Raw genomic sequence first — 201,937 nt, forward strand, 5'->3', positions numbered from 1 at the left:
GGCAGAGCCGAGGCCTGTACCGAGCGTAAGGCATAGGAGACGTTCCGATGGGAACCGGATGGAGGCCCCAAGGCCGAACATGAAGGCATCATTGCCGAAGCGTATATCGGCGGCGGTCAGACGATTCATCGTGACACCCGGAAAGGATGACTTGAGTCTCTGAAATTCGAAACGGAGCAGATCCCGTACCGATTGCTTGAACAGAGCGTCATATTTGCCGATGCCTTGAAGAAGCGCAATGCCTTTTGCGTAATCGAAGGGCCCCGGAAAAGCAAAGCCGATCCGGATTGAATCATGATAATCCAACGGTCGGAAGGCCGAGGCGTAATAGTTGATCAGATCATGACAGGCTTGAGCGAAGCTGGCAATCGTATCCGCCGCGGCTCCTTGCGATTCCGAAGGCCGGGTTATGAACGAGCCGGGGATTGGCAGCCCTTTCACGATGAGCGCTCCCTTTAAGGTGGTGCCCCCGGCATCGAGCGCGATGGTGATGGGGGCCGGGGAGGGCACGCCTCCAAGATTCGCCCCTTCATTCCGCAGCATGGAAACTCTCCGTTCCGGATGTCCGGGAAGGCGGAAGCAGTGGATGATTCCACTCGGGATTGACCCTTGCTGTAATCAATGCGCATGGGGACCCGGACAGATTCTCCAGACGGTATTCGCCTAAACATGCCGGAACAATGTAAGATTCCGCATAACCCCATTCAACGGCCGCACCCTCGTCCGCTGCCGGTACAAGGCGGACACGTTCGCCTTCCACGAGATTGTACATGACGAATTCTCCTTGGGTGTCCGCTTTCCACGATTCCTGCAGATTCAGCCTGCTGACCTGGAACAGAAGATCTTCCCGTTGACCCAGCAGCTCCTCCGAGCTGCCCCCTTGACGGCTTACGACGGTTGGCCGAGCGATAAGCCAGCTTTCTACCGCAGGTGTATTCATGGCGTCATTGATATTGTGGCGCGCATGCTCAGGGTTCATCGGGCGCGGTTTGCCATCCGCGTCCAGCCGCAGATAGTCGTAGATCTTGAATGTGAACCACCAGGTGGTCGAGGAGATTTCCAGCACCAGATTATCCCTGCCGGAGCAGTGGACCGTGCCCGGTGGAATGAGGTAGAGATCCCCTGTTTGCGAGGCGTACTCGTTAACGTAGTCAGAGAGCTCAAGCGGCTCTTCCCGAAGCTGGGCGTCTTCCACTGCTGCAAGCAGCCGTTCGCCGCTTATTCCTTCCTTCAGGCCGAGATACACCTTAGCTCCCGGGGCATTGTGCATGATGTAATACGATTCTTGCTGCGTCATATGCTCATTGAACTGCGACTCTGCATATTCCTGCAGCGGATGCACCTGAAGCGACAGCTCGCCGCCCTGCATTGTATCCAGATAATCAAACCGGATCGGGAAGTAGTCGCCGAATAGCTGGACATTACGCGCTCCCATAATCTCTTGAGACGCTGCCTCCATGAGTAATGTGAACGGAACCTCGAAGATGGTATCCTGCACGCGCAGCAGAAGCGTGTTCTCGGGAGCGATAGGCTCAAAGCTCCAGGCGCAGTTTGGCCATTCTTCGGGAAGACCGCATAATTCCTTAAGATATTGACCGCCCCAAATTCCCGGGGCAAAAAACGGCTTGACCCGAAACGGCTGCTGACTTGCTTTGTGCAGTACGTCTGCCAAGGCGGCAGCCGGCAGCCACACCGGCTCTTCCGGACGATTGAAGTCCATGTAATACGCTTGGTTGTCAGAGTGTTGGGCATGGGTATGATGGGCTAACCAGTTGAGACGGTAAGTCTCCCAGACGGGCCATTCGAGAAATAAACAATTTTTGTAAGTCTCAACCTTGTCGAAGGAGATGCCCAAGCCGAAGCTGCCCATATGCTGGGCATGGCGCCGCTGCTGGTTTTCGCGGGAGTAATCGGCGTAGAAACGAAGGTCGGGGGTCCGGCCCTGAAGCAGCGAAGCGCCCGGTCCGTGCAGTACGTATATGCCGCGCATCGCGTCAAATTCAAGCGCATTTTTATTCAAGGCTAGCCGTGAATCCTGTTGAAAATATTGGATGGGGCGGACATCGGTTGCTTTATAGCCGAATGCCCGGTTATCTGTCAGATAAGGAGCCATCTCGGCCCGGAGCTCGGCTTCGGGCTTGACATAATCGGACGTGGAATCGCATGCGAAGGCGATGCCTTCTTGCTCACAGGCTTGCTGAAGCTTAGCCAGCAGTTTATCGAAATCGGCGCCGTGTGTTCCGTCAAGCGTAATGAAGATACTGCGTTTTTCCTGTCCTTCATGCTGGAATTTTTGTTTATAGGTCGACAGGATAAACGAGCACCATGCGTCGATCCCATTCTTCATAAATGGGGGTACGTTGCCAAAGTCCAAGTGGTTGATCGGTTGTGATTGAAAGGTCGTTGCAGGTTTCATGGATAAGTGGATCCTCCCTTCCGGATTGTCTGTTACGACTTCATTGTAGGAGGCGGGGGAGGATCCGTCTTTATAAAAAGAGGAAGTGTTTTTGTACGATCAGGACATCGACGTCTCTAGTCGCTAAAGCTCGGAATCGTAACGACCTTCCGAAAACTGGGAACGTCGGAAGCGGGCCGGGGTTACGCCAAGCTTGGACGTAAACACTCGGGTGAAGTAGTGCACGGACTCGAATCCGCAGGAGACGGCAATTTCTTTGATCTGCCGGTCTGTATTCAGAAGCAGGTCTTTAGCTTGCTGCACGCGCTGCTCCTGCACATAATGAACAAAGGATTGATGTCCGTATTTACGGAACAGCCGGGTCAAATGACGGGTCGTAACGTGAAGATGGCCAGCTACCCGCTCCAGCGAGAGCGGCTCGCCCAGATTATCCTGGATAAACAATTCGGCCTGATGAAACATCGAAGCTCCTTCTTCGCGTGCTCCAAGATCGGAAGGTTCTTGGTAGAAACCGGGACCGTGGGCAGCCAGAATCGATAATATGAGTGAAGCAGCCAAGCAGTTCAGCATATGAGGCGGGTGCTGCTTGCCGCCAGAGCCCGACTGAAACATCGATAGCAGCGATAGCCACAAAAGACCGGACGCTTGCCTGGCATCTTCCTGAAGCACCGGAATGCCTTGGGTGGCTAACCTTCGGAAAGCAGCCGTATGGAGATCGCTGTTTGCTGATTCATCCAGTTCAAAGGCAACATAACATAAGGCCAAGCCCTCCCTGCTCTTAATTTGGTGCTGGATGCCCGGCCTTGAGAGAAACAGGGTGCCTGGATGAAGATGGAACTCTGTCTCGTTTTCGATATACGAGCCGCAGCCTGTCAATACGTAACAAGCTTCAAAAAAAGAATGCTTATGCTCCGTATTGTCGTAGTGGCGCGGCATAAATCCCCAGTAGTGGATCCGGACGCTCAGTTCCTGCTGTTCAATGGAGTTCAGGGTTCGGTTTAATATGGAATTGGCCCGTTTGAATAACGGGATGAAAGTTTCGTCATCGATTTGCATGGGAGATGGTGCTCCTTCTCGGAATTGGCAAATATCTCTGCCAAGAATATAGGGCAAAATGGGACCTCTAATCACTCTCTATTTTATATCACAGATAGGTTTTATTGAAAAAAATAAGTAAGTGTTGTCATGCATAGACAGCTACACAAGTTCTTCATAAGTAGTTGCTATGCTATGAACATTCAATATAAGAGAGGAGTTCATTATATGTCAGCTACTAAACGATTGAGGCCGCTTTTTCTGGTTGCGTTAGCATCCCTTATCCTCATACTGGGTGCCTGCGGAAATACGAAAAGCGCAGATCCGGATAGCAAGGAAAGCACGGAGGCCACCGGGAACATGGATGACATGGATCATGGCAGCATGAATCATTCCGGCTCGGACGAGGTTCCGGATGGGTTGAAGTCGGCAGAGAATCCAACCTATGCGGTCCAGACCCAAGCGATCATGGACTCCGATCACATGCCCGGGATGAAGGGGGCAAAAGCAACAATTGTCGGGGCGTACGATACGACGGTGTACACGATATCGTATACGCCGACGAGCGGCGGACCCGAAGTAAAGGATCATAAATGGGTGATTCATGAGGAGCTGAAGGATGCCGGGAAGGAGCCCTTGGAACCAGGAACGGAAGCTGTCGTGAATGCGGATCATATGGAGGGCATGAAGGGAGCCACTGCCGTTATCGATTCCGCCGAACAAACGACGGTCTATATGGTGGACTTCACGACGACAACCGGCGAAGAAGTCAAGAATCATAAGTGGGTGACGGAAAGCGAGCTGGCCCCCGTCCAATAGAAGTTTTATGAGAAAAAGAAAACAATCGTTCTCTTTATCATGAGAGCGATTGTTTTTTATGCATATGGCCGTACGGCTCAGCTTTCTTTGATCTGCTTCAGAGCGTCCGTCACTTCCGGATATCGAAACTGGAAGCCGTGACGCAGTGCCTTAGCCGGAAGGATACGCTGACCCTTTAGTAGAATGAGCGACATTTCGCCCAGGATGGCTTGGAGCATGAAAGCTGGCAGGGGGAGCCAGTGCGGACGCTGATAGGCCTTGGCGATGCTCCTGCCGAATTCATCGTTCGTGACCGGATGCGGGGAAGCCGCATTCACGGCTCCGGATATGCCCTCGTGCCGAATGCAATAATCGATCAAATCCACGATATCGTCGATATGTATCCAGGAGAGCCATTGCTTGCCGCTGCCGATCTTGCCGCCAACGCCTAGTTTATAGGGCAGCAGCATTTTGGGAAGGGCTCCGCCTCTACCGCCCAGAACAACGCTGATGCGCAGCTTGATTAACCGGTCAACCGGGATGCGGTCGGCCGCCTGCTCCCATTGCTGCACAACCTCGGATGGGAAGTCCATAATCGTGGCAGGGCTTTCCTCATCAAAGGCTTCATACTCGGATGTGCCGTAAATGGCCATCGCCGAAGCTTGAATGACGACCGGAGGTTTAAACTCCAGGCGGCCCATTAGCTCGGCTACGGAGGAGACGGTTCGTTGTCTTGACTGAAGGATTCTCTGCTTGCCTTCCTGCGTCCAGCGCTGACTCAGGGAAGAGCCTGCAAGGTTAACGAGGGCATCCAGACCCTCAAACCGCTCGGGATGGGACTTCATCTCATCCCAGGTCAGATAGAATATAGGCCTGTTCGGTTGGGGATTGTCCGGCTTCGATCTTGTGACGATGGTAACGTCATGCCCGTCGCGCTGCCAACGCGAGCACAATGCCTGGCCAATGAAACCGGTGCCTCCGCAAATGGCTATTCTCATGGTTGAACCTCCTTGTAAAAGTTATCATCAACTCTGACAAAACAAAGCAAAGAATCGTTGCCCCTCATCCATTGAAATGAGCGGAGAAGGATGCTAGAATGCGTTTCTTACCTAATGCTAAATCCAATATTATACAATCCATTATACTGGAAATGCGGTATGATACCATTAGATGATATTTCTTTAGTTTGTTCATGATTCGAAACGGTAAGGGGTGCGGGATGGGACTTATTGAGAAATTTCAAACCTTGATTATTATGGGCGCGGTGGCGATTGGGCTGGCAGTGGGACAGCTGCCGTTCGCCGCAGATTATTCGGAATATGGGATTGTTCCTTTTTTGCTGCTGATGTTATATGGATTATTTTTGACGATACCGCTGCAGCAGCTGCGAGAGGCGTTCAAAAACATCAAGTTTCTGGGGGCGAGCACGCTCATTAATTTTATATGGACGCCGCTGCTTGCCTGGGGGCTCGGTGCTGTCTTTCTGTCGGACCACCCGGCGCTTTGGATCGGATTCATCATGCTGATGGTGACCCCCTGTACCGACTGGTACTTGGTGTTTACCTCGATTGCCAAGGGAAACGTACCCTTGGGAGCTTCGGTGCTCCCTATAAACCTGATCCTACAGGTGCTGCTGCTTCCGCTGTATTTGCTCTTGTTCTCCGGCACAATCGAAACGATTTCGATGGCAACGCTGCTCGAAAGCGTGCTGCTTGTGCTCGTCGTTCCGTTCACTCTTGCGCATCTCACCCGTTTCTTGCTGAGAACTAGGAAAGAGGTGCTGGAGTACAAGGTTATGCCGTTCTTCGGCAGGGTACAGATTGTCTTTCTGAGTCTTGCCATTGTCGCGATGTTTGCGTCTCAAGGGTCATACTTATTGAATAACATGGACATGATGTATGTTCTCATTGTTCCGATCTTGATTTATTTCATGATGAATTATATGATGGGCAGCGCGGTGGGCAGCATGCTGCGTTTCACCTATGAGGATTCGGTCAGCCTCCATTTAACGATCATTGCCCGGAACTCCCCTGTAGCCCTCGCAATCGCCGTGACGGCTTTTCCGGAACAGCCCGTGATTGCCCTTGCCTTGGTCATCGGACCGCTGATCGAACTGCCTGTGCTTGCCGCTGTATCCCAGCTGCTGTTAGTAACAAGAAGAATGAAACAGAGGTCGGTTACCTGACGGTGCTCAGAGCCGCACGATCAACGTTGCGCCCCGGCTCGCAGTGTCAGGATAAGCTGCAGGGCTTGGAATGGGAGAAGAACCGGAAAAAACAGTTTGTTGCACCCTCATGCTGGAGTCAGGGGGTGAGCAAACTGTTTTTTTGTGCACATGCAATCGGTATCGATTCGTCACGCAAACGCCTGCGTTACGATCCCGACGGCCTGGTCCAGTTCCGATTTTGTGATGATGAGCGGAGGGGCGAAGCGGATAATGGACTCATGGGTTTCTTTGCAGAGCAAGCCGAGATCCTTTAATTTCTCGCAGTAGGTTCGGGCGGGGACTTTAAGTTCCATGCCGATAAATAGGCCTCTGCCGCGCACTTCCTTGATATCCGGATGCCGGATGGATCGAAGCTGCTGAAGGAAATATTCGCCGAGCTCCTTGGAGTTGCCTTCCAGCCTTTCATCCAGGAATACATCCATGGAGGCAATGGCCACCGCGCAGCCGAGGGGATTCCCGCCGAAGGTAGAGCCGTGGGACCCCGGCTCGAATACACCGAGGATATCGGCGTCCGCCGCCACGGCAGAGACGGGAAAGACGCCGCCGCCCAGCGCTTTTCCGAGGATGTACATATCCGGCACGACATCCTCCCAGTCGCAGGCAAATCGTTTCCCCGTCCTGCCGAAGCCGGTCTGGATTTCGTCCGCGAGCAGAAGGATACGATGCTGCTTGCACAGCTCCATTGCGCCGCTCAGGTATCCGTCAGGAGGGATGACGATACCGGATTCTCCCTGGATCGGCTCTACAAGAAAGGCGGCCGTATTCGGTGAGATGGCCTGCTTCAGCGCTTCCAGGTCTCCATAGGGGATGACTTTGAAGCCCGGCGTGAACGGGCCGAAGCCTTCCCGATATGCGCTGGATGAGGAGAAGGAGGTGATGGTGATCGTGCGTCCGTGGAAATTGCCTTCGCAGACGATAATTTCGGCCTGATTGGCCGGTATGCCTTTCTTCCGGTAAGCATAGCGGCGTGCTGCCTTGAGCGCCGTTTCAACTGCCTCGGCCCCCGTATTCATGGGAAGGATCATATCTTTGCGGGTGATAGCAGACAGCTTCTCGTAAAACTCGCCCAATTGGTCATGATGGAATGCGCGCGAGGTCAGAGTCACCTTATCTGCTTGTTCCTTTAAAGCCCCGATAATTCGGGGATGACAATGACCTGCGTTCAGCGCCGAATAGGCGCTTAACATGTCGATATACCGCTTGCCGTCCGAATCCGTCACATGGATGCCTGCCGCTTCGGCAATGACGATGGGGAGGGGATGGTAGTTTCTCGCACCGTACTTTTCGGCTTTCTCGATGTGCGGGTTTGAAGGGGCCATAGTGTTACCTCCTTGGGAGTCTAAAGAAACCTAACCGGCGGATGCCAGTGTATACCGCGCCAAAAAGGCCTCTCGTCAAGCATGAGGACGCGTCACAAGATGCTTTCGCCCAGCATGGAGCCGATTAAGCCGACAAGCAGCCGGGACGTTGTCTGTCCGCGGTCCAGCAGCGGGTTGTTCTCCACGAATTCGGCCGAGGTCAGAATGCCGGATTCCGACAGCATCTCCATGGCCAGATGCGCTTCCCGATAACTGAGTCCGCCTTGAACCGGCGTTCCCGTTCCGGGCGCGATTTTCGGATCGACACTATCGATATCGAAGGAGAGGTGTACGCCATCCGTTCCCGTTGACGCTATGCGGATGGCTTCCTTCATGACGCGGAACATGCCCATGCGGTCGATGTCCTGCATCGTGAAGCAGGTGATGCCTTCCCGGCGGATGAAATCCCGTTCGCCCTGGTCGAGGGAGCGCGCGCCAATGAGCACCACATGTTCGGGATTGATCGTTGATTTTGCGCCGCCGATCGATGTTAGCCGCGCATCGCCTCTTCCCAAGCTGACAGCCAGCGACATGCCGTGGATATTGCCGCTTGGGGTAGTATCGGGTGTATTGAGATCGGAGTGGGCATCGATCCAGATGACGCCCAGGCTTCGGTAGTGCCGGGTAAGCCCGGCCAGCGTGCCGATTGCAATGCTATGGTCACCGCCAAGGACAAGCGGGAAGACACCCGATTCTGCCAGGGCGGAAACATGAGCGGCGAGATGCTCGTTAATCGTTATGACTTCTTGCAGATGTTTTAATAGAGGATGGTGCGTTCCATCCTTGTGTTCGGGGAATCCAGCAAGCTCATCAACCTGATAGGATATTCCGAGGGCGTCAAGCTTGCGCTTCAGGCCGGCTCCGAAAATCGCGTTCGGTCCCTGGCTTGCGCCGCGGCGGGTAGCACCCCGGTCAAACGGCACCGGGACGATGGTTACGGTGGACGGAAGATTGTTCATCATAGGCTCACCTCCACTTTGTATCAGTGTATTCAGGAGTCGGCTGTGTGACTTGGGCAAACCCCTATACAAGCTGATCAATATGGAAGGTTTTGGATCAAAGTTAAAAACACCCTTGATGCATGATTCATGGAATGACCGCAGAGGGCCCCATGATACAGCATGAAGGGTGTGAAATGGTGCAATTCGATTTATGATTCAGCGCATGCTTACGCGGCATGCTCGGACGTTTATTTTACCGTCTTATTATAAGTCTCAATCTTGGAGCTAATTTCCTGAGCGGCTTTGTCCAGTGCTTCCTGCGCCGTTTTTTGACCATTCAGCACTTCCTCGATGGCCGTTTCCGTCAGTTGGCGAGCTTCTGGGAACACACCCATGACCGCGCCTTGCGTTGCCAGGTTGGCCGTCGTTTGGTGCAGTTGGTCCACGGCCGTTTGGAATTGCGGATATTTCTCCAGGTTTTCTTTTACGAGGGTCTCTTCGTAAGCTTTGGTCGTTACCGGGAAATAACCGGTGTTGACATGCCAGTAGGCTTGCGTTTGCGGCTCGGCCAAATATTTCATGAATTCCCAGGCTGCCTGCTGCTCTTCTTCCGATTTGTTGTTCATCAGCCACAGGCTTGCACCGCCGATAATCACGCCGCCGTCGCCGCCATCAGCCGGTTTAGGCAGGAAAGCCGTGCCGACTTCGAATTTGCCTTCAGCTGCGCTGACGATACCGCGGAGCGAAGCCGTCGAGTCCAGCGTCATGGCGATTTGACCCGCTGCAAATGCTTTTTTGGTATCGTCCGTTTTACGACCCAGGTTCAGCAGGACCTTATCGTCCAGCATTTGCTTCCACCATTCCAGCGTCTTCACGGCAGCGGCGTTGTTGACTTGCGAAGCGGTTGCCGGGGACGTGCGTCCGTTGCCGTTGTTCAGCAGTTCAACACCTTGGTTCGCGAGGAATTGCTCCATGAACCAGCCGTAGATCGCGAAGGATGCACCGGTTTGGCCGTCTTTCGTTAGCGTCTTGGCCGCTTCCGCTACCTCTTCGTAGGTTTTTGGAGGATTTTCCGGATCCAGTCCCGCCGCTTTAAAGGCATCTTTGTTGTAGTAAAGGATTGGGTTGGAGGAGTTAAATGGCATCGAGTACAATTTGTTATCGAATGTATAATAATTTTTAATATTCGGTTCCAAGGAGGAAATGTCGTATGTTTCAGCATCCATGAAGTCCTGAACCGGACGGATCGCCTTGGTATCCATCATGAAACGACTGCCGATCTCATACACCTGAATCATGGTCGGGCCGCTGTTCGATCCCAAGGAGGCCTTCAGCTTGTTCAAGCTTTCATCGTACGTGCCTTGAAACACACCCTCTACCTGAATATCCTCGTGGGCGGCATTAAAATCGGAAATCAGCTTGTCCGCAACGGTCCCGAGCTCACCGCTCATGGAATGCCACCATACGACCTTAACGGGCTCTTTGGCCGGTTCGCTGCCAGCGGCAACGGTCGTTTCTCCGGCGGCTGGCGTATTGCTGCAAGCGGCGCTGAGCAGCATGAAGCAGGAAAGCAGGAGCAGCGCGAAGGACCTTTTACCAAAACGTTTCATGATCGGTTAATCTCTCCCTTTTGAAAATATAGTATGGTTTTGATCTATCAGAAATTGCGCGGCCCGTTTCTTACCAGATAACCGGCACGCAAGGCTGATCCATTAAAGCCCTGGCATATGGGCCAGTTAGCCCTTCAACGCACCTGCCGTGATGCCGCGGACTAGCGGCTTCAAACCGAGTGCAAGCAGCAGCAGGGAAGGCAGCAGCAAGAGGAGCACGCCGGAGAGTATCAGATTCCATGAGTTCATCTCTTCGAACTGCAGCATCCCGATCCCGATCTGGACGGTTCGCATCTCGACACGGTTGGTGGTTAAGAGCGGCCACAGGTACATGTTCCAATTGTTCAGGAACGAGTACACGCCCAGTGTGGCGATTCCAGGTACGGATAGCGGCACCACCATGCTCAGAAATATTCGAACATGGCCGCAGCCGTCCACGCGGGCCGCTTCAAACAGCTCCTTCGGCAGCTGCAGGAAGGCTTGTCTGAGCAGGAAGGTTCCGAAGGCCGTTGCCAGGAATGGAACGATGAGCCCTTGGTAGGTATCCAGCCAGTTCAGGCTTTTGACCGTCAAATAGTTCGGAATCATGATCACTTCCCACGGGATCATCATGGTAGCGAGAAAGAGGCTGAACAATAGCGTTTTACCCGGGAACCGCAGGAAAGCGAAGGCGTATGCTGCCAGACTTGCGGTCACGATCTGACCTGCCATGATGGCAATGGAGACGACAAGGCTGTTCCCGATAAAGGTAAGGACAGGGATCGTATCGACCACCTTGGCGAAATTGGACAGATTGATGGCTTCCGGAAGCAGAGGCGGCGGATAAACAGCCGATTCAGCCTCGCTCATCAGCGATGTCGAGAAGGTGTACAGGAGCGGAAAGGCAACGGCCAGCGAACAGAGAAGCAGCGCGATGTAGAGGAAGCTTTTGGGCATGAGACGCATGTTCATTGGTAGTGCACCTTCTTTTCGACAAATTTAAATTGAAAGACGGTCAGCAGCAGAATGATCGCAAACAGGATGAGTGCTTGCGCACTGCCGATGCCGAAACGGAAATTGACGAAGGCATCCTGATAAATGTTGAATACGATGACGTTGGTGCTGTTCATCGGACCGCCCTTGGTCAGGATGTTGATCTGTCCGAATGCTTGGAAGGCGCCGATGACCGACACAACGGACGTGAAGAATAACGTAGGGGAGATCAGCGGCATTGTAATCCGGAAGAAGGTTCTCAGCGGACCGGAGCCGTCGATCTTGGTGCTGTCGTAGATATCCTCGGATACGCCCTGCATGCCGCTCAGCATGAGGATGTAATTAAATCCAAGATTCATCCAGACGGTCATGAGCGCGACGGAGATCATGGCCCATTTCGGATCGGTCAGCCATTGAATGGGCTGGTTGCCGAGCAGCGACAGAAAGTAATTCAGCACGCCCAATGTTGGATGATACAGAATCATCCAGATCATCGAGCCGGTGCCGACGGATACGGCCATCGGCAACGAGAATATGAAGCGGAATATTTTCATTCCCTTCAGTTTGTTGTGCGTCAGGGCAGCCAAGAGAATTGCAGCCGCCATCCCGGTCGGGACCGTCAGCACGATAAACAGCAGCGTGTTGCTGAAGCTTGTATAAAACATCTCGGAGGCTAGTATTTCCTTGAAATTATCGAACCCTACAAATTCGGCTACCCGGCCTTGGGGATCGGTCAGGAACAAGCTCAGATAAACCGATTTTAGCAGCGGGTAGAACAGGAACAGACCGAAAATGAGCAGCGAAGGTGCCAGACATGCATAAGCAAGCACGATTTCCCTGCGCCTCGTTTTCTTGATGGAGATCGTTTTTGCCGCTGTTGTAGGCTCAGCTTCGCTGACCGGCGGCGTCAGAGAGTGACCCGGGGAAGGAAGCGTCAAATCTTTTTCCATAATCATGTTTACCTCACTTTCCTGCTTGACCTTACAGGTATTGAGTATAGGAGTCGGATGTAAAATTCAGTAATGGATTTTGTAAGATTACCGTAATTTATTGCCGGACATTGTAGTTACTGAAGGAGAGTTCGTCAGCGCACGGTACAAAAATATTCCAATCCTTAAAAGCTTGCAGGTTGAGAAGGGATGTGATATCTTATAGCTGTAACCGGTTACACATGAATGAGGTGATGACGGTAATGGCAACGATCAAGGATGTGGCAAATCGGGCCGGCGTGTCCGTGGCCACGGTTTCACGGGTTTTAAATGGAAACGGTTACGTGCATGAGGACACCAGGTCCAAGGTAGAACAAAGCATTCACGAGCTGAATTATACGCCGAATGAAGTAGCACGTTCTTTATATAAAAGAAAATCCAAATTGATTGGACTTTTGCTCCCGGATATTATGAATCCATATTTCCCGCAGCTTGCTCGCGGAGTTGAGGATGAGATGCAGGAGAATGATTATCGGCTGATATTCGGGAACAGCGACGAGAGCAAGAAGAAAGAAATGGAGTACATCCAGACCTTTGTCCAAAATAATGTGGTTGGTGTCATATCATCGACCAATGATCCGGATGCCGACATGTATACAGAGCTGAACATTCCCGTTGTGTTTCTGGACCGCACCTCATCGGACCGCCCTTCCGTGTACGCGGATGGCCGGCAGGGAGGAAGAATAGCGGCCCAGGAAATCGTGCGGCGAGGGAGTAAAGCTGTAACGGTCATTCAAGGTCCTGCGGATGTACGGCCTGCTCAGGAGCGTTTTGAAGGAGCCGTCGAGGTTCTGGAGCAGCAGGCGGCTGCGTATCAAGTGCTGAAGACGACATCGTTTTCTTTAACCGATGCCGAAGAATTCGCCCAGAAAGTGTTCAGCGAGTTTCCGGACACGGACGGCGTAATCGCCAGTAACGATATTATGGCATCGGCCGTGGTAAAGGAAGCGCATCGGCTGGGGAAAAGGGTGCCGGAAGACGTACAAATTATCGGATTTGACGATATTTTGCTGAGCAGGCTGCTGGCCCCGTCGCTGTCCACGATTCATCAGCCGGCGTATGAGATGGGCCGGGAAGCGGCCAGATTGCTTATCGGGCTTATCGAAGGGCAGCGCATCGAGAAAAGCAATATCGAATTTTCGGTAGAATTCATAGAGCGGCAGACAACGAGAAAGGTGGAATCGTAATGGCAAAAATCGTGGTAATTGGAAGCGCATCGATGGACTTGGTGGTCACCTCCACCAAGCGTCCCGGCGCGGGAGAGACGGTGCTTGGCGACAGCTTTAAGACGGTACCCGGAGGGAAGGGAGCCAACCAGGCCGTCGCGGCGGCGAGACTGGGCGCAGAGGTGACGATGATTGGCTGTGTAGGCGATGACTCCTTCGGCGAAACGATTTTGAGCAATTTGAAGTCGAATGGTGTTATTACGGACCATGTGGAACCGGTTACAGGTATGGAAAGCGGCACGGCGCACATCATTTTGGCAGAGGGAGACAACAGCATCGTGGTGGTGAAGGCTGCCAACGATCGGATCACTCCGGATTACGTGGAGCAGGCAGCAGGAGTGATCAAGGCAGCGGATATCGTGTTGATTCAGCAGGAGATTCCGGAAGAAACGGTGATCCATGTCAGTGAGCTATGCGCGAATTATCAGGTGCCATTGATGCTGAACCCGGCTCCTGCTCGCCCGGTGCCGAGCGTCGTTATTGAACGGGCGGCATACATTACGCCAAATGAGCACGAAGCAGCAATCTTATTCGGAGATGAGCCATTAGGCGACGTGCTACGCCGTTATCCGAACAAACTGATCGTGACGGAAGGCAAGAGGGGAGTTCGCTATTTTGACGGCATGCAAGAGGTCGTGGTTCCCGGCTACAAGGTTGAAGCCGTGGATACGACCGGAGCCGGCGATACATTCAACGGCGCTTTTGCTGTGGCTCTGTCCGAAGGCATGAGCATTGCGGACAGCCTGAGATTTGCGAACCGCGCAGCTTCCTTGTCGGTCATGAAGTTCGGAGCGCAGGGCGGTATGCCGTCTCGCCTCGAAGTGGAAGGGAGTCTTTGATCATGAAGAAGAACGGCATGCTGAACAGTCACATCGCGAAAGTGCTGGCAGATCTGGGACACACCGATACCATCGTTGTTGGCGACGTGGGTCTTCCGATTCCTCCCGGCGTGCCCAAGATTGACTTGGCATTAACGCTGGGAACGCCGAGCTTTACCGAGGTGGTGGAGGCGATCGCCGACGATATGGTGATTGAAAAAATCGTGATTGCTGAAGAAATGAAGCTTGATAATAAGGAAACACTGCATTATATACAGGAGAACTTTCAGGATTGCGAGATCGAGGCTTGCTCGCACGAGCAGTTCAAAGCACGGACGCAAAACGCCAAGGCGGTTATCCGTACAGGTGAAGCCAAGCCCTATGCGAACTGCATTTTGCAGGCCGGTGTTCATTTCGGTTAAAAAGGAGGAAGCACCATGAACATTGAGATGACGAATATCCATAAATCCTTTGGCACGAACCGGGTGCTGGCAGGCGTAGACTTTGATCTCCGGGAAGGAGAGGTTCACGCCCTGATGGGAGAGAACGGCGCGGGTAAATCGACGCTGATGAATATATTAACCGGTCTTCACAGCCGGGATGAAGGCAAGATTGTCATCGACGGCAAGGAAACCTATTTTGCTAATCCGAAGGAAGCGGAAGAGAGAGGCGTTGCCTTCATCCATCAGGAGCTTAACATCTGGCCGGAGATGACGGTTCTGGATAACTTGTTTATCGGCAAGGAGATGACATCCGGCCTCGGTTTCCTCAATATGAAACAAATGAAGGCGCTTGCGAAGGAACAGTTCGATAAATTAGCGGTGACGATACCATTGACGCAGGAGGCGGGAGAATGCTCCGTCGGCCAGCAGCAGATGATAGAGATCGCCAAAGCACTCATGACCAAAGCGAAAGTCATTATTATGGACGAACCAACGGCGGCGCTGACCGAAAGGGAAATAGAGAAGCTGTTTGATGTCATCCGTTCATTGAAAAACCAAGGCGTATCCATCGTCTACATCTCCCACCGGATGGAGGAGATCTTTACGATCTGCGACCGGATTACGGTCATGCGGGATGGTAAATCCGTTGATACCAAAGCCATTCCGGACACGGATTTTGATGAAGTTGTCAAAAAGATGGTCGGCCGGGAGCTGACCGAGCGATATCCAGCACGGCATCCATCTCCGGGTGAGCCGGTGCTGGAAGTGAAAAATATTACCGGCAAGGGCCGGTTCGAGAATGTGAGTTTCTCGGTTCGTGCCGGCGAGATCGTAGGCGTGTCCGGTCTGATGGGCGCGGGACGAACCGAGATGATGCGAGCGATATTCGGATTGGACCCGCTGGATAGCGGCGAAATCTGGGTACGCGGAAAGAAAGTTTCGATCAAGAAGCCGGATGATGCCGTGAAACACGGCATTGGATTCATAACAGAGGACCGCAAGGATGAAGGGTTGGTCCTGGATTTCTCGGTCCGTGAAAATATGGCGCTGCCCAATCTGTTCAGCTTCTCTTCCAGAGGGTTCATCTCCGGGAAGAAGGAGCAGGATTTCGTGGACACGTTGACGAAGCGGCTGCAGATCAAGACCCATTCATCCGAGACGCAGGCACGCAATCTGTCGGGCGGTAACCAGCAGAAGGTCGTTATCGCCAAGTGGATTGGCATTGGGCCGAGCGTGCTCATCCTGGACGAGCCGACACGCGGCGTGGACGTAGGAGCGAAGCGCGAAATTTACCAGCTGATGAATGAGCTGACCGAACGCGGCGTGGCGATTCTGATGGTGTCGTCGGAGCTGCCGGAGGTGCTCGGAATGAGCGATCGGATTCTTGTTGTTCACGAAGGCAGAATTTCCGGTGAATTGGATCGCGAACAAGCCACGCAGGAACACATCATGACTCTAGCTACAGGAGGTCAGTAATATGACAACTATTAACGATGCCAAGGCGGAAAAAGGGTTTAAGGTCTCAGGTTTGACGCAAAAGCTCGGTCCGCTGCTCGGACTGATCATTCTTATCGTTATCGTATCCGTCCTGAATCCAAGCTTCTTGGAACCGCTTAACATTCTGAACCTGCTGCGTCAGGTATCGATTAATGCATTGATTGCATTCGGTATGACGTTTGTTATCCTGACAGGCGGCATTGACCTGTCGGTCGGTTCGATTCTCGCGCTCTCCAGCGCATTTGTCGCCAATATGATGGTGGCCGGCTTTGACCCGATCCTATCGATTATCATCGGCGTTGCGCTTGGCGGTGTCATGGGGATGATCAATGGTCTCATGATTACCAAGGGGAAAATGGCGCCGTTTATCGCCACCCTGGCCACCATGACGATATTCCGAGGACTTACACTTGTCTATACGAACGGTAACCCGATTACGGGGCTCGGCGACAGCCTTGCATTTCAATTGTTCGGCCGCGGTTACCTGCTTGGTATTCCGGTACCTGCCATTACGATGATCATCACGTTTGCCGTGCTGTGGGTCATCCTGCATAAAACGTCGTTTGGCCGCAAAACGTATGCCATCGGCGGTAACGAAAAAGCATCGCTTGTATCCGGTATTAAAGTACCGCGCGTGAAGATCATGATCTATTCCCTGGCAGGGATGCTGTCCGCGCTTGCTGGCGCGATTCTGACCTCACGTTTGAATTCCGCTCAGCCGACAGCAGGGACGTCTTATGAATTGGATGCCATCGCAGCCGTTGTACTTGGCGGTACAAGCCTGACCGGCGGTCGCGGTCGGATCGTCGGTACGTTAATCGGTGTGCTGATCATTGGCATACTGAATAACGGACTCAACCTGCTCGGCGTGAACTCTTTCTATCAGATGGTTGTCAAAGGCGTCGTGATCGCGATTGCCGTTCTGCTCGACCGCAAGAAATCGGCTTAAGGGGGAGAATGAACGATGAAAAAAACAACTTTGCTGCTCGTATCGCTTATGCTGATCTTCATAACAGGCTGTTCTCTGGAGCCGCCGGAATGGGCGAAGCCCAAGGCTGGCGGAGATGTCACAGACATTAAAATCGGCCTTTCCATCTCGACCTTGAATAACCCGTTCTTTGTCTCCTTGAAGGATGGCGTCGTCGCCGAAGCGGCGAAGCAGGGAATGGAGGTCGTTGTTGTTGACGCACAGAACGACTCGGCCAAGCAGAGCAATGACGTCGACGACCTGATTCAGCAGGGCGTGAACGCACTTCTGATTAACCCAACGGATTCGTCTGCAATCTCAACCGTGGTGCAAACGGCGAATAGCTTGGGCATTCCGGTCATTACACTCGACCGCTCGGCGGATCAGGGTGAGGTCGCTGCGCTGGTTGCATCCGATAACGTCAAAGGCGGTCAGATGGCAGCCGAGTATATCGTGGAACAACTGGGCAAAGATACGAAGGTCATTGAGCTCGAAGGCGTTCCGGGTGCTTCCGCGACCCGCGAACGCGGCAAGGGCTTCCATGATATCGCAGATGAGCAGCTGAACGTGGTCGCGAAGCAGGCAGCGGATTTTGACCGGACAAAGGGTCTTACCGTGACGGAAAATCTGCTGCAGGGCAATCCGGACGCCAAAGCGATATTTGCCCACAATGACGAGATGGCCCTGGGCGCAATCGAAGCGATCCAAAGCTCGGGCAAAGACATCATGGTCATCGGCTTTGACGGTAATGACGATGCGCTGAAGTCCATCGAAGCCGGCAATCTGACGGCAACGGTAGCCCAGCAGCCCGAATTGATCGGACAGCTCGCCGTTGGCGCAGCCAAGGACGTGCTGCAGGGTAAAGAGGTGGAAGCGAATATCGCAGCACCACTGAAGCTGGTAGTGAAGGAATAACTCGCGAAAATCAAGAAGCGTTACCCTGCGATAGAAGCAGGGTAACGCTTTTTTTCGAAACATATTTTGATCATTTCTTCCGGGCTGCGAAGTAACTCACAGCCTTGCGATAACGTCGGGAATACAATATCGTTAAAAGAGGACAGTTATTTCGCATATTATATTATAATGGATGTGTATGCGTTTACTGCTTAGATGTGATAAAGGAGCTATGTAACTATGACGATGGAGAAAAGAAAAAGAAAACATGCGATCGTGATCGTAGGTTATGGCGGAATGGGCAGCTACCACGCCAAGCTGATTAAGGACAATGCATATCTCGAGGTTACGGGAACCTTCGATATTTTGAAAGATCGCCGGGAAGTATCCCAGCAAGACGGGTATCCTGCCTATGAGAGTTATGAGCAGGTACTAAACGATGCTGCGGTTGACGTGGTGCTCATTGCTACACCTAATGACGTGCACAAGGAATTGGCACTGCAGGCGTTTAAAGCCGGCAAGCATGTCATCTGCGAGAAGCCGGTAACATTGTCCGTCAGTGACTTCAAAGAGATGGTGTCTGCGGCCGATGCTGCCGGCCGGGTGCTGATGGTTCACCAGAACCGCCGCTGGGACGAGGATTTCCTGACCATTAAGCAAATGTACAACGAGAAGACGATTGGCGATTTGTTCCGTATCGAATCCAGGGTACACGGGGCGAACGGCATTCCGGGCGACTGGCGCCATCTGGAAGCGCACGGCGGCGGCATGCTGCTGGACTGGGGCGTGCATCTTCTTGACCAGGTCCTGTTCATGGTGGACAGCCGGATTACGAGCCTGAGCAGCCGCTTAAGCTTTATATTGGGCGATGAGGTGGATGACGGCTTTGAGTCGGTCATTGAATTCGAGAACGGCGTATCGGTTCTGATTGAAGTGGGAACGACGAATTTCATTACGCTGCCACGCTGGTATGTCAAAGGAACCGAGGGAACCGGCATTATTGAGGATTGGTCGTTAAACGGAAGAGTGGTTACCCGGAACCAGGATGCCGTGAAAGTGGAGCCGAAGCCGATTCAAGCCGGGGTAGGCTTGACCAAAACGATGGCGCCTCCTTCCGAAGAAGCTACCATTACCGGAGCTCTGCCGGAGCCATACCGTCAATCCAGCAGCTTCTTCGATAACTTTGCGGCCGTGATCCAAGGCGAGGCTGAACCGATTGTGAAGAACGAGGAAGTGCTGCGCGTTCTGAACCTGATCGAGGCGGTGTTTGAATCGGCCAGAACGGGCGAAACGCTGAAGGATTTCGATTTTTACCCTGCGTAATCTATACAGATTAGCACTCATTCTTATTATAGAAAGTACCGCGGCTGCCAAGCAAATGAGGCTTGAGGCTGCGGTACTTTTTATTGTGGTTGCTGACATCCCATGCTCGATGCCTAAGTCGAAAGTGTAATGTTATTTCGCATGATCGATCTTTCCGCTGCTCCCGGCTTGCAGCTCCCGCCTGTAGTCGCTTGGCGACCAGCCTGTATCCTGCTTGAACAGCTTTGAGAAATAGGAATAGTTGGCGTATCCCACCTTAGCCGCAATCTGGTACACCGACAATGGTGTCGTCTCCAGCAGATGCTTGGCGGCCTTGATGCGGGACTGAATAATGTAAGTACCTAAAGAGACGCCCGTCTCTTTCTTGAACACGCGGGCCAAATAATCCGGGTTGAGGTAGACGATTTCCGCCAGGCTCGTTCGCGTCAGCTCATCTCCGTAATGGCAATGAATATAATGCTTAATCTCCTCCACCACGGTATGCGAATGGTCGGCGTAGGCATGATATTCTGCTGCCGTGCTGACGAGATACTCCGTATATTTCTCCATATCTTCAATCGAGTTCAATGATTGCAGGAACAGCTGGTCATTGGTTTTGCCGGTATACAGCTTATGTGCCTGGATCTCTTTGCTCTTCAGGTAGGAATACACCAGCTGCACGATATCCAAGCTGAATAAACGCAGCACCGAGGTGTTGTAGACGCCATTCCTGGCTAGGTTTTGCAAGTATTTGCGGGTTTCAACCAGAAACCCAGCTGGATCGTTCCCGCTGAGAAGCGCTTCCCAGTCCTGCAGCGGAGGTGGGATGTACGCGACTTCTTGCAGGGAATGGTGTTCCAGAAAAATAATCTGATTCCGCTTTTTGATCATATCCTCATTCATTTGCAGCAGAGCCCGAACGGACTTGTTGATTTCCTCCAACGCCACCGAAATCGATACGCTGCATGAAGCATCGCTCCGGAGGAATTGATTGGCTTTTTCAATGAACGACGTGCAGATGTTTTCCATGACGCGGGAATCAGGAGGATGATTCCATCTCAGCATGACCATCCAATTGTAATCTTTATATTCCATAGCGGCTTCAACCGTGAAGAGCGGGTCCTGGAACAATTCGGACAGCACGTTGAGAAACGCATAGTCAAACAGGTCTTTGTCTTCTTTACCTAAACTTTGATCATGCGGAAAAATGGTGATGAGCACAGGAAGAAATAGATCCGACATCTCATAGGACAGGTTCTGTTCCGCAATATATCCTGCGATGGCGGTCCGGTCTCTAGAAGCTTTCCTTTCTTTTATCAGCTTGCTCCAAAAATGCTCCTGGAGCTTTTTTTGATTTTTTTTCCACAGCTGACCGTCCTGTATCGCTTCCTGATCGCTTTGCTGTTCCTTTGCTTTATAGGCGGCTTTGGAAATGATGAGGCTTAGCTTATCGAATTCGATCGGCTTCAGAAAATAGTCAAAGCTTTGCAGCTCAATAGCTTTCTGCGCATAGTTGAAATCAGCGTAATTCGTCAGAAATATCGTCTGAATGCTGTATTGTTCCTCGCGAATCCAGGCGAGAAGCTCGAGTCCGCTGCCTTGCGGCATTTCGATATCGCAGATGAGGATCTGAACCGAATGCTGCTGCAGTATATCCCTTGCCTGCGCAACGCTGTAAGCGGTATGGACCTGTTCGATCGAAAGTGCCTTCCAATCGATTTTCTTCTCCAGCGCGGCTACGACAAAATAATCATCATCCACTAGCAATACGTTCATTGAATTTCTCCTCTCCGTTCCTGCAGTGGTTGTGGAAGCGTTAATGTGACGCAAGCGCCGCCCTCCTCCGGGTTCGAAAATTCCACATGCGCCCGGCGATGATAGAGCAGCTCCAGCCGCTGAAGGGTGTTCATGATCCCGATGTGCTTTCCTTCGCTTTGATCAAGCGGTTTGCCCGCGGCCAATTTTTCCAATACTTCTGCGGGAAACCCGGGTCCGGTATCGGAGATCCGGATGACCATAGAAGGTTTATCACCCTCCATCCGTAGGCTGACGGACAATCGGATTTGCAGTTCATGATCTCGGGATACGGCGTATTTCACCGCGTTTTCGATAAAGGTCTGGAGTACGAGGGGTGGTATCGTAAGACGGGTAAGCTCCTCTTCAAAATCAATCCGATAAGAAAAGGCATCGCGGTAGCGGTGCTTCTGAATCTCCAGGTAAATCCGGACATGCTCGATTTCGTCTTGCAGCCGTACGACATTATCACCGCTCTGAAAGATGTAACGAAAGTATTTGGACGTGGACAGCGACATATATTCGATTTCCTTAAACATCTGCATTTGCGCCATGCTGTAGATGTTCGTCAGGCAGTTCAGGAAAAAATGCGGGTTGATCTGCAGCTTCATATAATCGAGCTGGATTCTATGTTTCTCCAGCTCCTGCTCGTAGATATCAATTTTAAACTTCTTGATCTGCTCGATCAGGTGTTTGAATTGGGAGTTGACCTGCTCAAGCTCGATAATCTCGCTGCTCATGAAATCCAGATTCTCGCTGTCCTCGTGGATGCGCCTTACATTTTCCGAGAAATTCTGAATCGGCTTTAACACCTTCTTCTTGAAATACAGCATAACCACGCTGAGCGTGCACGTCAGAACAACAAATAGCAGCATAATGAGAAGCTGGGCGATCATGATCGTTTCAAATATGCCGAATTGGATGACCAGCTGCACGTTGAAGGAGGCGTTCGAGAATCCCTCCGTAACCGTAGTCCGCGGCTGTGACAGGCTCAGCAGGGATGTCTTGGCTCCTTGAAGACTGTTGGCATCCATCACGCCTGTACCCGGGCTCGTAAGGGTTGCCCCCTGAGCATTTACAAGAGAAACGTACCCGTCCTCGCCCAAATCCAGTTCCTGGAGCGGCCGGACCAGGTCGTCGGCGGAGATGAGGCAGATCAGATACCGGTTGTGGTAAGGGACGATGTTGATGATGTAATGGGTGTCCTGAACAAGGATCGGGTTCCAGTTGGAGTAGAACGTTTCGTATACGTTTTTGGAATCCGTGAGGGATACGATCTGTTCCTTGAGTTCCAGGAACTCTGTATATGACAGGGACATAGGTCCATAGTTCTGGAAGAAGTCCTGTTCCTTTAAATAGAAGAAGAAGTTGTATTCCTGGCCGTAGTTTTTTTGAAGCTCGTTAAACTGTTTATGCACTTTTTCGCTCGATTTAATATAATCCACGTAATCAGTGCCGGGGGTATCCATCTTCTCAACGCTCTCATCATTTGCGAGCGTCCAGCCCATATAGTGATTGATGTAGGAGAAGTCATGATTGATCTGCCGGATGTACAGATTCGCCGTATCCTGCAAATATCGGGTGGATTGCTGCTTCACGATGAAGATGGAGGCGAAGCTGATCACCAGATCCACTACAAGGGCAAAGATTGAGATAAAGAGCATGATTTTCACATAGTGACGGATGGGATAAGGCTTGTTATTCAGTGCTTTAACCATACGGATGCCGTGATTCCTTTCATTTCGCCTGTACATGAAAGCGTTTTAATAGTGGTACTGATCATTATAAATGGAAAAGACAAAAAAAACAGGAGTGAACGTTAGCGCATTTTCCATAAAGTCCGGATACCACATCGTAAAGTCCGGATAATAGCATGCTTTGCATAGGGGACTCGAGGATTCCTTCAAGTGGAATAAGGCGAAGGTCCGAATAGGACATCATGAGGTCCAAATAACGATTCGGGATCGAAGTATATTGAAATTGCTTACGCGACATACCGGGTTCACGACGACGAGTACAGAAAGGGGAATCGATTTGAAAGCAGGCCAACTGAATAGAACAACACACCCAACCCTCGGGCGGATCAGAAAGAATTGGGGCCTGTATTTGCTGCTGCTGCCTGCGGTAGTGCTGGTTTTGTTGTTTTCTTACGTACCGATGTACGGGATCTTGATCGCATTCAAGGATTACAGTCCCGCTCTCGGGATTATGGACAGTCCATGGGCGGGTCTAAAGTATTTTGAGAAGTTTTTTAACTCTTATCAATTCTCGACAACCATTACCAATACGCTGGTCATCAGCTTATACAGCGTGGCGACATTCCCGATTCCGATCATGCTTGCCTTGATGGTCAATCAAATGCGCCAGAATTGGTTCAAGCGCTTCTTCCAGACCGTAACCTATATGCCGCATTTTATATCCACGGTCGTGATGGTGGGACTCATGCTGATTCTGTTCTCGCCAGGCTCGGGATTGATCGGGAATATCTTCCGGCTCTTCGGCGCCGAAGCGCCGAACCTGATGGGATCAGCCGGCTTATTCAGCAGCGTGTATGTATGGTCGGATGTGTGGCAGCATACGGGCTGGGACAGCATTATCTATATCGCGGCATTGTCTGCGGTGAGCCCCAGCTTGTACGAAGCGGCTACAATGGACGGGGCAAGCAGGTGGCAAAAAATCCGGTTTATCGATATCCCGATGCTGATGCCTACGGTCGTGACCTTGCTTATACTGCGGATCGGCAGCTTGCTTGGCGTCGGCTTCGAGAAGGTTTACCTTATGCAAAACAGTCTCAATATTACCTCCAGCGAGGTCATCTCCACCTATGTGTACAAAATCGGGATGCTGAGCAGCCAATACAGCTTCTCGTCGGCGATCAATCTGTTTAATACGGTCATTAATTTTGTTCTGTTGATTCTGGTTAACCAGATTTCGAAAAAATACAGCGAAAACAGTTTGTGGTAACACACAAGAGAGGAAGGGTTCTATGGGCGTTGTGGAAATAAGAGAGAAGACAGCGCCAAGGCAGAGGAATACCCGATCTTCCGACAGGGTGCTGGAGATCGGCCTGTATGTATTCGCTGTCTTGATGCTGATCGTGTTGATTTACCCGCTGTACTTCATCATCATTGCTTCGTTCAGCGAGCCGGCCGCGGTTGCGAATGGACAGGTATGGCTGTGGCCCAAGGATTTTACGCTGGCAGGCTATCAAGAATTGCTGAAGCACTCTAATATATGGATTGGGTACCGAAATACGATTGTGTATACGATTGTAGGTACCGCTATCGGCTTGGTGGTTAACATATCTGCAGCTTACGCGCTCTCGCGAAAAGACCTCGTAGGCCGCAAGTATATATCGCTGCTCTTTATTTTTACGATGTTTTTTAATGGCGGTTTGATTCCGACCTTTATGACGATCCGCGATTTTCAGCTGTACGATACGTTTCTTGTCATGGTGCTGCCGTTTTCGGTTGCCGCCTTTAACATCATTGTGGCGCGGACTTTTTTCCAGAGCAGCATTCCGGAGGATTTATGGGAGGCGGCCCAGCTGGATGGCTGCGGAAATCTGAGATATTTCGTGACCATCGTGATTCCGCTCTCGAAAGCGGTCATCTCGGTCATTGCCTTGTGGACGGCCGTGGGTCATTGGAACTCCTATTTCAATGCCCTGATCTATTTAAAAGATACGAACCTGTACCCGCTGCAGCTCATTCTGCGAAATATTCTGGTCACCAACCAGATGCAGTCCGCCATGGGTACCGGAGAAGCCGCTGCCATTGCGCTGCGACTCGCTAATATTATGCGTTACGCGGTCATTATCGTCGCAACGGTGCCGATCATGTGCATCTACCCGTTTGTACAAAAGTATTTCAATCAGGGGGTGATGATCGGAGCCGTGAAGTCGTAACGCCGGATGGATCTATTAAAAATAATAATTGGGGGAATGGTTGAATGGGAACAAACAATGCAAAGAGGAGACATCGCTTCAAACTGGCTGGCGTCATCATCCTGGCCGCAATTCTGCTGTTGAACCTGGCGGGCTGCAGCGGCGGCAAGAAGGAGGAAGCCAAGCCGGATGCCGAAGCCGCGTTTAACAAAGAAGGTCTTCCGATTGTCAATGAGCCGATAACGCTGGACGTGCTGACCGTTCGCTGGGGCAATATGGGGGATACGTTCCTCCAGAACCAGTGGCTCAAGGATTTGGAGAAGGAGACGAATGTCAAAATCAATTGGCAGATCATGTCCTCCAATGATTGGGGCGAGCAAAAATCGATCATGCTGGCGAGCGGTACGCTGCCGGATATCATTTTCGGCGATATCGTATTCAGCGATTCCGACATCGTGAACAATCTGTCTTATTTCCGCCCGCTGGACGACTATATCGATCAATACATGCCAAACCTGAAAGCGGCACTGGAAGAAACACCCGAAATGAAGAAGATGAGCACATTCCCGGATGGTAAAATCTACTCTTTGCCGGCGCGGCTGCCGTCAAGGCCGAAAGCATCGATCCAGCCGATTATCAACAAAACATGGCTGGACCAGCTCGGCCTTGATATTCCGGACAACACAGACGAGCTGTACGAGGTGTTTAAGGCGTTTAAAGAACAGGATCCGAACGGCAACGGCAAGGCCGACGAAATTCCGGTCAGCGGATCGGGGAACATCAGCATCGATCTGTTGAACCCGTTCGGCATCACGGACATCAACGGAAACAGCATGATGGTCATCGATAACGAGCCCGTGTTCTACCCGGTGACGGAGAATTATAAAGAAGCGATCAAGTGGGCGCATAAGCTGTACGCCGAGGGCCTCATAGACCAAGAGATCTTTACGCAGGACAGCACCATGTCCACGGCGAAGCATCAGAACCCGGATGCGGCGCTGATCGGCTTCTCCAACCAGTGGGTGCCGGACGCGGTGTTCGGGAAGTGGAAGGATCAATATATTGCAATTCCGTCCATCGCCGGACCTGACGGAAAAAGGTATCAGGGCGGCGAGCCGCAGGGCATGAGCCTCCGCAGAAACGAATTCCTCATTACCACGTCGAACAAGTACCCGGAAATTTCGGCTCGTTGGGCGGACCAGTTCTACACCAATGAAGCGAGCATCCAAAATTTCTGGGGAGCCATCGGCACGGTGATCCAGAAGAACGACGACGGAACGTTTACGCTGATGAGTCCGCCGGAGGGAACGAGTGCGGATGCCTGGTATTGGGAGCAATCCGTAAGGGATTTTGGACCGAAGTACGTAAGCCCGAGCTTCGAGAAAAACATCATTCTGGATGAGACCACGGGCGACGGCTTGAAGCTGGTCATCGACAAGTTGGGCAGCGATTACGTAACGACGCCGTTCCCGAACGTCATGTACAGCGCCGAAGAATTCCAGGAGCTGCCTACGCTGACAACGGATATCGATGGTTATGTCGGTACGACCCGCGCGAAGTGGATATCCGAAGGCAATATCGATGCGGAATGGGATGCGTACGTCAAGAAGCTCAACGATATGGGTCTTGAGCGGCTGGTACAAATCCGCAAGGAAGCCTATCAGCGGTATATCAGTGTCAAATAGGGATTGACGGCAATCGTCATGAGCTGCCCCGCAGATTGATATGCTGCGGGGCAGTAACGTTTCGAACGATGACGAAACTGTGATTTATTTTATACGATCAGCTTCAACGGAGAAGGCGGAATTGTTTTGGAGAAGCGAAGCGGTCCCCCGAAAGCTTTCCAACGGAAAGCTCGCATCGAAAGCATATACTATCCCCGGATTTCAACATTATTCATTTCATTCTGAAAAAATCTGGGGGCAACAGGGATCGTAAGTATGATCCGCATTCGAAGTGATGAATAAACTTGATTGAAACGAAATGGAAGGAGCACAGGAGGCAACCACGCGAAACATAAGTCACGGTGTGGAATGAATATCGGCATGAGAGACATAATGAACTGGTAGCCAGCATATATCCGAACGGCATATTCAATACCAGTGAGAGATAAGATATATACAAGGAGTGTATCGATGATGAATCAATTTCGAATCGGCTTAATTGGATTGGGCGGGATGGCGCAGGAGCACATCCGCTGGATGAATGCAGAGAATGTCTATCAGTTCGTGGCTGTGAGCGACGTCAATGGAGAAGCGGTGGCCCGAGTAGGCGATCAGCTGGGAATTGAGGATGGCAAGCGATATCCAGACTTTAAGGATTTAATTGAAGATCCGGACGTCGATGCCGTCATTTCGGTTACGCCTAACAACGTGCACGCGGATATTATTAGAGCGTGCTTGCAAGCGGGCAAACCTTTTTTGGCGGAAAAACCATTTACGCGTGTGTTCGAAGAGGCAATCCCCTTGCTGGAGCTATACGAGAAACAGCCGGTTCCGGCCATGATCGGCTTTACGTACCGTTACACGCCGGCTTTTCGTTATGCAAGGGAACTTGTCCGAACGGGCAAACTCGGGTCGATCCGTCACTTCTCCATTCAGTATTTGCAAGGGTTTGGCGTGCCGAGCCAGCAGGTTCCCTACATGTGGAGATATAACAAAGCTGTCACGGGAACGGGGACGCTCGGAGATCTGGGATCGCATATGATCGATATGGCCCGATTTCTGTTTGGTGAATTTGAAGAAATTACAGCCCAGCTGCATACCATCATTCCGGAACGCAGGGACCCGGTAACGGGAGCGATGGCCAGGATCGAAGTCGATGATTTTGCCAGCTTCCAGGCACGGATGACAGATGGCATGATGGGCGTGTTCCAGACGTCGCGAAATGCCTTCGGTTCAGGCAATCAGCATGAAGTATCCATTTACGGCGACCACGGCACGGTCCACGCCAGCACATTGGATCCGGAACGGGTGGTATGGATTCGCGAAGAAGAGCCCGGGCAGCTCGCCAGAACGACAATGGAAGTGCCGCAGCATTGCAAAGTCAAGCAGTATGCCGATTTTGCCGGGTTATTACGGGGAACGCCTGCGGACGGGATTCCCGGGTTTATGGACGGGTACCGGAATCAAGAGGTGCTGGATGCGGTCGTTAGGGCAAATGAGACCAAAGCGGTGGTAGAGCTTCGGAATCATGGCCAACGGATCCAGAGCAAGTTATAACGTCTTGCCCATCCAGATATACAGCGCCATCAAAGTGAACAGAAAGAGGCAAAAGTTAACGCTTACAAATAACCCGCGAAATAACGCGGAGCGGTGGAATTGAAATGGAGTTTTAAGCTCCCCCGTCCCTTCGATCAGGAATAGGATCAGTACTGTATGAATGATCGTATGGCCTATGACTTCCTTGTAACCGAATACAAGGCTTGTCATAATAAAAATGCCAGATACCAGGAGGGCGGTGAATCGGCTCATGATGCCCACGATAAATGCCCACGCCAACCCAATTTCGATAAAAGCGGTGATCAGGACGAAGTTCTCAATGGTAAAACCGAAGGTAGGAAGCCCGTAGTTGCCCATTACGGAGCAAGCAAGTTCGGGAATGGTCAGTTTTTCCATGGCAAGCCAAGCGAGGGACATGCCCGTGCATATATACATGACCGGGGCAGCCGTTCTTTTTATTGGAGTGCCGCTCACAAACAGATAGTACACAATACCGAGATAAATCAAATAATCGATGGAATGAAAAATACCGTAGGTTAATGAAGCTTGCAGATAGAGCAAGAATAGGATAGCACCACTCGCCGGCAATGTGCGCTTATAAAGCAAGCAGGCTGCGGCGGCGGAGAGACCGAGGATAATCCACATGGAATTGGTTCTGAACTCGGGCGCCAGGTACGAGCCGCTCAGAAGCTGCAGCACCAAGCCGATGGCCAGCCCAATGCGCAGAATGACTTCGGTATGGGGCCTTAGCCTGTGCAGCCATCGATGAACTTTCATGATCGGCCGCATCTTCCCCAACGGATCGTGGAAGACGCATGTGAGCAATAAGATCAATAATGTAAACGCTAACCAAAACAGGAATGTCAGTGTAACGATGCGGGGAAAAGGCAGGGGGACCCATTCAAAGTTATCCGTAAACCATTTGACATGAATATAGATGTTGCTAATCTTGGAGAAATGCATTACCATTCAATCAGTTCCTCCCTTAACCAACTCTAGTCACCTATCCAAGATAATACAATATTAGATAAAAAAGTATATTATTGGATGAATATATCCCCCATTTTGAAAATATTATCCCTTAAGAGCGTTCATAGGCAGCGTTTGACTTTATTGTCATAGCGTCACCAAACCAGCCGATCCATCCGGATCGGCTGGTTTTTATGTCTCGTGTTAGGAGTTCTTTTTACTGATGAATGCGGCTTAAAGACAGACTCAACCCGGCTACGGAAGCTGCGTTCCGGCAGCATAACGTTCAATGGTTTCATAAGGCAGATGATCGGTAATCAGGCGACCGTAATGCGCGATCCGTATGATGCCGTCCTCGTCCAACACAAACTCTGCTGGAATCCGATTGAAATTTGAACCTTCTTCCGGCGTAAGCTTGAAACCTGCCGCTTCTGCTTCATTCGTGAACTGATGCACATTCGGTTGAGCTAAGGTGGCTTGTGTCTTGGCTACCGAGGTCTCGACCCCATAGAGAGTGTAAAGCTCCGCATTCGGATCGGCAATAAGAGGAAACGGAGCATTTTGCTGACCGACATGCTGCTGAAGTGCTGCGCCCGGTGATTCAAAAACGCAAATGACATCCAGATGCTGCTGCTGCCACTGAGGATATCGCTGAATAAACTGGTGCACCCTCAGATTGCATAGGGCACAGGCAGCGTTGCGGAAAAAAGCGAGAAGTAATTTACGTCCGCGATAAGCTTCCAGTGAAATCATGTTTCCATTTTGATCTACGCTTAGGAATAATGGAGCATATTCTCCGGGTTGAAGCATGTTGTTCATTTTGGCTTTCCTCCTGGGTTAACGGTATATAGGCGTGAGGCCTATTACCAATGTAGCAGGGAGGACTCCATTGCTCTGTGACTAGGTCACATAGCAGTTTCTGTTAGACAGGCCCGGTTTATTATTTTCACCCAGCCTCTTCCTGTTTCCAGCCATCCTTTCTTTTGGAACTGGCCCAACGTACGGGAGACGACCTCTCTTACGGAGCCAATGTCATCGGCAAGCTCTTGGTGGGTTGTGCGCACCAGCGGATGTTCGTCCGAGCTGATGCGCAGCAGAGTCCTGGCAAGGCGCTGCTCCAGCGGTAATGTCTGTCTCTCCTGCAGCATGTTTGCCATCCGCAGTGTTCCATCAAGCAGCCCGCCAAAAATAGCGCTGCGGATGGGTTCATACACCTGCAGCCACCGGAGGAAGCTGTTTTTCAACACATACAAGACCTCGACCTTGGACTCGGCGATGAGAGTGCCCGGATAGTCCTGCCCGCTTAGCCCGCTAAGTACGAGTAGCGAACAGACTTCTCCGGCTGATAGTATGTTTAATACCGATTCGTTGCCATCTTCGTGGATGATCGTGATACGGGCCGATCCGCTGATGAGGAACATGCCATAGATCGCGGCATCCTCTCGTTGAAAGATTCTCGATTTGGCTTCAAAATGTTTGGTAAACGCATGAGCTTGAATCCATTCTTCTGGTGGTACGACTTTCAAATAAGGAAAGATGTCGGTTATCTGCTTATCATTCAATTCAGGCTTCATGATGGGTTTCCGCCTTTCGGTGATCATGCACGGACATGCGAAACTGCTATTCTATATAGTTAACATTTCGGCCTGACAAAGTTCAAGCGAATTTATCCAGACTTCATGCGGGAAGGACTCTTTTGGCGATGGTTTGCTATAATGATGTGAGCAAGCGGTATAAGTCAGGGAAAAGGGTGAGGAAATGAATGAAACAGAATACATAAGGGATACACCCATGAATATCAGCAAGAGGCAAGGAGCGGTACTCATGCTGCAGGGCACCGCTTCGGATGTAGGGAAAAGCATCGTAACAACAGCGCTATGCCGCATATTTCTGCAAGATGGTTATCGCACGGCTCCATACAAATCGCAAAATATGGCTCTTAATTCCTACGTGACCCTGGATGGCAAAGAGATCGGACGAGCACAGGGCGTACAGGCTGAAGCCTGCGGCATTGCCGCAACTACGGACATGAATCCGATCCTGATCAAGCCGATAAAGGACATGCATTCGCAAATCGTGATCCACGGCGTACCCCAAATGCAGATGAGTGCGATGGATTACCGGACTCTGTTCCTGCCGAAGGCTAAAGAGATTGTGCTGGATGCACTGGATCGACTGCGGGAAAGCTACGATATCGTTGTTATGGAGGGGGCGGGAAGTCCGGCGGAGATCAATCTTAAGGACCGGGACATTGTTAACATGAATTTGGCAGGATGGGCGGATTCACCGGTTATTCTGGTTGCGGATATCGATCGCGGAGGTGTGTTCGCTTCCATAGTAGGTACGCTTGAACTGCTTGAGGCCCATGAAGCGGCCAGGGTCAAAGGATTTATCATTAACAAATTCCGTGGAGATCTCGCGCTGCTTCAGCCGGGACTGGACTGGCTTGAAGAGCGGACAGGTATTCCCGTGCTGGGTGTACTCCCTTATATACAGGACATGCGGATCGAGGCCGAGGATTCGGTTGTGCTGGATGAGCTTCAGAATCAAAGACTGGACAAACGAGACCTCGATATTGTCGTGATCCGGTATCCGCGTATCTCGAACTTTACGGATGTTGATGCGCTGCGCATGGAACCGGATGTTGTCGTTCGCTTCGTCCAATCAGTGGATGAACTTGGAATGCCGGACGTCATTATTTTGCCTGGTACCAAGGATACGATCAGTGACCTCGGGTTCCTCCAGGATCGGGGGCTGGCCGATGCGATCTTGAGGCAGACGCAGCAGCGGGATGTGCAGTTGGTTGGCATCTGCGGAGGATATCAAATGCTGGGCGAACAGCTGTCGGATCCGCATGCGGTCGAAGGGAGCGTTCGGGAAGCGAAGGGGCTCGGCCTGCTGCCGATTCGGACTTCCTTTTTAAAGCATAAAAGGACCGTTCGGGTGAAAGGGAAGTTGTTACAGGAACATTCGCTGAGGTTCGTTGTCTCGGATACAGAGGCTGATTCGTCGATTACGGCCTATGAAATCCATATGGGCATGAGCGAATGGAGCGCCTTGTCTGACGGCTCAGGACACCGCCCGCTTTTTTCGATTCAAGCGGATGGCACAGATTCTTTAAAGACGAAAGAAGATATTCAACCGCATATTGAAGGGACAGCTACTTCGGATGGCCGCATATGGGGAAGTTATCTGCATGGCTTGTTTGACAACGATGTCTTTCGCAGATCCTGGCTGAATGGCATTCGGATGAAGAAGGGGCTGATTCCAATGATGGAAACGTTCAAAGCAGAAGAACGCAAATTCGCGGAATTTGACCGTGTAGCGGACGTCGTTCGTACTCATGTGGATATGAAAAAAATATATGAAATCATCGGCTATACCCATTGAATGATCAGGAATGCATCCGATCATTCGGGTAATAATGATGAAGAGGAAGATAACACCATGCAGGCGGCATGGTGTTATTTGCATGGAGCGAACAGAAAAAAGTTGATTAATTATAGGATAGGGGGGTATACTAAATATAAAGACGCATGATCATTTGTCTTGCAGTATATTCGATGATTGGAGTGATAGCCCATGTTGAATAGGAAGGGCACCATATTAACCTTAACGGGCATACTTGCTTTTGGATTGTTGACAGCATGCGATAACGCGAAGCTGGCCCCCGATGCGGGCGGCCATGGCGGGAATCATAAAAAGGAAAATGAAAGCCAGGAAACGAACGGGCATGGCAAACACGCTGGCGGGCATGAAACTGCCTCAGATCATTACAACGCTGCGTTTACATGGAATGAACCGGTAAGAGCAGGCGCCGAATCCGAGCTGACGATTCGAATTACGGATCAAGACGGTGGACCTGTCCAGGATTTTGATGTCAATCATGAGAAGCTCCTGCATCTGATTATCGTGAATCGCGATTTGTCTTTCTTCGAGCATATTCATCCGGATTACAAGGAGAATGGCGTCTTTACCGTGAACACGACATTCCCGACTGGCGGCGACTATAAATTGTTCGCAGATTTTGTGCCTAAGGGTGCTGGAGGGGCCACCCTTAGCGAATGGGTTCAGATTGAGGGAGAAGCAGGGAAATCTTCGGCGATTCAACCGGATTCAAGCCTAATCAAACAAGTAAACGGCAAGGAAATTGAACTGAGCCTAAGTAATACATTATCGAATGAAGAGGTTGTGCTCGCCTATCATATTCAGGATGCCAAGACAAAGCAAGGAATCAACAACCTGGAGCCTTACCTGGGCGCAGTGGGGCACGTGGTCATTCTGTCCGAAGACGCTGAGCAGTACATTCATGTACATCCTCTGGACGAAAGGAGCACAGGACCCAAAGCGGAATTCGCCACGACCTTCCCACACAGCGGTATCTACAAAATCTGGGGACAATTTCAGCATAAGGGTGAAGTGATGACCGTACCTTTTGTTGTTGAGATTAAATAATTTTCGCTTAAGGAGTGATCGATATGACAGAATCATTAAAAATCTATACCATACCCACTTGCAGCGACTGCCATCATGCCAAGCGTTACTTCAAGGAGCAGGAGGTACCGTATACGGAGTATGATTGCACGCAGAACCCGGAATATCCGGAAGAAGTACGACGTCTGACAGGAAAGCAGATTGTACCTACGATCGTTATTGGTGAGAAGGTATTTATCGGATTTGCCGATAACTTTCAGGAGATCAGGGAATTGATTAAATAATAAGGGCTCATGGAAATGGAAAAGAAGCATGGATCGCTCCCCGCGGGAGGATCCATGCTTCTTTTGCAGGTGAGGAGCCAAAAAGTATCGCATTAGACTAGTCAGTAAGCGTAATGTTACGTTGTATGCTAGCCCCATGCTGATAATCGCTCCCTTATGCCTATCAAGACGATGGGCGCTTACGGATCAGTTCAATCACGCTGGCGAAGTCGTCCCCTCCATGTCCATCCTCCACCCGGCGTTTCATCAGTTCAAAGATCGGAGTGAATGTCTCGGGACTGACGCCTTGTACCCTGCTTACCTCCCCGATGGTGTCGTGGGCGGCCTGCATCGCCAGGCTCGCATCCTTGGCGGAGTAATCACCGGAATCGATCTGCTTCGCCATCTCCGGCATGGTGGACATCATGGCTTGCAGAAAAGGCATCAGCAGCGTCGTCGTAAAGTCCACTGCCTTCACGCCTTCGGTGCCAACAAGCGCCACCGCATGGATAAAGCCTCCGAACATACCGTACATTCCGCTTAGCAGTGCCAGGTCATTCAGTGGGGCAAGCGCAGGATCGGAACCTAAATAGTGACTTGTACCTAAGCTGTCCAATACCTGTTTATAATTTTCGTACGCTGTCATCGAACCGCTGTAGAGGATAACGGCATGAGGCGTGGCGATCAGGGAAGGGACGGCCATGATGCCGCCATCCAGATATTCGGCGCCAAGGTTTCTCATCCATGCCCCCATCGTGCGGGCCTCTTCGGGAGTACCGGTTGTCAGATTTACGACAACCTTGCCGGAAAGCTTCTCCTTCATGGGTTCCAGAATATGGCGGGCTGCATCATAATCAAGTACACATATAATCAAGAGAGGACTGGCGGCGATGGCATCTGCGATTTCCGTAGCCCCGGAGGCACCTAAACCTACTAGCTCAGCGGCTTTTTCAGGTGTGCGGTTCCAGACTGTGGTGACATATCCGCTGTGCAAGAAGGTGCGGGCCAGCTTGGAGCCCATGGAGCCTAATCCGATCACGGTTACTGAAGGAAGGGTGGAGCTGTTCGCCTTCGCATCGTAATGATGGTTAACGTTTGATGATCTATCAAGATTTGCATTCATCGGTAAAACCCCTTTCTGGACTGGAATGATACCGATTCTAAAGTATGACACTAGTGACAATGTCAAGACAGATAATCATCATGAAATTTGGTGCTACACCTAATAAAACGTAAATAATCAGGTACTGTGCGGCCAGAATGTTCGTTTTCATCAATTTTTTAATGGTAATTCGCAGGTGTAAATAATCAGAAGCAGTGTTATTATATGGGTTGCGTCTTTTGGAAAAGATCGCTGCGGCAAACGTCGATATCCCATCGTAGATTTTTTGAAACGATTCGGAATATAACACGTATCAATACTCACTGCTTAGATGGAAGGGGTAGACACACAGTGGATAATGGGATGAACGTCATTTTGTTTGAAAAGAGGCCGGACGGTGAGCTGGTTCAGATTGAAGAACGGTCATGGACGATGAACATGGTCGCTGCACTGGAGCATGTGAATTATATCGTTGTTGGCGGCCGGGAATATGAAACGATTGAAGGCAGATTAAGTGTAGACACGGGTAAACTTGAGCTTCTGCTCGTTCCGATGCGGAACGATTAATCCTGTCCGAAAGGAGAAACCATCTTGAGTAATGAAAAAGACAAAAAAGATCAGCCAACATCCAAATGGCTGACGCCGGAAGGCAAACCGATTCGGGTCCTGTCGAGCTCGCTGGGCATCGCCTTGCTGGCGAACGCATTTCTGGTATCGGGCGCAGCAGCGAAAGACCTCGCTTCGGAAGCGGTTACCTCATCCGAAGAGCCGCAGCTGGTGTCCTGGTCAACAGAAGAAGTGAAGAAGTATTTTGACAAGAATGTCGATTGGAACATTCCGTTTCCCAGCGAGAAAGAATTCCAGGAAGAGCCGGTAGAAGGAGCCTCTGCAGGATCAGGTTCGGGCGGCGGAACAACGATCGTCAACAACTATGGCGGGTACAATTCCGGCTTCGGCTGGGATGATTTGCTGCTCTATCACATGCTGTTCAACAATGGTTCGTATTATTCATCCAGCGGATGGTACAACAATCATCGCGGTTATTATGCGAATAACGGCAAGCCATATAAACCCCGCACCTATTCAAGCGGTACGTTCCAGAACAAACCGGTGGTGAACTCCAACGTCCGTCCTAAGACCTCAACGTCATCTTCGGGTACGATTACGCGTCGCTCCACGTCGTCGAAGTCCGGCGGCATTGGCGGCAATTCCAGCGGGTTTAGTTCGTCGGGTTCGAAATCCAGCTCCAGATCCGGCGGTTTTGGAGGATGAGTCACGACAGCGTATTCACCGTATCGGGACAGCCTGACCCCAATCGGGAGGGACGCGTAGCGGAGCTCGCGGAGCTCGGCTTTACCTGGGCGGATTTGGAAGGGGAGGCTTACTGGATAGACCAGCTTGTCACCATCCGCCAAGAGACCTATCGTGAGCTGGAAGAAGCGGCCGCGGTATTATGGGCCATGCTGGACAAAACCGTCCGTTATATTCATCGCAATCATCATATATACAGTTTAATCGGCATTCCGCCCGTCCTGTGGGAGATGCTGGACGAATGTCCCCTGCCGGAAGAGGGATTGATCAGCCGGTATGCCAGGTTTGATTTTGCTATTGCCCATGACGGCAGCATCAAACTGCTGGAGCTGAATGCGGACACGCCGACAGGCTATGTTGAGGCTTCCATTGCAACGCCGTGGATGTGCGCTCAGGCCGGTATCTACTCTCCCAACGAACGGATGCAAGAGCTGGTCGCACAAGCGTGGGGAGTTGAGCGTCCGGATACAGCCGCCTGCATTGCTTATGGTGAGCATAAAGAGGACTCCGGGACGATCGAAGCATTGGTCCGGCACAGCGGGCTGGATATCCGGCTGGTGGATTGTCTTGATCTGTGGGTGGACGAAGGCATGCTGAAGGACGGGGATGGCCGGGAGATTCACCGGATGTTTGCCCTATATCCGAAGGAATGGATGTCCGTCGATGATGGCGGAGATGCGCTTGCCTATGCCATCGAGACGGGACGATTGCAGCTGTTCAACTCGCCGCACAGCATTCTGCTGCAATCCAAAGGACTGCTTGCCGCCATGTGGGGGATGTACGAGCTGGGCCTTTTGTTCGATGAGAAAGAACGTGAAGCCATCGTCAATTATATGCTGCCGACTTACAACAAACCGGTGTTCTCCGGCAATTTTGTATCAAAGTCGATGTTTGGCCGCGAGGGTGGTTCAGTTAAGCTGTACGACCAGGCCGGACAGCTCGAGGTAGAAGATCAGGACGGGTATGATACAAGTGTCATGTTTCCGACGGTCTATCAGCGGAGGGCAGACCTGGCCCGCGTCGAGACGGCGGAAGGCGAATTTCATTTACTGACAGGATTGTTCGTCCTTAACGGAATCCCTTGCGGTTTGCTGGGACGGGCGGGCGGTTTGATTACGGGTAATTCCAGCCATTTTATCGCAATGGGAGTGAAATAAATGCAGTTGAAACAAGAAAGAAGGCAGCATAACGGTGCTCCTAAGGGAAAGAGGAAACCCCCGGTTGTCCTGGCGGTAATGATCCTATCCCTCATGGTCCTGGCGCTGAGTGCATGCTCCGCCAATGGGTCGACGGTATTCCACACCGGATCGGAGGAAGTATCCTCAACCTCTGCTCGCGTGCCTTGGGACTACCGGATCATTGAAGGGACCGTTGGCGATTTGATTGGCGGCGATATGACCGTCCTGCCGGACAACGAGCTGCTGCCGAACGATAATAACTATGCTACCGGGGACAAAATTTGGACGCTTCAATTCATGGATGCGGAGCTTACGACGGATGCGAATCAGCGCAATGATATCCGATTATCGTCTTGGCAGACGATTAAGTCGTTTAAGGACAAAAAAACGGCGGAATCGGATTTAACCAACCTGAAAGTCACGGTCAAAACCGATGTAAAGCTGGTTGGGGTTTATAAAACAACGTATAAAAAGGACACCAGGCATTTTGCTGTCATCGAGCTGCCGACGGGCAATCGGATCAAGCAGCCGATCGATGAGAAGCGTTATGCCGCAATGGAAAAGAAGGACAGGGTTGATGTTGTATTGGAGGAAGTGCATGATTTCGCCGATTACGACTTGGCCTATGCAAAATTTCGGGGGTGGGCGGATTGACGGTCGTCATTAATATTGTTGTAAGTGTAATCTGCATTATCGTGCTTCAATTGTTGGGTATGTTGATTTTCAGCTGGATGACCCGGTTTAACGACATGGAAGAGCTGAAGAAGGGCAACGTCGCAGTTGGCCTTGCTTTTGGCGGCAAGTTTATGGCAACGGCCATTATTCTGGGCATATCCGCATATACGAATTCATCGATCTGGCATATGATGCTGTGGTTTGCCGTCGGGTATGTATGCTTGATCGTAGCCTATTGGGTATTCGAACTGGCTACGCCGGGTCTTCGAATTTCCGAGCACCTGCAGAAGGGGAACGTAGCGATCGGCATTCTGCTTGCTATGGTGTTCATCGGTACGGCTTTTGCGATCAGCAGCCTGATTATTTAGGACCAATTGCACCATTGAGGAGAGGAGCAGGTACGTGCACTTTTTTCTAAGATTATCTTTGAAAATGATGCGTCTGCGCAAAACAACGATCAGCGTCCTTGTGGTACTGTTTGTGGTACTATGCTCGACCCTGGCATTTCTGCTGGAGCCGGAAACGTTTCACCATTGGTTTAACGCCTTTTATTGGGTACTTACCACGATGGCAACCGTAGGTTATGGCGATTATTATGCAGTTACCGTACCAGGGAAGATATTAACGATATTTATCTATATCTTTGGTATTGGGCTGCTCAGTTTGGTGATCGGCAAGGTGATTGAATCGTTTGGAATCATGCAGCGGCAGAGAGGAGCGGGCAGGTTGAATTTTAAGGGTAGTGATCATGTCATCATTATCAATTGGAGCAAAAAGGCACAAGCCGCTATTGAAGAGATCCTGTTGTTTGCACCGGAATCAGATATTGTTCTCATTGATGAGCTCAACCGTCATCCAGTGGAGCATCTCGAACAGGTGCACTTTGTAAGCGGTGATCCTGCAGCTGACGAGGTGCTGATGAGAGCCAACATCCTGGAAGCCAAATCAGCTATTGTCTTTGCGGATGCCCGGATCGATGAATCGGCCCTGATCGACGGCAAGTCGCTCCTGATTGTTTCCAGCATTGAGCGGATAGCGCCGAACGTACATACCACGGTGGAGATTGTACAGGAGAAGCATGTTCAGAATTTCCGCCACAGTCATGTGAACGAATTTGTGCTTTCACATGATGCTGTGTCCCGATTGGCCGTACGCGCGGCGCTGCAGGAAGGAAACTCGGATGTGCTGATGCAGCTGCTTAGCCGCCAGCATGGCGACGATATTTACGAAGTGGAATTGAACCCTGAATGGAACACCTACAGGGATGCCTTTCAAGATCTGCTGCGGCAAGGAGCGACGCTTATTTCCGATCGCAACGATCTCAGCATTAATCGCAAGCTCGATGTGTCGATTCCGCGGGATGCCAGATTGTATGTGGTCTCGGACGAGGCGACCTATAAGCGGATTACCGGCAAGTTTTCCTGAAGTTGGGCCATCGATCCGATGCCCGTGGAACTACATTGGGCCTTCGGTTTTTGTACCGGTATCCAGATGTTAAACTATCGGTACAGATAGAAACACATCCAGCCCGAAAACGCCCCTGTTTATAACAGCGGGCGTTTTCGGGCGTTAAGATTCAAACCATCTCTCTCAGAATGCTCTCGCTGCTCTTCTCCAGCGTCATGGGAAACAGCTTCACTTTACCGGGGGATAAAGCTCGAACCTCTTCATATGCGGCAGCAGATGCATAGACCAGATCGGATTCCTCGATCCGCTGCAGTAGGTCCTCCCGATTATCCAGCCCAGCCAAGCTGGCGTGGACCGCCTCAATACCAGCCTCTTCCAAGCGGCTGGCCATCCACTGGGCACCTGCCTTACCCAAGCAGACAAAGCTGATACCACTTCCCGGTGTAAGCCGGGCAATCTCAAGCAGGACCGATGTTTCCACGCTGGCGCCAATGACTGTTACTTTTTTGTCATATTTGCTGCACAAAGCCTTTACTTCGGCATCGTGGTTTACTGTCGTGACGATGAGGTTTGAGTATTCCAGCGCCTCGAATAAGGCTTGCTTCTCCGTCAACAGATCCTCCAGAAATACCGTTTTCACTTCGGCACCCGTTATTTGCTCAATCGTTTTCTGATAAAAGGGAAAATCATGTTCCTTGCATTCGATGAACAAAATACGCTGTTTCGTGTTCAGGACAGGCTCCTGCTGCAGTGTATAGGCGAGGGATGCGGCAAAGAACTCGCTCGCCGGGATGTTAACGGAGCTTAGCTCTTCGGTCGTTCGCTCTACCAGCTCGTACATTAGCTTTCTGCGAGTTCTAAGCTCCTCTACCTGTGCGTTGTTCAATACCTGCGTTCCTTTGCCTTTATGCATCGAGACGATCCCCTCATCCTTCAACTGGTTGTAGACCAGATTTACGGTGTTGCGGTTCAGTCCCAGCAAATCCGCCAGCGCACCGGCCGGGGGCAGCATATCGAATGGTTCGATCTGTCCAATACCAATCAACCACTTTAACTGCTCTTTAACCTGGGTACTGACATTAAGGGTGGCGTGCGGGTCGACTCGAAGCATCAGTTTATGCTGCATAACGAACATCCTTTCCTAGTCAACTAGTAATTTAACTGTACACAATCATTCACGAATTATCAAGAAAGGTATTGACACGTAAGGAGTGATTCATTATTTTATATATAACCAAATAACTAGTTAAATATGAATGCAGGAGGATAAACAATGAAGGATCAGGCAGCAGCCTACGTACAGAAAATGAAAGGAGGGGCTAGAAGCCCATTGACCGTTCGTCCCATCAATATCGCCATTGGCTTTATCGGCGGCTCTGTTTCCATCGGATTGTTGGCTCTTCTGACGACACTCGCAGGGAGTGTTTGGATCATGGCCCCCTTTGGTGCGAGCTGCGTGCTTGCGTTTGCGGTTTGGGATGCACCGCTCTCACAGCCCAGGAATCTCATTGGAGGGCATCTGATTTCCACATTCACGGGACTTGTAACGCTTGAGGTTCTGGGGGATGGAATCTGGGCCATGGCCATCGGGGTGGGGGCGGCAATCAGCTTGATGGGGATTACCAAAACGACCCATCCTCCGGCTGGTGCAGACCCCTTGGTTGTGATTATGGCTGGCAGCGGCTGGTCATTCTTGTTTACCCCTGTACTTGCCGGGTCCGTCCTGATTGTGATTGTGGCTCTGCTTGTCAATAATGCGGTGAAGGAGCGAAGATATCCGACTTTTTGGTGGTGAAGGCAGTTTTTTCTTTGATAAATAAACGGTAATTATGGTAACTTCTTCAATTTTATATCGTCAATAACAGACTCGGATCTACAATGAACCGGGTCTGATTTATGTTGTTCTGTCGCAGATTTGAAATTTCCCAAACTAATTTATATACCACGATGCGGAGAAATCCAAACCGAAATCATAAAAAATAGGCGATACTTACCACTTGATCCCGGGTGCCAAATCTATAGAATATTACACAATCCCGGTACAGGACTCTATTCTCATTTTGTATAAAAGGTTAATATTGCCAAACCTTTACAGAATGCGGTTCTCAGCCGTTTTTTTATACGACTTTGGTATCAAATTTGTAATAACTATGGATAATGATGTAAAAATGACCGGAACTTTAGCAATTTTTTTGCGTTTAACCTTATGATTCACGAAAATTTTCTGAAAATCTTCGTCATCCCGCTGCTTTCCTCAAATGGAATGAAGTCGTGCAGTTCCAGCCTTATTCGGACAGCGATGCTGTTCACTGCACACAACTAACATCAGGCTGTTAAGTTGTCAAATGACAGGGGTGAAGAGGCAGCGGTAAGTTTTATCGGGGGAAAAATGTGGAAGAGGTTTGTTTTACTTCTTTTTGACTACTATCGATATCGGAAAAGTTGGTAAAGAAGGAATATGGTATCGGGAACGCATCGGCTATAGAATGACGAGTATGGCTCAGTCGTCATGTGTCGGTGCAGCAACAAACATGTCATAGAAAGGGCAGGTGAGCAACGAAGACGATGAGCAGGCGAAAATGGTGGGTGATCGCAGCACTTTTCACTATAGTGCTTCTCTGCGGTGCCGCTGTAATTCAAGGATATCTACGACCGTCATTAAAGACGTATGCGGATGCGGACGGCGTGAAAATGAAATTTAAAACAGAGGGAACCTCCTTTCTGGTATATGAGGATGACGAAGTTTGGAAAGAGGTTTTTGCCAAAGGCGTGAATCTGGGGGCAACCGTGCCCGGACATTATCCCGGTGAGCTCCCGGCCACGGAGGAGGATTACCTTCGCTGGTTTAAACAGATTGATGACATGGGAGCGAACGTCATCAGGGTCTACACCGTGCATAATCCGGTCTTCTACTCTGCACTTGTGAAATATAACCGGGATAGAGGCGATGACCCCTTGTACTTCATGCAGGGCATTTGGTCACCGGAGGAGCAGCTAATCGAGCGGAAGGATGCGTATGACGAAGAAATCGTCCAGACGTTCAAAGCGGAGATATCGAAGGCTGTTGCTGCTGTCTACGGCGATATCAATGTTGAGGCTAAGCATGGACAGTCGAGTGGCAAGTATAAGGTCAATGCAGGCAAGTACCTTATGGCCTGGCATGTGGGAACTGAATGGGACCCAACCATGGTCGATAACACCAACACGGTACATAAGGATGTTCCTCGGTATGAGGGGTCCTATTTCTCGGGGACGAAGGACGCAAGTCCTTTTGAGAATTGGCTGGCATCTTTATTGGACCATACGGCTGCCGAGGAGCAGAAGTACGGATGGCAGCATCCGATGACATTTACCAATTGGGTTACAACGGACGTGCTTGAGCATCCGGGGGAACCGCTGTTTGAAGAGGACTTGGTATCCGTCGATGCAAGGCATGTAGAACCGGTGAACTGGGATGCAGGTTATTTTGCCGCATACCATGTGTACCCGTACTACCCGGATTTTTTCCGGACGGACAAAACGCTACAGACCATTCCTGATGGTAATGGGGGTTACAACACGTACAAAGCCTACCTGCGAAAATTGAAGGCAGCTTTCGAAGATATGCCGATTATGGTCACCGAGTACGGCGTACCTTCATCCATCGGTATTTCACACCATGGTCCCGGCGGCAAGGATCAAGGGGGGCATGATGAAGCTGAGCAAGGCTTAGTCAACGTCTCGCTGACCCAGGATATTTACGACGAAGGTTATTCCGGGGCGATCCTGTTCATGTGGCAGGACGAATGGTTCAAGAAGACATGGAATACAATGCCTTTTGAAATACCGGCAGACCGCCGGGCATTCTGGTTGAATGTGCTGACAAATGAGAAGATGTTCGGCGTTCTCGCTATGCAGCCGGGCAAGGTAGAGCAGATCACGATCGACGGGGATCTCAGCGATTGGGATAAGGTTCCCGAAGGGGAAGTCAAGACCTGGTCCGGAACGGCACCGGGCGTCAAGAACATGAAGCTGACTCATGATGAAGCTTACCTGTATATCGGCATGGAACTGGAAGAAGCATTTGATCCCGAACGTTCCAAGCTTTTCATCGGAGCCGACACGATCCCCGGCGGCGACATCCCGAAGAAAGAACTGGCGGGACGAACGCTCAAAGGTGGAGCTTTGGAAACTTTGATTCAGTTAGGTCAAGAGGATGAGTCCCAGGTCACCATCGCACCATCATACGATTTCCACAGCCGATTGTACGGTAAAGAGGGATATTGGATGCTGCCAGGTGAGGAAGCGAAGGGGACCAAGGATGATCCTGTGGTGCCTGGAGGTTCGTTTCATGCCTGGAAGCTGGCCATCAGCCTGCTGATGAATCCGCCGGATACCCGCTTCTCCCATCCGTTTGTGGATGAGAAAGTAGGGATGCTGAAACGGGGGACCAGTGATCCGCAATCTCCGGATTTTAATTCTCTTACGGCCTGGCAGTATCAAGACAGGTTTGTTGAGATGAGGATCCCATGGATGCTGCTCGGATTCGGGGATCCGAGTTCGCTGCAGGTGCTGGATTACAGCCCGCTTCAAGACAAGCGTACATTCAGCACGATAACAACAGAAGGGATCCGGCTGGCTCCGTGGATCGCGGAACGATCTGAGAATAACGGGGATTCAGCATCAGGATCGGCAGCGTCCATCAACCTGGAGGAGATCGAACCCTATACTTGGGAGCTATGGGAAGCAACCAAGTACAGTGAACGATTAAAACAAAGCTATTATGATATGCAGGACATATTTACCCGTCTGCCCGAAACGGAGCGGAAACCAGATGCTAAATAAAAGGAGGAGCCATCGGATATGTTTTCAAATTTAGAAATGGCATACGTCTTCGTCTATGTATGTCTCGGCCTTATTGCAGCCGGCATTATCCTGTTGTTCCAAATGAAGATCAAGCACAATGCCTTACAAAGAGAAACGGAACGCTTAACAGAAAAACATCATGACTATTTTGTGTATGTCCAGAGTCATCTGCATGACGATACGAAGCTGGAGCTCCCGCCTGGCAAATTGACATCGGCTGAGCGCCGGGTCATTCAAGCCAAGTTTATAGAGTGGATCGAGCAATTCAAAGGGGACGCCAGAGACAAGCTCCTGCGCCTATGCCGGGATGCCGGATTTGTGGAAGAGGAGGTTCGAGCATTATCCAGCCTGCGGAAAGATCGCCGTATTGAAGCGGTCTACCGCCTTGGGGGGATGCGTGCGGAAGAGGCCGTGCCTCAGCTCCAGCATCTGATGAACCGTACCAAATACGGTCCGATGACCATCATCATAGCGCGGGCGATTGCCAAAAGCGCAGTTCAGTCACAGCAGATTCGAGAAATGTTGTCCAAGCTGCTGTCCTACGATAAAGCCATTCATCATATGGCTGCCGATATATTGCTTGAAACCCGGCTGGATTCGGCCGGCCTCATGCGGAAACTCTTGGATGATCCCGATCCTGGACTGGTCAAGGTGGCGCTAGTAGCCATGTGGGGGCAGGCTATTCCGGCTGTCGTGCCGGCACTCGATCGACTGGTCGGATCCGAAGAGAAGGATGTGCGTGCGGAGGCGGTTAAGCTGTATCTTGGCTCCTATCCGGCGCTGAAGGATGATACCATTGCGGAGCTCATGAATGATCATGAGTGGGAAGTGCGAGCAGCAGCGGCAAAAGCGCTGGGACGGCTGCATGCCGCAGGCAGCATTCCGATTCTGGCTTCCGCCTTGAAGGACGAGAATTGGCATGTGCGCAACAACAGCGCGGAGAGTCTTGCCATGTTGGGAGAACAAGGCTTCGAGACATTGTGTCAAGCGGCGCTGACAGGAGAAGGTCCGGCTAGGGAAACGGCCTTGTACCGGATCGAACGGATCATGTCCAACGAAGGCGAATACAAGCAAGTCGAGCAAATGGTGGCTTTTAACAAAAAGAAACTGGTGTACGATCGTTATTTCGGTGTTCAAACGAACAAACGGATCGGCACGGTTGCAGGAGTAGGAGGAGATTACACTGCTTAGAGATATCCTGCTCACTTACGGTATGGTGGCGATTTATTACGTCATGATCGTTAGCGCGCTTTATTTTGTAATTCTGATGTTTTCTTTCAGAAATATTAAAGATATTTTCAGACGTGCGACGTATTCCAAATACAATACGCTCTCGGGTTCGGAACTGGTTCCGTCAGTATCTTTGCTGGTTCCCGCCTATAACGAAGAGTTGACCATCGCGGAGAATGTCCGCTGTCTGATGACGCTGAACTATCCAACCTACGAGGTCATCGTCATCAATGACGGATCCTCCGACGAGACGCTGAAGGTGCTGATTGAGGAGTATGGTTTGACACTGCTCCCCAATCCGGAGATCCGCGGCAACATCAACACGAACAAGGTTCGGGGCATTTATTATAATCCGCAGTACCCGCAGCTTTACCTCATCGACAAAGAGAACGGCGGTAAGGCGGATTCATTGAACGCGGGCATTAACCTGTCCCGTTATCCGCTGATTTCTTCCATCGATGCGGATTCATTGCTGGAGAAGGATGCGCTGATCCGGATGGCCCGGATGTATATGGAGAATCCCGAGGAAACGGTGGCAATCGGCGGGGATGTTCGGATCGCCAATGGCTGCGTGATTGAGAACGGAGAGGTTAAGGACGTATCCTTGCCGCGCCGGATATGGCCGATGTTCCAATCGATCGAATACTTGAAAGCTTTCCTTGGAGGACGAATCGGGTGGAGCCATTTCAACGGACTCATCATCGTCTCGGGAGCCTTCGGCTTGTTCCGGAAAGATTATGTTATTGCGGTGGGCGGCTATCGGGGAGGTTACCCCGGCGAAGATATGAACATCATTATCAAGCTGCACCGCTATATGCTGGAAAATAAAATCAAATACCGCGTTTCCTTTTGCCCGGAAGCGGTGTGCTGGACGCAGGCGCCGGACAGCTACAACATTTTGTCCAATCAGCGCAAGCGCTGGGGACGGGGAAACTTGAAGAACATGATCGAGAACCGCGATATGGTGTTCAATCCGAAATATAAAGTCATGGGCATGCTGACGATGCCCTACAACGTTATTTTTGAAGCGTTAAACCCTTACTTCAGAATTACGGGCCTTCTGGCTCTGCTTGGATATGTATTGCTGGATATGACAAATTGGCATGTGCTGGTCGTGTTTGGACTCGTCAATTTTTTAAGTGGGTACCTGCTCAGCGTGGGAGCTCTCATCCTGGAGGAGATGGCCTTCCGCCGGTATACCAAATTGTCCGATCTGGTGAAGATGCTCCTCTTCTCGGCACTCAAATTCGTGGGTTACCACCAGTTAGGTGTGCTGTGGAGAGTACAGGGGCATATTCAATATCTGCAAAACAACAATTCATGGGGGACCATGACCCGGCAGAGCTGGAAAGATAAGAACGAGGCTGCCTGACTTCAAGGCCCGGTTCATATGTAACAGCATCAAAATATAAAGAGAGGTGGGACCTACAGTTATGTCTCAATCCGCAACATTGCAACGCGTGCAGGCCGTAGATTTTTACGGCCGCCTGGAGGAGGAAGTGAGAAACCATAGCCATGGAGCAGCATTGCTGTTTCTGTACTGTGCAGGCAATCCGTCCGAGACGGAGGCTGGGCTGGCAGAGGTTCAAAGCTTTGTGGACCAGCTGTCCGGCGTGAATGGTGAGGTACTGCAAGACACCCATACCGGTGTAATGGCCGTTACCTTGCCTGGATATTCGCTGGATGCCGCCCATTATCAGGCATTGCTCCTGAAGCAGCATCTGCAAGGCCGTTTGGAGCAAGCAGATCCGCGTATTACGCTTGCCGCGCTTACGGAAGTGCCATCAGCGCTGACGTTGAAGCAGATGGCGGAAGCGGCCAAGCTCAGCACCTCTTCGGATATTCATATATTTACGCAGGAGGAAGCAGACAGCGGTCAAAACCGCATTCTCATCGTGGATCAAGATGCCACGGTAAGGGAGTTTTTGCAGATCCGCTTGACCATGCAAGGTTATGAAACGCTTGAAGCCGTAGACGGTTTGGAGGCGCTGGATCTCATCCCGAAATGGGAGCCGGATCTTGTGCTGACCGAGCTCAACCTGCATGGAATCGACGGCCTGCCTTTCATCCATCATATCCAGCAGCTGGATATGAAGGAGCCGCCGAAAATTGTGGTATTAACCGAGAAAAGAGTGGAGCAAACGATCAGCCAATGTTTCCAAAACGGGGTGGATGATTATGTAACCAAACCGTTCTCGCCGGTGGAGCTGGATGCCCGCATCCGCCGCTGCCTTCATTAAACACATCGTTACTAACGCTTTTAGTTTGATGAGAATTGATGAATGATACGTGATTAGTTGAGCTGAGAGGTTCTTTAATCGCAAGGAGAGATTTCAACAAAACGAGGTCTGTCTTTTGGCGAATAGGCAAAAGAAATAGACGAATAGACTAAACATCCGATGGAGGTTGAATACTTGTGAATGAGGAATATGAAACTTTATTGAGTGCCATTGAGAATAAGAAAGCCGTTCTGGGTGTTGTGGGACTGGGCTATGTAGGGTTGCCGCTGGCTGTGGAAATGGTAAGACAGGGATTCACGGTCATCGGTATCGATCTGGATTCTGACAAAATTGACCGCATATACCGCGGCGAGTCCTATATTAGTGACATCTCGTCCGAAGAGCTTGCGGCATGCATGGAGACCGGGCGCTTTAAACCGACAACGGATTACAGCATGATTGCTGTGATCGACGCGGTCAGCATCTGCGTGCCGACGCCGCTCAGCGAGAATCAGGACCCGGATACTTCCTACATTACAATGGTAGTCGATCAGCTCAAACGCTTTATGAAACCTAATCTGTTAATTACGCTGGAGAGCACGACTTATCCGGGAACCACGGAGGAACTGATTCAGCAGCCGATTGAGAAGCTCGGTTATAAGGTTGGCCAAAACTTCTATCTGTGCTTCTCACCGGAACGGGTCGACCCATCGAACAGCCGGTTTAATACGCGAAATACGCCGAAGGTGATCGGAGGAACGACGGACGCCTGCCTAAAGCTGGGTGAAGCGTTATACAAGCAGTACGTGGAGACGGTGGTACCCGTCAGCAACCCGAAAGTGGCGGAAATGTCCAAGCTGCTGGAGAATACGTTCCGAAGCGTGAATATTGCCTTTGTCAACGAGATGGCCATGATGTGTGACCGCATGGGCATTGATGTATGGGAAGTGATCAATGCAGCGGCAACCAAGCCGTTTGGATTCATGCCATTCTATCCGGGACCGGGCATCGGCGGCCACTGCATTCCGCTGGATCCCATGTATCTGTCCTGGAAGGCCAAGGGCTTCCGCTTCTACAGCAAGTTTATTGAGCTGGCACAGTCCACCAACGATAATATGCCTTACTATGTGATCAACAAGACGGCTACGATTCTGAACGAATATGCCAAATCGATCAAGCGCTCGAATATCCTGCTATTAGGCATGGCATACAAGCCGGACATCAGTGATTTGCGTGAATCCCCTGGTCTTGAAGTGTATGAACAGTTCAAGGAAAATGGCGCCTATGTGGATTATTTCGATCCATATGCCCACAGCTTTGTGGATAAGCAAGGCGGGACGGTTCGCAGCGTGGAGTATGATCTGGCGAAATTCAGCCGTTACGATTGCATCGTCCTCATTACAAACCACAGCAATCTGGATTATCATTCGATCGCTTCGACCGGCGTGCCGATCTTAGATACACGAAATGCATTTAAAGCGTTCGCCGAGCCTCATATCTACAAGATCGGCCATTCTGTTCAGCATGTAGTTGAGCCGGATGAGGCTGTCTTGATCTGATGAAATGGACGAGAAGAATGAGGCCTATACATGCAAAGGCGAAGTGGATCATTCTGGTTGCCGGCATCTGTCTTTTGCTGCTGATCCTTTTTCTTCTCCCGTCAGGCAAGGTGAATCTGAACAAGGCTACATGGCTGTGGGATGCAAGTCTGATCCGAAGTGAAACGGAGGAGATTGTGGCCTTTAGCGGCAGGGAAGGCATTACAACGATCTTTTTGCAGATTCAAGAAGAGGTGACGGACGAAGAATACCGCCATTTTGTAGCTGCAGCACATCAGCAGGGAATCAGCGTCCATGCCTTGAACGGTCAGCCGGATTGGGCTTATGAGGAAGGCCGGCGAAAAGGGATGGAGCTGCTGGCCTGGCTGGAAGCGTACAATCGTACGGCTGCGCCGGAGGAGAAATTCGAGGGCGTGCAGTTCGATGTCGAGCCCTATGTGCTCCGAAGATGGGGCCGTGAACAGGCACAGGTGGTGGAAGAATGGAGCGCGAACATGGAGGTTTGGGTGCAGGAGGCAAAGCATCAGGGGCTAACGTTCAGTGCCGCCGTTCCTTTCTGGCTTGACTCGATACCTGGACCCCGCAGCGCGGATGCCGACTCGTTCAGCCGCTGGATGATTGAGAATACGGACGCGATTGCCGTTATGGCGTACCGGGACAGCGGGGAGCAGATGTATGAATTGTCCAAGGAAGAGCTGGAGCAGGCGGACGAACTCGGCAAGTCTGTCTGGATCGGTATGGAGCTTGGGGATACGGAGGAAGGCGAGCATCTCACCTTCTTTGCCAAGAGTGAACAGGAGATGGAGGATGAAGCTCTGCGTGCCGCCAAACTTGGCAGCGACCATAACTCCTTTGCGGGACTGGCCGTTCATCACTATCAGGCTTGGGTTCACAAACGAACCGCGATGGCTGGGGAAGAACCTTGATTTGCATGAGGTTCAATAGCGATTTTCAGGTTAAATGGTAACAATATGAACAACATGAATCATTCACTATTCAACATACCTTCGAAGGTCTTAAGAGACTTTCGGAGGTATTTTTTTTGTCTGACATGGGGCAAGGCCCCGGTTACATCGGAATTGTTTAGAAATTGTATAGAACTGAATTCTATAATGTGAATCATCGAGCGGCAGGGAGTAGAAGCATGTTTAGAAAAAAACATGGGCAACGGATTACATAAGCTGGACGACCGGGGTTCCTTATTGTAATTCAAAGTTATGAAAATGATGAAAATCCATGAATTTTTCCAAAATGTTATAGCATTTATGATAGGTTGGTGTTATATTCTATTGGTTTATTCAGGAAGGGCTTAAATAAAAACCCTGTTTGATATTTAAAAGGAGTATCCAGATGAAGAGAGATTCTAGTAATACCCGAATGTTATACATGCTTATGAGAATGACCGGACTGTTGTTAACCCTGGCGTTATTGGGTGGTTGCGGTCTTTTTGGAGGTAAGCAAGCTCCCGGCGATGAAGCGGGCGGTTCGACAGCGACTGTTCAAAAAGTGGAACGGTACACGGGGGAGAAGAGCAGGGAAATCCCGTTTGTTTACACAGCCAGGAAAGAACTGGCGCTTACCTTTAACGGCATGGGCGATAAAGCGACCATGATGGCACTGATCGATGAGCTCGATGCGTACGGAATCAAGGCGACCTTCTTTCTTCCGGGGATCCGAGTGGCGGAGGAACCGGACATTGCGGATGCCATTTTGTCCAGAGGTCATGAAATTGAGAACAATACGCTCAATCAGCTCGATATGAATCAGCTTGATTACGATCAGATCTATAAGGAAATCAAACTCGCGAACGATGTCATTGAGCGGGAAACGGGCGCCCAGCCCCGTTATGTGCGGACACGCTCGGGCGATTATCCGGAAGAAGTGCCGCTGGCAGCAGCACATCTTGGAATGAAGGCCGTTGTAAGTTATAACATTAATCCCAAGGATCGCAATATGCAGAGTGCAGAAGAGATTGGAGAGTATGTGACCAGGTACATCTCCAGAGGCGGTATTATTTCCATGAATACCGATGTCAATCCAGAAGTGATTTCTTCTATTAAATACATAGCCCAGGCCGTGGACGAGATCGGATATCAATTGGTTACGCTGGATGAACTGGTGCAGAATGCCGGCGTGCGTAAACCGCTCGAGTTAATTCCGGGATACGACGCTGCAAGAATGAATCCGGATTATGAACAGTCGAAATATGAACTGGTTTATAAAGTCAATACCAACAAAAAAGAAGTTGCCCTGACCTTTGATGATTTCGGAAGCGACAAAACGGTAACCCGTATCCTTGATATTTTGGAGGAGCATGATGTGAAGGCCACCTTTTTCCTGCGGGCCAAAGGAGTGGAAAGCAACCCGAATTTAGCGCGGGCGATGGTGGAAGGCGGACACGATGTGGCCAATCATTCCTACAGCCATCCCGTCGTTACATCGCTAACGCCGGAGGAGCTGCAGAAGGATGTCGTCAAGGCCCACCAGGTTATTACGGAGGCCATACAACAGCAGCCTGTCATGCTGTTTCGCCCGCCGACCGGCGTGGTAGATGACGAACGGGCCAAAGCGCTGGCGGCTGCCGGTTACCCCGCCATAGCAATGTACGATGTGACTACGCTGGATTGGGATATTTCCAACAGTGCCGACGATATTGTGAACGGCGTTATGACCAAGACACAAAAGGGAAGCGTCATTTTGCTCCATATGCTGGATGACATTCATACCGTTGAGGCCCTGCCAAGAGTACTGGAAGGGCTGAAGAATAAAGGATATACGTTTGTAAAAATGGCGGACATGATGCAGCTGCAGGACAAAGCCGCAATGGAGATGGAATAAGATGGAATTATATGTGAATATGTTGGACCGCGTGGATAAATTAGCGGTCGTCGGTCTTGGATATGTGGGCCTGCCGCTGGCGGTCGCATTCTCAAGAAAGCTGGATGTCATCGGCTTCGATCTGAGCGAGGCCAAGGTGCAGCAGTATCGCAGCGGATTCGATGCTACCGGTGAGATCGGGGATGCTTCGCTTACGAACTGCACGGCTGCCTTCACCTCGGATCCGGATAAACTTAAGGAAGCTCGCTGCTTTATTGTCGCCGTTCCGACACCCGTAAAAAGCGGAAATGTCCCGGACCTGAAATTCGTGCGCAATGCCAGCCGATTGGCCGGCCGCGCATTGACCCGGGGAGCGGTTGTTGTGTATGAGTCAACGGTTTATCCGGGCGTAACGGAGGAAGTTTGCATTCCGATTCTTGAAGAGGAGTCCGGCCTGCGCCTGGGCGAGGATTTCAAGGTGGGGTATTCCCCGGAACGAATCAATCCCGGAGACCAGGTACACCGACTCGAGACCATCGTAAAAATTGTATCCGGCAATGATCCGGAGGCGCTGGAGACGGTCGCCAGCCTATATGAGCTGATCATTGATGCGGGCGTCCACCGGGCGGAAAGCATCCGGGTGGCGGAAGCGGCCAAGGTCATCGAGAATGCCCAGCGCGATATCAATATCGCCTTCATGAACGAACTCTCTATGCTGTTCAACCAGATGGATATCGATACGAATGCCGTGCTGCGGGCAGCGGAAACAAAGTGGAATTTCCTCCCGTTCCGGCCGGGGCTCGTTGGCGGGCATTGCATCGGAATCGATCCTTATTATCTGACGTATAAGGCCGAGGATACGGGATATCATTCCAAAATTATTTTGGCCGGGCGGCATATCAATGACGGAATGGGGAAATACATCGCCCAGCATGTCATTAAACTCGCGGTTCGCCAAGGTATCGATCTGATGAGGGCGAAGGTGGCGGTAATGGGTCTGGCTTTTAAGGAAGACTGCCGGGATATCCGCAACTCCAAAGTCATCGATATTATCACGGAGCTGCAGGACTACGGAATCCAGCCGATGGTCGCGGACCCGCACGTGGATCCGCGTCAGGCATATGAGGAATATGGTATCGAGCTGTCGGACATGAGCGGATTGAAAGACATTCAGATTGCGGTTGTCGCCGTCGCTCACCGGGAGTTCAAGCAGCTTGGGATTGCCGAATTCAAGGACATGTTTAGCTCTGAAGGGGCGAAGCTTCTGATCGACGTGAAGGGAGCTTATCCAAAAACCGAATATGAAGCGAATGGCTTTCATTATTGGAGTTTGTAACGATGGGAGAAAGCAATGAGGATTATAAAAAGAAAGCAATCGAAGAGCACTAAAGAAGTTCTTGCGGTTCCGCGTACGGATAGACGCACTCTTTCCTATGTACCCGATCCGGAGCAGATTCGTTTGAACGCGGACCGGAGAGGCAACCGGGCCCAGCAGCCCGGGGATGATTTGTCCAGCTCTGACTATGTAAATAAACTGCGTATGCTCAGCTTGCGTTATGAAGCGGAATTTGAAGTATGGATCGTCCCCAAGGGGAAAAAGAAAAAAGCCAGGATTAAGGGACAGGCTGCCGACATTTCGGCCACGGGCCTGCTGCTCAAGCTGCCGGACGTCCCTTCAGGTCTTGAAGTGGGCGACACGGTGAAGGTCCGATTCCGGATCCCGCCGGGCGCCATGCCCGAGGGTTTCGAATCGGCTGTAAGGATGGAGGCATGCGTCGTTCGTCGGGTCACGAATTCGACGGAATCCGGTGAAGAACATAGGCTTGCCTTAGAATTTGCGAAGCCGCTAACGGAATATTTTCAGCGCAAACGGTGGGGCTATTCCGTGTATTCTGCCAGCGCGTTGATGTTCATGGCGGTGCTCTTCATCATGCTGATGCGGGCCGAGAGCATTATCTATTTCAAATACAACATGGTGCTGTATTTGTACAGCTTAATTGCAACCCTGTTTTTGCTAACTCGCTACCTGTTCGGGGCGTTGTATCGCGATGTGCCAATCAATCCGGATTATACACCCGGGGTTTCGATTATCATCCCCTGCTTCAATGAAGCGGATTGGATTAAACGTACGATTCTCAGCTGTATTAATCAGGATTATCCGGTAGATAAGCTGGAGGTCATCGTCGTGGATGACCGATCGACAGATCAATCGGTGCAGCAGATCAAGGATATGATTGAAGTGATTCACTCCGAGGCGAAGCGTTACGCTACCCGCGAACGCTTGTCCTATACGGTGCTGCCGGAGAATGCGGGCAAGCGGGTCGCCCTGGTCAAGGGCGTGGAGATGGCGAAGCATGATTTGGTGGTCTTCGTGGACTCCGACAGCTTTCTGGACCCGACGGCGATTCGCCACCTCGTTCAGCCTTTTCAGGACCCTAAGATGGGCGGCGTGGCCGGCCGGACGGACGTCGAGAACAAATATACCAATAACATGACGAAGCTGCAGACGGTCCGTTATTATATTGCTTTTCGGATCATGAAGGCGGCGGAGTCCTGGTTTGACAGCGTGACCTGCTTGTCGGGCCCGTTATCCTGCTATCGGAAAGAGCTGATCCTGCAGCATGCGGACGCCTGGCTGAACCAGAAGTTTCTGGGCAGACCCGCCACCTTCGGGGATGACCGGAGCATGACGAACTTTATATTGAAAACACATCGCACCGGTTACCAGGATTCGGCCATATGCTCGACGATTGTCCCTTCACAGATGAAGGTGTTCCTGAAGCAGCAGATGCGCTGGAAGCGCTCATGGCTGCGCGAGTCGCTCCGTGCCGGAAGCTTTATTTGGCGCAAAGAACCGTTTATGGCATTGTTTTTCTACATAGGCCTAATCGTGCCGATAGCCGCGCCTGTCGTGGTTGCCTATAACTTGATGTACGTGCCGATCGTTCACGGCATTTTCCCGGGGACCTTCCTGATGGGATTGCTGCTGATGGCGCTGCTGATGAGTCTTGCCCACCTGCTGTTCCGCAAGAGCAAGCTCTGGGTGTTCGGCTTCGTATTCTGCCTGTTCTATGAGTTTGTGCTGTTATGGCAGATGCCGGTGGCCTGGTTTACCTTCTGGAAGTCGACATGGGGGACTCGGGAAACTCCGCAGGATATTCAAGCGAGAGAGAAGAAGGAAGCCCGCAAGCGCAAAGGCAAAAAATTCGGATTACCGTTCTGATCGTGTCAAAGCGGTTGAAGTGAGGATGACAAATGGGTAAAAAACAAAATGCAGCCCTCAATGTTCAGCGAAAAAATCGCCGCAAAATCATCAAAGTTACGGCACAGGTCGTTGTATTGGCCGTAGTAGCCGTCCTGCTGGCGAATGCGATTTTCGATTTTCGCACCTATAAGGAGCCGGACAGAGCGGCCTGGCGTCAGGATCAAGGCTTTATTGCGCTATCCTATTTCGGGGTTGGCCGCACCGGGACATCCAAGCTCGTATCCAAGAGCCAACTGGATGCACAATTGAAGGCCTTATATGAACAGGGCTACACCACGATTTCGCAGCAAGATATTATCGATTATTATCGTCATGGCAAGAAGCTGCCGGATAAAGCGCTGTATCTGTCCTTTGAAGATGGACGGAATGACTCCGCGCTGTTTGCGCAGCCGCTGCTGGAGAAATACAACTATAAGGCCACCTTCCTGTCTTATGCGGGCAAAATGGGCAACAGTGAACGGAAATTTCTGCAGCCGAAGGATATGCTGAAGATGACCCGCACCGGTTATTGGGAGCTGGGGACCAACGGCAACCGGCTGACTTATATTAATATTTTTGATAGTGAAGGCCGTTATATCGGCGTTAAGGATGAGGGTGAACTGACCAGCAAATCCAACGTGGAGTATTACAACCACTATTTGATGGATTTCATTCGCGACGAGAACATGATACCGCTCGAGAACCGCGCGGAGATGGAAGAACGGATTCAAGCTGACTATGAGGCGATGAATAAAGTCTACACGGAATCGCTGGGTTACGTTCCAGGGACATATATGATCATGCACGCCAATGCGCTTGGCAGCGGCATGAATCAGCTTGTAGCCGATGCCAATACGGAGCAGATTGAGCAGTTGTTTGGGATGAATTTCAACCTGGAAGGTATGGCCTTCAACTCGCAGGATAGCGATCTTTATAATCTGACTCGGGTCCAGCCTGCTCCTTTCTGGTCCACCAATCACCTGTTGATGAAGCTGCACAAGGACCAAGGACAAGCTATGCAGTTTGTGCGGGGGGACAAGCAGCAGGCTGACAAGTGGGAGCTGCTCGGCGGAGCGTTTGAATTTGCGGATAACCGTTTTGTGGTCACATCGCCTCCGTCTCAGGCAGGGACGGTTTATTTAAAAGGTAGCGAAGAGACTGACGTAACCGTCTCGGCTAAAGCGCTCGGTAATGTGGTAGGACGGCAGTCCATCTATGTCCGTTACGACCGGACCAAGGGCTCTTACGTAAGACTCCTTCTGGAGAACAATAACGTGGTGGTAGAGCAGAAGCGAGCAGGTCAAGCGCCCGAGGAGCTGTTCACTTATTCCCTGCCGAAGGTCGAGTGGGGTGAAGAGGATCTGCAATTCGACAAAGCATCGGTATATACCAAGGAACAGACGCAGGCCGGAGATCGGGATGATGAGAATGAGTATCCGGTCAACATACTTGGCAACCGTTGGTTGGAGATTTCGGTGAAAGGCCATTCCGTGTCCGTGAGTGTCGATCAACAGTTAATTCTGGACCAACAGCCTGTGGATGTTTCGATTTGCGCGGGGGGCGTGGCGTTTGAATCGCAATATCACGAGCAGAATGAGAAGGATGATATTTACGACGCTATTTTTGAAGATGTCACCATAACATCGGAGTCTGCGGGCGGCGATCGGAAGCTGCTGTTTACGAACAAGCCGTCCGGACTGACCGGAGTCCTGACAGACGTACAGAGAAGCGTGAACCGGGCGGTTGACTGGGCTGTGGAGACCTTTTAAAATTCGGATGGCGTAGGACGTGAACAAGAATGAAGAATCGCAGGAGGAAATGGGCAGGAGCAGTGGTGCTGATGGCTTTGTGCGCTGCTGTCTCCTTCTGGTGGCTGCGCACCGAAGAGCAGGAGAAAGCACTGCAGGCTCAGATATCGCAAACGGGAGTAAAGCTGTCTGCCTGGATTACGGATTGGCAGTGGAGGACGGGCATAACCGATATGGAGCAGCTCGGCAGCGAGCTTGAAGAAATCCATTTTTTTGCAGCTTACTTCAATTATAAAGACGAACTCCATTTTACTTCGGATTTTCGGGAGGGGCTGCCTGAATTTCAGGAGATTTCCCGGAAAGGGGAGCAGCTTCGCCGGGTCCTGACCATCGTAAACGATCGCTTCGATACCGATGGGACGGCGGATCAGAAGGATCCTGAGCTCATCTCCCGGATCGTGGCTACTCCGGAAAGCCGCAGCCTGCATATCGGGCACATTCTGGCTGTAGTATCCCAGCATGGCTTTCGTGGCGTGGAGCTGGATTACGAAAAGGTACGCAAGGAAGATTGGGCGAATCTGTGCGCTCTGTACGAGGAGCTGTATGAACGTTTACAAGCGGAGGGTTTCTCTCTTCGAATCGTCCTGGAGCCGGGGATCTCCCAGACATCCTTGGAGTTGTTGCCGGCAGGCCCGGATTATGTCCTGATGGCCTATAACTTGTACGGAGGGCATAGCGGACCGGGGCCGAAGGCGGATCACGCCTTGATCAGGAAGCTGGCGGACAAACTGCGCGGGATTCCGGGAGACCATGCCATCGCACTGTCGGTTGGAGGGTTTGACTGGGCGGAGAACGGCAAGGTTGTCTCTTTAACGGAAAAGCGTGCGGTGGAGCTGGCGCATTCCATCTCGGAAGTGCCGAAGCGGGATTCGTCAAGCGGTGCCCTGTATTATGAATATACGGACGACCAAGACATCGGCCATACGGTATGGTATGCAGATGGAATGACCATCGCTGGCTGGATGGATACGGCGAGAGATGCGGGTGTTTCGAAGATTGCGATCTGGCGGCTTGGGGATATGGAAGAGGATACGTTGAAACAGCTGAAGGAATACCACCAGCAATCCCAACATAAGTGAATCTTATATGAAATAAGGACATCCCATGGCTCTAAGAAGCCGCTTGGGGTGTCCTTTTGCGTAAAATATGACTAAAGTTGTAATCAGGCAGTCTTTCTTCGCGGATATACGCTCCGAAAGGGGGCTGGATTAATGGATGAGTTTCGAGGCTCTCGCTTTACGGACAAGACCGCCGCTGGCCCGGTTGATCGGTTTCTTGAGCGCAATCCCGATCAACAGCGCAATTGCGGCAAAGATCAGCATGAACAGGACATCCCGGATGACAATATCCCATAGAATGCCGCCAACGGCTTCCCGCATCATGCTAATGGCGTAGGTGAACGGCAGATACGGATGCAATGCCTGGAAGAAGGGCGGCGTCATCTGGATCGGGAACGTTCCGCCCGCGCCTGCGAGCTGCAGCACGAGAAGTACGATGGCCATCGCTTTTCCGACATTGCCGAATACGGACACCAGCGTGTACACAATCAGCATGAAGATGGAGCTGATCAGCAGCGCAAACAGGATGAACCAGCCCGGATTCACCACATAGGTCCGCAGCAAATAGATATCACCCAGGGTGACGAATAGCGCTTGGAACAGGGCAATGGTGAGAAAGGTTAAATAGCGTCCGAAGTAAACCTCGATGCTGCGGAAGCTTCTCTCTTCATCATGAACCTCAACGGAGAGCAGGGAAACGAGCAGCAGGGCACCTACCCACAAGGATAAAGTCGTGAAGAAGGGAGACATGGCAGACCCGTAGTTCGGGATCGGATACAGGCGATTCTCTTCCAGCGTTACAGGCTCGGCAAAAAACTGGCTTTCGAGCTCGAAATTATTTTGAAGCAAATCGATAACCTCTTGGATATCTCCTTCAGCTTCCATCTCACGGAGCCGATTCGCCAGCTGCGTAATCCGAAGCTCGGCCTCCGGCAGACGGCTTTGGGCAAGCTGCACTTCTTCTCCGCCTACTTTGAGACCTTTCCGGGCGTCTTTGAGCAAATGCTGAATGTCGGGGACGCTGGCAAGCGCCTGGGTCAGCTCCTGCTGAACACGCTTGGCCGTGCCTGCGCCCTTGGTGAAGGCTTTGCTTATCGCTGGACCGATCTCCGTATCGTAGCGGCTTAACAGCGTGTTGGTCAGTCCCGTAATGTCATCGTTCAGCTTCTTCAGCTTATCGATGGAATCTGCTGGCGCTTCTTCTCCCCGTTCCACGGCTTGGGCTATCGTTTGGAGCACGGATTGAGCAGAGGTCCATCGTGCGGCAATATCCTCGAGCTTGGCCGCCCCGGAAGCTGCTGCCGGGGAGATGGAGCCCAGCTGCTTGAACAATTGACCCAGCCGGGCTGCTGCTTTCGCTGCAGTCTCTGCGCGTTCCTGCGCAGCGTTCAGGCGGCTGGCAAGCTCCTTCGGGTCAATGTCGGCTTGCCCTAGAGCGTCCAGCACTTGCGAGAGTGCTCCGGTGGTTGCAGCCAGTACCTCCAAGTCCTGACGCAGAGCAGGCTCCAGCGATTTCGAGGCACCGGCGGCCTGATTCGCGAACTCCGCCAGCGCACCGGCCATGGCCTTGCCGTCCGTGGCAATTCCTTCAAGGCGAGGCAGGGCGGCGTCGGCTTGCTGAACCAATCGGTTGGCCAGCTTAATATCCTCTGCGGCTGTGCCCACCGCTTCATTGAGCTCCGGAAAGCTTTTTTCGATCCGGAACAGAAGACTTCGTACTTTATTGATGGCCGGTAGCTGGTTCTCGATCTCAATCCCGAGTGTGTTGAAAATCTCGAAGATGGTGCCGTTGGCGGTTTTGATGAAATTTTTGCTGATTTCCTCCACAACACCGGATGCGCCCTGGGCCGTCACTTTGGGAGAAATGGCGTTGATTTTTTCGTTCGTATAATAGAGGATCTGAGCTTTGACAGGCTCATTGGTCAGCACGGTGCCGATCCGGGCAGAGAAGTTCTCCGGAATAATGATAGCGGCATAATCATCGCCGCGCCGTACACCCTTAATGGCGTTCTCGCTATCCTCCGTAAAACGCCATCCCAGCTTCTCATTGTGATGGAGGGACTCCACGATTTCTTTTCCCAGGTTAATGGGCTGATCGCGGAGGGTGGTGCCTTTATCCAGGTTGGCAACGGCAATGGAGACGCCGGAGGTCTGGCCGTAGGGATCCCATGAGGCCTCAATGTTAAACCAGGCATACAGAGAAGGAAGAATAGCGAGCCCGACGATGATGACGCCTGCAGCCCAATTACGGATGATTCTATGGATATCGGCAGAATATATGTGGAAGATATTCTTCATGGAGCGCTCCTGTCTTGTACGTAGTTGGTGCTAGTATGCCGCCAAATCCGTGCCAAGATACGAAACGAGCCGATCCTTTATCTCTTCCTTGAAGGAGCGCCATTCGCAGAGCAGACAGCCATCATATCCGCGGCATAAATACTGAACCTGCAGCCCTTCTTCGGCTGTACCGCTCTGGCTATGAATCCGGATGCCGCGCCTTCTCATTTGTTGTTGTAGGAACCAGGCATGATCCGAATATCCTTTTTTAATGAGCTGCAGATTTAAGATATAGAGCTCACCCATTTTCAGTTTAAGGGTCTTGAGAATCTGAATATCCCGCTCGAGAACAGACTGAATGAAGTGATGCAGCAGATAATCTCGGATCAGGGCTTCGTCTTCTAGCGAAGGCGGAGGAGGAGTGGAAGGTTTCATCATAAGAGACACATCCTCAAACATAAATAAATACAGGAACATATGTTCTATTATACACATGGTATGCCAACAATATACGGCGCGCAACCATTAATTTCTGGTAATTGTTATTTGCCTCCAGTGGATTCATGACGGCATATCGTTTACACTCCTCATAACTGCATTCATCAGGAGGCGATTCATTAATGATTCTTCATAAAGGCGAAATACTGTTCAGGCAAGGAGATAGCGGGGATCATCTATATCACATCCGGAGCGGATTGTTCAAGGTAACCCGTCTCCATCCGAATGGCAATATGGTGCTTTTCAATATTTTATATCCCGGTGAAACGGTGCCGCACCATTCCCTGATCAGCCCGAAGGAGACACATGGAACGGCGATCGCTCTGATCCAGAGCGAAGTGGAGGTCATATCGGCTGAAGCGTGGTACCGCCAGCTTGCGGAGGATCCGCAGAAACCGCTCGAGGTTGCCAGATTGCTGCAGGAAAAGGTGCGGTTCATGCAGATGAGGCTGGATCACTTGACGGTCGGAGGACCTGCGGAGCGGCTTGAGCTGCTGATCCAGTGGCTGGATGAGTATTCACAGGGAATACACTTGACCGAGTATCTGACGCAGGAAGAGATCGGACAGCTGATCGGCGTGAGGAGAGAAACGGTAAACCGGCTGCTGCGGGAACAGGGCAAGCATATCTAGTTCCGAATTTTGAGGACGGTATGAACGCCAGGGTACATAGTTTTATAAAATGCGCATGACCAGAACTGGCATATGGTTTTCTTCTTCGCTGAATAATAGTCGACAGCAAGCGTGTTCAATCTAAAAAGGGTGCCTATCTTTATGCAAGACAGGCACCCTTTGATTTTGTAGTACGGTTATTTTAATCTTCCAATGTACCAGCCGGGCCAAAAAATTCATAATGAATCCGGTCCGAAGGTACCTCCATCGATTTCAAATGACTGTTGATGGCACGCATGAACGGAACGGGGCCGCAGAAGTAGAAGTCGGCCTTGGTATCAACGGTTTTACGCAGGAAATCAAGATCAATATAGCCTGCTTGGTGACACTGATCCTCCGATTCCGGTTGTTCATAAATGACATAAGAGGTTAGCTGCGGATGCTTGGAGGCAAGCGCATCGATATGAGCTTTCATCGCATGCTGGCTGCCGCACTTGGCCGCATGGATAAAGGTTACGTTCCGGTCAGGCTGTTCCTGCAGCACGGTTTCGAGCATGGCCACCATCGGGGTTAAACCGACGCCGCCGCTGATCAAGACAAGCGGAAGATCGCTGTCCGTATCCAGCGTAAAGGAACCGGCCGGAGCCGTGACCTCTAAAACGGTTCCAACCTCGGCATGACGGTGCAGCCAAGTGGAGACGATGCCGGCAGGCTTTCCTTCCAGCTCATCCTCACGCTTGACCGTAATTTTATAGTAAGGCTGACCCGGTGCGGACGAGAGACTGTAATGACGATTATGATAATAGGTTTCACCTTCAGGTTTCACCCGGAGCGTGATGTATTGACCGGGTTGATAAGCGGATATCTCGCCGCCGTCCTGCGGTACCAGATAAAAGGAAGTGATGACGGAGCTTTCTTCCACCTTCCGGTCAATCACGAAATTGCGGTATCCGCTCCAGCCGCCGGTTTCGTTCGCGGCTTGTTGGTACATATCCGCTTCAATGCCAATGAAGACATCGGCAATAGCCCCGTAAGCTTCGGCCCAGGCCTCGATAATTTCGGGCGTTGCAGCGTCTCCCAGCACTTCCTTCATGGCGGCGAGCAGCGTTTCGCCAACGATCGGATAGTGCTCAGGCAAAATGTTTAATGCCCGGTGCTTGTGTCCGATCTGCTTAACAACCGGGACGATCGCTTCAAGACGGTCGATATGGGCTGCGGCGGCGTATACGGCATTGGCAAGAGCAAAGGGCTGTTTTCCTTCTCGTTGATTCGCATGGTTGAATATGTTAAGAAGCTCCGGATGATGATGAAATAATTTTTGGTAAAATGCAGTCGTGATTGCCGTTCCATGTGTTTCAAGAACAGGAACGGTCGATTTAACGACCTCAATCGTATGCTGGCTTAACATACAGACTCCCCCTGATTCATAAGTCGAATTCGTGTTCGATTTAAGTATAGACAAGGGAAGAAGGGGCGCTTGTGATTTAGGTCACATCGGATTTAGCGAATATGTGAACAGAACGACGATATTTTATGGAGGGAGTTCTTAAAGCGAGTTTTTTTACATATTTCATATATATATTCCAGTTCATTCTAGCCAGCTGTTTAGCTTGTATGCCAACTGTGTTATAATAATGTAAGCAGTCTAATTAAAACGAGAAAGGATCAGGATACCATGTGTCCCCGAAGGACGAATCCCCAAAGGACGATTTGGAAACGTTATGATCTCTCATACACATAGCTTCCTTCGTAGAGCGAAGTCGGACGTCAGAAGACAAGGACGGTCTCTTACGAAAGGATGGGAACTATGGTTCGAAGGATGAACTCCTCCAGGTTGCCTCTAGGTAGAGATTGGCCTATGTCTGACCAATCTACTACGACAAGAGGGATCCTGTATGAGGAAAAGACAAAACACAATTATCACCATGTCGGCGATGTTGTTCGGAACGTTTTTAATGGCTTTTACGTATTATCACATTAATTTTCACAATCATTTAACCGAAGGCGGCTTTGTCGGCCTTGCGCTGCTTGGCAAATATGCGCTTGATATTCCGCCCGCATTAAGTATGGTCCTCATGGACATACCGGTTCTGCTAGTTGCCTTATTCATCAAAGGTCGGAAGTTCATTATCAATACCGTTGTTGCGGCGAGCATGTTCACCTTGTTCTACGCATTGATCGAGCGGTATTCCACGCTTGTGATCGATCTGAATCATAATTTGCTGGCAGCCGCGCTGCTGTCCGGTTTATTGACGGGCTTTGGTGCCGGCATCGTGCTCCGTTTTGGCGGGGCGACAGGCGGTGACGACGTGATCTCCGTGCTGTTCAGCGAGTGGAGCGGGCTTAAGGTAGGGACGGTGTTTTTCCTGATGGATGCCGTAGTACTGCTATTATCGCTATTCTACATGCCATTGGTTGAAACCTTATATACTATATTAGCCGTATCGATTGCCGGACAAGTGATCACCATCACAGTGACGTACGGTACCGAGAAAACGGAAAAGAAACCGATTCGGAAGGCGGTCCGTGCCCCAAGCACTCCGGTTACTCCGAAGACAGCGCAGCATACCGTTAGCGGCCGTTCATAAGACGGTCCAACTAAGAGAAGCTCACCCGCATGCAGGGTGAGCTTCTTTCGTATGCTTATGCCCGAATTTTCACTTCACGTCCTTCGGATGATTCTCATCCCACTCCTGTGCCTTAGCGGTGGCGATTGCGATGGCACGACCTTCATCGTAATCTTCCTCCAGCAGGGCATTGGCAATTTCCACGGCTTTATTCCTCACCCGCGGCTCCAGATTTTTCATGGATGGCGGATAATCATGTTTGCTCCAAGGCATGTGCAATCCCTCCAGTTCTTCTGTAATTCGTATGTAATGTATATTACCCTGTGCAACCAAATTGAATAAGCGGGTTCGACCGTACATAAAAAGTGCATTGCCCTGAAGGGCAATGCACTAGGAAACTTGGATTTATTCAAACAGCTGCAAATACTCGCCGTAGCCTTCCTTTTGCATCTCTTCCTTCGGTACAAACCGCAGTGCCGCAGAATTGATGCAGTAGCGAAGCCCGTTCGGCCCAGGACCGTCGTCAAATACATGGCCGAGGTGCGAGTCGCCTTTTTTGCTTCTTACCTCGGTGCGGACCATCATATGGGTAAGATCCATTTTTTCCTTAATGTTGTATTCGCGAATCGGACGGGTGAAGCTCGGCCATCCGCAGCCGGCATCATATTTGTCCGTTGAGCTGAAGAGCGGCTCGCCGGATACGATGTCCACGTAAATGCCTTCCCCGTGATGGTCCCAGAACTCATTGTGGAACGGAGGCTCGGTTGCGTTATTCTGGGTCACTTCATATTGGATCGGTGTCAGGCGCTGTTTAAGCTCGGCCGGATCTACCGGATCCGACCAGTGCTGCTCAATGAAATCCTCGCGTCCTGAACCTTTGCGATAGCGTTTGTAATGGCTCGGGTTTTTCTTGTGATAATCCTGATGATATTCTTCAGCTTCATAGAAAGTGCTGGCGGGAATGATGGGCGTTACGATCGGTCCATCGAATCGTCCGCTGGCAGCTACGGCTTGCTTGGATTGCTCCGCAAGCTCACGCTGCTCCTCCGTGTGGTAAAAAATAGCAGTTCGGTAAGATGTGCCCCGGTCATGGAATTGTCCGCCTTCATCCGTAGGATCGATTTGCTGCCAGAAGAGCTCGAGCAGCTTTTCGTAAGGGAACACTTCCGGGTTATACGTGATTTGAACAGCCTCGTAATGACCTGTTGTATCAGAGCATACCTCTTCATAGGTCGGATATTCCTTATGGCCGCCCGTATAGCCGGAAACGACCTTCAGGATGCCCGGCAGCTCATCAAAAGGAGAGACCATACACCAGAAGCAGCCTCCTGCAAAGGTAGCCAATTCACTTGGGGTTGAACGATTATTCATCTATTATCCCTCCATCGTTATAACATATAAATGTAAGTCTTACTCTATATTATAATCATTTTGGTCAGGGAAACCAAAACCATGCTCCGTTTAAGCCGGTCTCCCTTTATACCACCGGATAGCGGCCAGACACAGAGCGGTAACCAGCATAAGTCCGCCCGCGATACCCGCAAAGAGGAGCGGATGATCGGAAAACCCGCTGCCCAGCCAGGCATACAGGAGAATCGCGGGGATTTTACCGATGGCTGAAGCGGTTGTGTACGTCCAGAATGGAATGGATGCGACGCCGGCATAAATATTGACGGCCATTTGCGGTATGATGGGCAGTAAGCGCGCGAGCAGGATCGACTGAAAGGGGCGTTTTTCTACCAGGGCTGTAAACCTGTGGATAGCCGCGTATTTGCCAAGCAGTCGCCTGCCGGGCTCCTGGTACAAGGACCGTACTGCCGCATACAGGATGACGGCCGCTATCGTTGTTCCGAACCACGAAATGGCTGCAGCCCAGAGTGTCCCATATGCATAACCGAGAATAGCGATGATAACTTTATAGGGCGCAACGGGAAATAAGGCAAGCAGGGCTGCCAGCAGGATCATCAGATAGAGCGGGGGATTTCCTCCCAGCCAGTCTATGATTTCATGTCTGTATGCAAATGCCAGTATCAGGGCTGTTGAATAAATCGCGGGTATGATCCATCTCTTCATGTACAATCCTCACTTTGCGAAAGTCAAAGTCAACCAGAATAGCACCATGATAGCAAAAAAACAGGAATGCTGCCCATATTTCGGATAGCCAAGCATTCGTTCTCGGTGGGAAAAATTGAATATACAAGCGATTTTTCATATGTTATAATATGTCCAACCGAATAGTTCCCAAAGGGGAGTAGCTTCATAAGAAAACCTTCTATCGTGGCCTTTCAAGGATGAGCAACCGCGATTCAAAGGTAGGTTTTCTTGCGATATAGAATTTCATGGGCTTCGTTGATAACTTATAAATTCTATATCGTAAGTAAAGTCGTCATTACGGGATGAACCATCCCCGGCTTTATTGGCAACGATTATGTTGTTTAGCGAGACCTTTGCCTGATTTATTATGAATGAGGTGGAGGTCTATTTTTGCGCCCAAAAAACGCTGTAGACCTTGTAATCTAAGGGAACAGCGTTTTTTTTGGTGGAGGACATCGGTAGGTGGAAACCTAAAGAAAATGCAGAAAGGATGGGAGAAGCATGGATATAATGTCGATGGATTTTTGGATGGCACTGCTATCGATTGTCCTCATTGACCTTGTGTTGGCAGGCGATAACGCGATTGTTATCGGGCTTGCCGCTCGTAATGTCCAGAAGGAGGACCAGAAGAAGGTCATCCTGTGGGGTACCGTCGGTGCGATTGTGATTCGTATCGTGGCCACACTCCTCGTTGTACAGCTCTTAATGATCCCCGGCTTGCGATTGATCGGTGGCTTTGCCCTGTTGTGGATTGCCTACAAGCTGATGGTGGATGAGAAGCAGCATGAAATTTCCGCTGGCAACCAAATGTGGGCGGCAATCCGTACGATTATTATCGCGGACGCGATGATGGGACTGGATAACGTGCTCGCTGTAGCTGGCGCTGCTGGCGAAAGCTTCATGCTGGTGATTATCGGACTTGCGATTTCGGTTCCAATTATGGTGTGGGGCAGTACCATTATCCTGAAGTGGACGGATCGCTTTCCTATTATCATCACGATCGGTGCTGCCGTGTTAGCCTGGACCGCATCGAAGATGATTGTGGAAGAGCCGATGATTCACAGCTGGTTCGCCAATGGCGTTCTGAAGTATGGTTTTGAAATTCTTGTTATTGCCATTATCATCAGTCTTGGAACTTGGATGAAGAAGAAGAATGACCAAAAAGCGAAGAGCAATCCGGTGCAGGTCAAGATGGTTGACTAGTTTAGACTTTGTCTGAGCGCAAGTAAACGGTATAATGTCTTCATGAACGAAGAGAGCTCCGAAGCCCTTTTCGCATGAGGAGGGGAACACATGGAATTTACGGAAAAATCCGTAGAAGAACGGATTGCGGAGTCGTACCGCCAGGACGAGGATATGATGATTCTCGTGTTTGCCCAGTGGTGTGTGAATCACGGACTTGACCCAGCCGAACTGTACCGTAAGGCATATCCGAATCAGCCGGACAATGAGCGGTTGGCGCGGGTGCTGGAATTAACGGTGCCCAAGGAAGAAGCTGGTGAAATACCGGATCAGACCCTGCTTGGCGTCCTGTCGTTATTCGGAAATGAAGACTTGGCTATCGTTGTAGCCGAGGCAGCGGCCACGCTAGACCGAGATAAGAAGTAATTTTGGAATCATGGAATATCTTACATGTGATTCAAGAAGAAGCGGGTCGATCAAGGAAAAACCTTGGTCGACCCGCTTTTTTACTGCACAAATGGCACGATCAGTTTGACGTTCGGCTGGCCATGCGGAATTGTTTGGGCGAAACGCCGAATCGGGAGCGGAAAACGCGGTGAAAATAAGTATAGTTGGCAAAGCCGGACGTTTCGGCGACATCCTCCAGCGAAAGAGGACTGAACACAATCCGTTCCTTGGCCATGCTCAGGCGAACGTCCATGGTGTACTGCATGATGGTGGTGCCAAACGCTTCTTTGAACAGATGGACTGCTCGAGAGACACTAATGCCGACATGGGCCGCGACATCTTCCAGCTTGAACATCGAGGAGGCATTCTCTTCAATGTAATTTTTCATGCGGTAGGCCAGATACGTCTTGGGTGTGGTCGATGGCTGCTCCGATAACAGGCGGTCCACTTCGAGGCACAGAATCCGCACCGTGTAATCCGAAATCTCCGGATAAGGATCCGATACACGACGCTGTTCCAGCAGAATTTGCCGAAACAGACTCAGGTAACGCTCTTCCAGTGGAACCCGGATTTTGGTTGGGCGTTTCTTGGAATTCCACCACGCGTCAGCCCAGGGACCCTTGAAAAAAATATGGTAATCTCCGCTTTCGATGGTTAACTCACCCAAAGCGTTATATTCGTCATCTATTCGGAGTTCATAGGGTTGTCCTGGCGAGAAGATCAACAGATCCCCTGCTTCAACGAGTGACAGCTCGTCATCGATTTTGGCGCGGCATTTGCCGTCGGTCTGCCATCGCATCAAGTAGGTGTCGAAACCGTCGGCCAGGGACATCTTGAAAGGTTTACGATGAAATGAGAAATCCGCTGCTACGACTTGGTTGGAAAGATTTGAATCCATTGCTAAAGTCCCCTTTGAAGAATAAGAAAATAATGACCAGATTGTTCATGTTTTAATCATATTCTTCATTTTAAACGAAAGCATAAAAGAATACCATGGTACTAGTCCGAGCACATTTTAAAGGCTCAAGGAGTGACAGCGATGAAAAAAATGAAAGCAGGTATAATTGGCTGCGGAACGATCAGCGGCGTATACTTCACGAACTTAAAGAGCAGCCCTTGGGTTGAAGTCGTGGCATGTGCTGATCTTATTCCGGACAACGCGAAGAAGAAGGCCGAAGAGTTCAACATCCCGAACGTGTACACCGTTGAAGAGATGCTTGCACAGACTGACATTGAGTTTATTATTAATCTGACCATTCCGGCCAGCCACGCCAATGTGGATATTGCCTCCCTGGAGGCAGGGAAGCATGTTTACAGTGAAAAGCCGCTGGCTATTACACTTGATGAAGCCCGCCGTGTGCTAAATATGGCAGATCAAAAAGGACTTCGCGTCGGCTGCGCACCCGATACGTTTTTGGGCTCCGGCGTACAGACGGCCAAAGCCGCGATTGAATCTGGGCTTATTGGCAGACCTGTTGCCGCAACGGCGTTTATGATGGGTTCAGGACCGGAAGCTTGGCATCCTAATCCTGAATTTTTTTACGCGTCGGGCGGAGGTCCAATGATGGATATGGGTCCCTATTATGTATCGGCCCTCGTAGAGCTGCTTGGTCCTGCAAGCCGGATCAGCGCATCCACCGGCATCCAGATTCCAGACCGCGCCATCGGTTCCGGCCCGCTCCAAGGAAAACCGATCACGGTGCAGACCCCAACGCATTTGGCAGGGACGCTGGATTTTGAGAACGGTGCCATTGCAACCATGATTACAAGTTTCGATATCTTTGGCGGATCGAACCTGCCCTGGATCGAAATCTATGGCACGCAGGGAAGCCTAAGTCTCGGGGATCCGAACTACTTTAACGGCGAAGTGAAGCTCCGGAAGCACGGCTCCGAGGAATGGGAGCTGCTTGCCCCCGCATTTGAATGCGGGAAGAACGAGCGGGGGCTGGGTATCAACGATATGATCCAATCGATTCATGAGCAGAAGGACCATCGCGCGAGTGCCCGTCTGGCATACCACGTGCTGGAGATTATGCAGTCGTTCCAGCAGTCTTCGCTGGAGGGCAGACATATCGTTCTGCAAAGCACATACCGCTACGGCAAACTTCCGGCGCCGCAGCAGGCAAACACAGCGGAATAGCGAACTGGCACCCCGGTTCATATTCTTGTACACTGGTTATGAACGACAGGCAAACCAGCTTCTATCGGATCTGACAGGATTGTGAGTTCTTGGAAATGGTCCGCATGAAAGCGTTGCACTAATATTTGAAAGAGCATCCAAAATGATCAAATGCCTATGGGGAGGAAATGGACATGTCGAAAACGTTGAAGATCGGAATTATCGGTTGCGGGGGAATCGCCAACGGCAAGCATATGCCGAGCTTGAAGAAGCAGGCGCAGGCGGAACTGGTAGCTTTTTGCGACATCGTAGAAGAGCGTGCGCAGAAGGCGGCTGCTGAGTACGGGGTTGAAGGCGCAAAAGTTTACACGGATTTCAGAGAATTGCTGCAAGACGGCAGCATCGATGTTATCCATGTATGTACGCCGAACGATTCGCACTCCGAGATTACGGTAGCATCCCTTGAAGCCGGCAAGCACGTGATGTGCGAAAAGCCTATGGCGAAGACCGTTTCCGAAGCCCAAGCCATGCTGGATGCCGCTAAGCGTACAGGGAAAAAACTTACCATTGGTTACAACAACCGTTTCCGTGATGATAGCATGTATCTGAAAGGCGTCTGTGAGGAAGGCGAGCTGGGCGAGATCTACTACGGTAAAGCGCTGGCTGTTCGCCGCCGCGCCGTTCCGACCTGGGGCGTATTCCTTGACGAAGAGAAGCAAGGCGGAGGTCCGTTGATCGATATCGGTACCCATGCACTGGATTTGACCTTGTGGCTGATGGACAACTACAAGCCGAAGAGCGTGCTGGGATCCACGTTCCATAAACTTGGTCAACGGGAGAATGCGGCGAATGCGTTCGGTCCTTGGGATCCGAAGGAGTTCAAGGTAGAGGATTCGGCATTCGGGTTCATTACGATGGAGAACGGTGCAACGATTATTCTGGAATCCAGCTGGGCCCTTAACGTCGTTGAGACTGGTGAAGCCAAAGCCGTGCTGGCGGGTACCGAGGGCGGAGCCGACATGAAGGACGGTCTGCGTATTAACGGCGAGAAAATGAGCAGATTGTATGAAACCAAAGTGGATTTGAATGCTGGCGGCGTAGCGTTCTATTCCGGTTCCAAGGAAAATGATGCGGACCGTGAAGCCAGAATGTGGCTGGAGGCCATTATTGAGGATAAGGACCCTGTGGTTAAGCCGGAGCAAGCGTTTGTTGTAACGCAAATTCTGGAAGCGATCTATGAATCGGCGAAGACAGGAAAAGCAGTTTATTTCGATAACTAAAACTTACAATCACTACTAATATTAAGGTAACCAGGAGGTATACAATGAAATTAGGCGTATTTATGGTATTGCTGAGCGGACGTAAATTGGAGGATGCTTTGGACTACGTGGCATCCAAGGGTCTTAAAGCGGTTGAGATCGGAACAGGCGGTTATCCGGGAAATGCGCATTGCAACCCGGTCGAACTGCTGGAGAATGAAACCGCGCTGAAAAACTTCAAAAATGCGGTGGAATCCCGTGGGTTGATGATTAGCGCACTGAGCTGCCACGGCAACCCGCTTCATCCGCAAAAAGCGATCGCAAAAGAGTTCCACGACACATACGTAAAAACGGTAGAACTTGCCGAGAAGCTTGAAGTGCCGGTTGTTAACACATTCTCCGGCTGCCCAGGCGACCATGAGGATGCCAAATACCCGAACTGGCCGGTTGCGCCTTGGCCTAACGACTACCAAGAGATTCTGACTTGGCAGTGGGACAACAAGGTCATTCCTTACTGGACCGAATGGGGTAAATTTGCTGCAGACCGCAATGTGAAGATTGGTTTGGAATTGCACGGCGGCTTCTCCGTTCATACGCCTGGCACGCTGCTCCGTTTACGTGAAGCCGCAGGCGAAGTGATCGGTGCCAACCTGGATCCGAGCCATATGTGGTGGCAAGGGATCGATCCTGTTCAAGCGATTCAAATTTTGGGCCGCGAAGGGGCAATTCACCACTTCCACGCGAAGGACACAAGCATTGACCCGATCAACGTGAACAAGCACGGTCTAACGGATATGCAGTCTTATGCCAACATGCTGGATCGCGCTTGGCAGTTCCGCAGCGTAGGCTATGGGCATGACGTGAAGGAATGGGCGGATATGATGAGTGCCCTGCGTCTGGTTGGATATGATTATGTCGTAAGCATTGAACATGAAGATGGATTGATGTCGATTGAAGAAGGCTTCTCCAAAGCGGTGCAAAACCTTCAGCAAGTGCTGATCGAAGAGCCGCTCGGAGAAATGTGGTGGGTCTAACAGCTTAGAGTAACAACCGAATAAGCAATTAGGGGGAACAGCAAGATGCTTAACGTAACCATTTGGAATGAATTCGTACACGAGAAAATCCATGACGAGGTTCGGAACGTTTATCCAGCCGGGATTCACACAGCTTTGGCGGAGGGTCTGCAAAATCCGGATTTCGTCATCAGAACGGCAACGCTCGATCAGCCGGAGCATGGATTGACGGACGATGTACTGGATTCAACCGATGTGCTGTTGTGGTGGGGGCATATGGCTCATGACCAGGTAAGTGATGAAATCGTAAGCAAGGTCGTAAAACGCGTGCAGGATGGTATGGGTCTGATCGTTCTTCATTCCGGACATTTTTCCAAGCCGTTCAAAGCTTTGATGGGCACGAGCTGCGATTTGAAGTGGCGCGAAGCAGGAGAACAGGAAATTATCTGGAGTGTAAATCCGACACATCCGATTGCGGCAGGAATTACAGGCCCGATCATCATCGAGCACGAGGAAATGTACGGCGAGTTCTTCGATATTCCAGCCCCAGACGAGCTGGTATTTGTCAGCAATTTCGAAGGCGGCGAAGTATTCCGCAGCGGTTGCACGTTCAAGCGTGGCCATGGAAACATTTTTTATTTCCGTCCGGGGCATGAGACCTATCCAACCTACTACAACCCCGAAGTGCTGAAAGTGATCACCAATGCGATTAACTGGGCTTATTCTACAGCAGGCAAGCAAACCTTCGGCAACAGTCAGCCGGTTCGCGCGCTTCCCGTTTTAGTCTAAGTTTACGAGCGTTTATTAAGAAGTCATGCGTTAACGAGTCGTTCAGGGGGAGCCCTTGAGCGGCTCGTTTTATCGTTGGCGGTGTATGTTCACCGAAATGTTTTTGCCGGCTAGGGATAGAATATACCTAAGTATGGGGTATTGTATGATATACAAGAAGGGGGGCTGTACACATGAATGAAGTACAAAGCGCACCTGTAGATCCCGCAATCATCGCCATATGCCAGGCCAAGCTTGTCCATCAACCCGTTGAGGGCTTCCTGCTGGGGAGAGGAGTCCGCTTCGCCAAGATTATGTTTATTGGGGAAGCACCCGGCGCCCATGAAGTTCTGGAAGGTTTACCTTTTGTAGGGCAGGCCGGGCAAGAGATGAATGCCTACCTGGAACGCCTGACCCTGACCCGGGAGCAAGTGTATATTACCAGTGCCATGAGAAGCAGGCCCTATAAGGAAAAGCTAATCGTGAGATCCACGGGCGAGAGCGTCATCAGCCGTTCTAATCGCACACCGACGAAGGCGGAGATATTGGCCCATGCACCTTTGCTTGATGAAGAAATCCGATGGGTTCGCCCGCACATTATCGCACCCATGGGAAATACGGCACTGCACCGGTTAATCGGAAGTCATGAAACGGTGACATCGCTGCATGGCAAACTGATGGAGGGCCCGGTCCAGCAAGCAGCAGACCCGGAGAATCCAAGTGCAGGCTATATGTTTTCGGTGGAAACCTATAAGATATTCCCTCTGTTCCATCCAGCGGCCGTACTGTATAATAGGAAATTGTCCACATTGATCGAGAATGATTTGGATATTTTGGCTCGTGTTTTATGGGATAAAAGCTGATTTTATGGGAAAAAGGGGCTAGGTGGTTTTCAGTTTCTCGGAAATGTGCTAAAATGAAACATACTTACAATTCGTAAGTTTTCTAGTTTTTTGATTAAGCTTATGAGTTTCTATAAACAAGGTGACTTCGTAAAGAGGTGAAGGGATATGGAAGTTACAAATGTTACGATGTGTCCCCGTTTTGAATCTGCATTTTCTTTTCTGGGCAAACGGTGGAACGGTTTGATTATTCAAACGTTGATGAGCGGGCCTAAGCGCTTTAAGGATATTTCGAATTTGATTCCGTCCATGAGCGATAAAATGCTCTCCGAGCGGATGAAGGATTTGGAATGTGAAGGGATACTGATTCGTCATGTCTATCCGGAAACACCGGTACGTATTGAATATGAACTGACTGAAAAAGGCAAAGCACTTCGTCCGGTGATGGAGCAAATTGCATCCTGGGCAGAACAATGGGTCGAAAGATGAGTCATCTTAAGACTCCCCTTGATGATTAAACCCTGGCATGAGACATCCTCATTTCAGGGTTTTTTTTCTAAACGGAAGTATGGTTCCTGTTTATTTACGGCAAGAATAGGTGGACATGCACCAAGCGGACGCAGCTGCTATATGATGTAAATAACGAGAGCGGCATATCAAGGAGGCGAGCCCATGACCAAGCGGACGTATATCTCCCGTTTCCATTATGGACAAGAGGACATCTCAGAACTTGAAAACGCTTCATTAAAAGTGCTTCATATTTTTGAGAAAACCAAGCGGATGCTGAGCCAGTATGTGCCGGACTCCCTGTGGTTAGCTGCTTCTGGAACAAGCCCGGAACCTGCAGAAAACGTTAACCAAAACGGTACCAGTGCTTCAGTCATGTTTCAGAAATGGGTCAAAGCCCCCGGCGGATGGAAGTTCATTGGTTATGAAACCGATCGATTTCATGCTACCGGGCAGAATATGGGACGAACAGGGAGATTTCTGCAGATGATCATCTGGTCACTCTATGAGAAAATCGTGATGATGCATCCCTTCCTTGGCAGCGAGCCGTTTTTTGACGGGGAAGAGCTGGATGTAATCGCGAATTACTTTGTGCCGACGTATATCAGCGCCGTACCGTTGGTGGAGCAGGGAAAAGCCTTTAAGACCATACATGCCGGCATCGTTCTGTATCAGGAGCATATTCAGGCGCCTGCCGTCACCATGCAATCGGATGGTGGCTTATTAGAGGGGAACTGGATGACCGGGGTGAATCTGGACGCGAAGGGGTTTGCGGGTATTCGCCCTTATTTAAAAGTGCCAAGCGGCGAACGAGCCTATATGGAAGCCGATATTATATAGAGAGTTTTCTCATCATAACCTTGTTCCGACGCGGACAGGGTTATTTGGCATTTTTGTTTAAAATTTTAACGATTTATGTGAAATATATCACAAAAAATAATGCCGTCAGACGATATAATTTATGTGAAAGGAACGGAATACCACGATCTAGATAAACGTGTTGGGGAGGAATCAAACTTATGTCCAATATAAAGAGAGAAAAGTTAGTTGTCATTGGCAACGGTATTGCCGGGATTAGCACGGTCGAGCAAATCATTAAATTGGGTGGGAATTTTGACATCACCGTCATTGGACAGGAGCCTCATCCGAATTATAACCGCATTATGCTGTCGTATGTGTTGGAAGGCAGCAAAACCTTGGATGACATTGTATTGAATGATTGGAAATGGTACGAGGATAACCATATCACTTTGCACACGGGTGTCACCGTAACAGCCATTGATGGAGAGCGCAAGGTCGTGACAGCTGACAACGGATTGACGGTGCCTTATGACAAAGTAATGATAGCAACGGGCTCGAAGCCTTTTATCTTACCCGTACCGGGTAGTGACAAAGAAGGCGTTATCGGTTTCCGAAACATTGCCGATTGCAACCAGATGCTTCAAGCCGCTAAGGCGTACAAGAAAGCGGCAGTCATCGGCGGGGGGCTTCTGGGTCTGGAAGCTGCCAAGGGATTGGTCAGCCTCGGCATGGAGGTGACGGTGGTTCATCTCATGCAGGATTTGATGGAGAGCCAGTTGGATTCAATGGCATCCGGCATGCTGAAAAGGGAGCTTGAACAGCAGGGTATCAACTTCTTACTAGGCAAACAAACAACTGAAATATTGGGAGATACCAGAGTCACGGGACTCCGGTTCAAGGATGGGGATGAGCTTGAAGCCGACCTTGTGGTCATGGCAGTGGGCATCAGAGCGAACACCGCGATCGCCCAAGCGAGCGGAATCGAAGTGAACCGGGGAATCGTAGTTAATGATTATCTTCAAACTTCCTGGCCGGATGTGTATGCGGTTGGCGAATGCTGCGAGCATCGGGGCGTTTGCTACGGCCTGGTTGCGCCGTTGTTCGAACAGGGACAGGTACTGGCGAAGCATCTGTGCGGCGTGGAAGGCCAGCCTTACGAGGGAAGCATTGTATCAACGAAGCTGAAAATCAGCGGTGTTGATGTATTCTCTGCCGGCGAGTTCATGGAGCAAGCCGAACACGTGGTGATCACCGCGAAAGATGATTGGCGCAAGACTTATAAGAAAATATTAATTCGCGATAACATTATTGTCGGGGCGATATTGTTTGGAGATGTGAGCGATTCGGCAAGCCTTCAATCCATGATTCGGAAAAAGACAGCCATGACGGATGAGATTTACGATTCGATCATGGGCACGGATAGTGCAGGGACAGGAGGCGCCAAGGCATTTTCACTGGAAAAGATGCCCGACGATGAGATCGTATGCGGATGCAATGGCGTAACCAAAAAAGCCATCGTGGATGCCATTACTCTCCAAGGTCATACGACAGTGGATGAGATCAAAGCTTGCACAGGTGCTACCCGCTCGTGCGGCGGCTGTAAACCTGTCGTGGAGCAAATACTTCAGAGCGTATTGGGCGATGGCTTTAAGGCGGCAGGCAAACAAGGCATATGCCCATGCACGACACTCGATCGGGATGAAATCGTCGCGGAAATCCGTGAGAAGGGCCTTACCACGACGAAGGAAGTCATGCATGTTCTGAACTTCAGCAACCCGGAAGGCTGCTCGAAATGCCGCCCGGCCATTCATTATTATCTGGCCATGCTGAACCCGGTAACCCATCAGGAGGAGAGGGAATCCCGTTTTGTCAACGAACGGATGAACGCCAACATTCAGAAAGACGGCACTTATACGGTAGTCCCAAGAATGTACGGCGGCGTTACCACTCCGGAGGATTTGAAGAAAATCGCGGATGTATCGCTTAAATATAATGTGAAGGTTGTCAAGGTTACCGGCGGACAGCGTCTGGACCTCATCGGTGTTAAGAAGGAAGACTTACCGAGTGTCTGGGAAGAGCTCGATATGCCGTCGGGTTATGCATATGCCAAATCGCTGCGGACCGTGAAGACCTGTGTAGGATCCCAGTTCTGCCGTTTCGGTACGCAGGATTCGATGGGTATGGGGGCATTCCTCGAGGAGAAATTCGAAAGACTGGATTTTCCGGCGAAATTTAAAATGGCGGTCAACGGATGTCCGCGAAACTGTGCCGAGTCGTGCACGAAAGACATCGGGATTGTCGGCAATGACGGTGGATGGGAAATATTCGTTGGAGGCAACGGCGGCACGAAGGCACGTCTGGCTGATTCGTTCTGCAAAGTGAAAACGGATGAAGAGCTGATCGAAATCTGCGGAGCCCTGATGCAGTATTACCGTGAAACCGGTAAGTACCTGGAGAGAACATCGGAGTGGGTAGAGCGCTTGGGACTGGAACAAATCCGAGCGGTTATCCTGGACGATCCCAAGCAGCGTAAGGAACTGGTGGAGAGAATCGAGCTTGCCCTGCAGCAAGTTGAGGATCCTTGGAAGAAAGTGCTGAACGATGAGAAGCTGCGCAATACGTTATTCGAAGATGCAAGACCAGTGATCAGCAAATAGATGAGGGAGGAACCTACTTCCCTTTTGCCGCCTGAACATAGAGAGTTTGTCGCAGTATGGATGGGAATAGACAAGAGAAGTGGAGGCTGCATGTTATGGAAACCGAAAGATTTATTACGGTAGGGAATGAAAATGATTTTCTGTCACAGCTCGGAAGGGTGGTCCATCTCGGAGACCGGGAGATTGCCATCTTCCGGACTTCGGATCATCAATGGTTTGCGCTGGACAATCAAAGCCCGCATCCAAAAGGAGGGCCACTCTCGGAAGCCATCGTATCCGGGCACTACATCTACGATCCGTTATACGATTGGAAGATCGAGCTTTCAACCGGGCTCGTACAGGCTCCGGATCAAGGCCAGGTTCGTGTATATCGGATTCGCGCCGTGGACGGGAAGGTTGAGGTGGGTGTTTAAGGCCAGCTATCGCATATTAAACAGACGAAATCAAGGGGTGGTATCCCATGTTTAAAACGGATGTGGAAGCCGTAGTTAATGCCGCCGTCGGGAAAAAGGAGCAGATGAATCATAATCTGCTGCGCTATATGGTATCGGCTATGCTGGCCGGCGCGTATGTCGGCATTGGAATTGTATTGATCTTTAAACTGGGGGCGCCGCTCGCAGCTGCCGGTTCACCCTTCCAATCCCTCGTCATGGGAGCTGCATTCGGGATCGCGCTCACGTTGGTGGTGTTCGCAGGATCAGAGCTGTTTACCGGGAATCATATGTTTTTTACGATAAGCACATTATCCGGTCGAACGACAATGGGGGATACGCTGAAAAACTGGGTGCTCGTGTTTATCGGCAATCTGGCAGGGGCGATTCTGCTCAGCTATCTGGTGTATGCTTCCGGTCTGTTCAAAGACCTGCCGCCGGACCATCTCATCTTCACGGCTGCCGCCAAGAAAATGAATGATCCGTTTATGGAGCTGTTCTTCCGGGGTATCTTGTGTAACTGGCTTGTCTGTCTGGCCTTGTGGATGGGGATTCGGTCCAAAGGAGAAACGACAAAGCTGATCTTAATATGGTGGTGTCTGTTTGCTTTCATTGCGACAGGGTACGAGCATAGCGTAGCCAATATGACACTTCTGACGCTCGCAACGATATTACCGGGGCATCCCGAGACCATTTCCATAGGCGGATGGATCAGCAACATGGTGCCAGTCACGCTAGGGAACATTCTTGGCGGCGGATTGTTTGTGGGGATGGCTTATTGGTTTATCTCGTCGGGAAAAGGGAGCAAGCAAAAGGCTTTATAGGAGGATTCAAGAAAAGGAGCCCATAAAGGTTACTCACTTGATGACAGGCGAAAAGAAGCGGTCGACCAAACGGTTGACCGCTTCTTTCATTTGTCTAATTAAAGTGAGGGATCTGCACGGAACGTCTCCTAACAGAAAAAGAGGGCATCCTGTCAGATCTAATGTTCTTTTGGGATATCCGCTTTTTAGATATGCCATCGCTGGAGCAAACAGGAGGGCATTAGCATAAATAAGCTGTCCTCCTCAGTCATTGAACTGAACAGGACAGCTATGTGAATCTTGTCTTCCAATCCTTACCGATGTTCCACGAGGTCAATCGCACCGAGCACGATATGAGCCAGTCCGAAGCCGAGAATACCGGTTGCGGCAAGTTTATACTTGCTGCCAAGCAGAGCGGCACCCGAAGCAGAAACCACAGTTCCAAGAACAGCAGGAATCAAACCTTCACGCATGCTGAGCACTCCCTTTATTTTGGTTTGGAAAGACAAGGTTTATTGTAAGCAGATGACTATATATTATGCACAGAAGGGAGCAGGCCGATTAAATGCGGCAGATTTCGTTCGGACACAGCTCGCAATGGCAGATTTCCTGGAGCATCGGAAGATCTTTAATGACAATCATTCCGCCAGCATATTCGATAGCATCTTTTTTGCGCAGGTCGCTCAGCATCCGGTTCACGCTTTCGCGGGTCGCCCCAATCATGTTCGATAGATCGGTGTGGGTAATCTTCTTGTTGATGAGAATAGTATCATCCGCTTGATGTTGCCCGTAGGTATTGCTCAGCCGGATGAGTGTCGATGTTAAAGCGCCGGGCTTGCCGTACATCATGAGATCCCGGAATTTGGTCTGGGTGATGCGGTGGTGAATGCCCATCCACTTCATAAAATCAATGGCGAAGTCGCAGTGCTGACAGATCAGCAGTTCCAGATCCTTGTGCTCGATGACACCGACAACGCTATCCTCAAGAACCTCTGCCGAGAAACTGTGGTTATTGCTGAAGAATGGATCGGCTTGCCCGACCATGTCTCCTGGATGGTACATATATAGAATCAGCTCTTTGCCTTCATCAGTCGATTTAGTTAGTTTGATTCTTCCTTGTTTAACGTAGTACAGCTTGTCGGCGAAATCGCCTTCCCAGAACAAATGGGATCCTTCAGGGAGTACCCTTTCCTTCATGCTGACCAGCAGACGGTTGCGGTTTTGCTCCGAGAAGCACAGCGTGTTCCCTAAGTTTTCGATTTCCATTACATGGTCTACAGTATTCATGTTGGTATCCCCTAACATCCTAAAATTTGATCTGTTTAATCTTTAAATACATTATAACGTGAAAACATTCACTTTTGGGGGAGAATAAGAGGGAAATCGTGGCGAATTTTCAAACTTTGTGATCTCTTTCACTTGAAAGGAGGGGGAGAAAGGTGTAAATCACACAGAAAAGATAAATATTTATATTGTGAAATATTTCGCATGAAATTAGAGACAGCTGTGTTACGATCAAAGCGTAGAAAGAAACATGAATCATGGGAGGACGAGAGATATGGCTGTGAGCAAAGGAACGGTGGAAGTTAAAGGACAAACAGCATCGGAGTACATTCAGGGGCTGATTGACAAGGCAAATCGGGCCAAAGAAAAGTTTATGGAAATGAATCAGGAGCAAGTCGACGGGATTGTACAGGCCATGGCCATGGCAGGCCTTGAGAAGCACATGCAGCTGGCGAAAATGGCGGTCGAGGAAACGGGACGCGGCGTGTACGAAGACAAAATCATCAAAAACCTGTTTGCCACGGAGTATATCCACAACAGCATTAAATACGACAAAACCGTGGGTATCATCGAAGACAACGCCTATGACAGCTTTCAAAAAATAGCAGAACCGATCGGGATTATCATGGGGATCACACCGGTAACCAATCCGACCTCCACCACGATATTCAAGGCACTGATCTCCATTAAAACAAGAAACCCGATCATCTTCGGATTCCATCCATCCGCGCAGGCCTGCAGCCGGGAAGCCGCACTGATACTGCGGGATGCTGCCGTGAAGCAAGGTGCTCCTGCCGATTGCATCCAGTGGATCGAAGCTCCTTCCATGGATAAAACCAATGCACTGATGAATCATCCTGACGTTGCCTGCATTCTGGCTACAGGCGGTTCGGCGATGGTCAAAGCGGCATACAGCTGCGGCAAACCTGCCCTGGGCGTAGGACCAGGAAACGTGCCTTGCTTTATAGAGAAGAGCGCGGATTTGGATCAGGCGGTGAACGACTTGATTTTGTCCAAAACCTTTGATAACGGCATGATCTGCGCATCCGAGCAGGCTGTCATTATCGAGGAGCCTATCTATGATACCGTGAAGAAAAAAATGATTGCCAGCGGCTGTTATTTTGTCAACAAGGAAGAGCTGGCGAAACTGACAGCGCATGCGATGGTATCGGAAAAATGTGCGGTTAATCCGTCCATCGTTGGACAGCCGGCAGCTAAGATAGCCGAGGCTTGCGGATTCGAGGTACCGGAAAGCACCAAGATCCTGGTCGCCGAGCTGGAGGGAGTCGGACCTGCCTATCCGTTGTCTGCCGAGAAGCTGAGCCCGGTGCTGGCCTGCTATAAAGTGAAAGATGCGGAAGAAGGCATCACGCGCGCTGAAGAGATGGTTGCTTTTGGTGGCATGGGCCACTCGTCGGTAATCCATTCGCACAATGAGGACATCATCATGAAATTCTCGGATCGGATGAAAACCTGCCGTATCTTGGTGAATCAGCCATCTTCGCAAGGCGGTATCGGCGATATCTACAACACGAATCTGCCATCGCTGACGCTGGGTTGCGGTTCGTATGGACGTAATTCCACTTCGTCGAACGTAACGGCTGTCAATTTAATCAACGTGAAAAGGGTGAATCGAAGAACCGTGAATATGCAGTGGTTTAAAGTGCCGGACAAAATTTACTTTGAAAAAGGTTCGACGCAGTATCTTGCGAAAATGCCGGAAATCACCCGTGTCGCTATCGTTACCGACCCCATGATGGTGAAGCTGGGTTATGTGGAGCGGGTGGAGCACTACCTGCGTCAGCGCAGAGTGCCGGTAGCCATCGAAGTTTTCTCGGAGGTTGAGCCGGATCCTTCGACAACGACCGTAGAACGCGGAACGGAGATGCTTGCAAGATTCCAGCCGGACTGTATCATCGCCTTGGGCGGCGGATCGCCAATGGATGCAGCGAAAGCCATGTGGCTGTTCTATGAATATCCGGATACGGATTTTAACAATCTGAAGCAAAAATTCATGGATATCCGCAAGCGGGTCTATAAATATCCGAAGCTTGGACGGAAAGCGAAGTTCGTTGCCATTCCAACGACGTCGGGAACGGGCTCGGAAGTAACTTCGTTTGCCGTCATCACGGACAAAGGGCTGGGGAATACCAAGTATCCGCTGGCTGACTATGAGCTGACACCGGATGTGGCGATTATCGATCCGGAATTTGTATACACGCTGCCTAAAACGGCGGTAGCCGATACCGGCATGGACGTTCTGACACATGCAATTGAAGCCTACGTATCGGTGATGGCCAGCGATTATACGGATGGGCTTGCCATCAAGGCCATACAGCTGGTGTTCCAGTATCTTGAGCGGTCGGCGCTTACCGGCGACAAACTCGCCCGCGAAAAAATGCATAATGCATCGACGCTTGCCGGCATGGCTTTTGCGAATGCGTTTCTTGGCATCAACCACAGTCTTGCGCATAAGTGGGGCGGTCAGTATCATACGGCACACGGACGCACCAATGCGATCCTGATGCCTCACGTCATCCGTTACAACGCGAAGAAGCCAACGAAATTCGCTGCATGGCCTAAATACACTCACTTTGTGGCTGATGAGAGATATGCTGAAATCGCACGGATTCTCGGACTGCCTGCAAGGACGACGGAAGAGGGCGTAAACAGTCTGATTGGCGCAATCCGGGAGTTGAACAGCAAGCTCGGGATCGAGGAGTCGTTCCAGCAGCTTGGCATCGACCCTAAAGATTTCGAGAAAAATGTTGAGCATTTGGCGGACCGGGCTTTTGAAGACCAGTGTACAACGAGCAATCCGAAGCTGCCGCTGGTGACAGAGCTCGCAGAAGTTTACCGCAACGCATTTTACGGCCGGTTCTAGACAAGATAGACTCTAAACGCCGATCGTGAAGATCCATATAGATTTTCAGACAAGGTATGCAAGACCAGATTCAGAGTGATAAAAATCACGGGAAAAGATAAGTTTGTGATTATTATCACAGATGCAAGAGATCATCAGGACTACAATAAAGATGTAGGACGAAGCTGAATCTCAGATCTTTGATATAGAAGCTTGAAGGCACAAGGCGGGGTAGTGTCACCTTTGATCGTGAAAATAATCACATTTAAAGATCTGAGATAGATCAAGGTGTGGCCCCGTCTGTCCTTGCAAGCCCCAGCAAATCTAGGAGGGATTCAATATGTCGGTGATTGAAAGAGAAGCAGGCTGGAAAGGTTTTAAATCAGGTAAATGGACCAAGCGAATTGACGTTAATGATTTTATTGCAGAGAATATTACTCCCTATTATGGCTCTGATGAATTTTTGGCAGGACCCACGGATAACACCAAAGCACTGTGGGATATCGTATCGGATTTAACCAAGAAGGAACGTGAGAACGGCGGGGTTCTGGATGTGGATGTCCATACACCTTCAACCATCACCTCCCATCAACCTGGCTATTTGGATAAGGATAAAGAACAGATTGTCGGCGTTCAGACCGATGAGCCGTTCAAGCGCTCGATTCAACCTTTTGGCGGGATCCGGATGATGATTGATGCGTGCAACGCATACGGCTTTGAAATGCCGCAGGCGGTTGTGGACATCTTTAACGGCATACGCAAAACGCATAACCAGGGCGTGTTTGATGCCTATACTCCTGAGATGAGAGCAGCGCGCAAGGCCGGGATTATTACGGGACTTCCCGATGCTTACGGCCGTGGACGTATCATCGGTGACTATCGCAGAGTATCGTTATACGGCGTGGATGCGCTGATTCAGGACAAATTGAGAGAACTCGCCGAGCTTGAAGTGGATGCCATGGATGAGCCGATCATCCGTTTGCGGGAAGAATTGTCTGAACAAATGCGGGCGCTCAAGGAACTGAAGGAAATGGCGGCTATGCATGGTTATGACATTTCCAAACCTGCGAATACGGCGAAGGAAGCATTCCAGTGGCTGTATTTCGGTTATTTGGCCGCGATCAAGGAGCAAAACGGCGCTGCCATGTCGCTTGGCCGGGTATCTTCTTTCCTTGATATTTATATTCAACGGGATCTGACTGAAGGCAAACTGACGGAAGAAACAGCCCAGGAATTGGTCGACCACTTCGTAATGAAACTTCGGATCGTGAAATTCCTGCGTACGCCGGATTATAACGAGCTGTTCAGCGGAGATCCAACGTGGGTGACGGAATCCATCGGCGGCATGTCGGTAAACGGTGAAACGAGAGTGACCAAGAACAGCTTCCGTTTCCTGCACACCCTGTACAATTTGGGACCTGCGCCGGAACCGAACTTGACGGTGCTGTGGTCGGAGAAGCTTCCGGAGGCCTTCAAAAAATACTGTTCGAAGGTATCGATCGAAACCAGCTCGATCCAATATGAGAACGATGATCTTATGCGTCCGATCTACGGGGATGACTACGGCATCGCCTGCTGTGTATCCGCGATGCGGATCGGAAAGCAGATGCAGTTCTTCGGAGCCAGAGCAAACCTCGCCAAAGCGCTGCTGTATGCAATCAACGGTGGTAAGGATGAGAAATCCGGCGCCCAGGTTGGACCGGAATATCCGGCCATCACCGCGGAAGTTCTAAGTTATGATGAGGTCATGAAGCGCTTCAAGCCGATGATGGAATGGCTCGCCAAGCTCTACATGAATACCCTCAACGTGATTCACTACATGCATGACAAATACAGCTACGAGCGGATTGAAATGGCGCTTCACGACCGGGATATCCTGCGCACGATGGCATGCGGCATCGCTGGCCTGTCCGTAGCAGCGGATTCACTGAGCGCGATTAAATACGCAAAGGTGAAACCGGTACGCAATGAGCAAGGAATTGCGGTGGATTTTGAAATCGAGGGCGAGTTCCCTTGCTACGGCAACAACGATGATCGCGTGGATAGCATCGCCGTTGAGCTGGTCGAGGTCTTCATGAGCATGATTCGCAAGCACAAGGCTTACCGTGATGCCATGCCAACCCAATCGGTCCTCACGATTACGTCGAACGTGGTATACGGCAAGAAGACAGGAACCACGCCGGATGGACGTAAGGCAGGCGAGCCGTTTGCACCAGGCGCGAATCCCATGCACGGACGCGATAAGAAGGGAGCTCTCGCTTCGCTGATCTCCGTGGCCAAGCTGCCATATGAGGACAGTCTCGACGGCATCTCGAATACGTTCTCGATCGTGCCAAAAGCACTTGGCAAAGAAAGTGATATCCGTGTGAACAACCTGGTTTCGATGCTGGACGGTTACTTTGGCAGCAAGGCGCACCATCTGAACGTCAACGTATTTGACCGGGAGCAGCTGATGGATGCGATGGAGCATCCGGAGAATTATCCGCAGTTAACGATCCGGGTATCCGGTTATGCGGTCAACTTCGTCAAACTGACGCGCGAACAGCAGCTTGATGTCATCAACCGTACGTTCCACGGATCGATGTAAGGATCGAAGACTACCATAGCGGATACAGAAAGGATGACGCACCATGCTAAAAGGTCATGTACACTCCATAGAAACGTTCGGAACGGTGGACGGTCCGGGTATCCGCTTTGTGCTCTTCATGCAGGGCTGTCTCTTGAAGTGTCAATACTGCCATAATCCGGATACCTGGGGACTGCATGAAGGACGCGAGATGACGGTGGAGGACGTGTTGGCTGAGATTGAACCTTATCTGAGCTACTACCGATCATCGGGCGGCGGGTTAACCGTCTCCGGCGGTGAGCCGACATTGCAGTATCCTTTTGTCACGGAGCTGTTCAAGGAAGTGAAGCGACGCTGGAATTTGCATACGACGCTGGACAGCAACGGCTATAATGAACCGGAGAAAATATCGGAATTGCTGGAGCATACCGACTTGGTGCTGCTGGATCTGAAGCATATCAACGACGAGAAGCATATCAAGCTCACCGGGAAGTCCAATGAACGGACGTTGAAGACCGCCCGCTGGCTGTCCGAACATGGTCGGAGCATGTGGGTCCGGCACGTATATGTGCCAGGCATCCATGACAGCGAAGAAGACTTGATTGAGCTAGGTCAATTTATTCGGACGCTGCACGGCGTCGAGAAATTCGAAATCTTGCCATATCATCAGATGGGCGTGTATAAATGGAAGGAGCTCGGTATGGCTTATCCATTAGAGGGCGTTCCTTCACCATCCGAAGAGGAAGTGGCGCGCGCTTACCAGTTGATTGGCGAAATACCCGAGAACATAGAGACTGTCCAGTAATGATTTCAGCTGCATAATACTAAACATAATATGTTATGATTAATAACAATAACCTTTCCTATTAATGGAAGGGTTATTGTTTTTTGTAGAGGATTTTATCCCTTGGATAGAAAAATGTCGACCTATCGGAATATGCAATCGCTTTCTATAATGAAGATGTAAGGAAAGTGCCTATCAAATATACAAACACTTCGGGAGGGTCAAAGACAATGAAGAAAAAGGGTCTGGCATTATTAATGTCGCTTCTGTTCGTCTCATCCACGCTTTTGTCTGCGTGCGGCGGCGGTGACAAGGCAGCAGAGAAGCCGTCAGGTGGTTCGGAAGGAACGGCAAGCAACGAGCCGTTTGAAATCACCATCCGCCATACGCAAGTAGGTGAATCCAAGAAATTTCGTCTCGCATTGCTGAATGATGTGGTCAATAAGACCGAAGAGGCGGTGCCCGGACTGAAAATCAAGCTGGACGCTGTAGACTCTGAAGTGAACCGTAAAGAGAAGCTGAGAGGCGAGATGGCAGCCGGTAAGCCGCCGGAAGTGTTCGATGTGTTCGGCAGCCCCGATGCAGGCGTATATTCCAAAGAAGGCTTGATGCTCGATTTGACTCCGATTTTGGATGAACTGGGCATTAAAGAAAAATTTACTACGCTAGACCCGTTCACACATGATGGCAAGATCTACGGATTGCCGATTGGCGGTTCCATTGAAGGTATTTTCTATAACAAGGACTACTTCACGCAAAAAGGCCTGAGCGTACCAAAAACTTTGGCTGAATTAGAGCAAATTGCCGAAACCATCAAAGCCGACGGCAAGATTCCGTTTGCGCAATCCTCCAAGGATGCTTGGATTCCGCTCATGACCACGAATAACTTGTGGAGCTATTACGCGGGGCCAGAGGTTACTTACGGCTTTAAGACAGGAGAAACGAAATGGACGGATCCGAAAGTCGTTGAAGGTGTGAAGAAGCACCAAGAGTGGGTTGAAAAAGGATACTTCAAAAAAGGCGAGCTCGGTTTCGAGTATGCGGATATGAGAAACCAAATGATTACCGGCGAAGCCATCATGATGATGGACGGATCGTGGGCGAACTCCGTATTTAGAGATCCGGCCCAAGCGGGTGACATGGTAGGTAAGGTCGGATACTTCAACTTGCCTCCGGTTAATGAGGGCGACCCTGTCATTGTCATGCAGGATGCAAACAACGGATATGGATTCTCGGCAGCGGTTGCAGAAGATCCTCGTAAACTTCAAGCGGTTAAAGAATTCATCAAAAATATGTGGACAGATGAAATGCAGCTTCGCGGATTGAAAGAAGACGGTGTACTGCCAGCGATGAAGATGGATCTGGCCACAATGAACTCCACTTCGGACGATCCGCTTATGCAAGACATTTTCAAAGGCGTAAGTGAGATCAACAAGTCCTTCCCTGCCTTTGATGCACTTGTTCAAGCAGACGTGAACACCGCACTGAGCATGGGAATTCAGCAGGTCATCGGCGGCGAGCTTGATGCCGAGAAGATGCTCGAGAATGTGCAGGCAGCGCAAGAAGCGGCCAATGCTTCAGAGGAATAACCAAAATTCTAGACGAAAGGGCACCACCCGCTGCGGTACATGGGGGTGCCCTTTCGCCTAAACAACATCAGACATAAATACGGAGGTTACCATGAACAAAGCGCTGAGAAATCCTCTGATTTACATCGTTTTTGTGCTGCCGGCATTCTTGCTGTTTCTGGCTTTTTTCATATACCCGATCTTTACTGCGTTTGACAACAGCTTTACGAGCTGGAACGGCATCTCCAAAGATGTGAAGTACATTGGGTTCGATAACTATGTGACCGCCTTGAATGACGATGCTTTTTGGAAGGCGGTCAGGAACAACGTTTATTTCATTCTCTTTTCCTGTTTGATCCAGGTTCCGACAATCGTATTCTTCTCCCTGTTAATCGCAAACGTGAAGCGTTTGAAGGGGCTTTATAAAACGGCGGTTTTTGCTCCATCCATCATGTCGACGGCCGTCATCGGCATTTTATGGGGATTCATTTACAACCCGGACTTTGGTTTGATGAATGAGATTTTAGGGCTGGTTGGCATTGAGCCCATCTACTGGTTATCGGATCGAAAATGGGCCATGATTGCCATCCTGATCACGAACGCGTGGCAATGGACCGGCTTTTACATCGTGATGGTGCTTGCCGCAATTTTATCCATACCCAAAGAGCTTGATGAGGCTGCGGCAATTGATGGAGCGACAGGCGTCCAAAGAGCAACCAAAATCACGCTTCCATTAATTATGCCAATTATCTCTGTTGTGATCATGCTGTCGATCGCGGGAGCCATGAAAGCGGCGGACATTATTCTGGTTATGACTAAGGGAGGGCCGGCCGGCTCAACCGACGTTATGGCAACATATATGATTCGATATGCGATTACGAGCTTCAAGCATGGCTTTGGCAATTCAATCGCCGTGCTGATCTTCCTCTTTACGATTATTGTAACGGTGCTCTACCAGGTGCTGGTCGCAAGACGCAACGAAAGGATTGAATACTGATGAGAGCAATAAAGAAACTGATCCCACACATTTTTCTGATGGCATACTTGCTCGTCATACTGTACCCATTCCTGTTCGTCCTGTTCTCTTCCGTGAAGGTAGATAACCAGTCCATTGCAACGAACCCTTTTGGTTTGCCTAACACGCTGGTATTTGATAACTATGTGAACGCATGGGTGAGCGCCAAGATTAGCACGTATTTCTGGAACAGCTTATATATCGGCGTGCTGTCAGCTTGCTTGTCGATTCTGTTTGCAGCGATGCTGGCCTTTGCCGTGACGCGGATGAGATACAACCGGATCAGCGCCATCGTCTTTCAATGTATTTTGATAGGCATGCTGATTCCGAATAACTCTCTCATGCTGCCGATATACGGCATGATGAGGCAGTTGGATATTTTGAATACGCATTTGGCTCTGATTCTGCCGTATGTTGCCAATGCCATCCCGTTCTCGGTTATTATACTGGCTGCCTTTATGCGCTCGCTGCCCGGTGAAATCGAGGAGGCTGCGGTTATTGATGGATTGAGGTCCGGAGGGTTGTTTGCTAGAATTATCTTACCTCTGACCGTTCCGGCCATCGTTACCGTATTTATCATCAATTTCCTGGGTAACTGGAACGAATTCTTGCTTGCTAACTACTTCCTGTCGAATGATGAACTGAGAACGCTGCCTGTCGGAATGGTCGGATTCAGGGACGCCTACAATATGAACTACGCACAAATGTCTGCGGGTATCATATTCAGCGTGCTGCCGGTCCTTATCATTTATGCCGTGCTGCAAGAGAAGATCATTGAAGGCGTCACTGCAGGAAGCGTCAAGGGGTAATCCTAGGAGCAGGAGCATGCGTATGAATTTGCGGAACAAACTATTCACGGCCTTTTTGGGGCTCATTATTATTCCGTTATTTGTGCTGGGCCTATTTACATTCTTTATTACCTACAATTCGATAGAGGAAAAGTACAGCCAGCAGGCCGAATATTCGCTCAAAGCGATCAGCTACAGCATTCTGAGCGTGTTTAAAGAGATGGAGTACGTCACGGATAACGGGATCGCCACCTCCGTCTTCGCTATGGCGCTGAACGCCAAGGATCCCGATGCGCAGAACCTGATTAAGGAATCCAATGCGGACCAGCTGAAATTGAACGACAGACAGCGGAGCTTTCGGAATCTTTTATATAATCATCCAGCGATCAGCTATGCGTTTTTATATCATTTTAATAAAGAGTCATCACCGATACCTATATTCAGTAAAGAAGATTTCAGGACGCTGCCTTATGAAGAATTTAAGAATAGTCCTTTATATGAAGAGGTGGTTCAGCTTAACGGCATTCCCAAATGGCTGGCTCCGCACGAATTTCCGGAATTGACGGGGGCGGAGCCGGTATTCACACAGATCAGGCTGATTAAGGATGTCACGACACTCCGCAAACTGGGGATTCTTGTCGTCCAGATCAAAAGGTGGGAGTTTGAAGAGATTTTCCGTCATCTGACACTGCCTAACAATCTGCAGAACACATCGTTTATGTTGGTCAACAATGAAGGCTTCATTTTATTTGATCCCAATAACGATATGGATGGCCAAAATATTAGTCAATATATGAAGCATGACGTTGAATTTAAGCAAGGCTACCAAAGTTTTAAAGCCAAGTTTAACGGCAAGGAGAATATAGTATCCATCTATCATCTGAATGATTACGGCTGGAATCTCGTCTCGGTGACCAGCTGGGACTCGCTATCACAGGAGGTGACCTCCTTTGCCAAGTGGTTCTTCGTCATTATGGGACTCTGTCTGGTTACTGCGATTGTGTTCAACCGTCTGTTCATGAATCGGATTACCGGGACGATTGCTGTCATCGTACGGTTTATGCGCCGCGTGGAAGATGGGGATTTGAATGCGAGAGTTGAAGAGAAGGGAGAGGATGAGCTGCTGCTGCTGTCGAAAGGGTTCAACAATTTAATGAACCGGATCAACAATCTGTTTGCGCAGATCAAAAAGGAGCAGAGGCAGAAGACCGACGCGGAGATGCGTGTGCTGCAAGCGCAGATCAAACCGCACTTCCTCTTTAACACTTTGGAATCGATCAACGTTCTCGCTGTACAGAATGAAGGACGCAAGGTCAGCGAAATGGTTTACCGGCTTGCCAGCATCTTGCGGATCAGTATACAGGAGAAGGAAGAAATTACGCTGGATGAAGAAATCAGGCACTTGCAGAGCTACCTTGAAATCCAGAAGTTTCGGTTCGAGGACCTGTTCGAATACGAGATTGACGTGCCGAAAGAGCTTATGCACAGCCGCATCTTAAAGCTGACGCTGCAGCCGCTGGTTGAGAACAGCATACAGCATGGCTTTGAAGGCATTTCTTATACAGGATGGATACGCATCTCTGCTTGGAAGGAACTCGGTAATGTCATAATTCGGGTAGAGGATAACGGACTCGGCATGACCTCTGAGCAGTTGTCCATGTTTGAATATATGGTGTCCGAGGATAACGGATCCGAACAGACGACGATGCAGAATCTCAAAGTGAACCAGGAACGACGGGGACTTGGACTGCGGAGCGTGGCTGACCGGCTTCGTATTCAGTACGGGGATTATTACGGTCTGTTCATATGCTCAAGCCGCCCCGGCGGCACCGTTATACAATGCGTCATACCCAATTATGACAGGGGGGAAGGGCAGCATGTTGAAGGCATTATTAGTTGATGATGAGGCTCCCATCCTGAACAATCTCAGCAAGGTTCTGCCTTGGGAAGAGATGGGCATGAAGGTTGTCGGACTTGCCCGAAGCGGGATGGAAGCACTTGAAGTAGCGGACCAGTATAATCCGGATCTGATTCTGTGCGATATCCGGATGCCCGTCATGGACGGCCTGACCTTTATTACGAAGATTCGGGAGAAAGGAAGCCGGGCGGAAATCTTTTTGTTAACAGGATATCAGGAGTTTGAATATGCCAGGGAAGCGATTAAGCTGGGCGTCAAGGATTATATCAGCAAGCCGATTCATTACGGTGAGCTTGAGATGAAGATTCGGGAGATCGGGGAGGAGATCCGCAAGAAGAGGGCGAAAGAGAAGTATTACAGTACCGTTTCGCTAATCGATGAGGCTCCGAATCCTGAAGCCGCTAAGAAAACGCCGGAACAATTGGTAACGTCTGCTCTGGAGTATATCAATACCCATATGGGACAGGATTTGGGGATTGAGGAGCTTTCAGAGCATTTAGGGATCAGCTCCAGTTACTTCTGTTTATTGTTCAAGAACCATGTCGGACTTACCTTCGTGGAGTACTTGACGAGACAGCGGATGGAGGCGGCCAAATTCCTGTTAGTGAACAGCGACAAGAACATCGCGCAGATCGGCTCCTTTGTCGGTTATCATGAGCGGCGGTATTTTACCAAGGTATTTCAAAAGGCTACCGGTATGACGCCATCCGAATTCCGGGAAATGTCCGGGGAGGCAACGGTATAGGTTTTGATAGGGCCCATGCAGGCTGCTACAGTCATCATTAGATCAATCCCGCTTGGCTTGCAAAGTCCTTTAAATGGATAGAAAGTAGGTATGAAATCAATGAAATGGACGGCAGCAGATTTATCGTTAGAACAAAAGGTAGGACAAATGTTTATATGCGGCTTCAACGCCTTAACGCCGAATGAGCACGCCAAAATACTGATCGAACAATATCAGGTTGGGGGCATCTGCTATTTTCGCCGGAACGTGAAAACGCTGCCTCAGCTTGCCGAACTGTCAGAGTCCTTGCAGCAGCTCGCATCGGCCCGTCAAAAGTTCCCGCTTCTGATCTCAATAAATCAGGAGGGCGGTATGGTCGCCCGGATTGATTATGAAGGCATCAGCCGCATTCCGGGAAATATGGCGCTTGGAGCAGCGGGCAGCGCAGAGGATTCGTACAGGGTAGCCCAAATCGGGGCGCGCGAATTGCGTTCACTCGGCGTGAACATGAATTTCGCTCCTTGCCTCGACGTGAACAACAATCCTCGTAATCCGGTCATCGGCGTGCGTTCCTTCGGCGAGGATCCCCAAGCTGTTGCCGCGCTTGGGACTGCGGCCATTAAGGGATATCAGGAAGAAGGCGTGTCCGCTACGGCCAAGCACTTCCCGGGTCATGGCGATACCAGCGTCGATTCACATCTCGGGCGGGCTTCTGTACCGCATGATCTGGAACGGCTTCGCAACGTGGAATTGTATCCGTTCGCGCAAGCGATCCGGAACGGTGTGGACGCCATCATGACGGCTCACGTCAGTTTCCCGGCCATAGAGTCGAGTGATCTGCCGGCAACGCTTTCTCATGCCGTGTTAACGGGGTTGCTGAGGGAAGAGATGGGGTTTGAAGGACTGATCATAACGGACTGCCTCGAGATGCATGCGATCTCCAAAGAGTACGGCATTCCGGAGGGCGCGATTCGCGCGATCGAAGCGGGTGCGGACTGCGTACTGGTCAGCCACAATTTATCCGAGCAGACGGCGGCGATTACGGCCGTCATTGAGGCTGTCCGCAGCGGAAGGCTTTCAGAGGATCTGATCGATACGTCTGTAGAGCGGATATTGGCGCTTAAGCAGCGTAATGCGAAACTCGCAGAGACGCTACCGGTCTATCCGATTGGCGAGGTGGCGGAAGAGACCAAACAATGGCTGGCTCAAATCGCAGGCAGAGGCATCACGCTGGTGAAAGACGAAGGGCAGCTGCCTCTTAAGCCGGAGCAAGCCGTCGCTGTGATCTGGCCTGAACTGCTTCAGGCAACCCAGGTGGATGAAGCATGGAGCAAAAGCTACACCTTAGGGGATGCCTTGAGAAGTTACGGGGTTCAGGCAGACGATCTGCGTGTCGGAACGGATATGTCCGATGAAGAGGTAGAGCAAGCCGTTAAGGCAGCTGAAGGATATAAACAGATTGTAGTCGCTACGTACACCTCGGAGAGCCGTCTTCCCGCCGGCCAGCAGAAGCTGGTGAACAAGCTGGCTGAACTTGAGGATGTGGCCCTTGTTATCGTCGCTACCCGTAATCCTTATGATATCAATGATCTTCCCCCGGTTCCGACGTATGTGTGCAGCTACGAGAATACACCTTTTTATATGAATGCAGCCGCGGGTGTCTTGATAGGACAGGTTACGCCAGAGGGTAGGCTCCCGGTGGGGATCAGCGAGGCTTATCCGCTAGGCTGGAGATGTAATGAGGACTATGTCAATAATTAAATAAAGGTTGCTGGAACCGGAGTCTTCCTACCTAGGAATGCTCCGGTTTTCCTATTTTCCAGCCATTTCTGAGCAACTTTTCGGGAAAGTCCGCGTCTAATAGTATGTCCAATAGAGGCAGACAGACTATACTGAGTGTTTTAAAGGAGTAGAGAATGAATTTCAAGAGAATCTCGATGATTACAGTCCTTGCCGCGGCCCAGGTATCCATGGCATTTCCCGCGGCAGCTGAATCACCGGATATTACAGCTCCGGCGCTAAATAGCCAATCAGCGCTGCAGTCCCCGGTGGAAGGACAAAGCCAGCAGAGTGGAGAACAACAGACGGACTTGCAGCAAGCGGAGGAAACATCGGCAACGCCAAAGGAAACACCTTCTGATTCAGTTGAAGGCACGATTAGCGATCCGAATGCCGAACCTTCTGCATCAAATGAACAGCAGGAGGACACGCAAAACGATCCTTCCGATAATGAGGTATCAGAGAACGAAGAGGGCAGCCCATCCGGAGACAAGCCCGAAGTCAGCACTTCCGAGTTTTCTGCGAATGAACTTGTGCTGATGATGAACAGCAATGTGATGTACCATAACGGCAAGAAATACAAAGCGGGACAGCCGATGGCTGTGAAGCAAGGGGTATCCTATGTCGCCATTCGCGCCATGGTTGAACGTGCAGGACTGAAGCTGTCTTACGATAACAAAACGAAGGAAACCATCATCCTTAAGGATGGCAATGAACTTCGGTTTACGACAGGAAGCAGCCATTATAAAGTCAACGGACAGGTTCGTCCGATGAAAGGCCCTGCCTACCAGAGCAGCAATGTGTTTATGGTTCCGTTAACCGCGATCACGCAAGCGCTTGATATTCCATACCAGGTGAACCAATCCGAGAAGAAGGTTATTCTTGATTTATCCGGTATGGGCAGCAACGATAACGGCGAACAGCCAAGCGGAAACAACGGCGGGGGAACTGGCAGCGAGGTTCCGAATATACCGAACCTGGGTCCGAATGACCTCATCCTGATGATGAACAGCAACAAGATGTATCAGAACGGGAAAGCGTATACGGCAGGTCAGCCAATGGCAGTCAAGAACGGCGTATCCTATGTTGCCATTCGCTCCCTTGTCGATCGTGTCGGCCTGAAGCTGACTTATGACGGAAAGACAAAGGAAACGATTATTATCCGCGGTAACGATGAGCTTCGTTTTAAGACGAACAGCAGCGTATACACGGTGAACGGGGTCAGAAAATCAATGAAGGGACCGGCATACCAGTCCAACAATACGTTCATGGTCCCGCTGACCAGCATTACGCAGGCGCTGGACATTAGTTATCGGGTGGACCAGCCGAACAAACGGGTTATCCTTAGCCTGAGCTCCAAGCCGGTAGCTTCCTTCACGGTGCAGCCTGGTGAGATCCTTGCCGGACAAACAACGGTAACGTATAAGACGAATGCCTATTCGCCGACGGGCCTGGCTATTGTTGACGAGCATTGGGAAGGCCGGGAAGAGATTTTTGACGAACCTGGCGTGCACACGGTTTCCTACTCGGTACAGGATTCCAGCGGGGAGTGGAGCGACCCGTATATATTGAGCATTCAAGTATCCGCACCGAACACGCCGCCTGTTGCCATGTTCGAAACAGACAAACAGGAATATAAGATCGGCGAGAAAATAACGTACATCAATATGAGTTATGACAACGATCCTGGCGATGAACTTACGTATAAGTGGGAGAACAACGATCAGGCCTTTTTTACGGCAGGAACGCATAAAGTGCTGCTGATTGTTACCGATAAACATGGAGCAACCAGCTCATACGAGAAGATCATCAATGTTACGAGTGAAGTGTTGTATACGCGCGATCAATTCAATCAATTATTTACGGGCATCGGTGACAAATATACCTTTGACGGAGCAGCTGTTCCGACATGGAAACTGATGCCAATTACGAGAAGCTCCGAACCGTATCTGTTGATTCGCAGCAACTCTCCGGAAACCGTCTATCAAGAGGGGATTGTCTACCGTGAGGTCGGCAATGCCAGCACGAGATTCATGATTCACCACTTGAACGCTACCGGGAAGAATATGAAGATGTATGTCGTCGCCACCAACATCAACACGATGACGGCGCGACTGACCACCGAGTATACCGGTTTGGGCGGTCCGATCAATATCCCGACAGCCACGGGTAAAGCGGCTGTCCAGCGTTACCTCGAGTCCATGCAGTCAGCGGATGCATTCAAGACGATCTCGCTCGCCCCTGGGGAAAGCCGGATCATTTTGCAAGACTTGAGTTCGCAAACCTTGAAGAATCAGCAGGTGCTCTCCATGTTTGCTGATCTCTATTCCGACTCGCCGATCCGATATGATGTCATCATGATTGATGAAGCCAAGGATCCGATTCAAAAGCTGCCTTACCTGAAGCTTCATCCGAGCGATGGCGTTCATAACCGGGGAACGTATCCGGACTCGACACGGATCATTGAATCCTATGACTTGGTTGGCAACACGCCTACCCGTCTCGCGCTCGGTGACAAGACAAACGATCCGAATCTGGAAGGGTATGACGGCATAAACGGTTCATATCAATCCAATGCCGGGAACTTCGGTGTACTGTACAAAATCAAGCTGCACCGCGTAGCACCCAATACGCTGATCACGCTGAATCCGCGCGGAGGCAAGTACATGGGTGCGATGATGGTGAACGGAAATATCATTCAGACGCCGAATACAAGCGGAGGCGCTGTATCTGCGCCGAATGAAGCTGCCGTTCTCTATCGTACGGGGAATTACGAGCAGACCGTGGAAATCCTGTTTACGGCGGCGCCGGGAAGCAGTCTGCCAATCAACATTCTGCTCCAGCCGCTTCCGCAATTGAAGAACTAATCCATTCATCATTTATAGCAATGGGACAGCCTGCTTAGCCAGAACATGGTTAGGGCTGTCCTTTTTGTTGGTTCTTGCCGAGGGACCTTGTCATATCCCAGACATTTGTCTTCCACAGGCGAAGTACCTTGCAGGCGTTTAGCCTATACACAACCGCTTTCATTGACGCTGTCTTATTTTTCAGGCATTATAAGAAGAGAGTATCTTCAAGTAGAGGAGGTTACCTCCGTATGCTTACGACGGAACAGATCATCGACGCCATGTCGGAACATGGGCTGCGCATTACTGATCAGCGCAAGACACTTGCCAAATTGTTTGGGGAACATCCTGGATATTTGACGGCCAAGGATGTATACGAATATATGGGCCGGAAATACAGCGGTTTGAGCTTTGATACGGTCTATCGGAATCTTCGGGTATTGTACGAGCTTGGCGTATTGGAGCAGGTTGTGTTCGAGGAAGGCATCAAGTTTCGAGGACGCTGCAGCGAAGAACATCACCATCATCACATGATCTGCCTGCAGTGCCAGAAGACGTACCCGATTACGTTTTGCCCGATGCAGCTGACCGATGCGCCGGATGATTTCCAGGTGGTTCAGCATAAATTCGAAGTGTTCGGCTACTGCCGGGACTGCGGCAAGGACAGTGCGGATAATGAAACTTCACCAGCCAGTGCAGGAAAGCGGGATAGCCGGGCATGAGCACAGCGCGCAGGGTGGTGAAGGTGCCGATACACTTCTATCGGAAATTCATCTCTCCGTTGAAACCGGCGACTTGCCGATTCTATCCAACCTGCTCGGCCTATGCTCTTGAAGCGATTGAGGTGCACGGCGCGCTCAAGGGCTCCTGGCTGGCGGCCAAGCGAATAGCAAGATGCCATCCGTTTCATCCAGGCGGCATTGATATGGTTCCGCCGCGCAAGGATAAGGTGTCGTCTTCATTGACAGAGAAATAGCGTTTTTTGGGGTATCCTAATGGATACGGAACGGAATGCATCCTGTCTTTTTGGTCATGGCCATTCGACGGTTCGCGGCTAACCTTGACACGCCGCAGCCCGTTTGATTAAAATGTAAGAAATTATAGGTATATCCGAGGAAGAGATAAGTACGGAAAGCTTGCCTTGAACAGAGAGCCGGAGCAGCTGGAAACCGGTCTTGGCTAATTTCGGAAAATGGTCTTGGAGGATCCGCTTTTGAGCGCTGCAGTCCGGGTAATAAGGCTGCCGTAAAGGAGCGGCGTGAGCCAGCGTTAATGGACGGCCGGATGACGGCAGATGAGCCTGTTACCCGTAAGGGGACAGGGAATTTGGGTGGTAACACGTGAGAACAACTCTCGTCCCATGGGGACGGGGGTTTTTTGCTGTTTACTGCTGTTTTCATAAAGATTGCCTGATACAAACAATCCATTTCACGGTAAAGGAAGGTTACAATGGCAGACAAAAAGACGTTTTATATTACAACGCCAATCTATTATCCAAGCGATAAGCTGCATATCGGCCACGCTTATACTACGGTGGCCGGCGACGCGATGGCCCGCTACAAACGGCTTCGCGGATACGATGTTCGTTATTTGACGGGGACCGATGAGCACGGACAGAAGATTGAACGCAAAGCGGCGGAGGCTGGAAAAACCCCGCAGCAGTTCGTCGACGACATCGTGGCCGGCATCAAGGACCTGTGGAAGAAGCTGGACATATCGAACGAAGATTTCATTCGAACCACGGAGCAGCGCCACACCACGGTTGTGCAGGAGGTATTTGAACGTCTGCTGAAGCAGGATGACATTTACAAGGGTGAATACGAAGGATGGTACTGCACGCCTTGTGAGTCATTCTTCCTGGAGCGCCAGCTTGTCAACGGCAACTGTCCGGACTGTGGGCGACCTGTTGAGCTTGTGAAGGAAGAGAGCTACTTCTTCCGCATGAGCAAATATGTGGACCGCCTGCTCCAGTATTACGAGGAGAATCCGGATTTCATTCAGCCGGTATCCCGCAAGAATGAGATGATCAACAACTTCATTAAGCCGGGTCTTGAGGATCTGGCTGTGTCCCGTACGACCTATGAGTGGGGCGTGAAAGTGAAGAGCGATCCGAAACATGTGATCTATGTGTGGATTGACGCCCTTCTGAACTATATAACGGCACTTGGTTACGGTACAGAGGACACCAGCCTGTATGACAAATACTGGCCGGCCGACGTACACCTGATGAGTAAGGAGATCGTCCGTTTCCATACGATCTATTGGCCGATCATTCTGATGGCGCTCGATGTTCCGCTTCCGAAAAAGGTGTTTGCCCATGGCTGGCTGCTGATGAAGGACGGGAAAATGTCCAAGTCCAAGGGGAATGTGGTCGATCCGGTTACGATGATTGACCGGTATGGTCTTGATGCGCTTCGTTATTACCTGCTGCGTGAAGTTCCATTCGGAGCGGATGGCACCTTTACGCCGGAAAGCTTCGTGGAACGGGTGAACTCCGACCTGGCCAATGACTTGGGTAACTTGTTGAACCGTACCGTGGCCATGGTGGATAAATATTTTGACGGGGTAGTTCCGGCTTTCTCCGCAGGCGTAACGCCGTTTGATGCAGCAATCGAGGAAGCGGCTAAGTCGGTTTATGAGAAAGTCGAAACCGCTATGGAGAATATGGAATTTTCGGTTGCGTTGACGGCCATCAGCCAGTTTGTCAGCCGCAGCAACAAATATATCGATGAGACCCAGCCTTGGACACTGGCCAAAGACGAGAACAAACGGAATGAGCTGGCATCCGTCATGAGTCACTTGGTGGAAACGCTCCGCGTAGCATCAATCCTGCTGCAGCCGTTCCTGACCCGTACGCCGAAGAAAATGTGGGATCAGCTTGGCCTGGCGGAAGGCGAATGGACAACATGGGAGAGCGGACGCCAATTCGGAGCCATACCGGCTGGAACGAAGCTTCAAAAAGGCGAGCCGATATTCCCACGACTGGACACAGAGCAGGAAGTGGCATACATCGCCGAGGCGATGACAGGCGGTACGAAGGCCGCCCAGGAAGGGCCTTCGACCTCGGCAGCAGCTTCGTCCGCCGAGAGCACGGAGGAGCCTGTGGAGCTTAAAGAGGAAATCGGCATTGAGGATTTTGCCAAGGTAGAGCTGCGCGTAGCGCAGGTGATCGCTGCCGGGCCGGTCAAGAAAGCGGACAAACTCCTTAAGCTGCAGCTCGATCTCGGATTTGAGCAGCGGCAAGTGGTATCCGGCATTGCGAAGTTTTACACACCGGAGGAATTGGTTGGACGCAAAGTGATTTGCGTAACGAACCTGAAACCGGTGAAGCTTAGAGGCGAAATGTCGCAAGGCATGATTCTGGCCGCCTCCCACGGCGACCAGCTGACGCTTGCAACCGTACCGGACGGCATGCCTAACGGCGCAGTTGTCAAATAAAATGCTCCGCATTGAATTAAGTCGCGATAGACGGTGTACCCTGTTAAAGGGTACGCCGTTATTTTTTCTTTTAATACGGGGTATATAACATCTCTATTGAAAATTAATAGTAATTTTTACGATTTGGTTGACAATTAGGTTTGCCTGCTCTTATAATCTTGTTAGTAAAGATTACGATTAATTGAACGGAGCGGATATGGGGAGATGAACATGAACAAGAGAAAGAGAGAGAACAAACTTACCGGTTGGACCTGGAGTGTGACCTCTATCTTACTGGCGGTACTCATCCTGTCGGGGTGCGGAAGTAAATCCGGCGGCGGCATTGTAGAGGGCAAGGTAAACGTCATTACGACCTTTTATCCAATATATGAATTTACGAAGGAGATTGGCGGGGATGACGCCAATGTCGTAAATCTTCTGCCAACGGGCGTGGAGCCGCATGATTGGACACCGCGCAGCCAGGATATCGTGAATACTTCCAAGGCCCAGCTGTTTCTCTATAACGGTGCCGGGCTGGAAGGCTGGGTACCCGGATTTTTGAAGGGACTTGATAAAGACACGCAAGTCAAGCCGGTTGAAGTCAGTCACGGGATCCAGCTGATCGATGCCGTGGGAGACGATGGTCATGGACACGGGGAAGCAGCTCATGAAGAGGAGCACGACCACGGTCATGAGGAAGGCGCCGCAGCAGAGCACGATCACAGCCACGAGGAAGGCGCGGAGGAAGGCCATGCAGGCCATGAACACGAAGAAGAGCCCGCCGAGACTAGCACAGACACACATCATACGGATCCGCATACATGGGTAAGCCCGAAATCGGCACTGGTCATGGCAGAGAATATCAAGAATAGTCTTGTCGAGGTGGATCCTGAGCATAAGGACGGTTATGAACAGCGCTTTGAAGCCCTTAAAGAGAAGCTGGTCAAACTGGATAATGATTTCACAAGCGAGTTGTCCAAAATGCCGAAGAAAGACATTGTCGTATCCCATCAAGCGTTTGGTTATCTATGCCGGGATTACGGCTTGACGCAGCATGCGATTATGGGACTCTCGCCGGACGCGGAGCCTAGGGCGCAGGATATTGTGAACCTCACCAAGACGGTGAAAGAGAAGGAAGTTAAATATATTTTCTTCGAAGAGCTCGTATCGGATAAACTTGCCAAAACGCTGGCAAATGAAGCGGGCGTGGAAACCTTGGTATTGAATCCGGTGGAGGGACTGACTAAGGAGCAGGCGAGCGGCGGCGAGAATTATTTCACGCTGATGGAGAAAAATTTGCAAAATCTAACGAAGGCTTTACAATAAGGAAGATGGGGGAGCATATCCCCCTCTTCTTTCGTGTTATGAATGTTTATAATGTTCATATATTTAGATAGAAAGACTACAGAGAGAAAGGCGGCCTGGTTATGGAGCCGGCAGCACAGGATTGCCACCAACCTATTGTACAAATCAAGGATGTATCCTTTCATTACCGCGAGCAACAGGTGATCAAGGATCTCAATTTCACCATAAAAGAGCGGGACTTCGTAGGTATTGTCGGGTCGAATGGGGCAGGCAAAACGACGCTGCTCCGCATGATCGTTGGATTGCTGCCTGCCGCCGAAGGGTCTATCGAACTTTTCGGTCAGCCGATCCGCAAGTTTCAGGACTGGGAGCGAATCGGGTACGTTCCGCAGAAAAATTCGTTTAATCCGCTGTTCCCGGCCACAGTGCGTGAAGTCGTTATGTCCGGGCTATATAATCGGAAGAAAATGTTTCGCCGTTTGAACCGCCTGGACCACCAGAAATGTGAGGACGCTCTGGAAGTGATGCGCATTCAGGATATTGCCGATAAGCGGATCGGGGCACTGTCCGGGGGACAGCAGCAGCGCGTGTTTCTCGCTCGGGCGCTCATCAATCGTCCGGATCTGCTCATACTGGACGAGCCTACGATCGGCATTGATGCCGAGACCCAGGCCGGATTCTTTGAACTGATTACCCATATGCATGCCCATCATCACATGACGTTTTTGATGGTCACCCATGACTTGGACATGGTCAAAGACTACCTGGGAGAATCGCCGGTATCGCAGAACGGAAAAATTCAGTTTTTTGTAAGGCATTCTCATGAAATCGAAAACTGCGCGGAAGTGGATCTGCAGCATTCGCTCGTATAATGTATAGAAACAAACTTTTTGAAGCAGGAGAAGGGGACGTTATCATTGCTTGATATTTTGTTTAGCGATTTTTTTCAGCGGGCGCTGATCGGAGGGGTTCTGATCGGTATAACAGCCCCGCTTATCGGGATATTCCTCGTGCTGCGCAGGCTGTCCATGATCGGCGATACGTTGTCACACGTCACGATTGCGGGTGTGGCGCTAGGCTTTCTGATCGAAGTTTATCCGCTTGCCGCAGGACTTGTGTTCGCGGTGCTGGCCTCGTTTGCGATTGAGAAGCTGCGAAAGGCATATAAAAGTTATGCCGAGCTGTCAATCGCCATTATTATGTCTGGCGGCGTTGCGCTTGCTTCGCTGTTTTTCACCCTGGGAATGGGCTATAATACGGATGTTATGAGTTATTTGTTCGGCAGCATCTATACGCTGGATTCCACGGATATTTATATGGTGGGCGGTGTAACCGTCGTTGTCATTGCGGTTGTGGTGATGTTCTTCAAGGAGTTCTTCCTTCTCAGCTTCGAGGAGGACGCGGCCAGTGTCAGCGGCCTGCCTGTCAAAATGATGAACATGATCATTACGGTACTGACAGCGCTTGTCGTAAGCACCGCCATCAAAATTGTGGGCGCGCTTCTGGTATCCGCATTGTTGGTGATTCCGGTAGCAATCAGTTTACTGCTGGCAAGAAGCTTCCGAAGCTCTATCGTATTATCGGTCATCATCTCCGAAATTGCCGTTATCGGGGGATTGATGCTTGCGGGCGTATTTAATCTGGCACCCGGTGCGACCATCGTGCTGCTGCTGATCAGCCTGCTTATCATTACGCTTGTCGGCAAAAAGGGCTTTACGACATAAGGGGGTTCTGAAATAAAATGGCTGATATTAATATCGGCATCGCGTTTGCTGCCGGTTTTGCTTCTTTTATATCTCCATGCTGTTTACCGCTGTACCCGTCCTACTTATCGATTATTACAGGCATGTCGGTTAATGACTTGAAGAACGAACAGAACCGCAAGGAGGTCCGATTCCGGACCATGACGCATACACTTGCGTTCATCCTTGGGTTTTCTGCTGTTTATTACACCCTCGGTTGGGGGGCAGGCCTATTCGGGGAGTTCTTCACGGAATATCAAGACTTGATCCGTCAGCTGTCTGCGCTGCTGATTATCGTGATGGGACTTATGCTCATTGGCATTTTCCAGCCCAAGTTTTTAATGAAGGACCGGAAATTCAATTTTAAATCCAAACCGACCGGATACATAGGAACATTTCTGTTTGGCATCGGGTTTGCTGCAGGCTGGTCGCCATGCGTCGGCCCGATTTTAACGGCCATCATCGCGCTGGCAGCTTCCGATCCGGGAACCTGGTTCCCGCTGATTACCTCGTACTCCCTGGGGTTTGCAGTGCCATTTTTCATCCTGGCTTTTTTCATCGGCTCGACCCGCTGGATTCTCAAGTATTCAAGCACGCTGATGAAGGTCGGCGGCGTCTTGATGATATTGATGGGGGTTCTGCTCTTTACAGATCAAATGTACAAAATTACGATTTGGCTGCAAGGCATTACGCCGGAGTGGCTTAAATTCTAAAATTGAGCGGAAGACTGGTTCAATCATAAGTCATTATTGACATAGGATTGGGCCAGGACTTGCCAACCGGTCTCCAAAACATGTATCATTACTAGTGCAGGTAAAACAGTGTTTTGCACGGGTTATGTAATTATAGAAAAGAGGGAATAAGATGCCGACACCTAGCATGGAGGATTATTTGGAGCGCATCTACAAGTTGATCGACGAAAAAGGATATGCGCGCGTTTCGGATATTGCCGAAGGCTTGGAGGTTCACCCCTCATCCGTCACGAAGATGATTCAAAAGCTGGACAAAGACGAATATTTGATCTATGAAAAATATCGCGGTTTGGTTTTGACCAGCAAAGGTAAAAAAATGGGCAAACGGCTCATGGAACGTCATCATTTGCTTGAGGAATTCCTTGAGATGATAGGTGTACAGGATGAAAATATTTATAGGGATGTTGAGGGAATCGAGCATCATTTAAGCTGGGATTCCATTACGAGAATTGAGACGCTTGTGGAGTATTTCAAGCGCGATGAGAATCGACTTCAGGATTTGCGTGACGTTCATAACGAATTAGTCAACGAATCGTAATGTGGCATCTGTCCGCTTGTGACAGATGCTTTTTTAAACTGAACCGTCATATTTCTAGTGTTATATTAATAAGTTAGATTACCTGCAAATTTCATATTTTCGGAGGATTAATAGAAATGAAGCTTCGTAGATGGTTGTTGGTGCTGATCATGTTACTATTGTGTCTCCCGTCGGTGGTCCCAACTGCGCAAGCGAAGGCAGCTCCTATCAGTATTCAGTTGGACGGTGTAACCTTAAACAGTGACGTATCTCCTTACATATTGCCGAAGGTTAATGTAACCATGGTTCCTACGCGGATTATCAGTGAAGGCCTGGGCGCTTCGGTAGCTTGGAATCAGAAGTTAAAGACAGTAACGATCGGGCTGGACGGCTCGAGTCTGCAATTGACATCCGGCAGCAAAACCGCGCTTGTGAACGGCTCATCCGTAGCACTGGATGCATCGGTTGAACTTAAGAACGGCCGGGTTATGGTTCCGCTGCGGTTTATCAGCGAGAATCTGGGTGTGCTGGTTGAATGGAACCAAGCGGCACAGCGTATCTCGCTGACCACAGGCACGGACGTTGTTCCTCCACCACCGGTATCCACGGGGGATGAAGTCAGAGGGGCCTGGATATCCACGGTGTTCAATCTGGATTGGCCGAAAACAAAGACCAGTGCAGAACAGCAAAAGGCATCTTATATCGCCTTGCTGGATTCGCTCCAGGAAGTTGGCATCAATACGGTGTACGTGCAGGTACGTCCGGCTGGCGATGCATTGTATCCATCCACTATGGTGCCATGGTCCAAGGTGCTGACAGGCATTCAAGGAGCAGATCCGGGGTATGATCCGGTAGCTTTCATGGTTGAGGAAACGCATAAACGGAATATGGAGTTCCACGCATGGTTTAATCCTTTCCGGGCAAACACCGATATTTTGACAGCATCGCTCGATCCATCCCACGTTGCGCTCAGTCACCCGGATTGGATCGTGAACACCGGCAAGCAGTTGTACATCAATCCAGGGATCCCGGAAGCTCGTCAGCATATTATCGATACCATTATGGAGGTCGTTAACGGATACGATATTGACGGTATTCACCTGGATGATTACTTCTACCCATCCAATACGGTCTTCAAAGATGATGCGGCATACCGCCAATACAATCAAGGTGCTTACGCAAACCTTGCAGATTGGCGTCGCGGAAACATCGATGCCTTTGTGCAATCGCTCGGTGAGAGCATTCACCGTGTGAAACCCGACGTTGAGTACGGAATCAGTCCTTTCGGCGTATGGCGTAACCAGTCCGTGGATAAGACGGGATCGGATACGAAAGCCGGCGTGACGGCTTATGACAGCATGTATGCTGATGTACGGGCCTGGATTCAGAACGGCTGGATCGATTACGTGGCTCCGCAAATCTATTGGAGCATGAGTAATCCGGCCGCCGACTACGATAAGCTGGTGGACTGGTGGGCCAGTGAAGTACAAGGAACCGGCGTAGATCTCTTGATCGGTCATGCCCCCTACAAACTGGGAACCAGCGAAATCGGTTGGCAGAGCGCATCGGAGATCATCAATCAATTGAAGTACAATCAGAATTATGCCGAGGTTAAAGGCAGCATTTTCTTTAGAGCAGAGAATATTTTAAGCAATCCGTTAGGCATTAAAGATCAATTGCAATCATATTATAGATAAATCGGCACGTCCCATAGGTATGAAACATCCCCCGCGCTCATACATAGTCATTAGACCATGTGAGGCGGGGGATTTTATATGCAAATTAATGCGGTATTTGAAGGTGGGGGAGTGAAGGGGATCTCGCTTGCCGGGGCTGTCAAGGCGGCGGAGAATGCCGGCATGGAATTCAGCCGTGTTGCCGGAACATCCTCCGGTTCGATCGTGGCATCCGTGCTGGCAGCAGGTTACCGGGCAGACGAGATCAAGCGCATTATTGAGGAGACGCCTTTTCATTCGTTTCTCCAGCGAGCACCGATCTTTAATACGAAGTTTATCGGTCCCGCCTTGCGGGTGTTGATTAAGAAGGGGCTGTATTCCGGAGAAGCCCTGGAGAACTGGATTCGGGAAATCCTGCTTGCCAAAGGGATATTTACGTTTTCGGACATCCCGGCAGGCAAGCTGTATATTGTGGCCTCGGACATTACGAATGGAAGGCTGCTGGTGCTTCCGGACGACCTTCGCCAATATGGCATAAACCCTGCAACATTTCCCGTGGCCAAGGCTGTGCGCATGAGCTGCAGCATTCCGTATTTTTTCGATCCCGTCATTCTTCGCTTATTGGGCAGGGCCGCTAAAGGTAAGTCGTTCGGCGAACAATTTGTATACATTGTGGATGGGGGACTGCTCAGCAACTTTCCGTTATGGCTCTTTGATCGCGAGTCGAAGGGGGGACCTAAGCCGCTGCCCGTGCTTGGCTTCCAGATGGTCGGGAAGAATAGCAACTTGCCCCATTTGATCGAAGGCCCGATCGGTATGTTAACCGCCATGTTTGAGACGATGCTTTCCGCTCACGATGAACGTTATATTGAACAGCAAAATCGCAATCGAACGATTAAAATTCCGACGCTTGGCATTGGTACCACTCATTTTAATCTGACCAAGGAGGAAAGCGAGAATTTATACAATTCGGGATTAACGGCGGGTACGATGTTTTTCGACCGCTGGAAATCCGAACATTAAAAAACCGTCCGGCCGGCATGAGTTTGCACGGTTGGACGGTTTTCTAGTTAGTGATATTTTGGAACATCATCGGACGGGTCCGGTTTTCCTTTTTGCCCATCGATAACCTGAAACGGGTACTGTTTGCGTTTTGCAGCTGGACTGCTCTTCCGTGCGGTGCTATGTTTAGCCGCCAGCTTAGCAGCCGTTCGCTTGGAAGGTTTCACCTTGGGCCGCTTGTTAAAACGACGAGGCGGGAACTTATAGAGCACATACACGACAGCCACAATAATGAGTGGAATCATAATATTCATTCTTGATCCAGGGTCTAGCAGGAATACCAGTAGCCCTATGGCGGCTAACGTGATCGCCGTCCAAAAAATGATCGCATGCCTTCTCATGGATTATCACCCTTTCGCGGGATCCAGCACACTTCCTGTCACAGATTGGTGAACTGTAACATTCTCGTATTGAGCATCTAACTCACGCATTCTGTTAAAGGATGCGATGGATACTTCAACTTGATCATCAGTAGGTTCCTTCGTCGTTAAAAGCTGCAGCCACAGACCGGGATATCCGAGGAAACGGAGTACCGGCATGTCTCGCATGGCATTGGTAAGTTTCAGGAACTCAAAGGAAACGCCAAGCACGATCGGAAGAAGCGCGATTCTTTGAATGACCCGCTGCGTCATGGTATCCCATGGCACCACCGAGTAGACGACAACGCCGAGAACAATGGTCAGCATCATGAAGCTGCTGCCGCAGCGATAATGCAGTCGTGTATATTTCTGAACGTTCTTCACCGTCAGCTCTTCGCCGGCTTCAAATGCGCTGATGACTTTGTGTTCGGCACCGTGGTACTGGAACAGTCTTTTAATGACAGGTGTCTGGGAGATTGCCCATAAATACACGAGCAGCAGTATTAATTTAATTGCGCCTTCAATCAGGTTATGCACAATATAGTGATCAAATGTATCGCCAAAAAAGAAATCCTCTACAAAAACAGGAACGAGTGTAAACAGCAGCTTACCGAATATAAAGGAAAGCACGCTGACGGCGGCCACACCGATGATCATGCTTAGACTCCAGCCTGAGTCTTCTTTCTCCTTCTGTTTCTCACGTTCTTCCGGCTCCAGGGTATCGTCAGCATATGCATCCGCAGAGTAATTCAAATGTTTGGAACCTTTAATTGTAGAATCTATGAGACTGACGATGCCGCGAAGAAGCGGAATCTTCCGCAGCTTTCGAACCCAAGCCTTGTCTTCGCGAGGCACCTCGAGAAACTTGATTTCGTTATTTTTACGCCGCACGGCCGTCACATTCACATGCTTGCCGCCGAACATAACGCCTTCGATTACAGCTTGGCCTCCATAGCTGATCGGGGTTGACTTATCGGACAACCAGTTCACCCTCCCTGACATGTTTTTCGTTCTATGAACTATTGTATCGAATTTTGAAAGTAATTTCTAGTTGGATTAGGGCAGGGGAAGCGGAGCATACTACCTTCAGAGACGAAATGGAGTAACAGCGGGCATTCGATAACTGAAAAAGAGGAGAATCACTAGATGCATGAACATCAATTTCGCAAGCAGAACCAGGTCACCAATCCGTTTACGTTTGCTTTGGAGCTGGGCTATTATGCAGGTCTGATCTGGGGGGCCGTGCTTTGGATATTTTACTGGCTAAAATTCACGAAGGTGCTGCCAGGTTTTTTGCTGGAGCCATTCTTCAAGCATGAGTTCCTCAAGGCGGCAGCTGGCCAAATTGCCGGTTGGCTGTCCTTTATCGCGTTTTCCGTCATCGCTTCCCTCATCTATGTCACCTTGTTCAGGAAGCTGAAGGGCCCATGGCCCGGGATTGCGTATGGAATCGTATGGTGGGCGGTGCTGTTTGTCGCGCTCAATCCATGGATTCGGCTGACGGACCCGGTGAAGAAGCTGCCTTGGGATACCAACATCTCTGAGGTTTGTATTTTTATATTATGGGGACTATTTATCGGTTATACGACTGCGCAGGAATTCACCGATGAGAAACTGCGCGAACCGAAGAAGGTGGCGGGCTAGGCAAGAAAAACTTCTCAACCCTATCCCGCCTATGGTAAAATAGCATTTGGTTATTTGACGAAAAGGTGGGAAGCCCTATGAAATCCATATGGGTGATAAACGGACCGAACTTAAACCTGCTCGGCTTCCGTGAACCGGGCATTTATGGTTCACTCAGCCTGCAGGCGATCGAAGATAATTTGCGTAAACAGGCGGATCTCGCCGGTATCGGTATTACCTTCTATCAGTCTAATCATGAGGGTGCTATCATCGACCGTATTCATGAAGCTATTGGACAGGCGGACGGCATACTTCTTAACCCGGGAGCACTGACTCACTACAGCTATGCTGTACGTGATGCCATCAGTTCTGCCCGTATTCCGACAGTGGAAGTTCACCTATCGAACATTCATGCCAGGGAGGAATTTCGTCATACTTCCGTCATCGCACCTGTTGCTGTCGGACAAATCGCGGGTTTTGGCGCAGCGAGTTACACACTGGGCTTGTCGGCCCTTTTGCAGGTCCTGAACGACCAAGAAGGATAGCTAATCCGATCAGATATTAGAAAGCTTTAACCGAGAGGCTGCTTTTTGCTATCAGAAGAATTAATGCTAACCGTAAATGGCTGCTTAGAAATACGTCGAAGATGTTTTTCTTGAGCCGGCTTGGGAAATGGGTGAGAGGAGAGGTTAGAATGAGTAACAAACGAGTGGTTAATCTGCGCGAAAAACTTCAGACTAAAGGCTTAACGGCTATGCTGGTGGCAAGCCCGATCAACCGCAGATATTTGACAGGCTTTACCGGGTCTGCCGGCTATGTGCTGATCACACGGGATAATGCCTATCTGTTGACTGATTTCCGCTATATGACTCAAGCTCCACAGCAAGCCGTCGACTTTCAAGTGGTTGAGCATGGACCGAAGGTTATGGAGACGGTCAAGGAATTGCTATCTTCCGAGGGAATAACATCGCTTGGATTTGAACAGGACCATGTTACATACGGCGTATTCTCCACCTATTCGGAACAACTCGCGCCAATTAGCCTGGTGCCGGTTTCGGGTCTTGTAGAGGATCTGCGCATATTCAAGGATGCGGAAGAATTGAGCATTATGCAGCGAGCTGCCGATTTGGCTGATCAGACGTTCAGCCATGTGCTGACGATTCTGGCTGCCGGCAAAACGGAGCGTGAAATCGATCTGGAGATGGAAATGTTCATGCGCAAGCATGGTGCAACCGCGTCTTCCTTTGATACCATTGTCGCTTCCGGCGAGCGTTCGGCTCTTCCGCACGGCGTTGCCAGCGAGCGAGTGATTCAAGGGAATGAATTCGTTACGTTTGATTTCGGTGCGCTGCTTGACGGATACTGCTCCGATCTCACCAGAACCGTTGCGCTCGGAAGTCCTGATCCTAAGCTGAAGGAGATCTATGATATCGTGCTGGAAGCGCAGCTTCATGCACTGGATCATATTAAACCTGGCATGACAGGACGCGAGGCGGACGCCTTAACCCGTGATATTATTACACGTTATGGATACGGGGAATACTTTGGTCACAGCACCGGGCATGGATTGGGTATGGAGGTTCACGAGTCTCCAAGACTGTCCAAGCTGAGTGATGATGTGCTGCAGCCGGGCATGGTGGTAACGGTGGAGCCGGGCATATACTTGCCTGGGCTTGGCGGTGTCCGTATTGAAGATGATATCGTGATTACGGAATCGGGTATTCATATACTAACAAGCTCGTCCAAAGACTACACTGTGCTTTAGGAGACGTGTTCAAAAAGGCAGCTTTTTGAACTTGTACTTTAGGAAAATTGTGTACTATATTAATTAGACCGCATCCTTAGGAGGGAATCTTAGTGATTTCAGTAAACGATTTTAAGACAGGTTTGACCGTAGAAGTAGATGGGGATATATTCACCGTTTTGGATTTTCAGCACGTGAAACCTGGTAAAGGCGCAGCTTTCGTTCGTTCCAAATTGAAAAACCTTCGCAACGGCAACACCGTTGAGAAGACGTTCCGTGCAGGCGAAACGATTGGCCGAGCCATCATCGACAACCGTGGTGTTCAGTATCTCTATGCCAGCGGTCAAGAGCATGTCTTCATGGACAACGAAACTTACGATCAGTTCAGCTTGACCAGCGAGCAGCTGGAGTGGGAGCTTAACTTCCTGAGAGAGAACATGAACGTTAACATCATCAGCTACCAAGGCGAGATCCTCGGGATCAACCTGCCTAACAGCGTGGAGTTGAAGGTCGTTGAAACCGAGCCGGGAATCAAAGGCAACACGGCTACGGGTGCAACGAAGAATGCGAAAGTGGAAACCGGCCTGAATGTACAAGTACCGCTGTTCATTAACGAAGACGATGTGCTTCTGATCGATACACGCGAAGGTAAATACATCTCCCGTGCATAGTAGGCTTTAAACGGGACCCTTCAACGATTGACGGGTGCCAATATCTTCTAAACAACGAGGACTCCTGTACGTATGTACGGGAGTCTTTTTGCGATGGGCGAAAGCCGGTGCGATAAACCTGAGTTCTTTTTGCCTTGAAAAGCCTTGACGGGATGACTCACTTTCGTATTATACTGTTTTAAAGTGAGAAACCACCTGAATGCTGTTACATACTGAAATTAGTGGGGAGTGAAAGAAGCATTGTCACTGTACGTCATGAAATTCGGAGGCAGCTCTGTAGGGGATACAGAACGTATGAAGCGCGTTGCCAGAAGAATTGTAGAGAAACAAGATGAAGGTCATCAATGTGTAGTTGTGGTGTCTGCTATGGGGGATACAACAGACGATTTGATTGACCAGACAAAGCTGTTGAACGAGAATCCACCGGCACGGGAAATGGATATGCTGATGACCACGGGAGAGCAGATATCCATATCGCTGCTATCCATGGCTATTCACGGTCTCGGACGCAAGGCAAAGTCTCTTACCGGCTGGCAGGCGGGGTTCCGTACGGAAGCGGTGCATGGCAAAGCCCGTATTACAGATATTATGCCTGAACGCGTGTTTAAAGCGCTTGATGAAGGGAATGTCGTCATTGTAGCGGGATTCCAGGGAATGTCTGAAGACGGAGAGATTACAACGCTTGGACGCGGGGGATCAGATACCACGGCGGTTGCTCTTGCGGCTGCCATTCAAGCGGATGTATGTGAAATATATACGGATGTGGACGGGATTTACTCCACGGATCCGCGGGTTGTCAAATGTGCGCGGAAGTTGAAGGAGATTTCCTATGACGAGATGCTGGAGCTAGCCAATCTTGGTGCAGCTGTTCTTCACCCGCGCGCGGTTGAGTATGCGAAGCATAATCAAGTGAAGCTTGTCGTCAGATCCAGCTTTAATCATAACGAGGGTACGGTTGTTAAGGAGGAAGCAAGCATGGAACAAGGTGTGGTTGTCAGCGGAATTGCATTTGACAAGAATGTGGCAAGAATCAGTATTCTGGGCGTTTCCGATACGCCGGGCGTTTTGGCTCAAGTGTTCGGAGAGCTTGCAAAAGAAGCGATTGATGTTGATATTATCGTACAAAGCGGTGTCCAGAACGGCGAAGCAGACTTCTCCTTTACCGTTTCCTTGGCCGATCGGGAGCGTGCGTTGTCGGTTATTGAACAAATCCGCGGCAAGATTCCGTATCGTGACGTTACCTCGGAAGATCATCTGGTGAAAGTATCGATTGTTGGTGCTGGAATGGTCAGCCATCCGGGTGTGGCGGCGCAAATGTTTGATGTCATCTCCCGGCAAGGGGTCAGCATCAAGATGGTCAGCACGTCCGAGATCAAAGTATCCTGTGTCATTGAAGGAACCAATCTGGAAGGTGTCGTACAAGCGCTTCATACCGCGTACGGACTGGATACGGATCAGCAGGCTTCCGTTGGCGGACCACAGGTTCGTCGATAACCTGTTTTTAATGGAATAATTTTTGCAATCATATCGATATTAAATAGAGTTAATCCCGGTCCTTATCGACCGGGATTTTTTGCGTTGTCCGAAAGATTCAAAGTTCGCTTCTATGAAATTGAAAAAATAGAGATAAAACGAGAGTACCTCGCATATTTTTAAACATCACACTTGTGAACAAGGAAGAAGGAGGATATAGAGCATGCTGGACAAGTTTGTCGCTAGTATGGCCACGCTTCGTTTTTTCTCCGGCAGTCTCGAGATTGTGGCGGCCATCATCATGCTGCGCTTGAACCAGGTCGATAAAGCGCTGGCTGTGAATTCCGCTCTGGCTTTTATGGGCCCACTGATCTTGATTCTGACAACAACGATTGGACTCGTGGGAATGGCGGATAAATTGTCGTGGGGGAAGATCGGCTGGATTTTGTGCGGCGTTTCCTGTCTCTTATACGGCGTTTTAAAAAAATGATAGATTCGCTGCATATTTTTCAGGTACAAGCATACACATGGGATATGAAGTTCTCTTATTAGAAGATGATCAAAAAAGGACAACCTGGGGGAAATTGATATGACATTGAACTGGTTAGACCTGTTTCCCGAGACCGTAAAACGGATGCTGCTGAACCTGTCGAAAGAGCTTCTCGATCATGTGGAGGAGGTACGTATCCGGGAGGAACGTCCGCTGGAGATTAATTCGGCGGGCAAGCATCATTTTCTGGACCGGCGTGGCGGGCTCACCTTGCGGCCTGATGAAGCGTATAAGCCGACGCGTGAAGATACCCATAGGTTGCTGGATCTAATCAGTAACCATTCCCTCTACACCATGGAAGAGGAATTGCGAAAAGGGTTTATCACGATACCTGGGGGTCATCGGGTCGGGCTCACCGGCCGGACGGTGCTCAGCGGTGGTAAGGTTGAACACATTCGGGATATTAGCGGATTTAATGTCCGGATTGCCAAGGAAGTTCAGGGGGCGGCGGATGACATCATCCCGCATTTACTCGACCGGAAACGGAAACGGGTAATGCACTCGCTGATCTTATCCCCGCCCCAGCAGGGCAAGACCACGCTGCTCAGGGATCTGGCGAGGCAGATCAGTTACGGCAAATGGGGGAAATCGGCCGTCCATTGGCCGGGAATGAAGGTAGGCATCATTGACGAACGTTCTGAAATTGCCGGTTGTCTTCGCGGAGTCCCTGGTTTCGACGTAGGTCCTCGTACGGATGTGCTCGATGGCTGTCCGAAAGCTGAAGGGATGATGATGATGATCCGTTCGATGTCCCCGGATGTGCTGATTGTGGACGAGATCGGTCGGCCGGAGGATGCGGAAGCCGTCATTGAAGCCTTGCATGCGGGAATCAGCGTAATAGCAACGGCACATGGCTCGTCCATACAAGATATGCGGGGGCGACCAGCACTCGCCGATCTTCTGGAGAACCGCATGTTTGAGATGTATGCCGTTCTTAGCAGAACGGGCGATCACAGATCATACAAGCTGTATGACGGAGGTCAGCGAACGCTTCAGACGGCTGCAGCCGGTCCGCCGGGCGGTGATGCCTATGCTTAAACTGGTCGGGGCTGTGCTCGTGCTGGGAGCTGGAACTTTAGCCGGATTTTATCAGGCCCAGCAATTCGCGGCAAGACCCAGGCAGCTGCGAGAACTCATTCTCGCGCTTCAACGGCTGGAAACGGAGATCAGCTACGGCTTGACGCCGTTGCCCGATGCGCTGGAGCGAATTGGCGATTCCCTTCGTGAACCGCTCAGATCATTATTTGCCTCAGCCGCGCTTTACATGAGGCCCGACTACGGGTTATCCGCACAGGAAAGCATCCGCAAGGCACTGGTGGAATATTGGAAGCGAACATCGATGAAAAGTGCCGAGCGTGAGGTGTTGGAGCAGCTAAGCGGCGTTCTTGGCACCAGTGACAGGCAGGACCAGATCAAACATATCGCTCTGGCCGTGGGACAGCTCAAGCATGAAGAAGCAGCGGCAAGGGATGACCAGGTCAAATATGAAAAAATGAGCAAAAGTCTGGGACTGCTCATTGGAGCATTGATCGTCATTTTGATCTTTTAGCGAGGTGCCAAGGGAAATGAACATTGAAGTGAACGCCATCTTCCAGATTGCCGGCATTGGGATCATCATTGCCATGATTCATACGGTCCTGAAACAGATGGGGAAAGAGGATATGGCACATTGGGTGACCCTTATCGGGTTTGTGGTTGTGCTGTTTATGGTCGTCAGACTGCTTGACGATTTGCTCAAGGAAATCAAAAGTATTTTTCTATTCCAGTAGGTGGACCTTTATGGAAATTATCCAGGTGGTAGGACTGGGCATCATTGCTACCGTACTGATCTTGGTTGTCAAGGAACAGAAGCCGCTCTTTGCTTTCCTTCTCGCAGTGGCGACCTCGCTCCTCATCTTCCTGTTCCTGATCGGGAAGATCGGAAATGTCTTATCCATGCTGGAAGATTTAGCGGAGAACTCCGGTGTCCAGATCATATATCTAAAGACAGTTCTGAAAATTATCGGGATTGCCTATATCGCGGAGATGGGGGCCCAGATCGTACGAGATGCCGGACAGGAATCGATCGCATCCAAAATAGAACTGGCGGGAAAAGTGCTCATATTGGTGCTCGCTGTACCGATTATCGGGATCATCATTGAGACGGTCCTGAAGCTCCTCCCGGCTTGAAAAAGGTGGGGGGACATGGTTACAGGAGTAATACTTCGAAAAGGCGTGGCCGTGTTTCGTCTACTGATCCTGATGTTGTTTATGACCGGATTATTCTGCGGAACGATAAGTGCGGCTGACGCGGCAAACCCAGCCGATGAGTGGGTAGAGCAGCAGACGCAGCAGCTGCCGACAGACCAGGTCGAGAAATACTGGGATAGGCTCATGAAGGATTACGGCGGTTTCTTCCCGGATGGAAAGACGCCGTCCCTGATGGATATGCTGCTGCCGGGCGGCGACGGTCTTAGCTTCAAAGGGGTTATGTCCGGCATCGGAAAATATTTGTGGCATGAGGTGCTCTATAACGGCAAGCTGCTGGCAACCATCGTGATGCTGAGCATCATGAGTCTGATCCTTGAGAATCTGCAGACGGCCTTTGAAAAAAGCACCGTGAGTCGGGTTGCCTATACGATCTGTTACATGGTTGTCCTGGTCATTGCCGTTAACAGCTTCAGCATCGCGATAGGATATGCCCGGGACGCCATTACCCAAATGATCGATTTCATGATGGCAATGCTTCCCTTGCTCTTTGCACTGATGGCTTCGATGGGGAATGTGGTGACCGTCTCGGTGGCTCATCCGCTAGTCATCTTCATGGTACATACGGTAGGTACACTGATCAGCACGGTTGTATTCCCGCTTCTGTTCTTCTCAGCTCTGCTGCACCTGGTTAGTTCGCTATCCGAAAAGTACAAGCTGACCCAGCTCGGCAACCTGCTGCGAGGAATCTCGATGGGTGTTCTGGGCGTGCTGCTTACCGTGTTCCTGGGTGTAATCTCTGTCCAAGGACTGACCAGCTCGGTGACGGACGGCGTGACGATCCGGGCAGCCAAATATGTAACCGGAAATTTCGTCCCGGTAGTCGGCAAGATGTTCGCAGATGCAACGGATACCGTGATCTCGGCCTCATTACTCGTCAAGAATTCCATCGGGCTGGCAGGGGTCATCATTATTTTGTTCCTATGCGCATTCCCTGCGATCAAGATCTTGACGCTTGCCTTGATATATAACATCGCGGCGGCCGTCATGCAGCCGCTAGGAGACACCCCGATCGGCACCTGCCTGCAGACGATCGGGAAGACGATGCTGTATGTTTTTACAGCCTTGGCCGCAGTCAGTATGATGTTCTTCCTGGCCATAACGATTCTGCTCACGGCAGGCAACATTACCGTCATGATGAGGTGAGGCAGAACTTAGAAGGCGGCCAATGCTTAGGAGGAATGGCAAATGGACTGGCTTGGAGGTTGGTTGAAAAGCGTCATCATGGTGGTTCTCTTTGCAGCCTTCGTTGATTTGATACTGCCCGGCAAGGCGCTTGAACGATACGCCAGATTAGTCTTGAGTCTGTTGATTCTGCTTACGCTGCTTAGCCCGATTATCGCATTGATAACGGATCCCCCTGAGAATCAACTGGCGATGGAGCTGGAACGGCAGGAGAAAGGACTGCCGGAAGAGGTTCAGCTGGAGCATATTCTGGCACAGGCCGAGAAGCTGAAGGAAACGCAGCAGAGTCAAAGCCTTCAGTGGGCAGGCAACGAATTAGCCCGGGTGATGAAAGAAGAGATCGCGGCAGAAACGGGGGAAGCGGTTCAGGAGGTCAAGGTGGTGCTGGCTGCAGTTGCCGGACAGGAGAAGGGATATGCAGGCGCTACGATACGCTCCGTTGACGTAAGGCTGGTTGGAGGTGAATCGGAGAATGCAGAGGTAGACACAAGGGATGATAAGGAGCCCATTAACATAGAACCCGTGGATTCCGTTCAGGTGAATGTTAAATCCATGCAATCGGAACGGGATGGAAAGGCAGCGGTGAAAGAGAATGCAGAAGCAGTGAGCAAGGCCGAAGAAGCAAGAGCAGAGCCGGTTCGGGATTACATTAGCCGCCGGTGGGATCTAGAGCCGGATCTGATCACGATATATATGCCAGGGCAGGAGCAGGATAAAAAGCTGTAGCGGAGGTGAGGATGATGGGAAATTGGTTGAAGCGGCTGGAGCAATGGCTTGGCGGAGGAGCTGGCGGAGCAAGAAAAATGCAAACCTTCAGATGGTTGATCATTCTTGGTCTGATCGGCGTCGCTATTATGCTGTTCAACTCCTTCGTCAATGTGAAGAAGCTGGATCATGAGAATATCGGTCGCGAGCCGCCGCCGGAGTCAGCAGCGGTCTCAACGCCCCAAAGCGGGACTTCAGCCAGCGGCGGCGGTGAGTTTGAGAGTATCGAGCAGGATTTTGAAATGCGCACCAAAACCATGCTGGAACAGATTGTTGGGGTTGGGGCCGTCGATGTCATGGTGACTGTGGAATCTACAGAAGAGCTAGTCGTCCAGCGTGACATGAAAGATACCCAGGAGCTGACGGAGGAAACCGATGCTAACGGAGGTAAGCGCCATGTAACAAGTTATCAGCGTGACGGCCAGATTGTCACCTATGAATCATCCGGGGAAGAAACCCCAATCGTCACCAAGAAGATCAAACCTCAAGTCCGGGGTGTGCTTGTCGTAGCCAAGGGAGCCGAGAATGATGTTGTAAAAAGCTTGATCGTGGATGCGATCCAGCGAGGCCTCAATGTCCCGTCTTATCGTATATCCGTTGTCCCGCGTAAACAGGAATAACCGCAGCCTATCGAATGATCCGATCGTTCGTGCCAAGGTTTTCATTCAAAGGAGGAAACGTTCAAATGAATAACAAAAGACAAACCATATGGTTAGTATCCATGCTTAGTTTGATGGTCATCCTGTCAGCTTATTACTTATTCACCGACGATTCGGGAACGAAAGCGCCGCCGGTTGCCGAGAGCACGCAAGTGGACGGTCAGAAGCCGGGCGCCGGACAAGAAGCAAACGGAACCGCAGGCGCTGGCGACGAGCTGGTTGTGAACGAAGTGCTTGAAGAAGGTACTGACGGTGATTCCGGTGCCAATGAGCAAGGCACGGATACGAGCGATACAGGTGCGGCCGGCACGGAAGATCCTGCAGAAGCAACACAGGGTGAGCAAGGGGATCAAGGAAAAGCCAGCGGCGAAGCTGGGAAAACGGAAGAGCCGGAAGTGAAGGAATCCAAAGAGGGAGCCGAGAATTCCAAAGACGCTAGCAGCACAGGCAAAGAGGGAACCGAGGAGTCCAAAGACACAAGCAGCGCCACTAACGGTAAGAAATCGGATGAAGAAGTCCTGGAGCAAGTGGCGGCCAACGCATCATCTGCAGCAGCCCAGTTGGAGTCCTATAAATTGGACCGCTCCCAAAAAAATATGAAATTATACGATGAGTTAATGACAAAGATCGACAATCATGAAAATAAGCCGGAGCAAACAGCTCAAGCTACCGAGCAACTGAAAGCGGCCGAAGCAAAAGAGGAAGTCATTCTCAGCATCGAGGAAGCGCTGCAGCAGCAATACGGCAACGCCGTTGTGAAGGAAGAAAGCGAGAAGTATAATGTGGTCGTTCTGAGTGAGAAACTCGATGCTAAAGGTGCAGCCGGCATCGTGAGTCTTGTGATGAAGGAATTGAAGGTTTCGCCGGATAAAGTAACCGTTCAATATGTTGCGCCATAAGCTTGTCAGCAGATTTCAACATAAATCACGGTTATACTATAAAACCGAAAGAGTCTAAGGATTGCCTTGGGCTCTTTCTATTTCGCTCGATTGTGATATAATACTCTAAGCTATTGACTGACTGTCCTAAGCAAGGGCTTCCAAGAAAGTGAAGGAGTGAACGTCGATAATGTTTAAATTAAACGAGATCAAAGAACTTATTAAGCTGGTGGATCAAACTTCCGTGCATGAATTGGAAATTGAGAGCGAAGGTACACGCTTATCCATTAAGAAACCCAATGCAGCCGAGGTTGTTAACAACTATCAGGCAGCGCCGCAAGCGTTCATACCGGCACAGCAAGTGATGGCACCACAGATCGCACAGCCGAATACGGCGAACCAAGCACCTGCAGCGGCACCACAGCAGGATTCAGTGGAGGATAGCAACAGCTCCTTACATAAAATCGTATCACCGATGGTAGGAACCTTCTATCGTTCCCCATCGCCTGAGGCCGGGCCGTTTGTCAGTCCTGGGGATAAGGTGACTGAGAAATCGACGGTCTGCATCATTGAGGCCATGAAACTGATGAATGAACTGGAAGCAGAGATCAAAGGCGAAATCGTTGAGGTTCTCGCACAGAACGGTCAACTTGTAGAATTCGGGCAGCCTCTGTTTCTGGTGAAGCCGGAGTAATATGGAGGGACTCGCCAAGAACGAGAGTCGCAAGAGTCCGAAGGAGGTTACTGCATGAGATTTCAAAAAGTGCTTATCGCGAACCGGGGAGAGATTGCCGTTCGTATCATCCGGGCTTGCCGGGAACTTGGCATCGCAACGGTTGCCGTATATTCGGAGCCGGACCGGGAATCCCTGCATGTTCGCTTGGCGGATGAGGCCTACTGCATCGGCCCAACGTTATCCAAAGACAGCTATTTGAATTTTACCAATATCATGAGCGTGGCTACACTGACCGAGTGTGACGCCATACATCCCGGTTACGGCTTTTTGGCCGAGAACGCGGATTTCGCGGAGATTTGTGAATCCTGCAACATTACCTTTATCGGTCCTTCCGCTGACGCGATCAACCGGATGGGAGACAAGGCTGTAGCGAAGCAGACGATGAAGGATGCAGGTGTTCCGGTTATTCCGGGATCCGACGGATTGGTCGAGGATCTGAATGAAGCCGTTATGCTTGCACGCGATATCGGATATCCCGTCATTATCAAAGCTACTGCAGGTGGCGGAGGTAAGGGTATTCGGATCGCCGAGGATGAAGAAACGCTGGTTAAACAGATTACAAACGCACAGCAGGAAGCCCAGAAGGCCTTCGGCAATGCAGGCGTATATCTGGAAAAATATCTGACCGGCATGAAGCATGTAGAGATTCAAATTATCGCCGACAAACATGGTAACGCCGTGCATCTCGGGGAGCGTGACTGTTCTGTGCAGCGCCGGAGACAAAAGCTTGTTGAGGAAGCTCCTTGTCCGGTGCTAAGTGAAGAGGTACGCAGCCGGATGGGCGAAGCCGCCGTTCGCGCCGCGAAGGCCGTTAATTATTCCGGTGCAGGTACGCTTGAATTTTTGCTCGGCCAGGACGGTCAGTTCTACTTCATGGAGATGAATACGCGGATTCAGGTAGAGCATCCGGTGACCGAGATGGTGACCGGGGTTGATCTGATTCAGGAAATGATCTCCGTTGCGGAGGGCAACACGCTCTCTTTCACTCAAGAAGAAGTCGTTATTAATGGCTGGTCCATTGAGTGTCGGATTAATGCCGAGAATCCGGACAAGGGCTTTATGCCTGCCCCTGGAACCATTCAGTTCTATTTGCCTCCAGGAGGTCCTGGCGTGCGGGTAGACAGTGCGGCATATCCCGGCTATACCATTTCGCCTTATTATGATTCGATGATTGCCAAGCTGATTGTATGGGCGCCGACCCGCGATGAAGCCATCGCGAAGATGAAGCGCGCATTAGCCGAATTCGAGATTGAAGGGATCTATTCAACCATCCCGTTCCATCAGAAACTGATGAACCATCCTACCTTCTTGAAGGGTGACTTTGACATTAAATTTTTGGAAGAAAATGAGATTTGAAACCTTTGGCCAAGTTTGTCATAAACTTGGCCAAATGGTATAGTATGAGTAATAAGAGCGCATGCCTTATGCAGTTTTGGGTGCATCCGCTAACTTATTCCGAAAGGTGTGTTGAGACAATGGCGGAAACTTTGCCTACAGAATTTGAACGGACAGATATCGGTGAGATTCAGATTGCACCGGAGGTTATTGAAGTCATCGCTGGACTTGCTACGGTAGAGGTACGTGGGGTTGCAGGGATGAGCGGAGGCTTTGCAGGCGGCATTGCCGAACTGCTCGGACGCAAGAATTTATCCAAGGGTGTCAAGGTGGAAGTTGGACAACGTGAGGCTGCTGTTGACGTATCCGTTATCGTGGAGTATGGCCATCGTCTTCCTGAAGTAGCCGGAGAAATTCAGCGCAACGTGAAACGTTCGATCGAGAATATGACAGGGCTTACGGTAATTGAAGTCAATGTACATATTCATGATGTCCATTTCATGAAATCCGTGGAGAAGACGGAAGAATTGGATTTGGCTCAACGCGTGAAATAGAATAGTTTCAGGCTAGCCCTGGGCAGCGATGTCGAGGGTTTAATCTAATTTTAAGGAGGCTGTGCTGAATCGTGGCCAAAATCATGGACAGACTTTTGCTGTTTATCTACAGCTTAAGTATCGGTGTTATATCCGTAGTTGCCATCCTCCTGTTGAGTGGCGCTGTTCCATATGAATTAACGAGTGTTCAGGAACAACGCCTTTTCTGGGCTGGAATTATCGTAGCTGCGGTTTTGTTTTTACTGAGCATCCGTTTCTTCTTTATCTCCGTAAGGCGCGATCGCTCGAACCTGAACTCCATCGATCAGCGTACGGAATTTGGCGACATCCAAATCTCTGTGGAGACGATCGAGAATCTCTGCCTGAAGGCGGCTTCGCGCGTCCGTGGTGTCAAGGATTTGAAATCCCGGATCAAGGTATCCCAATCAGGTCTTGATATTGCGATTCGCGCCGTGGTTGATGGTGAGGAATCCATTCCTACATTGACAACCGAAGTGCAGAAGCAGGTGCACGACTTTGTTGAAGATACAACAGGAATACCCGTGTCATCCGTATCCGTATATATTGCTAACGTGGTTCAGGCACCAAGCTTCAAGAGCCGCGTGGAATAGAGGTGAGCTTCCCCAATGCCTTGGAAAGAAATATGGGAGAGTCACAGAGGAAGAATTGCCGGGGTGACCGGCGGGCTTGTGTGCGGACTGATTTACTTATTATCCGGTTTTTGGGATATGCTGTTCTTTGCATTAGTGGTATTTATCGGCTATATATTTGGCAAGCGCAAGGATCTGAAGCAAGGCTCCATGTTCCACTTTCAGGAATGGGGACGATGGCTTTCCGAGCGCTGGCGGCCGTTTAAATGAACCCTGTGATATGCTTTCTCCGGAAAAAATGCTGAGGACAGGTGTCGTGCGCCTTTTTTGCGGAGAGAGATATTCACAGGTTTTTTTTTGGCGTTTTAATTGTTGTCAAGTCTTCACGGCAAATGGATCATACTAATTAGAAAAATGGATTCAGCAGGGTCCACAGGAGGAACATAATGAAAAGACGTGTAGCAAGAGAGATTGTCGTTCAAAGCCTTTACCAGATGGAGATGAACGAAGTCGACAGTGTGGAAGCCGTGTCGATGCTGCTCTCGGAAGCGGCCGAAGAAAATGAGACCGAGCGGGTCATCGGCGACGAAGTACAAATGAAGGAGTATGTGCTGCAATTGGTCAATGGAACATGGGAATCCAAGGATTCGATTGATGAACTGCTCGCTCATTATTTGAAAGGCTGGCAGGTAAGTCGTCTTTCCCGTGTGGATCGTCAAATCCTGCGTCTGGCTGTATATGAACTGACATCCCGTGAAGACGTGCCTGGCAAGGTAGCTGTGAATGAAGCGATTGAGTTGTCCAAGCATTTCGGAACCGAGGAATCAGGGAAATTCGTCAACGGTGTACTGGGCCGGATGATTCAGGAGCTGGATCAAGTCAAGGTGAAGCTGCGTCAGTCTTAATCCGTACGCATAAGCTAAGCTTGAATCGGCATCATTCAATCATAATGGAGGAGAGATTAGGATGACAGCAGCAACGATAATTAGCGGAAAACAGATTTCTGAAGAAATTCGCAAGGGGATTGCGTTAGAAGTAGAACAATTGTCCAAGCAGAATGTACGTCCTGGTTTGGCTGTTGTACTTGTAGGTGATGATCCGGCTTCGCATGTTTACGTTCGCAACAAGGAGAAGGCATGTCAGGATCTGGGCTTTTATTCCGAGGTGCACCGTCTTTCCGCGGAATCCAGCCAGGAAGAAGTGCTGGCGCTCGTGGACAAGCTCAACGCACAGGAATCCATTCATGGAATTTTGGTCCAGCTTCCTTTGCCGAAGCACATCCATGAGAAGGCCGTGATTGATGCGATCGCAGTGGAAAAGGACGTGGACGGTTTCCATCCAGTTAATGTGGGTAACCTCGTAATAGGCGATGACAGTCTGCTGCCGTGCACCCCTGCCGGCGTGATTGAAATGATCAAGCGCACAGGCATTGAGATTGCAGGCAAGCATGCGGTTGTAATCGGGAGATCCAACATTGTCGGCAAACCGGTATCACTTCTCCTCCAGCGCGAGAACGCCACCGTTACGATGTGTCACTCCCGAACGGGGAACATGGCTGAAATCGCTCGCCAAGCAGATATCCTGGTTGTGGCAATCGGCAGAGCGAATATGATTGATGCCAGTTATGTGAAGCCGGGCGCCGTCGTGATCGATGTCGGCATGAACCGTTTGGAGAACGGGAAGCTTGCCGGGGACGTTGACTTTGAGAGTGTGAAGGAAGTGTCCGGTCCGATTACTCCGGTTCCTGGAGGGGTGGGTCCTATGACCATCACGATGCTCATGCAGAATACCTTGATAGCCGCCAAAAGGCTGAATGGGTTGAGCTGATATGAAGTCAGCAGATCCAGGACGAGTATTATCCGTTAAGGATTTAAACCGTTATATCCGCATGAAAATGGAAGGCGACTCCAGGCTCTCCGACGTATGGATCCGCGGTGAAATTTCGAATTTCACCCATCACTCCAGCGGACATATGTACTTTACCTTAAAGGATGAAGGCAGCCGGATTCGTGCGATCATGTTTGCGACTCATAACCAGAGGCTCCCTTTTATACCGAAGGAAGGCTCGCGCGTCATTGCCCGGGGCAATGTGTCGGTATATGAACGAGATGGTCAATATCAATTCTATGCGGTTCAAATGCAGCCCGACGGGATCGGCAGTTTGTACCTTGCTTATGAACAGCTGAAGTCGAAGCTGGAGGAAGAGGGCTTGTTTGCAGCCGAGCGCAAGCGCCCTTTGCCGCGTTATCCCAAGACAATTGGTGTTATTACCTCGCCGACGGGTGCCGCCGTTCGGGATATTATGATTACAATCCGGAGACGGTACCCACAGGCAAGAGCCATTCTTTATCCGGTGCTGGTTCAAGGCAAAGGGGCTGCTCCTTCGATCGTGAAGGCGATTCGGACGATGAATGACATGGCTGAGGCTGATGTGCTCATCGTTGGGCGCGGCGGCGGATCCCTTGAAGAGCTGTGGGCGTTTAATGAGGAGATCGTTGCAAGAGCTATTTATCAATCCGATATTCCCGTCATTTCGGCCGTTGGACACGAAACGGATTTTACGATCGCCGATTTTGTTGCAGATTTACGAGCCGCTACGCCGACGGCCGCCGCTGAGCTTGCGGTACCGAGCAGTGCGGAACTGAGGGGGCAGCTTGTTCAAAGACAGCGCCAGCTGAACCAGGGACTTCAGCAGCGTCTAAAGCGGAGTCGTGAACGTTTAATTTCGCTCCAGCGTTCCCCGGTTCTGGTTCATCCCCGCCGGTATATGCTTCAACATGCCGAACGGTTGGACATGCTGTCCCAGCGGCTTCAGGGCAACCTCAAATCCCGGTTATCCCTGGTTCGCCAGCGACAAAAATCACTGCATCAGGGATTAATCCGGTATAATCCGCGAACCCAAGCGGAGTTCGCCGCGAGAAGAAAAGACCAGGCCAACCGGCAGTTAATGAATGCGATGCAGTCGATCATGAAATCCAAGGTATCGCAGCTGCAAACCGAAATGAGGCATCTCGATGCGCTCAGTCCGCTGAAAATTATGTCCAGGGGATATAGTCTCGTGTATGACGAGGCAGAACAAAAGCTTGTCAAATCCATCGAAGATGTTCAGTTAGGCGATTTGGTTAACGTGAGGGTCAGCGACGGACAATTGCAGTGTCAAGTATGGGGAATGAAGGAGGATGAAGAGAATGGCGAATGAAACATTGGAGATCAGCTTTGAAGAAGCGATGGCGCAGCTCGAGACGATTGTAGAGCAGTTGGAAGATGGAGATGTGCCGCTGGAAAAAGCGATCGATTTATTTCAACAGGGCATGAAGCTGTCGCAGATGTGCAGCAAAAAGCTGGAGCAGGTTGAGCAAAAAATCGAAATGATCGTGGAAGAAGGCGGAGAACTGAAGCGTAAGCCTTTTGGCGGGACGCTGGATGAGACAGGTGAACTGGGTGAATAACAGACTTCCGATTCATCAATATATGAATGATATTTGGGACAGACTGGATAGCGAGTTAACAAATCTTTTTCCGCCAAGTTGGAAAGTTCCTGAAACCCTTCGCCAGTCCATGTCGTATTCTTTAATGGCAGGCGGCAAGCGAATGCGTCCGCTGCTTGTCATTGCGGCATGCGAGGCAGGAGGCGGAAATCGTGATGCGGCTCTTCCGGTCGCTTGCGCCGTTGAGATGGTCCATACATATTCCCTTATCCACGATGATCTGCCAGCGATGGATGATGATGATTATCGCCGCGGCAAACCAACGAATCATAAGGTTTTTGGCGAAGCGAGCGCTATTTTGGCCGGTGACGCCTTGCTGACGCATGCCTTTTACAGCGTAATTCAGGCTTCCAGAAAGCATGGGATTCCGGCTGAGCGCGTGCTGTCGATTGTGGAGGATCTTGCGGAGTATGCAGGTCCACGGGGGATGGTAGGCGGGCAGGTTGCCGATATGGAGGGCGAACAAGGGATAACGACGCTAGAGCAGCTTGAGTATATCCACCTGCACAAGACGAGTGATCTGATCATGTTCTCGCTGATGGCAGGCGGGCATATTGCCGGGTGCTCGGAATCCCAGATTGAATCCTTGCGAACCTTCGGGCATCATATCGGCCTTGCATTTCAGATTCAAGATGATATCCTGGATCTGGTCGGGGATGAGTCCAAGCTTGGGAAGCCGGTACAAAGCGATGTGAAGCAGGAAAAAGTGACGTATCCGTACTTCATCGGTTTGGACGCATCAAGGCGTGAAGTCGAGCGCCTGACAGCAGAAGCCAAGCGGGTCATTTCCGAAGGGAATTTCAATGATCCCTCCAGATTGCTGGAGATCGCCGATTTCTTAATGGCGCGGGATCACTAAGCACGCTTTACATGCAAACGGTTTTTTTGTGATATAATGTCTGTTAATGGCTGATTTCATATCAGCTGAAGAACGTAAACTTAATCAAGGAAAGCGGGGAGATTCTTCGTGCTTCTTCCAAATATCAAACATCCCGAACAACTTAAACATCTATCGGTGGACGAACTCGAGGATTTAGCAGGACAAATCCGTCATTTTCTGATCGAAAAGCTGTCCGTTACCGGTGGCCATCTTGCACCGAATCTGGGAGTGGTTGAACTCACGCTGGCCTTGCACTATTGCTTTGACAGCCCTCGTGACAAGATGATATTTGACGTGGGCCATCAAGCCTATGTACACAAGATCTTGACCGGACGAATGGATAAATTTGATACGCTCCGTAAATACAAAGGCTTGTGCGGCTTCGTAAAGCGTTCCGAAAGCGAGCATGATGTCTGGGAAGCCGGGCACAGCAGCACCTCGCTGTCTGCTGCAATGGGTATGGCGATGGCGCGTGATCTGAAAGGTGAAAACAACCGGGTGATCGCCTTGATCGGTGACGGCGCCCTTACCGGCGGCATGGCGTTTGAAGCGCTCAACCATATTGGCCACGAGCAGAAAAAGCTGATGGTCATCCTGAATGACAATGAAATGTCGATTGCACCGAATGTGGGTGCCATGCATAACTACTTGAGCAAGATCCGATCTGATCGTTATTATCTTCGTGCCAAGGACGAAGTAGAAATGCTCCTGAAGAAAATTCCAGCCATCGGCGGCAAACTGGCCAAGACGGCAGAGAAGATGAAGGACAGCCTTAAATATATGATGGTTCCCGGCGTTTTATTCGAGGAACTCGGATTTACCTATCTGGGCCCAGTAGACGGACATGATCTGAACAAACTGATCGATACGTTAAAGCAGGCCGACAATGTGGATGGACCTGTTCTGATTCATGCCGTAACGACCAAAGGCAAGGGATACCGGCCGGCTGAATCCGATTCTCATAAATGGCATGGGATCACGCCTTATAAGATTGAATCCGGCCAAGTCCTTAAAGCGGTAGGAAATCCGATGTACACGGAAGTATTCGGACAGACGCTGATTGAGCTGGGAGAACAGGACGAGCGAATCGTGGCCGTTACGCCGGCGATGCCGGGCGGCTCCGGCTTGATCCCGTTCAGCAAGAAATTCCCTGATCGTATGATCGATGTGGGGATTGCCGAGCAGCATGCCGCGACCTTGTGCGCAGCATTGGCAATGGAAGGCATGAAGCCTGTATTTGCGGTGTACTCCACATTTATGCAGCGTGCGTACGACCAAATCGTGCATGATATTTGCCGCCATAACGCCAACGTGATGTTTGCGATTGATCGTGCCGGCTTTGTCGGTGCAGATGGCGAAACCCATCAAGGGGTATACGACGTAGCCTTCATGCGTCATATCCCGAATATCGTCATTATGATGCCAAAAGACGAGAACGAGCTTCGCCATATGATGAAAACAGCGCTCGATTATAATGAGGGACCGATTGCTTACCGTTACCCTCGGAACAATGTGCGCGGCGTTCCAATGGACACCGAGCTGGTACCGATTCCTATCGGGACTTGGGAAGTCGTTCGTCCTGGCGAAGGATACGCGATTCTGGCATCCGGTCCTATGGTTCAGTTGGCCGAGGAAGCTGCGGAGCAGCTCAAGCGGGAAGGCATTACGGTTGAAGTCGTAAATGCCCGTTTCCTTAAACCGCTTGATGGAGGCATGCTGCGGAATTTGGCAGAGACGGGGACGTCCATGCTGGTCCTGGAGGAAGTTTCACAAGCGGGTAGTATGGGCAGCGCGGTTCTGGAGTTTTTTGCGGAGCAGGGGATCCATGATGCGGTCGTATCTTTAATGGGGATCGAAGACCGGTTTATCGAGCATGGCAGCATACCGCAGCAGCGTGAAGAAGTAGGGTTGACATTGGAATCGGTTTGTCAGGAGATCCGAAGCTTGAAGAATGCCCGGATATCCGGGCTTGGCAAGAGAAGTTTTATGTCTTAGTAAACCATCGGGAGTATAATATGGATTCATCTCAGAAAGAACGAATTGATGTCCTGCTCGTGGAGCAGGGATATTATGAGAGTCGCGAAAAAGCCAAGGCCGCGATTATGGCGGGTCTGGTCTATGCCGGAACCGAGCGGATCGAGAAAGCCGGCATGAAAATTCCGAGGACGTCCGAACTGAAAGTCAAAGGCTCGGTTCATCCCTATGTCAGCCGTGGAGGATTAAAGCTTGAGAAAGCGATTCGTTCATTCGACATCGATTTGAAGGGGCGCACGATGCTGGATATCGGCTCTTCGACTGGCGGCTTCACGGATTGCGCGCTCCAGCACGGGGCCAGTTATGTGTATGCGATCGACGTCGGTTATAACCAGTTGGATTGGTCGCTCCGTAACGATGAACGCGTGTGTGTCATGGAGCGAACGAATTTCCGCTATATGACACCGGACGACCTGCATGGCCCTCAGCCTGATTTTGCCAGCATTGACGTTTCGTTTATATCCCTTCGCATCATTTTACCGCCTTTGAAGATGCTCCTGGGTAAACCGGGAGATGTAGCTGCTCTGATCAAGCCTCAATTCGAGGCAGGGCGGGAGAAGGTGGGGAAGTCCGGCGTGGTTCGTGATCCGAAGGTTCACAGGGAAGTCTTGACGCAAGTGCTTACTTTTGCAGATGAAATTGGGTTCAAATTAAAAAACCTGACATTCTCTCCGATTACGGGAGGGGAAGGCAATATAGAATTCCTGGCCCACTGGCGATTAGAGCCGGAGGTTTCTGAAAGCTCGGAAGAACCGACTCAGGGAGATGGACAAGAACCTGCCCATTTGAGTCAATGGATTGATACCGTCGTAACGCAAGCGGCTCATACATTCACAGGAAACTCATCGAAATGATGGGTTTCTTTTGCTGAAAAAGAGGAATTTATGTTCTCATACGCGAATACAAAATTCGAGGTGAGAGGATGAATGAGCGTTATGATTGGTTATTAATGATATTGCTTGGTGTCGTCATAGCCTTGCTTATCGGTTATAGGCTGAATCGTTGGCTAATGTCGCCATCACCGGATCGACTGCCGGGCATCCCGATAAATGAACACATTCCAGATCACCCAGCGATTGGGATGCTCGAACAAGAAGGATATGACGTCGTTGGGGGTAAAGTAAAAATAAACTTGTCATTTGAAACGGGGCATAGACCCATCTTGAGTCGGTTGTTTATAGATTACATTGCATCCGATGACAGTGGTGAGCTGTACATGGTGAAGCTGGCACGGGAACGGATGCCGGTCGACTGGACGGGCTCCGGCATTCGCGATCGGTTGATGCCGTTTTTGCTGCTGTATCCCGAATGTGCCGGTCTGCTCTACATTGATGTGAACGAGAAGTCGATTCACCGTTTAAGCATGGATTGGTCGGACGAAGAATGGATTGGTCAGGATGATTACAACAGTTAATACTCAGGAGGCTCTTTATGAAGGGACAACGCCATATTAAAATCAGGGATATTATTACCCACCAGGATATCGAGACACAGGATGAGCTTGTGGACGCATTGCGTGCGGAAGGTTTTCAGGTCACTCAAGCTACGATTTCACGTGATATCAAAGAACTGCTGCTCATTAAGGTGCCTACAGATGATGGGCGATATAAATACTCCATGCCGACAGATCAGCGTTATAACCCTGTACAGAAGCTCAAAAGAGCGCTTGTCGATAATTTTGTTTACATTGACCGCACCGGTAATCTTGTCGTCATGAAATGCTTGCCTGGAACAGCCAATTCCGTTGCTGTTCTGCTAGATAATATGGAGTGGACCCAGATCATGGGAACCATTTGCGGCGATGACACGATATTGCTCATTTGCCGAACGGAAGATGACGGAGAACATGTGGTTGCCCAAATCAAAAATTTCATTTCGTAATAAATATTTGTGACTCATTGGCTGATTTAAGCAGTAGCGGAGGTGGGAAACATGTTAAACACGCTATCCATTCGCAATCTGGCTGTTGTAGAAAGCGTGGATGTGCATTTTTATCCGGGATTTCACGTACTGACGGGGGAGACCGGAGCAGGTAAGTCCATCATTATCGATGCACTGGGATTAATTGCCGGCGGCCGCGGCTCGGCTGAGCTGATTCGCTACGGGTGCGACAAAGCGGAAATTGAGGCTCTGTTTGAGCTGCCTGCGCAGCATCCGGTATGGGAAACGCTGAAGAAGCTGGGTGTTGAAGCGGATCCGGAAGAGCATTTATTGATTCGGAGAGAACTGACATCTCAAGGGAAAAGCACGTCGCGTATTAACGGACAGCTGCTGAATTTAAGCATGCTGCGTGAAGTTGGAGAAAAGCTCATCAATATTCATGGCCAGCATGAGCATCAAAGCTTGCTGCGTTCAGAGCAGCATATGGGTCTTCTGGACACATACGGGGATAAGGTCATAGGGCCTGCCAAACGGAAATATCAAGAATTGTACGGCGAATTCAGCAAAGTGGAGCGGGAGCTCAGGGACCTGCAGGAGACCAGCCAGAAGGCGTATCAAATGCTGGATATGTACCGGTTTCAGCTGGAGGAGATCGCGGCTGCGGAGCTAAAATCCGGTGAGGATGAGGAATTGTCCGAAGAAAGAACCAAGCTGTCCCACAGCGAGAAGATGATGGATTCCGTTGCCGGAGCATACGACCTATTGTACGGATCCTCGGGACTGGAATCCGTCAGCCGTGCCCTATCCAGATTGGAGGATGTATCCGGCTACGACGAGAAGGGGTTGAAGCCGCTTGTTGAGCAGCTGCAATCCGCGTATTATCAGCTGGAGGATGCGGTTTTCCAGTTAAGGGATTATCGCGACAGCATTGAATTCAATCCGGAACGGCTGAATGAAATTGAACTTCGTTTAGATATGATCTCCGGATTGCGACGAAAATATGGGGATAATGTTGAGCAAATTCTGGAATACTACGTGAGAATTCAGCAGGAAACCGATATGCTGGAGAATAAGGACGAGTTTATACAAGCATTGGAACAGCGCCGTGACGAGTTGTTAAGCGTGCTGCTGGTTAGCGCTAAAGAGCTTAGTATTGCCCGCAAGCAATGTGCTCAAGATTTAGCACGGCAGGTGGAGGGAGAACTAAAGGATCTTCAAATGGAACGCACCTCGCTTGAGGTTCGCATGGAACTGCAGCTGGATCCTAACGGTTACGAATATGAAGGACATAAAGTAAGGTTGACCAGACAAGGTATGGATACGGCCGAATTCCTCATATCCGCCAATCCGGGTGAGCCCCTGCGCCCGCTTGCCAAAATTGCTTCGGGTGGAGAAATGTCCAGAATTATGCTGGCGATGAAGAGTATATTTGCCCGTCATGATCAAATACCGGTCTTAATCTTTGATGAAGTCGACACAGGTGTCAGTGGAAGGGCTGCCCAATCGATTGCGGAGAAGCTGTTTTTGCTGGCTAAAACCTGCCAGGTGTTCTCCATTACGCATTTGCCGCAGGTCGCTTGCATGGCGGATCATCAGTATTTAATCGAGAAGAAGCTGGAAGCCTTCAGAACGATGACGCAAGTAGAAAACCTGACTGAAGAGGGGCGTGTAAAAGAGCTTGCACGAATGCTTGGCGGAGTCGAGATCACTGAAAAGACACTTCATCATGCCCAAGAAATGCTCAATCTGGCGGCAGCGCAAAAGGCTTCCAGAACGGCTCTGGGTCAATGATTGACAGTTATAAATCCTTAAGGGCAGGGTAACTTAAAGGTACGCAATTGGCGACCACCTTTTCGTCAAGCGAAAGAAGAAAAAGGGAGCGTGACAGCCATTGAAGCCCAACCTCAGGAGAAAACTGCTCGGTTTCGTTCTTGCTTTCCTTCTTTGTTTCCTTGGAACTGCTGATCCAGTCCAGTCTTTTGCTTCATTGCCTAATGAGCTGAGATTGATTTCCGGTCAGCAGTCCCGCCTTGATGTTGCCATGCCTGTTCAAGCCCTCGCTTCAGTTGATCGCCCGGATGTCCTGCAGCTTAACGGCTCCCGCGAGTCAAAACTTCAAGTATCGCTAAAGCATCCACTGCAGCTGAACCCCCAGCAAAGCGGAAATGCGGAAGTAACCCTGAAATTATTTGGTAAAATTCCTCTGAAGACAGTTCATGTGAAGGTGATCCCGGAGCTCAAGGTCATTCCTGGAGGCCAAACCATCGGTGTCAAAGTGAAATCCTCCGGTATACTGGTCGTTGGACATCATCTGGTACGCGTTCAAAACGGTGCTAAAGTGTCTCCTGGAGAAGCAGCTGGCTTGAAGATTGGCGATCTGCTGACCACAATGGATGGAAAGCCGCTTAATGATGTGACTAAGGTTGCTGATATCGTCGAGAAGGCTGGTAAAGCTAATAAGCCATTGGATATCTCCTTTAAGCGGGGCGGCAAAGTAATGACAACAAAACTGAGTCCGGCGTATGATCAAGAAGATCAAAGCTGGCGCCTTGGTCTGTATATCCGTGATTCTGCCGCTGGTGTAGGAACCTTAACTTTCTATGCGCCTCTTCAGAAAGTTTACGGAGCTTTAGGCCATGTTATCACCGATATGAATACTCAAACACCCATTGATGTTGGAAGTGGTCAGATTGTTCAGTCCAACGTTACATCCATTAGTCGAAGTGAAGAAGGCGAGCCGGGGGAAAAACGGGCCACCTTCACAAAAGACGGCAAGATTTTGGGCAATGTCGAGCGCAATACTCATTTTGGCATCTTCGGTAAAATGAATAATCTTCCTGAACATGGTCTGTATCAGGAGCCCATTCCCGTTGCCTTATCCCATGAGGTCAAGGAAGGTCCGGCAGAGATTTTAACTGTCGTTGAAGGGCAGGAGGTTGAACGCTTTACAGTGGAGATCGTTCATGTCTCCAAGCAGGATGCTCCCGCAACGAAAGGGCTTGTGCTTCGTATTACCGATCCAAGACTGCTCAAGAAGACAGGCGGGATTGTACAAGGCATGAGCGGCAGTCCGATCGTTCAGGATGGCAAGCTGATTGGAGCGGTAACGCACGTATTTGTTAATGATCCTAAATCGGGGTATGGATGCTTTATTGAATGGATGCTTCAGGACTCCGGCGTACTAAAATCTACAGAATCAACTCCTCAAAATCTTAAGGCAGGTTAATGCCTTGAGATTTTTTGTCGTAAAATAACGAAATAGAGATTAATTTGAAACAAAATATTTAATTATAAATCAACTTCAAAAAAAAATAAAGAAAAATAATTTTCGACAGAAGGAATTTAAATGAGCATGTCGAAAACTTTATACACAAGAAAAATGTTCTAAAATAACAACTGATCTGATAAAGGAGGAGCACGAATTGCAAAAGATCGAGGTATTATTGGCAGACGACAACCGTGAGTTTACAAACCTGCTTGGTGAATACATTTCGGATCAACAAGATATGGTGGTTTCCGGAATCGCTTATAACGGCGAAGAAGTACTGAGCATGATTGAGGAATCGGGAAAAGTACCGGATGTGCTGATCCTTGACATTATTATGCCTCATTTGGACGGCCTTGGCGTACTTGAACGATTACGCGATATGAATTTGTCTCCGCAGCCGAAAGTCATTATGCTTACGGCATTTGGTCAGGAAAATATTACGCAGCGAGCCGTACAACTGGGGGCTTCCTATTATATTTTGAAGCCGTTTGATATGGAGGTGCTCGCCAGCCGTATTCGTCAACTCGTTGGCTCGTCCGGCAGCATTTCGTCAGGCGCTCCATTTACAAGTATGAAATCCAATGTGGTTCCCATGGGCAAAGGCAAAAATCTGGACGCGAATATCACTTCGATTATCCATGAGATTGGTGTCCCTGCTCATATCAAGGGTTACCAATATTTGCGTGAAGCCATTACGATGGTATACAACAATATCGAAATTCTTGGTGCGATTACAAAAACGTTGTATCCGGCAATCGCAGAGAAATTCAAGACAACGCCTTCCCGCGTAGAACGTGCGATCCGTCATGCTATCGAAGTAGCCTGGACACGCGGTAACATCGACAGCATCTCGCATCTGTTCGGTTACACCATCAACATCAGCAAATCCAAGCCAACCAACAGCGAGTTTATCGCGATGGTCGCTGACAAGCTGAGAATTGAGCATAAGGTATCTTGAAAGGGTAAGGACTGAGGAAGGGATTTAGGGTAATGAAAGAGGTTGCCCTGAATGTCTACTTGCGCGGAACATTGAAATCACTCCTTTATTGGTTGCGATGTCGAAACCTGTGAAGGAGTGATTTTATGTTTGTGATGGACTTCCAACAAAACAAACCAGCCGTTAATCCGGCTGGTTTGTTTTCATTTAGGTAACTTAACAGGTGAACAACCTTCGGTGTTAGCTACCTTCGATTGGCCTCACAGATAATACATTTTGAACTGGATATCCTGCTCGTGGTTTCCGAACTTCTTGCCGAATAATGTGGCACCTCCCACGTGCTTTGCATCTTCCTTCACTTCAATTCGAAAGGTCCAGCGATCACAGGTTGCATCCAAATCATCTATGGAGACAGCAGAGAGCGGGTCGCCATCGATATAAGTACCATGGCTTGTAATTCGTATCGTTTTTAGCAGACCGTATTGGTTGATGTTGTGCGGCCACCATGCAGGCGTATACTTCCCCCTCGTATCCGCGAAATCCCCCGGGCTTGTCCACGTGCCAAGTTCGATCCCGTTTAAGGAGAACGTGATGTCGGAAGGCCAGACATCATTGGAAAAAGGAAATTCTGAGGAAATCTCCAAGCTGATTTCGAACTGCTGCAGCTTTTCATCCTTTTGAAGGAAGTTCGCGATGTTGTATTGGATAAAGCCCTCGGTAAACCACAGAATTTCTGCATCCACACGCTTGGGATCCATGAAGTATTTGGGTTCGTCAACCCGCCCGATAAATTCCTTCTCGGTAGCAAGGCCGCAGGTAGGCTTCAGGTCATAGTCCGTATAATGCCCGATCGGCACGGAAGCCTCATATGAAGCAAAGGAATGAAAAATCTTTTTCGGGAAGTTGATTTCGATATGATCCACCTTCAGGATCGAGATTTTTTGCTGTCCCGATTTTCCCGGTACTTTTTCTGTCCGGATAATGCCTGCATCTTCGAGCTTTTTAATATGTTTTGTCACAATCGGACTGCTGATTTGAAGTTCTTGGGCCAAATCTTTGATATTCATTTTGTTTTTGGAGAGCAGCTGGATAATCTTGATTCGAACTTCGCTGGCCAAAGCCTCGTAAACCACAAGCGATGACTTGTCTATTTCCAATTGCATATGACCACTTCTTTCAACAAGTTTTTCATAAACCAAGTTCATTAACTTATATGTATCATAACACATGCTTTATTAACCTGTATATAAATCTCACCATTTAATACAACAAAATTCCAATCTAATGATTAATATAAAAGTTAATCAAACGAAAAATAAGTTATGAAGATTTATATATATGTTATTGACACCGTTTTCAAAACGAGTGTATACTGAACCAAAGTTAATCGTTTTCATGATCCAGGCCGGTAAATGATTAACCAAATGATTAGTAATAGGAGGAGAGTTTGTTGAAGAAAAAAATGGGGGTTTCACTGATACTTGTATTGTTAGCGGTAGCCGTACTAGGGGGATGTGGCAGCGGGGACAAGAACACCATTACCTTCTGGACGCCTTTGACGGGTGATGACGGGGCTTACATGGATCAGCTTGTGAAAGATTACAACGCCACCAATCCCGAGTATAAAGTGAAGCATGTGATTACCTCGGATATGTATACAAAAATATCTACAGTTCTAAATTCAGGCAAAGGCGTTCCTGATCTGTCCATTATTCACGCGGACCGCGTTCCTAGCTTTGTTAAGCAAGGTGTGTTGGAGCCGATGACGGCAGTCATGCAAGCTCAGCCAGAATTGAAAGCGGATAATTATTTGCCGCAGGCCTGGGCAACAGGAAACGTAGAGGGCACCCAATATACAGTACCCCTTGATATTCACAGCAATGCGATGTATTACAATAAAAATTTGCTCAAAAAATACAATGTTGAAAGCTTCCTGGATGATGATGTCGTTACCATTGATGAAATTTTGTCGCTGCAAGGCAAGTTGGATGAAGGCGATTACGTTATTAATGACGCTCTATTGGGCTGGGTTGTGTTGGCTCAAATCCAGAACCTGGGCGGCGACATTCAACAAGACGGCAAGCCGGCCGTGAATACAGAAGCCATGAAGCAAGCATTCACGGAGATTAAGAAAATATCGGATGCAGGCTTGATGACCCCTTTTGGTGAGGACGGCTATCTGATGTTCCAAGCTGGAAACGTTTTATTTTCCACAGACGGCACATGGAGCTCGACGGCACATGCAACTGTTGATGGATTGGACTTTGGCGTTACGAACATTTATTCGACGAGTGCTGATAAGTATACGAATCGGGCCTCTTCGCACTTATTTTCCATGTTGAAGAACGATAAGAGAACGGATGAAAAAGAGCAGGCCATCGGCCAGTTCCTGGAATTCATTCGCCAAAACTCGATTGAGTGGGCAAAAGCGGGGCAGATCGTAGCGAGTAAACAAGTCATTGAGAGCCCGGAATACAGTAATTATATTCAGTCATTCTTTACCTCCAACGAAAAAGAAATTGAATCCTTGTACATTTACACCTACGAATACTATCCATATGTAGCGGAGGCTGTGGATACATATGCAGCGGATATCGTACGAGGCAATGTCGATATCGACGAAACCCTGGCGACGATGCAGAAATTTGTAGAGGATAAAATCGAGGAAGGCAATAGTGCTGCAAAGTAAATAACAGCAGAGCAGATTGAAAAAAAGAAAAGTGTCCTTGATTACAAGACACTTTTCTTTTCCAAAGGAGAAATGAAAGGGTATGAATAAGAAGTCGTTGACGCCTTATTTCTTTGTAGGTCCCCATCTGATACTTTTTATCGTCTTTATTCTATTGCCGACCCTATACGGAATCTATGCTTCCTTTACGCAATGGAATCTGATTAATGACCCTGTATGGGTCGGCTTGGCCAACTATAAAACGATTCTGTTTGACACGGAGTCCACCTTCTATAGCCAATTTATGAACGGATTAAAAAATACGCTCATCTTTGTCGTGCTAAGCGTACCTATATTAATCATCATACCGTTAATGATTGCCGTATCGCTGGAACACAAAAAAGTGAAAATGAAAAATGTGATTCAGTCCATCCTCTATATTCCCGGACTCATTTCGATTTCCGCAGCGGCACTGATCTGGTCTTTAATCTTCAATAAGCAGCTTGGGATCACGAATAATCTTTTCGGCTCCGAAACGGTCTGGGCGGCCAACCAGCCCTATGCCTGGCTGATCATCATTGTCATTACGGTGTGGGGCGGAGTCGGTGGCAACATGATTATCTACCGGGCTTCCATAAGCGGAGTGTCCAAGGATTTGTATGAATCGGCCGAGATGGATGGAGCTGGGCCTGTTCGCAGATTTTCAAGCATTACACTGCCTTCCATTCGTTTTCCGCTGATTTATACCTTTGTTATGACGACAGCCGGAGCCTTTAACGTGTTCGGTCAGCCATTAATGATGACGGACGGAGGCCCCAGACAGAGCACGACCGTATTGATGATGTATATCCGGCAGCTGGCCTTCGGTCACGGGGAATCGATTGCGGGAATGGCTTCCGCGATGGCGGTTTTGCTCGGACTGGTCATTCTCGTCATTTCAGCCCTTCAGTATTATGTGATGAACCGAAACGCGTCCTAGCTGCATGATCAGCTTGCAAACGACGGAAACGATAAAAGGTAGGTGTACTGTGCAATGTCGAACCCGGTAGTACATGAAGTGAACGCGGATTCCAAGCTTGGTCGCTCTGGTCCGAAGAAGGCTTCATCCAACATAAGCGTGTCAAAATATATAGCTTACGCATTTCTGATCATACTGTGTGTGATATGGGCAATTCCGGTCATATTTGGCATTACCACATCTTTTCGGTCCCAGGCTGAGGTGGTTTCCAGCGGTTTCAGACTGCTGCCCGATAGTTGGATTTTTGATAATTATGTCACGATCCTGCAAAACACGTCGACCGCGCCCATTCTGCGCTGGTTGATGAACTCCGTGTTTATTGCAACGATGCACACGCTGCTCGTGATCGTTGTCATTTCCATTACAGGTTATGGATACTCGCGCATGAACTTTAAGGGAAGAGATACCTTGTTCTTTACCTTGCTTGGGATTTCCTTCTTTCCTGGGGTAGTGAATCTGATCCCGTCTTATAAAATCATTGATGCGCTGGGATGGGTAAATACGTCTTGGGCGATGATCATTCCTGGTTTGGCCGGGATGGGGAACATTTTTTTGGTCAGACAATTCATGATGGGCGTTCCAAAGGATCTGGATGAATCGGCGCGCGTGGATGGAGCGGGAGATTTCAGAATCTATTACTCTATTATTTTGCCGCTCATGAAACCTGTATTGATTGTATGCGGCCTGTTTTCATTTACGGGTTCCTGGAATGATTTTCTGTGGCCCGTCATCGTGTATACCGATGTGGAGAAGATGCCGGTCACAGCAGGTTTGCTGTTGTTACAGGACATTTACGGCAATTACCGCATGATCGGACAATTGATGGGTTCTGCGATCCTGGCCATCATTCCGACGCTGCTGTTGTTCCTGTTTGCCCAGAAATACTTTGTGCAGTCGATTAACTTAAACGCAGGCATCAAAGGATAGCAAGAAGATTGGATTCATAGAAGTAATTAAAAATAGAAAGCTAGCGGAAGTCAAACTATAAGGTATAGGAGTCGTCACCATGTCTGAATTATATATAAAAAATCCCCTGATTGAACAAAGGGCTGATCCCTGGATCTATAAACATACCGATGGTTATTATTACTTTACCGGTTCCGTCCCGGAGTATGACCGTATTGAGCTTAGACGCTCGCAAACGATACATGGGCTTGCGGATGCTGAAGGAATTACGATCTGGCGCAAGCATGAGTCAGGCCTGATGAGTGCCAACATATGGGCACCCGAGATTCATTATATGGATGGCAAATGGTATGTGTACTTCGCCGCTGCCCATACTTCAGAAACGAGGGACGGATTGTTCGATCATCGCATGTTCGTACTGGAGAACGTTTCGGCGAACCCGCTCGAAGGGGAATGGGTGGAGAAGGGGCAAGTGATCACGAAGTGGGAATCATTTGCCTTGGACGCAACAACGTTTGAGCATAGAGGCAAACGATATTATGTATGGGCTCAGAAGGATCCGGGCATTCCAGGCAATTCCAATCTGTACATTTCATTGATGGAAAATCCCTGGACCCTGACAGGAGAACAGGTATGCATATCGGTTCCTGAGTACGATTGGGAGAAGATCGGGTATCTAGTCAACGAAGGGGCCGCCGTTCTTAAGCGAAACGGGCGAATATTCATGACCTATTCCGCGAGCGCCACGGATCACAATTATGCGATGGGGCTGCTGACAGCCGATGAGGACAGCGATTTGCTGAATCCGAGCTCCTGGGTCAAGTCGCCGGTACCGGTGTTTACGACATCGGAAGCCAATGGACAATATGGGCCAGGGCATAACAGCTTCACGGTTTCAGAGGACGGCTCGCAGGACATTCTGGTGTACCATGCAAGAAGTTACAAGGAGATCGTGGGCGATCCACTCTATGATCCGAATCGGCATACGCGCGTACAGGTCATCCGGTGGAACGAGGACGGAACTCCGAATTTCGGGGTGCCGAGAGCGGATGATGAACCGGTCTCCAAGCCATGATGCAATTTGTAAATGGGGTTTTAGAACGAATCGATATACAAACATCAGACCGACTGAGCTTAACAGCTTGGTCGGTTTTTTACATTCCAGCAGGTAAGCAGCATAATATAAAATAGGAAAAAAGAAGGAGTCTTCGATATGGATGGAGAAAAGAGGACTGATCGTTTTATGAAATGGTTAAGGATGTATAAAGTACGGTACTATTAACGATATTCTTATTTCCCGGTAAGGAGGAATTATAAATGGCAAAGATATTAGTATTGGGCGGGACCCGCTTTTTCGGTAAAAGGCTGGTTAATCGGCTGCTGGCTAAAGGCGATGCCGTTACGATTTTGACGCGCGGACATCACCAGGATTCATTCGGGGGTGCCGTTGCGCGGCTTACCGCGGATCGAAAGGATCCGGAAGGTTTAAAACAGGCAGTGGGAAGTCAGGACTTTGATATCGTGTATGATAATATATGTTATACTCCGGAAGAAGCGGGACAAGCTGCGGACATCTTTGCCGGACGAATTGGACAATACGTGCTGACCTCTACGTTATCGGTCTATGATTTTGCGGATCATCCGGTGAGGGAAGAGGACTTTGATCCTTACAGATACCCTGTCATGATGAATGAAAGCGGGGACTACAGCTATAAGGAAGGCAAGCGCCAGGCGGAGGCGGTATTATTCGGTCGTCACAACCTGAACGTTACCGCTGTCCGGTTGCCGATTGTGCTGGGACCGGATGATTATACGCGAAGACTGCATTTTCATATTGAGCATGCAGCGAGCGGAGAACCTATTGGTTTGCCTGATCCTGACGCGCAAATCTCGTTTGTCCATGCCGAGGAAGCGGCCGCGTTCCTGGAATGGGCAGGTCAAGTTCAATTGGAGGGCCCGGTCAATGCTTGCTCCAGCGGAACGATTTCGGTCCGGGAATTGATGAGCCTGATCCAGCAGGAAGTTGGAAGGTCGGCACCGCTGCAGTCTTCGGCAGCACCTGACCACATGTCCCCGTTCGGAATTCCGGGAGATTGGACGATGGATCATGCCAGAGCGGCAGCTGCCGGCTTTAAGTTCTGGGATTTGCACGATTGGATGCCGAAATTGATTGCTGAATTGTCCGCCGATTTGAAGGTTCGCTAGCGAAAGCAGCAGGATCATTATCATTTAGAAGAAAGATAAGAGGGAAGTGCCCTGAAAGGAAGATCAGCATGAGTGACAAGATGGAAGCATGGAAAGAGCGTATTCGAGAGGTAGAAGCCATGGGAGGCTTATCTCCGGAAGCCCTGACGTTAATCCATGCGATGTATGAAGAATTGGAAGCTTTGACGAAGCAAAATTTCAATCTGCGGAAGACCGCGCTGAAAGCGACGTCCAGAGAAACGAGAATGTCGAGTAAACTGAAGGATGCACTGATGGAATAAACGGCGGAGTTCAAAACATATGTTAAACACCGGGGAGGGCTCCCCGGTGTTTTTTTGAAAGGATTAGCTTTTAGATGGCGTTCCTGATTTCGGCGCTTGGCGCTTCTTTTTGAATCTTGGTCCAACGTAATTTCGCTTGCGGTCCCGGAACAGTATCCAGCCGCCCAAGAATCCGATACCAATGACAAACAAAGCCAGCCCACCAAGAAAAGATAGCCAACCGAAGGCGGGGTTTGCCACACTGTCATCCCCATGAACGGAAATATATAGAAAAACCGCATCTTTCATCATTAAGAAACCCTTCATTGCCATAAAACCCGGGATAACCAAAATCAAGATGGCAATAAAGCGGGAAATTAACATTTTCATAGAAGATTCCTTCCTGCGACTGATGTAATGAACTACCGTTTATCATACCTTTTTCATAGGGTAATGTCTATTTCCATTATGGATGATGATTTTGTAATCCGAAAAAAAGAGAGTACAATGAAAGTGTATAACTGGACTTATTATGGAGGTGCCGTTTGTGGCTATAACATGTGATGTAGCAATTCTTGGCGGGGGAACCGGTGGATATGTTGCAGCCATCCGAGCAGCCCAGCTTGGTAAAAATGTGGTCATCATCGAGCAGGACAAACTGGGGGGGACCTGCTTGCACCGCGGCTGTATTCCGAGCAAATCTTTGCTTCGGAGTGCCGAGCTGTATGCGGAAATGAAGGATAGCGAGAGCTATGGAATCGAGACGGACGGGGTCCGGCTATCGTTTGACAAAGTACAGAAGCGCAAAGACGGTATCGTCGAACAGCTGCACCAGGGCGTTCAATATTTGATGCGCAAAAATAAAATTACCGTTGTGCAGGGCAAAGGGAGGGTTATCGGCCCGTCCATTTTCTCTCCACGCAGCGGGGCAGTGGCGGTTGAACTTCCGGACGGCGAGATGGAAACCGTGGTTCCCACTCATCTGATCATCGCAACCGGCTCACGTCCACGTCACTTACCGGGGCTTGAGCCTGACGGCATACATATACTGACAAGCGATCATGCGCTTCAGCTGGATGAGCTTCCTGCATCCATCATCATTGTAGGAGGCGGCGTAATCGGTGTGGAATGGGCTTCGATGCTGAATGATTTTGGCGTTCAGGTCACGATTGTGGAAGCTTCGTCCCATCTGCTGCCAGCCGAAGACGAGGAGATTGGACGTGAGCTGACAAAGATGCTCACCGCCAGAGGCGTAGAGGTGATCACCAACGTTTCAATTCAAACCGATAGCTGTGAGATTCGGAATCAAAGCGTGTCCATCACGATTGAGCAAAAGGACAATACCAGAACATTGTCAGCGGACAAGCTGCTCCTCTCTGTCGGGAGAATCGGTAATACTGAAAATATCGGGCTTGAAAATACCGATGTTCGGGTTGCGAACGGCGTCATTGTGGTGAATGCCAATATGCAAACAACAGAGCCCCATATTTACGCGATAGGCGATTGCATCGGGGGTCTTCAGCTTGCCCATGCGGCAAGCCACGAAGGGATAGCAGCCGTGAACCATCTGGCAGGCGAGAAGACCGAAGCCTACCGCAGTGAATGGATCCCTCGCTGTATCTATACCCGTCATGAGGTAGCCAGTGTCGGACTAACGGAGAAGCAGGCCAAAGAACGCGGACATGAGATCCGGATCGGAAAATTCCCGTTCTCGGCGATTGGCAAATCGTTGATCCACGGAACGAAAGAGGGGTTCGTGAAGGTCATTGCCGATCAGAAGACGCAGGATATTCTGGGCGTGCATATGATTGGACCGCATGTTACCGAGCTGATCGGCGAAGCGGCACTGGCGCAAGTACTGGACGCAACTCCATGGGAAGTGGGAGCGGCGGTGCATGCCCATCCATCCTTATCCGAAATCATCGGCGAAGCGATGCTTGCGGTGGATGGACGAGCCATCGGATTGTAAGGATAAGTACATCCTTTTGTGGAATCCCTCATTTCTTTTTGCCGAGAAAGGGATTATAATAACATTAAGCCAAGTCTTAGTACCAGGTTTTAATACTTGATCAAATAATGCCTTTCAACTTAGGTTACAAGGCTAAGAATCAAGCCTGAAGTCATGGCTCACATAAAGGAGGGATCTCCATGAAAGAACATGAAACGGTTACGGCAAACAACAATAGGCATGAGCAGCTTGGACTGACCGACGGACAAGTGCTAGACATGTACAAATATATGGTGCTGGCGCGAAAATTCGATGAGCGCAACCTGCTGCTGCAGCGTGCGGGCAAAATTAATTTTCACGTATCCGGGATCGGGCAGGAGGCGTGTCAGGTTGCTGCTGCTTTTGCCCTCGACCGGGAGAAAGATTACTTTTTACCCTATTACCGCGACTATGGATTTGTATTGGCAGTGGGCATGACGCCTCGCGAACTGATGCTGTCGGCTTTTGCCAAGGCCGAGGATCCGAACAGCGGCGGACGGCAGATGCCTGGACACTTCGGCAGTAAACGTCTGCGAATTGTGACGGGCTCCAGCCCTGTAACCACACAGCTTCCACATGCAGTGGGTATCGCACTGGCGGCGAAGATGCAGAAGAAGGATTTTGTATCGTTTGTAACGTTTGGCGAAGGCTCAAGCAATCAGGGGGATTTTCACGAGGGCTGCAACTTTGCGGGCGTTCACAAACTTCCTGTCATTATCATGTGCGAGAATAACCAATATGCCATTTCGGTGCCGCTTCATAAACAGATAAGCGGGAAGGTAAGCGACCGCGCGCTCGGTTATGGATTCCCCGGCATTCGAGTGGATGGCAACGATGCGCTTGAGGTCTATGCAGCCGTGAAGGAAGCGCGTGAGCGTGCGATTCGCGGAGAAGGTCCAACTCTGATCGAATCCATGATGTACCGTTTGTCTCCGCACTCCACATCGGATAACGATTTGGCGTACCGGACCAAAGAAGAGGTCGAAGAGAACTGGAAGAAAGACGGCGTCGCCCGCTTTAAGAACTATTTGGTCGACTGCGGGCTCTGGGACGAAGCACGCGATCAGGATTTGATCGCGCAATTAAACCTGGAGATCAAAGAAGCGACGGAATCTGCAGACTTGGCTCCATTTCCGAAGCCTGAAGATACGCTTCTTCACGTATATGCCGATGATGAAGGGGGCGTGTAAAAGATGGCGGTAATGGAATATATCGATGCGATTCGCCTGGCCATGAAGGAAGAGATGGAGCGTGACGAGTCCGTATTCGTGTTAGGCGAGGACGTAGGCGTCAAAGGCGGCGTGTTTACAACAACCAAGGGTTTGATGGATCAGTTTGGCGAAATGAGAGTGCTTGATACCCCGCTAGCGGAGTCCGCGATTGCCGGTGTTGCTATCGGTGCGGCCATGTATGGCATGAAGCCGATTGCCGAGATGCAATATTCGGATTTCATGTTCCCGGCAACCAATCAGATTATTAGTGAGGCAGCGAAAATCCGCTATCGTTCCAATAACGACTGGAGCTGTCCCGTCGTCATTCGTGCGCCGATCGGCGGCGGAATATTCGGGGGATTGTATCATTCCCAGTGCCCGGAATCGGTTTTCTTCGGAACGCCGGGCTTGAAAATCGTTGCGCCGTACTCGGCCTATGATGCGAAGGGGCTGCTGAAAGCTGCGATACGCGACCCGGATCCGGTACTGTTCTTTGAGAACAAAAAATGCTACAAGCTGATTAGTGGCGATGTACCGGAAGATGATTACGTTGTACCGATCGGCAAAGCGAAATTGCTGCGCGAAGGGTCCGATATTACGGTGATCAGCTACAGTCTGCCGCTGCACTTTGCCATGCAGGCTGCCGAAGAGCTTGAGCAGGAAGAAGGCATCAGCGCGCATATTCTGGATCTGCGTACGATACAGCCGCTTGACCGGGAAGCGATTATTGAAGCGGCCCGTGCAACGGGGAAAGTGTTGATCGTTCATGAAGATAATAAAACCGGCGGCGTCGGCGGGGAAGTAGCCGCGATTATTGCGGAGCACTGCCTCTATGATCTGGATGCACCGATCATGCGCCTGTGCGGTCCGGATGTACCGGCTATGCCTATCAGTCCGCCGATGGAGAAATTCTTCATGCTTAACAAGGACAAAGTCAAAGAATCCATGCGTCAATTGGCGCTTTATTAAGAACAGGGAGTGTGAGCATGTCACAAAATCAGAAATTGACCGATGTTACGATGCCTCAGCTGGCGGAATCCCTTGTTTCGGCGACCATTGCCAAGTGGCTGAAGAAGCCGGGGGATGCCATCGAGCAGTACGAACCGATCTGTGAAGTCATTACCGACAAAGTCAATGCCGAGATTCCATCCACCATGGACGGCGTCATGGGAGAGATTCTTGCCCAGGAGGGCCAGACCGTCAATGTTGGCGAGATCATTTGCCGGATCGCTGTCGCTTCCGGCCAAGGGGCAGATCCTTCGCACCAGCCGGCTGCAAATGCTCCCGTGATTCAGCATCAGGGAAGCGGCAGCGAAGAGGGTTCGATGCGTTTCCGGTATTCCCCGGCCGTACAAACACTGGCAGCCGAGCACCGGATTGATCTTTCGCGAGTACAGGGATCAGGTATGGGCGGCAGAATCACCCGTAAAGACGTATTGGCTTATATTGAAAAGGGAGGAGCAGCCCAAGGCCACGGCGCTCCTGCCGGGGCAGCATCAGCCCTGAGCGCCCAAGCACCAAAAGAAACGATACAGCCTAGCGGGACTTCGCCGTTTCAAGGGCTGCAGCATCAGACGCCTGCGGAACCGTCGCCTCCCCTTGGCACAGCCATTCCGGATGTGCGTCATTCCGGGCTGCATTTGACGGAATTGCCGAAAATTCCAACCATCGAAGTGGAAGGAATGGAAGGCGGACGATCGGAAGACTTTATCGATGTTACGCCGATGCGTAATGCGATCGCCAGAAACATGCGTCAAAGCGTGACGGAGATTCCGCACGCGTGGACGATGATTGAGGTCGACGTGACCAACATCGTATTGCTCCGTAACCAGCTGAAGGACGAGTTCAAGCGTAAGGAAGGGGTTAATCTGACCTACCTGGCCTTTTTGCTGAAAGCCGTTGTGAACGCAATTAAAGATTATCCGATCATGAATTCGTTTTGGGCCGTGGATAAAATCGTGGTGAAGCGCGATATCAATCTGTCCCTGGCCGTCGGAACGGAGGATTCCGTGCTGACGCCGGTCATCCACCGTGCCGATCAGAAGAATATTGCCGGCTTGGCTAGAGAGATCGAGGACCTTGCGCGCAAGACCCGCGAAGGTAAGCTGAAGCTGGACGACATGCAGGGCGGTACCTTTACGGTTAACAATACGGGATCCTTCGGTTCGATTCTGTCCTATCCGATCATCAACTACCCGCAGGCTGCGATTCTAACGTTTGAATCCATTGTTAAGAAGCCTGTGGTCATCAATGACATGATCGCTGTTCGTTCAATGGCGAATCTGTGTCTATCCCTCGATCATCGGATTTTGGACGGGGTTATCTGCGGAAGATTCCTGCAGCGGGTTAAAGATAACCTGGAAGGTTATACCCTGGATACGAAGCTTTATTAATGTTCTTCTATGCGTCTGCGGACTGATTCTTCGGAAGAAGGTTCGCAGACGTCATTCATACCAAAGTCAATTACAGGAGCATTCATTGGTAGTGGGAACCCTATGAAAGAAGGCGTTAGCACATGAATAAACCGTTAGATGTATCGTATACGCCGGTTGTAGATTATGGCATGGCTTGGGAGCTTCAGAAACAACATGTTTCCGCCATCGATCTGGGGGAGCAGCATGAATGCTTGATGCTTCTTCAGCATCCTCCGACCTATACCATGGGGTCACAGCGCCATCCGGAGCACTTGCTCCTAAGCAAAGAGGAATTGGAAAAACAGGGCATCGGCCTGTTTGAAATAGATCGTGGCGGTGACATTACATATCATGGTCCTGGACAGCTTGTCGGGTATCCGCTGTTGCTGCTGGACGGCGGCAAGAATTTGAATCTGCACGGTTTTCTACGCGACGTGGAGCAGGTCATCATCGATTACTTGGCATCATACAACATCGAAGCCGGCCGCAAACCCGAGTACACCGGGGTATGGGTAGGGGATTTGAAAATTTGCGCCATCGGCGTTAAATTCAATAAAGCCCGCCGGCATCGCGGATTTGTGACGAGCCATGGTTTTGCGTTCAATATTAAATCCGGGATCGCAGACGCGGGATTCGCGGGAATTATTCCATGCGGCATACAGGAATACGGTGTAACTTCATTGGAAGACTGTACGGGGCGGGTTTTTGAAGTAGAGGAAGTAGCCCGGGAGATCGTGCCTTTCTTCACCCGGGTATTTCCATATGAGGCTCGTTGGTTGTGACAGCAGGCGCTCGTAAATGCAGGGTGTCAGCGAAGGAACAATGGCTCCAGGATAACCAGCAGCGTTGATCCGACCATGGCAATCAGCATGAGATAGATAACAATTCGAAACCACTTTTTACGTTGCATTGTGTAACTCCTTTGAAATAGGTTTAATGATGAGCATACATGCAGCAGCATCATTTCATTGTGATAATAGATATAAAGACATTGTATCGTATCTGCGAAAGAGAGGGAAGTCCAGTGATCTCAGAAGAGCGTATCATCCAAGAGTTTATGGAATTGGTTCAGGTCGATAGCGAAACCAAGCATGAAGAAGAGATCTCCAAGGTTCTCAAACATAAATTTTCCGGTCTTGGCTTTGACGTCTTCGAAGATGATGCCAAGGAGAAGACAGGGCACGGAGCAGGAAATCTGATTATTACCTGGAAAGCGGACGAGGCGGCCTCGCAAGCGCCTAAACTGCTATTCACCTGCCATATGGATACCGTAACGCCCGGTAAAGGCATTAAGCCGACCTTGGGTGATGATGGCTGGATTCGAAGTGATGGAACGACTATCCTCGGGGCGGATGACAAAGCGGGCATCGCGGCACTGCTGGAAGGTATTCGGGTCATCCGGGAAAATAACATACCCCACGGACAAGTCCAGTTTGTCATTACGGTAGGTGAGGAATCGGGTTTGGTGGGAGCTCGGGCGCTTGACCCTGATTATTTGGATGCGGATCTCGGCTTTGCCCTGGATTCCAACGGGGAATTAGGATCCATTGCAGTTGCCGCACCGACCCAAGCGAAAATCAAAATGATTATCAAGGGCAAATCGGCTCACGCCGGAGTAAATCCGGAGGATGGCATCAGTGCCATTCAAGTCGCTTCAAAAGCGATAGCCAAAATGAAGCTGGGACGCATCGATAAAGAAACCACGGCAAATATCGGCAAGTTCCAGGGTGGAGGCGCAACCAACATCGTCTGTGACCATGTTCAGATTGATGCTGAAGCACGCAGTATCGTTCAAGAGAAAGTGGATAAGCAAGTAAATGATATGCGTGAGGCGCTCGAAACTACCGTGCGGGAGTACAATGCCAATTGTGAGTTCATTAGCGAGATTGTCTACCCGGCTTTCAGTTTTAATGAACATGATGAGGTCGTTCAGCTTGCGCAGCGTGCCATCGGCGGTTTGGGCTTGCCCACCCGCACGTTCCGCTCCGGAGGCGGTAGTGACGCCAACATTTTTAACGGTCTTGGAATTCCAACCGTCAATTTGGCGATTGGATATCAGGATATTCATACGACGCAGGAGCGCATTCAAGCAGCAGATTTGGTCAAGGCGGCGCAAATCGTTGTCGGGATCATTCAGGAAACGGCTAGGGCATAGTCGATCATCAGACATGAAGAAAGTGTATAAAGCCCGCGGCGGACGTTTTACGTCCCTGCGGGCTTTTAGATTTGTCTATTAATTCAAGGTTGCCAGGGGCGAGTGGTTCTCCCGTCTTTTTTGGGCAGGCGACCAAGCGGTATGCCAGTTCGAGTTCTCGACCACATGCAATGCAGCATTGATGTTGTCTAGGTATTGTTCAATCTCTTTTCTCGCCACTGCCGAGGAATACTGTTCCTCAAGGCGGGCAGAGAGGGAGATCAAGGCTGACTGCAAATAACAAGCAGCTTCGCCGAATCGTATCTCTGTACGCCCGGGATAAGTCACTCTAAGCTGCTCGAACAGGGATGCAGCCTCATCATATTTTCCTTGATCATATAAATGCTCTGCCGCTATAAAGCATACTTTCATACAATTGCTGTCCTGCTCTTGAAGCGGCAGCGCTTCTAATTGGTTTAATTTTGAAATTGCGAGTCCTCTGTAGCCTTCATCATAAAGAAAACAGATCAGAGCATAATAAGCATGCTCGCCGCTATGGGTAAGCAGATGTTCGGCTATGGATATCATATTAAGCGAAACGGCAGCGTGTGCTAATTCTAACGTATCCGACATGGCGATAAATCGGTCAGGGATCGAATGGTTTATGTTCCACTCGCAGAGCTGCCTGATTCTGGCCAGCTGAGCCCCTTCAGACGTTCTCGGACGAGGCAGCTCGCGCAGGTGGTGAGTTGAATCGCGTAGGTAACTATCGATGAGCTGCATGGCTTCAGATCCTTGACCCGTCATGATCAGGCAAGCTGCATACTGGATACAGGTATCTGGATATAAACTCCCCTGTTTAGCAAAACAATGGGCAGCTTCCGGATACGCTCCGATGTAGAATAGTGATCTGCCAACCATGATGTTGGAAGCCGGAAAGCTCCTTGTTTCGTCCAGGAGCCGTTCACAAATCGTGTGGTCTGAAATCCCCTGTATGTGCAGGAGTGCAGCCCACTGGTTAAGAGCCTCTTGGACGTAGGTACCGGAATGCTGTACAACGGTTCTGAAAGCTTCCTCCGATTTGCCGAAGGAACGCATCCGCATGCTCAATAACCCGTATTCGAGCCAGCTTAGATCAACTTCCTTCCATCCCGAGCTCGTCTTGTCGGTTGGGGCGGATTGCGCAGCTTCCTTGAAGCTCTTTAACGCCTTCTCAAGATACCCGCGTCTTTTGTACCACTTACCGCGCTCATATTCAGTTGAAGGTGGATTAGTAATTGGTTCGGTTTCAATAATAGGTATATGTCGCATGTCGAAGCCTCCCAATGTTATAACACCCTTATAGGTGTAAAGGTCATGGTCCGTATTCGAAAAAAATAGAAAAAAGTCGAAAATCAGGTCGTAAGACCTAATTTCACTGTCTGTTTTCGTAATTATTTTTAGAAGACTTAGAAATTATATCCATAATTTTCGTTTCCGAGCCCCATTGCTGTTGCCACTGTTTCAGCATGATCCGTATCTGCCAGGCCTGTCCTACCATATGTACTGAATGATCCCCTTTGTAGCTTTTCATGGGCAGCTTCCTTCTTTCTTGTAAATTTTGATATAATACACCTTATGCAATAGCATGGTCAGTCATGCCGTTTTTAAACAAAGGAGGTCATTTTGTGAGCGATATCGGCAGTAAGAACCGAGAAGCCTCGGATAAAATGCTGGAAGAAACCACCCTGTCTACCCAATCGATTTTTGAAGGGAAGATTATTTCACTGCAGGTCGATACGGTGAAGCTGCCAAATGGAGGGACCGCGAAACGTGAAGTTGTCAGACACCCCGGCGCAGTAGCGGTGCTTGCCTTAAAGGGCGACAAAATGTTGGCCGTCAATCAATTTCGTCAGCCGCTTGGGCGATGCGAGGTTGAAATCCCTGCGGGCAAGCTGGAGCGGGGGGAAGATCCGCTGGAAGCGGCGAAGCGCGAACTACAGGAAGAAACGGGTTATTCGTGCGGTTCCATTCGCAAACTGCATTCCTTTTATACCTCCCCGGGATTTGCAGATGAGATCATTCACTTATATTTGGCAGAGGATCTGGTCAGCGGCGACATGAACCCGGATGAGGATGAATTTATAGAGATGATGGAAATCTCGCTGGAAGAGGCGTATTCACTCATACAAGAAGAAAGAATCAGCGATGCGAAGACCATTCTCGCTGTTTATGCTTGGAATATGTATAGTCTGACGGGAAAGATCTGATATGCTGCAGCCTGAAAAGAACATGTCAACCGGGGAGAAGCTTCAGTCCTATTACTGCGACATGCACATTCATATTGGGCGCACAAGCAGCGGACAAGCTGTGAAAATTAGCGCAAGTAACAATTTGACCTTTGAGAATATAGCCGTGGAGGCCTCGGAGCGTAAAGGCATCCAAATGATCGGTATCATCGATTGCCATTCTCCTTCGGTACAGCACGATATACTCCAATGTTTGGACAGCGGCGTCATGCAGGAGATAGATGGAGGCGGAATCGCGTATCAGGATACGGTGATCCTGCTTGGAAGCGAGATTGAAATTCGCGAAAGCGGCCGTGGCGCAGCCCATGTGCTGGCCTATTTCCCTGACCTGAACACCATTCAGGAGTTCTCTGTCTGGATGGCAAAATACATGAAGAACGTGCAGCTTAGTTCGCAGCGGATCTACGTCAGCCCTCGTGAGCTGCAGCAGGAGATTTTGGATCGCGGCGGGCTGCTGATACCTGCACACGTCTTTACACCTCACAAGGGACTGTACGGCAACATGGCGGATCGTATGAGCGAGGTGCTGGACCTGAACGGGATTGCGGGAATAGAGCTTGGACTCAGTGCCGATTCCTCGATGGCAGGGCGGATAAGCGAACTGGACGCCTACTCCTTTCTGACCAATTCGGATGCGCATTCGCTTGGGAAAATCGGCAGGGAATACAACCGGATCGATATGGCGAAGCCTTCATTTACCGAATTTCGCCAGGCTCTTGGAACAAGTAACGGTCGAAGAATCAGCGCGAACTACGGGCTTAATCCCAGACTCGGAAAATACCATCGTACTTACTGCGGCGGCTGCGACAGCATTCTGGAGGAGGGCAGCGATATTCATGAATTGGTGCGCTGCCCTTACTGCGGGAGCACCAAGCTGGTGCAGGGCGTGTTTGATCGGATTCTGAACATCGCTGACCGGAAAGAGCCCATGGTACCGCAAAGCCGGCCGGCATATCACTATCAGGTTCCGCTAGAGTTCATCCCGGGCCTTGGCAAATCGTCGATGTCGAAGCTGCTGGGGGCTTTCGGCACCGAAATGAAAATCCTTCACCAGGCTACGGAAGCGGAGCTTGCCGCTGTTGCCGGAGAAGGGCTCGCTGCCAGCATTGTGATGGCTAGGAACGGGACGTTGTCCTTGTCGGATGGCGGTGGAGGCTCTTACGGGAAGGTTCTCCGCTAAATCGATCAACTCTTTCAATCGCAGGTCATACAAGAAGGGTGATGGTCATAGAGTAGAGTAGAGACACAGAAAGGAGACTCTATTCTATGCAATCATTCCGCCAAGCCTTTAAGGATCAGACCATGCTCTATGTGTTCGTAGGCGTCTTGTTTTTAGTTGGCGTCCTGTTTGGAGCGTTGATGGTCAATGCACTTTCATTGGAGCAGCAGCAGGAGATGGCCCGATATTTAAACCACTTTTTTGTAAATGTGCAGGACGGTGGAGAAACCATGAGTCAGTCTTCTTTCTGGAGCATCGCAGCCCTTCATCTGAAATGGATCGGTTTGATATGGATTCTGGGATTGTCCGTTATCGGGCTTCCGGGAATATTGATATTGGACTTCTTAAAAGGAGTGCTTATTGGGTTTACGGTCGGCTACTTGGTCGGACAGTATTCTTGGAAAGGCCTGCTGTTCGCCTTGGTGTCGATTGCGCCGCAAAATTTGTTCATCATCCCCGTGCTCATGATGTGCAGCGTAGCGGCGATAACCTTCTCTCTATACATCATCAGGGACCGGTTTATTATGAATCGCGGCGGGAGCATGTTAAAGCCCTTTGCTTCGTATGCGATGCTGACCTTTTTCATGGTCCTGTTAACGCTCGGCGTCGCTTCTTTTGAAACCTGGGTAACCCCGGCCATGATGCGCTGGGTCACGCCGATGTTGCTATAATCCGCGAATTTTTCCATTAAGCAAAACCGTTTGACTTTGTTTGTCAAATCCCCCTATAATGAAGGAAGTGAACAATAACGTGCAGTGATTTCCAAGGGGGAGGGAAACGATGGAAGCGCGGATCGACAAAATTAAGCAGCAGCTACAATCCCAAGGATACAAATTAACGCCCCAACGGGAAGCCACGGTAAGCGTATTGTTGGAAAATGAAGACGACCACCTTAGCGCAGAGGATGTATTTATGCTCGTGAAAGAGAAGGCTCCGGAGATCGGTCTGGCAACCGTGTACCGTACCCTAGAGCTGCTCAGTGAGCTTCATGTTGTCGAGAAGATAAATTTTGGCGATGGTGTCGCCCGTTATGACTTGCGGACGGATACTTCGAAGCATCACCATCATCATTTGATATGTACTCAATGTGGAAGCATGGATGAGATACGCGAGGATTGGCTCGGTCCATTGGAAGAACGGTTAGAGCGAGAGTTTAACTTTACCGTTCATGACCATCGGCTTGATTTCCATGGCATATGCTACCGTTGCAAAGAGAAGGGCAAGAATGACCAGGACAAATCATAATTTTATATCATTCAACAAACCGCAGTGATGATCATCACGGCAAGCCCTCTACGGCGGTAAGCCGGGAGGGTTTTTTAGATGGTAACCAAAATATATATGGAACATGCACGAGTTCGTATCGTTCACGCAAGACAATCTATCATTCTACATCATCCATGTACGTCGATAAGACGTTTTTTTTATTCTACCCCAATAACCGCCAAGTCCCAATGACTGAAGAACATCAGAGAAAAAGCCGTCATAATCCAGCAGCTTGTATCATAGGCTTTACGTGAAGTAAACCTGTAATACCCACTTTCACTTGGTGATCAATGCAAAGATGAAAGAGAGGCGCTGCCAGTGATTATATCGATCCGAAAAATAGGCTCACTGATCCGATTTATTACGATGTTTGCCGTTCTGACGATGTTTTTTTACTTCGTGCTGGGATGGGTTGGAGATTGGCTGACCCCAGTGGATCCTTACCGAGCGCCTTCCGGTCAAGCGGTTAAGGCTTTTCAGCCTGAAAGCACCATGGACTCCCGATATTCGCCGGCGGAACGTCTGCGATTGTACTACTGGTATGGGGAGTGATCGTGCTTGTAAAGGGCACACGGGAATAGGAGCAAAAAAGATTATGAAACAATATCTGGACGAATATGTAATCTATCTGGAAGAGGAAAAAGGGCTGTCCCGAAGTACGATTGAATCGTACCGGGCCGACCTGCAAGGATTCATTGCCTTTGCAGAGGAAAGAGACGTTATCCATCCGCATGAAGTTACACGAACCATGCTTGGATTATACATGGGAAGACTGAGGCAGCAGGGCAAGGCGGCATCAAGCCAACTTCGCTGCACGGCTTCCTTGCGTTCCTTTTTTCAATATTTGGTGCGTCAAGCCGTTATAGGACAAGATCCGACCCAGCTGCTGGATAATCCGAAGCCGGAACGGAAGCCGCCCAAGTCGCTAACCATTGAGCAGGTAGACAAGCTGCTGTCGGCTCCGGATTCCGGCACCCCTCAGGGGGCCCGGGACAAAGCGATGCTGGAGCTGCTATATGCTTCAGGTATTAAGGTGTCGGAATTGGTAAATTTGAATACGCATGACATAAATATGGAGATGCGATTTCTGCGCTGTGCCGTTTCCGGAGGGAAGGAGCGAATTCTTCCAATTACCCAGATCGCAGCCGAGAGCGTGGCTGTTTATATACAAGACATGCGGGACAAGCTGATTCGTGATGCGGATGAGGATGCATTATTCCTGAATTCACTCGGTACGCGCTTGACACGGCAGGGATTTTGGAAAATTATTAAAAAGTATGGCAAGCTGGCCGATATCGATGAGGAGATCACGCCGCATACCCTTCGCCATTCGTTTGCCATTCATTTGCTGCAGAACGGCGCCGACTTGCGTTCGGTTCAGGAGATGCTGGGTCACTCGGCATTATCCACTACCGGCATGTATCAATCCACCAAGAAAAGCATGAAGGAAGTATATGATCATTTTCACCCGAGATCTTAGTGGGACCTGCTCCACCAGGATCTACAACTTATTCTCAGTTAGGAGAGGTATGAATATGAGTTCAATTCATCAGGAAAGCATTAAGGAAGCAGCGGCATACATACGCGAGCAGAAGGGCGTCGAGCCCCAGGTCGGCCTGATTTTGGGTTCGGGACTCGGCGTGCTGGCAGAATTAATTGAGAACCCGGTCTCCATTCCGTACACGGACATTCCTCATTTTCCTGTGTCCACCGTAGAAGGCCATGAAGGAGAACTGCTGCTGGGCACGATTCACGATCGACCTGTCGTTCTGATGAAGGGCCGTTTCCATATGTATGAAGGCTATGGTCCGGAAGTGACGGCTTTCCCGGTGCGCGTCATGAAAGAGCTGGGCGTGAAGAGTCTGCTGGTTACCAATGCGGCAGGCGGCATCAATACGTCCTTCGAGCCGGGTGACCTCATGCTGATCTCCGATCATCTGAACATGACAGGCACCAACCCGTTAATCGGGCCAAATGATCCGGATCTTGGCGTTCGGTTCCCGGATATGTCCCAGGCATACAGCCGTCAGCTTCGCCAATTGGCAAAAGAAGTGGCGGTGGGACAGGGCATTGCGCTGAGAGAAGGGGTCTATGCGGGTTTGCTCGGACCAACCTATGAAACGCCTGCCGAGATCGTCATGCTGCGTACGCTCGGCGCGGATGCGGTAGGCATGTCCACGGTGTCTGAGGTCATTGTGGCCAGACATGCCGGTCTTGAAGTGCTGGGCATCTCTTGCATCAGCAACATGGCAGCCGGAATATTGGATCAGCCGCTATCCCATGACGAGGTTATGGAGACTGCTGAGAAGGTCCGGGAGAAATTCCTTGCGCTTGTCATGGCCATTATCCCAAAAATGTAATAACCCATTTTAGCAAGGGGCTGGGCTCCGGCGGATTTATATCTGCCGGGTCCAGCCTTTTTGCTGTGTTCCTTTAAGATCAAGGCGATAATATTTCCGTAAAATACTGGAATAATTTGTTTTCATCCTGACGACAATGAATAGCAGACCCGTTATTTTTCGGGATGCCATTACGAATGTCAGGAGGGGATGGAAGTGAAAAAAGCGTTAATCGCTGGATTGCTGGTTCTATTTGTAGGGTTGTCCAGTGCGGCTGTACCAAGTTATGCAGAAGAAAAAAGCAAACCCGGCGAAGGATCATCTCAAGAGGAACTGGCACCAGGTGCTCGTTCTGCTATATTGCTGGATGCGGATACCGGAACCATTATTTACGAGAAAAACAGCCATGATAAGCTGCCTCCGGCGAGCATCACCAAGATCATGACGATGCTGCTTACGATGGAGGCCATCGATGAAGGACAATTGCAGTGGACGGATAAGGTGCGTACCAGCGAATATGCGGCCTCCATGGGCGGGTCGCAGATCTTTCTTGAGCCCGGCGAAGAAATGACGGTGGATGAGATGCTCAAAGGCATAGCCATGGCATCAGGCAATGATGCCTCCGTCGCGGTGGCAGAGAAAATTGCCGGCTCAGAGGAAGCCTTTGTGAAGCTGATGAACGAGAAAGCGGCCGAGCTGGGAATGAAGGATACACATTTTGTGAACTGCAACGGACTTCCTGCAGAGAATCACTATACTTCGGCCCACGACATTGCGGTCATGAGCCGGGAGCTACTGAAATATGACCAGATCACCAAATATACGGGCGCCTATCAGGATTATTTACGTAAAGATTCAGAAAAACCGTTCTGGCTGGTCAACACGAACAAGCTGGTTCGATTCTACACGGGTGCTGACGGATTGAAAACCGGATACACGTCAGAGGCCAAATTCTGTTTATCGGCAACGGCCAAACGGGACGGACTGCGCGCTGTTGCTGTTGTCATGGGAGCTCCGGATACAAAGACTCGGAATAATGAAGTATCTCGCATGTTTGACTATGCCTTCTCCCAGTATTCGATGCATTCCATCTATAAACCGGGTGAAGTGTTAGGTATCGTGAAGGTCCAGAAGGGAACCGTGCCTGAGATCTCGATTCAAGCGGATAAAGATTACAGCGTGCTGGTTAAGAAGGGCGTAAAAAGTCCGGATATCCGTCATGAAATTCAGATGGACCCGAATTTGAAGGCACCGATAGCCGCCGGACAAGTCGTCGGCAAGCTAACGGTGTATCAAGGTGATCGCGTAGTGAAGGAGTTCGAGCTGACATCTCCTGTCGAGGTGAAGAAGGCCGGATTCTGGAAACTGTTCAAACGGACAACCGGCAAGTTGTTTCATGTAGATTAATAGGAGTTTTCTTCTAGTTTTGTCGGGATGCAGGAATGTCTTTTTCAAATGTAGAAATCTTTGTTCATGTCAGGGAGGAGAGTGAGCAAACATGAATCTGCATGTTGATATGGAGCATCACAGGCATGTACTGATCGTCCGTCTGTCCGGGGAACTGGATCATCACACGGCCGATCATGTCCGGATGCAGCTGGATGAAGCTATTCAGAGACGTCAAACAGAGCATTTGGTGCTGAGCTTAAAGGACTTGGACTTTATGGACAGCTCGGGACTTGGGGTCATCCTGGGACGCTATAAATTCATCAAGCAAAAAGGCGGAAAGATGGCGGTATGCGATGTCAAGCCGCAGGTTTACCGCTTGCTTGAAATGTCGGGGCTGTTCAAGATCATGCCGATATATGAGAACGAGAGCACGGCACTCTCGGGTTTGGAGGTAGTGTCATGAGTGAAGGAAGAGCACAGCATAATTTTATGACTCTGCAGTTTGCCGCAAAGTCGGAAAACGAATCCTTTGCCCGTGTCGCCGTAGCTGCGTTCATCTCCCAGATGGATCCCAACATGGATGAGCTGAGTGACCTGAAAACGGTAGTCTCCGAAGCGGTCACAAACAGCATTATCCACGGTTACGATAGTGATCCGGATGGGGTTGTCAAGATTGAAGCCTCCATAGACGGGGATATGATCACGCTGTGCATTGAAGATTCCGGCCATGGGATCGAAGACTTGGAGATGGCCAAGCAGCCGCTTTATACATCAAAGCCAGAGCTGGAGCGATCCGGCATGGGATTCACCATCATGGAAAATTTCATGGACGAATTTGAAGTGGTCAGCGAACCAGGCAGCGGTACGTCGATCAAAATGAAAAAGAGGATCGAATCTAAGAAAGCTTTATATAATTAGGGGTTGGACAAATGGATGCCGATGTGAAGAAAACTTCGCAGACTTATTTGGACGACGCGGAGGTCAAACGACTCATTGCACTTAGCCAAAGCGGGGATAATGTCGCCCGGGACACGCTCGTCAACTGTAATATTCGTCTTGTCTGGTCTGTCGTTCAGCGGTTTATGAACCGGGGGTATGAGCCTGATGATCTGTTTCAGATCGGCTGTATCGGTCTCCTTAAATCCGTGGACAAGTTCGATCTCAGTTATGACGTAAAGTTCTCGACCTATGCCGTACCGATGATCATCGGAGAAATTCAGCGCTTCTTAAGGGACGACGGGACCTTGAAGGTCAGCCGTTCGCTTAAGGAAATGGCCAACAAAGTCAGGAAGAAGCGGGACGAGCTGTCCAAGCAGCTCGATCGCCTTCCAACGGTGAAAGAGGTTGCCGAAGAGCTTGGGGTAACCCCCGAGGAAGTGGTGTTTGCCCAAGAGGCGAACAAACCGCCAACCTCGATTCATGAGACCGTATTTGAAAATGACGGGGATCCCATCACGCTAATGGATCAGATTGCTGATGAATCGCAGGAACGATGGTTCGACAAGCTGGCCTTAAATGAAGCGATAGGTGGCTTGACCGAACGGGAGCGGCTCATTGTATATCTGCGGTATTATCGGGATCAGACGCAGTCGGAAGTTGCCAGCCGGCTGGGCATATCCCAAGTACAGGTATCGCGACTTGAGAAAAAAATATTGCAGAGCATACGGAACGAGATCGCGCAGTAGCGGCTCGCAGCCCGTTATTCTTAAGACATGCTCAAACTGACGCCGCCCTTAGGGGACGGCGTCTTTTCATTTTTAACAACCTCCTTGTTGATGTGGCGGATAAAGAAAGTATGGTAAATCCGAGTAGAAAGGAGAGAGATTTCCCATACTAACGGTAATTTAGCAGTAAAGGAGTGTTTCGGATGAAGGTTAATCCCACTCCGACGGTGTTTCTGCAGCTAAGGAGCCGCATACGGTTACCAAGAAACCAAACCGTCAAACTAGGTGATGTCGCCTTCATTGTCTGCGAGCCCGAATGGGAGAAACGGCTTAGAGCCCTGCCACTTACGCAGCCGAAGGATATTGATGGCAACCGCCTTGTCATGGATCTGATACAAATCATCCCGAAGATTCAAGCCTTGATCCCTGGCGCCCATATTGAACCGATGGGAAACCAACATACCCTGGTGGAGCTCATTGGTCCGGAGAGCAAGCGCTCCAAATTGTGGTTCCCGCTCATTTGGCTGCTCTTGTTTTTCGGTTCGGCGCTGACCATTATGAACTTCCATGCCGACGTCAACATGCTCGAGGTACAGATCCGAATCGTCGAGATGGTGACCGGAAAAAGGGACGAGCATCCCTATTTGTTCCAGATTGCATACTCGCTCGGGCTCGGATTCGGAATGACGGTGTTCTTCAATCATTTGTTCAAGAAAAAATGGAATGAAGAACCGACCCCGCTTGAGGTGGAAATGTACCTCTACCAGGAGAATCTGGATCAGTTCGTGGTCGCCGAAGAATATCGGAAAATGAACGCCGGAGCGGATACGACAGGTAAGGAACCATGATGTTGTCCGTTATGCAAGGGATATTCACCACTGTTCTTGGCGTAGCTGGGGGCATCGCCGTCGGCGGCGGCGTCATTGCACTCATTATCGTGCTGGACATCATCCCGAGATTGTCCCAACTGACGGCAACTTACAGCCGGGTCCATTGGTATGAAGGGGCTTTAATTGCCGGATCTTTTATCGGCACGGTGGCCGATTTCTGGCGATGGTCCGTTCCTTTGGGACCAGTTGTGAGTACCGTGATCGGATTGATGTGCGGGATATTCATCGGCATGCTGGCAGCCGCATTGACGGAAGTATTGAATGTATTGCCGATTCTGGCCAAGCGGCTCCGGTTGACGGGGTATTTGTTCGGTCTTCTTATGGCCATGGTCGCAGGCAAGGTAGCGGGCTCTCTGTTCGACTGGTTTGTTTACAGCAAGTGACAGTTAAGGCTAGGAGGTAGGTTATGGACGAGAAAACAACATATAACGGCGAACGGGAGACCGATATTCCGATCATTCCACCATTGGAGATCAAAGCATTGGAGGAACAGGAGCTGGCGGAGAAGAGGGAGGCTGAAACCTCCAACAGCACCGAGGAATCCGTCATCTACTGGCAGCACACAGACCATGTCCCCGCAAAGCTGAGTGAACTGAAAAAAGTGCTTAAGGAAGTTATCGGTCTAGGGGTTTCTTTTGATGTGGTATTCCGTGAAATGAACTTTGCCGGCAGAAATGCGGGGCTTCTCTTCTTAAACGGCTTCACGAATGATGCCGTGGTGACGGATATACTGACAAGGCTGACGTACCTGACACCGGAGGATGTGAGCAATCAGGCACTTACCGAGATGATGACCCGCTATATTCCCCATGTCCAAGTGGAGCGGGATACAAGACTCAGCAAAGTGATTAACGAAGTGCTCTCCGGTATATGTGCGCTGTTCATTGAGGATGCGCATTCCGCCATCTTGTTGGATACCCGGAAATATCCCGTGCGCGGGCTCGAAGAGCCTGCAGTGGAACGTGTCGTTCGCGGCGCAAGGGATGGGTTTACGGAGACGCTCGTTACCAACGTGAACCTGGTGCGAAGACGGGTTCGTGATCCGGGACTTCATGTCGAGGTCATGAAGGTCGGAAGGCGGACGAGAACGGATGTGTGCCTGCTTTTCATTGATGACATCGTGGACCGGACCCAGGTTGAAGCGATTCGCGGAAAAATCAAGGAAGTGGATTTAGAGGGGCTTCCTCTCGGAGATAAGCAGCTCGAAGAAGCGATAGTGAACAAAGGCTGGCATCCTTTTCCGCTGGTCCGATATTCGGAACGGCCGGATGTTGTATCCTCCCATCTGCTCGAAGGCCGAATTGTTGTCATGGTAGATACTTCACCGAGCGTGATGATTATGCCAACCACGTTTTTGGATCTCTGTCAGCATGCCGAGGAGAATCGGCAGACCCCGTTTATGGGGACATATCTCCGCTGGATACGTTTTATAGGCATTTTTGCATCCATGTTCCTGCTCCCGCTGTGGATGCTGCTTGTTGTCCATCCTGAACTGAAGCCGCCGGGACTCGAAATCATCGGTCCGCAGGAGAACGCAAAAATTCCGATTATCCTGCAGTTTCTGATCGTTGAATTCGGCGTGGATTTGCTCCGCTTGGCAGCCGTTCATACACCGACACCGCTAGCGTCGGCGATGGGGTTGATCGCTGCGATTTTGATCGGTGATATCGCTGTTAAGACCGGATTGTTTGTCAACGAGGTCGTCCTGTATATGGCTGTTGCGTCTATTGGGATGTACGCGACCCCGAGTTATGAGCTAGGACTTGCTAACCGGATGGTCAGGCTGCTCCTTCTGCTTGCAACAGCCCTGTTCGGGGTGAAGGGCTTTGTCATCGGGACGACGCTTCTGATTCTGCTCTTGACTACACACCGTTCCTACAATTCCTCTTACTTGTGGCCATTTATACCATTTAGTGCAAAAGCGATGGGCGAAATTTTGTTCCGCAAACCGCTGCTTCTATCAAGAAGACGCCCGGCCCACAATAAAACGCGCGACAACACCAAAATGGGCCCTGAAATGAATCCGAGAGGCGAGCAATAACAATAACACAAATGTTGTGTTGAAAAATCCATTTTGATTACCTTCCGTTGTCTGCTATACTGTGAACAATTATTCGATTACCCTATTTTGAATCAATGGATCGGAGGAATTGTAAGCATGTTTTTACACGGTACAAGCAAGATTAACGATCAGGGGCATTTGGAAATCGGCGGGTGTGACACATCCGATTTGAAAGCTCAATATGGAACACCACTATATATTGTAGACGAGCAGTCGGTTCGCAATCGTTGCCGGGAATACATCGAGGCCTTCAAGGCGTCGGGCTTGAAGTTCCAAGTGGCGTATGCAAGTAAGGCGTTTTGCGTGATGGCCATGTGCCAATTGGCCGACCAGGAAGGTATGTCGCTTGACGTCGTATCAGACGGAGAGCTGTTCACCGCACTTGAAGCCGGGTTCCCGGCAGAACGGATTCATTTCCACGGAAATAATAAAACCCCGGAAGAGATTGAGATGGCGCTGGATGCGGAAATTGGCTGTTTCGTTGTCGATAACGTAGTTGAACTGCATATGCTGCAAGCGATTGCTGCCGAGAAGAATCGGAAGGTCAACATTCTGCTTCGCGTGACACCGGGTGTTGAGGCTCATACGCATGAGTATATCTCAACAGGCCAAACGGATTCGAAATTTGGCTTTGATATCGGCAACGGCTCAGCATATGAAGCGGTGAAGCTTGCCGAGGCTCAAGCGAATATTCATCTGATGGGTATTCATTCCCATATCGGCTCCCAGATTTTTGAGGTGGAAGGCTTTCAGATGGCTGTTCAGCGCGTAGCTGAATTCGCGGCTTCCGTTAAAGAAGGTTTGGGGGTTGTATTCAAGGTTGTGAACCTTGGGGGTGGTTTCGGTATCCGTTACGTGGATGGCGATACGCCGCTTCAAGTATCCCAGTATGTAAAAGCGATCACGGATGCCGTGAAGTCTCATTTTGCGGGCCTTGGCTCCGAGCTTCCTGAAATTTGGGTGGAACCGGGCCGGAGCATTGTTGGTGATGCAGGCACCACCCTGTATACGGTGGGCACGAGCAAGGATATTCCCGGAGTGCGTAAATACGTTGCCGTAGACGGCGGAATGACGGACAACCCGCGCCCTGCGCTGTACGAGTCGAAATATGAAGCGCTGCTCGCGAACCGGGCGAATGAGAAGCCGGAAGAAACGGTATCCATTGCCGGCAAGTGCTGTGAGAGCGGAGACATGCTCATATGGGACCTGGAGCTTCCGAAGGTAGCAACAGGTGATTTGCTGGCCGTATCCTGCACAGGCGCATACAACTATTCCATGGCTAGCAATTACAACCGGATCCGCAAACCTGCGGTCGTGTTCGTGAAGGACGGACAGAGCAAGCTTGTCGTACGCCGTGAGTCGCTTGCGGACATCATCAGCCATGATGTCGTGCCGGCAAGTGTAACCAAAGAAACCGTAACCAATTAAACGGATGTCTGTTTTACGGCTCTAAAATCCAAGAGGGCCCGCCAATGCCTCCGGCTGCGGTCAGGGCTCTTTGGTTTGCCTTGGACTTGATATGTGATGTGTAAACGGGGGACAAGATCGTTTTGCTTCGAAGCTCAATTCATAGTAAACTATAGAATGCATTGTAAAAAAATCGATTAAAGCGTTCTAATAACGGAAGGAGATAACACATATGGCTAAAAAAGCGAAGATCACATTAGAGAACGGCAAAGAGGTAGTGCTTGATCTGTTCGAGAAGGATGCACCGAATACGGTAGCTAATTTTGAGAAATTGGCGAACTCCGGTTTTTATAACGGTCTTGTATTTCACCGCGTAATCCCTGGGTTCGTTGCTCAAGGCGGCTGCCCACAGGGAACGGGAACCGGCGGTCCTGGCTATACCATCAACTGCGAGATCAACCCTAACAAGCATGAGCGTGGAAGCTTGGCCATGGCGCATGCCGGCCGCAACACGGGCGGAAGCCAGTTCTATGTATGCTACGAGCCGCAGCCGCATCTGGACGGACAACATACGGTGTTCGGTAAAGTTGTAGAGGGCATGGAGTACGTGGATGCATTCAAAGGCCGCGACAAAATGGAAAAAGTAGAAGTATACGAAGCGTAACCATTAGCTTCTGTTCAGGACAGGCTCACTCATAAGGGTGAGCCTGTTTTTAATATTCCGGGGAGGGTTTACGCAGGGTCAGGGAATAATTGGCGGAGCTCCTCCGGAACAGGCCGGCTTTTTCGAGTATGTACATCCATCGCCACACTGGTAACGGCGGCATCCGCGCACAGCTCTCCCTGTTCGTTGTATATCGTCTGAATCAGCACATAACTCGTACGACCCATAGCTTGCGGTTCAGTCACGATCGTCAGCCGTTCCCCCTGGCCGCACTCCTTGCGGTAATTAATATTGATATTGACGGTAACGGTCTGGACGCCGAGCCGTTTCAGTATGTCATATTGAAGATTTCCTGCTTCGTACCATTCCTCACGGCCCCATTCCAGATATTCCAGGTATTTGGCGTTGTTTACATGTCCGTTGACGTCGATTTCCGTAGGACGGACGACAATGTCCAGCGAAGTTTTCATCGTTGCGGGCTCCTTTTCAACTGTATCAAGTTCCCGTGTTTATCCTATTAAACTGTTCTCCCTTCGGGGAGAATTCTCCTTCTACATTCAATACACATATTGGTATTAAGTTATAAACTTTAAAAAAGTTAGTCATTTTTTCTTGCAATTTTCAAAAGGTGGTGATAAGATTCTTCATAAGATCAAACAATTTCATATGTTTAATCCTTCGGGGCAGGGTGAAATTCCCTACCGGCGGTGATGATCGCAGTGATTGAGCTTTAGAGAGCAGATATCTGCGTCTTAGTCCGTGACCCGGATATGCGTGTGTTGTTACACACCGTATGCGGTGGACCTGGTGAAAATCCGGGACCGACAGTATAGTCTGGATGGGAGAAGGAGTGAAAGACACATAAGCAACATGTGCTATTTGTGTCTGTGCACACAACGCGATATGCGTTATGTGCAGGTTTTCACATGCAATTCAAACCTGTGCTTGCGATGATTTGATGTCTCCGGTAACAGATTTGAATCGTTTGTTATAGGCAAAACCTGTGATCATAACGGTTATTTAGCGTGTCGATTATTAACTTCCATCAAGCCCTGTTAAGGATTCCCCGAATCTTTGGCAGGGCTTTTTTTTGTGTGAACGTTGAGAAAGGGGCATGTTTAGCATGGATATCGTCAACGATGAATTCTATATGTCACTTGCGCTGGACCTGGCTGAACGTGCTCAGGGCCAAACCGGGATTAATCCGGTTGTTGGGTGTGTCGTCGTTAAGGATGGCGCGCTTGCAGGGGTGGGAACACATCTGGAGCGCGGAACACAACACGCTGAAGTTCATGCCCTGAATATGGCTGGCAGCAAAGCAGCGGGCAGTACGGTGTACGTGACACTGGAGCCCTGCAGTCACTACGGTACGACGCCGCCATGCAGCGAGAGGCTGATTGCCGAGGGTGTTCAGCGAGTGGTTGTTGCTTGCGAGGACCCCAATCCTCTCGTTGCGGGCAATGGGATCCAAATGCTGCGCGCAGCGGGAATCCGGGTTGAAACGGGCCTCCTTAAGGAACGTGCTCTTCGCTTGAACGAAACCTTTATTAAATTCATTACGACGGGTCAGCCCTTCGTAACGTTAAAGACAGCCAGCACGCTGGACGGCAAGATCGCTTCGAAAACCGGTGATAGCAAGTGGATATCCAATGAGGAATCAAGAGAGCTTGTGCATACGCTGCGTCATCGTCACCAGGGGATCATGGTTGGCGTGTCTACCGTTATCGCGGATAATCCAAGCCTGACGACGAGGCTTGGCGTGGAAGGCTTGCATCCGGTTAGGATCATTGTCGATTCCAGCTTGCGAATCCCGCTCGACAGCCATGTCGTGACAGACGGATTGGCGCCGACGTGGATCTTGACGACGGAGCAGGCGGATGAGAAGAAGCGGTCCGTGCTGGAAGTGCAGGGAGTTCAGGTCATCCCCTGCGGGCCAGGACCGCGTGTGGATCTGAAGGCTGCACTGGTGAAGCTGGGGCAGAAGGGGATTGCCTCCATTTTGTTGGAAGGTGGGGGGACGCTGAATGGCTCGATGCTGGAACAGAAGCTGGTGGATCGGCTCATCCAGTTCATCGCCCCTAAGATTATTGGTGGATACGATGCCCCAGGAAATTACATGTTCAGCGGGTATGAGCAGATGAATCAAGCGATTCAGCTGACAGGACTTGAGACCGAAAGACTTGGAGAAAATATTTACGTCACCGGGATTCCGGTCTGGAAATAAGGAGAAAGAAAGGAGGGATGCCTGTGTTTACTGGATTGGTTGAGGAGATCGGCGAGATGAGGCGGATCGGACGGAAAGGCGAAGCCATGCTGTTGAGCATCTCCGCTAGCCGGATTATGGATGATTTAAAGCTGGGAGACAGCGTATCCGTTAATGGTGTTTGCTTGACAGCTACAACCATTGACAAAGGGATATTTACGGTGGACGTGATGCCGGAAACCTATAGAAATACAAATCTTAAGGAACTGCAGCCAGGCGGAAAGGTGAATCTGGAACGGGCGATGGCGGCCGGAGGCAGATTTGGAGGCCATATCGTTCAGGGGCACGTGGATGGCGTCGGCGTCATTCGCAGCGTGCAGGCAGATCAGAATGCCGTGGTATACGAGATTGCCCCCGCGAATGGGGACATATTCAAATATATCATTCCGAAAGGCTCCATCACACTGGATGGAATCAGCTTGACCGTTGTCAAAACGACAGATTCCTCCTTTACGGTATCCATCATCCCCCATACGCTGGCGGAGACGGTGCTGGCTTATAAAAAAGCAGGCGATTCGATTAATATCGAATGTGACATTTTAGGGAAATATGTAGATCACCTGCTGCATTACGGCTCGGAAGGAGCCGGTAGCAAAGGCGGGACAAAACCGGGGATCAGCAGGGATTATCTTGCGGAGCACGGATTTGCCTGAGCCGGGTGATTCACATAGAGTCTCCATGAGGAATAAGGAGGAGTAGGGATGGATGAGCGCTTTTCATTTCATACAATCGAAGAGGCGTTAACCGATTTGAAGGAAGGCAAGGTCGTCATTGTCGTAGATGATGAAGACCGTGAGAATGAGGGGGATTTTATCGCATTAGCAGATAAGGCAACCCCGGAGGTCATTAATTTTATGATCACCGAAGGCCGTGGGCTCGTATGTTTGCCCATGACGCAGGCCAGAGCCCAGGAGCTCGACCTCAAACCGATGGTTACCCAAAATACGGACTTTCATGGAACGGCCTTTACGGTTTCCATTGATCATAAGGATACTACGACAGGCATATCGGCCTATGAGCGGTCCATCACCGTCAAAGGCATCTTGGATTCGAATGCATCTGCGTCCGATTTCAGAAGACCGGGTCATATGTTCCCGCTGATCGCAAAAGATGGAGGTGTCCTGCGCCGGACAGGACATACGGAGGCCGCTGTCGATCTTGCCAGATTGAGCGGCTCCTATCCGGCCGGCGTCATCTGCGAGGTAATCAAGGAAGACGGCACAATGGCACGGCTGCCGGATCTCGTGGAGATTGCGAAGAAGCATGATCTGAAGCTGATTAGCATCAAGGATCTGATTCATTACCGCAATGAAAAAGAAAAGCTTGTCCAGCGAGAGGTAGCTGTGCGGATGCCGACCGACTTCGGCGTGTTTCAGGCCGTGGCCTACACCAACGACGTGGACAATAAAGAGCATGTTGCCTTGGTAAAAGGGGAGATCGACGGGAATGAGCCTGTTCTCGTGCGGGTGCATTCCGAATGCCTGACAGGAGATGTGTTTCACTCCCATCGCTGCGATTGCGGTCCCCAGTTCGAGGCGGCACTCCGCCAAATCGATGAAGCAGGCAGAGGCGTTCTTCTCTACATGCGCCAGGAGGGGCGGGGCATCGGCTTGATCAACAAATTGAAAGCCTACAAACTCCAAGAAGAGGGACTCGACACCGTGGACGCCAACCTGAAGCTTGGCTTTGCGGCAGATCTGCGCGATTACGGCATCGGAGCCCAGATCCTGAAGGATCTTGGGATCAGAAAGATCCGCTTGCTGACAAACAATCCCCGCAAAATCAAAGGCCTTGAAGGTTATGGTCTTGAGGTTGTAGAGCGCGTTCCGATCCAAATGCCGGAGAACGAGGATAACACGGGCTACCTGCATACCAAGCAAGCCAAGCTCGGTCATATGATGAAATTCAGTGATATCGAGCAGAACGAGAGCACCAACTAATCACCACATAACAAAAGGTCAATCATGGGGAGGTTCGACTTCTTGGAATGACTCAGCGAAGAGGACGGAATGCTGCTGGAGAAGCGCCAGCGTTCGCCTTTAAATCCTGATTTCTTCCTTAAAAAAATAGATCATGAAACCAGGATTTAACAGCGATCGGAAGCAGCAGCCGTCAGCGCAGCGGCATCAAGAACCGAAGTGATTCCCCATGTTTGACCATATAAACTCCAAACCGAAAGGAAGTCATTCATCATGGCAACTATATTTGAAGGTAAATTAGTATCCGAGGGTCTAAAGTACGGGATCGTCGTAGGTCGATTCAACGAATTCATCACCAGCAAGCTGCTGAGCGGCGCACTGGACGCATTGAAGCGTCACGGCGCACAGGAGAACGAAGTCGATGTCGCATGGGTGCCGGGTGCGTTTGAAATCCCGCTGATTGCCCAAAAAATGGCAGAGAGCGGCAAATACGATGCAATCATCACCTTGGGAACCGTCATTCGCGGGTCCACTACGCACTATGATTATGTATGTAACGAAGTGGCCAAGGGGGTATCCGCGATTAACCTGAAGACCGGTGTGCCAACGATTTTCGGTGTCGTTACGACGGAAAATATCGAACAAGCCGTGGAGCGTGCGGGAACGAAGGCCGGCAATAAAGGCTGGGATTCGGCCATGGCAGCCATCGAAATGGCGAACTTGACGAAAAGCCTAAAATAGTGCTTATTTAATGTAGTGCTCTTTTTTTGGAGCACTGCATTTTATTTTTTTGGCGGGAGGATTCACCGTGACCGTATTATACAAGCTGGAAACGTTTGAAGGACCGCTCGATCTGCTGCTGCATTTGATTGATAAAGCGGAAATCGACATCCAGGATATTCCCGTCAGCGAGATTACCGAACAATACATGGCCTATTTGCACAACATGCAGGAGCTGGAGCTGGAAATTACGAGCGAATTTCTGGTCATGGCTGCAACGCTGCTGTCTATAAAGAGCAAGCTATTGCTTCCGAAGCCTCCGGTTATCGAAATGGACGAGTTCGATTTTTATGAAGAGGATGATATGGATCCCAGAGCAGAGCTCATTGCGAAGCTGATCGAATACCGTAAGTACAAAGGCATCGCACGCCACCTGCATGAGAAGGAATGGGAACGCAGTCTGATGTATTCCAAGGAAGCGGAAGACCTGACGCCTTACATGCCGGAAGTGGAAGAGAATCCGGTGCAGGGATTACATATTTCGGATTTGATCGCTGCTTTTCAAAAAGCGTTAAGCAAAGCAGTCAAACGTACATCGTATGCCCGCATTCAGCGGGATGAAATATCGGTTAAGGACCGGATTCGTCAGGTCATGGATGCTTTGGAGGAGGTTGGGCCTGGGGGCAGAATCCTGTTCTCCAAGCTGCTACACGAAGAGATGGTACGGCATGAAATCGTGGTAACCTTCCTGGCCATTTTGGAGCTGATGAAAATGAAGCAAATTTTGTGCTACCAAGAGAAGTTGTTTGAAGATATCGTCATGGAGTGGAGAGGGGAAGGACGCATTGATGGATTATCCGAAGCTGAAATCGATTATTGAGGGGCTTCTGTTCCTGTCGGGAGAAGAGGGCTTGTCGGTTAGGCAAATTGCTGAGATCACCGAGCAGTCGGATGGCCTGGTTGGCGAAGCGCTTGAGGACATGAAGGAGGAATGGGAGCGCCATGAGCGCGGGATTCAGATCGTACAGATTGCGGGGAGTTACAAAATCGCGACGCTGGCCGAGCACGCTCCGTATTTTGAGCGCCTGGCGTATTCGCCTTCCCGCTCTTCCTTGTCGCAAGCCGCACTCGAAACACTTTCCATCGTGGCCTATCGTCAACCGATTACGCGCGTAGAGATTGAAGACATCCGCGGCGTCAAGTCCGAACGGGCTATCCATACGCTGGTAAGCAAAGGATTGATCGAGGAGGTCGGACGCGCCGAGGCGATTGGCAGACCGATTCTGTATGGAACGACCAAGTCCTTCCTGGAATATTTCGGGCTTGCCAACATCAAGGATTTGCCGGAGCCGTCGCAATTCGAGGATAACGATAGTTTAGAAGAGGAAACGCAGCTGTTGTTCGATAAGCTTGACGGTCGTCAGCTTACGTTTGATGATGTAGAGGAAAGCTAGCCATTATACAATTTTATAGGTTGCAGCAAAAAGTTGATCCTGGGCATGGTGAAATCCATCGTCCGGGATTTTTTATGCGGCTAGCGAAAATTTGAATTCAAGGACTTGGAACAATTTCGCATCATTTGGAGGCGCTTTTGCCATACTAAGCCAAGCGGATTACATTTGACTAAGTTCGTGCTGGGGGTTACTTCGTGAGGATATGGATCTTTCTGGCGGCTGGTCTGGTCGTTCTCCTCATCGTATTGCTGATCGTTGTGCTGAGCTCCAAGGTAACGATTAAGCTGGATGTGGTTCTAAAAAAAGATGAATATAAAGTATTGGCGGAAATCAAAATGATCTTCGGATTGATTAAACGTAAGTATGCAGTCCCCTTTCACCTGGCGAACGGTGGGATCGAGTTTAAGAAGGAGACCGTTGGTGGAGACGGTGAACAGGGAACTGCACACGATTCAAAAGAGGAGAAGGCTTCGAGCAGAACGATCAGATTTAAGGACTACGGGCGGGCCATGCTTTCAACAAAAGGTTTCAAAAAGTGGTTGAGACAGACGATGTCGGCCGTTCATCTCATGGATGTGCGCTGGTCAACTCGGATTGCCCTGGAGCATGCGGCCGATACGGCGGTAGCGACTGGGCTGCTGCATGGCATCAAGCACACGTTACTTGGATGGATGTCGTATCGCCTGGTCATGGAAGAGCTGCCCCAAATCGATGTGGTGCCGCTCTTTAACGGTCCGCCGCAAATTTCCACAGAGCTTAACTGCATAGCGAAAATCTCTTGCGGAAAAGCTATGTATGCTGGACTGGTACTTATAGTTCGCGTGTTAAAGGTGAAAGGAGGAATTAGATCATGGCAGAACACCCTATTCAAGGCTTGATGCAAACGGCTATGGAAAACATCAAGGGAATGGTGGACGTTAATACGATTGTGGGCGATCCGGTGAATACGCCGGACGGCAGCGTTATCTTGCCAATCAGTAAAGTGGCGTTTGGTTTCGCGGCCGGCGGTAGCGACTACAATGTTGAGGCGGGAGGCACACACTCAACTACCACCACTAACGGGACGCACAACGATCATAGTGCCCTTCCTTTTGGCGGCGGCAGCGGCGGTGGCGTGTCCATTCGGCCGATTGCTTTCCTGGTCGTGGGTAAAGAAGGCGTGCACATCGTGCCGCTGGACAATCAAACCCATCTGTTTGAACGGATTATTGATGCGACCCCGTATTTACTCGATCAAATCCAGTCGATGTTTCAATCAGGAAGCAATGCCGCGAACAGCACCACGCCTCCGCCTGCGTACTGATTTTGGAGCAAGCAAATCCCTTTCGTTCATAACGGAAGGGATTTTTGCTGTAAATAGAAGATATATGATCATTCAGCAAGGCTGAACTCATTCGATCATCACGAAATGGACATACCTTTAGCGCGGACGACATATACTTGTACAAGATTTCTGAACACCGGAGGATAAAATGATGAAAATGAAATGGACGAACTGCAAGTCTTTGTTATCCATGTTGATTGCCATAAGCTGCTTGCTGGTCACGGCTGTCCCCGTGCATGCAGATCATGAGAATGGCCCCGCCAATCATGCGCAGGCAGCTGCACTGATTGATGTCACTTCCGGTAGAATGCTCTACAGTAAAAACGGGGACGAGCGTTTAAGAATCGCAAGCCTGACCAAGATCATGACAGCCATTGTGGCGATTGAACAAGGCAAGCTGGACGATCGCGTTAAGATCTCCAAGAATGCTTTTGCCAAAGAGGGCTCCTCCCTCTTCCTGAAGCTAGGCGAGGAGATGACGCTTGAGAATCTGCTGTACGGCTTAATGCTGCGATCAGGCAACGACGCCGCGACGGCCATTGCCGAGCATGTCGGGGGGACGGAAGAAGGTTTTGTGCTGCTAATGAACGAGAAGGCGGCCGGGCTCGGTTTGACGAACTCGCATTTTATGAATCCTCATGGTTTGGATCATGATGATCATTATTCTTCCGCTAATGACGTTGCCAAACTGACGGCTTATGCCCTCAAGAACCCTGTCTTTAGCGAGATTGTCAAAACGCCGACCAAGAAAGCACCGAATCCGAATGAAGCGTGGGACTACAAATGGGATAACAAAAATAAGATGCTTCGTTTCTACGAGGGGGCGGACGGCGTCAAAACCGGTTACACCAAAAAAGCATTCCGCTGCCTGGTAAGCTCCGCCACCCGAAACGGTCAGCAGATTGCGGCGGTTACGCTGAATGACGGCAACGATTGGAATGATCATTCCAAGATGCTGGATTACGGATTTAACCATTTTCCACTGAAAAAGGTTACGGAGAAAGGGCAGAAGATCCAGGGTTATCCACTGGTCACGGGCAGTTCCTTTACGTATGCGTTCGCGCATGATGAGGAAGCGCGCCTGGTCAAGAGGCTGGTCCTGCATAAAGCAAGCACACCCGACTTGTCTTTCGGGCTGCGGGGTCATATTCAACTGCTGCTCGATAATGTCAGCATCGGCAAAGTTCCGGTCTATGCGGAAGGAAGCAAGCTTCCTGAAGTCCCTGAGGTTTTGCGGAAGTCCAGAAGCACATCCGGACCCATCGGTTCGTTGTCGCTGTGGCAGTCTGCAGGAGAAGTCTTAAGGCATCTGTTCAGGGCCAAATCATAACTAGCCTTCGCTAAAGAGATCGTGTGTTCTCACGCAAGCGAGGCAGCAAACGGGGGCGAAGAGATGATCAATTTGATTTGGATGGGGATGATACTGATCGGCTTTTGCTTTGCGGCAGTTAATGGGAACATCGAAAGTGTTACAAAAGCCGCATTTGACGGAGCCCAGACGGGAGTAACCGTCTCCTTCGGTCTCATCAGCATACTGGTATTCTGGCTAGGCATGATGCGCCTGGCAGAGGACGCGGGCCTGCTGAAGAAGGTTGCCAAGCTGCTGGGCCCGGTTGTCCGCTTCCTGTTCCCGGATGTACCGAAGAATCATCCCGCTATGGGGTATATATTGTCCAACATGAGCGCCAATTTGTTCGGTCTGGGGAATGCGGCGACTCCGATGGGGATTAAGGCGATGCAGGAGCTTCAGAAGTTAAACCCGGATAAGGAAACAGCTTCTCCGGCGATGTGTACCCTGCTGGCATTAAATACGGCCAGCATTACGCTGATACCGACAACGCTAATCGCGATCAGGCTGAATTATGAGTCCGCTAATCCTTCGGAAATCGTCGGCACCACCCTTTTGGCCACTGCGATTGCGACGGCGGCCGCCATTATGGCTGACCGATGGTATCGAAGAAGGACGATACGCCGCCAGAAGCCGCCGGGAATCGGTACAAACCTGAACCCGGATGTGAAGGGGTGATGAGTCTTGCTGTCATGGATTAATCTCGTTTCCGCCTGGTCTATTCCCATTATTATCGCATTCATTCCGCTTTATGCTTATACCCGCAAAGTGCCCGTATATGAAACGTTTGTGGATGGAGCCAAGGACGGCTTCTCCACGGCGATTGGGATCATCCCGCACTTGGTTGGCATGATGGTCGCCATTAGCGTATTCCGGTCTTCCGGCGCGCTGGAGTTTTTTGTAGGTTGGACGGGCCCTTTTCTGCAATCGCTAGGAGTGCCGAGCGAGATTCTGCCTTTGGGAATTCTCAGGCCGCTGACGGGTACAGGCTCTCTCGCTTACACAACGGAACTGATCCGGGCATACGGTCCGGATTCCATGATTGGCCGAATCGCTTCAACCATACAGGGAAGCACGGATACGACTTTGTACGTACTGACCGTCTACTTTGGCGCCGTCGGAATCCGCAATGGCCGGTATGCGCTGAAGGTGGGGCTGTTCTCTGATGTGATCGGATTTATTGCGGCGATCGCCGTCTGCCTGCTGGTGTTCGGTTAATTGAGATCATTCGGACGGTCTGCGTAAGACGGAGCGTTTTTTCTATGTAACAAGGACGTGTGCCTATACCCTCGATTCCCTCGCGTCATATACTGCTGCAATTACAAATTGTAGTAGGGGTGATGAAATGGAATTCGAGGGTTTTGTTATTCATCATACCGTGTGCGAGCGGGAACCGCGGAACTGGGATTTTAAAATCCATCCGGACGGCTCGGTTTCCTCTTCATCCGTGCTGGTTCACCCGGGCCAGATTCACATCTGTCTGGAGGGCGACTTTAATATCCGCTACGAGTCCATGTCGCTGGACCAGAAAACACAGCTGTTTACCGCCAGCAAAATCATTTTGGAGCTATCCAGACTCCATGATATTTCCCCGTTATACCTGTTTCCTCACTCCGACTCCTGCCCTGGGGCACATTTTCCATGGAACGCGCTTGTGATTTATCCTGTCGATGGTTATCATTAGGAATGAGGTGACCTAACGAACATGGAGAGATTACAGAAAATTATGGCACAGGCCGGAGTCGCTTCCCGCCGCAAGTGCGAGGAATTGATTCTTGAAGGCAAGGTGCAGGTAAACGGAGAGACCGTTACCGAACTCGGCACGAAGGCCGATCCAGCCCAGGATATCATTACGGTTTCAGGCAAACCGATTAAGAATGAGAAAAAGGTATACATTATGCTGAATAAGCCGAAGGGAGTCATTACAAGCGCTTCTGATCCCGAAGGCCGAAAAATTGTATCGGATTATCTCAAGGGCATTAAAGAGCGGGTATATCCGATTGGACGTTTGGACTACGATACGGAAGGACTCCTGCTGCTGACCAATGACGGCGAGTTTGCCAATCTGCTCAGCCACCCTAAATATCATGTGCCCAAAACGTATTTGGCTACCGTGAAAGGGGTGCCCCATGGCACCGAGCTGGACAAGCTTCGCCAAGGGATCATGCTGGAAGACGGAATGACGGCTCCTGCCGAAGTGGAATATAAGGATGTGGATCCGGATAATAAACAATCCGTCATATCGATTACCATTCATGAAGGCCGCAACCGTCAAGTCAGAAGGATGTTCGAAGCGATTTCCCATCCGGTAACGCGATTGAAGCGGATATCTTATGGGGATCTGCTGCTGCAAAATTTAAAACGGGGTTTGTACCGCCATTTGACAGCGGATGAAATCAACCAGCTTTTGCAGATGGCGAAATCCGCTAAGCCGGGCGGGAAACCGAAGAGAAAACGTTAAACCCGACACATAATATTCAAAATGGCGAGCGGCGTTTATGACAAATTTCGTTATAATTGTTCATAGGATGTTCACACCCGTAGTAAACGATATGATGAATGTCATAGAAAGGAAGCTGCTGCTTTATGGGCAAATCAAAGAAAAGCGTACAGATTGTGATTCTGCTTGCCATTATCCTGGTCGGAGTTTACGCCGTTGCAACTGTTGTATTCGGCTCTGATGAGGTTCCCAAAGTGGGTCAAAAGGCAGCGGACTTTGAACTTCTAGGCATGGATGGCAGCGTACATACCATGAGTGAATACGAAGGCAAGGCCAGGGTGATTAATTTCTGGGGCACCTACTGTCCGCCATGCGTGCGGGAAATGCCGGCTCTTCAAGCCCAGTGGGAGAAATGGAGCAGTCAAGGCGTTGAGATCATCGGCATTAATGTGGGCGAGAACAAAATGACCGTTGAGAATTTTGTTGCTCAAACCGGCGTGAAGTTCCCCATCCTGATGGATCCTAAACGGAATGCTGTTGCCAGCTTCGGGGTTGGGCCGATGCCAACCACCTTTTTTGTTACGGCCTCTGGCAAGATTGATCATATTCGTATAGGCGAACTGGATTTGAACACCCTTGACAAACAAATTGAACAGTTGGTGAATGCGAAATGAGTCAAGGTTCCAAGCCTTTGATCCAGAATACGAAGTGTGATTGCGGACACCAGAATCCAACGGGGACGGTCCTCTGTGAGGCTTGCGGCAAGCCGCTGACCGAGGAAGCAGAGGCCCAGCCGATTCTGGAAATGCGGTATGACGGCGTTGCTCGTCGATCACAGAAAGAAAATCCCGGTATGATCGATCGGGTATGGAATTTCTTTTCTTCGGTAAAAGTAGCAATATATCTGATATTGCTTACCCTGATTGGCTCCTCGCTAGGGACCATCTTTCCGCAGGAAAGCACTTTCCTTAATATTGACCCCTCTATCTATTACAAAGAGGAGTACGGGCAGCTGGGGCATATTTATTACTTGCTCGGGCTGTCCCATACATACACGTCATGGTGGTTCGTGCTGCTGCTTGTCATGATCGGCGCATCGCTTGTCATTTGCAGTCTCGACCGGGTCCTTCCACTGTACAAAGCGCTCAGCAGACAGCGGATTCCTAAGCATATGTCCTTCCTTACCCGCCAAAAGGTGGTATACCAAGGACAAGTCGAAGAGGACGGTGCCGACTGGGTTGAACGGGTGAAACCGATCATTAAGAAGAAGGGCTACCGCGTGCGAACGGATGGTGGAACCCTACTGGCGGAGAAGCAGCGGTTCAGCCGCTGGGGCCCCTATGTTCTTCATATCGGCCTGATTATTTTCCTGCTTGCCGTTCTTGGACGGAATCTTCCTGGACTGCATATGGACGAGCACATGGCCTTTCCTCAAGATGAGCCTGTGCGCATCAAGAACACCAGTTATTATTTATTGAACGATGGCTTTAAGGTGGAGTTCTATACCGAGGACGATATGCCTGAGGAATTTAAAGGCAAGAATAAAGTATTGCCGAAGGAGTTCCAAACTCAGGCGATTCTGTATATGTGCGAAGCCAATTGTGACGATTTCGATAAAGAGCCCGAGCTCGTCGAAGTAACGCGTCATAACATCGAGGTGAATCATCCACTCAATTACAAAGGGTTAAAAGCTTATCAATTCGATTATGATCTGACCCCGATTCTCCGTTCGGTTTCGCCGGTGCTGGTTGACAGTAAGAGCGGGAAGGAATACGGTAAAATCACATTGTCGATCGACGATCCTCAAAGAGAGTATCAGGCGGGAGAATATACGTTAACGCTTACACAATCCTTTACCGATTTTGGACTTGGCGATAACGGCAAACCGGTAAATCTGTCACCTAACCCGAATGCGCCTGCATTCTTATTTCTGATTAAGGGACCTGAGCTGCCGAAGGAAGGCATTCAATATTTCTACTTCCCCAAGCAGATCGATAAGGAGCGCTTTAACCAGGAAGCGATCAATGCACAGCTGGCGGGTGGGGAAGCGCTCGTACAACTGGATGTTCTCAGCATGGACGATGTGGACTTTTCGGAATCTACGACTTATCTGAATATTCGTGTGGATAAAGCCATGCCGTTCATTTGGATTGGTTGTTTTATCGGTATGATCGGCCTGGTCATGGGCTTTTATTTCACCCATCGCCGGATCTGGCTGCGTATTGATAACGGAACGCTGACACTTGGCGCGCATACGAACAAGAACTGGTTTGGGCTTCGCAAGGAGGTCTCCGCGATCCTCAAGCAAATGAATATCGAAGTCGATGAAAAGTCATTGGAGAATAACAGGGGGACTAAGCATGAATCTAATTGATTTTAGCGGCAACGCATTTATCGTTGCCTTTACCTTGTATTGTGCGGCATTTATCATGTATGCACTTGCCGTTATGGGACGACGGTTCCGCAAGCGGGACCCGGAAGCCCATTTGGCTAAATGGGGAAAGATTGCATTTGTTACGGCATCGATTGGTTTGATCGGACATCTGCTGTACTTCTTTACGAGATGGGCGGGCTCCGGTCATGTGCCTGTCAGCAACATGTATGAGTTTATGACCTTCTTGTCGATGGCAATCATGATTGCCTTCCTCGTACTTTATTTTATCTACAAAAAATCGCTGCTCGGATTGTTTGCCCTGCCGCTGGCGATTCTGATCATGGCATATGCAGCCGTGTTTCCGCAGGAGGTCCAGCCGCTGATTCCATCGCTTCAGTCTTATTGGCTGGGGATTCACGTAACCTTGGCTGCGCTGGGCGATGCATTTTTTGCAGTAGGTTTTATTGCGGGCTTGATGCACCTGCTCCGTACCGTTAACTTTAGCCGAACAGACAAGGGTGCACGCAGAGAACAGCGCTGGCTTGAACTCTGCATGTTTGCCATCGTGATTCTGATCGGATTTATTTTGTCCGTGTACAGTTTCCGTGCAAGCGGATATCAGGCTGAATTTAACCAGACTTTGGTTGACCCGAAGACAGAAAATAGTACAATAGTAAAAGTGGAATATAACATGCCACCGCTTGTTGCACCTTATAAAAGCGAGACGGAGAGCATGCAGTCCTTCTTGGGCATGAAATCTCCACTCATGGAAGCTCCGTCCTGGATGCACGGCGTGAATGCAGGACGTAAGCTGAATACGGTGTTATGGTCGCTGATCACGGGGTTAATCCTGTACGGTGTGCTCCGCCTGATCCTGCGCAAGCCGCTGGCAAAATTCATTCAGCCTGCACTGAATAGATTGGATCCGGACGATCTGGATGAAATCAGTTATCGCGCCATTGCGATTGGGTTCCCGGTATTTACGCTGGGCGGTCTCATATTCGCCATGATCTGGGCAGAAATTGCATGGGGCCGGTTCTGGGGCTGGGATCCGAAGGAAGTATGGGCGCTTATTACATGGTTGTTCTACAGCGTGTACCTTCATCTCCGGCTGTCGCGCGGCTGGCAGGGGAAACACTCCTCCTGGCTGTCCGTCATCGGCTTTATCGTGGTCATGTTTACGCTGGTCGGTGTCAACTTGATTATCGCGGGTCTGCATTCCTATGCGGGAACCGATTAATTGTCAATAGAATAGTAGTGAATGATCAATCAGAAGGGCCCTTTCTTAATCAAGAGGGCCACTTCTGATTTTCCCTATAAAAATGAAGGAGTTGGCCGCCAATGTCAGAGCACGGAAATCGTATTCTCGTTGTTGATGATGAAGAACGGATTCGCCGCTTGTTAAAAATGTATTTGGAGAAGGAAGGGTATGAAATCGAAGAGGCGGAGGATGGAGAAACTGCACTTCGCAAAGCAAGCTCGGAAGATTACGGGCTCGTTATTCTGGATGTCATGCTGCCCGGTATGGACGGTGTTGAAGTGTGCACCCGTCTCCGCCAGGTGAAGTCCACGCCAATTCTTATGCTGACTGCAAAGGGTGAGGAGATAAACCGCGTACAGGGATTTGAAGTGGGAGCCGACGATTATGTTGTGAAGCCGTTCAGTCCGCGCGAGGTGATCTATCGCGTGAAGGCGATTTTGCGCCGCTCATCCGCTACGGCTTATTTGAGCAAGGAACCAAACCCGAGCAACAGCATCGTTTTCCCGCATTTGATCATTGAACATGATGCTCACCGCGTAACGGCTGGCGGGCATGAAATCAGTTTGACGCCGAAGGAGTACGAGCTTTTGCACTACTTGGCCTCGTCCCCGGACAAAGTATTCTCCCGCGAAGAACTGCTTAAGGACGTATGGAATTATGAATTTTTCGGAGATCTTCGCACAGTCGATACCCACGTGAAGCGGCTGCGCGAGAAGTTAAATAAGGTATCCGCTGAATCCGCAGCGATGATTACGACAGTATGGGGAGTAGGCTACAAGCTGGAGGTACCAAAGTAACGTGAGTTTCTGGAGATCACTCGTCGGCAAGCTGTGGATTACGATAACCTGTTTAGTCGCGTGCGTACTGCTGACGCTCGGATTATTTTTACTCCCTTATATCGATACCACGTTTGCGAATTCGGATGCCATCAAACGTTTATTTACTTATGTGGCCATTATCGGTTTTTCGATGACCACCTTCTTCGGGTTGTTTCTGTTAACGAAGATTACCCAGCCCATGCAGCAGCTCATTGAAGCCGCCAACGACATTCGTAAAGGGAAGTATGGCACTCGGCTAAATCTTGTGACCAGTGATGAGATTGGCGAGCTGGCTAATACGTTCAACCATATGGCAGCAGAGCTGGAAACGAATATCCGCAATTTGAACCATGAGAAGGAGCATCTGTCCAGTGTGCTGAGAAGCATGAGCGACGCGGTGATTACTTTTGATAATCATGGTCAGGTCATTCTGGTGAACCCGCCAGGGCAGGATATCATGAAAACCTGGAAAGGGCTGGAGTGGGATGATGAGCTGCAGGGCGGAGGCTGGGCGGCCGATGTCATGCCAAAACCGCTCAGTGAGCTCTATTATGCCACCGTGAACGAAGGGAAGGACCAAAGCGCTGACCTGCATGTGAAGCAGGGAATTTGGTCAGCACATATGGCTCCTTTATATTCGGATGATGTGATCCGCGGCGCCGTTGTTGTATTAAGAGATATTACCGAGCAGGTCACGCTGGAGAAGATGCGTACGGATTTCATTGCCAACGTGTCGCACGAAATCCGAACTCCGCTGTCCATGATGCAGGGCTACAGTGAAGCGCTGCTTGACGGGATGGCGGCATCACCGGAGGAGAGCAGGGAGCTGATACAGGTGATTCATGAGGAATCCCTGCGGATGGGCCGGCTGGTGAAGGATCTGCTTGATTTAACCCGTATGGAAGCAGGGCACGCAGAGTTGTCTCTGCGGGAGATGGATGCAGGTGAATTGTGTGAAAGGGTATACCGGAAGTTCACCGTTCGTGCCAAGGAGCGCGATATTGATCTTCAGCTCAACAAACTTCATTCGAATCTTCTGCTCGAAGCGGCGGATGAAGATAAGCTTGAGCAGGTGCTGACCAATCTGCTGGACAATGCTTTTCGTCATACGCCTTCAGGCAAACAGATCCGAATCATTGCCGATCGGATTACCGTATCGAATACAGAAGCGCTCCAGGTGAAGATTAGCGACCAAGGCGTCGGTATCCCGCCTGAAGATCTGCCTTTTGTTTTTGAGCGATTCTACAAGGCCGACAAAGCGCGTGTGCGGGGGGAGACGGTGGGAACCGGCATAGGCCTCGCCATCGTGAAAAATATCGTGACAGCGCATCATGGCACGATTAACGCAACAAGTGAAGTAGGCGAAGGAACGGTGTTTACCATGATCATTCCAACAAAATCGGCAGAATCTTAGGCAATGTCTCCGCAAAAGACAAAACACGCTCGCAAGGAGCGTGTTTTTTTGTTGAAATAAAGGGGTTAATCTTGTTCTACGTGGAACAATGATTAACCCCTTATATCTTTCTTATATCTGGCCTGAATTTAGCCCAGTGCGATTTGCTGCGCGGTGTTCAGTTCCGACAGCCCGGCAAGCTTGACCAGAACGTCTTTAGGAACGTCTTTATCCACTGTCAGAAGCATGATGGCTTCACCGCCGATGACTTTACGTCCAACCTGCATGGAGGCGATATTGACATCGTTCTCACCGAGCAGGGTTCCGACACGACCGATAATGCCCGGTTTGTCGTTATGGGAGATCAGAATCAGATGACCTTCCGGAGAAATATCGACCGGGAATTTATCCAGACGGACAATCCGTTCACCGTAACCGAGCAGGAGTGTACCAGCGACAATTCGCTCCAAACCGTTTTGCGTTTTAAGCGTGACGGTAACGAGGTTGGTGAAGTCTTTGGTTTTTGGTGTCTGGGACACAACGACGTGAAGATCACGGCTTTTTGCCAAATGCATGGAGTTTACGATATTCACTTCGCTTCCGAGGTGGCGTTCCAGCACACCCTTCACGATATATCGGGTCAGGGCCTGCGTATCGACTTCAGCCAGCTCGCCTGCATAGTCAACGTGAATCTCCTTCACCGCGTGTGCGGTGATTTGAGCCGCTACACTGCCTAATTTCTCGCCGAGCGAGAAGTAAGGCTGCAGCTTGTTCATGACGCTAGCCGCTACAAGCGGGAAGTTGACCGCATTCTTAAACGGCTCGTTGCGCAGGATATGAAGCACTTGTTCCGAGACGTCAATCGCAACGTTCTCCTGAGCCTCAACGGTAGATGCACCCAAATGCGGGGTCACGATAACCTTTGGATGGTTCAGGAATGGATGATCGCTTTCAGGCGGCTCATGTTCGAATACGTCGAATGCGGCTCCGGCAACAATACCTTCATCGATCGCTTCCACAAGGGCGCGTTCGTCAATGATGCCGCCGCGGGCGCAGTTCACGATCCGCATGCCGCGCTTCATCACTTCGAATTGCGGTCTTGCGATCATATGGCGGGTTTCCGGCGTAAGCGGAGTATGGACCGTAATGAAGTCGGCGCTGCGGATAATGTTATCCACTGAAGAGAGTGTCACGCCCAGTTTGTCCGCACGCTCTTCCGTGAGGAACGGATCGAAGGCAAGAATGTTCATGCCGAAAGCCTTGGCGCGTTTAGCCACCTCGCTGCCGATTCGGCCCATTCCCATGACCCCCAGCGTTTTGTTACGAAGCTCAACGCCGAGGAAGGATTTGCGGTCCCAGGATCCGCCCACCGTTTTGGCATAAGCCTGAGGGATGTGGCGGGCGAGGGCAATCATCATGGCAAACGTATGCTCTGCTGTTGTAATCGTGTTACCGTCTGGCGCATTGATAACAACGATCCCGCGCTTCGTAGCAGCCTCAAGATCAATGTTGTCAACGCCAACGCCAGCGCGGCCGACAACCTTGAGATTGGTTCCTGCATTCATAATGCGTTCTGTCACACGTGTCTGACTTCGTACGAGAAGTCCGTCGTATTCACCGATAATGGCAGTGAGCTCATCCTCGTTGAGCCCGGTTTTTTTGTCTACCTGCACATCGGCGGCATCCATTAACTGCTGGATCCCCAAATCACTGATCGGATCCGATACCAATACTTTAAACATGGTTTCTCTTCCTCCTTAAAATCCTCTATAAAATGCGGTACTGCAATATTGAATAAGGATTACGCGGGGCGTATTCCGTTATACACCAAAGATTCCAATAAAGCTGCAAGAGGTCTATACAGGTTTGACGCGGTGTCGTGGCAAAGAGACAGGAACATAAAAAACTCCCAATCCGCATACTACCTCCGTAGTAAGGGACGAGAGTTATTCGTGGTGCCACCCTTATTCGCTGCCATGTTGCGGCAGCCTCAAGCGGTCTGTTCAGACCATGATTGGTAACGGATATCATCCGATTTGCGCCTACTCCAAGTTTCAGCGAAATATCTCAGGAACGCTCAAGTATACTTTTACGCCACCGATTTACACCAACCATCGGCTCTCTGAGGACGTTACAGCATCTCTTTTCCATCATCGGTTTTCACAGATTAATTTTTTCATAATGTATCATGGCTCTAACATTGTGTCAATAGGTGTTTATTCCGTTCATAGGCCTTAAAGTAGGGGAAGAAACAAGGGATAGCCTTGAATGTCATACCGTTAATTTGCTATGATGCATATGCCCGCCTATGATTGAATGATTCTGATATTACTATGGTTGTATACGAGGATAATCTTAAAAATCAAGATGAAAGACAGGCCCATCTTCTATGAAAAAATTTAAAATACGCGTAAAAAGAATCGAAGCCCACCAATTAAACGATCGGCTGCTGCTTATTAATCTGTATCTGACCCAAGCATTGACACTTATTGCAGGGTTGATCTGGATTCTGTTTCAGCAGAGGAATCCGTTTGGGCTCTTTGTCATTCCGAAGGATATCGAGTTCGTTTATTGGGGGCTCGGACTTGCTGCCGCCATGCTGGTAGTGGATTTTGTATTATCCCGGTTTGTGTCAGAGGACAGTATGGACGATGGCGGAATCAATGAAATGCTGTTCCGAAAAAGGCCGGTTTGGCATATTTTTGTTATAGCTTTGGTTGTATCCATCTGCGAGGAGTTATTGTTTCGAGGAGCTATCCAGCATGCGTTCGGACCGTACTGGACGAGTATCTTGTTCGCGCTTATTCATGTCAGATATTTAAAGCATTGGCTTCCAACCGGGTGGGTTTTCTTAAGCAGTTATGGTCTGGGTTACGTCTATATTCAAACGGGTACCATTTGGGCACCAATCCTGTGCCATTTTCTGATTGATTTCATATCAGGAATGTTGATTCGGTTTCGGAGGAAAGAGGAACATGAACGAACTTAGCAGAATGCAACGACATCAGAGCCGAAATAAAAGCCGCAAAAACAAGTCAACGGCTCAATCAGAAAAAAGAACGGAAGCGAAGTCGCGACAAGCGGATGAAACGCGGAGTCGATCTAAATCGCCGCCCCGAGCAAGTTCCGTGGAGCAAAAGCCCCGGAGCAGCACGACAGCGGACGGCTTGAGCCGTTCGAGATCGACCCGGTCACGTCAGCGTCAAACAGAGGAAGAAGTGTCTGCTCCTAAACGCACGAATACATATTCCTCGTACCGCGTAAGAATGAGCAAATGGTTTGTGAACTCATTGATCGTCATTTTCATATTGTTAATGGTAGGTCTTCTGTGGTGGGGACTTATCGGAGCACCTCCATTAAAGGAATTGTTAAAGGAGTTATTATGAGTGTGTTGATGTGGATAGCAGGTGCTGCGGCACTCGGTGCAGGCGCTATCGGCTGGATGAGGGCTGAGGCCAGGGGCTATCGGGTGCGTGAGGAAGAAGTCGTATCCGAACGTATCCCTCACTCGTTTGACGGGTTTCGGATATTGTTCATCACCGATATACATCGCAGACAATTGTCAGAAGAGAAGCTATTATCCAATCTTTCATCGGTGGATTGCGTACTGCTTGGCGGGGATATCACGGAAAGAGGAGTGCCCCTTCAGCGGTTGAGGCATAACTTGTCGGTGCTGGTCCGTATCGCACCCGTCTATGCCGTCTTGGGGAATCATGATCTGAATGCAGGCAAGGACGCTGTCCGTAAAGCGTTGCGGGAGAGCGGCGTTATGCTGCTGAATGACAAGTCCGTTACGTTAAAACGGAGTAACGAGCGAATTGTTCTCAGCGGCGTAAGGCAGCCGGCCAGCCGGAAACACCCATACACAAGATTTCGGGGGAATGCAGCCGAAGACCAGTATCACATCATTCTGGTGCATGATCCGATATGGATCAAGGGCAAGGATGTGGTGTTTGGGGATCTGGTGCTGGCAGGACATACCCATGGGGGACAGATCGTGCTGCCGTTGGCCGGAGCCGTTCGTCTGACGCGCTTTTACAAGAAGTTTAAATCCGGATGGTATGCACTGCCGAGAAAGGCGGGCGAAACCGAACATTCTTCCAGGATGCTGATCAGCCGGGGATTCGGTACCTCCCATATCCCGCTGCGCTTGCAATGTCCCGCAGAATACCATGTAATTACATTACGCAAAAAACCTTAATTCGATCGTCAGACGGTGACGGAAGAATTAAGGTTTTTGTGTTTTCCCGGATTATCTTATTTTAGGTTCGATTTGTCGCGGATCCACGAAACCATATCCTTTGGCTTCAAGCTTGGTCAGCAAGGTATCGAGGGCCTCTACGGTCCACGGAAGCTCGTGCATCAGAATGTTGCTGCCAGGGTGAAGCTGCTCGAGCACATTGCTGACTACGGCATCGGGCTTGTTTTTGCTTTTGCTTTCCCAATCCAGCGAACCGTTGGACCAGGTCATGAACAGCAGGTCATGACTAAGAGCAACTTCCTTGACGATATCTCCGCCTGAGCCGAACGGAGGACGGAAAAACTTCGGTTCCGATCCGGTTGCTTCCTTGACGATTTGCTGGACATCGCCGATCTGTTTCTTTACCGTCTGTTTATTTTCTTTTTTCAGGTCGATATGGTCCCAGGAATGATTCCCAATGATTTGACCGCGGTCATGGATCAGCTTCAGCAGTTCAGGATGTTCCTTCGCGCGGTATCCATTCACGAAGAAAATCGCTTTGGCGTCATGTTTGTCGAGCGTATCGATCATTTGGTTGATCATTTTTTCTTCCTTGGGACCGTCGTCAAATGTGAGCAGCACCACTTTTCCGGGTACGGTATCATCATTTGGGACGATGCGATACACCTTATTCATGTGATACTTCGGTTCAGTCGGCGCCTCGGCATCGGGAATCTTGACGGCTTCATCCGATGGGTCCGCGGGAGTATCTACTTCAGGATCGGCTTCAGACTTGTCCGTTTCGGTTGATTTGTCGGTACCTTCTTTCGGAGCGGGCACCTGTCCAGAGGTTTCACTTTGCTGCGTTGCTCTGTCATTACCGACTTCCGTGGCCGTGCTTTGCTTCTGATCAACTCCGTTGTTGCCGCAAGCGCTGAGCATAAGGCAGCCAGCCAGCAGAAGTGCTGTTCGTGTTCTAACCATGATTCCATCTCACTTTCCTGTATTTATGTAGCATGAGTTCCTGGCGGTGCGAGAACAATAATCTCGAGTTTACCATAGAAGGAGGTATCATTTGTGAAGACTTCGTCATTTCTATATGGTGTCATTATCGGCGCCGTTGCATGCCGGATGATTTCCCGTAATAACAGCAGGTTCTTCTCCTCAATGATGAAAGATGCGAATCTTGGCCGATTCGCGGATACCGCGATGAGTAAAATTCAGGGCACGAAGAGCCAGCATTATTCCGGCTCGAGCCAAGAAAGCGTGTCTCCCAGTTCAGGCCGACATGATTCCACTCATTCCAATGGAACTGCAGGGGTACAGACATCGACTCATTCGAAGGCTGCCAACCTGAAACAAGTCAAGGATTTTATCCGAAACAACCCAGATGTCAAGAACGAAGTCGAACAGATTTTGAAAGAAACCCACACCGTCATACCGGGTTTGTAAACGGCAAGAACCATTTTGAATCATTCTCGGGGACCGGCCACACGAATCCCTGTGAATGATTCTTTTTTCTTCAGTTACATATTTACGTGCATTTGTGGGTATTAAATGATAAAATCAATTATATAAAACCATTTTTATCACGTCATAATCCAGACATCATAATTTGTTATAAACTTTTGTTTACGTAAGGAGGATCCTGTCATGAAAATAGAGCGTTTGAGTCAAGATAAGATACGGATTTTCCTCACGTTTGACGATCTGAGTGAGCGTGGGATCCAGAAGGAAGAGATGTGGCAGGAAATACCGAAAGTTTATGACCTGTTTACGGAGATGATGGATCAGGCATACAGTGAGCTCGGATTTGATGCCACCGGACCTCTTGCCGTTGAGGTGTTTGCACTGCCTGCCCAGGGCATGGTGGTTATTGTGACGAGAGGGAAATACGATCATCATTTCGGCGGCTTGTCCGAAGAAGATATGCCGGACGAGATTTATGAAATGGAAGTAACGCTGGATCAAAGTGATACTATCGTCTATGTTTTTCAGGATTTTGAAGTGCTCATTGAAGCATCGCATATGTTGAAGGACCTTGTAGGCGGAGCGGGTAAGCTCTATCACTATATGGATAAATGGTTTTTGTACTTCGATCCTGAGGAATTGGATAGCGAGAAGCTGCCGGCGGTTATTGCGATGCTGGCTGAATTCGGTGAATCCTCTTCAGTAACGGAGGCTATGCTGGAGGAATACGGTAAGAAAGTAATGCCTCAGCAAGCGGTTGAGGTTATCTGTACACACTTCCAGCGTCAGCATTAATAAAGGTGGGCGTGCGTGCCGGACTTCAGGCCCGCAACTAACGGAAGGGGAATTTTAGTGCTGGTGTTCTCGGTAATTGCGTCAGCTTTGGCGCCGGGACTCGCATTGCTCACGTATTTTTACCTGAAAGATAGGTATGATCAAGAGCCCCTGCACATGGTGATCAAAGTGTTCATGTTAGGGGTTCTGGTCGTTTTCCCGGTTATGATTTTGCAGCGGGGAATGATACTATGGCTTGGCGACAATCCGGTAGTCAACTCATTGCTCGTTTCGGCGGGTGTTGAGGAATTTCTGAAATGGTTCGTAATGTATCACATTATATTTAACCATACGGAATTTGACGAGCCTTATGACGGCATCCTTTATGCAGTGGCGATATCGCTTGGATTTGCTACGGTAGAGAATTTGCTTTACGCCTGGTACAGCCAGGCAGCCTTTGGTCCGATGTTCCTGCGAGCACTGCTGCCCGTATCGGGACACGCGATGTTTGGCGTCATCATGGGATACTACATGGGACATGCGAGATTCACGGAAGGAAAACGAAGAAGGTTCTTCCTCGTTCTATCCTTGTTCCTGCCTTGGATGTGGCATGGTTTGTACGACCTGATTCTGAGTCTGCTGACTCACACATGGGTATGGTTCATCGTACCGCTTATGGTGCTGCTATGGTATGGCGGCATGGGCAAAATCTCTAGAGCTAACAACCGTTCTCCTTTCCGTTTCATTAAGCGGGAGGAAGAGGTTAACACTTAACAAATCAGGGCACACTTCATTCTATAGACCTCGGCTGACAGCCAGGGAATCATAGAAAGGGAGGTGTCTTTTTTTGCGTGTAAAAGTGAAAATTCTTTGCAAAGATTGCGGTGAACGTTTTGTGCTGCGGGGAAAAAAGGAACAGGGCCGGATCGAAACCGGATTTAAGCAGTGTCTGTGCAACAACCGCGATCACTTCGAGATTGAGGAAGATTTCTAAGGGATGAAGGAATTATACAGAAATGCATAAGACTTCTTTCTTCTAGTCAAACTAACGGCAGTGAGTAGAAGAAAGGAGACTATCGCATCATGTACAAACGATTAAGCGCTATCCTGTTTCCTGTGGCCACAATTTTATTGATCGGGGCTCTGGTATGGGGTTATCAAGAGAATAAAGAGAAAAACGCCATATTGATTAATGCCGAGAACCAATACCAACGGGCATTCCATGACTTGTCGTACAATATGGACAGGATTCATGCCGAGCTCGGCAATACGCTTGCGGTAAGCTCTACCTCCCAAGGGATGCATCGGAAGGGCTTGATGAATGTATGGCGTCTAACCAGCGAGGCTCAAAATGAGATCAGCCAGCTGCCGCTTACGCTCCTTCCCTTCAATAAGACCGAGGAGTTCCTTTCACGAATTTCTAATTTTGCTTACAAAACAGGTGTGCGTGATTTGACGAAGGAGCCGCTCAGTGAGAGTGAAGTCAAAACGTTGAAATCCTTGTACGCCAACTCCGGCGAAATTACGAAGGATTTGCAGCATGTGCAAAACAAGGTTATCGCAAACAGTTTGCGCTGGATGGATGTAGAGACGGCACTGGCTACGAATAAAGTCGAAGATAATTCCATTATTGACGGCTTCAAAACGGTGGATAAGAAGGTGGAGTCCTACCCTGAGCTTGACTGGGGACCATCGGTAAGCAGCATTTATAACCGCCGTTCCGTGAAGCAGTTGGCAGGCATGCCGATATCGGAAGAGGATGTGAAACGCAAGGCGCTAAAGTTCTCGGATGTGGGTAACAATGCCAAAGTGCAAGTGACAAAGAACGGAAACGGCACCGAGTGGGTATCGTATACAGCGAAGGTACAGCATCCGAATGGTCATATGCTCAGCATGGACTTTACTGAAAAAGGCGGCCAGTTGATCTCCTATACGGATGAACGGAATGTTGGCGCCAAGCAAGCGTCCGTTCAAACTGCAATCGACAAAGCCCAGCATTTCCTGACGCAAAAAGGCTATTCCGATATGACGGTTATTTCAGCGGACCAATACGACAACCTGGCCAACTTTTCCTTTGTTCGTGAAGAGGACGGCGTGCTGATTTATCCTGAGAAAATCACGGTTCGTTCGGCTATGGACAATGGGGATGTCATTGGATTTCAGGCCAGCGACTTTGTGTACGAGCATCAGGTCAAGCGAGAGATTCCCCAGCCGAAACTTAGTCTTGCCGAAGCGGAGAAGGTCTTGAATCCTGACTTTAAGGTGCTCTATCACCGTAAAGCCTTAATCAAAAACGACCGTTCCGAGGATACGCTGTGTTATGAATTTGGAGGGCGGATCAACGGGTCCCAGTATCGGATTTACATTAATTCGAACACCGGCCTTGAGGAAACAGTGGAAGTCGTGAAGGATGCGCAGGCAGGAATTAAATAATCGAAGCACTGCTTGATTCAAGCCGGTTCAGGTGATTTCCTGAATCGGCTTTTTTGCTTGGATGAAGAGGCTAAAAGCAAGTGGGAGAGTCCCGAGTTTCCCAAGGAAAGACATGAATCGACCTTGATTTGAAGATTTTGTCCTATGGGCCGTGGCATCCCGTGATATAATGGAAAATAATGATTATGATGAATTAGTGGTGGGTGAGCGCATTGTATCCAAAGATTAACGATGTCCTCTATATCCAGTTGGATACCGGGGATGAGAAGGAAGCCAATATTGTATATAAATCCCGCATTTCCGACATGGATGACGAATCGATGTATATGGAGATTCCGCTGCAGGAAGGGACGGGCAAGCTGAAAAAGCTGTACATCGGGGACGAGCTGTCCGCTTATTTTTTAACGGAAGGCGGAGTCAAGAATTTCTTCAATTCCCACGTCCTTAGTCACCATGAGGATATTATCCGTCTGGTTCGCATCAAGAAGCCGGAGCAGGATCAAATTACGAAGGTGCAGAGAAGAAGCTTCCTACGGGTGCAAGCTGAGCTCGAGGTAGCCGTTATGACCAAAGACGGCACCCAGTTTTTAGCCAAAACCGACGATGTCGGCGGCGGCGGCGTATCCTTTCATCTGCAGCCGGATCAAACGATTGCGGATGGGAGTATATTGACTTGCTGGATACTGATCCCGTTTAAGAACGGATCCGTGGAGCATGTCCCGTTTGAAGGCGAGGTTGTGAGGGTTAAGGAGCTGCCTACCAATCGAAGCATCGTGATGCTGAAGTTTAATCAGATCGCAGATATGGAGCGCCAGAAGCTGATTCGTTATTGTTTTGAGAGACAGTTTGATTTTCGCAATCGTTAATGCATAAAAAGGACAAGCCGGTGGCACACTATCCGAAAATTTTGTGCCGGAGGAACTGTCAGCCATGTCAGAAGTAGTAAACGATCACGACCAACTGCCCAAAAAAACAGGACTGGAAGTTAAGGACGCCGAGAAGGGACAAGCCCTGCATGACCACTATGGGAAAATGCTGCTTAAGCTGCTAATCGGTCTTGTACTAGCCTTGGTGATCACCCAGTTGCTATTGCATTATGAACCTAGCCGGCCCTATATTTCGCCAATTCAGCAGATGGAGGGTGTTCCCGTTAACGAGCCAAATGTAAACGATTGGATGGGGGAAAACACCCCTTCTCTTTTGCATCACTCTAGCTAGTGTGGTATAATTTTCACGTCGCAGGCGGGCGCCTGCTTTTTTCTTGAAATATAAGATCGTGACTTGGTTTCATCCGCGCTTTCTTATATATTTTCACTAGAGAAACGGTGATCCCGTCCGTATCGGATGGTAAGCCCTTTCGATTTCGAGGTATATGTTTGAGGAGGAATGCCCCGTTGGTTACGCAGGGGACAGGTTATCGCGACAGAATTAATATTGCCATCGACGGTCCGGCAGGGGCGGGTAAAAGCACCGTAGCGCGTATGGTAGCCAGCAGGCTGCAGTACATCTACGTGGATACCGGAGCCATGTACAGGGCAGTCACCTGGTTCATGCTGAACCAAGGGATTTCTCCAGAAAATCCCGAAAAAGTGCTTCAACATGCACAAAATATGGTGATTGAATTAAAACCGCATGAAAATGGTCAAATGGTCTTGTTGAATGGGGAAGACGTCACACCTTATATTCGTTCGCATCAGGTTAGTGCAGTAGTATCCAAATATGCACGAATCGAGGGTGTGCGAATAAAGCTTGTCCATTTACAGCAGCAAATGGCGCAAGAGAAGGGCGTTGTCATGGATGGACGTGACATCGGCACAACTGTTTTGCCGGATGCTGAGGTAAAGATTTTCATGACGGCCAGTGTCAAGGAACGTGCTCTCCGCCGCTTCAATGAGTTGAGTGATGAAGGCATATCGCTGGAACAACTGGAAAGAGATATCGCAGAACGTGACAGGCTTGACCAGGAACGTGAAGTGTCGCCGCTCCGATGCGCAGAGGATGCCATCATATTGGATACGACACATATGGATATCAATCAAGTTGTGGAGGCAATTCTTTCATATTGCGAAACTTAAGTGGGATGGGGAGAAAAGGACATGATTTATGTTTTTTGCAGAGCGGTGGTCCGCGGTTTGTTCGCTATTCTCTACAGATTCGAATCTGTCGGCGTACATAACATACCTTCAGAAGGCGGCGTGCTAATCTGTAGCAATCATATTAGCATTCGAGATCCGATATCTGTGGGCATTCACGTCAAGCGCCAGGTTAAGTTCATGGCCAAAGCGGAATTGTTCAACATTCCGGTGTTCGGATGGCTGGTTCGTCAGCTTGGAGCATTTCCGGTCAAGCGCGGCGGAGTAAGTAAAGATTCGATCAAAACCGCCCTCACGATACTGCGTACAGGTGAGATCATGGGTATCTTTCCTGAGGGCACGCGTAATTCCGATTCAACTGCGGCCAAACGGGGTGCGGCAAGTTTCGCTCTTCGCAGCGGAGCAACGGTCATACCGGCTGCCATCATTGGAGATTACAAGCTTTTTCGCAAAGTGAAAATCATCTATGGTGCACCTGTGGACCTCTCCCGGTTCGAAGGTGACAAGTCACCGGAAGCCCTGGATACGGCAACCGAATTGATCATGGCCAAGATTCACGAAATGCGCGCAAGCGGCAAACCAACCGTGAACTGATTTATTCGCTCCATGCATAAAAAGCATGGGGAGATTGGAAAGATACTACAGCAATTATGTTTTGAACTTCGCGAATGCGAGTTTAAATAAATGGGGTTTGAATTGAGGAGGTTATTTGACATGTCGGAAGAAACAAGAAATGAAGAGGCTGTAGAAAACCAAGAGCAGCTGGACCAAATCGTATCCTTGAAAAAAGGGGACACCGTGAAAGGGACGATCGTCAAACTGGAGGACAACCAAGCTTATGTAAGCATTGGATATAAATATGACGGCGTAATTCCTGTTCGCGAACTGTCTTCTGTACAGCTTGATAACGCATCTGATGCGGTTCAGGTTGGCCAAGAGGTAGAGTGCAAAGTCGTTAGCATTAACGACGATAAGGAAAGCCTGGTTCTTTCCAAGCGCGCGATCGATACTGAGAATTCGTGGGAAGAGCTTGAGAAGCATTTTGCGGATCAGGACGTATTCGAAGTAACGGTGGCTGACGTCGTTAAAGGCGGACTCGTAGCCGATGTGGGTGCACGCGGATTTATCCCTGCATCCATGGTAGAGCGTCATTTCGTTGAGGACTTCAGCGACTATAAAGGCCGCACGCTTCGCGTGAAAGTGAAGGAACTGGACCGCGAGAACAACAAAGTGATCCTTTCCCAGAAGGATGTTCTGGAAGAAGAGTTCGAAGCAAACAAACAAAAAGTGATGTCCGAGCTTCAAGATGGCCAAGTGCTGGAAGGTACTGTACAACGCCTTACTCAATTCGGCGCATTTGTTGATGTTGGCGGCGTAGACGGCTTGGTTCACGTATCCGAGATCGCTTGGAGCCACGTTGATAAGCCTGCGGATGTATTGTCCGAAGGTGATCAAGTGCGTGTGAAGGTACTGAAAGTAGATCCTGAAAAAGGAAAAATCAGCCTCAGTATCAAAGCAGCCGCTCCAGGTCCTTGGGAAACAGCTGGCGAGCAATTCAACACGGGTGACATCGTAACAGGCGTAGTTAAACGTTTGGTTACTTTCGGAGCTTTCGTTGAACTGGCACCAGGTGTTGAAGGTTTGGTTCATATCTCCCAAATCTCCCACAAGCATATCGGTACACCGCAAGAAGTATTGAAAGAAGGCCAAGAAGTTCAGGTTAAAGTGCTTGATATCAACACTTCTGAGCAACGTATCAGCCTGAGCATCAAAGAAACGGAAGAAGCGCCAGCTCAAGCTCCTCGCGCTGAAAAACCGTCCAAAGGTCCTAAAATCGACCTGAAAGACAACCCGAACGTTTCTTTGAACAATCAAGGCATGAGCGTTACGCTTGGAGAGCGTTTCGGCGATAAGCTGAGCAAATTCAAGTAAGCCCGGGAACAGTTTTGTTCGGTCTATGGACCTATCATAACGAAGTCGGCGAACCCAGAAATCTGGGTTCGCCATTTGTTTTTTTAGGGGACGAACGTTTGCGGATGTTGTAACATGGGGTAGAGCATAATAGAAATAAAGATGAAAGGTTAGCCAATTGTAACGTTTTTTGCTATGATGATAATCGTAAGAATTGACAGGAGGAGTGACTATGGCAAGACCCGTAGTGGCTATCGTTGGACGGCCTAACGTCGGTAAATCCACCATATTTAACCGATTGATTGGCGACAGATTAGCCATCGTTGAAGATAAACCGGGTATCACCCGTGACCGGATTTACGGTAGTGCCGAATGGAATGGCAAAGCGTTCAGCGTCATTGATACTGGCGGTATCGAAATCGACGGCGATGACATGATATTGAAATCCATCCGCATGCAGGCCGAGCTTGCAATTGAAGAAGCGGACGTCATCGTATTTATGTGCGATGCGAAGACAGGGGTTACCCAATCGGACGAGGAAGTTGCACAGATTCTGTTCCGTTCAGGTAAACCTGTCATCCTAAGCGTAAACAAAGTGGATAATTTGAAGCGCGTTGATGATATTTATGAGTTCTATTCCCTCGGATTTGGCGATCCTGTCGGAATTTCGGGCAGCCACGGCACGGGGATCGGCGACCTGCTGGACGTTGTGGTCGAGAATCTGCCGGAACTCGAAGACGATGGATATGACGAGGATGTTATTCGTGTTGCCCTGATTGGCAGACCGAATGTGGGCAAGTCCTCCCTGGTTAATGCCATTTTGGGAGAAGAGCGTGTCATTGTCAGTGACGTTGCCGGTACTACTCGCGATGCTATTGACACGCCGTTCGAGAAGGATGGGCAGCGGTATGTGCTCATCGATACGGCTGGCATGCGCAAACGCGGGAAAGTGTATGAGACCACGGAGAAATACAGCGTCATGCGTGCCATGCGTGCCATCGAGCGCGCGGATGTCGTTCTGGTCCTCATCAACGGGGAAGAAGGCATCATCGAGCAGGACAAGCATATAGCCGGGTACGCCTATGAGGCCGGTAAAGCTTCTTTGTTCGTTGTCAACAAATGGGATATGGTCGAGAAGGATGACAAAACGATGCAGCAGTTCGAGAAAAAGATCCGCGATCATTTCTTGTTCATGACCTATGCGCCGGTTGTTTTCCTGTCGGCCAAAACGAAGCAGCGTTTGCAGAAGCTGCTCCCGGTCGTTAAGCATGTGGCTGATCAGCATTCGCTGCGCGTGCAGACGCATCTCCTTAACGATGTCATATCCGATGCGATTGCCATCAATCCGCCTCCAACGGATAAGGGAAGAAGATTGCGCATTAACTATTCAACACAGGTTGCGGTCAAGCCGCCGACTATGGTCGTATTTGTCAACGATCCGGAATTGATGCACTTCTCATATGAGCGTTATCTTGAGAACAAGATTCGGGCCGCGTTTGACTTTGAAGGTACACCCATCAGGATATTTACTCGAAGAAAGTCTGATGAGAGTTAGGGGAGAATAGCTTGATTTTGGAGATCGTAGCGATAGTAGTGTGTTATTTACTCGGTTCGGTAAGCTTTAGCGTACTGCTTGCCAAAATCCTGAAAGGGATTGACATTCGTCAGCATGGCAGCGGCAACGCCGGGGCAACCAATACCCTTCGCGTCCTGGGAAAGGGACCTGCCATACTGGTATTGGCTTTGGATGTAATTAAGGGCATCGCTGCGGTTTGGATCGGACGATGGCTCGGGGGAGACAATGCGTGGCTGCCAGGATTGTGCGGTATTGCGGCCATTATCGGCCATAATTGGCCTCTATACTTCCGCTTTCGAGGCGGCAAAGGGATTGCAACAGCCATTGGGGTGCTTGCTACGCTTTGCTTTATACCAGCGTTGATAGCAGGCGTTATCGCAATTCTATCCATTGTTTTTACCCGTTATGTATCTTTGGGTTCCCTTATTTTTGTAGTACTTACCCCTGTTTTTCTATTGATCGCGGATTATTCGTGGCCAATCTTTTGGACGAGCTTGATCATATGCGTATTCGCCTTCTGGCGGCATCGCTCGAACATCGTGAAGCTTGTGCAGGGGCGTGAAAACAAGCTGGGTTCCGGAAAAGGAAAGGACAAAGGAGGGAAGCGCGTTGTCTGACAAAGTCGCTGTTCTGGTGGCAGGCAGTTGGGGAACCGCTTTGGCAAGTGTTCTCGCTTCAAATGATCTGGATGTGGTCGTCTGGACAAGAACGGAGGAACAGACTCGTGAAATCAACGAGTCGCATACCAACATCCGTTATTTACCCGGGGTGGAGTTACCAACGAATATCCGTGCTACAACCGATATGAAAGAGGCGGTCTCTTCGGCCGCTGCCGTGGTTATCGTTGCCCCTTCGTCGGCGATGCGGGATGTGGCGGGCCAGCTGAAGCAGTACTGGGCCGAAGACATGCTGGTGATTCACGCAACCAAAGGATTTGAGATCGAATCCTTGAAGCGGATGTCCACCGTCATATCCGAGGAGCTTGGCTGCGAGGAAGGCCGTGTGGTGGTATTATCAGGACCAAGTCATGCGGAGGAAGTGGTCAGACGCTGCCCGACTACGGTTGTTGTGGCTTCTTTGGATGCCGAGGCGGCTGTGGCCGCTCAGGATTTGTTCATGAACACGTATTTCAGAGTGTACACGAACCGGGATATGATCGGTGTTGAGCTGGCCGGGGCCTTGAAGAATATCATTGCTTTGGGGGCCGGGATGTCCGACGGACTGGGTTTCGGCGACAACGCCAAGGCAGCGCTTATTACGAGAGGCTTGGCAGAAATTTTGCGAATCGGCATGGAAATGGGCGCGAATCCGCTGACGTTTGCCGGGCTTGCGGGAATCGGTGATCTCGTGGTTACCGCCACCAGCCAGCACAGCCGAAACTGGCGAGCCGGTTCGATGCTCGGTCAGGGGAAAAAGTTGGATGAGGTTCTGGGCTCCATGGGTATGGTTGTGGAAGGAATACGCACGACCCAAGCCGCACATGCCATTTCCGAGAAATACGGCGTCCAGATGCCGATTGCCGACCAACTGTACCATGTGTTGTTTAAAGACCGGAATCCCCGGACCGCCGTAGAAGCCTTGATGGGGCGGGATCCCAAAACAGAGATGGAAATGATGCCGCTTGAAACTTGGGAGCAATGGCACACCTAGCTTATTCACCATTCCGATGATTGACTCATATATTGATGTGAGGATGTCGGAGGAGGGGTGGAAATGAGCAAAAGCTTTCACAAGGATGTACTGAATGCGATTAACAAGAAAAGCGGCAAGAAAATTTCTTCAGGGGCTGTCAATAAGCTGGCTAGCACGGTTAAGCCGTCTACAATGCAAAATGAAGCCCAGCTCCGCCAGCTGATCAAGCAGGTATCTTCGATGGCGAACATACCTGTTAGTGAGGACACGATCCAGGAGATTGTCGGCGCGGTGAAGAAGAGTGGCATGAATCCGAGCAATATGGAAGCCTTGATGAAAATGATGATGAACAAATAAGATACGATGATGATGTTGAACAAAAGACGCTCCTCACCGGATAGCGGCTTTTGTTCTTTTTTTCGACATACCTGAGGTGAGGCGCTATCATTTTCGTGATATAATAGGTTGAAATTGATGAGAGATTGGAGAGTTTCGTGACATGGATCCGATGCAAAAGATGTGGCTGTCCCTAGTCGCGTTATTGATTATGGCACTGTCCGTCATAGTGGTTACGCTTGCGCGAAGCAAGACCAAGGGTTTTCTGCGCGGCGCGCTGTCGTTCGTGGCCTTTATGATGATGATTTTCGGTTTTATTATTGGACTGGCCTCCATCATATAACGTAGGAAGCCAATCCGGGACGATACGGTAAAGGGGTGCAGCATGACGCTGAATGATCTGCCGGAATTGGAGAGTGTGTTAGCTACCGCCATTCATAAGCTGAATCAGGTACCTATGGCTTGGCTGCTCGGTGGAAGCTGCAGCTTGCTCCTTCAGGATGTAACTTTGGACAAACCGCCGAGAGATATCGATATATATACCGATACAAGGGGCGTACAGCCTTTGCATGAGTCGCTGGCTCCTATGGCCGTGGATGTTCCCCGCTTGGACCAAGAAGGGATATATTCTTCGATTCTGAGCCACTATGAAATAGAGAAAGTCCCGATTGAACTGGTAGGCGGATTTGAAGTCAAATCAAACGGATCCTCCTACTGTGTTGAGATCGATCAATTGCTGTATCCTGCAGCACCAGAGAGTCATATACAGGGCGCCACGGTACGGCTAATGCCGTTATCTCATGAACTGGTGTTTAATGTGCTTCGGGACAGACCGGATCGATACATTGCCATTTCGGAAGCGATCCAGCGGGACATGGACCATCATATGCCGCTTCTTCGGCAGTTATTAAGCCGGAACCAGCTGCATGGGGAACATCGAATGGTTTTGAAACGATTAACCGGACTTTAACCGGCGTACTGTGTAAAGCAGCCAGGGAGTATGGCAGAAGGTGTACATAAGAAAAGGAGCGCGTTTATCGTTGGACTACGAGGTATTATTTCAACCGGATCAGAAAAAGGTCAAGGTTCGCCCGCACACGAACGTTCTGGATGCCTCACGTCGGGCCGGTGTGCGTATTCCTACCCGCTGCGGAGGCAAAGCCAGTTGTTTGATGTGCAAGATCATTGTCCCGAGCGAGGAACGCGATCATTGCTCCGCTCCGGAGCCCAAGGAAATCAGGAAGCTGGGGACATCGATGATTGAACAAGGCTACCGGCTATCCTGCCAGACGAGAATCACGAATCATATCAAGGTAATGATTCCCGAGGATCCGCTCAAAGCAGCGATCCGCAAACAGCTGGAAGCGGCGAGAAATCGGGAGTCCGATGACTTTATTTAAAGCGAAGGATGATGTTAGTTGAGTATGATCTCTTGGATGACCCAAGCGACAGGCCGTTCGAAGCGAATGTCAGCCGTCTTAGTCCTGGTGCTGTTTCCGATGTTGCTGACAGGCTGTCTTTATCCTGACGAGAAAATGCAGGAGAACAAGGTTTCATATAGGGAAAGTGTCAAGCGGATACAATCGGCCGTAGATGATTTTTATAAAGAACAGGGAATATTACCGATGATTACGGCAGGTCCGGAAATTCCACGGTATGAGAAATACCGGGTCGATCTGGATCAGCTGAAGAACCGGGGATACATTGACCAAATTCCGGATACGGCATTTGAGAAGGGCGGCAGTGGATATTTTCTCATTATTAATGAGGAAACGGAGCCAACCGTGAAGGTCATGGACTTGACCACGGCCCAGAAGGTGAATGACGTTCAGAGAGCGGTTAATTTGTACAAAATGGCGCATGACAACGCGCTTCCCGCAGGCGAAGCCCTCTACCCGGGATATACGGCGGTGGACCTGTCCAAGACCGATGCCAAATCCGTTAGATTGATGAGTGTGTACTCAGGTCAGGAGATGACCTTTATGATGGATGAAGAGGGAACGGTGTACGCCGATTATGCCTTTGATATTATGCAGGCGATCCAGAAAAACGGTTCCGATCCGCAAGAAGGAGAGGATTTACGGGTGTTCCTGGAGAAGGAATCCTATTATGTCCCGGTAAAATCCGTACCTTATACATGGAAGGATGGGCAGCCCGTTGCTCAGCCGCTATCCTAAACCTATACCCGCCGTTATCGGCGGGTTTTTTTGTTATGGCTTTAGCCAGTTGAGCGCGTGAAACGCGCGAAACAAAAAAACCACCCGCTATGCGGGTGGAGGAATCAGCGGTTTTACCACTAAGACCATTCCGATAAAATTGAGATGTTCAGGCTCAAAGAAAGGAATGGTCTTAAATGGCAAACAAGAGCTACAGCC

Annotated in this window: 201 protein-coding genes, 1 riboswitch and 1 other annotated feature (1 of these 203 cut by a window edge); of the genes, 166 read left to right on the forward strand and 35 right to left on the reverse strand. The window is 50.1% G+C overall.

The window, feature by feature from the left end; all coding sequences use genetic code 11:
* From ACQKPA_RS19675 to ACQKPA_RS19685, 3 genes are all read right to left on the reverse strand, one after another.
* Positions 1 to 543: the 5' portion of an ROK family protein gene (locus tag ACQKPA_RS19675; protein WP_427494198.1), read on the reverse strand. The gene continues 462 nt to the left of window position 1, outside the view; the window shows 543 of its 1,005 coding nt (coding positions 1–543); the start codon lies at positions 541 to 543; its stop codon lies beyond the left edge, outside the window.
* Positions 530 to 2,416: a class I mannose-6-phosphate isomerase gene (locus tag ACQKPA_RS19680; RefSeq protein WP_427494199.1), complete on the reverse strand. Its 1,887-nt coding sequence runs from the start codon at positions 2,414 to 2,416 to the stop codon at positions 530 to 532. The genes ACQKPA_RS19675 and ACQKPA_RS19680 overlap by 14 nt, the downstream gene beginning before the upstream one ends.
* A 123-nt stretch (positions 2,417 to 2,539) precedes the next feature.
* Entirely contained in the window at positions 2,540 to 3,472 is a 933-nt protein-coding gene (locus ACQKPA_RS19685) for a helix-turn-helix domain-containing protein (RefSeq protein WP_427494200.1), read from the reverse strand.
* Between the two features lie 207 nt (positions 3,473 to 3,679).
* Here ACQKPA_RS19685 and ACQKPA_RS19690 point away from each other — a divergent pair, with 207 nt between their 5' ends.
* Complete coding sequence (locus ACQKPA_RS19690; RefSeq protein ID WP_427494201.1) at positions 3,680 to 4,270, forward strand: YdhK family protein; 591 nt, start codon at positions 3,680 to 3,682, stop codon at positions 4,268 to 4,270.
* Positions 4,271 to 4,347: 77 nt separating this feature from the next.
* Here ACQKPA_RS19690 and ACQKPA_RS19695 read toward each other — a convergent pair whose 3' ends face one another.
* Complete coding sequence (locus tag ACQKPA_RS19695; protein ID WP_427494203.1) at positions 4,348 to 5,247, reverse strand: TIGR01777 family oxidoreductase; 900 nt, start codon at positions 5,245 to 5,247, stop codon at positions 4,348 to 4,350.
* Between the two features lie 221 nt (positions 5,248 to 5,468).
* On the opposite strand from ACQKPA_RS19695, the gene ACQKPA_RS19700 reads away from it, so the two are divergent.
* Positions 5,469 to 6,434 carry an arsenic resistance protein gene (locus ACQKPA_RS19700; protein WP_427494204.1) on the forward strand — a complete coding sequence of 322 codons (966 nt, stop codon included), beginning with the start codon at positions 5,469 to 5,471 and terminating at the stop codon, positions 6,432 to 6,434.
* 170 nt (positions 6,435 to 6,604) lie between these two features.
* Here ACQKPA_RS19700 and ACQKPA_RS19705 read toward each other — a convergent pair whose 3' ends face one another.
* The 5 genes from ACQKPA_RS19705 to ACQKPA_RS19725 all read right to left on the reverse strand — a co-directional run bounded on the left by ACQKPA_RS19705 (position 6,605) and on the right by ACQKPA_RS19725 (position 12,313).
* Positions 6,605 to 7,795 (reverse strand): ornithine--oxo-acid transaminase, encoded by a 1,191-nt coding sequence (locus ACQKPA_RS19705; RefSeq protein ID WP_427494205.1) that lies wholly within the window; start codon positions 7,793 to 7,795, stop codon positions 6,605 to 6,607.
* 92 nt (positions 7,796 to 7,887) lie between these two features.
* Positions 7,888 to 8,796: an arginase gene (gene rocF, locus ACQKPA_RS19710; protein ID WP_427494206.1), complete on the reverse strand. Its 909-nt coding sequence runs from the start codon at positions 8,794 to 8,796 to the stop codon at positions 7,888 to 7,890.
* Between the two features lie 227 nt (positions 8,797 to 9,023).
* The gene (locus tag ACQKPA_RS19715; RefSeq protein WP_427494207.1) at positions 9,024 to 10,385 is read right to left on the reverse strand and encodes an ABC transporter substrate-binding protein; all 1,362 of its coding nucleotides are present in this window, start codon (positions 10,383 to 10,385) and stop codon (positions 9,024 to 9,026) included.
* 126 nt (positions 10,386 to 10,511) lie between these two features.
* Positions 10,512 to 11,336 (reverse strand): carbohydrate ABC transporter permease, encoded by an 825-nt coding sequence (locus tag ACQKPA_RS19720; protein ID WP_427494208.1) that lies wholly within the window; start codon positions 11,334 to 11,336, stop codon positions 10,512 to 10,514.
* Entirely contained in the window at positions 11,333 to 12,313 is a 981-nt protein-coding gene (locus tag ACQKPA_RS19725) for a carbohydrate ABC transporter permease (protein ID WP_427494209.1), read from the reverse strand. Before ACQKPA_RS19725 ends, ACQKPA_RS19720 begins: the two co-directional genes overlap by 4 nt.
* 236 nt (positions 12,314 to 12,549) lie before the next feature.
* Here ACQKPA_RS19725 and ACQKPA_RS19730 point away from each other — a divergent pair, with 236 nt between their 5' ends.
* The 7 genes from ACQKPA_RS19730 to ACQKPA_RS19760 all read left to right on the forward strand — a co-directional run bounded on the left by ACQKPA_RS19730 (position 12,550) and on the right by ACQKPA_RS19760 (position 19,514).
* Positions 12,550 to 13,533, forward strand: a complete 984-nt coding sequence (locus ACQKPA_RS19730) for a LacI family DNA-binding transcriptional regulator (RefSeq protein WP_427494211.1) — start codon at positions 12,550 to 12,552, stop codon at positions 13,531 to 13,533.
* On the forward strand, positions 13,533 to 14,411 hold the full coding sequence (gene rbsK / locus ACQKPA_RS19735) for a ribokinase (RefSeq protein WP_427494213.1): 879 nt from the start codon (positions 13,533 to 13,535) through the stop codon (positions 14,409 to 14,411). The genes ACQKPA_RS19730 and rbsK overlap by 1 nt, the downstream gene beginning before the upstream one ends.
* A 2-nt stretch (positions 14,412 to 14,413) precedes the next feature.
* Positions 14,414 to 14,812, forward strand: coding sequence for a D-ribose pyranase (rbsD, locus tag ACQKPA_RS19740; protein WP_427494214.1), 399 nt, complete (start codon positions 14,414 to 14,416; stop codon positions 14,810 to 14,812).
* A 15-nt stretch (positions 14,813 to 14,827) separates the two neighbouring features.
* Positions 14,828 to 16,309: a sugar ABC transporter ATP-binding protein gene (locus ACQKPA_RS19745; protein WP_427494215.1), complete on the forward strand. Its 1,482-nt coding sequence runs from the start codon at positions 14,828 to 14,830 to the stop codon at positions 16,307 to 16,309.
* 1 nt (position 16,310) lies between these two features.
* Entirely contained in the window at positions 16,311 to 17,279 is a 969-nt protein-coding gene (gene rbsC, locus ACQKPA_RS19750) for a ribose ABC transporter permease RbsC (protein WP_427494216.1), read from the forward strand.
* Between the two features lie 15 nt (positions 17,280 to 17,294).
* On the forward strand, positions 17,295 to 18,212 hold the full coding sequence (rbsB, locus tag ACQKPA_RS19755; RefSeq protein ID WP_427494218.1) for a ribose ABC transporter substrate-binding protein RbsB: 918 nt from the start codon (positions 17,295 to 17,297) through the stop codon (positions 18,210 to 18,212).
* A gap of 225 nt (positions 18,213 to 18,437) precedes the next feature.
* Positions 18,438 to 19,514 carry a Gfo/Idh/MocA family protein gene (locus ACQKPA_RS19760; RefSeq protein WP_427494371.1) on the forward strand — a complete coding sequence of 359 codons (1,077 nt, stop codon included), beginning with the start codon at positions 18,438 to 18,440 and terminating at the stop codon, positions 19,512 to 19,514.
* Between the two features lie 132 nt (positions 19,515 to 19,646).
* Here ACQKPA_RS19760 and ACQKPA_RS19765 read toward each other — a convergent pair whose 3' ends face one another.
* Positions 19,647 to 21,269, reverse strand: a complete 1,623-nt coding sequence (locus ACQKPA_RS19765) for a response regulator (RefSeq protein WP_427494220.1) — start codon at positions 21,267 to 21,269, stop codon at positions 19,647 to 19,649.
* Entirely contained in the window at positions 21,266 to 23,005 is a 1,740-nt protein-coding gene (locus ACQKPA_RS19770) for a sensor histidine kinase (RefSeq protein ID WP_427494221.1), read from the reverse strand. The genes ACQKPA_RS19765 and ACQKPA_RS19770 overlap by 4 nt, the downstream gene beginning before the upstream one ends.
* A gap of 316 nt (positions 23,006 to 23,321) precedes the next feature.
* Here ACQKPA_RS19770 and ACQKPA_RS19775 point away from each other — a divergent pair, with 316 nt between their 5' ends.
* The 4 genes from ACQKPA_RS19775 to ACQKPA_RS19790 all read left to right on the forward strand — a co-directional run bounded on the left by ACQKPA_RS19775 (position 23,322) and on the right by ACQKPA_RS19790 (position 28,394).
* Positions 23,322 to 24,251: an ABC transporter permease gene (locus ACQKPA_RS19775; protein WP_036665814.1), complete on the forward strand. Its 930-nt coding sequence runs from the start codon at positions 23,322 to 23,324 to the stop codon at positions 24,249 to 24,251.
* A gap of 22 nt (positions 24,252 to 24,273) precedes the next feature.
* Positions 24,274 to 25,194: a carbohydrate ABC transporter permease gene (locus tag ACQKPA_RS19780; protein WP_427494222.1), complete on the forward strand. Its 921-nt coding sequence runs from the start codon at positions 24,274 to 24,276 to the stop codon at positions 25,192 to 25,194.
* A 44-nt stretch (positions 25,195 to 25,238) separates the two neighbouring features.
* Positions 25,239 to 26,858 carry an extracellular solute-binding protein gene (locus ACQKPA_RS19785; RefSeq protein WP_427494223.1) on the forward strand — a complete coding sequence of 540 codons (1,620 nt, stop codon included), beginning with the start codon at positions 25,239 to 25,241 and terminating at the stop codon, positions 26,856 to 26,858.
* A 450-nt stretch (positions 26,859 to 27,308) separates the two neighbouring features.
* The gene (locus ACQKPA_RS19790) at positions 27,309 to 28,394 is read left to right on the forward strand and encodes a Gfo/Idh/MocA family protein (protein WP_427494224.1); all 1,086 of its coding nucleotides are present in this window, start codon (positions 27,309 to 27,311) and stop codon (positions 28,392 to 28,394) included.
* Here ACQKPA_RS19790 and ACQKPA_RS19795 read toward each other — a convergent pair.
* The 3 genes from ACQKPA_RS19795 to ACQKPA_RS19805 form a co-directional block, all read right to left on the reverse strand.
* Positions 28,389 to 29,363 (reverse strand): hypothetical protein, encoded by a 975-nt coding sequence (locus ACQKPA_RS19795; RefSeq protein WP_427494225.1) that lies wholly within the window; start codon positions 29,361 to 29,363, stop codon positions 28,389 to 28,391. The two genes, ACQKPA_RS19790 and ACQKPA_RS19795, sit on opposite strands and share 6 nt — an antisense overlap.
* A gap of 255 nt (positions 29,364 to 29,618) precedes the next feature.
* Positions 29,619 to 30,182 (reverse strand): redoxin domain-containing protein, encoded by a 564-nt coding sequence (locus ACQKPA_RS19800; protein ID WP_427494226.1) that lies wholly within the window; start codon positions 30,180 to 30,182, stop codon positions 29,619 to 29,621.
* An 86-nt stretch (positions 30,183 to 30,268) separates the two neighbouring features.
* The gene (locus tag ACQKPA_RS19805) at positions 30,269 to 30,937 is read right to left on the reverse strand and encodes a Crp/Fnr family transcriptional regulator (protein WP_427494227.1); all 669 of its coding nucleotides are present in this window, start codon (positions 30,935 to 30,937) and stop codon (positions 30,269 to 30,271) included.
* 217 nt (positions 30,938 to 31,154) lie between these two features.
* Between ACQKPA_RS19805 and ACQKPA_RS19810 the strand changes: the two genes are divergently transcribed.
* The 3 genes from ACQKPA_RS19810 (at position 31,155) to ACQKPA_RS19820 (ending at position 34,081) form a co-directional block, all read left to right on the forward strand.
* Entirely contained in the window at positions 31,155 to 32,753 is a 1,599-nt protein-coding gene (locus tag ACQKPA_RS19810) for a cobyric acid synthase (protein ID WP_427494228.1), read from the forward strand.
* A 192-nt stretch (positions 32,754 to 32,945) separates the two neighbouring features.
* Positions 32,946 to 33,818: a hypothetical protein gene (locus ACQKPA_RS19815; RefSeq protein ID WP_427494229.1), complete on the forward strand. Its 873-nt coding sequence runs from the start codon at positions 32,946 to 32,948 to the stop codon at positions 33,816 to 33,818.
* Positions 33,819 to 33,841: 23 nt separating this feature from the next.
* A complete protein-coding gene (locus tag ACQKPA_RS19820) occupies positions 33,842 to 34,081 on the forward strand; it encodes a glutaredoxin family protein (RefSeq protein WP_427494230.1) in 240 nt (79 codons plus the stop codon).
* A 163-nt stretch (positions 34,082 to 34,244) separates the two neighbouring features.
* Here ACQKPA_RS19820 and ACQKPA_RS19825 read toward each other — a convergent pair whose 3' ends face one another.
* Positions 34,245 to 35,183 carry an NAD(P)-dependent oxidoreductase gene (locus ACQKPA_RS19825; RefSeq protein WP_427494231.1) on the reverse strand — a complete coding sequence of 313 codons (939 nt, stop codon included), beginning with the start codon at positions 35,181 to 35,183 and terminating at the stop codon, positions 34,245 to 34,247.
* Between the two features lie 330 nt (positions 35,184 to 35,513).
* On the opposite strand from ACQKPA_RS19825, the gene ACQKPA_RS19830 reads away from it, so the two are divergent.
* From ACQKPA_RS19830 to ACQKPA_RS19855, 6 genes are read left to right on the forward strand one after another with little or no spacing between them, the layout of a single operon-like run.
* On the forward strand, positions 35,514 to 35,729 hold the full coding sequence (locus tag ACQKPA_RS19830; RefSeq protein ID WP_113057067.1) for a hypothetical protein: 216 nt from the start codon (positions 35,514 to 35,516) through the stop codon (positions 35,727 to 35,729).
* A 24-nt stretch (positions 35,730 to 35,753) separates the two neighbouring features.
* Positions 35,754 to 36,434 carry a hypothetical protein gene (locus ACQKPA_RS19835; protein WP_427494232.1) on the forward strand — a complete coding sequence of 227 codons (681 nt, stop codon included), beginning with the start codon at positions 35,754 to 35,756 and terminating at the stop codon, positions 36,432 to 36,434.
* Positions 36,431 to 37,630, forward strand: coding sequence for a glutathionylspermidine synthase family protein (locus ACQKPA_RS19840; protein ID WP_427494233.1), 1,200 nt, complete (start codon positions 36,431 to 36,433; stop codon positions 37,628 to 37,630). The genes ACQKPA_RS19835 and ACQKPA_RS19840 overlap by 4 nt, the downstream gene beginning before the upstream one ends.
* The gene (locus tag ACQKPA_RS19845; protein ID WP_427494234.1) at positions 37,631 to 38,305 is read left to right on the forward strand and encodes a signal peptide protein; all 675 of its coding nucleotides are present in this window, start codon (positions 37,631 to 37,633) and stop codon (positions 38,303 to 38,305) included. It abuts the gene before it with no gap.
* The gene (locus ACQKPA_RS19850) at positions 38,302 to 38,694 is read left to right on the forward strand and encodes a DUF350 domain-containing protein (protein WP_427494235.1); all 393 of its coding nucleotides are present in this window, start codon (positions 38,302 to 38,304) and stop codon (positions 38,692 to 38,694) included. Before ACQKPA_RS19845 ends, ACQKPA_RS19850 begins: the two co-directional genes overlap by 4 nt.
* Positions 38,695 to 38,728: 34 nt before the next feature.
* Positions 38,729 to 39,751 (forward strand): ion channel, encoded by a 1,023-nt coding sequence (locus ACQKPA_RS19855; protein WP_427494236.1) that lies wholly within the window; start codon positions 38,729 to 38,731, stop codon positions 39,749 to 39,751.
* Positions 39,752 to 39,902: 151 nt separating this feature from the next.
* On the opposite strand, the gene ACQKPA_RS19860 is transcribed toward ACQKPA_RS19855, so the two are convergent.
* Positions 39,903 to 40,859 (reverse strand): GntR family transcriptional regulator, encoded by a 957-nt coding sequence (locus tag ACQKPA_RS19860; RefSeq protein ID WP_427494237.1) that lies wholly within the window; start codon positions 40,857 to 40,859, stop codon positions 39,903 to 39,905.
* A gap of 147 nt (positions 40,860 to 41,006) precedes the next feature.
* Here ACQKPA_RS19860 and ACQKPA_RS19865 point away from each other — a divergent pair, with 147 nt between their 5' ends.
* The 12 genes from ACQKPA_RS19865 (at position 41,007) to ACQKPA_RS19920 (ending at position 58,534) form a co-directional block, all read left to right on the forward strand.
* Positions 41,007 to 41,528, forward strand: a complete 522-nt coding sequence (locus ACQKPA_RS19865; RefSeq protein WP_427494238.1) for an HPP family protein — start codon at positions 41,007 to 41,009, stop codon at positions 41,526 to 41,528.
* A 770-nt stretch (positions 41,529 to 42,298) separates the two neighbouring features.
* Complete coding sequence (locus ACQKPA_RS19870) at positions 42,299 to 44,557, forward strand: hypothetical protein (protein ID WP_427494239.1); 2,259 nt, start codon at positions 42,299 to 42,301, stop codon at positions 44,555 to 44,557.
* A gap of 18 nt (positions 44,558 to 44,575) precedes the next feature.
* Positions 44,576 to 45,769 carry a HEAT repeat domain-containing protein gene (locus tag ACQKPA_RS19875; protein ID WP_427494240.1) on the forward strand — a complete coding sequence of 398 codons (1,194 nt, stop codon included), beginning with the start codon at positions 44,576 to 44,578 and terminating at the stop codon, positions 45,767 to 45,769.
* Between the two features lie 43 nt (positions 45,770 to 45,812).
* Positions 45,813 to 47,180, forward strand: a complete 1,368-nt coding sequence (locus ACQKPA_RS19880; RefSeq protein WP_427494242.1) for a glycosyltransferase family 2 protein — start codon at positions 45,813 to 45,815, stop codon at positions 47,178 to 47,180.
* 61 nt (positions 47,181 to 47,241) lie between these two features.
* Positions 47,242 to 48,048, forward strand: a complete 807-nt coding sequence (locus ACQKPA_RS19885) for a response regulator transcription factor (protein ID WP_427494243.1) — start codon at positions 47,242 to 47,244, stop codon at positions 48,046 to 48,048.
* Between the two features lie 176 nt (positions 48,049 to 48,224).
* Complete coding sequence (locus ACQKPA_RS19890) at positions 48,225 to 49,586, forward strand: nucleotide sugar dehydrogenase (protein WP_427494244.1); 1,362 nt, start codon at positions 48,225 to 48,227, stop codon at positions 49,584 to 49,586.
* Positions 49,586 to 50,512: a hypothetical protein gene (locus ACQKPA_RS19895; RefSeq protein WP_427494245.1), complete on the forward strand. Its 927-nt coding sequence runs from the start codon at positions 49,586 to 49,588 to the stop codon at positions 50,510 to 50,512. The genes ACQKPA_RS19890 and ACQKPA_RS19895 overlap by 1 nt, the downstream gene beginning before the upstream one ends.
* A 424-nt stretch (positions 50,513 to 50,936) precedes the next feature.
* Entirely contained in the window at positions 50,937 to 52,424 is a 1,488-nt protein-coding gene (locus tag ACQKPA_RS19900) for a polysaccharide deacetylase family protein (RefSeq protein WP_427494246.1), read from the forward strand.
* 1 nt (position 52,425) lies between these two features.
* Entirely contained in the window at positions 52,426 to 53,739 is a 1,314-nt protein-coding gene (locus ACQKPA_RS19905; RefSeq protein ID WP_427494247.1) for a nucleotide sugar dehydrogenase, read from the forward strand.
* 15 nt (positions 53,740 to 53,754) lie between these two features.
* Positions 53,755 to 55,626: a glycosyltransferase gene (locus tag ACQKPA_RS19910; protein WP_427494248.1), complete on the forward strand. Its 1,872-nt coding sequence runs from the start codon at positions 53,755 to 53,757 to the stop codon at positions 55,624 to 55,626.
* Positions 55,627 to 55,658: 32 nt separating this feature from the next.
* Positions 55,659 to 57,416: a polysaccharide deacetylase gene (locus ACQKPA_RS19915; protein WP_427494249.1), complete on the forward strand. Its 1,758-nt coding sequence runs from the start codon at positions 55,659 to 55,661 to the stop codon at positions 57,414 to 57,416.
* A 29-nt stretch (positions 57,417 to 57,445) separates the two neighbouring features.
* Positions 57,446 to 58,534: a glycosyl hydrolase family 18 protein gene (locus ACQKPA_RS19920; RefSeq protein WP_427494250.1), complete on the forward strand. Its 1,089-nt coding sequence runs from the start codon at positions 57,446 to 57,448 to the stop codon at positions 58,532 to 58,534.
* 129 nt (positions 58,535 to 58,663) lie between these two features.
* Here ACQKPA_RS19920 and ACQKPA_RS19925 read toward each other — a convergent pair whose 3' ends face one another.
* Both ACQKPA_RS19925 and ACQKPA_RS19930 read right to left on the reverse strand, forming a co-directional pair.
* The gene (locus ACQKPA_RS19925) at positions 58,664 to 60,811 is read right to left on the reverse strand and encodes a YhgE/Pip family protein (RefSeq protein WP_427494251.1); all 2,148 of its coding nucleotides are present in this window, start codon (positions 60,809 to 60,811) and stop codon (positions 58,664 to 58,666) included.
* A 30-nt stretch (positions 60,812 to 60,841) separates the two neighbouring features.
* Positions 60,842 to 61,228 (reverse strand): hypothetical protein, encoded by a 387-nt coding sequence (locus ACQKPA_RS19930; RefSeq protein WP_427494252.1) that lies wholly within the window; start codon positions 61,226 to 61,228, stop codon positions 60,842 to 60,844.
* A 182-nt stretch (positions 61,229 to 61,410) separates the two neighbouring features.
* Between ACQKPA_RS19930 and ACQKPA_RS19935 the strand changes: the two genes are divergently transcribed.
* Positions 61,411 to 61,920 carry a Crp/Fnr family transcriptional regulator gene (locus ACQKPA_RS19935; RefSeq protein WP_194541832.1) on the forward strand — a complete coding sequence of 170 codons (510 nt, stop codon included), beginning with the start codon at positions 61,411 to 61,413 and terminating at the stop codon, positions 61,918 to 61,920.
* A 181-nt stretch (positions 61,921 to 62,101) separates the two neighbouring features.
* Here the strand turns inward: ACQKPA_RS19935 and hmpA are convergent, their stop codons facing one another.
* Positions 62,102 to 63,307: an NO-inducible flavohemoprotein gene (hmpA, locus tag ACQKPA_RS19940; RefSeq protein WP_427494253.1), complete on the reverse strand. Its 1,206-nt coding sequence runs from the start codon at positions 63,305 to 63,307 to the stop codon at positions 62,102 to 62,104.
* Between the two features lie 487 nt (positions 63,308 to 63,794).
* Between hmpA and ACQKPA_RS19945 the strand changes: the two genes are divergently transcribed.
* The gene (locus tag ACQKPA_RS19945) at positions 63,795 to 64,487 is read left to right on the forward strand and encodes a YitT family protein (RefSeq protein WP_194541834.1); all 693 of its coding nucleotides are present in this window, start codon (positions 63,795 to 63,797) and stop codon (positions 64,485 to 64,487) included.
* A 69-nt stretch (positions 64,488 to 64,556) separates the two neighbouring features.
* On the opposite strand, the gene ACQKPA_RS19950 is transcribed toward ACQKPA_RS19945, so the two are convergent.
* The 3 genes from ACQKPA_RS19950 to ACQKPA_RS19960 form a co-directional block, all read right to left on the reverse strand.
* Entirely contained in the window at positions 64,557 to 64,739 is a 183-nt protein-coding gene (locus tag ACQKPA_RS19950; protein ID WP_427494254.1) for a hypothetical protein, read from the reverse strand.
* Positions 64,740 to 64,871: 132 nt separating this feature from the next.
* Positions 64,872 to 65,837, reverse strand: coding sequence for a peptide-methionine (S)-S-oxide reductase MsrA (gene msrA / locus ACQKPA_RS19955; protein ID WP_427494255.1), 966 nt, complete (start codon positions 65,835 to 65,837; stop codon positions 64,872 to 64,874).
* 90 nt (positions 65,838 to 65,927) lie between these two features.
* The gene (locus ACQKPA_RS19960) at positions 65,928 to 66,539 is read right to left on the reverse strand and encodes a TVP38/TMEM64 family protein (RefSeq protein ID WP_427494256.1); all 612 of its coding nucleotides are present in this window, start codon (positions 66,537 to 66,539) and stop codon (positions 65,928 to 65,930) included.
* 522 nt (positions 66,540 to 67,061) lie between these two features.
* On the opposite strand from ACQKPA_RS19960, the gene ACQKPA_RS19965 reads away from it, so the two are divergent.
* Positions 67,062 to 67,763, forward strand: coding sequence for a TerC family protein (locus ACQKPA_RS19965; protein WP_427494257.1), 702 nt, complete (start codon positions 67,062 to 67,064; stop codon positions 67,761 to 67,763).
* A 90-nt stretch (positions 67,764 to 67,853) separates the two neighbouring features.
* A complete protein-coding gene (locus ACQKPA_RS19970) occupies positions 67,854 to 68,168 on the forward strand; it encodes a hypothetical protein (RefSeq protein ID WP_427494258.1) in 315 nt (104 codons plus the stop codon).
* 100 nt (positions 68,169 to 68,268) lie between these two features.
* Here the strand turns inward: ACQKPA_RS19970 and ACQKPA_RS19975 are convergent, their stop codons facing one another.
* Entirely contained in the window at positions 68,269 to 69,087 is an 819-nt protein-coding gene (locus ACQKPA_RS19975) for an AraC family transcriptional regulator (protein WP_427494259.1), read from the reverse strand.
* A 141-nt stretch (positions 69,088 to 69,228) separates the two neighbouring features.
* On the opposite strand from ACQKPA_RS19975, the gene ACQKPA_RS19980 reads away from it, so the two are divergent.
* The 10 genes from ACQKPA_RS19980 to ACQKPA_RS20025 all read left to right on the forward strand — a co-directional run bounded on the left by ACQKPA_RS19980 (position 69,229) and on the right by ACQKPA_RS20025 (position 79,410).
* Entirely contained in the window at positions 69,229 to 70,329 is a 1,101-nt protein-coding gene (locus ACQKPA_RS19980) for a Gfo/Idh/MocA family protein (RefSeq protein ID WP_427494261.1), read from the forward strand.
* 173 nt (positions 70,330 to 70,502) lie between these two features.
* Entirely contained in the window at positions 70,503 to 71,588 is a 1,086-nt protein-coding gene (locus ACQKPA_RS19985; protein ID WP_427494262.1) for a Gfo/Idh/MocA family protein, read from the forward strand.
* Between the two features lie 44 nt (positions 71,589 to 71,632).
* Positions 71,633 to 72,601 (forward strand): sugar phosphate isomerase/epimerase family protein, encoded by a 969-nt coding sequence (locus ACQKPA_RS19990; RefSeq protein ID WP_427494263.1) that lies wholly within the window; start codon positions 71,633 to 71,635, stop codon positions 72,599 to 72,601.
* Between the two features lie 45 nt (positions 72,602 to 72,646).
* Positions 72,647 to 73,369: a ThuA domain-containing protein gene (locus ACQKPA_RS19995; protein ID WP_194541842.1), complete on the forward strand. Its 723-nt coding sequence runs from the start codon at positions 72,647 to 72,649 to the stop codon at positions 73,367 to 73,369.
* A 173-nt stretch (positions 73,370 to 73,542) separates the two neighbouring features.
* Entirely contained in the window at positions 73,543 to 74,211 is a 669-nt protein-coding gene (locus tag ACQKPA_RS20000; RefSeq protein WP_427494264.1) for a uracil-DNA glycosylase, read from the forward strand.
* Positions 74,212 to 74,358: 147 nt separating this feature from the next.
* Positions 74,359 to 74,679, forward strand: a complete 321-nt coding sequence (locus tag ACQKPA_RS20005) for a winged helix-turn-helix transcriptional regulator (RefSeq protein ID WP_071223811.1) — start codon at positions 74,359 to 74,361, stop codon at positions 74,677 to 74,679.
* Between the two features lie 183 nt (positions 74,680 to 74,862).
* On the forward strand, positions 74,863 to 75,537 hold the full coding sequence (locus ACQKPA_RS20010; protein ID WP_427494265.1) for a hypothetical protein: 675 nt from the start codon (positions 74,863 to 74,865) through the stop codon (positions 75,535 to 75,537).
* Between the two features lie 179 nt (positions 75,538 to 75,716).
* Positions 75,717 to 78,155, forward strand: a complete 2,439-nt coding sequence (nirB, locus tag ACQKPA_RS20015) for a nitrite reductase large subunit NirB (RefSeq protein WP_427494266.1) — start codon at positions 75,717 to 75,719, stop codon at positions 78,153 to 78,155.
* A gap of 95 nt (positions 78,156 to 78,250) precedes the next feature.
* A complete protein-coding gene (gene nirD / locus ACQKPA_RS20020; protein ID WP_427494267.1) occupies positions 78,251 to 78,568 on the forward strand; it encodes a nitrite reductase small subunit NirD in 318 nt (105 codons plus the stop codon).
* A gap of 47 nt (positions 78,569 to 78,615) precedes the next feature.
* A complete protein-coding gene (locus ACQKPA_RS20025; protein ID WP_427494268.1) occupies positions 78,616 to 79,410 on the forward strand; it encodes a formate/nitrite transporter family protein in 795 nt (264 codons plus the stop codon).
* A gap of 293 nt (positions 79,411 to 79,703) precedes the next feature.
* Here ACQKPA_RS20025 and ACQKPA_RS20030 read toward each other — a convergent pair whose 3' ends face one another.
* Both ACQKPA_RS20030 and ACQKPA_RS20035 read right to left on the reverse strand, forming a co-directional pair.
* Positions 79,704 to 79,862 carry an asparagine synthase gene (locus ACQKPA_RS20030; RefSeq protein WP_071223816.1) on the reverse strand — a complete coding sequence of 53 codons (159 nt, stop codon included), beginning with the start codon at positions 79,860 to 79,862 and terminating at the stop codon, positions 79,704 to 79,706.
* Between the two features lie 88 nt (positions 79,863 to 79,950).
* The gene (locus ACQKPA_RS20035) at positions 79,951 to 80,676 is read right to left on the reverse strand and encodes a Crp/Fnr family transcriptional regulator (RefSeq protein WP_427494269.1); all 726 of its coding nucleotides are present in this window, start codon (positions 80,674 to 80,676) and stop codon (positions 79,951 to 79,953) included.
* A gap of 271 nt (positions 80,677 to 80,947) precedes the next feature.
* Between ACQKPA_RS20035 and adhE the strand changes: the two genes are divergently transcribed.
* The 20 genes from adhE (at position 80,948) to ACQKPA_RS20135 (ending at position 107,956) form a co-directional block, all read left to right on the forward strand.
* Complete coding sequence (adhE, locus tag ACQKPA_RS20040) at positions 80,948 to 83,557, forward strand: bifunctional acetaldehyde-CoA/alcohol dehydrogenase (RefSeq protein ID WP_427494270.1); 2,610 nt, start codon at positions 80,948 to 80,950, stop codon at positions 83,555 to 83,557.
* Between the two features lie 319 nt (positions 83,558 to 83,876).
* Entirely contained in the window at positions 83,877 to 86,123 is a 2,247-nt protein-coding gene (gene pflB, locus ACQKPA_RS20045; protein ID WP_427494271.1) for a formate C-acetyltransferase, read from the forward strand.
* 43 nt (positions 86,124 to 86,166) lie between these two features.
* On the forward strand, positions 86,167 to 86,907 hold the full coding sequence (gene pflA / locus ACQKPA_RS20050) for a pyruvate formate-lyase-activating protein (protein WP_427494272.1): 741 nt from the start codon (positions 86,167 to 86,169) through the stop codon (positions 86,905 to 86,907).
* Between the two features lie 209 nt (positions 86,908 to 87,116).
* Complete coding sequence (locus ACQKPA_RS20055; protein ID WP_427494273.1) at positions 87,117 to 88,475, forward strand: ABC transporter substrate-binding protein; 1,359 nt, start codon at positions 87,117 to 87,119, stop codon at positions 88,473 to 88,475.
* A 91-nt stretch (positions 88,476 to 88,566) separates the two neighbouring features.
* The gene (locus tag ACQKPA_RS20060; protein ID WP_427494274.1) at positions 88,567 to 89,451 is read left to right on the forward strand and encodes a carbohydrate ABC transporter permease; all 885 of its coding nucleotides are present in this window, start codon (positions 88,567 to 88,569) and stop codon (positions 89,449 to 89,451) included.
* Positions 89,451 to 90,278, forward strand: coding sequence for a carbohydrate ABC transporter permease (locus ACQKPA_RS20065; RefSeq protein ID WP_427494275.1), 828 nt, complete (start codon positions 89,451 to 89,453; stop codon positions 90,276 to 90,278). Before ACQKPA_RS20060 ends, ACQKPA_RS20065 begins: the two co-directional genes overlap by 1 nt.
* 22 nt (positions 90,279 to 90,300) lie before the next feature.
* A complete protein-coding gene (locus ACQKPA_RS20070; protein WP_427494372.1) occupies positions 90,301 to 92,157 on the forward strand; it encodes a cache domain-containing sensor histidine kinase in 1,857 nt (618 codons plus the stop codon).
* On the forward strand, positions 92,135 to 92,920 hold the full coding sequence (locus tag ACQKPA_RS20075; protein ID WP_427494276.1) for a response regulator transcription factor: 786 nt from the start codon (positions 92,135 to 92,137) through the stop codon (positions 92,918 to 92,920). Before ACQKPA_RS20070 ends, ACQKPA_RS20075 begins: the two co-directional genes overlap by 23 nt.
* Before the next feature lie 99 nt (positions 92,921 to 93,019).
* Positions 93,020 to 94,660, forward strand: coding sequence for a beta-N-acetylhexosaminidase (gene nagZ / locus ACQKPA_RS20080; protein WP_427494374.1), 1,641 nt, complete (start codon positions 93,020 to 93,022; stop codon positions 94,658 to 94,660).
* Positions 94,661 to 94,815: 155 nt separating this feature from the next.
* On the forward strand, positions 94,816 to 97,545 hold the full coding sequence (locus ACQKPA_RS20085; protein ID WP_427494277.1) for a stalk domain-containing protein: 2,730 nt from the start codon (positions 94,816 to 94,818) through the stop codon (positions 97,543 to 97,545).
* A 230-nt stretch (positions 97,546 to 97,775) separates the two neighbouring features.
* Positions 97,776 to 98,246 (forward strand): Fur family transcriptional regulator, encoded by a 471-nt coding sequence (locus tag ACQKPA_RS20090; RefSeq protein ID WP_427494278.1) that lies wholly within the window; start codon positions 97,776 to 97,778, stop codon positions 98,244 to 98,246.
* Entirely contained in the window at positions 98,243 to 98,500 is a 258-nt protein-coding gene (yidD, locus tag ACQKPA_RS20095) for a membrane protein insertion efficiency factor YidD (RefSeq protein WP_076320856.1), read from the forward strand. Before ACQKPA_RS20090 ends, yidD begins: the two co-directional genes overlap by 4 nt.
* Positions 98,501 to 98,973: 473 nt before the next feature.
* A complete protein-coding gene (gene metG / locus ACQKPA_RS20100) occupies positions 98,974 to 100,962 on the forward strand; it encodes a methionine--tRNA ligase (protein WP_427494279.1) in 1,989 nt (662 codons plus the stop codon).
* 210 nt (positions 100,963 to 101,172) lie between these two features.
* On the forward strand, positions 101,173 to 102,267 hold the full coding sequence (locus tag ACQKPA_RS20105) for a metal ABC transporter solute-binding protein, Zn/Mn family (RefSeq protein ID WP_427494280.1): 1,095 nt from the start codon (positions 101,173 to 101,175) through the stop codon (positions 102,265 to 102,267).
* Between the two features lie 101 nt (positions 102,268 to 102,368).
* On the forward strand, positions 102,369 to 103,118 hold the full coding sequence (locus ACQKPA_RS20110; RefSeq protein ID WP_071223831.1) for a metal ABC transporter ATP-binding protein: 750 nt from the start codon (positions 102,369 to 102,371) through the stop codon (positions 103,116 to 103,118).
* Between the two features lie 45 nt (positions 103,119 to 103,163).
* On the forward strand, positions 103,164 to 103,970 hold the full coding sequence (locus tag ACQKPA_RS20115; RefSeq protein ID WP_100536222.1) for a metal ABC transporter permease: 807 nt from the start codon (positions 103,164 to 103,166) through the stop codon (positions 103,968 to 103,970).
* Positions 103,971 to 103,987: 17 nt separating this feature from the next.
* Entirely contained in the window at positions 103,988 to 104,701 is a 714-nt protein-coding gene (locus ACQKPA_RS20120) for a cytochrome c biogenesis CcdA family protein (protein WP_009591263.1), read from the forward strand.
* A gap of 151 nt (positions 104,702 to 104,852) precedes the next feature.
* A complete protein-coding gene (mntR, locus tag ACQKPA_RS20125) occupies positions 104,853 to 105,278 on the forward strand; it encodes a transcriptional regulator MntR (protein WP_009591262.1) in 426 nt (141 codons plus the stop codon).
* A gap of 116 nt (positions 105,279 to 105,394) precedes the next feature.
* On the forward strand, positions 105,395 to 106,954 hold the full coding sequence (locus ACQKPA_RS20130) for a family 10 glycosylhydrolase (RefSeq protein WP_427494281.1): 1,560 nt from the start codon (positions 105,395 to 105,397) through the stop codon (positions 106,952 to 106,954).
* Positions 106,955 to 107,032: 78 nt separating this feature from the next.
* Positions 107,033 to 107,956, forward strand: a complete 924-nt coding sequence (locus tag ACQKPA_RS20135; protein WP_427494282.1) for a patatin-like phospholipase family protein — start codon at positions 107,033 to 107,035, stop codon at positions 107,954 to 107,956.
* A gap of 47 nt (positions 107,957 to 108,003) precedes the next feature.
* Here ACQKPA_RS20135 and ACQKPA_RS20140 read toward each other — a convergent pair whose 3' ends face one another.
* Together ACQKPA_RS20140 and ACQKPA_RS20145 are read right to left on the reverse strand one after the other, a co-directional pair.
* On the reverse strand, positions 108,004 to 108,336 hold the full coding sequence (locus tag ACQKPA_RS20140) for a hypothetical protein (protein ID WP_216530911.1): 333 nt from the start codon (positions 108,334 to 108,336) through the stop codon (positions 108,004 to 108,006).
* Between the two features lie 6 nt (positions 108,337 to 108,342).
* Complete coding sequence (locus tag ACQKPA_RS20145; protein WP_427494283.1) at positions 108,343 to 109,335, reverse strand: DUF1385 domain-containing protein; 993 nt, start codon at positions 109,333 to 109,335, stop codon at positions 108,343 to 108,345.
* Positions 109,336 to 109,500: 165 nt separating this feature from the next.
* Here ACQKPA_RS20145 and ACQKPA_RS20150 point away from each other — a divergent pair, with 165 nt between their 5' ends.
* The 31 genes from ACQKPA_RS20150 to spo0A all read left to right on the forward strand — a co-directional run bounded on the left by ACQKPA_RS20150 (position 109,501) and on the right by spo0A (position 135,873).
* Positions 109,501 to 109,998 carry a YqhR family membrane protein gene (locus ACQKPA_RS20150; protein WP_427494284.1) on the forward strand — a complete coding sequence of 166 codons (498 nt, stop codon included), beginning with the start codon at positions 109,501 to 109,503 and terminating at the stop codon, positions 109,996 to 109,998.
* 77 nt (positions 109,999 to 110,075) lie between these two features.
* A complete protein-coding gene (gene aroQ / locus ACQKPA_RS20155; protein ID WP_098742943.1) occupies positions 110,076 to 110,522 on the forward strand; it encodes a type II 3-dehydroquinate dehydratase in 447 nt (148 codons plus the stop codon).
* Positions 110,523 to 110,671: 149 nt separating this feature from the next.
* Positions 110,672 to 111,742 carry a M24 family metallopeptidase gene (locus ACQKPA_RS20160; RefSeq protein WP_427494286.1) on the forward strand — a complete coding sequence of 357 codons (1,071 nt, stop codon included), beginning with the start codon at positions 110,672 to 110,674 and terminating at the stop codon, positions 111,740 to 111,742.
* A 92-nt stretch (positions 111,743 to 111,834) separates the two neighbouring features.
* Positions 111,835 to 112,392 carry an elongation factor P gene (gene efp / locus ACQKPA_RS20165; RefSeq protein ID WP_009591242.1) on the forward strand — a complete coding sequence of 186 codons (558 nt, stop codon included), beginning with the start codon at positions 111,835 to 111,837 and terminating at the stop codon, positions 112,390 to 112,392.
* Positions 112,393 to 112,632: 240 nt separating this feature from the next.
* The gene (locus ACQKPA_RS20170; protein WP_427494288.1) at positions 112,633 to 113,886 is read left to right on the forward strand and encodes an aspartate kinase; all 1,254 of its coding nucleotides are present in this window, start codon (positions 112,633 to 112,635) and stop codon (positions 113,884 to 113,886) included.
* A gap of 202 nt (positions 113,887 to 114,088) precedes the next feature.
* A complete protein-coding gene (locus tag ACQKPA_RS20175) occupies positions 114,089 to 114,355 on the forward strand; it encodes a YqhV family protein (protein WP_071223843.1) in 267 nt (88 codons plus the stop codon).
* A 99-nt stretch (positions 114,356 to 114,454) separates the two neighbouring features.
* Complete coding sequence (gene spoIIIAA / locus ACQKPA_RS20180) at positions 114,455 to 115,453, forward strand: stage III sporulation protein AA (RefSeq protein ID WP_427494289.1); 999 nt, start codon at positions 114,455 to 114,457, stop codon at positions 115,451 to 115,453.
* Complete coding sequence (gene spoIIIAB, locus ACQKPA_RS20185; RefSeq protein ID WP_427494290.1) at positions 115,446 to 115,964, forward strand: stage III sporulation protein SpoIIIAB; 519 nt, start codon at positions 115,446 to 115,448, stop codon at positions 115,962 to 115,964. Before spoIIIAA ends, spoIIIAB begins: the two co-directional genes overlap by 8 nt.
* A 16-nt stretch (positions 115,965 to 115,980) precedes the next feature.
* Positions 115,981 to 116,184, forward strand: coding sequence for a stage III sporulation protein AC (gene spoIIIAC / locus ACQKPA_RS20190; protein WP_007129715.1), 204 nt, complete (start codon positions 115,981 to 115,983; stop codon positions 116,182 to 116,184).
* A gap of 10 nt (positions 116,185 to 116,194) precedes the next feature.
* Positions 116,195 to 116,584, forward strand: a complete 390-nt coding sequence (gene spoIIIAD / locus ACQKPA_RS20195) for a stage III sporulation protein AD (protein WP_071223846.1) — start codon at positions 116,195 to 116,197, stop codon at positions 116,582 to 116,584.
* 15 nt (positions 116,585 to 116,599) lie between these two features.
* Positions 116,600 to 117,808: a stage III sporulation protein AE gene (gene spoIIIAE / locus ACQKPA_RS20200; protein WP_427494291.1), complete on the forward strand. Its 1,209-nt coding sequence runs from the start codon at positions 116,600 to 116,602 to the stop codon at positions 117,806 to 117,808.
* 42 nt (positions 117,809 to 117,850) lie between these two features.
* Positions 117,851 to 118,573, forward strand: coding sequence for a stage III sporulation protein AF (gene spoIIIAF, locus ACQKPA_RS20205; RefSeq protein WP_427494292.1), 723 nt, complete (start codon positions 117,851 to 117,853; stop codon positions 118,571 to 118,573).
* A 14-nt stretch (positions 118,574 to 118,587) separates the two neighbouring features.
* Complete coding sequence (gene spoIIIAG / locus ACQKPA_RS20210) at positions 118,588 to 119,232, forward strand: stage III sporulation protein AG (protein ID WP_427494375.1); 645 nt, start codon at positions 118,588 to 118,590, stop codon at positions 119,230 to 119,232.
* Positions 119,233 to 119,297: 65 nt separating this feature from the next.
* On the forward strand, positions 119,298 to 120,170 hold the full coding sequence (locus tag ACQKPA_RS20215; protein ID WP_427494293.1) for a SpoIIIAH-like family protein: 873 nt from the start codon (positions 119,298 to 119,300) through the stop codon (positions 120,168 to 120,170).
* A gap of 169 nt (positions 120,171 to 120,339) precedes the next feature.
* Entirely contained in the window at positions 120,340 to 120,843 is a 504-nt protein-coding gene (gene accB, locus ACQKPA_RS20220; protein ID WP_427494294.1) for an acetyl-CoA carboxylase biotin carboxyl carrier protein, read from the forward strand.
* 54 nt (positions 120,844 to 120,897) lie between these two features.
* Positions 120,898 to 122,241: an acetyl-CoA carboxylase biotin carboxylase subunit gene (accC, locus tag ACQKPA_RS20225; protein ID WP_326097544.1), complete on the forward strand. Its 1,344-nt coding sequence runs from the start codon at positions 120,898 to 120,900 to the stop codon at positions 122,239 to 122,241.
* 119 nt (positions 122,242 to 122,360) lie between these two features.
* Positions 122,361 to 122,774 (forward strand): Asp23/Gls24 family envelope stress response protein, encoded by a 414-nt coding sequence (locus tag ACQKPA_RS20230; RefSeq protein WP_009591235.1) that lies wholly within the window; start codon positions 122,361 to 122,363, stop codon positions 122,772 to 122,774.
* A 71-nt stretch (positions 122,775 to 122,845) separates the two neighbouring features.
* A complete protein-coding gene (gene amaP / locus ACQKPA_RS20235; RefSeq protein WP_113057003.1) occupies positions 122,846 to 123,385 on the forward strand; it encodes an alkaline shock response membrane anchor protein AmaP in 540 nt (179 codons plus the stop codon).
* A 15-nt stretch (positions 123,386 to 123,400) separates the two neighbouring features.
* Positions 123,401 to 123,634 carry a DUF2273 domain-containing protein gene (locus ACQKPA_RS20240; RefSeq protein WP_006209372.1) on the forward strand — a complete coding sequence of 78 codons (234 nt, stop codon included), beginning with the start codon at positions 123,401 to 123,403 and terminating at the stop codon, positions 123,632 to 123,634.
* Between the two features lie 176 nt (positions 123,635 to 123,810).
* Positions 123,811 to 124,269: a transcription antitermination factor NusB gene (gene nusB / locus ACQKPA_RS20245; protein ID WP_100536240.1), complete on the forward strand. Its 459-nt coding sequence runs from the start codon at positions 123,811 to 123,813 to the stop codon at positions 124,267 to 124,269.
* Positions 124,270 to 124,330: 61 nt separating this feature from the next.
* Positions 124,331 to 125,191 (forward strand): bifunctional methylenetetrahydrofolate dehydrogenase/methenyltetrahydrofolate cyclohydrolase FolD, encoded by an 861-nt coding sequence (gene folD, locus ACQKPA_RS20250; RefSeq protein WP_100536241.1) that lies wholly within the window; start codon positions 124,331 to 124,333, stop codon positions 125,189 to 125,191.
* Between the two features lies 1 nt (position 125,192).
* The gene (gene xseA / locus ACQKPA_RS20255; protein ID WP_427494295.1) at positions 125,193 to 126,563 is read left to right on the forward strand and encodes an exodeoxyribonuclease VII large subunit; all 1,371 of its coding nucleotides are present in this window, start codon (positions 125,193 to 125,195) and stop codon (positions 126,561 to 126,563) included.
* Positions 126,553 to 126,813 (forward strand): exodeoxyribonuclease VII small subunit, encoded by a 261-nt coding sequence (gene xseB / locus ACQKPA_RS20260; protein WP_009591232.1) that lies wholly within the window; start codon positions 126,553 to 126,555, stop codon positions 126,811 to 126,813. The genes xseA and xseB overlap by 11 nt, the downstream gene beginning before the upstream one ends.
* Positions 126,814 to 126,835: 22 nt before the next feature.
* Positions 126,836 to 127,711 carry a polyprenyl synthetase family protein gene (locus ACQKPA_RS20265; RefSeq protein ID WP_427494376.1) on the forward strand — a complete coding sequence of 292 codons (876 nt, stop codon included), beginning with the start codon at positions 126,836 to 126,838 and terminating at the stop codon, positions 127,709 to 127,711.
* 108 nt (positions 127,712 to 127,819) lie between these two features.
* A complete protein-coding gene (gene dxs / locus ACQKPA_RS20270; protein ID WP_427494296.1) occupies positions 127,820 to 129,727 on the forward strand; it encodes a 1-deoxy-D-xylulose-5-phosphate synthase in 1,908 nt (635 codons plus the stop codon).
* 20 nt (positions 129,728 to 129,747) lie between these two features.
* Positions 129,748 to 130,620: a TlyA family RNA methyltransferase gene (locus ACQKPA_RS20275; RefSeq protein WP_427494297.1), complete on the forward strand. Its 873-nt coding sequence runs from the start codon at positions 129,748 to 129,750 to the stop codon at positions 130,618 to 130,620.
* 68 nt (positions 130,621 to 130,688) lie between these two features.
* Complete coding sequence (locus tag ACQKPA_RS20280; protein WP_071223860.1) at positions 130,689 to 131,180, forward strand: hypothetical protein; 492 nt, start codon at positions 130,689 to 130,691, stop codon at positions 131,178 to 131,180.
* 17 nt (positions 131,181 to 131,197) lie between these two features.
* On the forward strand, positions 131,198 to 131,647 hold the full coding sequence (ahrC, locus tag ACQKPA_RS20285; RefSeq protein WP_427494298.1) for a transcriptional regulator AhrC/ArgR: 450 nt from the start codon (positions 131,198 to 131,200) through the stop codon (positions 131,645 to 131,647).
* A gap of 51 nt (positions 131,648 to 131,698) precedes the next feature.
* Entirely contained in the window at positions 131,699 to 133,438 is a 1,740-nt protein-coding gene (recN, locus tag ACQKPA_RS20290; RefSeq protein WP_427494299.1) for a DNA repair protein RecN, read from the forward strand.
* A gap of 100 nt (positions 133,439 to 133,538) precedes the next feature.
* On the forward strand, positions 133,539 to 134,873 hold the full coding sequence (gene spoIVB, locus ACQKPA_RS20295) for a SpoIVB peptidase (RefSeq protein WP_427494300.1): 1,335 nt from the start codon (positions 133,539 to 133,541) through the stop codon (positions 134,871 to 134,873).
* A gap of 196 nt (positions 134,874 to 135,069) precedes the next feature.
* Entirely contained in the window at positions 135,070 to 135,873 is an 804-nt protein-coding gene (spo0A, locus tag ACQKPA_RS20300) for a sporulation transcription factor Spo0A (RefSeq protein WP_100536249.1), read from the forward strand.
* Between the two features lie 239 nt (positions 135,874 to 136,112).
* Here spo0A and ACQKPA_RS20305 read toward each other — a convergent pair whose 3' ends face one another.
* Positions 136,113 to 137,015, reverse strand: a complete 903-nt coding sequence (locus ACQKPA_RS20305) for an ArsR/SmtB family transcription factor (RefSeq protein ID WP_194541877.1) — start codon at positions 137,013 to 137,015, stop codon at positions 136,113 to 136,115.
* Positions 137,016 to 137,299: 284 nt separating this feature from the next.
* Here ACQKPA_RS20305 and ACQKPA_RS20310 point away from each other — a divergent pair, with 284 nt between their 5' ends.
* From ACQKPA_RS20310 to ACQKPA_RS20335, 6 genes are all read left to right on the forward strand, one after another.
* A complete protein-coding gene (locus ACQKPA_RS20310; RefSeq protein ID WP_427494301.1) occupies positions 137,300 to 138,541 on the forward strand; it encodes an extracellular solute-binding protein in 1,242 nt (413 codons plus the stop codon).
* Positions 138,542 to 138,623: 82 nt separating this feature from the next.
* Positions 138,624 to 139,499, forward strand: a complete 876-nt coding sequence (locus tag ACQKPA_RS20315; protein ID WP_427494302.1) for a carbohydrate ABC transporter permease — start codon at positions 138,624 to 138,626, stop codon at positions 139,497 to 139,499.
* Between the two features lie 54 nt (positions 139,500 to 139,553).
* Positions 139,554 to 140,465 (forward strand): carbohydrate ABC transporter permease, encoded by a 912-nt coding sequence (locus tag ACQKPA_RS20320; RefSeq protein ID WP_216530927.1) that lies wholly within the window; start codon positions 139,554 to 139,556, stop codon positions 140,463 to 140,465.
* A 79-nt stretch (positions 140,466 to 140,544) separates the two neighbouring features.
* A complete protein-coding gene (locus tag ACQKPA_RS20325; protein ID WP_427494303.1) occupies positions 140,545 to 141,519 on the forward strand; it encodes a glycoside hydrolase family 43 protein in 975 nt (324 codons plus the stop codon).
* Between the two features lie 242 nt (positions 141,520 to 141,761).
* Positions 141,762 to 142,649 carry an NAD-dependent epimerase/dehydratase family protein gene (locus ACQKPA_RS20330; protein WP_427494304.1) on the forward strand — a complete coding sequence of 296 codons (888 nt, stop codon included), beginning with the start codon at positions 141,762 to 141,764 and terminating at the stop codon, positions 142,647 to 142,649.
* A gap of 68 nt (positions 142,650 to 142,717) precedes the next feature.
* On the forward strand, positions 142,718 to 142,930 hold the full coding sequence (locus ACQKPA_RS20335) for a hypothetical protein (protein WP_427494305.1): 213 nt from the start codon (positions 142,718 to 142,720) through the stop codon (positions 142,928 to 142,930).
* 63 nt (positions 142,931 to 142,993) lie between these two features.
* Here the strand turns inward: ACQKPA_RS20335 and ACQKPA_RS20340 are convergent, their stop codons facing one another.
* On the reverse strand, positions 142,994 to 143,299 hold the full coding sequence (locus ACQKPA_RS20340; RefSeq protein WP_071223872.1) for a DUF2627 domain-containing protein: 306 nt from the start codon (positions 143,297 to 143,299) through the stop codon (positions 142,994 to 142,996).
* 157 nt (positions 143,300 to 143,456) lie between these two features.
* On the opposite strand from ACQKPA_RS20340, the gene lpdA reads away from it, so the two are divergent.
* From lpdA to lipB, 5 genes are all read left to right on the forward strand, one after another.
* On the forward strand, positions 143,457 to 144,878 hold the full coding sequence (lpdA, locus tag ACQKPA_RS20345; protein ID WP_427494307.1) for a dihydrolipoyl dehydrogenase: 1,422 nt from the start codon (positions 143,457 to 143,459) through the stop codon (positions 144,876 to 144,878).
* Positions 144,879 to 145,057: 179 nt separating this feature from the next.
* Positions 145,058 to 146,086: a thiamine pyrophosphate-dependent dehydrogenase E1 component subunit alpha gene (locus tag ACQKPA_RS20350; RefSeq protein ID WP_427494308.1), complete on the forward strand. Its 1,029-nt coding sequence runs from the start codon at positions 145,058 to 145,060 to the stop codon at positions 146,084 to 146,086.
* A gap of 3 nt (positions 146,087 to 146,089) precedes the next feature.
* A complete protein-coding gene (locus ACQKPA_RS20355; protein WP_427494309.1) occupies positions 146,090 to 147,076 on the forward strand; it encodes an alpha-ketoacid dehydrogenase subunit beta in 987 nt (328 codons plus the stop codon).
* Positions 147,077 to 147,093: 17 nt separating this feature from the next.
* Positions 147,094 to 148,500: a dihydrolipoamide acetyltransferase family protein gene (locus ACQKPA_RS20360; RefSeq protein WP_427494310.1), complete on the forward strand. Its 1,407-nt coding sequence runs from the start codon at positions 147,094 to 147,096 to the stop codon at positions 148,498 to 148,500.
* Between the two features lie 122 nt (positions 148,501 to 148,622).
* A complete protein-coding gene (lipB, locus tag ACQKPA_RS20365) occupies positions 148,623 to 149,303 on the forward strand; it encodes a lipoyl(octanoyl) transferase LipB (RefSeq protein WP_427494311.1) in 681 nt (226 codons plus the stop codon).
* 26 nt (positions 149,304 to 149,329) lie between these two features.
* On the opposite strand, the gene prli42 is transcribed toward lipB, so the two are convergent.
* A complete protein-coding gene (prli42, locus tag ACQKPA_RS20370; protein WP_015734477.1) occupies positions 149,330 to 149,431 on the reverse strand; it encodes a stressosome-associated protein Prli42 in 102 nt (33 codons plus the stop codon).
* Between the two features lie 114 nt (positions 149,432 to 149,545).
* Between prli42 and ACQKPA_RS20375 the strand changes: the two genes are divergently transcribed.
* Positions 149,546 to 150,676, forward strand: coding sequence for a tripeptidase T (locus ACQKPA_RS20375; RefSeq protein ID WP_427494312.1), 1,131 nt, complete (start codon positions 149,546 to 149,548; stop codon positions 150,674 to 150,676).
* A 78-nt stretch (positions 150,677 to 150,754) separates the two neighbouring features.
* Here ACQKPA_RS20375 and ACQKPA_RS20380 read toward each other — a convergent pair whose 3' ends face one another.
* The gene (locus tag ACQKPA_RS20380; protein WP_427494313.1) at positions 150,755 to 151,966 is read right to left on the reverse strand and encodes a tetratricopeptide repeat protein; all 1,212 of its coding nucleotides are present in this window, start codon (positions 151,964 to 151,966) and stop codon (positions 150,755 to 150,757) included.
* Positions 151,967 to 152,069: 103 nt separating this feature from the next.
* Positions 152,070 to 152,228 (reverse strand): Z-ring formation inhibitor MciZ, encoded by a 159-nt coding sequence (gene mciZ, locus ACQKPA_RS20385; protein ID WP_427494314.1) that lies wholly within the window; start codon positions 152,226 to 152,228, stop codon positions 152,070 to 152,072.
* A 136-nt stretch (positions 152,229 to 152,364) separates the two neighbouring features.
* Between mciZ and ACQKPA_RS20390 the strand changes: the two genes are divergently transcribed.
* From ACQKPA_RS20390 to ACQKPA_RS20465, 16 genes are all read left to right on the forward strand, one after another.
* Complete coding sequence (locus tag ACQKPA_RS20390; RefSeq protein WP_427494377.1) at positions 152,365 to 152,904, forward strand: NUDIX domain-containing protein; 540 nt, start codon at positions 152,365 to 152,367, stop codon at positions 152,902 to 152,904.
* A 1-nt stretch (position 152,905) separates the two neighbouring features.
* Positions 152,906 to 154,123 (forward strand): endonuclease Q family protein, encoded by a 1,218-nt coding sequence (locus ACQKPA_RS20395; RefSeq protein WP_427494315.1) that lies wholly within the window; start codon positions 152,906 to 152,908, stop codon positions 154,121 to 154,123.
* Between the two features lie 86 nt (positions 154,124 to 154,209).
* Positions 154,210 to 154,833: a stage II sporulation protein M gene (gene spoIIM, locus ACQKPA_RS20400; RefSeq protein ID WP_427494316.1), complete on the forward strand. Its 624-nt coding sequence runs from the start codon at positions 154,210 to 154,212 to the stop codon at positions 154,831 to 154,833.
* Positions 154,834 to 154,942: 109 nt separating this feature from the next.
* Positions 154,943 to 155,407: a Fur family transcriptional regulator gene (locus ACQKPA_RS20405; RefSeq protein ID WP_006209405.1), complete on the forward strand. Its 465-nt coding sequence runs from the start codon at positions 154,943 to 154,945 to the stop codon at positions 155,405 to 155,407.
* A 339-nt stretch (positions 155,408 to 155,746) separates the two neighbouring features.
* A complete protein-coding gene (locus ACQKPA_RS20410) occupies positions 155,747 to 155,980 on the forward strand; it encodes a YqzK family protein (protein WP_100536268.1) in 234 nt (77 codons plus the stop codon).
* A 43-nt stretch (positions 155,981 to 156,023) separates the two neighbouring features.
* The gene (gene xerD / locus ACQKPA_RS20415; RefSeq protein ID WP_427494317.1) at positions 156,024 to 156,908 is read left to right on the forward strand and encodes a site-specific tyrosine recombinase XerD; all 885 of its coding nucleotides are present in this window, start codon (positions 156,024 to 156,026) and stop codon (positions 156,906 to 156,908) included.
* 55 nt (positions 156,909 to 156,963) lie between these two features.
* Positions 156,964 to 157,788 carry a purine-nucleoside phosphorylase gene (locus ACQKPA_RS20420; protein WP_427494318.1) on the forward strand — a complete coding sequence of 275 codons (825 nt, stop codon included), beginning with the start codon at positions 156,964 to 156,966 and terminating at the stop codon, positions 157,786 to 157,788.
* Between the two features lie 195 nt (positions 157,789 to 157,983).
* Entirely contained in the window at positions 157,984 to 159,174 is a 1,191-nt protein-coding gene (locus ACQKPA_RS20425) for a D-alanyl-D-alanine carboxypeptidase family protein (protein WP_427494319.1), read from the forward strand.
* Positions 159,175 to 159,265: 91 nt separating this feature from the next.
* Positions 159,266 to 159,619 (forward strand): anti-sigma F factor antagonist, encoded by a 354-nt coding sequence (gene spoIIAA / locus ACQKPA_RS20430; protein WP_071223887.1) that lies wholly within the window; start codon positions 159,266 to 159,268, stop codon positions 159,617 to 159,619.
* On the forward strand, positions 159,616 to 160,074 hold the full coding sequence (spoIIAB, locus tag ACQKPA_RS20435) for an anti-sigma F factor (RefSeq protein ID WP_427494320.1): 459 nt from the start codon (positions 159,616 to 159,618) through the stop codon (positions 160,072 to 160,074). The genes spoIIAA and spoIIAB overlap by 4 nt, the downstream gene beginning before the upstream one ends.
* A gap of 11 nt (positions 160,075 to 160,085) precedes the next feature.
* The gene (sigF, locus tag ACQKPA_RS20440; RefSeq protein WP_006209412.1) at positions 160,086 to 160,841 is read left to right on the forward strand and encodes an RNA polymerase sporulation sigma factor SigF; all 756 of its coding nucleotides are present in this window, start codon (positions 160,086 to 160,088) and stop codon (positions 160,839 to 160,841) included.
* 182 nt (positions 160,842 to 161,023) lie between these two features.
* Entirely contained in the window at positions 161,024 to 161,668 is a 645-nt protein-coding gene (locus tag ACQKPA_RS20445; protein WP_427494321.1) for a stage V sporulation protein AA, read from the forward strand.
* Complete coding sequence (locus ACQKPA_RS20450; RefSeq protein ID WP_427494322.1) at positions 161,665 to 162,093, forward strand: stage V sporulation protein AB; 429 nt, start codon at positions 161,665 to 161,667, stop codon at positions 162,091 to 162,093. The genes ACQKPA_RS20445 and ACQKPA_RS20450 overlap by 4 nt, the downstream gene beginning before the upstream one ends.
* A 23-nt stretch (positions 162,094 to 162,116) precedes the next feature.
* Positions 162,117 to 163,751, forward strand: a complete 1,635-nt coding sequence (locus ACQKPA_RS20455) for a spore germination protein (RefSeq protein WP_427494323.1) — start codon at positions 162,117 to 162,119, stop codon at positions 163,749 to 163,751.
* Between the two features lie 117 nt (positions 163,752 to 163,868).
* Positions 163,869 to 165,200, forward strand: coding sequence for a diaminopimelate decarboxylase (lysA, locus tag ACQKPA_RS20460; protein WP_427494325.1), 1,332 nt, complete (start codon positions 163,869 to 163,871; stop codon positions 165,198 to 165,200).
* Positions 165,201 to 165,411: 211 nt separating this feature from the next.
* Complete coding sequence (locus ACQKPA_RS20465) at positions 165,412 to 165,843, forward strand: peptidylprolyl isomerase (RefSeq protein WP_427494326.1); 432 nt, start codon at positions 165,412 to 165,414, stop codon at positions 165,841 to 165,843.
* Positions 165,844 to 165,911: 68 nt separating this feature from the next.
* Here ACQKPA_RS20465 and ACQKPA_RS20470 read toward each other — a convergent pair whose 3' ends face one another.
* Entirely contained in the window at positions 165,912 to 166,313 is a 402-nt protein-coding gene (locus ACQKPA_RS20470) for an acyl-CoA thioesterase (protein ID WP_427494327.1), read from the reverse strand.
* 200 nt (positions 166,314 to 166,513) lie between these two features.
* A riboswitch (FMN riboswitch) is annotated at positions 166,514 to 166,697 on the forward strand.
* Between the two features lie 269 nt (positions 166,698 to 166,966).
* Here ACQKPA_RS20470 and ribD point away from each other — a divergent pair.
* The 18 genes from ribD to ACQKPA_RS20560 all read left to right on the forward strand — a co-directional run bounded on the left by ribD (position 166,967) and on the right by ACQKPA_RS20560 (position 183,178).
* Entirely contained in the window at positions 166,967 to 168,067 is a 1,101-nt protein-coding gene (ribD, locus tag ACQKPA_RS20475; RefSeq protein ID WP_427494328.1) for a bifunctional diaminohydroxyphosphoribosylaminopyrimidine deaminase/5-amino-6-(5-phosphoribosylamino)uracil reductase RibD, read from the forward strand.
* A 23-nt stretch (positions 168,068 to 168,090) separates the two neighbouring features.
* Positions 168,091 to 168,759 (forward strand): riboflavin synthase, encoded by a 669-nt coding sequence (gene ribE, locus ACQKPA_RS20480; protein WP_427494329.1) that lies wholly within the window; start codon positions 168,091 to 168,093, stop codon positions 168,757 to 168,759.
* A 48-nt stretch (positions 168,760 to 168,807) separates the two neighbouring features.
* Positions 168,808 to 170,046: a bifunctional 3,4-dihydroxy-2-butanone-4-phosphate synthase/GTP cyclohydrolase II gene (locus ACQKPA_RS20485; protein WP_427494331.1), complete on the forward strand. Its 1,239-nt coding sequence runs from the start codon at positions 168,808 to 168,810 to the stop codon at positions 170,044 to 170,046.
* Positions 170,047 to 170,298: 252 nt separating this feature from the next.
* Positions 170,299 to 170,766 carry a 6,7-dimethyl-8-ribityllumazine synthase gene (ribH, locus tag ACQKPA_RS20490; protein ID WP_006209422.1) on the forward strand — a complete coding sequence of 156 codons (468 nt, stop codon included), beginning with the start codon at positions 170,299 to 170,301 and terminating at the stop codon, positions 170,764 to 170,766.
* Between the two features lie 67 nt (positions 170,767 to 170,833).
* Positions 170,834 to 171,625 carry a segregation and condensation protein A gene (locus ACQKPA_RS20495; RefSeq protein ID WP_194541907.1) on the forward strand — a complete coding sequence of 264 codons (792 nt, stop codon included), beginning with the start codon at positions 170,834 to 170,836 and terminating at the stop codon, positions 171,623 to 171,625.
* Complete coding sequence (gene scpB / locus ACQKPA_RS20500) at positions 171,594 to 172,199, forward strand: SMC-Scp complex subunit ScpB (RefSeq protein WP_071223899.1); 606 nt, start codon at positions 171,594 to 171,596, stop codon at positions 172,197 to 172,199. The genes ACQKPA_RS20495 and scpB overlap by 32 nt, the downstream gene beginning before the upstream one ends.
* Before the next feature lie 194 nt (positions 172,200 to 172,393).
* A complete protein-coding gene (locus ACQKPA_RS20505) occupies positions 172,394 to 173,077 on the forward strand; it encodes a DUF2953 domain-containing protein (protein ID WP_427494333.1) in 684 nt (227 codons plus the stop codon).
* The gene (ytfJ, locus tag ACQKPA_RS20510; RefSeq protein WP_216530948.1) at positions 173,050 to 173,502 is read left to right on the forward strand and encodes a GerW family sporulation protein; all 453 of its coding nucleotides are present in this window, start codon (positions 173,050 to 173,052) and stop codon (positions 173,500 to 173,502) included. Before ACQKPA_RS20505 ends, ytfJ begins: the two co-directional genes overlap by 28 nt.
* A gap of 169 nt (positions 173,503 to 173,671) precedes the next feature.
* Positions 173,672 to 174,853 (forward strand): D-alanyl-D-alanine carboxypeptidase family protein, encoded by a 1,182-nt coding sequence (locus ACQKPA_RS20515; protein ID WP_427494334.1) that lies wholly within the window; start codon positions 173,672 to 173,674, stop codon positions 174,851 to 174,853.
* 63 nt (positions 174,854 to 174,916) lie between these two features.
* Positions 174,917 to 175,549 (forward strand): nucleoside recognition domain-containing protein, encoded by a 633-nt coding sequence (locus tag ACQKPA_RS20520; RefSeq protein ID WP_427494335.1) that lies wholly within the window; start codon positions 174,917 to 174,919, stop codon positions 175,547 to 175,549.
* Positions 175,550 to 175,555: 6 nt separating this feature from the next.
* Positions 175,556 to 176,089 carry a spore maturation protein gene (locus tag ACQKPA_RS20525; RefSeq protein ID WP_427494336.1) on the forward strand — a complete coding sequence of 178 codons (534 nt, stop codon included), beginning with the start codon at positions 175,556 to 175,558 and terminating at the stop codon, positions 176,087 to 176,089.
* 127 nt (positions 176,090 to 176,216) lie between these two features.
* A complete protein-coding gene (locus tag ACQKPA_RS20530; RefSeq protein ID WP_427494337.1) occupies positions 176,217 to 176,555 on the forward strand; it encodes an N-acetylmuramoyl-L-alanine amidase in 339 nt (112 codons plus the stop codon).
* A gap of 21 nt (positions 176,556 to 176,576) precedes the next feature.
* The gene (locus ACQKPA_RS20535) at positions 176,577 to 177,332 is read left to right on the forward strand and encodes a pseudouridine synthase (RefSeq protein WP_427494338.1); all 756 of its coding nucleotides are present in this window, start codon (positions 176,577 to 176,579) and stop codon (positions 177,330 to 177,332) included.
* 125 nt (positions 177,333 to 177,457) lie between these two features.
* A complete protein-coding gene (locus tag ACQKPA_RS20540; RefSeq protein ID WP_427494339.1) occupies positions 177,458 to 177,985 on the forward strand; it encodes a redoxin domain-containing protein in 528 nt (175 codons plus the stop codon).
* A complete protein-coding gene (gene resB / locus ACQKPA_RS20545; RefSeq protein ID WP_427494340.1) occupies positions 177,982 to 179,685 on the forward strand; it encodes a cytochrome c biogenesis protein ResB in 1,704 nt (567 codons plus the stop codon). The genes ACQKPA_RS20540 and resB overlap by 4 nt, the downstream gene beginning before the upstream one ends.
* A complete protein-coding gene (gene ccsB, locus ACQKPA_RS20550) occupies positions 179,672 to 180,925 on the forward strand; it encodes a c-type cytochrome biogenesis protein CcsB (protein ID WP_427494341.1) in 1,254 nt (417 codons plus the stop codon). Before resB ends, ccsB begins: the two co-directional genes overlap by 14 nt.
* A gap of 101 nt (positions 180,926 to 181,026) precedes the next feature.
* Positions 181,027 to 181,743 carry a response regulator transcription factor gene (locus tag ACQKPA_RS20555; protein ID WP_009595176.1) on the forward strand — a complete coding sequence of 239 codons (717 nt, stop codon included), beginning with the start codon at positions 181,027 to 181,029 and terminating at the stop codon, positions 181,741 to 181,743.
* 1 nt (position 181,744) lies between these two features.
* The gene (locus tag ACQKPA_RS20560) at positions 181,745 to 183,178 is read left to right on the forward strand and encodes an ATP-binding protein (RefSeq protein ID WP_427494342.1); all 1,434 of its coding nucleotides are present in this window, start codon (positions 181,745 to 181,747) and stop codon (positions 183,176 to 183,178) included.
* Between the two features lie 128 nt (positions 183,179 to 183,306).
* Here the strand turns inward: ACQKPA_RS20560 and serA are convergent, their stop codons facing one another.
* A complete protein-coding gene (gene serA, locus ACQKPA_RS20565) occupies positions 183,307 to 184,899 on the reverse strand; it encodes a phosphoglycerate dehydrogenase (protein WP_071223911.1) in 1,593 nt (530 codons plus the stop codon).
* 190 nt (positions 184,900 to 185,089) lie between these two features.
* Positions 185,090 to 185,320: a binding site (T-box leader), on the reverse strand.
* Between the two features lie 226 nt (positions 185,321 to 185,546).
* Between serA and ACQKPA_RS20570 the strand changes: the two genes are divergently transcribed.
* From ACQKPA_RS20570 to ACQKPA_RS20580, 3 genes are read left to right on the forward strand one after another with little or no spacing between them, the layout of a single operon-like run.
* Complete coding sequence (locus ACQKPA_RS20570; RefSeq protein ID WP_071223912.1) at positions 185,547 to 186,146, forward strand: CPBP family intramembrane glutamic endopeptidase; 600 nt, start codon at positions 185,547 to 185,549, stop codon at positions 186,144 to 186,146.
* Positions 186,133 to 186,543: a hypothetical protein gene (locus tag ACQKPA_RS20575; protein ID WP_427494343.1), complete on the forward strand. Its 411-nt coding sequence runs from the start codon at positions 186,133 to 186,135 to the stop codon at positions 186,541 to 186,543. Before ACQKPA_RS20570 ends, ACQKPA_RS20575 begins: the two co-directional genes overlap by 14 nt.
* Positions 186,540 to 187,358 carry a metallophosphoesterase gene (locus ACQKPA_RS20580; RefSeq protein ID WP_427494344.1) on the forward strand — a complete coding sequence of 273 codons (819 nt, stop codon included), beginning with the start codon at positions 186,540 to 186,542 and terminating at the stop codon, positions 187,356 to 187,358. The genes ACQKPA_RS20575 and ACQKPA_RS20580 overlap by 4 nt, the downstream gene beginning before the upstream one ends.
* A 51-nt stretch (positions 187,359 to 187,409) precedes the next feature.
* Here ACQKPA_RS20580 and ACQKPA_RS20585 read toward each other — a convergent pair whose 3' ends face one another.
* Positions 187,410 to 188,321 (reverse strand): polysaccharide deacetylase family protein, encoded by a 912-nt coding sequence (locus tag ACQKPA_RS20585; RefSeq protein WP_427494345.1) that lies wholly within the window; start codon positions 188,319 to 188,321, stop codon positions 187,410 to 187,412.
* A 93-nt stretch (positions 188,322 to 188,414) separates the two neighbouring features.
* Between ACQKPA_RS20585 and ACQKPA_RS20590 the strand changes: the two genes are divergently transcribed.
* The 18 genes from ACQKPA_RS20590 (at position 188,415) to ACQKPA_RS20675 (ending at position 201,739) form a co-directional block, all read left to right on the forward strand.
* Positions 188,415 to 188,789 (forward strand): hypothetical protein, encoded by a 375-nt coding sequence (locus ACQKPA_RS20590; RefSeq protein ID WP_113056947.1) that lies wholly within the window; start codon positions 188,415 to 188,417, stop codon positions 188,787 to 188,789.
* 201 nt (positions 188,790 to 188,990) lie between these two features.
* Positions 188,991 to 189,602: a genetic competence negative regulator gene (locus tag ACQKPA_RS20595; protein ID WP_071223917.1), complete on the forward strand. Its 612-nt coding sequence runs from the start codon at positions 188,991 to 188,993 to the stop codon at positions 189,600 to 189,602.
* A 57-nt stretch (positions 189,603 to 189,659) separates the two neighbouring features.
* The gene (gene prsW / locus ACQKPA_RS20600; protein ID WP_071223918.1) at positions 189,660 to 190,355 is read left to right on the forward strand and encodes a glutamic-type intramembrane protease PrsW; all 696 of its coding nucleotides are present in this window, start codon (positions 189,660 to 189,662) and stop codon (positions 190,353 to 190,355) included.
* A 73-nt stretch (positions 190,356 to 190,428) separates the two neighbouring features.
* Positions 190,429 to 190,575 carry a hypothetical protein gene (locus ACQKPA_RS20605; RefSeq protein ID WP_181469710.1) on the forward strand — a complete coding sequence of 49 codons (147 nt, stop codon included), beginning with the start codon at positions 190,429 to 190,431 and terminating at the stop codon, positions 190,573 to 190,575.
* Between the two features lie 89 nt (positions 190,576 to 190,664).
* Positions 190,665 to 192,014, forward strand: a complete 1,350-nt coding sequence (ypeB, locus tag ACQKPA_RS20610; RefSeq protein ID WP_427494346.1) for a germination protein YpeB — start codon at positions 190,665 to 190,667, stop codon at positions 192,012 to 192,014.
* Positions 192,015 to 192,226: 212 nt separating this feature from the next.
* The gene (locus tag ACQKPA_RS20615; protein ID WP_427494347.1) at positions 192,227 to 192,880 is read left to right on the forward strand and encodes a flagellar brake protein; all 654 of its coding nucleotides are present in this window, start codon (positions 192,227 to 192,229) and stop codon (positions 192,878 to 192,880) included.
* Positions 192,881 to 192,944: 64 nt separating this feature from the next.
* A complete protein-coding gene (locus ACQKPA_RS20620) occupies positions 192,945 to 193,232 on the forward strand; it encodes a DUF5359 family protein (RefSeq protein ID WP_427494348.1) in 288 nt (95 codons plus the stop codon).
* Positions 193,233 to 193,408: 176 nt separating this feature from the next.
* The gene (gene cmk, locus ACQKPA_RS20625) at positions 193,409 to 194,089 is read left to right on the forward strand and encodes a (d)CMP kinase (RefSeq protein ID WP_427494349.1); all 681 of its coding nucleotides are present in this window, start codon (positions 193,409 to 193,411) and stop codon (positions 194,087 to 194,089) included.
* A 21-nt stretch (positions 194,090 to 194,110) separates the two neighbouring features.
* Positions 194,111 to 194,701, forward strand: a complete 591-nt coding sequence (locus ACQKPA_RS20630) for a lysophospholipid acyltransferase family protein (RefSeq protein WP_427494350.1) — start codon at positions 194,111 to 194,113, stop codon at positions 194,699 to 194,701.
* Between the two features lie 120 nt (positions 194,702 to 194,821).
* Entirely contained in the window at positions 194,822 to 196,039 is a 1,218-nt protein-coding gene (gene rpsA / locus ACQKPA_RS20635; RefSeq protein ID WP_071223924.1) for a 30S ribosomal protein S1, read from the forward strand.
* A gap of 211 nt (positions 196,040 to 196,250) precedes the next feature.
* Positions 196,251 to 197,573 (forward strand): ribosome biogenesis GTPase Der, encoded by a 1,323-nt coding sequence (gene der / locus ACQKPA_RS20640; protein WP_071223925.1) that lies wholly within the window; start codon positions 196,251 to 196,253, stop codon positions 197,571 to 197,573.
* An 11-nt stretch (positions 197,574 to 197,584) separates the two neighbouring features.
* Entirely contained in the window at positions 197,585 to 198,211 is a 627-nt protein-coding gene (plsY, locus tag ACQKPA_RS20645; RefSeq protein ID WP_015734519.1) for a glycerol-3-phosphate 1-O-acyltransferase PlsY, read from the forward strand.
* A complete protein-coding gene (locus tag ACQKPA_RS20650; RefSeq protein ID WP_427494351.1) occupies positions 198,204 to 199,244 on the forward strand; it encodes an NAD(P)H-dependent glycerol-3-phosphate dehydrogenase in 1,041 nt (346 codons plus the stop codon). The genes plsY and ACQKPA_RS20650 overlap by 8 nt, the downstream gene beginning before the upstream one ends.
* Before the next feature lie 63 nt (positions 199,245 to 199,307).
* The gene (locus ACQKPA_RS20655) at positions 199,308 to 199,583 is read left to right on the forward strand and encodes a stage VI sporulation protein F (protein ID WP_006209456.1); all 276 of its coding nucleotides are present in this window, start codon (positions 199,308 to 199,310) and stop codon (positions 199,581 to 199,583) included.
* Positions 199,584 to 199,725: 142 nt separating this feature from the next.
* Positions 199,726 to 199,905 (forward strand): DUF2768 family protein, encoded by a 180-nt coding sequence (locus ACQKPA_RS20660; protein WP_071223929.1) that lies wholly within the window; start codon positions 199,726 to 199,728, stop codon positions 199,903 to 199,905.
* A 42-nt stretch (positions 199,906 to 199,947) separates the two neighbouring features.
* Entirely contained in the window at positions 199,948 to 200,532 is a 585-nt protein-coding gene (locus ACQKPA_RS20665; RefSeq protein WP_427494352.1) for a hypothetical protein, read from the forward strand.
* A gap of 70 nt (positions 200,533 to 200,602) precedes the next feature.
* A complete protein-coding gene (locus ACQKPA_RS20670) occupies positions 200,603 to 200,962 on the forward strand; it encodes a 2Fe-2S iron-sulfur cluster-binding protein (RefSeq protein WP_427494378.1) in 360 nt (119 codons plus the stop codon).
* 24 nt (positions 200,963 to 200,986) lie between these two features.
* Positions 200,987 to 201,739, forward strand: a complete 753-nt coding sequence (locus ACQKPA_RS20675; RefSeq protein ID WP_427494379.1) for a hypothetical protein — start codon at positions 200,987 to 200,989, stop codon at positions 201,737 to 201,739.
* Positions 201,740 to 201,937: the final 198 nt, after the last annotated feature.

The organism is Paenibacillus sp. NPDC093718 (assembly GCF_050279985.1).
Lineage (GTDB): Bacteria > Bacillota > Bacilli > Paenibacillales > Paenibacillaceae > Paenibacillus_AQ.

Excerpts from the sequence above, each read along its gene's own strand:
- spoIIIAC (WP_007129715.1), top strand. The coding sequence starts at position 115,981 with ATGAACATTGAAGTGAACGCCATCTTCCAGATTGCCGGCATTGGGATC.
- spoIIM (WP_427494316.1), top strand. The coding sequence starts at position 154,210 with ATGCAATCATTCCGCCAAGCCTTTAAGGATCAGACCATGCTCTATGTG.
- ACQKPA_RS20595 (WP_071223917.1), top strand. The coding sequence starts at position 188,991 with ATGAAAATAGAGCGTTTGAGTCAAGATAAGATACGGATTTTCCTCACG.
- ACQKPA_RS20055 (WP_427494273.1), top strand. The coding sequence starts at position 87,117 with ATGAAGAAAAAGGGTCTGGCATTATTAATGTCGCTTCTGTTCGTCTCA.
- ACQKPA_RS20665 (WP_427494352.1), top strand. The coding sequence starts at position 199,948 with ATGACGCTGAATGATCTGCCGGAATTGGAGAGTGTGTTAGCTACCGCC.
- ACQKPA_RS20075 (WP_427494276.1), top strand. The coding sequence starts at position 92,135 with ATGTTGAAGGCATTATTAGTTGATGATGAGGCTCCCATCCTGAACAAT.
- ACQKPA_RS20065 (WP_427494275.1), top strand. The coding sequence starts at position 89,451 with ATGAGAGCAATAAAGAAACTGATCCCACACATTTTTCTGATGGCATAC.
- ACQKPA_RS20405 (WP_006209405.1), top strand. The coding sequence starts at position 154,943 with ATGGAAGCGCGGATCGACAAAATTAAGCAGCAGCTACAATCCCAAGGA.
- rbsC (WP_427494216.1), top strand. The coding sequence starts at position 16,311 with ATGACAACTATTAACGATGCCAAGGCGGAAAAAGGGTTTAAGGTCTCA.
- spoIIIAA (WP_427494289.1), top strand. The coding sequence starts at position 114,455 with ATGACATTGAACTGGTTAGACCTGTTTCCCGAGACCGTAAAACGGATG.
- ACQKPA_RS19765 (WP_427494220.1), bottom strand. The coding sequence starts at position 21,269 with ATGAACGTATTGCTAGTGGATGATGATTATTTTGTCGTAGCCGCGCTG.
- ACQKPA_RS19910 (WP_427494248.1), top strand. The coding sequence starts at position 53,755 with ATGAGGATTATAAAAAGAAAGCAATCGAAGAGCACTAAAGAAGTTCTT.
- ACQKPA_RS20515 (WP_427494334.1), top strand. The coding sequence starts at position 173,672 with ATGATGAAAATGAAATGGACGAACTGCAAGTCTTTGTTATCCATGTTG.
- ACQKPA_RS20315 (WP_427494302.1), top strand. The coding sequence starts at position 138,624 with ATGAATAAGAAGTCGTTGACGCCTTATTTCTTTGTAGGTCCCCATCTG.
- msrA (WP_427494255.1), bottom strand. The coding sequence starts at position 65,837 with ATGAATAATCGTTCAACCCCAAGTGAATTGGCTACCTTTGCAGGAGGC.
- ACQKPA_RS19680 (WP_427494199.1), bottom strand. The coding sequence starts at position 2,416 with ATGAAACCTGCAACGACCTTTCAATCACAACCGATCAACCACTTGGAC.
- rbsB (WP_427494218.1), top strand. The coding sequence starts at position 17,295 with ATGAAAAAAACAACTTTGCTGCTCGTATCGCTTATGCTGATCTTCATA.
- ACQKPA_RS20320 (WP_216530927.1), top strand. The coding sequence starts at position 139,554 with ATGTCGAACCCGGTAGTACATGAAGTGAACGCGGATTCCAAGCTTGGT.
- pflB (WP_427494271.1), top strand. The coding sequence starts at position 83,877 with ATGTCGGTGATTGAAAGAGAAGCAGGCTGGAAAGGTTTTAAATCAGGT.
- ACQKPA_RS20455 (WP_427494323.1), top strand. The coding sequence starts at position 162,117 with ATGGACGAGAAAACAACATATAACGGCGAACGGGAGACCGATATTCCG.
- ACQKPA_RS20620 (WP_427494348.1), top strand. The coding sequence starts at position 192,945 with ATGTCAGAAGTAGTAAACGATCACGACCAACTGCCCAAAAAAACAGGA.
- ACQKPA_RS20420 (WP_427494318.1), top strand. The coding sequence starts at position 156,964 with ATGAGTTCAATTCATCAGGAAAGCATTAAGGAAGCAGCGGCATACATA.
- ACQKPA_RS20445 (WP_427494321.1), top strand. The coding sequence starts at position 161,024 with ATGAAGGTTAATCCCACTCCGACGGTGTTTCTGCAGCTAAGGAGCCGC.
- ACQKPA_RS19985 (WP_427494262.1), top strand. The coding sequence starts at position 70,503 with ATGTCGAAAACGTTGAAGATCGGAATTATCGGTTGCGGGGGAATCGCC.
- nusB (WP_100536240.1), top strand. The coding sequence starts at position 123,811 with ATGAAAAGACGTGTAGCAAGAGAGATTGTCGTTCAAAGCCTTTACCAG.
- recN (WP_427494299.1), top strand. The coding sequence starts at position 131,699 with ATGTTAAACACGCTATCCATTCGCAATCTGGCTGTTGTAGAAAGCGTG.
- ACQKPA_RS20585 (WP_427494345.1), bottom strand. The coding sequence starts at position 188,321 with ATGGTTAGAACACGAACAGCACTTCTGCTGGCTGGCTGCCTTATGCTC.
- ytfJ (WP_216530948.1), top strand. The coding sequence starts at position 173,050 with ATGGCAGAACACCCTATTCAAGGCTTGATGCAAACGGCTATGGAAAAC.
- xseB (WP_009591232.1), top strand. The coding sequence starts at position 126,553 with ATGGCGAATGAAACATTGGAGATCAGCTTTGAAGAAGCGATGGCGCAG.
- nirB (WP_427494266.1), top strand. The coding sequence starts at position 75,717 with ATGTCCAATATAAAGAGAGAAAAGTTAGTTGTCATTGGCAACGGTATT.
- spoIIAB (WP_427494320.1), top strand. The coding sequence starts at position 159,616 with ATGAGTGAAGGAAGAGCACAGCATAATTTTATGACTCTGCAGTTTGCC.
- ACQKPA_RS20360 (WP_427494310.1), top strand. The coding sequence starts at position 147,094 with ATGTCACAAAATCAGAAATTGACCGATGTTACGATGCCTCAGCTGGCG.
- ACQKPA_RS19925 (WP_427494251.1), bottom strand. The coding sequence starts at position 60,811 with ATGAAGAATATCTTCCACATATATTCTGCCGATATCCATAGAATCATC.
- ACQKPA_RS19695 (WP_427494203.1), bottom strand. The coding sequence starts at position 5,247 with ATGAGAATAGCCATTTGCGGAGGCACCGGTTTCATTGGCCAGGCATTG.
- rocF (WP_427494206.1), bottom strand. The coding sequence starts at position 8,796 with ATGATGAACAATCTTCCGTCCACCGTAACCATCGTCCCGGTGCCGTTT.
- ACQKPA_RS20540 (WP_427494339.1), top strand. The coding sequence starts at position 177,458 with ATGGGCAAATCAAAGAAAAGCGTACAGATTGTGATTCTGCTTGCCATT.
- ACQKPA_RS20555 (WP_009595176.1), top strand. The coding sequence starts at position 181,027 with ATGTCAGAGCACGGAAATCGTATTCTCGTTGTTGATGATGAAGAACGG.
- ACQKPA_RS20135 (WP_427494282.1), top strand. The coding sequence starts at position 107,033 with ATGCAAATTAATGCGGTATTTGAAGGTGGGGGAGTGAAGGGGATCTCG.
- ACQKPA_RS19885 (WP_427494243.1), top strand. The coding sequence starts at position 47,242 with ATGTCTCAATCCGCAACATTGCAACGCGTGCAGGCCGTAGATTTTTAC.
- ACQKPA_RS20350 (WP_427494308.1), top strand. The coding sequence starts at position 145,058 with ATGAAAGAACATGAAACGGTTACGGCAAACAACAATAGGCATGAGCAG.
- ACQKPA_RS19805 (WP_427494227.1), bottom strand. The coding sequence starts at position 30,937 with ATGAAGCCTGAATTGAATGATAAGCAGATAACCGACATCTTTCCTTAT.
- ACQKPA_RS19880 (WP_427494242.1), top strand. The coding sequence starts at position 45,813 with ATGATCGTTAGCGCGCTTTATTTTGTAATTCTGATGTTTTCTTTCAGA.
- ACQKPA_RS20140 (WP_216530911.1), bottom strand. The coding sequence starts at position 108,336 with ATGAGAAGGCATGCGATCATTTTTTGGACGGCGATCACGTTAGCCGCC.
- ACQKPA_RS19815 (WP_427494229.1), top strand. The coding sequence starts at position 32,946 with ATGTTGAATAGGAAGGGCACCATATTAACCTTAACGGGCATACTTGCT.
- ACQKPA_RS20265 (WP_427494376.1), top strand. The coding sequence starts at position 126,836 with ATGAATGATATTTGGGACAGACTGGATAGCGAGTTAACAAATCTTTTT.
- ACQKPA_RS20090 (WP_427494278.1), top strand. The coding sequence starts at position 97,776 with ATGCTTACGACGGAACAGATCATCGACGCCATGTCGGAACATGGGCTG.
- ACQKPA_RS20340 (WP_071223872.1), bottom strand. The coding sequence starts at position 143,299 with ATGAAAATGTTAATTTCCCGCTTTATTGCCATCTTGATTTTGGTTATC.
- ACQKPA_RS20470 (WP_427494327.1), bottom strand. The coding sequence starts at position 166,313 with ATGAAAACTTCGCTGGACATTGTCGTCCGTCCTACGGAAATCGACGTC.
- ACQKPA_RS19970 (WP_427494258.1), top strand. The coding sequence starts at position 67,854 with ATGGAATTTACGGAAAAATCCGTAGAAGAACGGATTGCGGAGTCGTAC.
- ACQKPA_RS19905 (WP_427494247.1), top strand. The coding sequence starts at position 52,426 with ATGGAATTATATGTGAATATGTTGGACCGCGTGGATAAATTAGCGGTC.
- ACQKPA_RS20485 (WP_427494331.1), top strand. The coding sequence starts at position 168,808 with ATGGATGAGCGCTTTTCATTTCATACAATCGAAGAGGCGTTAACCGAT.
- ACQKPA_RS20110 (WP_071223831.1), top strand. The coding sequence starts at position 102,369 with ATGGAGCCGGCAGCACAGGATTGCCACCAACCTATTGTACAAATCAAG.
- accB (WP_427494294.1), top strand. The coding sequence starts at position 120,340 with ATGTTTAAATTAAACGAGATCAAAGAACTTATTAAGCTGGTGGATCAA.
- ACQKPA_RS20305 (WP_194541877.1), bottom strand. The coding sequence starts at position 137,015 with ATGCAATTGGAAATAGACAAGTCATCGCTTGTGGTTTACGAGGCTTTG.
- sigF (WP_006209412.1), top strand. The coding sequence starts at position 160,086 with ATGGATGCCGATGTGAAGAAAACTTCGCAGACTTATTTGGACGACGCG.
- ACQKPA_RS20335 (WP_427494305.1), top strand. The coding sequence starts at position 142,718 with ATGAGTGACAAGATGGAAGCATGGAAAGAGCGTATTCGAGAGGTAGAA.
- ACQKPA_RS19900 (WP_427494246.1), top strand. The coding sequence starts at position 50,937 with ATGAAGAGAGATTCTAGTAATACCCGAATGTTATACATGCTTATGAGA.
- nagZ (WP_427494374.1), top strand. The coding sequence starts at position 93,020 with ATGAAATGGACGGCAGCAGATTTATCGTTAGAACAAAAGGTAGGACAA.
- spoIIIAD (WP_071223846.1), top strand. The coding sequence starts at position 116,195 with ATGGAAATTATCCAGGTGGTAGGACTGGGCATCATTGCTACCGTACTG.
- serA (WP_071223911.1), bottom strand. The coding sequence starts at position 184,899 with ATGTTTAAAGTATTGGTATCGGATCCGATCAGTGATTTGGGGATCCAG.
- ACQKPA_RS19790 (WP_427494224.1), top strand. The coding sequence starts at position 27,309 with ATGATGAATCAATTTCGAATCGGCTTAATTGGATTGGGCGGGATGGCG.
- ACQKPA_RS20085 (WP_427494277.1), top strand. The coding sequence starts at position 94,816 with ATGAATTTCAAGAGAATCTCGATGATTACAGTCCTTGCCGCGGCCCAG.
- ACQKPA_RS19860 (WP_427494237.1), bottom strand. The coding sequence starts at position 40,859 with ATGCAGCATAAACTGATGCTTCGAGTCGACCCGCACGCCACCCTTAAT.
- ACQKPA_RS20330 (WP_427494304.1), top strand. The coding sequence starts at position 141,762 with ATGGCAAAGATATTAGTATTGGGCGGGACCCGCTTTTTCGGTAAAAGG.
- ACQKPA_RS19865 (WP_427494238.1), top strand. The coding sequence starts at position 41,007 with ATGAAGGATCAGGCAGCAGCCTACGTACAGAAAATGAAAGGAGGGGCT.
- ypeB (WP_427494346.1), top strand. The coding sequence starts at position 190,665 with ATGTACAAACGATTAAGCGCTATCCTGTTTCCTGTGGCCACAATTTTA.
- ACQKPA_RS19795 (WP_427494225.1), bottom strand. The coding sequence starts at position 29,363 with ATGGTAATGCATTTCTCCAAGATTAGCAACATCTATATTCATGTCAAA.
- ACQKPA_RS20530 (WP_427494337.1), top strand. The coding sequence starts at position 176,217 with ATGGAATTCGAGGGTTTTGTTATTCATCATACCGTGTGCGAGCGGGAA.
- ACQKPA_RS19760 (WP_427494371.1), top strand. The coding sequence starts at position 18,438 with ATGGAGAAAAGAAAAAGAAAACATGCGATCGTGATCGTAGGTTATGGC.
- ACQKPA_RS19700 (WP_427494204.1), top strand. The coding sequence starts at position 5,469 with ATGGGACTTATTGAGAAATTTCAAACCTTGATTATTATGGGCGCGGTG.
- ACQKPA_RS19935 (WP_194541832.1), top strand. The coding sequence starts at position 61,411 with ATGATTCTTCATAAAGGCGAAATACTGTTCAGGCAAGGAGATAGCGGG.
- ACQKPA_RS19975 (WP_427494259.1), bottom strand. The coding sequence starts at position 69,087 with ATGGATTCAAATCTTTCCAACCAAGTCGTAGCAGCGGATTTCTCATTT.
- ACQKPA_RS19770 (WP_427494221.1), bottom strand. The coding sequence starts at position 23,005 with ATGGTTAAAGCACTGAATAACAAGCCTTATCCCATCCGTCACTATGTG.
- ribH (WP_006209422.1), top strand. The coding sequence starts at position 170,299 with ATGGCAACTATATTTGAAGGTAAATTAGTATCCGAGGGTCTAAAGTAC.
- ACQKPA_RS20070 (WP_427494372.1), top strand. The coding sequence starts at position 90,301 with ATGAATTTGCGGAACAAACTATTCACGGCCTTTTTGGGGCTCATTATT.
- ACQKPA_RS19720 (WP_427494208.1), bottom strand. The coding sequence starts at position 11,336 with ATGAACATGCGTCTCATGCCCAAAAGCTTCCTCTACATCGCGCTGCTT.
- ACQKPA_RS19785 (WP_427494223.1), top strand. The coding sequence starts at position 25,239 with ATGGGAACAAACAATGCAAAGAGGAGACATCGCTTCAAACTGGCTGGC.
- ACQKPA_RS19725 (WP_427494209.1), bottom strand. The coding sequence starts at position 12,313 with ATGATTATGGAAAAAGATTTGACGCTTCCTTCCCCGGGTCACTCTCTG.
- ACQKPA_RS20120 (WP_009591263.1), top strand. The coding sequence starts at position 103,988 with ATGGCTGATATTAATATCGGCATCGCGTTTGCTGCCGGTTTTGCTTCT.
- hmpA (WP_427494253.1), bottom strand. The coding sequence starts at position 63,307 with ATGTTAAGCCAGCATACGATTGAGGTCGTTAAATCGACCGTTCCTGTT.
- ACQKPA_RS19930 (WP_427494252.1), bottom strand. The coding sequence starts at position 61,228 with ATGATGAAACCTTCCACTCCTCCTCCGCCTTCGCTAGAAGACGAAGCC.
- ACQKPA_RS19875 (WP_427494240.1), top strand. The coding sequence starts at position 44,576 with ATGTTTTCAAATTTAGAAATGGCATACGTCTTCGTCTATGTATGTCTC.
- ACQKPA_RS19825 (WP_427494231.1), bottom strand. The coding sequence starts at position 35,183 with ATGAATGCAAATCTTGATAGATCATCAAACGTTAACCATCATTACGAT.
- ACQKPA_RS20105 (WP_427494280.1), top strand. The coding sequence starts at position 101,173 with ATGAACAAGAGAAAGAGAGAGAACAAACTTACCGGTTGGACCTGGAGT.
- ACQKPA_RS19965 (WP_427494257.1), top strand. The coding sequence starts at position 67,062 with ATGGATATAATGTCGATGGATTTTTGGATGGCACTGCTATCGATTGTC.
- ACQKPA_RS19745 (WP_427494215.1), top strand. The coding sequence starts at position 14,828 with ATGAACATTGAGATGACGAATATCCATAAATCCTTTGGCACGAACCGG.
- ccsB (WP_427494341.1), top strand. The coding sequence starts at position 179,672 with ATGAATCTAATTGATTTTAGCGGCAACGCATTTATCGTTGCCTTTACC.
- accC (WP_326097544.1), top strand. The coding sequence starts at position 120,898 with ATGAGATTTCAAAAAGTGCTTATCGCGAACCGGGGAGAGATTGCCGTT.
- mciZ (WP_427494314.1), bottom strand. The coding sequence starts at position 152,228 with ATGAAAAGCTACAAAGGGGATCATTCAGTACATATGGTAGGACAGGCC.
- folD (WP_100536241.1), top strand. The coding sequence starts at position 124,331 with ATGACAGCAGCAACGATAATTAGCGGAAAACAGATTTCTGAAGAAATT.
- ahrC (WP_427494298.1), top strand. The coding sequence starts at position 131,198 with ATGAAGGGACAACGCCATATTAAAATCAGGGATATTATTACCCACCAG.
- ACQKPA_RS20160 (WP_427494286.1), top strand. The coding sequence starts at position 110,672 with ATGAGTAACAAACGAGTGGTTAATCTGCGCGAAAAACTTCAGACTAAA.
- ACQKPA_RS20535 (WP_427494338.1), top strand. The coding sequence starts at position 176,577 with ATGGAGAGATTACAGAAAATTATGGCACAGGCCGGAGTCGCTTCCCGC.
- ACQKPA_RS20010 (WP_427494265.1), top strand. The coding sequence starts at position 74,863 with ATGACCAAGCGGACGTATATCTCCCGTTTCCATTATGGACAAGAGGAC.
- ACQKPA_RS20005 (WP_071223811.1), top strand. The coding sequence starts at position 74,359 with ATGGAAGTTACAAATGTTACGATGTGTCCCCGTTTTGAATCTGCATTT.
- rbsK (WP_427494213.1), top strand. The coding sequence starts at position 13,533 with ATGGCAAAAATCGTGGTAATTGGAAGCGCATCGATGGACTTGGTGGTC.
- ACQKPA_RS19920 (WP_427494250.1), top strand. The coding sequence starts at position 57,446 with ATGAAGAATCGCAGGAGGAAATGGGCAGGAGCAGTGGTGCTGATGGCT.
- ACQKPA_RS19870 (WP_427494239.1), top strand. The coding sequence starts at position 42,299 with ATGAGCAGGCGAAAATGGTGGGTGATCGCAGCACTTTTCACTATAGTG.
- ACQKPA_RS19840 (WP_427494233.1), top strand. The coding sequence starts at position 36,431 with ATGAGTCACGACAGCGTATTCACCGTATCGGGACAGCCTGACCCCAAT.
- ACQKPA_RS20660 (WP_071223929.1), top strand. The coding sequence starts at position 199,726 with ATGGATCCGATGCAAAAGATGTGGCTGTCCCTAGTCGCGTTATTGATT.
- nirD (WP_427494267.1), top strand. The coding sequence starts at position 78,251 with ATGGAAACCGAAAGATTTATTACGGTAGGGAATGAAAATGATTTTCTG.
- ACQKPA_RS20390 (WP_427494377.1), top strand. The coding sequence starts at position 152,365 with ATGCTGGAAGAAACCACCCTGTCTACCCAATCGATTTTTGAAGGGAAG.
- lysA (WP_427494325.1), top strand. The coding sequence starts at position 163,869 with ATGTTTTTACACGGTACAAGCAAGATTAACGATCAGGGGCATTTGGAA.
- resB (WP_427494340.1), top strand. The coding sequence starts at position 177,982 with ATGAGTCAAGGTTCCAAGCCTTTGATCCAGAATACGAAGTGTGATTGC.
- ACQKPA_RS20520 (WP_427494335.1), top strand. The coding sequence starts at position 174,917 with ATGATCAATTTGATTTGGATGGGGATGATACTGATCGGCTTTTGCTTT.
- ACQKPA_RS20150 (WP_427494284.1), top strand. The coding sequence starts at position 109,501 with ATGCATGAACATCAATTTCGCAAGCAGAACCAGGTCACCAATCCGTTT.
- ACQKPA_RS20450 (WP_427494322.1), top strand. The coding sequence starts at position 161,665 with ATGATGTTGTCCGTTATGCAAGGGATATTCACCACTGTTCTTGGCGTA.
- ACQKPA_RS19915 (WP_427494249.1), top strand. The coding sequence starts at position 55,659 with ATGGGTAAAAAACAAAATGCAGCCCTCAATGTTCAGCGAAAAAATCGC.
- ACQKPA_RS19950 (WP_427494254.1), bottom strand. The coding sequence starts at position 64,739 with ATGCCTTGGAGCAAACATGATTATCCGCCATCCATGAAAAATCTGGAG.
- mntR (WP_009591262.1), top strand. The coding sequence starts at position 104,853 with ATGCCGACACCTAGCATGGAGGATTATTTGGAGCGCATCTACAAGTTG.
- ACQKPA_RS20275 (WP_427494297.1), top strand. The coding sequence starts at position 129,748 with ATGGATTCATCTCAGAAAGAACGAATTGATGTCCTGCTCGTGGAGCAG.
- pflA (WP_427494272.1), top strand. The coding sequence starts at position 86,167 with ATGCTAAAAGGTCATGTACACTCCATAGAAACGTTCGGAACGGTGGAC.
- ACQKPA_RS19990 (WP_427494263.1), top strand. The coding sequence starts at position 71,633 with ATGAAATTAGGCGTATTTATGGTATTGCTGAGCGGACGTAAATTGGAG.
- rpsA (WP_071223924.1), top strand. The coding sequence starts at position 194,822 with ATGTCGGAAGAAACAAGAAATGAAGAGGCTGTAGAAAACCAAGAGCAG.
- ACQKPA_RS20580 (WP_427494344.1), top strand. The coding sequence starts at position 186,540 with ATGAGTGTGTTGATGTGGATAGCAGGTGCTGCGGCACTCGGTGCAGGC.
- ACQKPA_RS19895 (WP_427494245.1), top strand. The coding sequence starts at position 49,586 with ATGAAATGGACGAGAAGAATGAGGCCTATACATGCAAAGGCGAAGTGG.
- ACQKPA_RS20130 (WP_427494281.1), top strand. The coding sequence starts at position 105,395 with ATGAAGCTTCGTAGATGGTTGTTGGTGCTGATCATGTTACTATTGTGT.
- lipB (WP_427494311.1), top strand. The coding sequence starts at position 148,623 with ATGAATAAACCGTTAGATGTATCGTATACGCCGGTTGTAGATTATGGC.
- spoIIIAE (WP_427494291.1), top strand. The coding sequence starts at position 116,600 with ATGGTTACAGGAGTAATACTTCGAAAAGGCGTGGCCGTGTTTCGTCTA.
- ACQKPA_RS20000 (WP_427494264.1), top strand. The coding sequence starts at position 73,543 with ATGAATGAAGTACAAAGCGCACCTGTAGATCCCGCAATCATCGCCATA.
- ACQKPA_RS20025 (WP_427494268.1), top strand. The coding sequence starts at position 78,616 with ATGTTTAAAACGGATGTGGAAGCCGTAGTTAATGCCGCCGTCGGGAAA.
- ACQKPA_RS20675 (WP_427494379.1), top strand. The coding sequence starts at position 200,987 with ATGATCTCTTGGATGACCCAAGCGACAGGCCGTTCGAAGCGAATGTCA.
- ACQKPA_RS19780 (WP_427494222.1), top strand. The coding sequence starts at position 24,274 with ATGGGCGTTGTGGAAATAAGAGAGAAGACAGCGCCAAGGCAGAGGAAT.
- ACQKPA_RS19800 (WP_427494226.1), bottom strand. The coding sequence starts at position 30,182 with ATGAACAACATGCTTCAACCCGGAGAATATGCTCCATTATTCCTAAGC.
- ACQKPA_RS19980 (WP_427494261.1), top strand. The coding sequence starts at position 69,229 with ATGAAAAAAATGAAAGCAGGTATAATTGGCTGCGGAACGATCAGCGGC.
- ACQKPA_RS20030 (WP_071223816.1), bottom strand. The coding sequence starts at position 79,862 with ATGCGTGAAGGTTTGATTCCTGCTGTTCTTGGAACTGTGGTTTCTGCT.
- der (WP_071223925.1), top strand. The coding sequence starts at position 196,251 with ATGGCAAGACCCGTAGTGGCTATCGTTGGACGGCCTAACGTCGGTAAA.
- spoIIAA (WP_071223887.1), top strand. The coding sequence starts at position 159,266 with ATGAATCTGCATGTTGATATGGAGCATCACAGGCATGTACTGATCGTC.
- ACQKPA_RS20380 (WP_427494313.1), bottom strand. The coding sequence starts at position 151,966 with ATGCGACATATACCTATTATTGAAACCGAACCAATTACTAATCCACCT.
- ACQKPA_RS19705 (WP_427494205.1), bottom strand. The coding sequence starts at position 7,795 with ATGGCCCCTTCAAACCCGCACATCGAGAAAGCCGAAAAGTACGGTGCG.
- ACQKPA_RS20395 (WP_427494315.1), top strand. The coding sequence starts at position 152,906 with ATGCTGCAGCCTGAAAAGAACATGTCAACCGGGGAGAAGCTTCAGTCC.
- ACQKPA_RS20570 (WP_071223912.1), top strand. The coding sequence starts at position 185,547 with ATGAAAAAATTTAAAATACGCGTAAAAAGAATCGAAGCCCACCAATTA.
- ACQKPA_RS20175 (WP_071223843.1), top strand. The coding sequence starts at position 114,089 with ATGCTGGACAAGTTTGTCGCTAGTATGGCCACGCTTCGTTTTTTCTCC.
- ACQKPA_RS20215 (WP_427494293.1), top strand. The coding sequence starts at position 119,298 with ATGAATAACAAAAGACAAACCATATGGTTAGTATCCATGCTTAGTTTG.
- ribD (WP_427494328.1), top strand. The coding sequence starts at position 166,967 with ATGGATATCGTCAACGATGAATTCTATATGTCACTTGCGCTGGACCTG.
- spoIIIAG (WP_427494375.1), top strand. The coding sequence starts at position 118,588 with ATGGGAAATTGGTTGAAGCGGCTGGAGCAATGGCTTGGCGGAGGAGCT.
- spoIIIAB (WP_427494290.1), top strand. The coding sequence starts at position 115,446 with ATGCTTAAACTGGTCGGGGCTGTGCTCGTGCTGGGAGCTGGAACTTTA.
- ACQKPA_RS20240 (WP_006209372.1), top strand. The coding sequence starts at position 123,401 with ATGCCTTGGAAAGAAATATGGGAGAGTCACAGAGGAAGAATTGCCGGG.
- ACQKPA_RS19945 (WP_194541834.1), top strand. The coding sequence starts at position 63,795 with ATGAGGAAAAGACAAAACACAATTATCACCATGTCGGCGATGTTGTTC.
- ACQKPA_RS20575 (WP_427494343.1), top strand. The coding sequence starts at position 186,133 with ATGAACGAACTTAGCAGAATGCAACGACATCAGAGCCGAAATAAAAGC.
- adhE (WP_427494270.1), top strand. The coding sequence starts at position 80,948 with ATGGCTGTGAGCAAAGGAACGGTGGAAGTTAAAGGACAAACAGCATCG.
- metG (WP_427494279.1), top strand. The coding sequence starts at position 98,974 with ATGGCAGACAAAAAGACGTTTTATATTACAACGCCAATCTATTATCCA.
- yidD (WP_076320856.1), top strand. The coding sequence starts at position 98,243 with ATGAGCACAGCGCGCAGGGTGGTGAAGGTGCCGATACACTTCTATCGG.
- ACQKPA_RS20280 (WP_071223860.1), top strand. The coding sequence starts at position 130,689 with ATGAATGAGCGTTATGATTGGTTATTAATGATATTGCTTGGTGTCGTC.
- ACQKPA_RS20325 (WP_427494303.1), top strand. The coding sequence starts at position 140,545 with ATGTCTGAATTATATATAAAAAATCCCCTGATTGAACAAAGGGCTGAT.
- ACQKPA_RS19685 (WP_427494200.1), bottom strand. The coding sequence starts at position 3,472 with ATGCAAATCGATGACGAAACTTTCATCCCGTTATTCAAACGGGCCAAT.
- xerD (WP_427494317.1), top strand. The coding sequence starts at position 156,024 with ATGAAACAATATCTGGACGAATATGTAATCTATCTGGAAGAGGAAAAA.
- spoIIIAF (WP_427494292.1), top strand. The coding sequence starts at position 117,851 with ATGGACTGGCTTGGAGGTTGGTTGAAAAGCGTCATCATGGTGGTTCTC.
- ACQKPA_RS19845 (WP_427494234.1), top strand. The coding sequence starts at position 37,631 with ATGCAGTTGAAACAAGAAAGAAGGCAGCATAACGGTGCTCCTAAGGGA.
- prli42 (WP_015734477.1), bottom strand. The coding sequence starts at position 149,431 with ATGCAACGTAAAAAGTGGTTTCGAATTGTTATCTATCTCATGCTGATT.
- ACQKPA_RS19810 (WP_427494228.1), top strand. The coding sequence starts at position 31,155 with ATGAATATCAGCAAGAGGCAAGGAGCGGTACTCATGCTGCAGGGCACC.
- ACQKPA_RS20465 (WP_427494326.1), top strand. The coding sequence starts at position 165,412 with ATGGCTAAAAAAGCGAAGATCACATTAGAGAACGGCAAAGAGGTAGTG.
- ACQKPA_RS19960 (WP_427494256.1), bottom strand. The coding sequence starts at position 66,539 with ATGAAGAGATGGATCATACCCGCGATTTATTCAACAGCCCTGATACTG.
- ACQKPA_RS20060 (WP_427494274.1), top strand. The coding sequence starts at position 88,567 with ATGAACAAAGCGCTGAGAAATCCTCTGATTTACATCGTTTTTGTGCTG.
- ACQKPA_RS20355 (WP_427494309.1), top strand. The coding sequence starts at position 146,090 with ATGGCGGTAATGGAATATATCGATGCGATTCGCCTGGCCATGAAGGAA.
- rbsD (WP_427494214.1), top strand. The coding sequence starts at position 14,414 with ATGAAGAAGAACGGCATGCTGAACAGTCACATCGCGAAAGTGCTGGCA.
- ACQKPA_RS20630 (WP_427494350.1), top strand. The coding sequence starts at position 194,111 with ATGATTTATGTTTTTTGCAGAGCGGTGGTCCGCGGTTTGTTCGCTATT.
- ACQKPA_RS19690 (WP_427494201.1), top strand. The coding sequence starts at position 3,680 with ATGTCAGCTACTAAACGATTGAGGCCGCTTTTTCTGGTTGCGTTAGCA.
- xseA (WP_427494295.1), top strand. The coding sequence starts at position 125,193 with ATGAAGTCAGCAGATCCAGGACGAGTATTATCCGTTAAGGATTTAAAC.
- ACQKPA_RS19715 (WP_427494207.1), bottom strand. The coding sequence starts at position 10,385 with ATGAAACGTTTTGGTAAAAGGTCCTTCGCGCTGCTCCTGCTTTCCTGC.
- ACQKPA_RS20230 (WP_009591235.1), top strand. The coding sequence starts at position 122,361 with ATGGCGGAAACTTTGCCTACAGAATTTGAACGGACAGATATCGGTGAG.
- scpB (WP_071223899.1), top strand. The coding sequence starts at position 171,594 with ATGGATTATCCGAAGCTGAAATCGATTATTGAGGGGCTTCTGTTCCTG.
- ACQKPA_RS19820 (WP_427494230.1), top strand. The coding sequence starts at position 33,842 with ATGACAGAATCATTAAAAATCTATACCATACCCACTTGCAGCGACTGC.
- aroQ (WP_098742943.1), top strand. The coding sequence starts at position 110,076 with ATGAAATCCATATGGGTGATAAACGGACCGAACTTAAACCTGCTCGGC.
- ACQKPA_RS19730 (WP_427494211.1), top strand. The coding sequence starts at position 12,550 with ATGGCAACGATCAAGGATGTGGCAAATCGGGCCGGCGTGTCCGTGGCC.
- ACQKPA_RS19995 (WP_194541842.1), top strand. The coding sequence starts at position 72,647 with ATGCTTAACGTAACCATTTGGAATGAATTCGTACACGAGAAAATCCAT.
- ACQKPA_RS20035 (WP_427494269.1), bottom strand. The coding sequence starts at position 80,676 with ATGAATACTGTAGACCATGTAATGGAAATCGAAAACTTAGGGAACACG.
- ACQKPA_RS20655 (WP_006209456.1), top strand. The coding sequence starts at position 199,308 with ATGAGCAAAAGCTTTCACAAGGATGTACTGAATGCGATTAACAAGAAA.